Source organism: Mesorhizobium sp. A556, from assembly GCF_054489545.1.
Window position 1 is genome coordinate 726,353 of record NZ_JBTMXA010000001.1, and the last position, 185,015, is coordinate 911,367.

Consider the following 185,015-nt stretch of genomic DNA (forward strand, 5'->3'; position numbering starts at 1 on the left):
GCCAATCAGTGCGACGGCGAAGGTACGGCGGGTGATCATGGGGGAAGGCTCCTGTCGGCGATTGATGTTGAGCGCACCATGCCAAAACGAAGCTGAAGGTTAAGTGAACGAGACGTTCAGGCTGACGGACTGGATCGTCGCCAAAGATTTCAGGGGCGCATCACGCTCGCCTGGCGCTCGCTGAAGGGCATCGGGCGAATGATCTCCTTCTTTTGCGCCACCGGCTGGAAACCAAGCTTTTGATAAAGCGGAAGGGCTGCCGGATGATCGAGCGTGCAGGTCTGCACCGTCACGCGCTTCGGGCCGTGCGACCAACAGGCTTCGATGGCCGCCCCCAGAAACCAGCGCCCCAGCCCCAGCCCCGTCGCGTGCTCCATCATGCCGAAATACGCCAGGTCCGCCTCGTCCGGCAAGTTCGGCCGGACGTCGAAAAAGCCGGCCGGCGCGCCATCAAGGTAGAGGATGCGGATGTCACGATCTTCTCGGTGCAGGCTGGCGAATAGTTCTTCATCGTTCAACCGCAACACGTTGACCCAGTGCCATTTGCGGCCGACCCGGTCCGTCAGATAGCGGTAGAAGTGCAAGGGAATATCCCGCGTCTTCAAAAGCGCGATCTGGCGATTATACGGCAAGGAGGGATAGTGCGGCGGCGGCGCAGCCATTTCGAGGAACGTGACCGTGACCTCGATGTCGTTTGCGGCACCGTTTTCCGACATGGTCATGCTTTGCCAGTCGAGACCGGTGTGTCGGTGAGGCCACCCCATTCCGTCCATGAGCCGTCGTAGAGCCGGTTGTCGGTATGACCGAGCGTCTCCAGCGCCAGTGTAATCACGGCAGCGGTGATGCCGGACCCGCATGACGTGACCACGGGCCTGTCGAGATCGATCCCGGCCTCGGCAATTGCCTTGCGCAACTGGTCCTTCGACAAAAACCTGCCGTTTTCGGAAAGCGCTGACGCCGGTACGTTCCTTGCGCCCGGCATATGGCCGGAACGGACGCCTGCCCTCGGCTCCGGTTCGCTGCCGGTAAACCGTCCGGGACCACGCGCGTCCGCGATCTGGCTCTCGTCAAAGCCAACGATGCGGCGCATATCGGCAAGGCTCGCGACTCGCTTGGCGTCAAAATCGGCATGAAAAATGCCCGGCGCGATCTTGGTCAGTTCCGCCGTTACATGCCGGCCGGCGGTCTTCCAGCCGTCGAAGCCGCCGTCGAGCACATAGACCTGGAAAACACCCATGACCCTGAACATCCACCACGCACGCGGCGCGGAGAAGAAGCCCGGCCCGTCATAGACGACGATCGTGTCGTCGGCGGATATGCCCATCGTGCCCACATATTGCGCAAAAGCCTGCGGCGACGGCAGCGTATGCGGCAGCGGCGACTCCTGATCCGAGATCAGGTCGTGATCGAAGAATACCGCGCCCGGAATATGGGCGGCTTCATATTCGGCGCGCGCGTCGCGATTTTGCGCCGGCAAGTACCAGGAAGCGTCGACGATCGTCAGGCCGGGTTGGCCGATCTTTTCCTGCAGCCAGTCGGCATCGACGATGAAGGGGCTGTCTTCGGCCATGTTTTTCTCCCTGAATTCAATGGGGATGCTGCGGTCAGACCGCAGGCGCTGGTCCGAACCTTATACGAAAACGCCGGTTCTCGCGGCCTTTCTTTTCGATCTTGCCGATATGGATCTCACCGACTTCGCCTGTGCTCTTCACATGGGTTCCGCCGCATGGCTGGCTGTCGATGCTGGCGTTCTCGCCAATGCAGACGAGGCGTATCTGGCCGGTTCCCGTCGGCGGGCGCACGTTCTTGGATTTCACCAGCGTCGGGTTGGCGGCCAGTTCATCCTCGGTGATCAGCCGGATGAAGATCGGGTGATCGGCATGCACCAGTTCCATCATCTTGGCGGTCACCTCTTCCTTGGTGACAACGTCCGGCATGTCGAAATCGACACGCGAATCGTCTTCGGCGACGGACGCGCCGGTGATCGGCGACGGGCAGACCACGGAAAGCAGGTGGCAAGCCACATGCATGCGCATCAGCAGATGCCGCCGCTCCCAGTCGATGACCAGCTTCAACTGCTCGCCAACGCCCGGTACGGGCTGCTCAAGCGCTGGAACGTGGATGATTTCTTCCTTCGTCTCACCGGTGATGGTCGTGGCGATGGCGATACGGATGCCGTCCGCCCGCTCCAGAAAACCGGCATCCCCCGGTTGCCCGCCCGACGTGGCATAGAAAATCGTCCGGTCGAGGATGATGCCGCCGCGCTCGTTGACGGCGACGACCGTGGCCGCCGCCTCTTTCAGGTAAGAATCATCGCGGAACAGCGTTTTGGTCTTATGCGCCATTATGCGACCGCTTCGTAGGGAACCGAGATTTCGCTTTTCTGCGCCATCCACTCGGGAATCGGCAGGTTCTTGGTTCGCAGGAACTCCGGATTGAACAGCTTCGACTGGTAGCGCGTGCCGAAGTCGCAAAGCACGGTGACGATGGTGTGACCCGGCCCCAATTCGCGCGCCAGCCGGATGGCGCCGGCGATGTTGATGCCGGTCGAGCCGCCGACGCACAGGCCCTCTTCCTGGATCAGGTCGAAGATGATCGGCAGCGCTTCCTCGTCCGGTATCTGGAAGGAAAAGTCCGGAGAAAACCCTTCGAGATTGGCGGTGATACGCCCCTGTCCGATGCCCTCGGTGATCGAACTGCCCTCGGATTTCAATTCGCCATTGGTGTAGAAATTATAGAGCGCTGCACCCAGCGGGTCGGCCAGCGCGACCTTCACATCCTTGCTGTGGGCGCGAAGTCCGGCGGCAATGCCGGCCAGCGTTCCACCCGAACCGACCGCTGAAACGAATCCGTCCACCTTGCCGCCGGTCTGCTCCCAGATTTCCTGTGCGGTCGTCTGGATATGGCCGTCGCGGTTGGCGACATTATCGAACTGGTTGGCCCAGATCGCGCCGTTTGGTTCCGTCTTGGCCATCTGGGCAGCCAGCCGGCCCGACAGTTTCACGTAGTTGTTCGGGTTCTTGTAGGCGACGGCGGGCACCTCGATCAATTCGGCACCGAGTATCTTGATGGTGTCTTTCTTTTCCTGGCTTTGCGTCTCGGGGATGACGATGACGGTGCGGTATCCCAGCGCCTTTGCCACTAGCGTCAGGCCGATGCCGGTATTGCCGGCCGTGCCCTCGACGATGACGCCGCCTGGCTTCAGCAGGCCGCGCTTTTCGGCATCGCGGATGATGAACAGGCCGGCCCGATCCTTGACCGACTGGCCCGGATTCATGAACTCGGCCTTCCCGAGGATCTCGCAGCCTGTTTCTTCCGACGCGCGCTTCAGCTTGATCAGTGGCGTATTGCCGATTGCGTCGATTACCGAACCAACCATGAGACTATCCTTCCAGTTTTCGGAAGGACCGTAGAAACGTCGAGGCGGCGTTTCAAGGCAGGAAATTGCCTGGACCAGCCGCATTTGGGACAAGCGGTTGCGGTTCCCGGCGCAAAACCGGATTGATCTCGCGTCTGTCAAAAGAAAAACGGCCGAGGCATTTAGCTCCGGCCGTTTCAATCTCAATGGAAAACCTGAAATAAATCAGGCTAAAAATTCAAGCAGCGCGCGCAGCGGGCCTTTTGCCGCCGAAGCGACGCTTGTTGTTGCCCTTTGCACCGTCAGGCTTGCCGCCGAAATGCTTCTTGGCGGGGCCATTCTGGTTGGCGCCGCCCGGACGCTTGACGCGGCGCGGGTCGACATATTCGCGCTCGTATTTTTCGGCCGGGTTGCGCACCGGGTCGGGGCTGGCAAGGTGATCCGCGATGATCGGCAGCTTGGCGCGGATGATGCGCTCGACCTGCCTCAGCTTGGCGTTTTCCGTCGGATCGCACAGCGTGATGGCGATGCCGTCCTTGCCGTTACGGCCGGTACGGCCGATGCGGTGGACATAGCTTTCTGCTTCGTCCGGCAGGTCGAAATTGACCACATGGCTGATGCCGGGCACGTCGATGCCGCGAGCGGCGATGTCGGTCGCCACCAGGATGCGCACCGAACCTTCGCGAAAATCGTTCAATGCCTTCTGGCGGGCGTTCTGCGACTTGTTGCCGTGGATGACGGCGGCCTTGAAGCCATCGCGCTCCAGATCCTTGGTGACGCGGTCCGCGCCGTGCTTGGTGCGCGAGAAGATGATGACGGACTTCATCGCCTCGTCGGCCAGCATGGTCGACAGGATCTGGCGCTTCTGCTTGGTGCGGGCAATGACGACGCCTTGAACGATCTCGGCGACCGTCGTGCTCTGCGGCGAAACCTCGACGCGGATAGGGTTCTTCAGCAGGCCCTTGGCCAGTTCGGCGATCTCGTCGGGCATGGTGGCCGAGAAAAGTGCGGTCTGACGATCCGGTGCTGTCGCACGGGCGATGCGCTTGACGTCGTTGATGAAGCCCATGTCGAGCATGCGGTCGCCTTCGTCGAGCACCAGCCATTTGGTGTCGGCAAGCACGAGGTCGCCCTCGCGAACGAGGTCGGTCAAGCGGCCGGGCGTCGCGACAAGCACGTCGATGCCGGGGGCGATCTTCTTGACCTGGCTGAAGCGCGAAACGCCGCCCAGCACCAGCGCCGTCGAGACATGCGCGCCTTTGGCGAGGATCTTGATCGTGTCTTCGATCTGCACAGCCAATTCACGCGTTGGCGCAAGGATGAGCGCACGGCAGGTTTTTGGGCGACGCTTGGTGCCAAGCGCCATGATCTTGGTCAGGATCGGCAGCGCGAAGGCGGCCGTCTTGCCGGAACCGGTCTGAGCGATGCCGAAAATATCGCGGCCTGCCAGCTGCGGCGGTATCGCCTGGACCTGGATCGGCTTCGGCTCGGCGTAGCCAGCGCCATGGGTGGCCTTGAGCAGCACGCCCGAAATTCCAAGCGCTGCGAAACCGGTAAGCTGGTCCGTATTTTGTTCAGCGGAAACAATCTGCTCCGCAGTGTTTTGAATATTCAAAATTGTCTTCTTTCATACGGCCCAGTGACCGCAAACATCTGGCGACAGGGCGCAACCTGCCGTCGAAAAATTGTAAGGAAACGACAAGGCGGCAGGCATAATGCCCGCGCGGCTGCGCTGTCGTGCCCGCAGGCATCTTGCCTATGGGGCTTTTTCACCACATTCCGTTGTCGGAAAGGGGAAAACAGACGCAACCAGTCTCACTTGTAGAGAAGGCCGGCAATTCCGGCCCAAGCGCCTATGACGCCGCATATGGGCTGGTTCGCCGGAAAAAGCAAGGGATATTATGTTGCGTTGCAACATCGCGCGCGCAACGCGCCGCTTGCGCTCGCCTGCCCGCATAAGTACCAAAGGGAAAATCCTGCCTTTTGGGGACATTGCATGAAAGACGTGCTGAAAGAACTCGAACGCCGCCGCGAAAGCGCGCGAGCCGGCGGTGGCCAGGGCCGCATCGATGCCCAGCACAAGAAAGGCAAGCTGACGGCGCGTGAACGGATCGAGATTTTTCTGGACGAAGGCTCGTTCGAGGAATTCGACATGTTCGTCGAACATCGCTCCACCGATTTCGGCATGGATAGCCAAAAGATCGCCGGCGACGGCGTCGTGACCGGATGGGGCACGATCAATGGCCGCCCGGTCTATCTGTTCGCCAAGGATTTCACTGTGTTCGGCGGGTCGTTGTCGGAAGCGCATGCCGAAAAGGTGCAGAAGGTGCAGGACATGGCGCTGCGCAACCGCGCGCCGATCATCGGGCTTTACGATGCGGGCGGCGCGCGGATCCAGGAAGGCGTGGCCGCCCTTGGCGGCTATGCCGAGATATTTCAGCGCAATGTGCTCGCATCCGGCGTCATTCCGCAGATTTCCGTCATCATGGGCCCTTGCGCCGGCGGCGACGTCTATTCGCCGGCGATGACAGACTTCATCTTCATGGTGCGCGATACGTCCTACATGTTCGTGACCGGGCCGGACGTGGTCAAAACCGTCACCAACGAGACGGTGACCGCCGAGAGCCTTGGCGGCGCATCCGTCCATACGACTAAGTCTTCGATTGCCGATGGCGCTTACGACAACGACGTCGAGACGCTGCTGCAGATGCGGCGGTTGGTCGATTTCCTGCCCGCTTCCAACACGGCGGAAATTCCGGAAATCGAGTGCTATCAATCGGTGACCGATCACGATCTTTCGCTCGACCGGCTGATTCCCGACAACGCCAACAAGCCCTACGACATCAAGGAACTGATCCTCAAAACCTGCGACGAGGGCGATTTCTTCGAAATCCAGCAGGCGTTCGCAAAAAACATCGTCACCGGCTTTGGCCGCGTCGAGGGGCGCACGGTCGGTTTCGTCGCCAACCAGCCGATGGTTCTGGCAGGCGTGCTGGACAGCGACGCCTCGCGCAAGGCGGCGCGCTTCGTGCGGTTCTGCGATTGCTTCAACATCCCGCTCGTCACCTTTGTCGACGTTCCGGGCTTTCTGCCGGGCACGAGCCAGGAATATGGCGGCTTGATCAAGCACGGCGCGAAACTGCTGTTCGCCTATGGTGAGGCGACAGTTCCGAAAATTACAATCATCACCCGCAAGGCCTATGGCGGCGCTTATGACGTGATGGCCTCAAAACACCTGCGCGGCGACATGAACTATGCCTGGCCGACGGCACAGATAGCGGTGATGGGGGCCAAGGGCGCGGTCGAAATCATCTATCGCAAGGATATCGGCGACGCGGAAAAGATCGCTGCGCATACAAAGGCTTATGAGGATCGTTTCCTGTCGCCTTTCGTTGCCGCGGAACGCGGTTATATCGACGAAGTGATCATGCCGCATTCCACGCGCCGCCGTGTGGCGCGCGCGCTGCGCATGCTGCGCAACAAGGATTTGCAGAACCCCTGGAAGAAGCACGACAACATCCCGCTGTGACGGGTGATTTATTCCCGTAGCTGCTGCAACAGTTCTGCGGTCAGGGCGCAAAACCCTGGCGGAATAATCTCCAGCCGCCGGGCTGCTACCAGAAAGCCGCTCCCTGCCTGGCCTCAAGCCGCCATGACGATTTCGTTGTAGGCGTCGAGGTCGACGTAGAAGACGCGGATAATTTCCGAAATCAGCTCGTCGTCGTCATATCCTTGGGACCTCAGGATGTTGACCGCAGTTAGTATGTCGACGCGCTCTGTAAGCCGCCGCTTCTGGTAGTCCTCGATAAAACGTTCCAACGGTAAGCCCCTCCCCGATTGTCAACGCACCACCAACGCTCAACTTCACGAGAGAGACGCTAAGGGGATTTGCTTGCGCGGAACTTGCCGGTTTCGCCGAAGCTTCCCAACGCTCTGTTCGGTTCCAACTGACGCGGAAGTGGCCGACTCACCGAGGCCGCAGAAAGCATACCATCGAGGCGTTTCGCGTTATACGATGAAGACGCCCTTGGTTTTTCGGAGGCTGCAAATGGCATTCTGGCGGCCCATTGTTCTCGGAGCGGCGTTACTCACGGCTGTGAATGGCGCGCAAGCCGCAATCGCCGACGGCAAGCTGCCGGATGGCTCTTACCATTGCGAAGTCTTCCTGCTCGGCATGTTCCTTCATCTCGGCGACATAAGTATCAAGGGACACGTCTATAGCGTGCCGTTGCTGCTCGGCAGCGCTCGACAGCATTATAATTACCAGTTGAGCGCGAACGGAGAGATCGCCTGGCTCGGGCCGCTTGGCGGCTATACGGCGGGTGGCAACAGCGTGTCCTTGACGCAGGTGACCGCAGACGGCGACAAGGATGCATCGTTCGACATCATCATGCGGCAACCCGGCGGGGCGTTTACGGCCTCGACCTGCACCATCCGCTGACCGAACGAAACGATCAGGATTCCAGCACGTCCTTCACCACGGTTGCCAACTGTTTTAGCGAAAACGGCTTCGGCAGGAAGCCGAATTGCGCGTCGGCCGGCAGGTTTTTGGCGAAGGCGTCCTCGGCATAGCCGGACACGAAAACGAACTTGATGTCGGGTTGCAGCTTGCGCAATTCAACAAGCAGCGTCGGCCCGTCCATCTCGGGCATGACCACGTCAGAAACGACGATGTCGACCTTGCCGCCAAGCTCGGCGAACACTTCCAGGGCTTCGACGCCCGACGAAGCTTCATGAACGGTGTAGCCCCGTGAGGTCAGTGCGCGCATGCCGCCCATGCGCACGGCGTCCTCGTCCTCGACCAGCAGGACGGTTGCGGACCCCGACAAATCCTTTGCCGCATCCGGCGCTTTCGGCGCTGGCGCCGGCTCATGGCCGGCCGGCAGGGCCCCTGTAGCCGGGACCTTGACCGCCTCCGCGATATGGCGGGGAAGGAAAATGCGAAACACCGTTCCCTTGCCGATTTCGGAATCGCAATAAATGAAGCCGCCGGTCTGCTTGATGATGCCGTACACCATCGACAGGCCGAGGCCGGTGCCTTTGCCGACCTCCTTGGTCGTGAAAAACGGCTCGAATATCTTCTTTAAAACGTCTGGCGCGATACCGCTGCCGATATCCTCGGTCTCCACCAGCACATAATCGGCCGGAGCCAATTCGCGATAGCCGAAGGCGCCGCATTCCGCTGCCTCAACGTTGCGCGTGCGAACGGTCAGTTCACCGCCATCGGGCATCGCATCACGCGCATTGACGGTCAGGTTGACGATGACCTGCTCGAACTGCCCAAGGTCGACCTTGACCGGCCACAGGTCGCGGCCGTGGTCCACCTTGAGCTTGATGCCATTGCCGACCAGGCGGGCCAGAAGCATCCGCAGATCGGCCAGGACGTCGGTAAGGTTCAAGACTTCCGGCCGCAGGGTCTGCTTGCGCGAGAAGGCCAGCAATTGCCGGACCAGCGATGCCGCCCGGTTGGCATTCTGCTTGATGTTCATGATGTCGGGGAAAGAAGGGTCCGACGGGCGGTGGTTCGTCAGCAGCAGATCCGACGCCATGATGATGGCCGTCAGCACATTGTTGAAGTCATGGGCGATGCCGCCCGCGAGTTGCCCCACGGCCTGCATCTTCTGGCTTTGGGCCATTTGCCCCTCAAGCGCCTTCTGCTCGGTCGTTTCGACGGCATAGACGATCGCCGCCTCTTCCGCACTTTCCGCACCGTCCGCGACCGCGTTCACGTAGAAACGGATGTGGCGTTCTTCATTGCCGGGCAGCACCGTGTCGATGGGCGCGATGTCCGCCTGACGCTGACGCGCCCGCTCGAAAGCCGCCGCGAAACCCGAGCGGTCGCGCTCGTGGATGACGGTATCCAGCCGAACGCGGCGGTCGAGTGCGTCACGGTCGACCACGGACGAAAACAGAGAAAGGAACGGTGCGTTGGTCCGCACGATCCGCCCGGCCTGGTCGACGCCGGCGATGGCCATGGGCGTCGAATTGAAGAAGCGCGTAAAACGAACTTCCGAGGCGCGGAGATCGGCCGATGCATCCTCGCCCTGAGTCCGGTTGAGAACGATGGTGCGGGTCGGGCCGCTAAGCCCTTCGCGGCTGGCCGAAACGCGGTGCATGAAGCGCACCGGAAGCACCTCGCCGCCCATCGTCGTCAGGTCGAGGTCGATGACGGCGTTGCGCGTCGTGCCGGGGTCGGCCTTGACCGAGCGGACCAGCGCCATGCCATCGCCGGCAACGATTTCCGACAGGGTGATGGAGCCCGGCGTAAAGCTGGCGAGATCGATGCCCAGCCATTCCGCCAGGGTGGCGTTGATATAGGTGACGCGCGTTTCCTGATCCGCCGAAAAGAACCCGGCAGGCGCATGATCGAGATGATCGATGGCCTTCTGCAAATCGAGAAAGAACCGCTCCTGTTCCGCCCGTTCGCGCGAGATGTCGCCCAATTCCCATGCAAGCAGGGGCTGGCGTTGGCCGGGTACGTTGAAGGTGCGGGCGCGGACCCTGTACCAGCAGGCGCCGGCATCCGCGCCGGGGCGGATCGACTGGGCCAGGCGAAACTCCCCGTCTCCCGCCTGTCCATCGCGTACACCTGAAGCCAGCCGGTTGATGGTCGCGGATGCTTCGGGCACGTCGGCCAGCAAGTCCTCGACGGTCCTCAGGTCCGCGGCCGACGCAGCGCCCGTCATATCCGCATAGGCGCGGTTGGCGTAGGACACGCGCCCCTTGGTGTCCGCGACGAGCAACCCTTGAGCCATCGAATCGACGAAAGCCTTCGATAGTTCGTCGCTGGTTGAGCGCGGCGTGATCTGCACAAAGCCGATGGCCGTGGCAAACAGGAAGCCGACGCCGATCATGGCCAGGACGCCGAGCATGCCAAGCAGGAACGGATCGCCAAGGCGTTCGCGAAAAAGACCGAAAACGATAGCGGCACCGGTGAGGACGGCTATGAAGATGATCAACCGCGTAATCGCCCCTGGGCGAGTATCCTGGTTGACGATCGGAACGGGATAGAAATCGCCCCGCGCTTCCTTGGCCATGTGCCCCCTGCCTACGATTCCCGTATGTCGGTCGCTTGAATCATATTCTCCTGGCCCCGAAAAGGCCCAGCCTTGCAAATGCCCGCGAAAAACAACGCGCACACCCCCTATCACGCAATCAGAAAGGCAGCTTGCGAAATCCGGACGCAACGGTCTAGTGTCCCACGAGGGAAATTGCGGGGAAAACGATGCTGGATTGGCTGGATGGCATTGCCGGACCGGGCTATGTGCGGGCGCTGTTGTGGACGCTTCTGGCGCTTGTTCTCCTGGTTGTCGTGCTCGCCGCCGTGAAACTCATACGCAGCATGACCTTTGGCACATTTGTTGCCGGCGGCAGAAATCGCAAGACGAGGCTGGCCGTCATGGATGCGACGCCCGTCGACAGCCATCGGCGCCTGGTCCTGATTCGCCGCGACGACATCGAACATTTGCTGTTGATCGGTGGACCGACGGATGTGGTGGTCGAGCGCGATATCCGCCTGGTCGCGCAGCGGCGACCTGCCTTGACCGGAGATGCCGGACACCAGCCTGCTCCCGCTCAACGGCCGCAACCCCAGCAAGGCGTGGTGCATCATGCTCGCCCGCAGCCGCCCGCACCCGCGCACCCCGGCAAGCCGCATGAGCCTGCAAAATTGGCCATCGCGCCCAAATTGCCGCCGGTATCGATCAGTTCTTCGCCGCTCTATCCGACCGTCAAGGCGCTCGCGCTGAAGCAGAAGCCACAGCCGCCAAGCGATATTGACGACGATTTCCTGGACGAACTGGACGTTTCCCTGGATGATTTCGCTATCGACCCGCCGGCGGCGCCTGCTTCGAAAGCTTCACCGTCCCTGGACGACGAGATGACGAAGCTCCTGGGCGAATTAACCCGCCACAAGAAATAACTGCGCTTGAAATGGCCAAGCCGGCCATCGGCATCTTGCAGGCCCCGGCTCGGGGTCAATCGTCGCGATAAACCTTTTCGCGGCGCTCGTGGCGCTCCTGTGCCTCGATGGACAAGGTAGCGATAGGCCGCGCGTCGAGACGCTTCAGCGCGATCGGCTCGCCTGTTTCCTCACAGTAGCCGTAGGTGCCTTCTTCAAGACGCTGAAGGGCGGAATCGATCTTGGCGATCAGCTTGCGCTGGCGGTCCCGCGCACGCAACTCGATGGCCCGGTCGGTTTCGGACGAGGCGCGGTCGGCGAGGTCGGGATGATTGGCGTTTTCCTGCTGGAGAATTTCGAGTGTTTCCCGCGCTTCGCGGAAAATATCGGTCTTCCAGGTAAGAAGCTTCTGGCGGAAATATGACTTCTGCCGTTCATTCATGAACGGCTCGTCTTCGGTAGGTACGTAATCGGTTGCAACGACTTCGTTCATTCGACTCACCCGACAACCCTGAATTGGCGCCTATATATTCGTCGGTCGATGGCTGCACAAGAGCAAACAAAACTCTGTTCACGCAATTGTTAAGAATGAAATGCTGCGTGAACCGGATTCGCCTGGCTCTTCCATCGGATGGCTGATTCCGTTTTGATTCAATCCGCTAGGTGTTTAGGCCGACAGTTGCGAAAAAACGCACCAGCCGCTAAATCTGGGTGGTCGGCAGCGAAATGGCGCGGGATGCGGAGAGGCAGATGAACAGGCTCTATCTGCTGAGACATGCCAAAGCCGGCTGGGCGCTGCCCGGTGTCCGCGATTTCGACCGGCCGCTCGACACGTCCGGGATCGAGGATGCGGAAGCTCTCGGCCTCGCCATGCGAGCCGCCCACTATGTGCCGGACCTCACTCTTTGTTCCAATGCGCGGCGTGCGCGCGAGACGCTCGAAGGAATTGCCGCCCACACGGACACCGGCCGCGTCGTTTTTACCGACGCGCTTTATAGCGAGGATGCCGCCGGCTACCTGGCCATCATCAAGGAAAACGGCGCGCGCGGTTCGCTGCTGCTCATTGGTCACAACCCCATGATGGAAGATCTCGTCATGGCAATCTCCGGCGACGGCGATGCAAAGGCGCGCCATACGCTGGACCGGGGCTTTCCCACTTCCGGCCTTGCGGTGGTTAGCTTCAACGGCTGCCTCGGCAGCGCAGCTCCCGGAACGGGCTATCTGGAGTCCTTCCTGTCGCCCGCCGATCTTTAGGCCGTAGCCACTACAAAGCCCGTTCGCAGCGCCTATATCGGAATCTGGAGCCGCAGGGGCACAGCTTGGCATCATCGTTGACGGGTATTGCAGACGAGGCGAGGATCGCGCTCGATACGCTGGCGGGCCGCGCAGCGGGGCTGTTTGCTCCGTCGTTGAGGCTTGGCGTTACCGGGCTGTCGCGCTCCGGCAAGACGGTGTTCATTTCCGCGCTGGTGCATAATCTCGTTCATGGCGGCCGCCTGCCGATGTTCGAGGCGCAAAAATCCGGTCGAATCGCTCGCGCCTTCCTCGAAGAGCAGCCGGACGATGCCGTACCGCGTTTCCAGTACGAGGATCATATCGCCGCCCTTGTGGACGATCGCATCTGGCCTGAATCCACCCGCGCAATTTCCGAGTTGCGGCTGACCATCGAGTATGAATCGGCTTCCGGCTGGAATCGCATGTTCTCGGCGGGCAAGCTGTCGCTCGATATCGTCGACTATCCGGGCGAATGGCTGCTGGACCTGCCACTGCTTGGCAAATCCTTCGCCGATTTCTCCCGTGAAGCGTTCGAGATGGCCGCGCTGCCGGTGCGGGCCGATCTTTCGCAGGAATGGCAGGCATTGTCTGCCACGATCGAGCCGAACGGCAATGCCGACGAGATGATCGCGCGCCAGTTGGCCGAAAGTTTTGCCCGCTACCTCAAGGCCTGCAAGCACGACGACCGCGCATTGTCGACGCTGCCGCCCGGCCGTTTCCTGATGCCGGGCGACCTCGAAGGTTCGCCCGCGCTGACTTTCGCGCCGCTGCCCAATCTGGGCGAAGAACGTCCACGCGCGGGTTCACTGCACGCGATGCTCGAGCGGCGCTACGAAGCCTACAAGACGCATGTGGTGAAGCCGTTCTTTCGGGAGCATGTGGCCCGCCTCGATCGCCAGATCGTGCTGATCGATGCGTTGCAGGCGCTGAATGCCGGGCCGGGCGCGGTCGCCGACCTCGAGCGCGCGGTGACCGAAATCCTCGCCTGCTTTCGCATCGGCCGCGGCAACTTCTTGACCGACCTCTATTCGCGCCGGATCGACCGCATCCTGCTGGCCGCGACCAAGGCCGACCATCTGCACCACGAAAGCCATGATCGTTTGCAGGCAATCGTTCGGCGTCTGGCGGACCGCGCCATTGCGAGGGCGGATTTTACGGGTGCTGAGGTCGATGTCGTTGCCATGGCGGCCGTGCGCGCGACCCGTGAAGGCACCGTCAGACACGAGCGCGAAACGCTGCCGGTCATCATCGGTACGCCGCTGGCAGGAGAACGGATCGGCGACGAGACTTTCGACGGCAAAACCGAAACAGCAATTTTCCCGGGCGACCTGCCGGAAAAGCCGGTGCAGATGTTCCAGAAATCCAGCGCGGGAGACGCAGGCGATACCTCTGCGATCCGTTTCGTTCGCTTTCGTCCGCCGAGGCTTGAGCGAACCGCCGAGGGCCTCACCTTGTCGCTGCCGCATATACGGCTCGACCGGGCCATGCAGTTCCTGATCGGAGATCGACTGGCATGAGCGCACCACGCAAGCCGGCAGCCTTTCGCCTGGAACCGCAAGCGGCTTCTGCCGACGAAACACCGCCGGCACAGACCAATCGGACCGAGACGGTCGTGCGACAGCCGCGCGCCTCGCCGCCGCAAGCTGCCGTGGTTATTCCGGCCGACATCGATGTTTTCGATATACCTGACAATGCGACCTCCGAGCCGCTCCCGGCCATCGCGCCGAAAAAGGGATCCTTGCTCGGCCGGGTTTTTATCGGCGCTTTCGGCGTGCTGGTTTCACTGGCCGTCGGCTTGTGGGTCGATGATTTGATCCGCAGCCTGTTTTCGCACGCCCCCTGGCTAGGCTGGGTGGCCGCTGGCGTCGCGGGGGTCGCAGTGGTTGCACTTCTAATTATCCTGATCCGCGAATTCATGGCGATCGCGCGGCTGGCTGAAGTGGAAAAACTGCAACAGCGCGCGCTGGCAGCCATCACCGCAGATGACCCCCGCGCGGCAAGGTCGGTAGTTGGCGAGTTGTCGGCTTTCGTCGCCGGAAAGCCGGAAACAGCGGCTGGCCGACGCGCGATGGCCGACCTCAAGGACGAGATCATCGACGGCGCGAACCTGGTGCGGCTGGCCGAAGCCGAAATATTGGGGCCGCTCGATGCCCGCGCAAAGGTCATGATCCTCGATGCCGCCAAGCGAGTGTCGCTGGTAACGGCCGTCAGCCCGCGCGCCTTGGTCGATGTCGCCTATGTCGTGTTCGAGGCGGGGCGGCTGATTCGCCGCCTGTCGGAGCTTTACGGCGGCAGGCCCGGCACGCTGGGCTTCTTTCGGCTGGCGCGTTCCGTTCTGGCGCATCTGGCCGTCACCGGTTCGATTGCCATCGGCGACGGCTTCGTGCAGCAGATCGTCGGTCACGGTCTGGCGGCACGCCTTTCCGCCAAGCTTGGCGAGGGTGTCGTCAACGGCATGATGACGGCGCGAATCGGCGTTGCCGCCATGGAGACGGCAAGGCCCCTGCCCTTCAGCGCGGTCAAGCGGCCGGGCATGGGCGATTTCCTCGCCGCCTTGACCAGTTTTGCCACTGCAAAGGCACGGCAGCCAGCCGACCCGGAGCGATGATCGCACCGTTATTCTGGGCATAAAAGGGTGCGAATTTTCCGTCGAGTGACGAAGCATTAACCAATTTTCTTCATGGTTCGGCCAGTATCGAACACAGTAAAACTGTTGCCGGGTGTCGTTGATGAAAAGCGCAATCGTGTCTGCCGTGCTGCCTGTTGCGCTGGCCCTGTCCACAACCGCCGTGCTGGTTGAAACCGCAGCCGGCGCCGAGCGGGACAAGCAGTTTTTCCAGTCGATCGAGGGCCAATGGGCCGGGCCGGGCGAAATCGTTGCCGGCAAGTACAAGGGCACCAAGTTCACCTGCAATTTCACCGGCAGCACCCCCGACAGCAAGCTCGGCATGACGCTTGACGGCGGTTGCCGCGTCGGCGTGTTCACGCAGAAAATGTCGGCGAAAATCGAACATGCGGGGCGCGCCGGCTACAAGGGCAGTTTCATGGGCGGATCGTCCGGCAACGGCCTCGATGTCATTTCCGGCAAGGTTGTCGATGCCCGCAAGGTCGTCTTCGCCATCAACCGCAAACAGTTGAACGGCGTGATGCAGGCGCGGCTTCCCGACGATGGCTCCATGATCGTCACCGTATCCGTGCGTGTCGCAAAGCAGATGATCCCGGTCATCGGCATGAACCTGAAGCGGCTCGACGTCACCGAAGTCGGTTCCATCGCCCCGAACTGATTTTTTCTCCGATGTGACGGCGGCCCGGCACGACAAGCCCGCTCGCCAATTCCCCCTGTTCTATCGACGCAGCAGCCACTATCTTTGCGGTCCAAGAGCATCGGACCGAAAAGTGGTTACCGGTTTTCGGATTGTTCCGATGCTCAATCAAAGTGTTAGAGCGTCCTTTGTGCGTCCAATTGGACGCACGGCGCTCTAAACGGTCGGTTGCATCGGCCCGGCAGATCGGAACAGGCACGCATGGCGCTAGACGCAACAAGCAGCGAACTCGTCCGAGTGGTGGCCCTGCTTGCCGCAGGCGTTGTCGCCGTTCCCATTTTCAAGCGCGCGGGGCTCGGCTCCATTCTGGGCTATCTCGCAGCGGGCGTGGTTATCGGCCCGTTCGGGCTCGCCATCTTCGCTGATCCGGCCACCACCCTGCATGTCGCCGAACTCGGCGTGGTGATGTTCCTGTTCATTATCGGTCTGGAAATGCAGCCGTCGCGGCTATGGGGGCTGCGGCGTGAAATCTTCGGCCTGGGTGCGCTGCAGGTCGGCGTCTGCGCGCTTCTCCTGACCGGCGTCGGCTGGCTGGGCGGATTTCCCATCGCCCAATCCTTCATTGCAGGCGCCGGCTTCGTCCTGACCTCGACGGCCATCGTGATGCAGATCGTCGAAGAACGCGGCGAACTCGGAGCACCCAAGGGCCAGCGCATCATATCTATCCTTCTTCTGGAGGATCTGGCGATCGTTCCGCTTTTGGCGCTGGTTGCATTTCTTGCACCGGGCGGCGCGGAAACCAGCCTGTCGGAAAGGTTTTGGGAAGTCGGCATCGGGCTTGCTGCGATCACGGCACTGGTTGTTGCCGGGCGCTATTTGCTGAACCCGTTCTTCCGCATCCTTGCCGATTCACATGCGCGCGAAGTCATGACTGCGGCGGCGCTGCTCGTCGTGCTGGGGTCGGCGCTGGTCATGCAGATCAGCGGCCTTTCCATGGCTATGGGCGCGTTTCTGGCCGGTGTGTTGTTGTCGGAATCGACATTCCGCCACCAACTGGAAGCCGATATCGAGCCATTCAGAGGCGTGCTGCTCGGCATCTTCTTCATGGCGGTCGGAATGTCTCTCGATCTTCTGGTGGTTGCCCATAACTGGCTGATCGTCTGCATCTATGTTGTCGCCTATATGACGATCAAGGGGCTCGGCATCTACGGCGTCGCCCGTCTCTTGAAGACAGGCCACAAGGAAGCGCTCGGCCGCGCCGTCGTGATGGCGCAGGGCGGTGAGTTTGCCTTTGTTCTCTACTCGGCCGCCGCCTCGGTCGGCCTCATCGACAGCCAGGCCAATGCCATGCTGACGGCCATCGTCATCATTTCCATGGTCCTTACGCCGCTTGCCATGATCGGGCTGCGCTACCTTACGCCTCGTGACGAGCAGTCGCTCGAGGGCGTCGACATTGCTGCGGATTTGACCGGAAGCGTGCTGGTTATCGGTTTCGGCCGCTTCGGCCAGATCGCCAGCCAGCCGCTGCTGCTGCGGGGCGTCGACGTTTCGATCATCGACAACGACGTCGAGATGATCCAGGCCGCCGCCGATTTCGGCTTCAAGATCTACTACGGCGACGGCACGCGGCTGGACATCTTGCATGCCGCAGGCGCTGGCCGGGCGCGCGCCGTTCTCATCTGCGTCGACAAGGCGGATGTTGCGGTGCGCATAGCGGAGTTGATCAAGGCGGAGTTTCCCTTCGTCACGCTTTTTGCGCGCGCCTATGATCGCGGGACCGCATTGCAACTGATCCATCTCGGCGTCGACTATCAACTGCGCGAAACGTTCGAATCGGCGCTTGTGTTTGGCGGCTCGACGCTGGAGGCACTGGGGGTCGATCCCGAAATCGTGGCTGAAGTGATCGAGGATGTTCGTCGCCGCGACGCCGCCCGGCTCGATACGCAGATCACCGGCGACATTCATGACGGGCGCAATTTCCTGAAGGGCAATATCGCGACGCCGGTGCCGGCACCCGTTGCGCCGCCGCGCCGCCCGGCCCTGCCGCTCAGCGAAGAAACCGCCGGCGTGCTCGGCAAGCCCACCCAGGCCGACCGATAGATCCTGATGACAGTCCGCTGCCTGTCACAGTTGCGCGACTTTCCTCACCCGCAGCTTCGGCGGCAATCATTTGGATTGACACGCAGAGGGGCGGTTCTATGTTGCCCGTGCTCGCATAGGATCAACCAGCGAGAAAAGGGTCACAACGCCATGCCTGGCGACAGTCAAAGTCGAACACAACAGCCATCCGCTCCGATGTGACCTGACAGGCTCACATCCTGCCGGACGGCAAGGAGTGAGCCATGAACGAATTTTCGCCCGTTGAAGGCGGCGAAGCCATCGCCCGCATTCTGGCATACGATCACGTCGCCGACGTTGTCGAGGCGTTGAACGGCGAGCCGCGCGAGATCGCGGTCGATCTGCTGAACAATCTGCCGTTCGAGCGCGCCGTCGAAGTCTTCGACCAACCCGAACTCGACGATGCGGCGGAGATCATGGCGTCGCTGCCGCGAGACACCGCCTGCCGGCTGCTCGCTTCAATGTCGGTCGACCGCGCCGCCGATGTGCTGCGGGAATTCTCCGACGCGGCGCGGGCCGAAATGCTTGGTGCGCTGGCGCCCGCGCTTCGCCTTACCTTGTTGACCATCCTGGGCTATCCCGAGGGCAGCGCCGGGTCGATCATGACCACCGAATATGTGGCCGTGCCGTCCGACTGGACCGTTGAACGCACGCTGGACTACATCCGCAAGGTCGAGGGCACGCGCGAGACGATCTATGCGATCTACATCGTAGATCCGCAAACGCAGTCCCTTGTGCGCGCAATCGGCCTGCGCCGGCTCATCACCGGTGCGCCGGAGGACAAGGTCGTGGCGGTTGCTCCCGACAGGTCGCCCGTCACCGCTCCGCCCCTGATGGACGTGGAGAAAGTGGCGCAGTTGATGTCCAAATACGATCTGCTTGCCGTGCCGGTGGTGGAGGGAGACAAGATACTCGGCATCGTCACCGTCGACGACATCATGGACACCATGATCGAAGAGAGCACGGAAGATGCGCATCGCTTCGGCGGCATGGAGGCGCTGGACGAGCCCTACATGAAAATGGGCTTCCTGCCTATGATCGGAAAGCGCGGCGGCTGGCTTAGCGCGTTGTTCCTGAGCGAGATGCTGACGGCCACCGTCATGCAGCATTATGAAGTCGAGTTGGAAAAGGCCATCGTCCTGACCCTTTTCATTCCGCTCATCATGAGTTCGGGGGGAAATTCCGGGTCGCAGGCGACGTCACTTGTCATTCGCGCACTGGCGCTGCACGAAATTTCCCTTCGCGACTGGTGGCGGGTCGCGTTGCGCGAACTGCCGACCGGCCTGGCGCTCGGCTCCATGCTCGGCGTCATCGGCATCGCGCGGATCGTGCTGTGGCAGCACCTGGGCCTGTACGATTATGGTCCGCACTGGCACTTGGTCGCAGCCACGATTGGGGTGACGCTGGTCGGTATCGTTGCCTTCGGATCGCTGACCGGCTCCATGCTGCCCTTCGTGCTGAAGCGGCTCGGTTTCGACCCGGCAAGCGCTTCCGCGCCGTTCGTCGCCACGCTGGTGGACGTTACCGGCCTCGCCATCTATTTCTCGGTAGCGCTGGTGATCCTGCGCGGAACGCTTTTATAGCCCTGCAGGCGAGCGGGTCAGTCGATCCGCTCGCCGTTCTTCACCCGGTATGTCGGCTTGTACATGGTGACCAGTTCTTCCGATGCCGTCGGATGAACGGCCATGGTGCGGTCGAAATCGGCCTTGGTGAGGCCGGCCTTGATCGGAATGCCGAGAAGCTGCGCCATCTCGCCGGCGTCGGGGCCGAGAATGTGAGCGCCGATCACCTTTCGGCTAGCGCCGTCGACCACCAGTTTCATCAGCATCTTTTCCCGCCGGCCCGACAGCGTATGCCGCATCGGCCGAAACGACGCCCGATAAATCTCGAGGTCCGCAAACCGCTTGCTTGCTTCGTCTTCGGAAAGGCCTACCGTGCCGATTTCCGGTTGCGAGAATACGGCCGTGGCAATGGTGTCGTGGTCGGGCGTGGTCGGGTTGTCCTTGAATGCCGTCTCCACGAGGCACATCGCTTCGTGGATCGCCACCGGCGTCAACTGCACGCGATTGGTGACATCGCCGATTGCCCAGATGTTGTCGATATTGGTGCGAGAGTAATCGTCCACGATGATCTCGCCGGTCTTGCCCATGCGGACGCCGGCTTCTTCGAGGCCGAGGTTTTCCGTGTTCGGTAGGCGGCCAATGGCAAGCATCATCTGGTCGGCGACGAGAACCTTGCCGCCAGTAACCGTCACCGCAAGCCGGCCGTCCGGGCGGCGCTCCACCGATTCGGAGATGGAGCGGCAAAGGATCGTTATGCCCTTCTCTTCCATGGTCGCATGCAACGTCTGCCGCAAGTCCATGTCGAAGCGGCTGAGGATTTCGGCGCCCCGATAGACCAGCGTCGTCTCGACGCCCAGCCCGTGGAAGATGTTGGCGAACTCCACGGCGATATAGCCGCCGCCCTCGATCACAATCGCCTTGGGCAGTTCAGCCAGGTGAAATGCCTCGTTGGACGTGATGCAATATTCGTTGCCGGGCAGCGCGGGGTGTAATGCCGGCCGTCCGCCAGTGGCGACAAGTATCTGATCGGCAGTAACGGTCCGGTTCTCGCTTTCCAGCCGTATTGTGTGGCGATCGACCAGCACAGCGCGCGAATGGAACGTCTCGCCGCCCGAACCCTCGACGTTTTTCCGGTACAATCCTTCCAGTCGGGCAATCTCGCGATCCTTGTTCGCGATCAGCGTTTGCCAGTCGAACTTTGCCTGTGGAACCGTCCAGCCATAGCCGGCGGCGTCTTCGAAATGCTCCGGAAATTGCGAGGCATAGACGAACAGTTTTTTGGGTACGCAGCCCCGGATGACACAGGTGCCGCCAAAGCGGAATTCTTCGGCAATACCGACGCGCTTGCCAAGTGCCGCCGCTACACGCGCCGCCCTCACCCCGCCGGAGCCGCCGCCGATGACGAACAGATCGTAATCATAACCGGCCATGAAAAAATACTCCTGCTGTGTGCCAGACCTGGCCCACAGGTAGGCGGTGAAGGATCAAAAGAAAAGCCCGGCAACCGCCGGGCTTGAACTCTTCGAAAGAACGGCCGGCCGGATCAATTGGCGGTGGCGGGCGCCGCATCATCAGCGGTAGGCGCCGCATCGCCATTGGCCGGAGCCGCAGCATCGGCCGGTGCGGCCGGTGCCTTGCTGCCATCGGCCTTCTGCAACGCTTCACCAACCTCGTGGGCCAGGTCGCGGGCAATGCCGTTTTGCCAGATATTGGCTGCATTGGCTAATTCGCGCGTAACGACGGGACCGCTCTCCAGCAGTTTCTTGCCGGCTTCGGACTCATAGAATTTGGCGATATCGGCAAGCTCCGCCTCGGAAAATACCTTGGCGTAGGCGATCGCCGCTTCCTTCTCGAGGTCGGCGCGCCGCGCGGCGAGCGCGAGCGCCTGGTCGCTGACCGTGCTGGTAATCAATGCCTGCATGTCCGGGTTCTTCTGGATCAACTGCTGCTCGAGCGCCGCCGCCGCTTGTGGCAATATCCCGTCGAAGCCGTCCGTCGCATGAATGGCGGCGATGGCTGCGCGCGCAGCCTTCAGATGCGCTTCCGGCACATCCTGCGAAAACGCCGGCGACGAAAAGGCAACGATGGCCGAGGCCGCGGCAATGGCGAACAGGCGACGTGCCCGGTTTTGCAGCATCATGGTTAGGTGACTCCCTGTTTATCGGACAGCTTGGAAGATTTCGGCGCCGCCGTCGCCCGCGATAACGGCAAACGAAGCCAGTCCGATGAATAGACCGTGCTCGACCACACCGGGGATGGCGTGGAGAGCATTCGACAGCGCTCTTGTATCTGGAATGCGGCCAAAAGATGCATCCAGAATAAAATGGCCACCGTCTGTAACAAACGGCTGGGCGCCCGTCATCCTCAATGTGACGGCGCCGGCAAGGCCCAGTTTTGGTGCCGCTGCATCAATGGCCAGTTCCGTGGCCCGAAGGCCGAACCGGTTCACCTCGATGGGCAGCGGAAACCGGCCAAGCGTCTGCACCAGCTTGGATCGGTCGGCAATGATGATCATGCGGGCGGATGCGGCAGCGACGATCTTTTCGCGCAGCAACGCGCCGCCGCCGCCTTTTATAAGCGTCAATTCCGGATCGATCTCGTCGGCGCCGTCAATTGTAAGGTCCAGTGCCGGCGTCTCGTCCAGCGTCGACAGGGGCACGCCCAGTTCCCGGCAAAGGGCCGCCGTTCTTTCCGACGTCGGCACGCCGATAATCGATAGGCCGGCGGCGACCTTTTCGGCCAGCAACCGCACGAACGCCTCGGCTGTGGAACCGGTGCCGATGCCAAGCCGCATGCCATCGCTGACATGGTCGAGCGCCATGCGGGCGGCCTCGAATTTCAATTGCGTAGCGTCCATGCCGTCGATTGCCCCAGATTGTCGGGAAAAGATGCCGGGCTCCTAGCATTTTTGCAACGCGGGTCAAAGCGGTTAGGCGCTTTCCCCGCTCGCGCGCCGCGCTCGCCTTGCCTGATCGGGCGGCAGCGGGTAATCGCTAACCTTCCATCGACCTACATCAGGAACAGACCATGAAGCCTCCGATCATCGTTTTCGACCTCGACGGCACGCTGGTCGACACCGCGCCCGATCTGCTTGGTAGCCTCAACCACAGTCTTGCGACCGGCCCCGTTCCGATGGTCGATTCGGCTGGATTCAAGCGTTTCGTCGGCCATGGCGGACGTGTCATGATCGAACGCGCCTATGCGGCGCATCAAAAGGATTTGCTCACCGCCGAACATGACCGGCTTTTTTCCTTGTTCATCGACCATTACAACCAGAACATACCGGGCCTGTCCCGCCCCTATCCCGGCGTCCTGGATGCGCTCGACCGTTTCGAAAAAGCTGGTTACCTGCTCGCCGTCTGCACCAACAAACACGAGGTCCCCTCCAAGGCCCTGCTCGCGGCATTGGGTATGGACAGGTATTTCGCGGCGATCTGCGGCCAGGACACGTTCGCCTTCCGCAAGCCGGACCCACGCCACCTGACGGAAACCATTGCAATGGCAGGGGGCGATCCCGACCGCGCCCTGATGGTCGGCGATTCGCAGACCGACATCGACACGGCGAAAGCCGCAGGCATACCGGTGGTCGCGGACGATTTCGGTTACACCGACCTCCATGTCAGCGAGTACGAGCCGACGAAGATCATCTCGCATTTCGACGAACTGACCGTCGAGCTAGCAGAACGGTTGATCGCGGCCGCACAGTAAACGATCGCAATTCGTGGCTCTGAAGAGGATGCGAATGGAGAAAGGTCAGGATCGAACAGCGGTGACGGCAAGTCCGATCTTGGAGATTGATGGTGGGCGATACAGGGATTGAACCTGTGACCCCACCCGTGTGAAGGGTGTGCTCTCCCGCTGAGCTAATCGCCCGCTCGTTGCCCGAAGGCCAAGCGCGCCGCGATATAAGGTAGGCCTTACGCGGAAGTCAACTACCGGCCTTCAAGTCGTTGGCGAGCGGACGGCTTCGGTGACGTCCAGCGCCCGTTGCAGGTACGCGTCGCGGTCGTAAATGTCGGGGAAATACTCGACTTTACCGGACATGTCCGGCCAGGCGGTAAAATAAGCGACGTAGACGGGAAGCGTGCGCGCGACCTTTTCGCTCGCGTGGCCCTTCTTCAATTTTTCGGCGATGTAGTCAACGGAGGTGCCGAGCACCGCAGCAGCCATGCCACGCGGGTCCTGCAGGCGCACACAGCCATGGCTGAGCGCACGCATGTCGCGCTGGAAGAACGCCTTTTGCGGCGTATCGTGCATGTAGATGGCATGCTTGTTGGGGAAGAGGATTTTCAGTTCCCCAAGGGCGTTGGCTTCGCTGGGCGCCTGACGAATATTGAACGGCACCTTGGAGCCGTATTGGCCCCAATTGATCGACGACGACGGGATGCGCTTGCCTTTCGCGTCGCTCACTTCGTAACCGGCACGGTCGAGATAACCGGGATCGCTGCGCAGTCTCGGCAGCATTTCGTTGACGATGATCGATTGCGGCACCCCCCAATAGGGATGGAAATCGACCTGCTCGATCTGATCGTAGAAAAAGCTGGTCTGGTTCGTCGTCCGGCCGATCACGGCACGCGTCTTCAGCTTTTCCACGCCATCGTCGATATAGCTTGCGGTAAAGGCGGGCTGGTTGATGAACACGCGCGGGCTTCCCAAATCCGAGGGCAGCCAGCGCAACTCCTCGAGCGCATATCGAACCTTGGCCAGTTTGTCCGCCTTCGAAACGCCGGCGAGCAGCGCCACGGTGCGCGGGCCGATCACGCCGTCCGGCTTCAGGCGAGCCTTTTTTTGCACCGCCTCGACAAGTGGGACGAGTTCCGCATCATAGGTTTCGCTGGTGCCCAGCCTGGTCAGCACATCGCCAAACTGGCTCTTTATCTCATCATCGCTATCGCGTGAAATCAGCGTCAGCAGTTTCGGCAATTCGGGGCTTATGCCGCCCGGCTTCAACAGCAGTTTCGGATCGACGACGATCTCGTTTTCAACGCTGGCCTGCAACGTCTCGAGTTCGACGCGCAGTGCCTGATATTCCGGGTTCTGGGGATGGCGTGATTCGAGATATGTCCGCACCGCCTGCATATGGGCGAGCGTCTTCAGCACGACCACCATGTCGAGCGGCTTGGCCGGCAAATCATAGTAACCCGAAATGCGGTCCGGCACGATGCGTCCATCCTGCGCGTCGTGCACGTAGCGCAGCACGCGTGCCGAAAGCGCCATTTCAAAACGCATCAGCGCCTTGAGATGATCGGCGTCGTCGCCGGATGCAACGCTGGCCGGCGGCACCTCGACAAAATAGTCGGACGGCGTCAGGCCGTAGCTTGCGGATTCGCCCAGCACCCTCAGCGCCTCCCTGGCGCTGGCGTTGACGGCACCGTCGCTCACCCAGATGAAATCGGGGTTGGTCGAATAATAGGTGACAAGCGCCTTGGCGATGTCACGCTCGGCCGACAACTCGTATCCGTCGAGGCCGGCCAGCGCATCGCGGAATGTCGAACCTTGCGTCTGCGGCTTGGCGGATGCGTCCAGCGCGGCTTCGGTTACAGGGATGGTCGCCGTGGTCTGCGGCGTTTCCACCAGGTCGGAAAAATCGACACGTACCAGCGCGTCGGCCTTGTAGGCATTGTAGGTCGGGCTGGAGATCCGCGAAATGGGAGCGGGAGCGGCCTTTTTCTTACGTTTGGGCGGCGGCGGGAATTCGCCCTTCAACGGCTGGCTTTTCTTTACGCCGCCGCCGAACAGCGCGTCGAAAAGATTTTGGCCATGAGCCTGCGGCAAGCCCATTCCCAGCGCTGCCACAACCGACAGCGGCACCATGACGGTCCTTTTCCCGAACGATATCATGAATTGCCCGCTCCGCTGGATTGCTGGATTTCAATTGCCGACGCCGGATGCTCTCGCTAACCCCTTGGCGGATGTATAACGCAACTATACCGATTCATACCGATTTGATTAAGCTTTCATAAATTTCGACGAGGATGTTGCGCGGGAGCTTCACATGAATGTGACCGCGCGACCGCAATCATGGATGGCCGGCGACAGCCTGTGCTAAGCCATCATCGAATTGAGCAACGAATGGAAAGGCAGCGCCGTGAAAAAGGGATATCGTCAGCTTCTTGACGAGGCAAATGCCGAGATCGAAGCCATTTCGCCCAAGGCTGCGGCCGCTCTACTTGGCGACGACGGCACCGTTCTTGTTGACCTGCGCGACCCGCGCGAACTGGATCGCGAAGGCCGGATTCCGGGCGCCAAACACGTTACCCGCGGCATGCTGGAATTCTGGATCGATCCGGAAAGCCCGTACCACAAACCGTTCTTCGCATCGGGCAAGACGTTCGTGTTCTTTTGCGCAAGCGGCTGGCGTTCGGCGCTGGCAACGAAGACCGCGCAGGATATGGGGCTTGCCCCGGTCAAGCATGTTCTCGGTGGCTTCACTGCCTGGAAAGAGGCCGGCCTGCCGGTCGAGCATGGCGACAAGAAGCCGTAACTCTCAGTGAAGCGTCGACTGTCGCTGTTCGGCCACGAAAGCGACGGCGCTGTTGACGACGCCGGGATCGGAAAGGATGCGGCGGTGGCCCAGTCCCTCCACCCAATGCAGGCGCACGTGATCGCCGGCCTTTGCATAGCGCAAGGCATGGTCCGTTGGCACTTCGCGGTCATCCGGCGCGTGGATGACAAGCGTCGGCAACGGCATCTCGACCAATTGGCGTGTGCCCGAAAAATCTTCGAGAGGCCGGCCGGCCAGTCGCTCGACACGATCGGCCATCGCCGCCTGCGCGCGTGGTCCGACGCCGACCATGGCGCTGAACCCGGCGAAGATCGCCGGCAGCGAACTCGGCGCGGCTATGAGCACAAGGCTTTTCGCGGCCAGTGGCGGGATGCCCATTATCGATCCGGCGATCGCATTGACCGCGACCGCGCCGCCGAACGAATGGCCCACCACCGCTTCAAAAGGACCGAACCATTCAGCGGCGGTTCTGGCGGCCTCGACCGCGTTGATAAGGCTGAGGCTTCGACCGCGAGATTGCCCGTGGCCGGGCAGGTCCAGTGACGCGACCCGATAGCCGGCCGCCCGAAATCCCTCGATAAGCGCCCGCATATATTCGGTGCGCGAGCGCCAGCCGTGGACGACCAGGACGGTCCCGAGCGACGCCCTGCCCGGCTCCGGCCTGAACTCGTGGACCGTCACGCAGCCGGTCCTGGTTCGCAGGCGGTGGTGGCGCGCGCCTGTCATGAAATCGGCGGCGCGTGCCACGGCGCGGCCTTCACGCTCATTCAGCTTTGCGGGGTTGGGCGTGCGGCAGAACAATTCAAAAGCCACGCGCCCCGCCAGCCGTGGCGCGACCCGTTCGCCGGCGGCGAATATACCGCGGATGACCTTCAGGCCGAATGATGCCATAGTGCCTGTCCATCCATTCGTTCAAGAGTGAACATAACTAGTTCAAATATGAACAATAAACAAGAGCTGCCCTGGGATAATCCACGCTTTCGCAATTGGGTTGCGGTGGCGCGCGCCTGCCATGTCGTGGAGCGGACGCTGGCAGCCCGGCTTGCGCCTATCAGTTTGAAGCCTGCTCAACTAGATGTGCTGATGAACCTCTATCGCCACCCCGGCATGTCCCAGCACGATCTCGCGCGGCGGCTGCTGGTCGGCCGCTCGAATATCACCATGCTGCTGCCGCAACTGGAGGCGCGAGGCTTGTTGCGCCGGGAGGGCGACGAAAAAGATAAGCGCATCCTGCGGCTCATCTTGACCGAAGCGGGCGAGGAACTGCTGATGCGTGCGCTGAAAATCCACATGACGCTGATCGAAGCCGCCATGAGCCAGTCGACGCCCGACGAGTGCGACATGATCGGCGAACACATGCGCAAGGTGGCCGATCTGCTGAAGGAGACGTGACGGCCGGACGGCTATCGATCCCGGCTCATCCCCTTTTCCTCCAGCTCCGCAAGGTAGGCCTCCCACCGCTGCGTCTTTTCGGCGCCGAGCGTATGCAGGTAGGTCCATGTAAAAATGCCGGTATCGTGGAAATCATCGAAGGTAATGCGCACGGCATAATTGCCGACCGGTTCGATCTTGAGGATGGCCACGTTTCGTTTTCCCGGCACCGTCACCCGTTGCTCGGGCGAATGCCCCTGGACTTCGGCGGAAGGCGAGGCAACCCGCAAAAGTTCCGCGGTCAGTTCCATCGGCTGATGATCGGGGAAGGTCACGGTCAGTTGCCTGCGGTCCTTCGAGACCCTCAATTCCGTCGGCGCCGTCATAGTGGTGATCCTTCATCCGCCAGACTTCCCTAAAGCGCTTTGGCGTCCGGCAAAAGGCCTGGACCAAGCGTTTCCTTGCCTTCATGCCGGCGAGGCGCGCCAATATTGCCGGAAGAGAAGCCAATTCGCTTGAACCGCGCGCCTGATCGTATCACATAGCGGTATATAACGCAGTTGCCCTATTTGAGGCGAAGGATGGAACAGAAGCGCATGGACATGATCGATCCGTTCGGCCGTACGATCAATTATTTGCGCGTGTCGGTGACCGATCGCTGCGACTTCCGTTGTACCTATTGCATGGCGGAAAACATGACGTTCCTGCCCCGGAAAGACCTTCTTTCCCTGGAGGAACTGGACCGGCTGTGCGCCGTCTTCATCGAAAAAGGCGTGAAGAAGATAAGGCTCACCGGCGGCGAACCGCTGGTGCGCAAAAACATCATGCATCTGGTGCGCGAGCTTTCCCGGCATCTGAAAAGCGGTGCGTTGGAAGAACTGACCCTGACCACCAACGGTTCCCAGCTTTCCCGCTATGCTAGCGAACTGGCCGATTGCGGCGTCAAGCGCATCAACGTGTCGCTCGATACGCTGGATGCTGCCAAATTCCACAAGATCACGCGCTGGGGCCATCTGGAAAAGGTCGTCGCAGGCATCGACGCCGCACAAGCCGCCGGCCTGAAAGTCAAGATCAACGCCGTCGCGCTCAAGGGCTTTAACGATGAGGAACTGCCCGACATACTGCGCTGGGCGCATGGGCGCGGCATGGATCTGACCGTCATCGAAACCATGCCGATGGGCGAGATCGACGAAGATCGCACAGACCAGTATCTGCCGCTGTCGCTGCTGCGCGCCTCGCTGGAGCGCGAATTCACGCTGAACGACATTCCCTATAAGACCGGCGGCCCCGCCCGCTATGTCGAGGTTGCGCAAACCGGCGGGCGGCTCGGCTTCATCACACCGATGACCCACAATTTCTGTGAAAGCTGCAATCGCGTGCGCCTCACTTGCACCGGCACGCTCTATATGTGTCTTGGGCAGGAGGATGCCGCAGACCTGCGCGCTCCGTTGCGGGCGTCCGAAGGCAACGAACTGGTTGCCGACGCGATAGACGAAGCGATCGGCCGCAAGCCGAAGGGCCATGATTTCGTCATCGATCGCCGAACCAAGCGGCCGTCGGTATCCCGGCATATGAGCGTCACCGGCGGCTGACCGTCTCCCCCCGCATTTGAACGGCTAAGAGACCGTGGCCCAGCGATTTGGGATTGCTGTCTGGAGCGCGGCTGCTACAGGCTTGCTCCAGATCGCAATGGAAGCGCGCCGTGCCCTTATCTCCGAATCTTCGCGGCGCACTGTTCATGGTCGTGGCCATGGTTGGTTTCACCATCAGCGACGCGCTGACCAAATATCTGTCCGAAACCATGAACATCGCGCAGATCATGCTGGCGCGCGGCGTGTTTGCCACCTTGATGGTCGGGCTGCTCGCCTGGCATCGCGGCGCATTCGCAAAACCCCGTTCGATGCTGCATCCGCTGGTAGCCGTGCGCGTTGCAGGTGAGGCATCCGCCACGGTCGCCTATTTTATCGCCCTGTCCCATTTGCCGATCGCCAATGTATCCGCTGTGCAGCAGGCCCTGCCCCTGGCCGTAACCATGGGAGCCGCGCTGTTTTTCGGAGAGTATGTCGGATGGCGACGCTGGCTTGCGATTGCCGTGGGCTTTGCAGGCGTGCTGGTCGTCGTGCGGCCGGGCTTCGACGGCTTCAACGCCTTCTCCCTGTTGGTTCTGGTGTGCGTGTTCCTTTGCACCATACGCGACCTCTCCACGCGGAAAATCCCTGTCGAAATCCCCACCCTGCTGATATCGGCGGTAACCTCGCTCGCCGTCACCCTCGTCGGCGCCGCAATGCTTCAACCGATGGGCGGATGGACGCCCCTGACCCTGGAAGCCACCGTACTTCTGGCAATCGGGGCCGTGCTTCTTCTGGTCGGGTATCAGTTCATCATCATGGCGATGCGCATCGGCGACATCTCCTTCATCTCGCCGTTCCGTTACACGGCGCTGCTGTGGGCGATCCTGTTAGGCGTCTTTTTGTTCGGCGATTTCCCGGACATGCCTATGATCGTCGGTGCAACCATCATCGTCGGCTCGGGCATCTACACGCTGTATCGCGAACAGATCGTCGGCCGTGGAAAAGCCGCAGCCGAAAGCACTGGACCGACGATGGCGCCGGACGGCATATAGGCGCCACGCACACGCATCGCATGCGGCATGCTTGCAAGGGCATTTTCCATGAAAGACGAAATTGCCGGCGTCATCCTTGCCGGTGGACTGTCAAGACGGATGGGCGGCGGCGACAAGAGCCTGCTGGAACTGGCTGGCCGACCTATCCTCTCCCACGTCATTACCCGGTTTTTCCCGCAAGTTGCGCGACTGGCGTTGAACGCCAATGGTGACGCCTCCAGCTTCAAGCATTTCGGTCTGCCGGTGGTCGCCGACACGGCCGAGGGATTCGCCGGGCCGTTGGCCGGCGTGTTGGCCGCTTTGGAATGGGCGGCGGCAAACGGGTCCGCGACCTCCGTGGTCAGTGCGGCCGGCGATACGCCGTTCCTGCCCCTCGATCTGGTGCAGCGGCGGGCATCTACCGCCGGCGCATCGCCTGACCGCATCACTGTTGCTCATTCCGACGGTCGGAGCCATCCGGTATTCGCGCTTTGGCCGGTTACGCTGCGCTCGCCACTTTCCCGCGCCTTGGCCGAGGGCCAGCGCAAGGTGTCGGCCTTTGTCGAGGGTCAGGATCACATCCATGTCGAGTTCGTGCCGGAGATCGAAGGCGGGCAGGTTGTCGATCCCTTCTTCAACATCAATACGCCGCACGATATTGCCGAGGCCGAACGTATATTGGGAGTCGGTGCGAAATGAACGCCTTCATCTTCGGAATTACCGGCTGGAAGAATTCCGGCAAGACGACGCTGACGGAAAGGCTGGTCATCGAACTGACGGCGCGTGGGTGGCGTGTCTCGACGGTAAAGCATGCCCACCACGATTTCGACATCGATCGGGAGGGCGCGGACAGTTTTCGCCATCGGCAGGCAGGGGCGGCCGAGGTCGCGATCGTTTCAGGGCGGCGCTGGGCGCTGATGCACGAGTTGCGCGACGAGCCGGAACCCGCCCTCGACGCAATCCTGGCCAGGCTGGGGCCTGCCGACATCGTGCTGATCGAAGGCTACAAGCGCGAATCACACCGGAAAATCGAGACGCGCAGACTTTCGGCCAAGGATACGACGCCGCTTTCCCAAAACGATCCGAACATCGTCGCGGTCGCTGCCGACTATCCCCAGCCATCGGAAAAACTGCCCGTATTCGCGCTCGACGACATTGCCGCGATTGCCGATTTTATTGAACGGACGACCGGTCTGTCGGGTTAAACGAGAACCGGAATAGGTTTCCGTTCGGCGGCGGTTTTACAGTTGCTTTTTTTCCGCAAAAAGTGGGAGTATCCGTTCAGCGAGCGGTCGGGGAGACCGTTCCAAGGATCGTGGAAACAACGACCTTAGTTAAACAGAGAGGAACATTATGCGTATTGCACTGCGTATTGCGTTGGCAGCTTCCGCCGCGCTTCTGACGCTGGGCGTTGCCCAGGCCCAGGAAAAGACAATCAAGATCGGTACTGAAGGCGCCTACCCGCCCTTCAACAACCTGACCGCCGACGGCAAGCTGGTCGGCTTTGACGTCGATATCGCCCAGGCGTTGTGCGATGAAATGAAGGTCAAGTGCGAGTTCGTCGCCCAGGATTGGGACGGCATCATCCCAGCACTTCAGGCCGGCAAGTTCGACGCAATCATCGCCTCCATGTCGATCACGCCCGAGCGGCTGAAGCAGGTCGATTTCACCCACAAATACTACAACACGCCGCCGGCCATCGCCGCGCCCAAGGACACCGACATCAAGGGCGTGACCAAGGAAGACCTGGCTGGCAAGACCATCGGCGTACAGGCGTCGACCACCCATTTCAACTATTCGAGCAAAACCTATACGGACTCGACTATCAAGCCCTATCCTACCGCGCAGGAATACCAGCTCGACCTTGAAAACGGTCGGCTCGATGCGGTGAACGACGACATCGTCGTGCTTACCCAGTGGCTGGACACGCCGGATGGCGCCTGCTGCAAGATCGTCGGAACCATCAAGCCTGTCATCGAAATCCATGGCGAAGGCGCCGGCATCGCAATCCGCAAGGGCGAAACCGACCTGGCAAACCAGTTCAACACCGCGATCGACGCCATCCGCGCCAACGGCAAGTACAAGGAAATCAACGACAAGTATTTCAAGTTCGACGTTTACGGCGACTAGCCGTCAACGCCATCAAAACGAGCGGTGGGTTATCCACCGCTCGCCTGCAGCATACTCCTGACTTTGGGATCAAGTTTCTTCAGGTAATTTGCGCAAGTCGATGATTTCTCGAGCTTTTCGCATACTCTTTACCTGAAAGCGCAAGGGTTTGGCCGTGCCTGAGGGCAGCACGGTGTGCAAGCGACGGTGGAGGACAAGCGGGCGGATGCAGAGCACGTGGACGCTGCTGAGTTGGGGGCCTCAGGGCTGGCTGGACGACATCGGCTATGGGGTCTTCGTCACCGTGTCGCTGGCCTTGGCCACCTTGCCGCTCGGACTGGCAATCGGCTTTCTCGCGGCGCTCGCCAAACAGTCGAAAGAACCCTCGCTCCGGCTGGCTGGCGATATCTACACCACCATTTTCAGGGGGCTACCTGAACTGCTCACTCTCTTCGTCGTATTTTACGGCGCGCAGATCGGCATCCAGAAGGTCGTGCACCTGTTCGCCCCCGACGCGAATATCGAGGTCAACAGCTTCATTTCGGGCATGATAGCGCTGGGCGCAGTCTTTTCCGCCTATGCCAGCGAAGTATTCCTGTCGGCTTTCCGCGCCATCCCCAAGGGTCAGTATGAAGGCGGCCACGCGATCGGCCTGTCCGGCAGTCAGACCATGCGGCTGGTGGTGCTGCCGCAACTGATCCGCATCGCGCTGCCCGGCCTCGCCAATCTGTGGCTAATCCTGCTCAAGGACACGGCACTGGTATCCGCCATCGGCCTCACCGACATCTTGCGGCAGGCTGGTGTTGCGGCGCGTGTCACCAAGCATGCCTTTCTGTTCTTCGGCGTGGCCGCGCTGATCTATCTGCTGCTCGCCATTGTTTCTTCCGTCGGGATCAGCGCCATCGAGCGAGCCGTCAGGCGTCAGGACGTGCAGCGATGACAGCAGCATCGAAGAACCCCACCGCTGCCGATTTGCCGCCGCCCTTGCCTACGCGCGTCTGGAACAGCCAGCGCGTTGGCGGTCACATCCTCATGGGCTTGTGGGCGTTACTTGGCCTGGCGCTCGTGTGGTTTCTGGCTTCTTCGTGGGATACGGAACTTATTACGAAATATGCGCCTAGCTATCTGAAGGGGCTCGGCGTCACCATTTCCCTGGTCGCCATATCCATTGTGGTCGGCGCGGTCATTTCTGTGCCCGTCGCCTATGCCCGCATGTCGAGGAACCCGTTTCTCTCGGGGCTGGCCTACGCCTACGTCTATTTCTTCCGTGGCACGCCACTGCTGGCCCAGACCTTTCTGGTCTATTACGGCGTCGGCTCCTTCAAGGCCGAACTCGATTCCGTGGGACTGTGGAGTTTCTTCCGCGAGGCGTTCAATTGCGCCATCTTCGCGTTTTCGCTGAATACGGCCGCCTATCAGGCGGAAATGTTGCGCGGCGCCATAGAAAGCGTCCCCAGGGGCCAATGGGAAGGCGCGGCCTCGCTTGGCATGCATAAACTGCAAACGCTGTGGAAAGTCATCCTGCCGCAGGCGTCCATCGTTGCCCTGCGTCCCTACGGCAACGAAGTCATCCTGATGATAAAAGGCTCGGCCATCGTTGCCATCATCACCGTCTACGACCTGATGGGGATAACGCGGCTCACCTATGCGCGCACCTTCGATTTCCAGTCTTACATCTGGGCCGCGGTCATCTACCTGATGATTGTCGAGGTGCTGCGCCACGCCATCGAATGGATAGAACGCCGCATCACAAAACATCTCAAACGCTGACCGCTGGCACTATGCTCAAGGGTGCGCGGGCATCTTGACGTATCCTTCGCATGGCCTAGACCATCGCGGCTCATATTCTCGTTTTGGAAGGTAAAGCGATGGCTTCGGTGGCGTTTCTCGGTCTTGGCGTGATGGGGTATCCCATGGCGGCGCATCTGAAGAACAAGGGCAAGCACGACGTTACCGTCTACAACCGCACGCAGACTACCGCCGAGAAATGGGTGGCCGAGCATGGCGGCAAGCTGGCGCAAACGCCGGCGGAAGCTGCCTTGGACAAGGACTTTGTCTTCTCCTGCGTCGGCAATGACGACGATCTGCGTTCCGTCACGATCGGGGAGCACGGCGCTTTCCGATCGATGAAGAAGGGCGCGATCTATATCGACAACACGACCGCTTCCGCCGAGGTTGCGCGCGAACTTGACCAGAAAGCCACCGAAGCCGGATTTGGCTTCCTCGATGCCCCGGTTTCCGGCGGCCAGGCGGGCGCGGAGAACGGCGTGCTGACCGTCATGGTTGGCGGCGAACAGGAGGTTTTCGACAAGGCCCGGCCGGTGATCGACGCCTTTGCACGCATGGTCGGGCTGATGGGGCCGGCAGGCTCCGGGCAACTGACCAAGATGATCAACCAGATCACCATCGCCGGGCTCGTTCAAGGCCTGGCCGAGGGCATCCATTTCGGCAAGAAGGCCGGCCTCGACATCGAGAAGGTCGTCGAGGTGATTTCCAAGGGCGCGGCAGGTTCCTGGCAGATGGAGAACCGCCACAAGACGATGAATGCCGGCAAATACGATTACGGCTTCGCCGTCGACTGGATGCGCAAGGATCTCGGCATATGCCTTGAAGAGGCAGACCGAAACGGCGCCAGCCTGCCGGTAACAGCGCTGGTCGACCAGTTCTACAAGGATGTACAGGCGATGGGCGGCAAGCGCTGGGACACCTCGGCGCTGCTCGCCCGCCTGGAAAAATAAAGCAAACCGGTATTCCGTTCGGAATGGCACGCTAGATCAGGCGGCGTGCGCGCCTGATTCCTTGTCCAGCACCATGTAGTCGAGCGGCATCTCGGTCGTGTACTTGATTTGCTCCATGGCGAAGGAAGACGACACGTCGCGTATCTCGATCTTGGCGATCAGGCGCTTGTAGAAGGCGTCGTAGGCCGCGATGTCCGGCACGACGACACGCAGCAGATAGTCGACATCGCCGCTCATGCGGTAGAATTCGATCACCTCGGGGAATTCCTGGATCACCTCGGAAAACCGCCGCAGCCATTCATGGCTGTGCGAATTGGTGCGGATCGAAACAAACACCGTAACGCGGACGTTGATCTTGGTCGCGTCGAGTAGCGCCACCCGGCGCTTGATGACGCCTTCTTCCTCGAGCTTCTGGATTCGCCGCCAGCACGGCGTGGTCGACAGCCCGACTTTCTTGGCAACATCGGCCACGGCGAGCGTCGAGTCCTCTTGAAGGAGGCGGAGAATTTTTCTGTCCAGGCGGTCCATAGGCAGTCCTCGTGAAAATATCGCCTATAATCCGCCTTATCGACCTCATCTACAAGAAAAAAATTCCGCCATTTGCCGATACAACGAGGCATTTATTGCGCGCGAGCTAATCAACTCGACGCCGAATTTCTGTTCGAAGGAAAGGCAGCAAATCTATTTCGAACCACGGGTTGCGCTTCAGCCAGCCGGTGTTGCGCCATGACGGGTGCGGCAGGGGCAGCACCTTCCGCTCCGCAGAGACCTCCCAGACGGAGCGCCAGTTCATCACCGTCTCGCGCAACGAGGCGCCACGCGCGCTCCCCATGTGCCAGGTCTGAGCATAAATTCCGATGGTTAGCACGAGGTCTATCTGCGGCATCAGCGCCATCAGCGGTTCACGCCAATGGATCGCGCATTCACGGCGCGGCGGCAGGTCGCCGCCCTTGGCGTCCTGGCCCGGAAAGCAGAAGCCCATGGGCACGATGGCGAATTTTTGCGGGTCGTAGAATTCATCGTCGGTAACGCCGAGCCAGTTCCGCAAGCGGTCGCCCGATGCGTCGGTAAACGGCCTGCCGCTCAAATGCACCTTAGTGCCCGGCGCCTGGCTGGCGATCAGGATTCTCGCATGCGACGAGGCGACGACCACCGGCCGGGGTTCGTGCGGCAGCGGCTTGCCGATCGGGTTTTCCACGCAGATACGGCAGGCACGGATTTGCGCCGTCAGCTGGTCGAGCGCCTCGCTCATATCAGGCGGCAGCGCTCGGCCGACTGGAGACGTCCTTGTACCAGCGCAGCACGTTCACGCATTCCGGCGGCATCTGAATGCGCGCCGGTTTCATGAAATCGACGGCGATCAGGCCGGTAATATCGGCAATCGAGTACGTATCGCCCGCGATGAACGCCCTTTCAGCCAATTCCCCGTCGAGAAATTCCAGGAATTCAATGGCTTTGGGCTTGTTCGCCTCGCCCCATTCCGGGATTTGCGGGATTTCCCACTCTTTCATCGCCGGATGGATGTGCCGGAACGCGGCGGCAACGCACGCCATGAGGTGGAGTTCAACACGCCTCTGCCACATCTCCACCGTCGCCCTGCCGACCGCGCCTCTGCCGAAGAGAGCCGGATCCGGGTGAAGCTCCTCGAAGTAGCGGCAGATCGCGACCGACTCGGTGATGATCGTGCCGTCATCCAGTTCCAGAACCGGCAGACGACGCAAGGGGTTGCGGGAACTTACGGCGTCCTGCCGGTGCTCCAGCGCGCCCATGTCGACGGGCACCAGAGGCACCTCGATGCCCTTTTCGGCCAGGAACACACGAACCCGCCGAGGATTGGGCGCGCGGCCGCCATCAAAAAGCTTCATCCGTCTCTCCTGTCCGGTTGAGGGTGAACATAGGTCGTCGATCACCAAAACCGAAGAGCCTGCCGTAGGCGATCGCCTGCCCACGCCAGAAAATCGTCGTGTTTCGGCTCGGTTTTCGCTCCGTGTCGTTGGCGCCATTCCTGGGGCCGCTCGAATGTGCCGGCCCAGATACCCGCCCGCGCGCCGCGAGCGGCGGCTTCCTCGGTCCCGAAACCGCCATAGGCGACCGCCCAACCCGCTTGCACTTGAGCACGGTTGAGATCGACGCCGCCGGCCGTGCAATTGCCCAGAAGCCGGCCATAGCGGTCGTGCTGCGACCCCGTACAGGAAACGGCCCGGCCGGCGGTCATGGCGGCGAGTGCTTCGCGCGCACGTTTGCCGCAGGCATAATCGGTCCCGTCCTGCTGGCAGGTTTGCGAATATTCAGGCGCATCGATGCCGCGCAGGCGGATGCGCGTCGTTCCCAGCGTGATCGAATCGCCGTCGACAACGGTAGCGGCTCCTCGTTCCTCGCGCATGTTGGCCCGCTCCAGCCGTGCCGCCACCAAAAGCAGAACTCCAAGCAGGACGGCCGTTACGCCGTAGTCCAGAAATGTTCGCAACCGGCTGCGTGGCCGGCGCGAATAAGGCCCACCGAAACGCTGACGCCTCATATGGCAAACAGTCTCTTAATCATTCGACGCTAGCGTTAGGAATTGCACCCGCTGCTCATAAAACTCGAAGTTTCCATGTCGTTGCAGTTCTCCAATACAGCGGACAAGAATATTGTGGACCGCCGCAAACCGCACCGCAACAGCGATGTATCGCGTGCCGTGCGCAAGATGCGCGACCGTCTATCGCAGCAATCGGGCAGCCACGATTACGACCGCGACCTTCTGAAGTTGCACGCCCGCGCCATGATCGGCGGCGCGACCGCCATTCCGTTGCTGGTGGTCGCGATCGCCGCAGCCGGTCTTGCCGCCGGCATGGGCCTCAATATCGTTATTTGGGCCTTGCTGACGGTATCCTGCTATGCCGGCCTCGCGCTCTTCGCCCGGAAGGTCGACCGTCTCGACACGGCAGAGTTGGCGAAGCCGCAGCAATACCGCAACAACTTTCTGGCGGCCCACTTCATGAGCGGGTTGGGCTGGGCCTATTTTGCCTCGCTCGGCTGCAGTACCTGCTCGGTCGACCAGGTTCCAGTCATCAAGGCGGTGATATTGCTGCTGGCCATGGCTGCCACGGCCATGATGGCCTCCTCGCTGCGCGGAGCCCTGCTCGCGACATTTGCCGGGCCGGTGGCGGTCTATGCCTACACCGCCACCCACATCCCCGCGCCCGTCGACGGTATCATGGTAGGGTTGCTTGTCGTCGCCCTGCCGTTTTTTTCCTATGTCGCCGGACAGCTCAACCGCTCGACCGTGATGTTCCTGTCGTTCCGGACCGAAAAAGACGCCTTGATCGCCGAACTGGAAACCGCCAAATCGATGTCGGACGAGGCGCGCCTGCGTGCCGAAGAAGCCAATCTGGCCAAGTCGCGGTTCCTAGCATCGATGAGCCACGAATTGCGGACGCCGCTCAATGCGATCCTCGGTTTTTCGGAGGTGATGGCCAATGAGGTGCTTGGGCCGCTGAACAACCCCACCTACCGCTCCTACGCGCAGGACGTCCACGATTCGGGCCAGCACCTGCTCGATCTCATCAACGAAATTCTCGACCTGTCGCGCATCGAAGCGGGCCGCTACCAGTTGCACGAAGAGCCTGTGTTGCTGCTCAACATCGCCGAGGATTGCTGCCACATGATGGAGCTACGGGCGCGTAACAAGGACATCCGCATCGTCCAGGATTTCGAGGCTCACCTGCCGCGCCTGTTCGCAGACGAAAGGGCCGTGCGGCAGGTCATTCTCAACCTCCTGTCCAATGCGATAAAATTCACTGTGACGGGCGGTGAGGTCCGAGTGCGCGTCGGCTGGACGGCTGGCGGCGGGCAATATGTTTCGGTCAGGGACAACGGGCCCGGCATCCCGGAAGACGAAATCCCGATCGTGCTCTCCGCCTTTGGGCAAGGCTCCATCGCCATCAAAAGCGCCGAGCAAGGCACCGGCCTTGGCCTGCCGATCGTGCAAGGCCTGATTGCCATGCACGATGGCGAGTTCGAGTTGCACTCCAAGCTTCGGGAAGGCACCGAAGCCATCGCGATCTTCCCCGTAAGCCGCGTGATGGAAGAGCTGCCGGCTCTACCGACCAAGGCCGTCGCAGGCGCTCGCAGGCGTTAAGCGGCAACAGCCCTCGCCATGCCCGAACTGCACAAGGCAGCCGCCTTGACGACGCCGGCCGCAAGGGCTGCGCCGACACCTTCCCCATGGTACAGGCCGAGGTCGAGCAACGGGCGAAGGCCCATCAGGCCGGCGGCTTTGCGATAGCCCGGCTCCGGCGGCAGGCTTGCCAGAAGGCAATGATCGAGCGCCGCCGCATTGGCGGCATGCAGGACCGCCGCCGCTGCCAGCGCGGCAAAACCGTCTATCACCACCGGAATTTTTTGCATGCGCGCCGCGATGATCGCGCCGGCGATGGCCGCGAACTCCCGGCCGCCAACCCGCCGCAGCGCTTCCAGCGGGTCATCGAGATGGCCGCGATGAAAGGCGAGCGCCGCATCCACGATAGCTGCCTTTCGCGCCATCATCGTGGCATCCGCGCCGGAACCGGGACCGACCCATTCAGCGCCCTCGCCGCCGAAAATCGCCGCCAGCAGGGCAGCCGCAACGGTGGAGTTTCCAACGCCCAGATCGCCGAGGCACAACAGATCCGTACCGTCGGCAATGGCTTCCATCCCGAACGCCATGGTGGCCGCGCAGCCGCGCTCGTCCAGCGCCGCCGTCTCGCTGATATCGCCGGTCGGAATATGCAGTGCGAGATCGAAGACTTTCAGGCCGAGGTCGTAGGCGATGCATATCTGGTTGATTGCCGCCCCACCGGCTGCGCACAACTCCACGGAACCGGCAGTCGCAGTGACGGAGCGCGGCGAGATGCCGTGTCGGGCGACGCCATGGTTTCCGGCAAAGATCGCCATCAGCGGGCGCGACACGGCGGGCGGCGCGCGGCCGGACCATGCAGCCAGAAAGGCGCCGATATCCTCGATGCGGCCAAGGGAGCCCTGTTGCTTGTCTGCCTTTGCAAACAGCGTCCTTACGCGCACCTCGGCCTCCTTGTCCGCCGCCGGCAGGTTAGCGAGAAGGTCGCGAAAGTCGTTGAGAGGCAGCGCGTCGTTCATGTCGGCATTTCCTGTGGTTTGTCTGGCGGCATAGCCGTCCTGACGTACTGGCACAACCTTTCGTACTGGCGCGAAAGTGGTCGCGAGTGGCGGAATCCGAAGGGCTTGCATTGGCTTTCCAGTTGCACCATGTGGGAGATAACCAAGGAACCAGCGCCAATCCCATGACCGCCGTCGAATCCCCCTGCATTCTGGTCTGCTCTATAGACATGAAGACCGGCTATTGTTTCGGCTGCGCCCGCACGCGCGAAGAGATCGGCGCATGGCTCGACATGACGCCTGAAACGCGCAAGTCGGTCATGGCCGAACTGCCGGCGCGCCTCGAAACGGTCGAACGCAAGCCGCGCCGCGAAACGCGCCGCACGCGCATGGCCCGCGAGCGCGACCTCCTCCCATGAATCGATGCCTGCCTTGAACCGGCTGTTCTGGATAATCATGGGGGTCATTGGCGTTGCGCTGATCCTGTTGATGTTCAACAATTCGGCTGGAACAACCTTCGGTCTAGCCAACGACGATTTCGGCCAACTTGTCTGGCTGGGTGCCTTCGTGGCGCTGATCGGCGCGGGTGTGCTGCGCTCGGGCCGGTCATTCGGCACGGTGGCGGGGCAGCTTGGCGTTTGGGTCATCATCGTGCTCGCCCTGATCGCGGGCTACCAGTACCGCTATGAATTGCAGGATGTTGCCAGCCGGGTCACAGCCGGGCTGGTTCCAGGCAGCCCGCTCGCCCTCAGCGTCGAAGACGGCAGCGCAACCGTTACGCTTGAAAAGGCGCTGAGCGGTCATTTCGAAGCGCGCATCCTGGTCGACGGCACAGCCATCCATACCGTGGTCGATACCGGCGCAAGCAGCACGGTCCTGACCAGCGACGATGCACGAGCCGCGGGCTTCGATCCGGCCAGATTGAGCTACACGATACCGGTCTCAACCGCCAACGGCACCACCAAGGCGGCCGGCGTGAGAGCAGACGAAATCTCCATCGGCGGGATCGTGCGCAAGGACATTCCGGTCCTGGTCGCAGCACCCGGCACGCTGGGCCAAAGCCTGCTCGGCATGAATTTCATCGGCACGCTATCCGGCTTCGACGTGCGCGGCGATCGGATGATTTTGCGCGACTGATCTCGTCAAGCCCCTACCGATCAGGCTGCCTGCTCGTCCGCGCCTTCGAAATTGACCGCCGCGAATGCGGCTTTGAGCACATCCGGCCCGGCCCAGGGCCTCGTGCCCTCGGTGGAAAGAATCTGCCGCCAGCGGCGCGCGCCGGGAAGGCCATGGAACAGACCCACCATATGGCGCGTCACATGACCGAGCCGTCCGCCTCCTTCGATATGACGAGCCACATAGGCTGACATAATTTCGATCAGTTCGGGATAGTCGAATTCACCAGCGTCCGCACCGTAGAACGCGGCGTCGATCCCGGTGAGCAGACCGGGCGTATGATAAGCGGCGCGGCCGAGCATGGCCCCGTCGAGGTTCTGCAAATGTGTCTCTGCCTCATGCAGGGTCTTCACACCGCCGTTTATGCCAATGAAGCGGTTGCCGTTTTTTGTCTTCAGGCGATAGACGCGGTCGTAGTCGAGCGGTGGCACTTCCCGGTTCTCCTTGGGGGACAGACCAGCCAACCACGCCTTGCGCGCATGCACCCACAGCGCGTCCGCGCCCACGGCAAACACCCCATCGGCCAATGCATCTAGCGCTTCCTCAGTATCCTGGTCATCCACGCCGATACGGCACTTCACGGTGACGGGAATACGCACCGCCGCTTTCATGGCCGCGACGCATTCGGCGACAAGCGCCGGCGTCTTCATCAGGCAGGCGCCGAACGTGCCGGACTGGACCCGGTCCGAAGGACAGCCGACATTGAGATTGATCTCGCGATAGCCGAAAGACTCGCCGATGTGGGCTGCTTGCGCCAGTTTGGCCGGGTCGGACCCGCCAAGCTGCAACGCAACGGGATGTTCAGCGGCATCGAAGCCCAACAACCGCTCGCGCACGCCATGAATGGCGGCCTCCGCCACCACCATCTCCGTATAAAGCAGGGCATGGCGCGTCAGTTGACGGTGGAAGAACCGGCAATGCCTGTCCGTCCAGTCCATCATGGGAGCCACTGCTATAACGGGGCTTCCGTAGACGAAGGGCTTTGCCCCAAATTGTTGATCTTCCGTCATTCAGCCGATACTCGTTCGCGTATCCACCTTCGTTCAGCGTCGTGCGAGGCGACAAAGGTAAAAATGGAGACGCCCGTATACCGCGCCAATGCGGACAAAGCGAGCAGACGGGAGCATCGGTAAAAATCAACCCTTTAGCGGCCATCGATTGTCACATGATTGTCGCCAGCTCCGTATAGCCGATGGCTTCCGCTTTTCAGGAGCGGGCGGGCCGCGGGATTTATTAGAAAGATCGCATTTTCCCTTCGGCCGCAACTGTGCAACAAAATCGTTGTCGATCGCCATTTCGGCACATATCCTCATTTGCGGGAATTCAAGCCGCAAACGGCATACGGGAGAAAATCATGAAATTTTTGGGCGTTTCGATTGGTGCTGCGGCGACGCTGACCCTGCTTTCCACGAGTTCGGCCTTTGCCGTGACGCAAATCAGTTGGTGGCATGCCATGACCGGCGCCAATGCAGCGGTGGTCGACAAGATCACCAAGGATTTCAACGCCAGCCAGAAGGATTACGAAGTTGTCCCGGTGTTCAAGGGTACCTATCCCGAAGCGCTGAATGCCGGAATCGCTGCCTTTCGCGCCAAGCAGGCGCCCGACATTATCCAGGTGTTCGACGTCGGAACCGGGGTCATGATGGCTGCCGAAGGCGCGATCAAGCCGGTGGCCGACGTACTCACCGATGCCGGCGCGAAATTCGACAAGAGCCAGTATTTGCCCGGCATCGTCGCCTATTATTCGAAGCCTGACGGCACCATGCTGTCCTTCCCCTACAATTCGTCCTCGCCGATCCTCTATTACAACAAGGATATTTTCCAGAAGGCCGGGCTTGATGTGAACAACCCGCCCAAGACCTGGAACGAGGTGTGGGACGCGGCCAAGAAGATCAAGGCGAGCGGCGCGGCAGAATGTGGCTACACCACGACCTGGCTGACCTGGATCCATCTGGAGAATTTCGCAGCCTGGAACAACGTGCCGTGGGCGACCCAGCAAAACGGGCTTGCCGGCGGCGATGTGAAGCTTGAGATCGATGCGCCGATCTACGTCAATCATTTCCAGGCTATCGCCGACCTCGCCAAGGACGGCACGTTCAAATATGGCGGCCGCACCTCGGAGGCGAAGCAGATCTTCCTCGCCGGCCAATGCGGTATCCTGACCGAATCCTCCGGCGGCCTCGGCGACATCGTCAAGTCCGGCATGAATTACGGCATCGGCCAGCTTCCCTACGACAGCGACGCCAAGGGCGCGCCGCAGAACACGACGCCGGGCGGGGCCAGCCTGTGGGTATTCGCCGGCAAGTCGGACGAGAAGTACAAGGGCATTGCAGCGTTCTTCACCTATCTGTCGCAGACCGACGTGCAGCAATATCTGCATGAAAGCTCAGGCTATCTGCCGGTAACGCTGGCCGCCTACGAGGCGACCAAGAAGTCGGGTTTCTACGACAAGAACCCTGGCCGGGAGACGCCGATCCTGCAGATGATGGGCAAGGAGCCGACCGACAATTCCAAGGGTGTGCGGCTTCCCAACCTGCCGCAGGTTCGCGATATCCAGAACGAGGAATTCGAGAAGATGCTGGCCGGCCAGGAAACGGCGCAGCAGGCGCTCGACAACGCGGTTGAGCGGGGCAACAAGGCGATTGAGGAAGCGAGCAGCAATTGAGCCTCGCTGCTGGCCCTGTAGAGTGAGTAAACTTATCTCGCTTTGGCCTGCCGGGCATCTCCCCCTGATTCGGGGAGATGCAGCATGAGCCCGCGCGTCATTTTCCCGAACAAGGTTCTGCCCTATGCGCTGGTGGCGCCGCAACTCGCCATCACGCTGATCTTCTTCTACTGGCCTGCCGGACAGGCGGTCTATCAATCGATGCTGAAGGAGGACCCCTTCGGCCTCAGATCCAGGTTCGTCTGGTTCGACAATTTCAAGCGGGTGCTGTCCGAACCGGCTTATCTCAATTCGATCAAGGTTACGGTGGTGTTTTCGCTGGCAACGGCCATCGTCGCCATGGGCGTGGCGCTTCTGCTTGCCGTCATGGCCGAGAAGGCGGTACGGGGAAAGGGCTTTTACCGCACGCTTCTGATCTGGCCCTACGCGGTGGCTCCGGCAATCGCCGGCATGCTGTTTCTGTTCATGTTCAACCCGTCGATCGGCAGCCTCGCGATTGTCCTGCACAAGATCGGCATCGCCTGGGATCCGCTGCTGGATGGCACGGATGCGATGGTGCTTGTGGTCGTTGCGGCGGCCTGGAAGCAGATAAGCTACAATTTCCTGTTCTTCGTCGCCGGGCTGCAGGCGATCCCGAAGGCATTGATCGAGGCAGCGGCAATCGATGGCGCGGGCGAGACCAAACGGTTTTGGACAATCGTCTTCCCGCTGCTCGCGCCCACCACCTTCTTCCTGCTCGTCATCAACACCGTTTATGCGCTGTTCGACACGTTCGGCATCATCCACGCCGTTACAGGCGGCGGACCGGGCAAGTCGACCGAGACGCTGGTCTATAAGGTGTACAATGACGGCTTCGTCAATCTGATCCTCGGCGATTCGGCCGCGCAGTCGGTCATCCTGATGGCCATCGTCATTTCGCTCACAGCCATCCAGTTCCGCTATGTCGAGAAGAAGGTGCATTATGGCTGAGGCGGCAGCATGATCGGCCAGTCGCCGCTTCGTACCTTTGTCGCGCATGCCGTGCTGATCCTCGGCATCCTGATCGTCGCGTTCCCGATTTACTACACCTTCGTCGCCTCGACGCAGACGCTTCAAACGATCCTGCGGCCACCCCTGCCCCTGCTTCCCGGCGGAGAATTCTGGGCCAACTACACGGAAGCGCTGTTCGGCGGCGTCGGGCGCATCGGCGGCGTGGGTGTCGGCACGCTTTTGTTCAACACCACCGTCATGGCGCTGGGCATTGCCGTCGGCAAGATCTGCATTTCGATCCTCTCGGCCTACGCCATCGTCTTTTTTCGGTTCCCGTTCAGGATGGCGATCTTCTGGCTGATCTTCATCACGCTGATGCTGCCGGTCGAGGTACGCATCATGCCGACCTACAAGGTGATGGTCGATTTCGGCCTGATCGACACCTATGCGGGGCTGATCCTGCCGCTGATCGCGTCTGCAACGGCCACGCTTCTGTTCCGGCAGTTCTTCATGACCATTCCAGGCGAACTGGTCGAGGCCGCGCGCGTCGATGGTGCCGGACCGTGGCGCTTCTTCTTCGACATCCTGCTGCCGCTGTCGCGCACCAACATCGCGGCCCTGTTCGTCATTCTCTTCATTTACGGCTGGACGCAGTATCTGTGGCCATTGCTGGTCACCAATAGCAACGACATGAATACCATCGTCATCGCGCTGCGGAAAATGGTTTCCTTCGCCGACGCCGATACCCAGTGGCATCTCGTCATGGTCACGGCGATGTTCGCCATCGTGCCGCCGATCCTCGTCGTGGTGCTGATGCAGCGCTGGTTCGTGCGCGGCCTGGTCGATTCGGAGAAATAACAACGATGGCGACAGTCGACCTGAAGGACGTGAAGAAGGTTTACCCCAGCGGCGTCGAAGCCGTGAAGGGTGTTTCCATCGCCATCCCCGACAAGGAACTGTGCGTGCTGGTCGGTCCTTCCGGCTGCGGGAAATCGACGCTTCTGCGCATGATCGCCGGGCTGGAAACCATCTCGTCGGGCACCGTCTCCATCGATGGAAAGGTCGTCAACGAGGTCAGCCCTACCGATCGCGACATCGCCATGGTGTTCCAGAATTACGCGCTTTATCCGCATATGAAGGTTTACGACAACATGGCCTACGGCTTGCGCAATCGCGGCACGCCGAAGGACGAGATCGAAAGGCGCGTGCGCGCGACCGCCAAGACGCTGGAACTCGATCATCTGCTCGACAGGCGGCCGCGGGAGCTTTCCGGCGGCCAACGCCAGCGCGTCGCCATGGGCCGCGCCATCGTGCGCAATCCCAAAGTGTTCCTGTTCGATGAGCCGCTTTCCAACCTGGACGCCAAATTGCGCGGACAGATGCGGGTCGAGATCAAGAACTTGCAGCGCTCGCTCGGCGTAACCTCCGTCTATGTCACGCACGACCAGTTGGAGGCGATGACGCTGGCCGACATTCTGGTGGTCATGAATGGCGGTTTGGTCGAACAGGTCGGCGCGCCGCTCGATATTTATGAGAAGCCGGCCTCGACCTTCGTGGCTTCCTTTATCGGTGCCCCGCCGATGAACCTTCTGGCGCTGGCGGATGGCGTGCCCTCCGGCGTTTCGTCCCCGGCGGCGACTGCCGTCACGATCGGTTTTCGTCCGGAGGACGCCGACGTGACGTTCGATGGGGAAACACCGCCTGGAACACTGGTCCTGCCGGCGACGGTCGAGGCGGTCGAACCCGTCGGTGCGGAGAGTTTTCTTCATTGCACCGTCGACAGCGGCCGCGTTGTCGTGCGCGTTGCGGGCCGGGCGACCGCGAAGCCGGGCGACACCTTGCGCATCGTCTCTAGAGCCGAGAAACTGCATTGGTTCGATGAGGCCGGGAAACGCGTCTAGTGGATTGACGAACACCCTCCCTGTTCGACTTTGTGGCATCGGCTGCAACGCGAAATGGATGCCATGACCACAGACGTGCCCTATCCGATAGACACCGTCGCACCGATGGACGCGGCAGCGGTTCTGGCGCTCAACAACGAGCATGCCGCCGAACTCTCGTGGCTTGAGCCGGAACAACTGACGCACCTGCTTGGCCAGAGCTTTTACGCTCGCCGCATAGGCCAGGTCGAAGCCTTCATCATGACGTTCGATCAGGATGCCGACTATTCCAGCCCGAATTTCCAGTGGTTTCGCGACCGCTATCCGCGCTTCGTCTATGTCGACCGCGTCGTCGTCGCCAAATCGGCACGCGGCAGAGGCCATGCGCGGCGGCTCTACGACGCCTTGTTCGCGCATGCGAAGCAGAACGGGCATGAACTGGTTACCTGTGAAGTGAACGCCGATCCTCCCAACCCTGCTTCGGATGCATTTCATGCAGCGCTCGGCTTTGCTGAAGTCGGGGCCGCCGTCATTCATGGCGGCGCAAAATCGGTCCGGTATTTCGCCCGCACTCTTCCCGAGGCTCGATAACCGAGCCAGCGCCCGGCAGGATTCAACTCCGCGATCATAAAGAAACGGCGCCATTTACGGCGCCGTTTCGTCGTCCAGACCGATCGGTCTATTTGAAAAGCTGAAGCGCGTTCAGCAGCGTCTGGAACACACCCCATACAAGGGGGATGCCGACGAAGCCCCAGGCAAGGACGAGTTGCACAGGGGTGGTCGCTCTATGATCGTTGTCTTCCATGATGACTACCTCCTTCTCAACCGGCGACCGGCGAAAGCGCACCGTCTTCGGCCCTCATGTGGTGACGTTGATCCACCGCCTTGACGAAGAAGTTGCAAACGAACCCGACAACGAACAGGCCCGCCATGATATACATGGTGGTGTTGTAGGCATCCGCTTTTGCCACATTATGGGTGACGTTGTATTCGCGGATGTAGTTCACCAGAACCGGACCGAAGATGCCGGCCGCCGACCAGGCGGTGAGCAGGAGCCCGTGGATGGCGCCGACATAGCGGGTGCCGAACATGTCGCGCAGATAGGCCGGCACCGTCGCGAAGCCGCCGCCATACATCGAGATGATGATACAGAAGCAAAGCACGAAACCGGCGACGCTGCCTGCAGCACCCGTCAGCGGCACCAGGCAGTAGAGGATGAAGCCCAGCACCATGAACACGAAATAGGTGTTCCTGCGTCCTAGATAGTCGGATGTCGTGGCCCAGGCGAAGCGGCCGCCCATGTTGAAAAGGCTCATCAACCCGACCAGACCGGCCGCTGCGATCGGCGTGATAAGGCCCGGGAACATTTCCTGGCTCATCGCCGAAGCCTGCCCCAGAACGCCGATGCCTGCCGTGGTGTTGACGCACAGGATTACCCAGATCAGCCAGAACTGCGGCGTCTTCAACGCGTCATAGACATAGACGTTGTTGCTGGAGATCAGCTTGTTGGATTTCGGCGCGACGTAGCCTTCCGGCTTCCAGTCGTCTGGCGGGACGCGCACGATGATCGACCCGATCACCATGAACACGAAATACACGACGCCCAGAATGATGAAGGTTTCCATCACCCCGATATGAACGTCGGTGGTGAACTTCCTCATCAGCCAGACCGATAGGGGCGAGGCGATGAACGCGCCGCCGCCAAAGCCCATGATGGCCATGCCGGTCGCCATTCCCGGACGGTCGGGGAACCATTTGATGAGCGTGGACACAGGCGAAATATAGCCGATGCCGAGTGCAATACCGCCCAGAACGCCATAGCCTAGATAGATCAGCCACAGCGCATGGAGATGGACACCGATTGCGGAAATCAAAAACCCGCCGGCCCAGCAGCAGGCGGCGGTGAACATGGCCTTGCGCGGACCGCCTTCTTCCACCCAGCGGCCGAATACCGCTGACGAGACGCCGAGGAAGAAGATCGCCAGCGAAAATATCCAGCCGAGTTCGGTCAGTTTCCAGTCGTCAGGCGTGGATTCCGTTATCCCGACAAGTTTGGTCATCGGCAGATTGAATACGCTATACGCGTAGGCCTGACCGATGCAAAGATGCACGCAAAGCGCTGCCGGCGGCACCATCCAGCGACTGTAGCCGGGTCTGGCTACCGTGCGTGCGCGGCTGAACCAGCCCACGCCCCCCTGTGTCTGCGTTACCATTTGTCCTCCCGATGCAATGATTCATGATCATAAACAGGCGGACGATAAGCAATTATGTCGTAGAGCGATACAATAAATTCTGTTGTTTAATATATTAGATACAGGAATTTCGCCGACACGAAAAAGCCGATGGACATCCATCGGCTTTTTCCTTGCAAGCATCAGACGCGTTTAATTATCTGATAAGTATGTGTTTTGTCCGCTTATAGGTTAGCCGCCGTCACGGCACGTTTGGCCATGACCACGATCAGGTTGGCGCGGTAGTCGGCGGATGCGTGCATGTCGCTCATCAAGTCCGTTGCCGGCACTGTTACCCCTTCGAGAGCGGCCGAATCGAAATTCTTCGACAGCGCGGTCTCGATTTCCTTCGAACGGAATACCCCATCGTCGCCCGCACCGGTAATCGCCACGCGGACCTCCTTGTCCTTTGCAACGAACACACCGACGATGGCATAGCGGGAAGCCGGGTTGCGGAATTTTTCGTAGGCCGCCTTGGCCGGCGCGGTAAAAGAAACCGCCGTAACGATTTCGCCGTCCTTCAGCGCCGTCTCGAACAGCCCAGTGAAAAATTTGGCCGCCGCGATCTCGCGCTTGTTGGTGGTGATGGTAGCGCCAAGCGCCAGCATCGCCGCCGGATAGTCCGCCGCCGGATCGTTGTTGGCGATGGAACCGCCGATGGTGCCCTTGTGGCGCACCGCCGGGTCGCCGATCAGCGAGGCAAGATGCGCCAGCGCCGGGCACGCCTTCTTCAGTTTTTCGTCGGTGGCGACCTCGAAATGCGTGGTGCCCGCACCGATGGTCACCGACTTGCCCGATACTTTGACGCCCTTCAGTTCCTTGATCTGCGACAGATCGACCAGATCGGAAGGTGCTGCCAGCCGCGTTTTCATGGCCGGGATCAAGGTCATCCCGCCCGAAAGCGGCCTGGCGTCGCCGGTCTTGAGCAGTTTGACGGCTTCAGTGACCGAGGCGGCACGGTGATAATTGACGGAATACATGGTTCTGTCCTCCTCAGTTCTTTGCCGCGCGGATCGCCGCCCACACTTTTTGCGGTGTTGCCGGCATGGTGATCTCCTCGGTGCCGATGGCATCGGTGATGGCGTTGATGACCGCCGGCGGCGAACCGATGGCGCCCGCTTCGCCGCAACCCTTGAGGCCGAGCGGATTCGACGGCGACGGCGTGTTGGTTGTCGACACCTTGAACGACGGCAGGTCTTCGGCGCGCGGCATGGTGTAGTCCATGTAGCTTGCCGTCAGAAGTTGGCCGCTATCCGGGTCATAATTGGCCCCTTCCAGCAGCGCCTGGCCAATGCCCTGCGCCACGCCGCCATGCACCTGTCCCTCGACGATCATCGGGTTGATGATGTTGCCGAAATCGTCGGCCGCCACGAACTGGATGATATCGGTGTGGCCGGTTTCGGGATCGATCTCGACTTCGCAGATGTAGCAGCCGGCCGGGAAGGTGAAATTGGCCGGATCGTAGAAGGCGGTTTCCTTCAGGCCCGGTTCCATGCCGGCCGGCAGATTGTGCGCGGTATAGGCGGCAAGCGCCATCTGGAACCACGGCACCGACTTGTCCGTGCCGGCCACTTTCAACGCGCCATCCTCGATGACGATGTCGGCCTCGTCGGCTTCCATCAGATGCGCTGCGATCTTGCGCGCCTTGGCCTCGACCTTGTCCAGCGCCTTGACGATGGCCGACATGCCGACCGCGCCGGAGCGCGAACCGTAGGTGCCCATGCCCATCTGCACCTTGTCGGTGTCGCCATGGACGATGGAAATGGAATCGAGCGGCACGGCGAGACGCTGCGCGACAAGTTGGGCGAAGGTCGTTTCATGGCCCTGGCCGTGGCTGTGCGAACCGGTCAGCACTTCGATGGTGCCGACCGCGTTGACGCGCACTTCCGCCGATTCCCACAGGCCAACGCCAGCGCCGAGCGACCCGACAGCGGCCGAAGGCGCGATCCCGCATGCTTCGATGTAGCAGGAAAAGCCGATGCCACGCAGTTTGCCGGCCTTCTTCGCCTTGGCCCGGCGCTTTTCGAAGCCGGCATAATCCGCCGTCTTCAGTGCCGCGTCGAGCGAAGCGCCGAAATCGCCCGCATCGTAGTTCATGATGACCGGCGTCTGGTGCGGGAAGGTGGTGATGAAGTTCTTGCGGCGAAGCTCGGCCGGCGACATGCCGAACTTGCGCGCCGACACTTCCAGAATGCGCTCGACGTTGAAGGCGGCCTCGGGTCGCCCTGCCCCGCGATAGGCATCCACGGGTGCTGTGTTGGTGTAGATCGCCTTCACATTGGCGTGGATCGCCGGGATATTATACTGCCCCGACAACAGCGTGGCGTAGAGATAGGTCGGGGTCGCGGACGAAAACAGCGACATGTAGGCGCCGAGATTGGCCTTGGTTTCCACCTTGAAGCCGAGGATATGGTGATCCTTGTCGAAGGCCATGGCGAGGTGGCTGTGATGGTCGCGGCCATGCGCGTCGGTGAGGAAGCTTTCGGTGCGGTCGGCCACCCATTTGACCGGTACGCCGGTCTTTTTCGACGCCCACAGGCAGACAATTTCCTCTGGGTAGATGTAGATTTTCGAACCAAAACCGCCGCCAACATCGGGCGCAATGACGCGCAGCTTGTTTTCCGGCGCGACATTGTAGAACGCACTCATGACGAGACGCGCCACATGCGGGTTCTGCGAGGTCGTCCAGCAGGTGTAATGGTCCTCGGCCTTGTCGTAGTGGCCAAGGGCTGCGCGCGGTTCCATGGCGTTGGGAACCAAACGGTTGTTGAGAATGTCCATTTCGACGACATGGGTCGCTTTCTTGAAAGCTGCGGCGGTCTCGTCCGCGTTGCCGATATCCCAGTCGAAGATCAGGTTGTTTTCGGCTTCCGGGTGGATTTGCGGCGCACCCTTGTCCATCGCCTTGGAAGCGTCGGTGACCGACTTCAATTCCTTGTAGGTGACTTCAACGGCTTCGGCCGCATCTCGCGCCTGGCCCTTGGTGTCGGCAACCACGACCACGACCGCGTCGCCGACATAGCGCACCTTGTCAAAGGCAAGCGGCGACCACGCGCCCATCTTCATCGGCGTGCCGTCCTTGGAATGGATCATCCAGCCGCAGATGAGGTTACCGATGCCGTCGGCCTTGATTTCCTTGCCGGTCAGAACACCGATGACACCCGGCATGGCTTGCGCCGCCTTGACGTCGATCTTCTTGATCTGCGCATGCGCGTACGGGCTGCGCACGAAGGCCGCATGCTTCATGCCCGGCACCACCATGTCGTCGACATAGCGCCCCGCGCCGGTGATGAAACGCTTGTCTTCCTTGCGCGTGACCCGCGCGCCGATGCCCTCAATACCCATCAGAGTTCTCCTCCAGAATTTTAAGAAGCGAAAATAGCGAATGGCGAATAGTTTTTAGCGAATAGGGAAAAAAGCTCTGGCGGATCGGGGTCGAATTTCCCCCTACTCGCTATTGGCTACTCCCTACCCGCTCCTTACGCCGCCTTCTTCGCCTTGCCCTTTGCCCCCTTGGCCATCGTCTTGGACGCGGCAAGGATGGCTTTCACGATATTGTGGTAGCCGGTACAGCGGCAGATATTGCCGTCGAGTTCGGCCCGCACCGTCGCCTCGTCCAGCCCTTCGGGGTGGCGGCGGATCATATCGGTGGCGGTCATGATCATGCCCGGCGTGCAAAAGCCGCATTGCAACCCATGATGCTCCCTGAAGGCCGCTTGCACCGGATGCAACTCGGCGTCGCCGGCAAGCCCTTCGATGGTCAAAACGGTCGACCCCGACGCCTGCACGGCAAGCATGGTGCACGACTTGACGGCCTTGCCGTCGACATGGACGACGCAGGCTCCGCATTGCGAGGTGTCGCACCCGACATGTGTCCCGGTCAGCCCGAGATTTTCCCGCAAGAAATGAACCAGAAGCGTGCGATCCTCGGCAACCCCGCTGATCTGCCTCCCGTTCACAATCAACGATACGTCCGACATGAAACCTCCCTGGGTGGTCAACCTTGGTATCCATCGCCGACGCCGTCCAACCCGGCGGCGTCACCGCTATTCATAACCCGCACAGCGCTTGAAAAATAGTCCTCTGGGTTTGACAAGATTCGAGAACACCGCCCGTTCGAAAACTATGCCGTACTTTCGGTTACGCCCGCGGCGGAATTGCGCTGCAGGGTCTGGAAGACGACCATATCCCTGCCATGCTCTTTCTGTCACCGATATTTTGCGGGGTCGGCGCAGTAACCGGCGGCCTGTCGATACCGGCATGGATGCAAGCTCAACCGGAACTCCTAATCTTTTCTTCAAAACCGGAAACCGCACCCGCCCTGATTGCAAGCCTCACAATGGCCGCCTTGCCTGCAAATGCAAATCGGTCGAGTATGACCACAAGATGTCGGCACCATTGCCATCGGGGACGCGCCTTGAACAAACCGCTACTGCACAATTACTGGCGCTCCTCCACCTCGTATCGGGTGCGAATAGCACTCGAGATGAAGGGCATCGGCTACGAATATGTGCCGCATCATCTGCGCCATGGCGATCATCTCGACCCGGCCTATCTGGCGGTGAACCCGCAGGGGTTGGTGCCGGCCCTGATCTGGACGGACGGGGCACTGGTCACTCAATCGCTCGCAATCATCGAGTTTCTCGACGAGACGAAACCCGAGCCGCCGTTGCTGCCGGCCGACGCGCATGGTCGCGCGCGCGTCCGCATGCTGGCGCAGATGATCGCCTGCGACATCCATCCGGTGAACAATCTGCGCGTGCTGACCAGCCTGCGCACCCTGTTCGGCGCAAGCGACGAGGACGTCGTCAACTGGTTCCGCCATTGGGTAAACGAAGGTTTCCAACCTCTTGAAAAGATATTGGCATTCTCGAGTGAGACGGGGAAATTTTGCCATGGCGACACGCCGGGGCTGGCGGATATCTGCCTTGCCGCGCAGGTGACCAACAACGCCCGCTTCCATGTCGACATGGAACCCTACCCGACCATTTCGCGCATCCATGCCGCTTGCATGGACCTGCCGGCGTTCCAGAAAGCCGCGCCGAAAAACCAGATCGATGCCGAATAGGCACGCAAACGCCAAGCACGCACAAGGATACCCATGAAAGCCGTTGTTTTCGAAAAGTTCGGCGAGATGCCGTCGATCAGGACCGTGCCGGACCCAAGACCCGTGCCGGAGGGCGTCGTCGTCAAGGTGGAGGCGACGGGCCTGTGCCGCTCCGACTGGCATGGCTGGATGGGGCACGATCCCGACATCCGCCTGCCGCATGTCCCAGGCCATGAACTAGCCGGAACCGTGGTGGCGGTAGGCCGGCAAGTGAGCCGCTGGAAGGCCGGCGACCGCGTCACCGTGCCGTTCGTCGGCGGCTGCGGCCGCTGCTTCGAATGCACGTCCGGCAACCATCAGGTCTGCGAGCACCAGTTCCAGCCGGGCTTTTCCGCCTGGGGTTCGTTCGCCGAATATGTCGCCATCGACTTCGCCGACACCAATCTCGTCGCCCTGCCCGAAGACATGGAATACGCCACCGCCGCCAGCCTTGGCTGCCGGTTCGTCACCTCGTTTCGCGCCATCGTCGACCAGGGACGCGTGACGCCGGGCGAATGGGTCGCGGTGCATGGCTGCGGCGGGGTTGGCCTGTCGGCCGTCATGATCGCCAGCGCCATGGGCGCCAATGTCGTCGCCATCGACCTGACCGACGAAAAGCTGGAATTCGCCAAAAAGATCGGCGCGGTCGCCACCATCAACGCGGCGGCGACGCCGAACGTGGTCAAGGCCGTCAAGCAGATCACCAATGGCGGCGCGCATATGTCGATGGACGCGCTCGGCCATCCGACCACCTCGTTCAACTCGATCTCCAACCTTCGCAGGCGCGGGCGTCACGTGCAGGTCGGCCTCATGCTGGGCGATCACGCCAAGGCCGAGGTGCCGATGGCCAAGATCATCGCTTACGAGTTGGAAATCCGCGGCAGTCACGGCATGCAGGCATTCCGCTACCAGGCCATGATGGATATGATCCGTACCGGAAAACTGAAACCGGAACTGCTTGTCGGCAAGAAGTACACGCTCGATGAAGCCCCGATCGCGCTGGCCGCGATGGGCGGATTTGACGGCATCGGTATCGGTGTGGTGACGCGGTTTTGACGGGGCAATCGATGAGCATGGCGAAGCGGCGCGCGTGGTGGGGCGACTACCGGACTACGGAATACGCCTCGATCGACCCAGAGGCGACGATTGCCGTGCTGCCGGTGGCCGCGATCGAGCAGCACGGCCCGCATCTGCCGGTGTCCACCGACACCACGATCATGGACGGTATGCTGGAGACGGTGATCGCCCGCCTGTCCGACGATCTTGATATCCGTATCCTGCCGGTGCAGGCTGTCGGCAAGTCCAACGAGCATATCGAAGCGCCGGGAACGCTGACGCTGCCGCCGGCGACGCTGATCGAAGCATGGACGGAACTGGGCCTATCGGTCGCGCGCGCCGGAGTGAAAAAAATCATTGTCGTCAACTCGCATGGCGGCAACGAGGAAATCATGGGCATCGTGACGCGTGAATTGCGCGTGCGTGCAAAGATGCTGGCGGTGAAAACCGCCTGGCAGCGTTTTGGTCGCCCGGCCGGCCTCTATACCGATCTCGAGGATCGGCAAGGCATCCATGGCGGCGATGTCGAAACGTCGCTGATGCTGCATTTTCGACCCGATCTGGTGGAGATGGGCAAGGCGCAGAACTTCGTCTCGAACGTAGCGCGCGCGGAGACCGAATTTGCCCTGCTGCGCCAGACGGGCCCGCATGCCTTCGCCTGGCTGGCCGCCGATCTCAACTCGAACGGCGTGGTCGGCGATGCTTCCGTCGCCACGGCTGAAAAAGGCCGGCTGACGGCCGAATTTCAGGCCGAAGGCTTCATCACGCTGCTGAAGGACATGCGCAGGGCAAAGCTTGCCGACTGGCTTTCCTGATTATCCGTCGATTTCCAGCCCGAATGGCGTGCCTTCGAAAGCGTCGGCGCCCCGGCCAATTGCCTTGATGGCGGCGATCATGCGGCCGTCCCGGCCCAGAATGGCGTCGGCAGTGGCGATCAGGCGCGGATTGGGCGTTGCCGAGGGCGAGAGCCAGCGCAGCGTCCGCGCCAGTTCTTCCTCATCACGCGCGGGAACCAGTGCCGCCGCGATGATATAGGCCGACGCGGTCGAACGGCTGATGCCGGCATAGCAGTTCACGACCAGCGGCCGCGACCGGTCCCACGAGCGCGCGAAGTCGAGCAGGCGGATCACATGCGCCTCGCCCGGCAGGGTCATGCTGTCCTGCGCTTCGACAATGTCGTGCATGACCAGATGCAGGTGGTTCTCCGGTACAATCGATGCGGGTCGGGTCATTTCCATACCGGCGGAAAGCAGCGACAGAAGCCGGCCGGCACCGGTTTTCGATACTGTTTGATCGACCTTAGATAGCGGGCAAACATGGATCATAGCCGCATTCCTTTTGCGTGCTGATTGTCGCGCTCGCTTTGCCAGTCGGCAAGCGCTGCCTCCAGCCGCCCCCACTCTTCCTCATTGCCCGTCAGGCCAGCGCGAAGGACATTCGGGCGCTCGTCGTAGTGGCGGAGCAGGATACCGCGCCCGCCAAGCGCGGCAAACAGGCCGGCAGCATCCGGATGTTCAATATAGCGAAAAAGCGACGTGCCGCCGGCTACAGGAACCGTGAACCGTGCGAAGAGCGAATCGAGGCGCGCGGCCTCCATCGTCAAACGGCTCCGCATCCCGATTTGCCAATCCAGATCGCCGAGCGCTCGGATGCCGTATTCCAGCGCCGGCCCGGAGACTGCCCATGGCCCGAACTGCGTTTCAAGCCGCGCGACGGTCGCGCTGTCGGCGAGCGCAAAGCCAAGCCGCACCCCGGCCAGGCCAAAGAACTTGCCGAAGGAGCGCAGCACCACGATGCCGCCCTGCCCGACATCACCGGCAGTGCTCTGCGATCCGACATCCATGAACGCCTCGTCCACGACCAGCAAGCCGCCCTTGGCGTGCAATGTCGCGGCCAAGGCCAAAAGCCTTTCGCGCTCGATGATGCGGCCGTCGGGGTTGTTCGGGTTAACGATCACGGCGAGGTCGGCCTCGGCCAGCGCCTCGAAATCCTGAACCTCGCGCACCGCATGACCGGCAATGAAAGCCGCCCGCGCGTGCTCGGCATAGGTCGGCCCGAGCACCATCGCCTTGCCCGGCTTCACCAGCGAGGCGACGAGCGGCAGCAGGATTTGCGTACCGGGCGCCGCCATCACGTTTTCCGGCGACGGCGTGCCATAGGTCGTCGCCGCAATCGCCAGAAGCTGGGCCAGGCGCGCCTGTTCGGGCAGGCGTAACAGCGTGGTGGCGGGCAGGTCGAAAAGCGGATAGGAGTGCGGATTGATCCCGGTCGATAGATCGACGAACGGTTCGGGCGCGTCCGGAAACAGCGCTCTCGCCCGGCCAAGGCTGCCGCCGTGATCGACCGTCGCCGTCTTTTTCAAAAAATCAGCCATTTTTCAGAAGATCCATGTTCGTCCTGATCGCTTTCCTGTCGCTGGCCGTCGAAATCCAACTGGGGTATCCGGCGTGGCTGTTTCGCGCCATTGGACACCCGGTCACATGGATCGGATGGCTGATATCCTGTCTCGACCGCGGGCTCAACCGCGCTACCGACACCGACCGCAAACGTCGCTTATCGGGCGTGTTCGCGCTCGCCATCCTCGTTCTCGTTCCGGCGGCAATCGCGTTCGGGCTGGAGGTGGTGCTGTGGCAGGTTCCGCTTGGCTTCGTCGTCACGGTACTTTTGGCAAGTTCGCTGTTGTCGCAGAAAAGCCTGGCCGAACATGTCAAGGCGGTCGCCGACGCGCTGGACCATGGCGGGTTGGTGGCGGGCCGCAAGGCCGTGTCGATGATCGTTGGCCGCGACCCGGAAAACCTCGATGAGGCGGGCGTCAGCCGCGCGGCGATCGAAAGCCTGGCCGAGAATTTTTCGGACGGCATCGTCGCGCCCGCCTTTTGGCTGGGCGTTGGCGGCTTGGCGGGCGGTGTCGCCTACAAGGCCGCCAACAGCGCCGATTCGATGATCGGCCACCGCACCCCGCGCCACGAAGCGTTCGGCTGGGCGGCGGCGCGCTTCGACGACTTCATCAACCTGCCCGCCTCGCGGCTGACGGCGCTGCTCATCGTGATCGGCACGGTTTTTGTCGAGGGCGCCAGCGCGAAAGATGCCTGGCGCGCCGTGTGGCGCGACGCCAAAAAGCACCGCTCGCCCAATGCCGGTTGGCCCGAAGCGGCGATGGCGGGTGCCCTGGGCCTCGCTCTGGCCGGCCCGCGCGTCTATGACGGCGTCCTCGTCAGTGACGTCTTCATGGGCGAAGGCGGACGCCGGGAAGTGACAAGCGCCGACATCAGGCGGGCGCTGAAACTTTATTGGGCGGCCGACCTGCTGCTGGTCGCGCTGTTCGGCGCGTTGAGCCTGGTGATCATCGTCAGCCTGTAGCGAGCGTCCTAAAACTCGATGCCCTGCTGGGCTTTCACGCCGGCGGAAAAATGGTGTTTGGTCGAGCCCATTTCGGTGACCAGGTCCGCCGCCTCGACCAGCGCCGGCTTGGCGTTGCGGCCGGTAACCACGACATGCAGCCCCTCGCGCCGCGCCTTCAGCACTGCTACCACCGTATCGAGATCGAGATAATCGTAGCGCAGCGCGATGTTCATTTCGTCGAGGACGACAAGGCTGATCGACGGATCGGCCATCAATTCCAGCGCCTTGGCCCATGCGGCTTGCGCCGCCGCGATGTCGCGCTTCAGATCCTGCGTTTCCCAGGTAAAGCCCTCGCCCATCGTATGCCACGCCACCTTGTCGCCGAAAGCTGCGAAAGCATCCTTCTCGCCGGTGTGCCACGCCCCCTTGATGAACTGCACGACGCCGACGCGCTTGCCATAGCCGAGCATCCGCAGTGCCAGACCGAACGCCGCCGTGCTCTTGCCCTTGCCCGGCCCGGTATTGACGATCAGAAGGCCCTTTTCGACGGTCTTTTCCGCCACTTCGGCATCCTGCACCGCCTTGCGCCTGGCCATCTTGGCGCGGTGCTTTTCTTCGTCCTTCGGTTCGATAGCGGTCATGTCATTTCACCTTCAGCGGCAGGCCCGCCACCATCAGAATTACTGTGTCGGCAATCGCCGCGACCTGCTGGTTGAGACGCCCGGCGTCATCGCGAAAACGGCGCGCCAGCGCATTGTCGGGCACGATTCCCTGGCCGACTTCATTGGATACCACGAACCACGGTCCGAGCGGCTTTGCCAGACGTTCCTCCAGCCGGGAACATTCGGCAGCCACATCGTGATCGGCCAGCATATGGTTGGTCAGCCACAAGGTCAGACAATCGACCAGCACGGGCTGGCCCACCGGAACGGCATCCAGCGCCCCGACCAGATTGAGCGGCGCCTCGGCGGTCGCCCAACCATCGCCCCGCTGCGACCGGTGCATGGCGATGCGTTCCCGCATCTCGTCGTCATAGGCGTCGGCGGTTGCGATATAGGTCCAGGGCGCCGCGTGGCGGGTCGTCAGCATTTCTCCATGCCGGCTCTTGCCTGAGCGCGCGCCGCCGATAATGAAGGTCAGTCCCGGCTCAACCAAGGCAACCACCGTTCGTCGTCAATTCACCTCTCCATCGAAGCACGCGCAACTATAGAAATGCCGCCGCGTGCGGCAACCTCGGAAAGCGATCAAGCCGTCAAAGCGATTTGGGCAGGTAGCGCCACACGATCGCCGCGCAGACCGCCATCAGGATACCCAGCGTCGCAAACACCGACCCCATACCGAAAAAGGCGAGCACGATCGAGTAGATCATTGGCGGGGTCAGTTCGGAAAAGTCCAGATAGGTTCGATAGACCGCAGCCATTTGTGCACGTTCATAGGGATGCACCGCGCGCATGAAGACGGTTGAACCGAGCGCATCGATGGCAATGGTAAAGAGCGATCCGACAAGCAGGAACGCAGCGGTAAGCAGAGGCACGGTCTCGCCGATGACGCCTGCCGCCAGCAGCATCGTCGACATTGCGAGGAAAGCACCCGTGATGACGCGCCGGGCGCCAAAACGCTTTCCCGCCCTGCCCCAGAAGATCGCCGTGAACAACAGCCCGTTCGCCGCAGAGACGAGCAGCCCGCCGGCAATCGCGCCCTGTCCGGTAATGACCATGAACAGCGGCCCGTAGACGAAGAAGGTCGTCCAGAAGCAGGAGCGTCCGAAGGCGATGATCCAGGCAAGCCGAAGCCGTGGTTGAGAAACGAACCGGCCGATATTGGCCAGGGGATTGATGGCCCGGCTCTTGCCGGCGGCAATCATCGGATTGTCGCCAAGCCGATAGAACCAGAATAGGCCCAGGAGAAACAGGGCGAACACGGCTACGGCTCCATGCGCCGCATACACGCCGAAATGCGTGTAGAGGAAGATGCCCAGCGTCGGACCACCGGTCCAGGCTACCATCGACCACGCCATGCGCAGCGATTCGGAGCGCATGAAGTCGGTCTTGCGGATATGGTCCATGATGTAGAGGTTGAGGGTAATGGATAGCGCGCTGGCGCCCATGACCCGGCACAGCATGCCGAGCGCCTGGCCGGCAAGCGTATGCGTGAAGAAGAACAGCGAGCCGATAGCCAGAAGGCAGGCGCCCGCCGTATAGACCCAGCGCCGCGCGAAGCGGTGAATGAGCATCGGCATGAACAGGGTTGCCGAAAGACCGATCAGCGAAACGACCGTGTAGAGCATCGAAACCGTCTGCTCGTTACGCAGGATCTCATAAGCCTGGATCGGGATGACGCTGGACACGGTGGCGCGAGCGAACGACTCAACCGTATAAAGGGATGCAAATGTGCGCGCGCCGGCCTGCCGCACGGAAGTAAGCCAGATCGGATGGCGGACGTGGGTGCCCATGAAAACCTGCTACCCTCGGCAAGGCGATCGCAGCCGCAGATGTGCCGCATCGATAGATTCGTCAGTAGCAGGAAATCGACCTACCGAAGTCAAAATGCGATACCGGCTAACGGCTTCTCCTTGCTGGCCCAACTATCTGTCGGAAATCTCCAAATACGAGATACGGCCCGAAGGATTTCCATTCTTGCGCGCTGCTCAAGCGTGATATTCGTCACCCATTCGAAACAGTCAGGGTTTTCGTAAATCTCCATGAGCACCGGCGCACCCTCGCTCCCCCGTTCAAAACGAATCGCCTTGATCGATGTGATGCGGGGCGTCGCCCTGCTTGCCATGGCAAGCTATCATTTCACCTGGGACCTCGAATTCTTCGGCTATGCGGAACCGGGGCTTACCGCGTTCGGCGGCTGGAAGGTCTATGCCCGCTGCATCGCTTCGAGCTTCCTTTTCCTGGTCGGCGTCAGCCTTGTGCTGGCCCATGGCCGCGGCATTCGCTGGAAGGGCTTTTGGAAACGCCTTGCGATGGTGGCGGCGGCGGCATTGGCGATTACCGCGGTTACGTTCTATGCGTTTCGCGACGGCATCATCTTCTTCGGCATCCTGCACCAAATCGCGCTGGCAAGCGTGCTCGGCCTCGCCTTCCTGCGGCTGCCGGCGCTCGTCACCATGCTGGTTGCGGCGGCTGCCGTTGCCGCTCCCCTTTATCTGCGCGCGCCTGGGTTCGATCATCCGGCGCTGTGGTGGGTCGGCCTGTCGACGGTCAATCCGCGCTCGAACGATTATGTGCCGCTACTTCCATGGTTCGGCGCGGTGCTGGCTGGCATCGCGGTTGCAAAACTGGCGACGAGTTCGGGCCTGTTCGCCCGACTGGCGGAAATCCCGCTCCCGCGATGGCTGAACCCGCTCGTCCTGATTGGACGCCACAGCCTTGCTTTCTATCTCGTCCATCAACCTGTTTTGATCGCCTGCATCTGGGCATTTTCGCAAATCATGCCCGCCCATGTCGAAACCAGCCAGGCAGTCTTCCTCAAAGTGTGCCAGACTTCCTGCGAGGAAACCCGCGACTCCCGGTTTTGCGTCGCCTATTGCGGATGCATGCTGGCGGAACTGGAGGGCGGCGATATGCTCAATCGCCTCGACCGCGGCGACCAAAGCCCGCAGTTGAAGGCGCGCGTGAGTGAGCTTGCCGGCATGTGCACGGCCAGGACCGACGATGCGGGGGGAGAAATGCAGTGACCCAAAACCATGGAAATGCCGGCTTCGTGCCGTGGCCGCCGCTGATCTATCTTGGCGCGATCGCTGCCAGCATCGGACTGGGCTTGTTATATCCCCTGCCCTGGATCGGCGGCGTGCTCGAGGATCTGCTTTTTGCGGTCGGCTGGCTGGTGCTGCTGGCGGTGCTTGCGCTGTGGTTCAGCGCCATACGCACTATGATACGGGCAAAGACGACGCTCAATCCGAACGGCACGCCCGAGCATCTGATAACGACCGGGCCATTTTCGGTTTCGCGCAATCCCATCTATCTGGCGAACACGCTGTTGCTCATCGGCATCGGGCTGGTTGGCGGCATGGCGTGGTTCCTGCTGCTGGCATTCGCAGCCGCTTTCGCGACATCGAGGCTCACAATCCGGCGCGAGGAGCAAATTCTGGCCGACAAATTCGGCAAGCGATATCGGGAGTACGCCAAAAGGGTCCGACGCTGGGTCTAGGGAAGGCTGTCAGGGAGGCTGCCCGACCGTTTACAATATGCTGTTTGTCCCGCGCGATATTGCGCCAAGCATCCGCGCCAGCGTTGCGTCCCTTCGCACAAAGTGGTGATGAATGGCCGCGCCTGCGTGGGCAAGCGCCAGAAGCCCGGCGCCATAGGCGAGCAGCGCGTGCGCGCTCGACCAGAAAGCTTCCGCAGCGTCCGATCTCGCCAACGGCAAGTCGGGCACCACCACGATGTCGAAGACGAAGCTCGGAATTCGCAACGGCGATGTCGAGGCGATCGCCCAGCCGGTAAGCGGCACGATGACAGTCAATGCCAGAAGCATGATATGGGCGAGCCGAGCCGCCACCACCTCCCATTGCGGCATGCCGGGCACGGGCCGCGGGCGAATGCCTGACAAGGCCAGGATGGCCCGCGACAGCGCGAGCACGAGGATCAGGAAGCCGAACGACTTATGCCATTGGTAGAGGTCGAATTGCAGCCGAGGACGGCTGGCCACCGCCTGCGTGAGATAACCCAGCGTGATCTGCCCGAAAAACAGCAGCGCAATGCTCCAATGAAAGGCGATGGCCGCCATTCCGTATGAATCGTGCGTGTTACGCAGTTTCACTGCATCTCACCCCAGTTGCTTGTATGCTTGGGTGGCGATTTCCTGCAGCCGCTGGCGCGGCAGATCACCGACCAGGGCGCAGCTGATCGTTTCGTCCGTCCAGAAGAACGCTTCGAGCCGGTCAAAACTGGCGTAGCGGAACGAGGTTTCACGGCCTTCTTTCGCCGGAATGACGTAGAGCGTCACCCGGTGGCCGGTATCATCCTCATACATGAACTGTGCCGCGGGGCCATCCGTCGCCGGCAGCAGCCGGCCACCGACCAGCGTCAGGCCGTCGGCCCGGAGGTCGGGGATGGTAAGGGTGCGATCCAGGCGCTTGGAAAGCCAGGCCTGCAAATGGTCCTTCTGCCCCCCCCATACTTCCACGGGATGGACGACCTCGCCGGAATATACCCGGTGCGCCTCCATCGCCTCATCGACCAGGGCGATTTGGGCCGGCGCTGCCGGCGCGAAAAAGTCGCGCCCATACCAACCGGCAGCCGTTCCAACGGCGAGCAGGAGAACGGCCGCAGCCGCCATCCGGCTCCAGCGCCCGGTTCTGATCCGGCTCTCCCGCTCGATGCGATAGACATTCAACCGGGCGGGCACCGGCTCTGCGGCAACATGGCCATAAAGCGCATGCAGGGTTTCGTTCTGCCGCCTCCAACCGTCTATATCTTCGGCTGCAAGGGGGTTTTCTGCGAGATAGGCCTCAATTGCGGCACGCGCCGGCCCATCCAGCGCGCCGTCGGCGTAGGCGTGCAGGTCGTGCTCGGTAATCTTGCGCTCCCCGGAATTCATTTCACGGACCTCAATTTCGGCACTCCAGTCTCGGTCAGGAGCCGCAGCGTGGCACGGGCGCGGGCCAGCCGCGACATGAGCGTGCCGACAGGGATGGAAAGCGCTGCGGCAGCCTCGGCATAGCTCATCTCCTCGACGGCAACGAGCAACAGAACTTCGCGGTGCTCCAGCGACATTGCCTGCATGGCACGCGCCGTCTCGGCCAGCGCCAGCCGTGCCGGCTGCACGTCAATGCCCGCCGGCTCGCCCCCCGGCAGGCCTTCGATGGGCAGAGCGGATGGTGCGCGTCGTGACTTTCGAAGGTCGTTACGGTGGACATTAAGGAGAATCCTGAACATCCACGAACGGACGGAGCCTGTAGGCCGCCACAGGCCGCGTTTGCGGATTGCCCGCTCCAGGCAGTCCTGGACGAGATCGTCGGCACGATCGGGATCGTGGGTAAGAGCGCGCGCATAGCGTCTCAGCGCCGGCACGCATTCCTCGATCTCGTCCATGATCTGCGACATCGGTTACTCTTTGGCGACGTGCCAAACTCCGCCAACTCCGTCCCCGGTGACGTCTCCGGGCTTCTTGTCGTTTTGCCAGAGGTAAAGGGGCTGGCCGTCATAGGCCCACTGCTTGCTGCCGTCCTTGCGATCGACCAGTGTGTACTTTCCGTCCACTGCCGCGCCCGCCGCCGCCGCCAATGGCGGCCATTTCTGCGCGCACGCATCGTAGCAGTTCGACGTGCCGCCCGCATCCTTGTCGAATGTGTAGAGCGTCATGCCCTTGTCGTTGGTGAGAACCTCGCCCTTGGCGGTGTCCATCGACTTGATGGCGCCGCTGGCATAGTCGTCCGCATAGGCAAGAGGCATTGCGACCGCCATCGCGGCGGCAGCCAACAGGAGAGAACGCATCATCTGAAAACCCTCTTCTTTGCTTTTTTGAACGAACGGGTCTTCCGCTCGCAGTCAAAGAACACCGCCAGGCCGCGAATATTCCCGGTGGCGCAAAATTCTCGTCGGAACGGCATTATTTCCGCATTCCGTTGAGAACCATGTCGAAGCGGGCAATATTGGAATAGATCGGCGTGCCGACATCCATGCCGTAGGGCGAGCGCACCATGTCGCCCACGACATGGAAGGCGACCATCCGTCCCTGTTGCCTGATCAGGGTAGCCTCGAACGTTTCCCGCCGGGTGATGCCCCGCGCCGTCAGCATGCCTTCGATGACCGCATGGTCCGAGCCTTGCTGATGTATGGCCGTCGAGCGGAAAGCGATGACCGGATAGGCGGCCACATCGAACACGGCAGAAGAGCGCAGGAAATCCTCGACCCGTGGCTGCCCTGTCGCGACGCTTTCGGGTTGAAGCGAGAATTTCACGCTCGAACGGGCAATGTCGTCCGGATGCAGGTCGAACGTGCCCGAAAAGCGCGAAAACACACCGCCTATGCCGCCTCCGCCAATCTGGGCAACCGAGAAGGCGATACGCGAGGACGGGTCGATCACGTAGCGGCCGTGAAGGGTCGACAAGGTGTCGGCCTGTGCTGGAACGACGGCGAAAAGCGACAGAAGGCTGATTGAAAGCAGTGTCCTGAGCATCGGGATATCCTTCCACGGTCGCTCATCAAGCGGCGACCCTGAAGAGGAAAACACCCCGCAAGCGACGATAATCCATGAGCAGGTAGCGATATTTCCTACGCGGCGGCGATGTGCCGGATATGGATCAGGTCACTTCAACGCCTTTCGGTCACTGAAAAACGCTCTCCATGGGTCATCATCGGATAGCCGCTTTAGCGTTGTTTTGTCGCCGATCAGAAAAGCATTGGGCGGCAGGCCATTCTCGATCTCTTCCCAGGTCACGGGCATCGACACCGTCGCGCCCTTCTTGGCACGCGAGGAATAAGGTGCCACCGTGGTCGATCCGCGGCCATTGCGCAGATAGTCGATGAAGATTTTTCCGACACGCGCCTTCTTCGACAGGGTTGCGGTATAGCGGCCCGGCTCGGCCTGCTCCATGGCGCGGGCGAAGTCGTGGGAGAACGTCTTGACCGTCTCCCACTTCGCCACCGGCTTCAGCGGCACCACGACATGGTAACCCTTGCCGCCGGAGGTCTTGACGAATGTCGGCAAGGACAGTTCCTCGAGCTTCGCGCGGATATCGAGCGCGGCCCGCAGTACCTTGTCCACCGCCACGCCCTCGTCGGGGTCAAGGTCGAAGACGATCTGGTCGGGCGTGTCGATTGCGTCAATCGTACAGCCCCAGATATGGATTTCCACCACGCCCATCTGAACGAGCGCGGCGATGCCGTCGAAATCCTTCACGTAGAGGATTTCCTCATCGTCCTCGGGGTCTTTCGACGTGAAGATCTTTTCGTTCATGCCGGCTGAGGCGTGTTTCTGGAAGAAGCGCTGCCCATCGACGCCGTCGGGCGCGCGCACCAGCGCCAGCGGCCGGTTGACGACAAATTTTTCCATGCGTGGCCAGACCAGCGCGTAGTGGTCCAGCAAATCTCGTTTCGATATCTTCTCGTCGGGCCAGAGCAGCTTGTCTGGATGGGTGAGCTTCACGGACGTCGAGACAGCGCTCGCTGCGTCATCGGCCGCCTCGACTTTCGTGGATTCCGGTTTTTCCTGCACGACATCCTCCGCAGGCTTGTCCTCACGTAGCCCCTGGTAGGAGGCATGGCGGATTATACGGTCCGCTGTCCATGAACGGAACTCCACCTCTGCAACCAGTTCCGGCGCGACCCAGACGAGACCCTTGCCGCCCGGCGGCACCTTCGCATCGAACGGCGGCTTTTCCACCTTGCGGGCGTCAAGTTCTGCCTTCAGGTCGTCGGCGGCCTTCGTCGAAAAGCCGGTGCCGACGCGGCCGGCATATTTCAGCTTTCCGTCCTCGTGATAGCCGACCAGCAGCGAGCGCAGGCCGCGCCCGGTCTTTTCGGAGGGCAGGTAGCCGCCGATGACGAATTCCTGGCGCTGGGTGCACTTCGCCTTGATCCAGGCGCCGGTGCGGCCGGACCGGTAGGGCGCGTCGGCGCGCTTCGACACCACACCTTCCAGCCCCATGCGGCAGGCATGCTTGAGCATCATCTTGCCCGGCTCGACGAAATGGTGGGAGAAGCGCACCGGGCCGTTATCGTCGAGCGGCGCAAGGAACGCGCGCAGGCGTTCCTTGCGTTCGACCAGTGGTTTGGAGCGCAAGTCCTCACCGTCCAACCGCAACAGATCGAACACGTAGTAGACCATGCGGTCGCTGCGACCGGCGGAAAGATCAGCCTGCAGGGCAGAGAAGGACGAGACGCCGTCGTCGGCCAGCACGACGATCTCGCCGTCGAGGATGGCGTCGGAGCATTTCAGTGCGCCAAGCGCCGTCTGGATTTCCGCGCCGAAACGCCCGGTCCAGTCCAGCCCGGTGCGGGTGAGCAGACGGATTTCCGTCCCAGCGATCCCCGCCTGCATGCGGTAGCCGTCGAACTTCACCTCGTGCAGCCATTCCTTGCCCGAAGGCGCGTCGCGTTCGAGTGTCGCCAGCGCCGGCTCGATGAAGTCGAGATTCGTCGCCGCCTCGCGTCGCGCCCTGGCCGTTGCCGGCTTGTTGGAATGCCAGACCTTCGGTTTCTCGCCCTTCGCGCTCTTTCCCTTGCCGACCTCCTCGACGGTGAGGCCGGATTTCACGGAGTTCGGCCGCTCCTTGAGAATATCCTCGCCAGGATGGGCCGCTGCATCGTCGGATTTGATGAGCAGCCAGTTGTCCTTCTTCTCGCCTGGCCGTGGTTTCAGCCGCACCAGATGCCACTTGCCGGTCAGTTTCTCGCCGTGCAATTCGAAGTCGAGATGGCCCTTCTTCATGCCGGCTGCCGGGTCGTGTTCGGGCGTCCAGGTGCCCTCGTCCCAGACAATCACCGAACCGCCGCCATACTCCCCCTTCGGGATCGTGCCTTCGAACGGCGCATAGTCGATCGGATGGTCCTCGACATGAACGGCAAGCCGCTTCTCGCTCGGGTCGAGGCTGGGGCCGCGCGTGACGGCCCAACTCCACAGCACGCCGCCATGTTCCAGCCGCAGATCATAGTGCAGGCGGGTGGCCGCATGCTTGTGGACAACGAAGATGCCGCCCTCGGCCGTCTTCACCTTGCGGCGCGGCTGCTTTCCCGACGGCTCCGCGGTTTTCTCGAAATCGCGCTTGGCGCGGTATTGTTCGAGCGGCATGGTTGCCATCGGTCATGCCGACTTTCGCTTCGATGGCTTCTTCGCTTTTGGTGCCGGCTCGCCGTCCTTGTCGGCAGCAAGGCTCTTCTTCAAAGCGTCGAACAGATTGACGACATTGGAAGGTTTGACTGCCATCTTGGCCTTCGGCGCTTTATGCCCGGCCTTCTTGGCACGAATCAGTTCGATCAGCGCTTCCTCATATTTGTCGTCGAATTCCGAGGGGTCGAATTTCGTCGCCTTCTTGTCGATGATGTGCTCGGCAAGTTCGATCATCTCCTTGTCGGTCTTGACCGTCTTGATCTCATCGAAGACGGTGTCCGGCTGGCGCACGGTGCTGTCGTAACGCAGCGTGGTCAAAACCATGCCCTTGCCGAGTGGCTCGATGACCACGGGGCGCTCCCGGCGGTAGAGCACGATGCGGGCGAGACCGGCCTTCTTCTTTGCGGCCATCGCCTCGCGGATGACGGAGAAGGCATCTTCCGAAACCTTGTCGGCCGGGGCGAGATAGTAGGGCGTATCGAGATAGATTTGCTGGATGGACGCCTTGTCGACAAAGCCGTCGAGCGCGAGCATGTTCGAAGATTCGATCCGCACGGCATCGATGTCGTCTTCCTCGATCCGGACGTATCCACCGTCCTCGACCTCGTAGCCCTTGACCTCGTCTTCGCTTTCAACTGGCTTGCCCGTTTCGGCATCGACATAGATGCGTTTCACACGGTTGCCGGTATCTCGATTGAGGATATTGAAGGAAACCTTCTCGGCGTGGGTAACAACATTGGTCAATTCGACCGCGCAGGTGACCAGAGACAGTTTGAGGTATCCCTTCCAGGCTGGGCGTGGTGCCATGACGAACTCCTTCGACGCGCTCGATTGAAGGAACGGCGCCGAAGCGCTGCGGTTCCACCCCATGTTAATTGCGTCGAATCAGATCCGGGACTGGCAACAGTCCGGGCGGTGTCGGCTGCCAAGGGTCCGGGAACGGGCGCTGATGGGCGACGGCAGGCCAGGATTGGTTCCGGCACATGCTGAGGCTGGACCTGTGCTATGCTGATCCGATGAAGGCAGTTCAGATTGGAGTTCTCATCGCGGCGTTCGCCATGACCGGTTGCGCCTCAATGGGCGCGCAGACCCCCGAAACGCCCTGCGCGACCCTCAATCGTGAAATGGGTGACAAGGCCAAGGACATTAGCGCCATCGCCGTCAGCCGTGGCAACGTCGACGCTGTCATTGTTCCATTTTGGGTGCCTGGCGGCGCCAAGGCGGTTTCGGTGATCACAAACCGACCGACGACGAAGATCGAGAAACTGCAAGCCGAACAAGCCCAGATGTACGCTGCCAGAGAGAACCGCTGCCGATCAATCGAATGACCGGCGCAATAGCCGAGCAAAGGCTTCTGTCAGCCGCCAACGCGACGTGGCTTTCGCCGCGCCGCCTACATTTCTCTTATGTGCTTGATTTTGCTTGGCTGGGGAACCTGGATTCTCAGCCAGTAAAACCCCTCTTCCAGCGAGGCCCTTGAGATCAATGAGAAATTCGTTCTGCCGAAGTGGCCTTGCCACAATTTGTGCATCACATGTGTGCTCAGATCCGCGTGCGGCGTCAAGGGCCCGATTCGGGGTTCGACCATCACGTGTCACTTGGCTGAAAGCAACGGGCAAACTTTGCCTGTGTCCCGAAGTGAACTGCTGCGGTTATCGGAGAGATCAAGGCTTAATGGCAGTGATGCGCCCAATTCCAGGCGTACTACCACCTCTGAGATTGCCTCAAAGCTGCCATTCCATTCTAGATTGCTGTGCTTTCCGAAGTGGGCGGGGCGTTTGCAAGTACTCTTGCGCCCCATGACCGTCGAAGGCGGCATATACGTTTCCAGACTATTCCAGAATAGCTGTCGCTTTCACGCAGTCAGCATGCATATAGCAAGAGGTCAATCAATTCCGCGAAAAGCTGTGATTGCCGCGAGGAGGTTGGCATAAACCCATTTGGCCTTCTCGTCGCGTGTGCAGAACCCGTCGAAGTACGTGGCGTAGACGGCGAAGCTCAAGTCGATAATGTCATTACTCATCCGGTCCAGCCGCACCACCGATTGGCTACCGCCCCGGATCCACCAAAGCAGATTGATCACCAGACCCAACAGATAATCCTGTCTTGACAACTTTCAAGAGGTGCTTGTCAGGAGTTCGTGAAACCCTGCCTTAAGGCCTTATGGCAGAGCGAGAGTGCCCAGAGTAATGAGGTGACCGCTAGAGGATTGACCTAAGGACGCCGCCGTCGACGCGCAAAGCAGCGCCACTTGTCGCCGAAGCCTGGTCCGAGCAGACATAGACGACCATGTTCGCGACTTCCTCGGTCGTCGAGAATCGATTGATCAGCGTTGTCGGGGCGCATCGTCTTCAAGAACAACTGCTCCGCTTCCTCCTGCGTGATGCCTTGCGCGTGCGCCAACTCCCTCATCATATTCGACAGGATTTCGGACCTTGTCGGGCCGGGGATGACTGAGTTGACCGTCACGCCCGTTCCCGCGACTGCTTCCGCGAGCCCTCTCGAAATGGCGAGTTGCGCGGTCTTGGTCATGCCGTAGTCGATCATCTCCTTCGGAACGTTGAGGGCGGACTCGCTGCTGATGAAGACGACACGTCCCCATCCCCGCGCCGTCATCTTCGGCACATAATGGCGTGCCGCGCGAACGCCGCTCATGACGTTGAGCTGGAAGAGGCTGAGCCAGTCGTCATCGGCAAGCTCAAGGAAGGGCTTTGGGCGCGCCGTACCCACATTATTGACGAGGATGTCGGCATCGGGCGCCTGCGCGAACAAGGCCCTGGCCCCTTCGGCCGTCTCAAGGTTAGCGGCGACGCCGGTTACATCGGACTTCGGGAAAAGCGCGCGAATCTCGCCGAGCGCCGCGGCGACGCGCTACTCGCCGCGGCCATTGATCACCACCGAAGCGCCCGCGCGCACCAGTCCTTCCGCTATGGCGCGGCCGATGCCGGCCGTGGAGCCGGTTACAATGGCCTTGCGACCTTTGAAGTCGATATTCATGACACGTACACCTCCAGCTTGTGGTGTACGGGATATAGAACATGTTCAGACAACGCGTTATTGCGTAAAAACCCATAATATTCATTCTTCTGGGGAATGACGTGGATCGTTTTCAGGAATTGAGTTCGTTCATCGCGGTGGTTGAAGCAGGCGGGTTCACAGCTGCCGCCCGGAGAACCGGCGACTCACAACCGGCCGTCAGCAAGGCCGTCGGCGCGCTGGAGAAGCGGCTGGGGGTGTTGCTGTTCAATAGAAGCACGCGACGAGTGACCCTCACGGACCAAGGGCAACGCTACTATGACCGGACGAAACCCCTCATTGGCGAGTTGGATGACGCCGACAGCGAACTGACAAGCAGCACGCTCAAGGTTTCCGGCACAATCAGGATCGCCGTTTCCGCCACCTTTGGCCGCCTCCACATCTTGCCCCTTATCCCAGACCTTCTTTCGCTCAATCCAGGCCTTCAGCTAGATCTCATCCTCTCGGATTCTGTGCGAAACATGGTGGAGGACCGGATTGATCTGGCGATCAGAGTGGGGCCTGTCGACGAACCAGACGCGGTCGTCACGCGCGTAGCTCGTACCCCGTTGGTGTGCGTTGGATCCCGTCGATACTTCGAGGAACGAGGCGTGCCCAGGGCCCCTGCCGAACTCGGCAGTCACAACTGCTTGCTTTATAATGGGCTGATGGAGTCCAACAATTGGCCGTTTTGCGGACCAGACGGTGAATTCAGTGTGCCGGTTCATGGCAATCTTTCATCGAACAGTGTCGAGACGATTCGGTCTGCTGTGCTGGCTGGTGTGGGAATCGGTATGTTCGCCAAAATCTCTCTTGCCGACGACCTCCAGCATCCGGACGTGATATCGGTTTTCGAAGAATTTCTGGTCGACGTCAGGGATATAAATCTCGTCTGGCCGAAGCGCCGCCTTGTTCCGGCACGCGTGCGCTGGGTCACTGAATTTTTCTCGCAACGGATTCCCGGTCGTATCTAGGTCGCGGCCGGGAGCGAGACGAGACCAAGTCCGGTGTGCAGCCAGCTTTTGCCGAATGCTAGCGCCTCGATGGATCTGACAGGCAAGCTCCTAACTGGCGCCCTCATGTCACGTTCTCGGACGACAATCTCCGAAGTCTTTGGCGCTGATCGATCTAAATGTGGCGAAGCTCGGCAACGCAAACGAGCCCGAACCGGGATTCAGATCAATCCACAGACGGAGCGGCACATTCTCAAATGGCATTAATGTTATGTTCCTCTGCAGTATTATCGACCAATTCTGCATGACTTAGATAGACGGTGAAGTCGGTCCGGCATGGACGAAGCATCGCTAGTCTGTGGGTCACAAGGCCTTGTCGGGCCAGCTCGCCCGGCCGTGGCAGGACGGAGACTTCCAACACCGTCGTCGGCGTCGCCGGCACGCAACCCGAAGGAAACATCATGTCGAGATTGGCAGGAAAAATCGTCGTTGTCAGCGGCGGGACCAGCGGCATCGGACTCGCAATTGCGCAGCGTTTCGTCAACGAAGGCGCCGAAGTCGTTATTTTCGGTCGACGCCAAACCGCGCTTGATGAAGCTGTGCAGTCGATTGGCTCGAACGTGACCGCCATCCAAGCCGACGCGTCCAAACTCGATGATCTGGACCGAGTAGCCGATGTTGTCAGGAAGTCAAAAGGCAGAGTCGACGTGGTGGTGGCCAACGCTGGCTTCACGGAGCAGGTACCGCTGCGCGAAATCACCGAGGACCACTACGACCGCACCTTCAATCTGATGGCCAAAGGCCCGCTATTCCTGGTGCAGAAGATGCTGCCTTTGATGGAAGGCGGCGGATCGATCATCCTGGTCGCCTCGGCTATCCACTACATGGGCTTGGCAAACCACTCGGCATACTCAGGCGCCAAGGCGGCTCTGCGCTCCTTTGTGCGCACGTGGGCCGCAGAGTTCAAGGGCGGCGGTATTCGGGCGAATCTGCTGAGCCCCGGCCCAATCCCCACGGCGATCATGGAAGGCCAAGCAAGCACTCCCGAGGAACTTACCGCTCTTCAAAAGGCATACGCATCCTACGTTCCCATGCTGCGGCTCGGGCTTCCGGAAGAGCAGGCGTCGGCAGCAGTCTTCCTCGCGTCAGACGAAAGTTCGTTTATGACAGGCTCCGACATGCTCGTCGATGGCGGCATCAGCAACATCTGACGACAGGTTGGAAACGAACAGGTGCGAGGAAGCAGGTGGGCCTGTTGATCTTCAGAGACCTCTTCAAGAGGCAAAACTGATCAACGCATGATCGAGTGACGGCCGGCCTTTCTGGGCCCGCCCGAACTCACGAATGCCAATGGCGCCTGACTTGCTTTTACGTCTTCGAATCGGCCGAAGTGTCGTGGACGACGGAATCGGCCAGATGCTCGATCATCCACTGGCCTGCGGGGCCCAGGCGATGGTCGGCTAGATATGTCGCGCACATTGCGATTTGATTTGTCCGAGGATCGAACTCGGCAGGCTGGATGATCCGCAGTCTTCCCTGCGCGATGTCAGTCTCGACCAGATGGGCGGGCATGTTTCCCCACCCAAGGCCTGCCAGCAGCATCGAGTGCTTGGCGCCGAGATCCGCCAGCCGCCATGTCCGCGCGGAAAGGACACCGTAATCTCGTCCAGCGGTCTGAGTTGAACGGTCGGTGAGCACAAGCTGCACATGGTCGTGCAGAACATGCGTCTCGATCGGACCATCGATCTCCGCTAGCGGATGGCCCGGTGCGACCACTGAGACAAGGTCGACGCTCAGCAGTTGGAAGCGCTTGAGCAGGGCCATGTCGCTGAAGGCTAACTGCAACAGGCCTATCATACAGGTGCCGTCGAGCACCAGTTCGGCCGCGGCGCCGAGAGATTGCACGTAAACGCGCGGCTGCACCGTCGGAAACTTGTCCGTGAACGCGCGTAGCGCCTCGACTACCGGCGGCATCGGAAACATCGAGTCCAGCACGACCGTCAGTTCGGCTTCCAGCCCGCTGGCTAGACTTCGGGCAGTGTCGCGAAAGGCGTTGGTTTCCTCTGCGATCCGACGCGCCCTCAACAAGAGCGTGCGACCCGCGTCGGTCAGCGCGCTGCGATACGCGCTTCGATCGAACAGCGGTATTCCGACCTGCGCCTCGAGTTTCTGAATCCCATAGGTCACTGCGGACTGAGCGCGATTCAGCTTCTTAGCGGCCTTCGAGAAGCTGCCTTGATCGACAACCGCGAGGAAGAGCTGAATTTGGTCGAGCGTCAGTGAGTCCATGTTCTAATTTATAGATCAAGATGGACTAGATTTCATCAGTTTCTTCGTCACCCACGATCCTCTATTTGGGACGTGACGCGCGTGCAGAAGCACCGGTTGACGCCGGCCGCCACGGCCGGTGCCTCCAACCAATTTCAAAGGCTGTACCAATGACCCATATCTTGATGCTCCTATCCAGTCCGCGCGGCCAAGCCTCGCTTTCCACCAAGGTGGCGACCGCGCTCGCTGACCGGCTGACCTCCGAGCTTGGCGCAACGCTCACGATCCGCGATCTGGCGGCTGACGACCTGCCCCACATCGATCCTGCCTATGTGGTCGGCCGCATGCTGCCGCCTGAGCAGCGCACCCCCGATCAAGCTGCGGCGGTCGCGCTCGCAGAAACACTGGTCGATGAGTTGAAGGCCGCCGATGTGGTGGTGATCGCTGCCAGCATGATCAACTTTGCGCCGTCTTCGACGCTCAAGGCGTGGATCGATCATATCGTTTGGCCCGGGCGTACGATGATCTCCACCAAGGACGGGCCGGTGGGCCTGATCACCGGCAAGAAGGTCTACGTGGTCGCCGCCAGCGGTGGCGTCTATTCCAACGGCCCGATGGCAGCCAACGATATGCTGGTCCCGTATCTGAAGCAGATTTTGGGCTTCATTGGCATAACGGACATCGAGACAATCCGCGCGGAGGCCCAAAGCTTCGGCCCGGAAGCATCCGAGAAGGGTGCGGCCGCCGCTATGGAGCAGGTCGCAGCCATGGCTAGGGCTGTCCCTGTTGGCCTGCGGGCCTAGCAGGTCATCGCCCGCCGGAATGCCGGGCTCGAAGATCGCGCGCCATCCGTAAGCTGACAACACCGCCGGGCGTTCCGATCGCTGATCTGACAGCACGCTGCCTTCTTGACACAGTTGCTCGGCGGGTTTGTCACGATGGCGCTGTGCCCATTCCCGCGGACGTACTGATGTTGCCGGGCTTCTTCGGCTTTCTCGCGAATTTGGTCACGCTGGACCTCCCGGCGTCCAACCACATCACCCGCCAGACGCTCGGCTGGGAGCCCGCTCAGCCGGGCCTGATCGAGGACCTCGACAACGGCCATTACTTCCCGGCGGGCCATATCGCGATCCCGTGATCCGTTCGACCAATAGACGGGGATCCCCCTTTTAGAAACCACCAGCAATACCCCCACTCAATAGGAGACTACACATGAGCACTATCAGCATCATCGGCTCAGGAACCATGGCTGCCGCGATCGCGGGCCGTACCGCCAAGGCCGGACACACTGTCGAGGTGGTCAGCCGCGACCCTGCCAAGGCCCAGGCGCTGGCCGACCAGCTCGCAGCCGGAGCGACCATAGGGACATACGGCGCCGCGCCGGCGGGCGACATCGTTATCCTCGCCGTGCCGTACACCGGTGCGGCGGCGGTGGTGGCCGACTTTGGGAAAGCGCTCGACGGCAAGGTGATCATCGACATCACCAACCCGGTCGCCCCCGACCTCTCGGGCCTCGTGACTCCCCACGGCAGTTCTGCTGAGCAGGAAACCGCCAAGGGCCTCCCCGCCGGCGCGCATGTCGTGAAAGCGTTCAACACGATCTTCGGTCACGTACTTGCCAAGGGTGGACGCCTCGACGCGTTCATCGCAGCCGACGATGCGGAGGCCAAGGCGCGCGTCTCGACCTTCCTCGAGAGTCTCGGACTGCGTCCGTTGGATGTCGGCGGCCTGCAGATGGCCCAGACGCTCGAGGCGCTCGGCTTGATGATGATCGGCCTGGCCAAAAACGGTGCCGGCACCTGGGACATCGCCTTGAACGTCGATATAGGCTGAATCACCGACACCACGTCCTTCCGGCATGCGCGACCTATGGTTTGTTTCAAGAAATGAAAATCATGGCGAATTCGGTTCGACTGAGCGAACTTCTGCTGCTGATCGTGGCGATCGTCTGGGGAACAAGCTACGGCGTGGCCAAGGAGGCTATCGTCTTCTACCCGGTCCTCGGCTTTCTGGCAGTCCGCTTCACGATAACGGCCGTCATCCTGTCGCCGTCGTTGTTCCAGTTGAGCCGCCAGCGGCTCGCAAAGGTGCTGGCCGCGGGTGTCCCGCTCGGCATCATATTGCTCTGCATCTTCGTGGCGGAAACCTACGGCCTCTCGCTCACGACCGCATCAAACGCAGCATTCCTCATCAGCACCTGTGTCGTGCTGACCCCGATCGTCGAGTTCCTTGTGCTTGGCACCCGTCCGACCTTGAACATTGTCCTCGCAGTTATCGTGTCACTGGCCGGGGCATATCTGGTGAGCGCGGGCGGTGCCCTCGAATTCAACCTCGGCGACCTGCTCATTCTGGTTGCTGCGCTTCTTCGGGCCTGCATGGTCACCTTCACCAAGAGCATGACGCGCGACCCGGCAATCTCCACCGTCGCTCTCACGACCGTTCAGACCAGTGTCGTCGGTCTGGGCTCCTTGCTCCTGGGCGCTGTTCTTTTGCCGACAGGTCTGCCGGCGCTACCCACAGATGGCAGCTTCTGGATCTTGACGATGTACCTGGTGGTCTTCTGCACCCTGTTCGCATTCTTCGTTCAAAACTACGCGGTACGGAACACTTCGCCGACGCGGGTTTCCCTGCTGATGGGCACTGAGCCAGTGTTTGGCGCGCTGTTCGCCGTGATCTGGTTGGGCGAAGCCGCATCGATCAGCGTCTGGCCCGGTGGCGCTATGATTGTTGTCGCCTCTCTCTGGGGGACACTGGCACCAACGAGAAAGCCGATTGTAGCCACGTGAAGTTCGCGAAATAAGGCTTGTCGCGAAAATCCTGCAGAGCGTCCCAAGACTTTCAGGATGGCTGATCATATGCAGCTTGTGGCAGGCTGCGGGGCAAAATTCTCAACCTCCTAAATTTCGACCCAGAGCGCAAAGCAGCGCCGCCTTTTCCGAGGCATTGTATCTGTTTTTAGGTTCATAAATGCAAATAGCGACCGTTCATGCCTGAGCGGTGGCGATCAGGCCTGGAACGCCGACGAGAGTGATGGCTCTTCTGATATTATAGGCGAGCCCCGTCAGGCTGAACTCGCCCCGCACATTCTCACCCCTCGGGGGCAGCCCACCTCTGGACACTCACATCCGCCAGCGCCTCGAATATAGCCGGCGTGCGTTCCAGGCGGGCGATCGTTCGCGCGCCTTCGAGGGCGGCTACCAATGCGGCTGCGGTTGAGGATGCGCGCGCGGGAGCGAAACCGCACCCCCTAAAATGCTCCGCAACAATCTCGGTCGAATCGACAAATCCGCGCGCTACCCGTTTGGTCAGCTCAGCGTCGAGCGCGGGCAGCTCATTCGCCAGATTTTGCATTAGACATCCATACTGGAAATCGGAGGCGACCATTTCGGCCGCGAATGTGCCGAAAATCTGATGGACAAAATTCAGAGCATCACCCGTCGTATTCGCCGAGATATTCCACAATACAGCAATTCTATTCGCAACGTAACGATCAATTGCTTCTTCTGCGAGCTGTGTCTTGCCACGTGGAAAGTGAAAATAGAACGATCCTTTAGGCGCACCGCTTTCTTCAAGGATCTGGGTCAATCCGGTCGCAGTGTAGCCTTGGATGCGAAACAGTCGTTCGGCCGTGGCAATCGCGCGAGCGCGGGCGTCAGTCTTACGTGGCATGCCGTGACCATAACACGTTTCGCTTGACGTTGCTATGGCGATCACCATATAAGGAATCCGGCGATGCCCCTCAGCCAAAATCCTAAGCCAAGAAAGTTCGTTCAGTGATGCGCAACCTACCCATTTTGCAGCAGGAATTACTAAAGTCGAAGCACGCGGGTTTCCTGGTTCACCTTATGCCGAGCGTTTTTGTTTCGGGGCCAATCGTCCTCGATTGCCCGGCCGCCGTGTGAATTGTTCGTCGCGGGCGTTGTCGCTGAAGCTGAAGAGCGCGCTTGCACGCGGACGGTGCGTTTCGTCATGAGTCATCCAGTTAGTTTCAAGCCATCGGCGTCCCGACGAGCCGTCTTAGCGATGGGCGCGGCCAGCCTGGCTGCGGCTTCACTTCGACCGGCCCGCGCAAACCCCATAGGAGGGACTGATTTGACCACATCAACATATGGCGAGGGAACGCTTCCCAAGGGGGTCCGCTCGCTCATGATCCATGGGGTCAACGGCCTCGATGTCCATATTCTCGAGGCTGGTTACGAAAGCCCCGGCCGGCCGCTCGCGCTGCTTCTGCACGGCTTTCCGGATTTGGCTTACGGCTGGCGACACCTGATCCCAATTCTGGCTGACGCCGGGTACCATGTCGTGGCGCCCGACCAGCGGGGTTTTGGCCGCACCTCCGGTTGGGTGAACGGCTATGACGCCCAGCTGGGGCCCTTCAGCCTCTTGAATATGACGCGCGACGCCCTCGGATTGGTTTCGGCCTTGGGGTATCGGCGTACGGCGATGCTCGTCGGGCACGACCTCGGCTCGCCCGTGGCTGCCTATTGTGCGCTAGCCCGACCTGACGTCTTTCCCTCGGTGGTGCTGATGAGCGCACCGTTCCCCGGTCCGCCCGCGCTTCCGTTCAAAACTGCGGAAAGCGAGGCATCGTCGGTTCAACCGAACACTGAAAATCAAAAGTTAGCGGCCGCGTTGGCGGCGCTCGATCCGCCCAGAGAGTATTATCAACAATACTTGAGCACACGCGAGGCGAACTATGACATGTGGCGCGCCCCTCAAGGCTTACACGCGTTTCTTCGTGCATTTTTCTACGTCAAGAGCGCTGACTGGCCGGGAAATAAGCCGCATTCGTTGAAGGCGCGAACCGCCATGGAACTTGCAAAAATGCCCACCTATTACGTCATGGGTCTCGGCAAGACGATGCCCCAGACCGTCGCTCCATTCCAACCTTCCGCCGCCGAGGTTCTTGCCAGCAAATGGCTCACCGAGCCGGAACTTGGGGTGTACACGGAGGAGTATGGCCGCACTGGGTTTCAAGGCGCCCTGCAGGCTTATCGCGTCCATTCTGATCCTGACCTAAACGCTGAGTTGCGCCTGTTTTCGGGCAAGACGATCGATGTCCCGTCGCTCTTCATCGGCGGGAAGAGCGATTGGGGTACCTATTCGGCGCCGGGCGCGGTCGATCTTATGAGGACGAAGGCGGCGACGAGGATGGGTGACATCGAGCTTATCGACGGCGCCGGTCACTGGGTCCAACAGGAGCAGCCGGTTCGGCTCAGCACGCTCCTGCTCTCCTTCATCAAGGAGGTGGGTGGGGCGGATCACACCAGCCGTTAGGTCGGGGAATGCCTTCGTCGCTCTTGAAAAGATTGCCCGGCGTCCAGATCACCGTCCCGTCAGGTCTGTCACATTTCAGTGAATCGCTTGGGTTTGGTGGTCCAGGTCGAACGTTAAAATCCGGCGGCGATTTTGACCTGCCCATCATGGCACAGGCTTGATATTTCGGCAAATTCCGCCGGGGTGTTGCCATTGTGAGCCACGTTGTAGTCCTACCGCCAAGCCTCGATCAGGCGTGACCCTACGACGGGTCCCGATGCCGCCCACGCAAAGGCGCTGCGCAATGCCTTCGTCGCCGAACACTGCGCTGCGGTCTGGGTGCCGGTTCCGGTTCCGGACGATCTCGAGATCGCTTCGCTGGAACGCCAAATCCTGGCGATCGCGCCCGCCAATGCCATAGCTTGGAATGGGCGGGCCATGGCGGTCTACGACGAACCTGTGGATCTGGTGGATGCGACCATTGCCCGCCCGGTCGGGTTGGGGGCAGGACAGGCTCGCGGCCATCGAGCGTCAGCGCCAGCGCTTTTCGTGCTTCGTCCCTTCCTCGGGGGCGTTGTCGCCGATACGGCTTTCACCTCCCGATTTTCCTTCAGGCACATTCAGGTTTTTCGCACTTGATGTCGAAACCGCGAACTATGACCGGGCGAGCATTTGCCAGATCGGCGTTGCTTGTGTTCGACCAGATAAAACGATCGAGACCTGGGTGACATATATCGACCCACAGACCAACGATTGGTCTTATAGCAGGATTCACGGGATCACCGCGCGCACAGTCCAGGGTGCCCCAACGTTCGACCAGGTGTTTCCGATGCTGAAGAATGCCTTGGCGGACCAGACCGTCTATCAGCACTCCCCTTCGATCAGAGTGCCATAGCCGCGGCATGCACCCGTGATGGGCTGACTCTGCCGACCTGGACATGGCAGGACAGCGTCCGAGTCGCCCGTTGCGCCTGGCCCAAGATCAAAGGGAACGGCGGCCATGGCCTCGCGCCATTGAAGAGTCATTTGGGCTTAAGCTTCGCGCATCACGATGCTGGCGAGGATGCCCGCGCATCAGCAGAGGTGGTCCTGCAGGCTGAGGCGCACATGCAGACTGCTCCGTGCATCCAACGGGCAGTTCGCATCGCGCCGCCGCTACCTCCGACTCTGCGTGAGCCTTCGGCTGCGTCAGCCACGAAGTCGGCACCTGATCATGGTGTTCCGCCCACGACCGACACCGTGCGCCAACTAGGGACATCAGAGGTTGCGCAGGGCAATATCGACCACAACCACATTTATCTACGCAGCTTCTTCGATAAGTTTCCCGCTGAGGCAATCGGTGGACCAAATCGCGACAGTGCCGCTGCTTGCGAGATAGTCGTGGAATGGGGTGGTACATCTCCGGTCCAGACTGATCTCGATGGAAAGAAGAAATTCTTTCGTAAACGCGGTTGGATTCGATCGTTCTTTGAGGCGAACGCGGTTGTTCCCGGGTCGATTGTGTTGGTGGAGCAGCTTGGACATCTCAGCTATCGCGTGCGTGTTATCAGGAGTTGAGATGAAGGCTCGGAAATGCGAACCAGCCACAGGTGAGCATAATAATGGCCGCTTTTTGCGATGCTGGTCCGTCTCAATGAATGACCAGAACTGGGCGCAAGGCTTAAAGGCCGGAGTTTTGGATGAATGTCTGCTTTCCCAAGTCGCCGACCGAAAGCCGCCTGTCTGTTTCCCCACCCCTTTCCTGCCGAAGGGATCGGTCTGCTGTCGGCCTTTGCTGGCTCCTTTCGTAGTCTGTTTGCTCATTTTCTAATTCTTCGCCCCTTCTAGTGCTGGTTGCGCAAAGGCGTTAGCGTCTGGGCTCCGCTTATTTCCCTCATTATCAGAGACGACCCATGGCCGAGTCTTCCCCATTCGCCCGATTTATTGCCTTTGTCAGCAAAGGCGTTGTTGCCATTCGTCATTCGGGTGATAGCGCGCGAGCGCCTGTCTATGGCACGGCGCCGGTCATTCCGGAGGCCAAACCGCAAGGCAAGATACCGACGTTGAAGATGCCGACGGCCAAGGGGTGGGAGGGCGAGCATAAGCCGACGGCGGCCGCCGGGCTAAAGGTCAATGCCTTTGCGCGGGGACTGGTGCATCCCCGCAATATGCATGTGCTGCCCAATGGCGATGTGTTGGTGGCTGAAGCGATGGGCGAAACGGGGAATCCACGCACCTTGTTCGACCAGGCCATGTCGGCCACGATGCAGCGGGCGCGCGCTTCCGGCGACAGCCCCAACCGCGTGACGCTGCTGCGCGATGGCGACGGCGACGGGGTGGCTGAGGAAAGTTACGCTTATATTGAGAATGTCCGGCAGCCCTTCGGCATCGTGCTTGTCGGGGAGACGCTTTACGTCGGAGCCAGCGACGCGCTTCTGGCCTATCCTTACGAGGCGGGCGCGACGAGAATCTCCAACCCGGCTAGAAAGCTAATGGATCTGGTGCCCGGCGGGCATTGGACGCGTAATCTGATTGCCAGCAAGGATGGCACCAAGCTTTACGTGGCCGTGGGGTCGCTGAGCAATATCGCCGACGCGGGCATGGCTGCGGAAGAAAACCGCGCCTGCATCCACGAATATGACCTCAAATCGGGGCAGTCCCGTATTTTTGCCGGTGGCTTGCGCAATCCCGTGGGCATGGCCTGGGAGCCCGAGGAAGGGATGCTTTGGACGGTGGTCAATGAGCGCGATGGGCTGGGCGATGAGACGCCGCCTGACTATCTGACATCGGTCAGCGATGGCGGGTTTTACGGCTGGCCCTATTGCTATTGGAACCGGGTTGTCGACGATCGGGTGCCGCAGAACCACGCCAAAGTGGCCTCGGCGCTGCGGCCCGATTATGCGCTAGGCGGGCATACGGCCTCGCTGGGTCTTTGCTGGCTGCCTGAGGGCACACTGCCGGGCTTTCCGTCGGGCATGGCCATCGGCCAGCACGGGTCGTGGAACCGCTCCAAGCTCTCGGGCTACCAGCTGGCATTCATCGCCTTCGAGAAGGGCAAGCCAGTGGGAATGCCGCGTGAAATTCTCACCGATTTCCTGTCGCCGGACGAGAAATATTCCTATGGCCGCCCGGTTGGCGTGGCGCTGGCGACCGACGGCGCGGTGTTGATGGCAGACGATGTGGGCGACGTCATCTGGCGCGTTACCGGCACCTGAGCGCGGGGTGACGACGAAACTTTCCCGTGTGTTTGTGCTTACCCGCTCTCATATCGGATTGGCAGCATCGGCCTCACGTCAGTTTTTCATCGCAGGCGAGCTGACGTCCGCTGTGGATCGGTTTCGACGGGAATGGGGCCGGGAGCAGACAGTCCGGTGATGGAGAAAATCTGGCGGTAAACGGCCGCTCCGCTGTGGAACAAATCGGCCGTCGATTGGCGGGTGAATCCTGATCAGTCAATCTGTGTCGGCAATTCAAAGATCTGCGTGACAGCGGGGCTTGTTTCCCGCTGTTATGCCGTCGCTTGAGGCGAGCGTCGTTCTCCTCAAGGGCGTAGGTAGGCTCACCCGCGAAGCGACTTGGCGACCGCGAGGAAAGCGGCTCCAGGTTGCAGGTGAAGCCGCAACATCCAACCGTTTGCGACCCTCAAGCGCAGAGCCCACCGATGCTGTGGGGGCGGCGGGACTCGCTTCGCGACCATTCAGCGCTGGTCAGTGTCTAGGCGGGGTGATGAGCTCTGGCTCGGACGCTAGTTAGAAGTAACGACTCGGCCGGCCAGGCTGTCCATTTGCAGGCCCGCCCGGCTCCTAGCCGCTGGCTGGAGCGCGCGCTAGAACCCTCATTCGCATCGAGTAGCCTTTATCAACGACGCTATGCGCCGCGCCTCCATTCCTATTTGCCGCAGTTGTCCAGTTGAGACCGGGATCTGCCCGCAAAAATAAAGTCCGGGATAGTCAGTTTCGGATCCACAGGATCTAGGCCCCCCAGAACCGTCGAGTGCACTTTCATGCTCTGGCAGAAGCGTACGTAAATCCGGACTGTAGCCAGTAGCCTCAATCATCGCGTCAAAGTTCTCAATTAATCCGTCAGCGAAGTGCACGTCGGCCTCCGATATCCGCACAATGCGGTTTCGAATAGAGATCTTGCCGCGCCGAACGAGATCCAGTGTCCCGATGTCGAGGATCGGGATCTTCCGATCTTCGACGACTTGGGCCAGTGGTCCCTTATCTGCCTGACGCAGTCCAAGCTTTTGCAGATCGCCCAGCACGAGCCGGAGCAAAGGCTTGTTCAGGGCGTCCATGAGTCGATAAGGGAAAGGTTGTTCCAGGATCGACCAGGTCACGATCGAGATACCGAAAAGCTCGCGCGGGATGACATTCACGGGGCTTCGCACAGAGACAGTTACATCGACGCCTGCGTTTGCGAGTTCCATGGCTATCTCGCCGCCTGAGTTGCCGAAACCAACAACCAGAACCCGGCCTCCCTGGAGCGGTTTCGGATTAACGTATTCGCTTGAGTGAAGGACTCGTCCGGGAAAGCTGTTTTTGCCAGCCCATTCCGCCCGCCTGGGCCATGAAGCGATTCCCGTGGCGACGACGACATTGCGGGCTGCCAGTGTCATGTCCCCCGTTTTGACAAGCCAACCTGCCGTGTACGATGGCGCGGCGCCGAGGTGCGAGACATGCGCGCCAAACCGAGGCCTGATCCCATGATGCGCTGAATACTTCTCGAGATAGGCGACGACCTGATCCCGTGAGGGATACTTCGGATAGCTGCTCGGTATCGGAAACCCGGGCAGCCCAGATTGCTTTCTGTGAGTGTGGAGATGAAGGCGATCATAGTGGCCACGCCAGGTCGCGCCAACAGTTTGTGCCTTTTCGAGAACAATTGCAGAGAGGCCTACACTCTTCAACGCGGACGCACAGGCGAGTCCCGCCGGACCAGCTCCAACAACGACGGTCTGAACATGCTGCATGGTATGCCCGGTGACAAACTTTCAATCTAAGACAGAATTGCGGAAACGTCGCCGACTTTGCTATTGTGGTTGACCAACGTGTCTACGCCGGAAAGGATGGAAGACAATGGCGACGATCGACTTCTGGTTCTCGATCGGCAGTACCTACAGCTATTTGTCGGTCATGCGCCTTGCCCAGATCGAGAAGGACACTGGCGTCGTCTTCCGTTGGCGACCGTTCAACGTTCGATCGATCATGATCGAAATGGATAATATTCCTTTTGCAAAGAAGCCGATCAAAGCCGCTTATATGTGGCGCGACATCGAACGACGTTCGGCGGTTCATGGGCTTTCGCCGAAGTTTCCGGTTCCATATCCGTTAACTGAGTTGGAGCGCGCCAACCGCGTCGCTGTTATCGGAGCGTTCGAAGGATGGTGCGCCGCCTATGCGCGCGCGAGTTACAGGCAATGGTTCGAGGAGGGCGTGCCGGCCGGCAGCGAGCCCAATATTTCCGAAAGCATCAGTGACGCCGGCGCCGATCCGAAATCCATTCTCGACCGGGCGGACGCGGACGAGGGTGTAGAAGGGCTTGTCTCCGCCACCAATGAAGCGAGGAGCCTCGGCATTTTCGGCTCTCCAACTTTCAGTGTTGGCCAGGAGATATTCTGGGGCGACGACCGCGTTGAAGATGCCCTAGCCTGGCACGCACGAGCTACCGCATAACGCTCCCGTCGCAGATGTAGTCTCTGCCGCTTGTTCCGGCGGACATTGGGGGCATCTAATGGCAGAGATCGCGATAGCACGCGAAGGGTCGCCGGCTGCGCTGGATGTGCGCTTCTGTCAACGCCGGAGGGACTTTGCAGCGCGTGGCCGGAGTAAAAGTGCGGCACTGACGCAAGCAGGAAAGGCCCGATCGGGACCTTTCCTGCTTGTCGCGGTCATGCCTGAGGGGCGGCGTCCGACGGCGGTTCGACCGGGCTTGGCGTGACCGACGCTTGCTGTGGGCGAGCCTGAAGCTGTCGCCGTTCATCTCAAGGATATGGACGTGATGCGTGAGGCGGTCCAGGAGCGCGCCGGTGAGCCGTTCGGAGCCGAACACGGATGCCCGTCGACGCAAATGCACGGGCTCAGGCCGCGGCGGTGCTGCGCCATTTCCAGGACGTGATCGTTCGGCGCGTGATCGTGAAACCAGACTTCTGGGGACTGAGAATTCGCATCGGCCTGATTGCCGCAGTCCTCTTCTTTCTGACGGCAGGCGTTGGCTTCGCCCTCCGGGAGCGCAATGATGAGCTCTCCAATGTCCCGCTGATATTGGCGGTAAGCGGGGTCGCTCTGGGCGTAGCCGGCTTGATTCTTGCCGTGATTGACCGCTCATTCCGTCAGAGACAGTATCGCGCCTTAACCGCTTCCCGTTGACCCAATGCGGTTCGGATATCGTTTCATGATTTAGCCCTGCCGCACTCGTCGTGGTGAACTTGACAGGCTGGAGCTGGGCGTAGGTAATCGGCTTGGTGCCAACCGGCGGAAGGCCACGACCATGCGGAATATCTGGACGTTGCTGCTGACAGGAATGATGATTGTGGGAGCCATGGCGCAGGAGAGCGCCGAAACGCTTCGGTTCGGCTTTTTTCCCCCGCTCGGCAAGGACATCATCTACCGCGTCGACTACCGGCACGAGCAGACCTTTGGCTCGACCCGCAAGGTGGTCGACTGGACGCACGAGGTGCACCTGAGGGTCATGGCTGAAGAGCCTAACGGGCAACACTCCGGCACTTTCTCTATAGAGGCGGTGAACGGGCGAGAGGGAGCAGCGCAAGATGCCAGCTACCTCATCGCCAAGGCGATCGAAGGACAGACCTACACTCTCAGCATGCTGCATGGCGTGCTGACCGAGACAGACTGGCAGGCAATCAAAGCACGGCTGGTCGATCAGCTACCTCAGGTCGCGGATCCAAAAACCGCCGCGGCGATCGTCCGCGCCCTCCCCCTCTTCGAGGCCAACGGCATCAATGCCGTCCTGCGTCCGTTCTGGGCGACCGGGATCGGCTACATACGCGCTTTCAACCGGGCCGGTACGGTTGCAGTCGTTCAGGACATGGATCTTCCGTCCTGGTTCCAGATCGCAGGCTCAACCTTGGAGATCCAGGGCGGCAAGCTCGAGGATAGCGACGACATGCTGATCGTCTGGCGCCTTGCTCCCAATGCGGAAGCTGCGAGAAGCCATATAGGCCCGGAACTGCGGAACCTTGTGGAGGCAATTACTGACACGGCCGAGCGAGCCGAGGTCCAGGCGCTGGTCGAGAAAGCCCTCGCAGGCGGCGTCGAGGCCATCGAGGGCGGGATCTTCACATGGGACCCCACGCCTGGATTCATGCGCAGTGTCCAACTCGACACGCGTATCGTGGCGGGCGAATTCCGGCGGGACGTCAAGATCGAGATCACTCGACTGAAGCCGGATTGAACATCCGGCTGCGCCCGGCAACGAAAGCGGTCGCTCTGCCATCCGCGAGGGAACGTCATCTATTCTGTAGTTGACGCCTGGACCAGACGGACCGCTTACGACCACCCCAGTCTCGTCGTTTAGCCAATTTGATCGCAACGCCGAAAGCACCCGTTGCTGGACGAACAACGCACCGAGTGCTTAAATCCCGGACGATCAGGGTTAGGCAATGAAGCGCACAACGCCGCCGTCCACGCGGAGCGCGGCGCCGCTGGTCGCGGAAGCCTGTTCCGAGCAGATGTAGACGATCATATTGGCGACCTCGTCCGTGGTCGCGAAGCGCTGGATGAGAGTGGTCGGGCGAAGGGCCGCCAGGAAGCCCTGCTCGGCCTCCTCCTGTGTGACGCCGTTCGTTTCGGCCTGCTTCGCCAAGAAGTTGCCCATGATCTCGGACCTGGTGGGGCCTGGCAGGACGGCGTTGACGGTGACGCCCGTGCCCGCGACTGCTTCGGCCAGACCGCGCGAGACGGCGAGTTGCGCGGTCTTTGTCATGCCATAGTCCAGCATCTCCTTGGGAATGTTGACTGCGGACTCGCTGCTCACGAACGCGACACGACCCCAGCCCTTCGCCACCATGCGCGGGAGATAGTGACGCGACAGGCGAACGCCGCTCATCACGTTGAGCTGGAACAGACTGAGCCAATCCTCGTCGGGAATATTCGCGATGTCCTCGATGCCGTTATAGTCCCGGATGAATGCTGTGCCGACGTTGTTGACGAGGATGTCGGCATTTGGTGCCTGCGCGAGAAATGCGTCCGCGCCTGCGGCGGTTGAAAGATCGGCGGCGATGCCGGAGATGCCGCTCTCCGGAAACGCGTCGCGCATCTGACGCACCGCTTCATCAACTCGGGCCTGCGTGCGTCCGCTGATGACGACCGAAGCGCCGGCACGAGCCAACCCTTCCGCCGTCGCACGGCCGATGCCCGCGGTAGACCCCGTCACGATTGCCGTGCGGCCCTTCAGTTCAATGTTCATACTTTTCTTCCTCTACGTACGATTTCAAGATGCTGAATCTGCGGCTGGGAGTTTCAATGAACTCCCTCAGGTCTGGGAGAACTGACCTCCTCGGCAGGCGGATGGGTCACTGTCAGGGCTTTACGAACCGATAGGCATAGCGATCGGTCTTGCCCTTGATCGAGGGATCGAACACCTTGATCGAGTGCGGATCGTCCTTGTTTGCGAGCACGGTGCTTTCCGCGTCCATCACGAAGCCAGCCGCCTCGACCTCCGCGCGGACAAAGGCGGGGTCGATCCGATGCAGCGACTGGGTGTCGTTCGTGCCCGTGCCCGCAGCAGCCGCGTGGTCGACGATAACGTAGTACCCACCGGGTTTCAGTCGCTCGTAGACGGCTCGATTGAAGTCGGCCGCCGTCGCACCCTTCTTCTGGATCAGGGCGGTGTGGAGATCGTGGTAGAACAGGTGCAACCACACGACATCCGCTGGCTGCGTGGCCTCTGGCATTGCGACGAGGTCCGCCGAGACGGCTTCGACGTTCTCCCGGCCCGGCTCCTTCGCGAGCGTTTTCATTTGGCCGACCGGATCGTTCTTGAAGTCGGCGACTTCGGCCGGCACGAAGCTGGTGACCCGTCCTTCGGGTCCCACGATGTCGGAGAAGAGACGGGTCCAGTCGCCGTCGCCTGGGTAAACATCAATGACGGTGGAGCCAGCATCGACGCGTGCGAACCGGATCAACTCGGATAGCCTGGATTGATCGTACATCGGAATCTTCCTTACGGTTGGGTATTCGACGAGAGCGCGGGGCGGCGACCGACGGCTGATCCACCGCGTGCACCGACACGATGGCCGCACAGGGGCCAGCGCTAAGGAGGCCCGGAGGCGTTCTATTGCGAGGCCCGCGCTAGTGCCTGTGTATCCACGTACTCCCGAATGTTGGTCAATTTGCCGTGCCGGACCGTGATGGCGAAGATCCAGTCGTCCTCAAACGTCTTGTTCGTCGCTTTGATCCTTCCCCTGGCAAAGCCGACGACGAAGACCCGGTCTCCTTGCGCGATGAACTCGCGGGGCTCCGTGGACGTTTCTATCGAGGTGGATGCCGTCTCGAGCAGATCCGTCAGCCCGGCGTGACCGTGGCGCGTTCCGGCCAGCGGCCAGTCTTTGCCGGGGATGATCCACTCGATGTCTTCGGCAACCAGCGAAAGCAAGGCGTCCCTGTCGCCGCGGCCGATCGCGGCGAAGAAGGCTTTCACGGTCTGGACGTTTTTCTCGATGCTCATGGGAGTTTCTCCATTTTGAGCGCTCGTGGCTTCGCTCGCGAGCGTGTCTCTGCCGGGACGTCTCGCTCGTTAGTCGAACTTGACCAGGTCCTTGAAGATCAGGTGACCCCAAATATTTCCGTGCGCCTGGACCAGCAGCCCACCTTCCGAAAGGCCGCCGAGCTTGATCGGCGCAAAACCGAGGTTTTCCGCCAGCACACCAATCTCCGCTGCCGCATCGTCATCGTCGCTCGCCAGGAACACGACCCTGCGACCACCATGTACGGCCGGATCCTGATCAAGCACCGGGGCGACCACATGGTTGAAGCCCTTGACCAGCTTGCCGCCAGCGAAGGCCTGCGCCACGACCTTGGCGGAAGGCTGTCCTCCCAGTTTCTCAGGAGAGACGCCGTAGGCATTGGTGGCATCGACGATGGTCTTTCCCTGCCAGGTCGGCAGCGCCTTGGCGACATCCGGGTGCTGCTCGAAACGGACAGCCAGAAAGATGATGTCCGCCTTGACCGCGTCCGCCAGAGTTTTGGGAACGATCGTGGGTCCGATCGCGGCCGCTTCGGATGCAAAGCTTTCCGGATCGCGCGTGGTTGCAACGGATACTTCGATGCCTTTACGGGCAAATGCCTTGGCCAGGGCCTGGCCTACATTGCCAAAGCCGATGATTGCATAGCTCATTTTCTTCTCCTTGGTTTTTTTGGGCGGTCAAAGCTTGTAGCCACCGCTCGCCTCAATCGTCTGGCCGGTCACCCAGTGGCCGTCATCGGAAGCCAGGAACGCCACGACGGCGGCGATTTCCGAAGGCTCGCCAAAGCGTCCCAGCGCGATTTCGGCCTCGACCGCCTTTACGAGTTCGGGATCCTCTCGCATGGCAGAATTGCCGTCCGTGCGCGTGTAGCCCGGCGCCACGGCGTTCGCGGTAATTCCGCGCGGACCCAGCTCGGACGCGAGCGCATGGGTCAGGTTGTTGATGGCCGCTTTGGCCATCGAGTAGATCGGCGCGGCCGTCACGGGCTTCGTAGCGGCGGCGGAAGAGATGTTGATGATGCGTGCGCGATCGGCGAGACGGCTCATTGCGGCTTGAACGATGAAGAAGGGCGCCCGGGCGTAAACCGCGATCAGGGTATCCCAACTGTCTGGCGTCGCGTCTTTGAATCCAACATAGCCGGAATTGCCAGCGTTGTTGACCAAAATGTCGAGGGCTTTGCTTCCATTCCGTTTGGTGAACTCCTCGTCGAGTCTCTCGAACAAGGTGGGGATGGTCGCGGCGTCAACGAGGTCCGCATGGATCGCGAACGCAGTCCCTCCAGCTTTCTCGATGGCCGCGACCGCCTCGTCTGCGCCGGATTTACTAGCGTTATAGGTCAGCGCAACCGTCGCTCCATCCTTTGCAAGACGTTCGGCGATGGCGCGGCCAATGCCTCGCGACGCCCCGGTAACGAGAGCGGTTTTTCCTTTAAGAGGTCGTTTCATCTGATTTTCTCCGTGGATGTGTGCATAATCGGACTACTGGAGCGCTCAGTCGGCGAGCGCGTCAGATTTGCGCCAGTCCGCCGTCGACGGCGACCTCGCTGGCGGTCATGAAGCTGCTGTCGGGGGACGCGAGAAAGGCAGCCGCCGCCCCGAGTTCCGCTGGATCGGCCATGCGCTGGAGCGGATTCATCGAGGCGAAGACCTTCTGGCCTTCCTCGCCAAGCGCTGCCTTTGCGAGTTCGGTCGCCGTCGGTCCCGGCGACAACACGTTCACCCGGATGCCGGTGCCCTTCAGGTCCTCCGCCCAGGTCCGCGCGAGGTTGCGCACGGCCGCCTTGCTCGCGCTGTAGGCGCTAAATGCCGGGGCGCCCGTGGTGCCGGCGCTCGATCCGGTCAGGATGATCGAACCGCCCTGGCCCATCAGCGGCAGCGCCTTCTGGACCGTGAAGATCGTACCCTTCACATTGGTATCGAAGGTTTCGTCAATGTGCTCGGCGGTGATCTTGCCGAGCGGAAGCGGGCTTCCCGCTCCGGCATTGGCGAAGACGATGTCGAGGGTCCCGCGTTCGGCCTTGACCGCCGCGTAGAGTCGGTCGAGGTCGGCCAGATTGGAGACCGAGCCCTTTACCGCGCGGGCATTGGACCCAAGGTCCGCCACCGCCGCGTCGAGCGCTTCCTGGCGGCGACCGAAGATGAAGACGAAGGCGCCCTCCTCGATGAAGCGCTTTGCAGCGGCAAGGCCGATGCCGGTGGCGCCGCCGGTTATCACTGCGGTCTTTCCATTCAGTCTGTTCATGACTTATCCTTCCAAGCTTGCGGCTTTGGTCGTTCGGGATGACCCCGAGAACCTCAACTTAGGTCCGCCGCAGTCGGGCGGTTAGTGCGGAATGGCGCACATCGCTGGTGCAAAAACGATCCAGCTCCAGGATTCAAAGCCACGACAGTCGAGCGCACTGCGGCTCGGCGTGCTAGGCTGCGTTTCGGAAGGCGCGGCTGCCGGCGCGGAATGCACCATGATCGACTGGGATGACGTTCGCTACTTTCTTGCCGCAGCGCGTGGCGGCTCGGTCCGGGCCGCCGCCAAGCGCTTGGGGGTGAACCACGCGACGGTGCTGCGACGCATCGCCCAGCTCGAGGACCGCCTCGGGGCACAGATGTTCGAGAAGCTGCCCTCTGGCTACCGCCTGACGGCCGCGGGCGAGGAGGTGCTCGAGCTCGCGAACCAGATGGAAGCCTCGTCGAACCAGCTGGAGACCCGCGTCTTCGGGCGCGACCAGAGCGTGCGCGGCCTCCTGCGGGTGACGTTGACACCGATCCTTGCGACACACCTGCTCATGCCGGACTTCGCCGATTTCGCGCGTCTGCATCCGGACATCGAGATGGACATCCTGTCGTCCGGCGAGCTGGCAAACCTCACCAACCGAGAGGCCGACGTGGCGATCCGCGTCGTCTACGACCGCAAGACCCTGCCGCTCAATCTTCACGGCCTGAAGGGACCGGAGCTGTTCGGCGGCGTCTACATGTCTCGCGATCGACTGGCCGCGTGGCGTGCGGGCGCGCCTGATCCTATCCGGTGGATCGTCATAAGCATGCATGGCATTCCGGACTGGGCCAGCGAGGGTGAGGTGTGCACCACAGGCGTTCCCTTCAGGACGACGGACGCCGCAACGCAGATCGTTGCGGTACGGCAAGGCCTCGGGATCGCGACGCTGCCGTGCTTCGTCGGAGATGCCGATCCCCTGCTGGTGAGGGTGCCGGGCACCGACCTGCACCTGTACGGCACGCTCTGGCTTCTTACACAGGGGGAGACACGCAAGACGAAGCGCGTCCGGCTCCTCACGGAGTTCGTATCCCGCAGGCTCGCCACATACGCTCCGCTTCTCGCGGGGCTGTCGACGTCGCGAGACTGACGCGCAACTGGTACCGCGTCGGCGATGACTTCAATGCCGTTGTCGAGACCGTAGCAGCCATGCGTGACGACGGGCACGAGCGCCCTGTCCGAAAAATCGTGTTTCGGAAGGAATGACCGGCAACCGTCCCGGAGGCGCTTAACCAAAGGAGGACTGGACTGGCTGAACGTCAGCTTGCGTCAAAAGACTTCCCAGAGCTGTCAGGCAGCAATCCACCCAAGAACAGCTAGAACAGCAAAGTAATCCGAAGGCTGAAGCGGTCATCCGTGGGTGCGTCAGATGACCGCCCCGATGTCAAATTTCAGTTCGCTCTGCTAAGAGCAGTGCGTCTTCGACGTCTACGCCAAGGTACCGAACGGTGTTCTCGATCTTGGAATGCCCCAGCAGGATTTGGATGGCTCGGAGATTCCCTGTCGCCTTGTAAATCATCGATGCCTTCGTGCGACGCAGCGAGTGGGTGCCATACTCCTCCGGACGCAGACCGATCGCGGTCACCCATTCGTCAACCAGGCGGGCGTACTGCCTCCTTGGCCTTGATTGGCCATAGGAGAAACGGTATTTCGGCATTACCGCTCAGGGGCCGTGAGCGGACGGGCAGCTTCAGGTCTCGAATCTTCAGAAGAGGACATTCGAGTCGGCATGAGCATCGTCGTGACATGACCCGTTGCGGACACCGCACCTTATAAAGAATAGTTCTGCTCGTTCAAAGCGATCATCGGAGCCGCTACTCTGGGCTGCTGGATTTGACATGCGCTGACTTTGGCCAACAAAGCTGGTCCGCCGCAGTCCGCTCGTTCGCCTTGGCAGGATCGCCTTGCTGAAAGCGGGCAAGGATAGACCGCAAGCTGTAGCGGAATTATCGCCCGTCGTAGCCCAACCGGAAACCGATATGTGACGTGGTCGAGTTCGGCGACCGCCCCATGCGGGCCGCAATGCGATAACGGTGGCAATAGCTACGGTGGCACAGGAAGGAGCCACCCTTCAACAGCCTCTCCCCTTCTTGGCGGGCCATCGCATTCCGTGCCTTGCCGGCAGAGGCCAGGGATTTGACGCGAAACGGTTCGGCACACCATTCCCAGGTATTGCCGGCCATATTGTACAGACCATAGCCATTAGGCTCGAAAGCACTCGTTGGGGCCGTCCCCTCATACCCATCCGTTGCGAGGTTCTGGTCGGGAAAACTGCCCTGCCAGATGTTGCAATGGGGATTGTCCTCGGGCGAGTCCTCGTTGCCCCATGGGTAGACGACATCCTTGCCCCCTCGTGCCGCGAATTCCCATTCACCCTCCGTCAACAGACGTCCTCCGGCCCATCCCGCGAAAGCGACGGCGTCATTCCAACTGACATGCACGACAGGGTGATCCATGATTTTGTCTATCGATGACATCGGGCCGGCAGGCCGACTCCAGTTCGCGCCTTCGACCTTGTGCCACCAGGGAACCTCGGCCACCCGCTGGGTGGAGGCTCGCGTCATCGGATCGAGTGCATCCTTGAAGACGAAGGACCAGTTGTACACCTCCGCTTCGGTCCGGTAACTGGTTTGCTCGAGGAACGCCAGGAAGCGGACGTTGGTGACGGCGAAGCGATCGATACCGAAGGGCTGAACCCGGACGGAACGGTGCTCCTCCCCGCCGCCCTTGATGGTTGCCCTATGAGTTCCGCAATAGCTGCGCCCACCGCCCAGCCAGACGATGTGTTCCTCGTCTCGACCGCCGGACCGCCGGAAATCTCTAGATTGAGCCGTGTCACCAGGCACCGGGTTGTGGCGCGGTGCACAACAGGGGAAACCTTCCATACCGAATGCCTCCTGGCGATGGTAACAGTTGCTAGCTCAAGCCGCGTCGGACGCAGCCCCGTGACGGCTGCGACCTTGGGCAAAGGATAGTGTGCCATCGGAGGCACCCTCAGTCGCCGCTGAGATTGGTCTCGACGCCGAGGCATTGCAGCGCCTCCGTCATCTTGCGGGCGTAGCCCGGTCCCGCGCGGTCACGATCTTCCTTGGCGATGGGGATGATCTTCTGCACGCTTGCGGGACGCGGCGACATGACGACGATCATATCGCCGAGCAGGATCGCCTCGGACACGTCATGGGTAACGAAAAGCACGGTCGGCTTGTCGAGCTTGAGCAGCGATTTGAACTCGGCCTGCAGCTTGAGGCGTGTGAAGGCATCGACGCTGGCAAAAGGCTCATCCATCAACAGAAGCTTGGGGCGGAGCGCTAACGCCCGCGCGATGCCAACGCGCTGCGCCATGCCGCCGGACAGCTGTTTGGGATAGGCGTCGCCAAACCCGGACAGGCCGACCGTTTCCAGGACGTCGTCCGCTTGCTTTGCCGCTTCATGTCGAGCCATGCCGCGGGTGATCAGGCCGATCGCGACGTTTTTTCGGACGGTCAGCCATGGAAACAGACCCGGCTGCTGAAAGGCCATGCCAAGATCGGGATTGGTGCCGGGCTTGACTGGCTTGCCCCTCCAACGTGTGATTCCGGATGTCGGGTCCATCAGGCCGGCGGCAAGACTGAGCAACGTACTCTTGCCGCAACCGGAAGGGCCGACGACGCAGGCGACTTGCCCCGGCTCCACCGAGAAGCTGACATTCTTCAAAACCGGCGTCGTGCCGTTGGTGGCCACATAGGTGTGGGAAATTTCCTCGAAAGCCAGTCCGTCGGGTTGAGCCCGGAGTCCTTGCGGTGAGGCCGTTTCATCGGTCTTTGGGCTAATCGACGACAATGGGACCTCCTAGTAATTCAGCCAGGTGCCAGCGATGACGCCGACCAGCCAGCTTACGACTGCGCCGATGATGCCGATCACGATCATCCCCGCAATGACCGTAGATGTGTCGAGCGACATGGACGCGTTGGTGATCATGACGCCAAGGCCTGCGCTGGCGCCGATGTATTCAGCGGCGACGACGGCAATCCAGCCCACGGCCGCGGCCGCCTTCGCGCCGCTGGCTATGGCGGGCGCCGCCGCCCGCAGATGCACCTTGAGCGCAATCTCCCAGGGCCGCATTCCAAGCATCACGCCGACCCGCGTCAGCGTCGGCTCGACCGTGACAATGGCTCTCGCGGTCGTGACGATCATGACGAAGACGACGGCATAGGCAACCAGAACTACCTTGCCTGTAAGGCTGGTTCCGAACCAGAGCACGGTGAGCGGTATCCAGGCGAACGGCACGATGAAACGCATCGCCTCAATGACGGGACCGAGCACCAGGCGCACGTCCTGCCGCACGCCGATGAGGACGCCGATTGCGACCCCGAGAAGGCCGCCGATGATGTAGCCGAGAAAGAATTCTTTCAGGCTGATCTGAATATCATGCCAGAACCCGGAACTGCCGAGCAGTTTCCAGAGCGTGTTCATCACCTCCAGGGGCGTCGGCAGCACGATGCGCGCCAGTCCGTAGTAAGCAATGGTGCTCTGCCAGATGGCAAGCACGATGGCGGCACCGATCACAGGCAGGGCAATACGGTCGAGGACCTGCATCCTGCTCATTCGGCCCTCCAGGGAATAAGCCTGGTCTCCAGGGCGGTGAAGACGGCGTTCATGATGAAGCCCGCGATGCCGAAGCAGACCATCGTCGCCATGACTGCCGCCACATCATAGCTTTGTTGCACGGCAATCAAGTGAGCCCCCAGGCCGAAATCGGCCGCAACCAGTTCGGCTACGATCACCGTGCCCCAGCCGGACATCAGCGCCACGCGCGCACCGATCAGAATCTCCGTCAACGCTCCCGGAAGAACCAACGCGCGGAACCGCTGCATCCGTGTCATGCCGAGCATCGACGCCGTTCGCTCCAGATCGCTAGGAATACGGCGCGAGCCGTCGATCGCATAGACGATCACCACCAGAAAGACGGCCAAGCCGACGAGGAAAATCTTGCTGGTGAACCCGAAGCCGAACCAGACGACGGCGAGCGGCACCCAAGCAATGCTGGAGACGGGCCGCAACGCCTCGATCACCGATTCGAACAGGCCCGCGAAAATGCGAGAGCGTCCGATCAATATACCGGAGACGGCCGCAGCAACGCAGCCTGTGACCCAGCCGGCCAGGAAAACCTCAAGGCTTGCAGCAAGGTCACGCCACAGATCGGCGCCAGCATATTCGAACAGTTCGGAGGCGACGGCGGCGGGCGTGGGAAGCCGGCTGATTACCCCTCCTCCCCCACGCAGCCAGAACGCCATGAGAGTCCAGAAGACTAGCAGGCCGGCCATGCCGACGGCGCCCAGAAGTAGCGGCCTTAGAAAAGTCAGCCGCATGCGTGCGCCATCGGTTGCCGAGCTTGCCATTGTCGATGTCCCGTGGAAGCAAGTCGTCAGCGGGCTTTCGCGACCTCGCTCGCCAGATCGACATTATTGAATGTCTTGGCGTATGCGGGAAGGTCAACACCCTCGGGAGCGAAGCCGAGCTCCTGCGCAACCTGCACCGTTTCGACGATTCCGTCCATGTCGGGAACATAGGATTCGGCAACACCGATCAGATTATTCTCGAACGAGTAGCGCACCGCTTCTTCATCAACCTTGGCGAACTCGGCCATCAGCTTGTAGGCCTCATCGGGATTGGACTTGATGTAGTCGGTTGCCGCCGCCTGCGCGGCAAGCACGTCCTTCACCGCCTGCGGATTAGCCTTTATGATGGCTGTGCTTGCAATGAAGCCGTCGCCGGGTGCGGCGCGGCCGATTGCGTCGGAACCGGTAAAGAGAACACGGCCGATCTTCTTCAGCACCATGTCGGAAACATAGGGAACGTAACCCGCGACGACCTCCGCGCCACCGGAATCCAGTACACCGATCATTCCCGGGCCCGTGCCAGATACGAAATATTCATTCGCGTCTGGATCCACCCCCGCTTTCTTGAGCGCGATCTTGAAGAACAGGGTGGAAGCCGTTTTCGGGCCGCTGACGACCACCTTCTTGTTCTGGATATCGGCGGCCGACTTGATCGGGCTATCTGTGGCCACGACGGTCACGTTTGCGTTGACGAAGGACTGGCCGACGAATTGTGCGGACTCCGGCGACTGGGAGAAAATGACAACGGCCGAGACACTGTTGCCCCAGCTCATGTCCAGCCGTCCTGCGGCAAGCGCGCTGGCGGCTCCGGGAAGGCCCTGGCTGATCGGCACCCAATTTACAGTATAGCCCTTCTCTTCGAGCTGTTTCTGCGCCTGCATGATCGGCACCGGCGAGACGACGGGGAAAAAGCCAATATTGAGCGTCTTCCCAGCAGACTGGGCATGTCCTGGACCCGCGCCGGCAATAGCGGCTGCCGCCGCGGCTCCAGCGAGCAGTACTCGACGATTGATCTTCATATTCACCTCCCTGGTTCGCGGCACGAGCCGCCTTGAGTCCGGTGTGCCGGATGAGCGGTCCTGCCAATCTCCTCCGGCATCCCGTCTGCATACCCTTGCAGCAAATGTGAGGCGAGAATGTTCGCGACTTTACAATCTTGCCGTTGCGCCGCGATTGACCGACATGGGCGACCAAATCCAAACTACTCCAGGCCGAATTGCGGCTGCAGGAGCAAGCATGGCTAGCAGAGACCCCCGTCGCCCCAATATCCTCTACATCGTCAGCGACGATCAGGGCGCGTGGGCATTGGGTTGCGCCGGCAACAGCGAAATCAAGACGCCGATGCTCGACCGCCTGGCGTCTGCTGGCATCCGCTTCGAGAACTTCTTCTGCACGTCGCCAGTATGTTCGCCCGCGCGCGCATCGATGTTGACGGGTGACATTCCTTCTCGGCATGGCGTACAGGATTGGATCCGGGTTGGCAGTATGGGTGACAGCCGGATCGATTACCTGGCGGGCCAGCGTTTGCTGACCGACGTCTTCGCAGACAACGGCTATCGGTGTGGGCTGATCGGAAAGTGGCATCTGGGCGCGAGCGACCGGCCGCGCGCGAATTTCGTCAAATGGCTCGCCCACCAATCCGGCATGGGGCCGTACTACGATGCGCCGATGGTGGACGAGGATCATCCTATCACCATGCCTGGCTATATCACCGAAGAATTGGGCACGCGTGCGGCCACGTTCATAGCTGACGAAGCGAGACGACCAGAACCCTTCTGGCTCAGCCTGAACTTCACTGCACCGCACTATCCATGGATCGATTCGCATCCGAAGGAATTTACTGACCTCTATGAGGACTGTGCCTTCCTGTCCTGCCCGGACGAACCGCCGCATCCCGACTTCGCCGGCGGTGCGGCCGCCGTCGGCAAGGGCCAGGAACAGCGCCGCGAGAGCCTGATCGGCTACTTTGCCTCCGTGACAGCGATGGACGCGGCGATAGGCAATGTGATCGCCGAGATCGAGCGCCAGGGGCTGACGGAATCGACACTCGTGATCTTCATGGGCGACAATGGCATGAATTGCGGCCATCACGGCATCTGGGGCAAGGGCAACGGCACACGTCCGCAGAACATGTACGACACCTCGATCAAGGTTCCGTGCATCATCGCCCAGCCCGGCCGCATCCCGGGCGGGCTTGTCAGTGACGACATGCTGAGCGGCTATGACGTCTTCCCGACGCTGCTCGATTATGTGGGTTTGAGCGAGCAGCCAACCCACAAGAAGCCGGGCCGCAGCTTCGAGCCGCTGCTGGTGGGAGGCTCGCTGCCCGACACCGGTGGGGTGGTGGTCTACGACGAGTACGGCCCCGTGCGGATGGTGCGCACCAGGGATTGGAAATATGTCCACCGCTATCCGGATGGCCCGCACGAACTGTTCGACCTTATCAACGATCCGGAAGAACGGGTGAACCGCATAGACGTACCGGCCTTGGACAATCGTCTTGGCGCGTTGCGTGAACAACTCTTCGCCTGGTTCAAGAACTATGTCGATCCACGGCGCGATGCTTCGACCAAGGGCGTGACTGGCTGCGGTCAGCTCGGGCGGCCTGAGGATGCCACGGCGGAACACCCAATGTTTGCCGACAAGCATCTGAACGGCGCCGATTGGGATCTCTGGCTGGCAGACGGCAACCCTGTCCCTCAGGCGCCGGAATAGGCGTCTCAGAAATAGAAATAATCGCTCTGGCCGGATAGCTTCATTATCCGGCCGAGGTCCTTGATATGGATGTATCCATATGAGGCCTCTATGATCCGGTCGAACTCGAGCTCCTGAAGTTTCTTGTTCACCGTCGGGCGCGTGCAGCCCAGCATCTTGGCCAGCATCTCCTGTGTGATGTGGACTTCGTCGGGATGGGCTCCTGAACCCGCATTGCCGCGAAGGCTGAGAAGCAATCGCGCCAGCCTGACATCGATCGGCTGGAGCGCGCGATCCTCCAGCACCTTGTTGGCCATGCGCAGCCGATGGCAGAGGATTTCCATCAAGCATCGGCTGAAGTCCGCATGCGCCTCCATGCAGGCAAGCGTGGTCCGCCGGTCGATAGTGAGAATTGTGGTGTCGCCATGCGCATAAACATCGTTGGCATTGTGTACACCGTCGATGGTCGATACGAGGCCCCAAATGTCTCCCTTCTTCATGATAGAGAAAACATATTCCTTGCCTTCCGCCGTGAAGGTGGTCGAGCGCAGCCCCCCTTCCACGATGATGGCGATGCCGCTCGCCCGCTCGGTGCGTGAAACCCATAGCTCCCCATGAGCCAGACGGCGAACGATGGCCTTGGCCGACAGAACATCCAGCGTTTCAGGTGAAAGCGCCTGCAACGAAGGGTTCGAACCGATTAGTGCTTGATTGACCGACATAATGGTCCCGCTACCCTGTTCTCGATCTTGGTATGGCCGAGGATCTGTACAGCGCGCAGATTGCCAGTCGGCTTGTAGATCATTGATGCTTTCGTTCGTCGCAGCAAGTGGGTGCCATACTCCGCTCGTCGCAGACCAATCGCAGTTACCCATTCATCGACAAGGCGGGCGTACTGCCTCGTGCTCATGTGGTGTGCGTGGTTGATCCGCCTCGGGAATGCATGGTCATGGACTGTGCCGCCTCGCCTCTCGAGCCAGACCAAGAGACTGGCCCGTACATCGCTGATCAACTCGAACTGTACCGGGCGACCTGTCTTCTGCTGAATGACAATCGCACGCGTGCGTATTTCCGGCCCAGCGAAAGGGCGCGTTCGTGACCATGCTCTTTTCGATCTGGCGATCGACAGCAAGCTACGCGGCCGCGACTTGGTCAAGATCAGGATTGGCACGATCGAGGAAGAAGCGAATCGCCCAGATTTGTTTTTGTGTGAAAGGCCGCTTCGTGCCAACCGTCTTTCCAGCTTTCCAAGCAGCGCGGCCCTGAATGGCAGTATCATATTGACAGTAGCCCATTCAGTTCTCCTTGACCTTGATTGGCCAATGGAGAAACGAATAACGCCCGAGCTACAGCTCCGGGGCCGTCTGCTGCCTGTCCGATTTCGGGCCAAGAAACTGGATAAGCTGAACTTTACACAGCAAGACAGCGATAGCGGCACGCGGCCTCTTGTCGACCATAAAAGTGCCCCTAACGCTTTCCCGACAGCAAACATCTCCAGAAGCGGACCAAGCGCTTCCTGAGGGCGGCGCATGGGGACACGGTTTCTGTGCCTGGAGCAGAAGCGCGTGCCCATCGGATCTGGTTTCGAATTCGGCCGCCCAGTCCAGATCCGGATCGGCTGAGTGACCTTGTTTGGTCCCGCGGCTCAGGCAGCCAACGCTGCGGCTTCGGGGGACGAGCCGATCGAGGCGTTTCTGTCGGCGGAAGTCGGTGACTTGAAACGAGCCATGTCCCGAACCGGAGGCAGGCCGAACATGCGCGCATACTCGCGGCTGAACTGAGACGCACTTTCATATCCGACGGAGAAGGCAATAGAGGCTGCGTCGCGACGCTCAAACAGCAGCAGTCGCCGCGCCTGCAGAAGTCGAAGCTTCTTCTGATATTGGATAGGCGTCATCGCGGTGATCGCCTTGAAGTGGCGATAGAAAGCAGCGACGCTCATTCCCGTCATCGCCGCGAGAGGCTCGACGCGAAAAGGTTCGGTGTAGTGTTCACGGATCCAGTCGATGGCACGACGAACCTGGGACAATCGGCTGTCCGTACGCGCAATCTGCCGGAGCATGTCCCCCTGCGGCCCCTGCAGGACTCGGAAGAGAATTTCGCGCTCGAACATCGGTGCCAGCATCGCGGTCTCGTCCGGGCGGTCCACCAGTCGCATCATGCGAAGCCAGGCATCGACTAGTTCCGGCGTGGCGGCGGAAACCAAAAAGTCTGGGGCCTGCTGCTGCGAGCTTGCCTGGTTGTGATCTGCCAGCATCGCGGCGATGACGGCAGGGTCCAGGGTCAGGCTCAACGCGAGATAAGGACGTCCCGATCTTTCCGAGCGTATCTGGCCGATGGCTGGAATATCGACCGGAACGACGAAATACGTCGCCGGCTCGAACTGCAGGACGTGGTCGCCGATCGACAGGCTCTTTGAACCCTGCAGGACCAGATGGAGCATCGGCTCATAGACCTGATCCGAGCAGGCTTCACTGCGAACCATTGCCACACGAGGAATCCCGGTTGCAGTCCATTTGTCGCCGGCGCGCATCACGAGGCTGCGCAGTTCGTCCATCGCGTTTTCCATATCGCGATTATGGCGACAAACCTCCCGCGCCACAAGCGAGTGAGAAGAATAGGCAAGGATAAGAGAGGAACCGGCACACGGGCGGCGGCGCGATAACCCACATCTGAAGATGTCGATGAGGCCGGGTGGCTTCGGGACGCAAGCCATCGAGTGAGGTTATCAAATGAAGCTAAGTGGAAAAATCGCCGTCGTGACGGGGGCATCGAGCGGCATCGGCGCGGGCATAGCGAGGGCGCTCGGCGCGGAGGGTGCGACCGTCGTCGTGAACTATGCCAGCAGCAAGAAAGGTGCGGATAAAGTCGTCGCGTCGATCGAGGCCGCAGGCGGGAGGGCCGTGGCCATACAGGCGGACATGAGCAGGTCGGCGGATGTCGTTCGCCTGTTCGAGAAAGTGAAAGCTGATCACGGCAAAGTGGACGTGCTGGTGAACAATGCGGGCATCGCAGTTTTCGAGATGGTCGCTGACCTGACCGAAGAGGCTTTCCACAAGCAGTTCAACATCAACGTGCTCGGGTATTTTCTGGCTATCCGGGAAGCGCTGAAACTCTTCGGCGATGGCGGGGGCAGCATCATCAACATCAGTTCCATCCTGAGCACTGATCCGTATCTCGCCTCCAGCGTCTACGCCGCGACGAAGGGCGCGGTCGATACGATGACATTCGCGCTCGCCCGCGAACTAGGACCGCTCCGCATCCGGGTGAACTCCATCCTTCCCGGCCATACCAATACGCCTGCGACAGACGGCAATTTCGCGGGCGAACTCGGCGAGAAGCTGATCGCGGGCACGCCGCTCGGGCGCTTCGGCGAACCCGAGGACATTGCACCTGTTGCGGTCTTTCTGGCTTCGGATGACGCGCATTGGGTAACGGGCGAGTCCATCCGGGCTGCTGGCGGCGTACGCGGCGTCGGATACTGAACCGAGCCAATCAAATCCAACGACACGGAGAATGACAATGTCTCACAGACTCGACGGCAGGATTGCCGTCATCACCGGTGCCACGAGCGGCATCGGCCTTGCGACCGCCAAGCTTTTCGCCGCCGAGGGCGCGCATGTCTTCATCACCGGACGTCGTAAAGACGCTCTGAAGGCCGCGGAGGTTGAGATCGGTGGCAAGGTGACAGGTGTCCTCGCCGACTCGACAAGCAATGCCGACCTTGATCGCCTTATCGATCAGGTCAAGGCGGAAGCGGGCCGCATCGACGTCCTGTTCACCAACGCTGGTGGAGGATCCATGCTGCCACTGGACCAGATCACCGAAGAGCAGATCGACGACACGTTCGCCCGGATGTAAAGAGCGTGATCTTCACGGTCCAGAAGGCCTTGCCCCTTCTTGCAAAGGGCGCGTCGATAATCCTGGCTGGTTCCAGCGCCAGCATCGAGGGCGCGGCGGCGTTCAGCGTTTACTCGGCATCCAAGGCTGCCGTACGGAATCTGGCCCGTAGCTGGGTGCTCGATCTGAAGGAGGCTGGCGTGCGTGTGAACGTGCTGAGTCCAGGACCGATCCGTACGCCGTTCCTCCTCGACTTTGCAGGCGATGACCCGGCCCAGCAGCAGGGTATGCTCGACTATCTCGGAACCCGTATCCCGCTCGGTCGGGTCGGCGAACCAGAGGAGATTGCGAAGGTGGCGCTGTTCCTCGCATCGGACGACTCGTGCTTCGTCAACGGCGCGGAGATATTCGCAGACGGCGGCCAGGCACAGGTCTGATTAGCTCGGCCGCAGCGGACGCCGATTCTTAACGGCGTCCGCTCGATCCTCTTGAAGAAAAAGGAAAACGACCTTGACCAACTTCAACCGTCGGCTGGACGGAAGGCGGTAACTTCGGCTGCCTCGGTCATTGGTTCACTATTAGCGTATCGCGGTGAGCCGGATTAGGTGTCGACGATCGTGGTGTCGGCGATCGTCTCGGCGAAGCCGTTTCCGAACAGTCCGGCGGGCGTCTGGAACCCCGGACGCGCCTCGCCTGCCAGCACCCGGCGACCTGCCTCGGCCGCAGCCATTGCTGTGAAAGTATATCCATTCACGGTGTCGAGACCCGAACGGAAGACCGTCCCCTGTGCGTCCTCCACCTCGACGACCGCCTGATATCGGTTCGCCACTCGCTCCCGCTCGGTCGGACCGTCGGGGAGCGCAGAAAGATCACCCTGCGGAAAACCGTCTCCCGTGACATGGACGAAGGTCTCGATATTGGGGACATTCGTCGCCTTCCAGATCGTGATGAGGTCCGGCAGCGTCACCGGGAAGCAATCGATCTCACCCTTGCCGAAGTCGAACTGAATGTCGTTGGCTGCCTTGCTGACCAGTCTACCGTCGACCCGCTGGAAGGTTTCGACTGCGAGATTTTCGGCTGCGCTGACCGCTGATCCTCGTGACATGCCGCCTGCGACATGCAGGGCGATCCTGATCTTCCGAGGATTCGTTGCCCTTCGAACGGTATGTCCTGCAAGGCAGCCCAGCATCGCCACGCTGCCACCGCCGCCGGGCAGGAGCATGACGCCCGCCGCCTTCGCATCGTCGTCGTGCGCTTCGGCAAGGCGGTAGCTGTCGAGTTCGGCCGCGGTGTCGAGATAGTGCACGCCATTACGGATGGAAGCTACCATCAGCGGTTCTGCCGTCCGCATGAAGGGACCCGCACAGTTCAAAATGACGGCAATATCCGCCAAAGCCTGATCGATCGCCACGGCGTCATCAAGTGCGAAGACCCGGTACTCAGCACCGAGTTTGAAGGCGAGCGGGGCAAGAGCTACTTCACTGCGTCCTGCAAGGACCAAAGGGGTTCCAGCAGCACTTGCATGTTCGGCCGCCATGCGACCAGTGTAGCCCGTCGCTCCATAGATCAGCAGTTTTTTCATGTCAGTGCTGCCATTCCTTGTAGACGAATTCGAGGCTGTAGCCGTCGGGGTCGCGAACCTGAGCCGCGTAGTAACGGCGGTCGTAGTGAAGCTGCGGTCCCGGGGGATGGATTTCCGTCGCACCGGCAGCCATAGCGGCGGCATAGGCTGCGTCGACTTCCAGCTTGCCACCGGCGACGAAGCCGACATGCGCGGCGCGGCCTTCAACCACGCCTTCGCGAAGCCAGAAGAATACCCGGCCGTTCGCTCCGAAACCCTTGAGGTCGGGGTGGCCTGGAGGACCGTCTTTGCCGTCGTAGTCGACCGCATGATTGATGCCGAGTGGCGCAAGGGCCTTCTCGTAGAAGGCGATCGAGCGGTCGATGTCGCTGACCGATATAAAAACGTGGTCGAGCATTGTGCTCTCCTGTTCTCTAGATGATGTAGCCGCCCGCGACTTCGATGTTCTGGGCATTGATCCAGCGGTTTTCCTCCGACAGCAGACTGGCAATGACGCCGCCGATCTCCTCGGGTTCACCGACGCGGCCGAGTGCGGTCTGCCCCGCGAGCAGCGCCTCGAATTCGTCGTTCAGTCCGCCGCCAAGCTCTGTCCGGATCGCTCCGGGTGCAATGGAGTTTGCCCTGATCCGCCGCTCGCCAAACTCCTTCGCCATGTAGCGGGTCAACACCTCAAGGCCGCCCTTGAAAGCAGCGTAGGGCGCGACGCCGGCCGTCGCCACCCGCGACGTGGCGCTGGTCATGTTGATGATGTGGCCGCCGTCGTCCATCAGCGGAAGAAGGATCTGCGTCAGGAAGAACGGACCTTTCAGATGCACGGTGAACAGGCCGTCGAACTGCTCCTCCGTCACCGTGGGGAACGGTGCGTAGAGACCATATCCGGCATTGTTGACGAGAAAGTCGAAAGTCTGCCTGCCCCAGACCACCTCAAGTTGCGCTTTGACGGCATCGCGGAATTCCGGAAACGACTGGCTGTTGCCGACATCAAGCTTCAGCGCGACGGCTTTTCCGTCGCTGCGGTAGGCGGAGAGCTACTGGACGCCTGGATTCGCATGCTGCGACTGATGGCCCGTCCTGACGAGATCAATGCTTTGGCTCCTGCCTACGAGCGGGAGATCCTGTTTCGCGTGTTGCAGGGGCCATTGGGTTGGATGCTGCGCGACATCGTAGCCCCGGACGCCGCGATCTCGCGGGTCGGTGTGGCGATACAATGGATCCGCGAGAACTTTGCCAAACCTTTGCGGGTGGAGGCCCTGGCGGAAATGGCGGCGCTGAGCGTTTCGGCCTTCCATCGTCACTTCAAGGCCGTGACGGCGCTGAGCCCGCTCCAGTATCAGAAGCAGGTTCGCCTGCTCCACGCGCGCGGCTTGCTGATGGCGGGAGAAGGCAATGCAACCTCGGTGGCGTTCGGCGTCGGCTACGAGAGCCCGAACCAGTTCAGCCGGGAATACGCGCGACACTTCGGCCTCCCGCCGTCCAGGGATGTCGTTCGGTTGCGAGGGATTGCAGCCTAAAGGGACCGCAAAGATTTCACGGGAGTGTGCTCCTGCATACTTCTGCCGCAGGGTCGCACCCCGCACCTCCTTCGGAAGGCAGCCGTGTTCGCCCGATGTCTGCTTTCGGGCAACGGAAAAGCTTACTCGTACGGCCGATATTGGGCGCGAAGCTGCCGTCACATCCGGCCAGTTGTGTGACTAGTCCGATAGCAGGCAAACTTTGCCTAGCCGCCACGCATCCCCGCCCAGCCATGTGCGGCAGGATATCCGGCTCAGTTCCGCTTCTTCTTCGGTCGACGCCCTCGCTTGTCGCCAAACCTCTCGCCGCTCGACTTGCCGGCCCAAGGCGGCGGCAGTTTCTTCTCTACCCACGGAAGCAGGCGGATCGGCTTCGGCTCGAGGTGCTCCGTGATTACCGGATAGCGCGATATGATCAACTGCAGCAGCGCCAGTCCTGCAGGATTCGTATAACGTGTCGATGTCTCGCTCTCGCCCAGCCGCCCGGCCAGATCCTCAATCACGCCGTCGGAAACGCCCGCCTGCTTCAGGATACTTGCGAAGCCGTGGCGCAAGGCATGTAACGGCCGTTCCCACAGGCCGTTCGGGAGCTGGCGCTTCGCGATCGGGACGAAGTCCTTGTAGAAGCGGTCGCCTGGGTCATTGCGCTTAAGGTATGGCGAGAACAGCTCCGGGAACAGCCGACGGTGGCCCAACTCCTTGAGTCGCTCGACATACTCGATGAAATTCAGGCGCAGGAGCTCGCTCGGCACGGGCAGCAGACGATGCGACTGCGCGTTCTTGATGCGCCGAAGCTCATTCCGCTTGATCTGGATCGCCCAGCGCCCATCGGTCTGCACGATCTCGTCCACCATCAGCCCGCAAATTCCTTCCGACGCGGGCCCAGATAGGTGTAGAGCATCGGCAGGAAATACAGGGAGCCGTGGAAGACGAGGTCCCCCGCGATCTCCGGTTCTTCTGCGCTACGGCGACCCGTAAAGATCGGCATGTCGAAGACCGGGCGGACGACGTCGGGACCCGGCTTGACCTGCTGCAGCCTGACTTCGCCCTTTGGCGGCTTCCGCGGGCGCAATGCCTCGAAGGTCCATTCGGGCACAGTGAAATACGACGACCGCAGGTGCTTGAGGAAATGGTCGAGATTACCCAGGTGCCAACGGACAGTCGCCGCTGACAGACCTAGCCGGAGGGGTTTGCCAACTTTCTCGGCTTCTTCGGCGCGCCGACGGCTCTCGTCCCGCAGCTCACGCGGGGAGAGGCTGCGCAGCCGGGGGCTTCGCCCCCAGGTGGGCACGATGTGATTGAAGTGCTGACGCAGCGCCGAGACATGCTCCTGGGTGATTTCGCCTGAATGCGTCACGCCATGTTCTTCGAGGATGCCACGGAAGATACCGACGAGGACGCGAACGTCGGACGCAGTGTCCTCTTCCCAATCGTCCTTGTGGTTCGCGATCAGCTTTTCGAGTTCCTCGTCGAAATCGGAAAGCGACAAGTCTTTGCGACCTTTGCTCTTGGCCGAAGTTGGGGGCGGCGCGACGGCAGGAACGTCGACCGGCGCCGCGACATGGGACGGCGGCGGAGATTCGGACTTTAGCTCATCTTGCCAGACATTCTCGCTAACCTGCACGTCGAACTACCTTGTTGCAGCTTCGAATTCCCTAACAATGTGAGCGTAGATCGTTTCGATCTTAGCTGCCGTCTTCTTCCCAACATAGCTGGCCACAGCGACGTTAATAGAAGCAACCATGGCGATCTGGATGAGGCGCGATGCGATGCCGGCGCTCACCCACCAAATGCCGATTCGTGAACGCGGGCATCCGCGTTAATGAATTGCACGCCGAGCGAGTGCTGAGACCGCCAGCGGACTCTTGCCATACGCACCACGTTTCCTTCCCCAACGGCTAGACTGAAAACTTCCGGGACACCATCTGTGTCATCGAAATCCAGCCTTGCCCCACTTGGGGACAGGCTCCGAACTGTAGCCTCGCAGGTGCAGTAGCCGCCGAAAAAGGTCAGAACACCGCGCTTCAGCGCGCGCTGACGGCTTTCCACGCGCTTCTCACCCTGCGCATGCATACGAAATTCGCGAACGATATCTGTCATAAGGCTGTCTCTCCATGCTTTAGCAGAGTCCACGAGGCAGGATTCGTGCCAAGATTGCAGGGGAGCAGTGGCTAAGATAAAGTGCGGGCGCTACGCCGGTGGCGACAAGCGGCCCGAATACACCCCGGATATAGGCTGGTCGGGCCGGCTGACATTGCTCGCGCTTGTCGTGTTCTTCGCGCTAGGCGCGTTCGGCTGTTTGCTGGTTTAACGTCCGATTCTCGCCTATCTATGAGAATCCCGCGCTCATTGTGGCGGGCTGTATTGAGGGGCGTATAAGGCCCAAAGCTGACCGCAGAGTTTTTCTATGGGTTTCCCCTTAGCATGTATGTCTTTGATTTGTTTGGCTGACATTTCACTAGTTCTTTGCCGCACTGAATCTTTCGAGAGTTTCATTTTTAGCGCGATTTCAGTCACCGCTTTATCAAGATGCCCATCAGCTTGCCATGCGGTCCCGCAAAGCTGATCAGAAGTGACCATACCGGCTGCGTTATAAAGATCGATGCTATCTTGAGATAGCGCCTTATTGGGTTCGCTAATAACTGTCCCGGCAAGCGCAAGCGCCGCCGCAACGATAGTCAGCTTTTTCAAAATGAGTCCCCAAGTGAATTGCCCACCAGCAACGGATCATCCATCCGCCACACCTGTCAAGGCGGCTCACACCGTGCCTTTTCTATTTCGCCGACTCGGTTGATGATCGAACCATTCGTTGTGAGGGGGAATGGATAGTGTTCAGCCATTGGTGGGATATTTCAGCAATCGTAATCGGCCCTGTCGCGGCTGTCGCGATCACTCTTTGGTATCAGGCTCGCGACCGAAGCTATCAAAGCCGGTTTGATGTTTTTCGCTCGTTAGTTATGTGGCGTCGTCACGGCACTTCGCCGGATTTTGTAAACGCACTAAATCTAATCCCGGTCCATTTTTTTAAAAACACGAAGGTTATGAGCCGTCGGCGAGCCCTTATGGACGTGTTTGATGATCCGCAATGGCTTAGCCAAGACCTCGATACCAAGGCGCGGTTACTTGATCGCATGGAAACGGTCAGGGCAGAGTTAATCCGCGAGATCGGCAGGGCCGTGAGAGTCGGAATCGATGACCTCGAAATTCTTAAGGGTGCGTATGCACCGCAGGGCTGGCGGGATGAAGAGACTCTCAAGAATCGTGCCCAAATCGCTGCATTGAACCTGCTTGAAGGGAAAACAGCACTAACGGTCCTTCCCATATTGCCCAATACTCCCCCAAAAATAGAGGGCGAACAGACCTAACGCTAAAGACTGACCCTCCTAGTCTTAATCGCGGCTTTCGGCGTCGCGGCTACTCGGCTGGCATCTCGTCCGATTTCCACAGGCTCGCGAGCTAACAAAAGGTGCTAACGAACGCTGCTAACGAGATTTTCTAAGTGGTTGATTTTGTTATGAAAAACGCGATGGCTGGGGAACCTGGATTCGAACCAGGACTAACGGAGTCAGAGTCCGTGGGTCTACCGTTAACCTATTCCCCAAGAGGCGCTAGTGCATGCGCATGGTGAAACGAGCGGACCGAGCGGTAAACTTCGGTCGGCTGCCTTGCGGAAGCGATCCCGTTTCTGCGCTGCCTTGTAGCTACCGCCGCAAAATAGTCAAGCCTGCTCGCCGTTTCAATTGGGACGAAACATCGTCGGTCGAACTGCAATCCCCTGACGCTTCCGGTCCAAGGCTTGGCCAGCGGAAAAAAGCGAAGCGTTTTTTTTTGCGCCGCGCGCTCTTGGTGATCCAGCACGGCGCTGCTAATCTGTCGCCAACGTAGAAATACTTGTGCGCGTGCAGCGTCCCGGCAACGGTTCGCGCGGCGCTGGAAGGAACGACAGTGAAAGACCGCGACACCGGCGCCGAAGCGCCGGCGCCAAGCGTGTCCAGCAGTTCCCCCATGCCCGGCGACGGCAAGGGGGACTCGCCCGCAACGTGTCCGCCGTGCCAAATCGCGGCGGCCATGCCCGGAAACGGGGCTGCGGAGGACCCGAATAAATCCCACCGGGGCAAGAAGCGGCGCAAACGCAAGCGCGGCCGCAAGGTTTTTGCGCGCGATGGAAGCGCCCTGCCCGGCCAAGCCGCTTCCGGCCCGACATCTGTTGCCTCGGCAACGATCCAGCCTGCCGCGCCACGGCCCGTCGATGCCGCACCGCCGGCTGCATCCGCCCAGACCGAGCCGCACCGTCCGCGCCCGGTGGCACAGGAATTGCCGATATTTGCCGCGCTCGATCTCGGCACCAACAATTGCCGCCTGCTCGTTGCCGTGCCCACCCGCTACGGTCAGTTCCGCGTCATCGACGCGTTTTCGCGCATCGTCAGGTTGGGCGAAGGGTTGACCGCGAGCGGAAGGCTGGCTGACGTCGCCATGGACCGCGCCGTCGAGGCCTTGAAAATCTGCGGCGACAAGCTCAGCCATCGCAAGATCCGGCGGGCGCGGCTCATTGCCACCGAGGCCTGCCGTTCCGCGCATAACGGTTTTGAATTCGTCGAGCGCGTCGAGCGCGAAGCCGGCCTCAAGCTGGAGATCATCGACCGGCAGACGGAAGCCCGGCTGGCCGTTTCGGGCTGCGGCTCGCTGATTGAGCGGGATACGCAAGGCGTCGTCCTGTTCGACATCGGCGGCGGTTCGTCCGAAATCGCGCTCATCGATCTTTCCGGCCGTCGCTCGCAGCGCCTTGCCAACAACATCGTGTCGTGGACGTCGCTACCCGTCGGCGTCGTCTCGCTTGCCGAGCGCTTTGGTGGCCGTGCGGTCACACGCGAAACCTTTGCCGCGATGGTCGACGATGTCGCGACGCATCTCAACGCCTTCGAGGGGCGCGACCGCCTGAAGCATGTCGTGGCAGGATCGAAATTCCACCTGCTTGGCACCTCCGGCACGGTTACGACGCTGGCCGGCGTTCATCTCGACCTCGAACGCTATGATCGCCGCCGCGTCGACGGGTTGTGGATGGATCGCGACAGCGTAGATGCTATGGTCGACCGGCTGGTCGGCTGGGATTTTCAGCAGCGCGTCGCCAATCCGTGCATCGGCGCGGACCGGGCCGATCTCGTGCTGGCCGGATGCGCCATTCTCGAAGCGATCCGCGCCGTATGGCCTTCGGAGCGCCTGCGCGTTGCCGACCGCGGGTTGCGCGAAGGCATTTTGAGCGAATTGATGGCCGATGACGGCGTGTGGCGCAACAACTGGCGCGGTGGATATCGGTCATGACCAAGAAACCTGAGAAGCCGACGACCGCCGGCATGCGCGTCATGAAAACGCGCATCAAGAAAAAGAGCGGCTTGAAGGAAAGTTCGCGGCGCTGGCTGGAGCGCCATATGAACGATCCTTACGTCCAGCGTTCCAAGGCCGATGGCTACAAGTCGCGCGCGGCCTATAAGCTGATCGAGATCGACGACCGTTATCATCTGCTGAAGCCCGGCATGAAGGTCATCGACCTGGGTGCCGCACCCGGCGGCTGGTGCCAGGTCGCCGCGGCGCGCACGAACTCGACTGCCGAAAAGCCGCATGTCGTCGGCATCGACTATCTCGGCATGGATCCGGTTCCCGGAACGGTCGTGCTGGAAATGGATTTCCTCGACGATGCCGCCCCTTCGCGCTTGATCGAGGCGCTGGGCGGCGAGCCGGACGTGGTGCTGTCGGACATGGCGGCCCCCACCACGGGACATCGCAGGACCGACCACATCCGCACCGAACATCTATGCGAGGTGGCCGCGGATTTCGCCATCTCCGTGCTGCGGCCCGGCGGTCACTTCCTGACCAAGACGTTTCAGGGCGGCACCGAGCACGAGGTGCTGGCGCTGCTGAAGAAGAATTTCCGCTCGGTGCACCACGTCAAGCCGCCGGCATCGCGCGAGGAATCGGTCGAACTCTATCTGCTGGCCAAGGAATTCAAGGGCCGTACGCCGCCCGAAACTGCCTGATCGCGACAGGTCCGTTCAGGCCGAAGGCGTTTCAGGTTCGAGCGACCTGGCGGCACGAGCGCCATGACCGGATACGGCGCTGCCGGCGTCCGGGGCCAAGCGCACGAACCAGATTGCCGCCAACGCAGATATGCCGGCGACAATGAAGAATGCGATGTGAAAATCGGCAAGCGTCAGCGAAGCGCCGTGAAAATGCGTCGACGCTTCCAGGATACCGCCGGCAACAGCGACGCCGAGGGCGATGGACAATTGCTGCCCAACGGCTGCGATCGGCGTTGCCTTGCTGGTATCTTCGGATGAAATCTCGGCATAGGTCAGCGCATTGATGCCGGTAAAGAACATCGAGCGCAGGAAGCCGCCGGCCAGCAATATGACGAGGATGAGCGCATAGGGCGTTTCGGGCGTAAAAAAGCCGTTCGCGCCGACGGACGCGGCGGATATCAGCGAGCCGAACACCAGCACTTTTCGAAAACCCGCCATCCGGAAAACCCATGTCGTGGCAAGCTTCATGCCCATCGCACCGATGGCCGAAACGAAGGTGATCATGCCCGACTGGAAGGGCGTCAGCCCAAATCCGATCTGCAGCATCAACGGCAGCAGGAACGGTACGGCGCCGATGCCGATGCGAAACAGGCCGCCGCCGAGCACGGAAGTCCGAAACACCTGGTTGCGGAAAAGGCTGAGGTCCAGAAGCGGGTTTGGCGCGCGCCGCGCATGAAACAGATAGGCCGCGCCGGACACCAGGCCGACAAGGGTGGTGACGATCCCGACATAAGGCGGCAAGGCCGCCAGCCCCATGACCGACAGGCCGAATACCACGCCCGACGCCGCTACCCCGCTCAAGACGAAGCCGGGCACATCCAGGCGCGGCATGGTCATGGACGGCGTCTTCGGCAGGTACCGCGTGGCGAGCCAGATGCCGATGATGCCGATCGGCACATTGATCAGGAATATCCAGTGCCAGGAAAAATAGGTGGTAATGAAGCCGCCGACCGGCGGGCCTACCAGCGGGCCAACAAGGGCCGGAATGCTGAGCCACGACATGGCCGCGACCAGTTCGCTCTTGGGCGTGGCGCGCACCAGCACCAGCCTGCCCACCGGCGTCATCATGGCGCCGCCCATGCCCTGCAGGAAGCGCGACACCACGAAGGCGGCCAGCGAGTTCGACGCGGCGCACGCAACCGACCCGACCATGAACACGACGATGGCGGTGCGGAACACATTCTTCGCGCCGAAGCGGTCGGCCATCCAGCCGCTGACGGGAATGAAAATCGCCAGCGACACCAGATAGGCGGTAAGCGCAAGCTTCAGCGCGATAGGGCTGCTCTGGATATCGATGGCGATCGCCGGCAGCGAGGTCGCGATAACCGTCGAATCCATGTTCTCCATGAACAGGGCGACTGCGAGGACAAGTGGGACGATGCGGTTCACGAACGTATCCCAGTTTCGGAGGCAGGCCGTCGACCGGACCACCAACGCGAGAGCGCGGTTATCATGCGGCCTCGGCAATGTCGCGCATGTACCCTGTCACATTTGCGCGAACACGAAGAACCTGCGGTCTAACCCACCCAGCGCTCGTAGTCGGAAACGAGCAGATGCAAGGGCGCGACATCCTCCTCGATATCCGAAAACCGTCCGATGGGATCGCGAAAAACATTGTCCGTCAGGTCGTCATTGACGGTGGACACCTCGCCGATGAGCACGTCGCTCCCCTCGCCCCAGAACGCATGCCAGACGCCCGGCAGCAGGGTCACGCTCTCGCCCGGATCGAGCTTCAGCAAGCCGCCTGCCGGTAGTTTGCGAATGGTGCCGTCGACCGGAACGGAAACCTCCGCCTTGGGATCGATGCCGCCATCGGCATCTGGCATGAACAGCTCCAGCACAAGTTTGCCGCCGCCGCGATTGATGATGTCTTCGGCCTTGATGACGTGGCGGTGCATCGGCGAAAGCTGGTCCTTGCGGGAAATCATGATCTTTTCCGCGTAGAGCATTCCGGCGCCCTTCTTCATGTCCTCGAAACGGCCATTGCGCACGGTAAACAGGAACAGGCCAAGTTCCTCGAACTTGCCCTGGCCGTAGTCGGTGATGTCCCAACCGAGCCGCGAAGAGAAAATGCCGGCGGATTCCTGCCGGCGCGCCTTCATTTCGTCCGGCGTCCAATAGGCGAAGGGCGGCATGACATAACCGAACGAACGGATAAAAGCGTCCGCCTCGCGAATGATCGTGTTGATGTCGGAACGCTTCATGGCCGTGCTCTCCCGGAGCCGAATTGGGTGACCGCTCGTCCAATCCGCATAGACGAATGCCGATCTCCTGTCGATCCGGCCAGCAGGATGTAGGACGGCAGGATCGCGCTCCCGGTGGCGTGACACGAGGCGGGATCTGCGCCATAAACCTCGGGGTTTTAACGGTGGCAAGACATGACCAGCATTTACGACCTCGATACCCCATCCGTCCTCATCGACATCGATCGGGCGCAGGCCAATATCGATCGGGCGCAGGCCCATGCCGACCGGCATGGCCAAAAGCTTCGGCCGCACATCAAGACGCACAAATTACCGTATTGGGCGAAAAAGCAGGTTGCCGCCGGTGCGGTGGGCATAACCTGCCAGAAAATCGGCGAGGCCGAGGTGATGGCGGATGCAGGGCTTACCGATATTTTCCTGCCTTATAACATCCTGGGCAAATCGAAACTGGAGCGGCTGCTTGCCTTGCATCGGCGCATCACGCTCTCGGTCACCGTGGACAATGCGGAGGTGCTCGCGGGGCTTTCCTCGACCTTCAGTGATGCCGGGCACCGGCTAGAGGTTCTGGTGGAATGCGATACCGGCGGAGGCCGCTGCGGCGTCCAGACGGCTGTGGAGGCGGTCGAACTCGCGCGCCGGATCGAAGCGTCGAAGGGCCTTTCCTTCGGCGGTCTGATGACATTTCCCGCCGCCGGGCGGCCTGACGAGGCAGAAGCGTGGCTACGGGCCGCGCGCGACGCTCTGGCGACGGATGGCCATGCCTGCGCGCGCATTTCCAGCGGCGGCACGCCTGATATGTGGCGCGCGGGCGATGACACGGTCATTACCGAGTACCGCCCCGGCACCTACATCTACATGGATCGCTATCAGATCGCGCATGGGGCGGCCACGCTGGACGACTGCGCATTGACGGTGCTGGCCACCGTCGTTAGCCATCCGACCGCGACCCGCGCCATCATGGACGCCGGCAGCAAGGCGCTTTCCAGCGACACACTCGGGCTTTCCGATTTCGGCGAGGTGCTGGACATGCCAGGCGCGACCGTCAGCGGGTTGAGCGAAGAGCATGGCACATTGCTGCTTGCAGGCAATGCCGATCTTCGCATCGGCGAGCAGGTGCGCATCGTGCCCGACCATTGCTGCGTCGTGGTGAACCTGTTCGACAAGGTTCACCTTATTTCCGGTGAAACGGTGGTGGAAACGCTGCCGGTGGCAGCGCGCGGACTTATGGCGTGATGACTATCGGCGCTCGGCGCTGCGCGCCGCGATGCGGCGCATGGCGGCGACGCGCCGCCTTCTGATTTCCGTGCGCATCGCCGTCAGGTGCAGCGCGAAGAACAGCACCGTGAAGCCGACTGCCATGACCAGCAGCGGCCACAAAAGGCTGGGATCGATGGTCGGTCCGTCCAGCCGGAACACGGAAGCCGGCTGGTGCAGCGTGTTCCACCAATCGACCGAAAATTTGATGATCGGTATGTTGATGAAGCCGACCAGCGTGATGACCGCCGCCGCCCATGCGGCGCGCCCGGCGTCGTCCAGCGCGCGCGTCAGCGCGATGATGCCGAGATACATCAGGAACAGGACGAACACCGATGTCAGCCGCGCATCCCACACCCACCAGGTGCCCCACATGGGCTTGCCCCAGATCGAGCCGGTAATCAGCGCCAGCGCCGTGAAAACCGCGCCGATGGGCGCTGCCGACTTCAACGCCACATCGGCCAGCGGGTGGCGCCATACCAGCGTGCCGAGCGCCGACGCCGCCATCAGCGAATAGCAGAGCATGGCAAGCCACGCGAACGGCACATGGATGTACATGATGCGAACGGTGATGCCCTGCTGGAAATCTTCCGGCGCGGCGAAACTCATATAAAGGCCGACCGCCAGGATAATTGCGGACAGGCCCGCCAGAAACGGAACAAGCCTGTCGGCCAGCCCGACGAAACGCGTCGGATTGGCAAGGTCGGTCCAGGTCGTGGGGCGCTCGCTCGTGTCGCTCATGCGACTTTACATAGACCGGCGCGGCGGCTGCGGCAATCGAGCTTCGATGTCGCAGGCCGAACCGGCCGTCAGGCTGCCGCATCCGCGACGGGCGGCGAAATGCGGCTCAGGCGGCGGACTTCCTCGTCGTTGAGCAGGCCGCCCGCGCGCAGCAGCGAAGCAAAGCGGCCATTGCGCAGCGACAGTTCGGCAAAGCCGCCCATCTCGATGATCCGGCCCTTGTCCATGAACACGACGAGATCGGCGTCGCGCACCGTGGTCAGACGGTGGGCGATGATGAAGGTCGTGCGATCGCGCCGAAGCACGTCGATGGCTTCCTTGACGCGGTCCTCCGTCTCGACATCGAGCGCACTGGTCGCTTCGTCCAGAACGAGGATCGGAGCGTTCTTCAGGACCGCGCGGGCGATGGCGATGCGCTGGCGTTCGCCGCCGGAAAGCTGGCCGCCACGTTCGCCGACCAGCGTGTCGTAGCCGCCGCCTTTCGACAGGATGAATTCCTGCGCGGATGCGGCCTCCGCCGCCGCGTGAATCTCGTCATAGGTGGCGTCGGCGCGGCCAACCCGGATGTTGTCCTCGATCGACCGGTTGAGCAGGCCGGCATCCTGGAACACGGTGGCAATCGAATGGCGAAGCGACTTGCGCGTCACCGTGCGGGTATCGATGCCATCGATGAGGATGCGCCCGCTGTCCGGCGAGAAAACGCGCTGGAGCATGTTGATGACGGTCGTCTTGCCGGCGCCGGTCGGGCCGACGATGGCGATGGTCTGCCCCGCCTGCACTTCGAAAGAGACGTCGCAGAGACCCTGGCCGGAATTCGGGAAGGCAAACGACACATCTTCAAAGCGGATGTGGCCGGTAACCGGACCAAGTTCGCGCAAGCCTTCCGGCTCGGCGGCGTCCACCGCGGAATCTTCCAGCTTATAGAACTCTTCAAGCTTGGCGCGGGCGTCGGAAATCTGATTGACGAAGGCCGAAATCTGGTCGAGCCGGGCAATCAGGATCGTGGCGAAGCCCGTGAAGGCAACCACGTCGCCGATGCGCAACTGGCCGTGCGTCACCAGATAAGCGCCGATCAGCAGCACCACCATCATCGAGATGGTCGAGGACAGCCGCTGCAGGGCGCTGGCAATGGCCCACCAGTCGAGCACGGGGTTCTGGGCGCTGAGCAGATTGCGCACATGCTGGCGCAGCGTCGCCGCCTCCAGGCCGATCCGGTTGTAGCTCTGCAGCACCGAAACGTTGCTGACGGAGTCGGTCACATGGCCGAAGACCTGATGATAATGCCGCTCCACATTGGCCTGGCCTACCTTGGTCTTGCGCATCACCAGCCGGCCGACGCCGACATAGACAACGCCGAGGACCAGGAGCACGGCCGCCATGCGGACGTCGAGGTTGAGCGCGGTGGGAACGAGCAGGCAAAGGGCTACCGCCGCCGAGAGATGCTGGCGCATGAACTCGAGCCACAGGCTGAACAGCGCTTCGATTGCGCGCAACAGCGTATGCAAGGAATTGGAGGTGCCGCGCTGCTGGTGCCAGGAAAGCGGCATCGTGATGACGCGCTCGAAGGACTGGCAAAGCAGTTCGCCGCGTCTTGCATGCGCAAAACGGTCCGCCCCGCGCGCCACCCAGACGAAAGCGATGATGTTGAAGATACCGATACCGGCCCACAGCACCAGCGTCGGCACGACGTCACGGCGATCCGACATCGCGTCGATAACGCGGCCGAACATGATGGGCTCAAGGATGGTTATGATAGCCAGGGTTACATTGGCTGCACAAATGAAGGCTACGCGCTTCTTGTCCGAAGCAAGATAACCCAGTGCTCTCAAGTAGATTTGCAGAAGGGACACTCGCCTACTCCACCGAAATCATTGCTGGCGCTTCGATCTGGCAGACAGGTACCGATAGAAGGCGTGCAAAACAATGGCCGCGAGACCCTTCCGTTCCGAATCTTCGAACAAAACATGACAACGGATCGAAATCTGGCGTGATCATCTAACGGATTGAGAAGACAGGCAAAACGTCAGCCGTGCGGCAAAATAAAGGCAGAGGCGCACCGCTGCCTTTATTTAATCAACCGGCCCCCGCGCCCTGCCTCAGGCGGGGATTTTGACGACGACCTCAATTGTGGCGCCGTCCTTCAGTTCAAACGATGCGCCCTTCTGTTTCACGCCGCCCTTTTCAAGCGTGACCGTCTTGACGGCCTTGTCGCGCACGATCTTGATCCTGCACTCGCAGCCCGACATTTTGAGCGTCGCGGAGTACCCATCCCAATGGCTGGGAATCCTTGGAGCGATCTCCACCTTCTTTCCGTGGCGCTGGATGCCGAGGATGCCTTCCACGGCGGCGCGATAAAGCCAGCCGGCGGACCCGGTGTACCAGGTCCAGCCGCCGCGCCCGCCCTTGCCATCTTCCGCATAGACGTCGGCAACGACCACGTAAGGCTCGACGCGGTAGTGCTCGGCCGCCGCCTCATCCAGCGCATGATTGACTGGATTGAGCATCGAAAAGCAGCGATAGGCGTCGTCGTTTCGGCCCATTTCGGCAAGGGCGATGACGAACCAAGTCGCGGCATGGGTGTATTGGCCGCCGTTCTCGCGCACGCCGGGCGGATAGCTCTTGATGTAGCCCGGATCCTTCTCGGTATTGGCGAAAGGCGGCGTGAACAGCTTGACGATCTTCAGTTCATCATCGACCAACCTCTCGATCACCTGCTCCAGGGCCGTGCGGGAGCGCGCCGGATCGCCCTCGCCCGACAGAACGCTCCATGACTGAGCGATGGAATCGATCTTGCACTCGTCGGAAGCGTGCGAGCCGAGCGGCGTACCGTCGTCGAAGCTGCCACGGCGATACCACTGGCCGTCCCACGCGGTATTCTCAAGCGCCCGCTTCAGGGTGCGCGCATGCTTCTCCCATGCCTGGGCATGCTTGGTATCGCCCTCGGCCTTGGCGATCGCCGCAAAATCGCCGAGCGTCGCGAGCAGGAACCAGCCGAGCCAGACGCTCTCGCCCTTACCCTCGACGCCGACACGGTTCATGCCGTCGTTCCAGTCTCCGCCGAGTATCAGCGGCAGGCCACCCGCGCTGCTGCGCTTGATGGCAAGGTCGAGCGCGCGGGCGCAATGCTCGTAGAGCGAGACCTTTTTGTCCGAAACCGTCGGCACGAAAAACGCATCGTGTTCGCCCTCGGCCAGCGCCTGCCCCTCGATGAAGGGCAGTTGTTCCTTGAGGATCGCCTTGTCGTCGGTCACGGTGATGTAGCGGGCGACCGCGTGCGCAAGCCAGACAACATCGTCCGAAATGATGGTACGCACGCCAGCGCCGGTGCGCGGCAGCCACCAATGCTGGACATCGCCCTCGGCAAATTGCCGCCCGGCCGCATTGAGTATCTGCTCGCGCCCAAGGGCAGGGTCGTGCGATAGCATCGCCATCGTGTCCTGCAATTGGTCGCGGAAGCCATAGGCGCCGCTCGCCTGGTAGAACGCCGAACGCGCGCGAATGCGACAGGCCAGGCTCTGATAGGGCAGCCAGTGGTTGACAATGGCGTCCATCGCCTTGTCCGGCGTCTCGATCTGGATCGTATCGAGAAAGCCGCGCCACGCGCGCTCATTGTCGCCGAGGCGCTGGTCGAAGTCCTTTTCACGATGACGCTGGACGAGCGCTGAGGCCTCCTCGGCGGACGCGGCATCGCCCATCAGCCAAAGCAGCGTGACATCGCCGCCGGCCGGTATCTCGATGTCGCGGGCAATCGCCGCACACGGATCGTCGCCCGCTTCGATGCGCCCGGAGAGGATAGCTCCGGACAGAACGGCATCAGGCGTCTCGGTGTTGCCATGACGGCCCAGGAATTCCTCGCGGTCCGCCGTCATCGAATCTGGTTTACGGTCGCTCGCCAGAAATGCGATGCGGTCGCCATAGTCCAGCCCGTAGGGGTTTTGCGCCAGCAAGGCACCCGTCGCTTCGTCCCTTGAGGGAACGATGGTGGAGGCCGTTTTTGAGCGATGGCCGCCCAGCACCCACTCGGCATAGGCGTAAATCCGCAGCCTGGCCGCCACAGAGCCGGTATTGCGGATGCGCAGCCTGGAAATCCTGATCGGGTCGACCGGATCGACGACGTGGGTGAGGTCCATCTCCAGCGGGCCACGCGTGGCCCTGAACGTCGAAAAACCCTGGCCGTGCCACGTTTCGTAAGTCACTGCCGGGTCGCGCACGACGGCCGCAATCGGCGAGAACGCTTCGCCACTGGCAAGGTCGTGAATATAGATGCCCTCGCCCGGCCGGTTCGTCACCGGATCGTTCGACCACGGCGTCAACTGGTAGTCGCGGCTGTTGCGGCTCCAGGTGAAGGCCGCGCCTTCCGCCGATGTGTGGAAGCCGAACGAGGCGTTGGATACGACGTTGATCCATGGCTGCGGCGTCACGCGGTGGCCGGTCAGGCGCACCACATAATGCCGCCCGTCGCCCTCGAACCCGCCAAAGCCGTTCCAATTGCTCAATCCGGAACCGTCTGCTGAGCGATCGTCAAACTTTGCTCGTTGCTTTGGCGCCGGCAAGGCGATGCCGGCCGACTGCGCCGCATCCTGCAGCGCCAGCGTGTCCCTTTCCTGCAGGGCGGCCGTTTCCGCGCGCTCGATCTGGTCGAAGATGGTGCCATTGCGGGTGTGCAGCACGACGCGGGCAACCGCCAGCAGAGTCTTGTAGGTGCCCTCGTCCATCAGGTCGCGGCGCACGGCGAAGATATGCTGGCGCGGTCCGAGTTCGGTACCGCGCAGCCGGCTGTTCTCGCACAGCGTCTCGATCGCCTGCTGCAAATCCTGCACATAGGAGGACGCCTGCTCGTTGATGACGACGAAATCGGCCATCAGGCCGCGCGCGCGCATATATTCCTGAAAGCGCAGCGCCTGGGCGACGATCTCGATGTCGGCAATATCCGAAATCCGGATGGCGAAGATCGGATAGTCGCCGGAAACGCTGGTCGGCCAGAGGCCCGACTGCTTGCCGAGACCAGAGACGATGGCATCCGCAGGCAGGCGCAGGAAGGCGTCGGGATAAATGAGGTAGCGCGCCAGTTTCTGGACATTGGCGGCATCGGCAAGGCTGAGGCCAAGATGGCGCGTCTGCACCTGCGACCGCGTCCAGGCAAGCATCGACTGGCGCGAAAAGCTTTCCGGGTGGTCAAGCCGGGCAATCGCTGATTCCATCTCGGCGCGGTTCGCGCCCACAACCGTCCAGAATGTCAGCGAGGTCTTCTTGTTGGCGGGGACGCGTACGTGCCGCCTAAGCGACGCGACGGGGTCGAGCGTGAACCCGTCATGCCCGCCCAGCTTGGCGCCACGGTCGAACGCGGCCGCATCGGCGATGGTGCGCCCTCGCCCGATGAAGGCGCGGCGGTCGGTTTCCGCCTCGGTATCGCGCGACAGGCCCGACGGATCGGTGACGAAATGCGCGGCGGCTATGTCCTGTTCGCTCGTTTCGCGCTTGCGCCGAACCGCGAAGATCGCACCGTTGTCCGCCGCAATTTCCGTCTCCACGAACATTTTCGAGAAGACGGGATGGGCATTGTCGGAGGCTTCCGGCGCCAACGCCAGTTCGGCGAAGGAAGTGACCTCGATATGGCGGTCGATCGGGCCGTCATTGTAGAGCGTAATGCGGCGGCCCTCGCCATTACCTTCGGACACGACGATGCATTCGACCTCGGAGCGCAGCGTTCCCACCGTCTTGACGAAACTCGCCTTGTCGTCGGAAAAATGCGTATGGGCCAATTCGCCGGGAGCGGCTTTCGGCTCCGTGGTAGCCGACCACCAGTCGCCCGTATCCGCATCGCGCAGGAAGAGGTAGGTGCCAAGTCGGTCCTCGGTCGGGTCCGGCTGCCAGCGGGTTACCGCCACTTCGCCCCAACGGCTGTAGCCGGAGCCGGTTGCCGTCAGCATCACCGAATAGCGGCCGTTCGACATCAGGCTGGTCGAGCGAAGCGCCCGCGGCGGATTGAGGATGATGCGGGTATCCGGGCTCTGTACCTCGGTTTCGGCCTTGGCGGTCCGCTCATCGGCCTCGGTTCGTACGGCAGCCGCAAGAATTTCGCGAGGCGCCTTTTCCTGCAGCAACAATTCGGCCGATTCGATAACCGGATCGCTGTGGAATCGGTCGCGCAGGCGGCCTTCGAAAATCGCGTCGGCAACGGCTGCAATCGACATGCCCGAATGGTGCGCCATGTAGTTGTGCACGACGGCATGGTCGCTGCCTTCCGGCACGCGCTGCGGCGTAAAGTCGACCGCGTCGTAGTAGCCATGCGGCCCAAGCGCGCCGATGCTTTTCAGGCGCTCAAGATTGGCGACCGATTCACGCGGGGTAAACTGGGCCGCCAGGATCGTGGCGTAAGGCGCGATCACCGTGTTCTGGCCAAGACCGCGCTTCAGGCCAAGACCGGGTACGCCGAAGTTCGTGTATTGATAGGTCAGTTCGCGGTCGCGCGCATTGTAGGCGGCTTCCGAAATGCCCCACGGAACGTTCTTCGAATCGCCATACTGGATTTGCCGCTTGATGATGAGCTTGCTGGTCTGGTTGAGGATGCTGCCGCGCGGCTCCTTCATCACCAAGGGCGGCATCAGATATTCGAACATCGAGCCGGACCACGACATCAGCGCGCCCTGGAAGCCGATCTCGACGATCGGGCGGCCGAGACGGAACCAGTGTTCGGTGGGCAGGTCGCCCTTGGCGATGGCAAACAGGCTGGTCAGGCGCGCTTCGGATGCCAGAAGATCGTAGCAGCTTTCATCGAGCTGATGCTCCTCCACCCGGTAGCCGATCGACAACAGCTTGCGCTCCGGCCGCAACAGGAAGGAAAAATCCATCTCGAAGGCGAAGCGGCGCGTGCGCTCGCGCAGTTCCAGCAGCTTGACCCGCAAGGCCGCGATGGCCGCATCGTCGCTATGGGCGTCGAGGACATGGGCTTCGCAGGTGGCTTCGAGCCGGGCGGCCCAGTCCACGATCACATTGCTGCGGGCAGAACCGGCCTCCGTATGAATGGCGGCGGCAAGCTTGCGGATTTCGCCGGCCAGCACCGTCAGGTTGATGGTGCGGATCGAGGCCATTTCCGGCTGCGCCTTGATCGTCTGGACCGCGCGGCGCACGCCGTCGAGACGGTCGGCCAGGCGCTGGCGAAGCGGACGCAACTGGCGACGGTCGTCGGGAAGTTCGTCGAGGCTTTCGTCGAGAATGGCGACCGTGTCGAGGATGCCCTCGAAATCGGCCTGCAGGTGAACGGAGGGCGCTTCGGCCCATTCGGCGCATGTAGCGGCGACCGCCACGAGATGCCCCGCAAGATTGCCGCTGTCGACGCTGGAAATATAAAGCGGATAGAGCGGCTTCAACGTCACCGTGTCGTACCAGTTGAAGAGATGCCCACGGCTGCGCGGCATGCTTTCGATGGTGGTCATCGTCGCATCGATGCGGTTGACGGCATCGGACAGGCTGATCCAGCCGAAATCGCGCGCCGACACCACGGACAGAAGATAGACGCCGACATTGGTCGGCGACGTCCGGTGGGCGACCACGGGGGCCGGGCTTTCCTGGAAATTGTCCGGCGGCAGATGGTTGTCGTCGGCGGTGACGAAGGTTTCGAAATAATGCCAGGTGCGGCGCGCCACGATGCGCAGCGCATGGATGTCGCGGGGCGAGATGCGCAACCTGTCTTCGGTTTCGGCCGAACGGCTGATGACCCAGGCGAAGGCCGGCGAACCGATCCAGAACAAGGCGAAGAAGAACGCAACGAACGCGCCGGTGGAATCGGCGAGCACGGGGATGGCAAGGCCGACCAGACCCACGACGACCGCGCCATGCATCATGGCGTAATAGGAGCCGAGGTCGTTGCCGCTGCTCTTTTGCGCCTGCGAGGCGGTGCGCCATTCGAGCATGTTCTTGCGGCTGACGAAAAGCCGATACAGCGTGCGCACGATCGCATCGCCCATCATCCAGGCGCTGTGCGCCATGAGGACGATCTTCAGCGCGACCATGGCCGTGCCGAAGGCAACGTCATGCGCGAGCGCCGAGAAATGCCCGCGCGCGGTCGCGTCGCGGGTCTTGGGCAAGATCGAATTGACGATGTCGAAGGTCGGAGCCATGAACAGGCTGAGGATCAACAGCGCCTGCCATTGCGCTGCCTGCGTGAACGGCAGCAGCGCCCAGCCGGCAATCGCCGCCATGACCCAGAAGATCGGCGTGAGCGAGCGGCGCAGATTGTCGATCATCTTCCAGCGCGACAGCGCCGGAACGCCGGACCGTGGATTGAAGATGAAGCCCAGCAACTGCCAGTCGCCGCGCGCCCAGCGGTGCTGGCGCGACGCATCGACGGAATAGCGGGTCGGATAGTCTTCGACCAGTTCGACATCCGTTACCAGCGCCGAACGCGTCAGCGAACCTTCGAGCAGATCGTGGCTGAGAATGGTGTTTTCGTCGATGCGATCCTTCAAGGCCGCTTCGAACGCATCGATATGATAGAGGCCCTTGCCGGTGAAGGAACCGTCTCCGAACAGATCCTGATAGAGGTCTGAAACGGCAAAGACATAAGGGTCCAGCCCACGGCTGGCGGAAAACACGCGCTGGAAAAAGGAAGCCTCGTCGCCTGAGGTCAGCGAGGGCGTGATGCGCGGTTGAAGAATGGCGTAGCCGGCGGTCATTTCGCGGCGCGCACTATCGAAATGCGGACGGTTGAGCGGATGGCACAGCTTGCCCACCAGTCGCGCGACCGCATCGCGGGTCGTGCGGGTATCCGCGTCGAGCGTCATCACATGGACGACGTCTTCCGGTAGCGGCGCCTCCAGCGGCATGAAGGTGGTGTCGCTGTCGCCGCGCAGGAGCAGGTTCAGCTCATGCAGTTTGCCACGCTTGCGTTCCCAACCCATCCAGCATCCTTGAGCGGCGTTGTAGAGCCGGCGCCGGTGCAACAGATGGAACAGGGGCGCGCCTTCGCTCGGATAGCGCGCGTTCAGCTTGGCGATCTGGGCCTTCGCGAAGTCCCGGATTTCGATGTCGCCCTGATCGACTTCGCTTGAACTGTCGGGCCAATCGGAAAGCAGCGCGAAATAGAGTTCGTCCGACACATTGGCGAGGTGATGAACCTCGATGTTGCGGATGTTTTCCTCGACATCGTCACGCGAGCCGATCAGCGAAGGCACCACCACCAGCGTGCGCGCGGCCGCAGGCACGCCACCCTTGAATTCATAGCCGACAAGCCTTGTCGGCTTCAAAAACAGCAGAACCACGGTATTGAAGAAGCCCAGCGCGCCTTCGCTCGCCGGCACGGCGAACAGAACCAGCATCAGCACGATCGCCGGCCATGGCAAAAGCGGCTGGAGCGCGTCACCGGCGAGACCGAGCAACAGGACCGTCAGCGCGAACACCGGAAGAACGATGCCGAGCCAGCCCGTCTTGCGGAATGCCCGGCCAAACCTGAGCGCGATGCCGGCACGGTAGCCGATCGACCGTTCCAGTTCCCGTCGGCGCGGCCCGACCAGGAAAAATCCGACATCGCTGTGCTTGCCGTCGACAATGCCCGCCTCCGGCCCTTCCTGGTTATCCAGCGGCTCGGTAGCTCCGGCCATTTCGGTGGCCAATTCCGCCACGCGGTATTCAGACAGGCTCGAGCGGCGCGCCAGATCCTCGATGGACTGGCGGTACTGGTCGCGCGATGCGAAGTCGAGCGCATCGAAATCCGTGCGCTCGCGCAACAGCGCATCGACGCGGCTCACACCTTCGAACCAGTCGGTCCAGTCGACATCGTTGATAAGGCGCAGGCCGCGAATGATATTGCCGGTGGTTACGTTGCCACTGGACAGCGTCTGATGCTCGCCGATGATGATTTCTTCGGCGTCCGAACCTGATTTCTCAAGTTCTCCCTCCAGCCACTCAAGCGCCTTGCCGGAATTCTGCGACCCGTCGCGCAGGCGATAGAGCAGTTGGGTGGCAAAGGTCGTGTCCTGCGCATGAACGCCGTAGGGAGACAGGATTGCCGCATCGTCGTCCTCCTTGGAGGCCAGCACGCGGTCGGCCACGTCATTGGCGATCTGGCGCATGTCGTGCGACCGGTTGACCCGCACGGCCAGGCGGCGGAGATTCTCCACCAGCACGAAACGCAGCAGCGACGGCAGCGCCCATATCTCGCCGATCTTCATCGGCTCGATGGACTGGAACCCCTCGACGATGACCTTGAACGTCTGCGCGGCAACGGAACTGTCCGAATGGGAGACATAGGCCCATGCAATGACAAGCGCGCGCGGCACGCTGGTTCCGTCGGCAAGCTGCAAGGTCGGCAGTTGGCGGTAGAAGCGGCGCGGCAGGTCGCGCTTGATCTGAAAAATGGTTTCTTCGACCAGGTAATTGTTGTCGAGCAGCCATTGCGCCGCCGGCGTAACCGTTTCACCCCTGCCCTGCGCCGCGTTCGTCGAACGATAGACTTCGAGGATCTTGCGCGCACTCTCGCGGATGCGGGCCTGAAAATCGAAAGGCTGCAAGGTCGGCAGATCGGCTACTTCGCCTTTGGCAAGGCTCTCGCCCAGCGCGCGCAGGCGATCCTCGTCCAGGAACGGAGAGCGGATCGGTTCCTGGACATCAGCGGGGAAATTCGCACCGGCCTTCACGGGGTCAAATTTGGCGGCGGCAGCCTTTGCGGCGATTGTCTTATCCGTTTTGGCAAGGCTGGACTGTATGTTCATTCAAAATTCCATGGGGCAGCACGCTGTCTTGGCATTGCCGCTGCTGTATATTTCCAAGCTGAAACTATCGCACACGGTAAAACCGGTGGCGATCCATGACCATAGCAGTCGTAGCCTGTTCGACAACCTGCAAGCGCGGGTTTTGTTCCATCTCCGCGCCGAGCGAGAGGCAAGGATTCTGGCTTTTTCGTGATGTGGGAGGCCGGCGTGCCGAATTTGAACGCGGTAGCCGAAAACACCTTGAAACCGGCGCTAACGGATGCGGCCGCTACCCGAGATCGTGACGAGGAACGCTACCGCCTCCCGCTCCGGCTCAAGCAGAATCGGCCGTGCCCGCTCGCCCACCAGCAGGGTGTCGCGCGGACCGAGCACGATCGGGCTTTCGCCCGGCACGCGGAGTTGGCCCTGGGCACAAAAAAGCAGGGTCGTGCCATCGTCCGGCGCGATTTCAACAGGCTCGGTAACCGTTATCCGTTCGACCGTATGGGTGGCCCGGCCGCGCCTTGTCATCATATTGAGGTCGGTCACCGGCCCGCCGATGAGGACGGCATGAGTTTCCTCGTCGGCCGCAAAAGGCAACGGCTCCGACCGGGCGGTGAGCTCGATCGGAATCCCGCCGCCGATACTCAGCACAATCCCCTCGCCTTCCAATATGGAAAGCGTGCGGTCGATGCCGGCAAACAGTGAGAATGGCCCGCCGGCTTCTACGCGCGCCATGGAGATACGCCAGTCGAAATCGTCCATGCCGGCACCGGCGGGCGAGACGAAAATTTCCGTCGTCGTCCCGCCGCCGTTCTTCCACGGCATTTCACGGTAGTCCTGGGTACGAAGAACGCGCATGAGAGTCAGCCTGCGGCGGACGCCCGGATAAATTCGGTCGTCCGCTCTATCTCTTTGTTTGAGCATCGGATTTTCCGAAAACCGGTAACCACTTTTCGGTCCGATGCTTTAGTCAGATCGCGGCCGTGATGATGATCTCGACCTTGTATTCCGGCGTGGCAAGCTTGGCTTCGCCGGTGGCGCGCGCCGGCGTGTTGCCCTGCGGCACCCACTTGTCCCACTCGGCGTTCATTTCCGCGAAGGTGCTCATGTCGGCAAGCCAGATGATCGCCTGGAGGATTTTGGTCTTGTCGGTGCCGGCCTTCGCCAGCAAGCCGTCGATGGTGGCCAGAATGTCCTTTGTCTGCTGCCCGACCGACGTTCCCGCTTCGCCAACCTGGCCGGCGAGGTACACGGTGTTACCATGGATAACCGCACCGCTCATCCGGGGGCCTACATCGATACGACGAATGCTCATGAAAATTCCTTTCAGTTGACGGTCCAGCCTCTTTAGAGTCGCCGTAGCCTTGGGGCAAGTCCGCGCCTTTGATCCACGGGGCGGCAAAAACGTTCCGCAGGTCATTTTCCGCCGTTCGCTTTATTGACATATGTAATAACATCACATACCCAACCGATCCACGCCGGCAATGGCGGAACCCCACATGGAAAGCTCGGATCGGATGGCCGAAGCCTGTCTCACCTTTCACGATCTCACGCTCGGCTACGCCAGCCACCCCGCCGTGCATCATCTCGGCGGCGTCGCGGCCAAGGGCGCCTTGACGGCGGTTGTCGGCGCGAACGGTTCCGGTAAATCGACCTTGATGAAGGGCATCGCCGGAGTGCTGAAGCCCATGGCTGGCCGCATCGAGCGGGCATCGGGCACGCGCATCGCCTATCTGCCGCAGCAATCGGAACTCGACCGGTCATTTCCCGCCCGCGTCGTCGATCTGGTTTCGCTCGGCCTGTGGCCCCGGCGTGGGCTGCTTGGTCGTCACACGCGCCATGACCGCGACGCGGTCAGCCAGGCGCTGACGGCGGTCGGTCTGACCGGTTTCGAGAAGCGCCCGCTCGACACGCTGTCCGGTGGGCAATTGCAACGCGCGTTGTTTGCCCGCGTGCTGGTGCAGGATGCCGACCTGATCCTGCTCGACGAGCCGTTCAACGCCATCGATAGCAAGACGGTTTCCGATCTGGTCGCGCTGATCAAGCGCTGGCATGGCGAGGAACGCACCGTTCTCGTCGTGGTCCACGATCTCGACCTTGTGCGACAGAACTTTCCTGAAACGATGCTGCTCGCCCGTCAAAAGGTGGCATGGGGCGAGACGTCGGCCACGTTGCAACCCGCGAACCTTAAGCGGGCGCGCCGCTTCCATGAGGCCTGGGAGGACGACGCGCCATGGTGCGAGCCCGAATCCGAGGGGCACGACCACGCGCACGACCATCACCACCACGGCGTCGAGCACAGGGCGGCCGAATGACCATGCTGTTTGATCTTTTCGTCGCGCCCTTTGCCGACTTCGGCTTCATGCAGCGCGCGCTTTTCGGCTCGCTGATGCTGTCGCTGGGCGCCTGCCCGGTCGGCGTTTTCCTGATGCTGCGACGCATGAGCCTTGCGGGCGATGCCATGTCGCACGCCATCCTGCCGGGTGCTGCCGCCGGCTTCCTGATCTACGGCCTCGACATCCTGCCGATGACCGTCGGCGGGTTGATCGCGGGCGTCATCGTGGCCCTCCTAGCCGGGGCCGTCTCGCGCTTCACCGTCCAGCGCGAAGACGCCTCGATGGCGGCGTTTTATCTCATCTCGCTGGCCATCGGCGTGCTGATGGTGTCGATGCGCGGCTCCAGCATCGATCTCATGCATATCCTGTTCGGCACGGTGCTGGCGCTCGACAATGAAGCGCTGGTGCTGATCGGCGGCATCGTCGCGGTCACGCTCGCCAGCCTTGCCGTGTTCTGGCGCGCGCTGGTGGCCGAATGCCTCGATCCGCTGTTCCTGCGCTCGGTCAGCCGGCTGGGCAGCCCGGTGCATTTCATCTTTCTTGGCCTTGTCGTGCTCAATCTTGTCGGCGGTTTCCAGGCCCTCGGCACGCTGCTGTCGGTCGGGCTGATGATCCTGCCTGCCGCCGGCGCCCGCTTCTGGACGGCGCGCGTCGAACCGATGTGCGTGCTGGCGGTGCTGATCGGTTTTGCATCCTGCATCGCCGGCCTGCTTTTGTCCTACCATGCGTCGCTGCCATCCGGCCCGGCCATCATCCTGTCGGCGGGCGTCGTCTACCTCGCGTCGATCCTGTTCGGCACGCGCGGTATCGTTCGCGCCCGCATACACCACCGCCACAGAACCGCCTGATCCACCCCAAGGAGATCACCCATGCTGAAGACTGTCCATGCCGCCTTTGCGATGAGCGTTATAACATTCACTGCCCTGGCCGCTTCGCCGGCAGCGGCAGCCCCGTTGAAGGTGGTCGCCAGTTTCTCGATTATCGGCGATTTCGCCAAGAATGTCGGAGGCGACCGTGTCGAGATCACCACGCTGGTCGGCCCGAACGGCGACGCGCATGTCTATGAACCGAAGCCGGCGGATGCCGTCGCCATGGCGGGCGCCGATGTCGTTTTGGTCAACGGCCTGCATTTCGAGGGTTTTTTGCAGCGCCTGATCGACGCCAGCGCCACCAAGGCGGCAATCGTGGAACTGACCAAGGGCATAGAGCCGCTCGAATTCAAGCCGGAATTCGCCGAGGAAGAAACCGCGCATGAGGAAAGCCATGAAGGTCACGATCATGGCCCGCTCGATCCGCATGCCTTCCAGTCCGTCGCCAATGCCGAGATTTATGTGAAGAACATCGCCGATGCCTTTTGCGCCGCCGATACCGATGGCTGCGTCGGCTACCAGACCAATGCGGCCGCCTATATCAGGAAGCTCGATGCGCTGGACGGCGAGGTAAGGGCGGCGATTGCCTCGATCCCCGAAGCCAAGCGCGTGGTCATCACCTCGCACGACGCTTTCGGCTATTTCGAACACGCCTACGGCCTGACCTTCTTGGCGTTGCAGGGCATATCGACGGAGTCCGAGCCATCGGCAGCTGATGTAGCGAAGCTGGTGGAGCGGGTCAGGCACGACAAGGCGGCCGCCATTTTCGTCGAAAACCTCACCAATCCGAAACTGATCGAGCAGATATCAGCAGAGACGGGCATCAAGATCGGCGGCACGCTTTATTCGGATTCACTGTCGCCCGCCGATGGTCCGGCCTCGACCTATATCGACCTGATGCGCAACAATGTCGCCCAGATCAAAGGCGCGATATCGGGTAGCTGAGAGTTGGAAATTCGCGGCGGCAGTTGCTCCCCGGCTGGGAGAATGGCAAGACTGCCGCCGACGCATCAGCGAGGACAAATCATGGACATTCGCCAGATCACCGACAGCTATTCGGTTTCGCAGCAAATTACCCCTGACGAGATCGCCGCCATCAAGGTAGCCGGGTTCAAGACCGTCATCTGCAACCGGCCCGACGACGAGCAGCCGGGCCAGCCCTCGCACGACGCTATTCAAGCGGCGGTCGAAGCGGCGGGGCTAAACTTCCGCTATATCCCTGTCATCAGCGGCCAGATGACCATGGAAAACGTCGAGGATCAGGCGGCGGCGCTGGACGAGGTCGAAGGACCGGTGCTCGCCTATTGCCGTTCTGGCACGCGCTGTACCAATCTTTATGCGGCGATCCAGCAGGCCAAGAACTAGAAAAATCAGATCGGCAGCGCGCCGGTTTCTTTCAGCGTCTGCAGCACGATTGCCGTCTTTACATGCTGCACGGATTCGTGCGGCAGGAGCACGCCGTTGACGAAGTCCGACAGCGATTTCAGGTCGGGCGTCACCACTTTCAGGATGTAATCCATCTCGCCGGTCAGTGCGTACGCCTCCAGCACTTCCGGCAGGCGCGCCAGAAGCTCGCCGAAGCGGCGCGCATTGTCGCGGTTGTGGGTGGCCAGCGTCACCGAGATGATGTTGACCAGCGAAAAGCCCAGCCGGTCGCGGTCAAGAACGGCACAGTAGCCGCGAATGTAACCATCCTCCTCCAGCCGCTGACGCCGCCGTGAGCATTGCGACGCCGACAGGTTGACCTGCACGGAAAGGTCGTTGTTGGTCAGCCGCGCATCATCTTGCAGAAGCGCCATTATCTTGCGGTCGAACTGATCAATACGCGTGTCTTCAGCCATTTCCTACGCCTCCATGCGTCTTCCTCGCATCAAATGCACACTCTAAGCGTTCGAATGCAAGCACCATGCGAGCGGCTGGCGCTATAATTGGCTAGAGTTTCCATTCAAGCCAAGCCGAGGATTTTGCCATGGGCCCCTTCCCGCACGACGCACCGCCCGCCACGATCAGCGAAGCCAACCCTGCCGGCACGGACGGTTTCGAGTTCGTCGAATTCGCGCATCCCGAGCCGGAAAAACTGGCGGAACTTTTTTCTCGCATGGGTTACGCGCCGGTGGCAAAGCACCGGACGAAGAACATCACCGTCTGGCGGCAGGGCGACATCAACTATGTGATCAACGCCGAGCCCGGCTCACACGCGATGCGGTTCGTCGGCGAGCATGGTCCCTGCGCGCCGTCGATGGCATGGCGTGTGGTCGATGCGAAACATGCTTTCGATCACGCGGCGGCGAAGGGCGCCACGCCCTATGAAGGCGACGACAAGGCGCTCGACGTCCCCGCCATCGTCGGCATCGGGGGCTCGCTGCTTTATTTCGTCGAAAGATACGGCGAAAAAGGTTCGGCCTATGACGCCGAATTCGAATGGCTGGGCGCACGCGATCCGAAGCCCGAAGGCGTCGGCTTTTACTATCTCGACCACCTGACCCATAATGTCTATCGCGGCAACATGGACAAATGGTGGGCGTTCTACCGCGAACTGTTCGGCTTCAGGCAGATCCACTTCTTCGACATCGCCGGGAAAATGACCGGGCTGGTTAGCCGCGCGATCACCTCACCCTGCGGAAAAATCCGCATCCCGCTCAACGAATCCACCGACGACAAGAGCCAGATCGAGGAATATCTGCGCAAATATAACGGCGAAGGCATCCAGCACATCGCGGTCGGCACTGACGGCATCTACGACGCCACCGACAGGCTCGCCGCCAACGGGCTGAAATTCATGCCTGGCCCTCCCGAAACCTATTACGAAAAGAGCCAGGCGCGTGTGAACGGCCATGACGAGCCGCTGGAACGCATGAAGAAGCACGGCATCCTCATCGACGGCGAAGGCGTGGTCGACGGCGGCATGACCAAGATTCTGCTGCAGATCTTTTCCAAGACGGTGATCGGGCCGATCTTCTTCGAATTCATCCAGCGCAAGGGCGACAAAGGTTTTGGCGAGGGCAATTTCCGCGCGCTGTTCGAATCCATCGAGGAAGATCAAATCCGCCGCGGCGTGCTGAAGGTGCAGGCGGCGGAATAGGCCGCCAACCTACCCCTCGTACTTTTCCACAATCTGTTCGATCGCACCGAAAATCGAGCGGCCGGCCGCATCCTTCATCTCGATGCGCACCGTATCGCCAAAGCGCAGGAACGGCGTTTCTGGCGCGCCGCTTTCGATGGTTTCGATCATGCGCTGTTCGGCGATGCAGGAATAGCCGACGCCGCCAGCCGACACCGGCTTGCCCGGTCCGCCGTCCAGTTTGTTCGACACCGTGCCGGAACCGATGATGGTGCCGGCGCATAGCGGCCGCGTCTTGGCGGCATGGGCGATCAGCGTCGGGAAATCGAAGGTCATGTCGATGCCGGCATTGGCGCGGCCGAACGGCTTGCCGTTGAGGTCGACCAGCAGCGGCAGGCTGAGCTTACCGCCGTCCCAGGCATTGCCCAGTTCGTCCGGCGTCACCGCAACGGGCGAGAAGGCGGAAGACGGCTTCGACTGGAAAAACCCAAAACCCTTGGCCAGTTCGTCCGGGATCAAATTGCGCAGCGATACATCGTTGGCCAGCATGACCAGCCGGATCGCGTCACGCGCCTGCTCGACGCTTGCGCCCATCGGCACATCGCCGACAATGACCGCAATTTCCGCTTCCATGTCGATGCCGAAGGCCTCATCGGCAAGCCGGATCGGCTGGCGGGGGCCAAGAAAAGCATCCGAGCCGCCCTGATAGATCAACGGTTCGGTCCAGAAACTGTCCGGCATCGCGGCGCCCCGCGCTTTGCGTACCAGTTCGACGTGATTCACATAGGCCGAGCCGTCCGCCCACTGGTAGGCGCGCGGCAGCGGCGAATGCGCGTCATTTTCATGGAAACGCGCCGACGGCACGGCATCGCCTTCGAGCGATTGCGCCATCGTGACCAGATGCGGCGCGATCCGCTGCCAGTCGTCCAGTGCGCCTTGCAGCGTCGACACCAGAAAAGAGGCATCGGTGAAGCGCGTCAGATCACGCGAGACGACGACCAGTTTACCATCGCGCGTCCCGTTCTTCAGGGTTGCAAGCTTCATGCAGGTTCCTCTCCCGGCGCGCTTTTCGCGCCTATCGCCACAACAAGCCCGTCGCGCGCAATCGTCAAGTCACCCGCCCATGTTTTTCGCGCGGCGGCGATCCAGTCGGCTTCACCGATCGCGGAATCGTCGCCTGGAACGAGATGATTGAGCACCAGCCGGCCCACGCCGGCGTCAGTGGCAATGCGGCCGGCCTCATCGGCAAAGCTGTGGCTTGCCAGCAGATGTTCCCGCAGCGTCGCGCCATTGCCGGTTCGCGCGACCAGCCGCTCAACGCCTTCTTCCAGCATCGCCTCATGGACTAGAATATCGGCATCCTTGGCGAAACCGGCCAGCGGCGGAAAGAAGGCGGTGTCGGACGAGAACACCACGCTTCGCCCCCGATGCTCGAAGCGCAGCGCAAAACAATCCGTCACCGGGGGATGGCTTACCCGCAGGGCGGAAACCTCCAGCCCGTCGCCGTCGACAACCACGCCTTCGGAAAATTCTTCGACGTGGACGAGGTCGCGAATGTCGGGGCGGCCTTCGTCGTCGATGCGGATGTCGATGTCGAATTCGAGCGAGCGGATGAAATACCGCCAATAGTCGGCGGTTCCGGGCGGGCCATACACCGTCACCGGGGTTGCAAGACCGGCTGTCCATGCCGTGTGGATGAGCGGCCCCAGTTCCAGCACATGATCGGAGTGCAAATGGGTAATGAAAACAAGATCTAGCGTCTTCAAATTCATGCCGGCATCGGCGAGGCCTCGCGTAACGCCCAGCCCACAATCCACAACAATCTTTCGCCCGCCGATTTCCAGCAGCGACGAACTCGGCCACGGTCCGCCCGGCCGGATCGCCGGCCCGCCTTTCGAGCCCAGCAGCACCAGGCGGTCGCCGGTCTGAGCGGCGCTCAAGACCAGTCGCCTTCCGGTGTGCCGTTGAAGCGTTTCTTCAGGTCCCTCCAGCAGTCGATGTAGTCGCGCTGCAATTGCGGCAGTTCGGCCCCGTAGCGCGTCAGCATTTGCGGAAAACGCGTCTCGAACATGAAGGCCATGGTGTTGTCCAGTTTCACCGGTTTCAGTTCCGCCTTCGAGGCCTTTTCAAAGCCCGGCGCGTCCGGGCCGTGCGCCAGCATCATGTTGTGCAGGCTGATGCCGCCCGGCACGAAGCCTTCCTCCTTGGCGTCGTACTGACCGTGAATGAGACCCATGAATTCGCTCATGATGTTGCGGTGGTACCAGGGCGGACGAAACGTATTTTCCGCCACCAGCCAGCGCGGCGGGAAGATGACGAAATCGACATTGGCCGTGCCATCTTCGCCTGAAGGCGCTGTCAGGACGGTGAAGATCGACGGGTCCGGATGGTCGAACAGGATCGCGCCCACAGGAGAAAACGTTGCAAGATCATATTTGTAGGGCGCGTAGTTGCCATGCCACGCGACCACGTCGAGCGGCGAGTGATCGAGGTCCGTGACGTGAAACGCGCCGCACCATTTGACGATCATTCGGCACGGCGTTTCCTTTTCCTCAAACCAGGCGCAGGGCGTCTTGAAGTCGCGCGGATTGGCGAGGCAATTGGCCCCGATCGGGCCGCGATCCGGCATGGTGAATTTTGCGCCGTAATTCTCGCAGACGTAGCCCCGCACTTCCTTGTCGATCAGTTCGACCTTGAAGACGAGGCCGCGCGGTAGGACCGCGATCTCGCCCGGGGAAAGCTCGATGACGCCCATTTCGGTGATGAAATTCAACCGGCCGACTTGCGGCACCACCAGCATTTCGCCATCGGCGTTGAAGAAATGATTGTCCACCATCGAGGCATTGGCGACATAGACATGTGCCGCCATGCCCGACTGGCCAAGCGCATCGCCGGCGGTGGTCATGGTGCGCATGCCGGCGATGAAGTCGGTCGGTTCGGTCGGCATCGGCAGTGGGTTCCAGCGGTACTGGCCGAGCGCCAGTTCATGGTCGCCAAGGTTCGGCGCGGTCTTCCAGTGCGGGTAGGTTGCTACTTTGAAGCGACCGGTGTGCTTGACGCTCGGGCGGATGCGATACAGCCAGGAGCGCTCGTTGGTGCCGCGCGGCGCGGTGAAGGGCGAACCGGATAGCTGTTCGGCGTAAAGCCCGTAGGCCGGCCGCTGCGGCGAGTTGCGGCCTTGCGGCAGCGCACCCGGCATGGTTTCGGTCTCGAAGTCATTGCCAAAGCCCGGCATGTACGAAAATGCCATGGTCTCCTCCTTGAAATCGCTTCCGATTGGTGTCGTCCCGAACCGCCGAAAATGCAACCGCCAGCGTCGGACACCAGCCTTCCAGCCGACTCGCGTCCCTAAGCTGGCACAATGACAATCACGGTTTGCATTGAATATCTTTCCTGTGGAAGCAGGCAAATCCGATGCTTGCGGGTTCCCTTGCGTCAAGCATATCCTGTCCCATTACGCGCTGGAGGGCGCGGGTGAACAGGGGGATGTTCCATGACCATACAAGGTGCTTCACCAGGCCTCTATAATGAAGATCTCGCGCCGGCAACGGTTCGAAACTGGGGGCCGTTTTCGATCTTCAACGTCTGGACATCGGACGTCCACAGCCTTTGGGGCTACTATCTCGCGGCCAGCCTGTTTCTGTTTTGCGGCGGCTTTGTCAATTTCATCGTCGCCATCGGCATCGGCTCGCTCATTATCTACGTGCTGATGAACATGGTCGGCTATGCGGGCGTAAAGACCGGCGTGCCCTACCCGGTGCTGGCGCGCGCCTCGTTCGGCATATGGGGGGCCAATCTGCCGGCGCTGGTGCGCGCCATCGTCGCCTGCTTCTGGTATGGCGCGCAGACGGCGCTCGCTTCCGGCGCTCTGGTTGCCCTGTTGGTCCGCACCGACTGGTTCCTGCAATTCCACCAGAACACCCATTTCCTCGGGCATTCCGGTCTTGAGGTGATCTGCTTCCTCATCATGTGGGGGCTGCAGCTTCTGATCATCCAGCGCGGCATGGAAACAGTGCGGAAATTCCAGGATTGGGCCGGTCCCGCTGTCTGGATCATGATGCTGATCCTGGCCATCTATCTGTGCGTCAAGGCTGGCACCTTCGCGATCAACAGCGATATTCCGATGGACGTGCTGCTGGCGCAGACCAAGGATGCGGGCGTGCCCGGCGTACCCGGATCATGGACCGCGCTGTTTGCGGTCGCTGCCATCTGGGTGACCTATTTCTCCGCGCTCTACCTGAATTTCTGCGATTTTTCTCGCTATGGCAAAAACAAGGATGCCATTCGCATCGGCAATCTGTGGGGCCTGCCGATCAACCTCGTGCTGTTCTCGCTGGTGGCGGGCGTCATCACCATCGCCGCCTACGACGTTTATGGCGAAGTCCTGATCCATCCCGAACACATCTCCGCCAAGTTCGATAGCTGGTTCCTGGCAACGCTCGCGGCACTGACCTTCGCGGTCGCGACGCTGGGCATCAACGTCGTGGCGAACTTCGTTTCGCCGGCCTTCGACTTCTCCAACGTCTTCCCGCGCCAGATCGACTTCAAGAAGGGCGGCTATATCGCGGCCCTGATCGCACTGGTGCTTTATCCGTTCGCGCCATGGGAAAGCGGGGCTGCGGCCTTCGTCAGCGCCATTGGTGCCACGATGGGACCGATCTTCGGCGTGATGATGGTGGACTACTATTTGATCCGCAAAGGCGAACTGGATGTCGAGGCGCTCTACCGCGAGAACGGCGAATTCCGCTTCCAGGGCGGCTGGCACGTCAACGCCCTGATCGCCGCAGGCATCGGTGCTGTGTTCTCGTCGATCCTGCCGAACTTCACCAACTGGCTTCCCGAATGGTGGGGCGTCTATGGCTGGTTCTTCGGCGTCGCCATCTCCGGGGTCATCTACTACGTGCTGCGCACGGCAGCGCTTGGGGCTGGTGCAAAGGCGGTGCGGGCCTGAGCCTGAAATCAGGGGCTACGCTCTGCGGCGTGGCCCCGCACCCTACCGAGTGGCCAGATCCTTCTCGAACCAGAAGTCGGCGTAAGGGTTATCGTTGTAACGCGCCGTTTCGATAAAGCCCTGGCGGCGATACAGCGCCTGCGCCTCGGTCAAGGCGCGATTGGTATCCAGCCGAAGCTTTTTGAAACCCGCCTCGCGCGCGATCCTGTCCAGTTCGCCAAGCAGGCGGCTCGCCACGCCCTGCCCGCGCGACGACGGCGATATCCACATGCGTTTGATTTCAGCCGCTGCCGCGTCGAGCCTGACCAGCGCCGCACAGCCGATGGGTTTTTCGCCGCTTCGGACGATGAGAAAAAAGCCCGCCGGCGGGGTCATTTCCGCGTCCGACAGTTTGTTGCCGCTCGCCCGATCGAAACCGCCGTCGAAACGCTGTTCCAGTTCCAGAAAATACTGGTCGAGGCACCAGCGAGCATCCTTGTCACCCGGCAGCACAATAGCGATTTCGATCGGCGCGACGGCAAGCAGGTTGCGCACTTCGGTCATGGCCGCGATCAGGCGGGCTCGCTGCGCACTGTCCAGCGGCGCGAGCAGATTTCCGGCAAGCTCGTCGGACAGCGCGTCATAGCTGGCGAACTCGACCCTGCCCCTTTCCGTCAGGACCGCGCGGCGTGTCCTTGCGTCGCTGGCCTGCTTTTCCACTATGACCAGTTCCTGTGCCTCAAGCGATCGCAGCAGGCGGCTGACATAGGCCGAATCGAGATTCAAGGTAGCGCGAAGCGCGCGCACATCCTGTCCATCCGGGCCAATCTCGAACAGCAGCCGAGCTTCGCCAAGCGGCCGGCCGCGGCTGAGATAGCTGTCCTGCAACGCGCCGACGCGCTGCGTAACGAGACGGTTGAACAGGCGAACCTGCCTGATAAGCTCTGCATCCATTACCTGACTTTAGTCAGATAATTTTTAGCGCGCAAGAATTTCCTTGCGAACCCGTCAGACCAGCCGGCTCTGCTCCACGGCGGCGGCGATGAAGCTGGCGAACAGCGGATGGGGTTCGAGCGGGCGGCTCTTCAGTTCGGGATGGTATTGCACGCCGATGAACCACGGATGGTCCCGATACTCCACGGTTTCCGGCAGCACGCCGTCCGGCGACATGCCGGCGAAGACCAACCCGCACTCCTCAAGCTTCTGCTTGTAGTCGATATTGACCTCGTAGCGGTGGCGATGGCGTTCGAAAATGTCGGTGCTGCCGTAAATCTGGGCGATCTTGGAATTTTCGGCCAGCCGCGCCTCGTAGGCGCCGAGACGCATGGTGCCGCCAAGGTCGCCCGCCTCGCGGCGCTTTTCCAGCATATTGCCCTTCAGCCATTCGGTCATCAGGCCGACGACCGGTTCCTTGGTCGGGCCGAATTCGCTGGACGAGGCCTTGTCGATGCCGGCGAGCGAGCGTGCCGCCTCGATGCAGGCCATCTGCATGCCGAAGCAGATGCCAAAATACGGCACTTCTCGCTCACGCGCGAACTTCGCCGCCAAAATCTTGCCTTCCGAGCCGCGCTCGCCAAAACCGCCGGGCACCAGAATGCCGTGCACCTTTTCCAGATAGGGTGCCGGATCTTCCTTCTCGAACACCTCGCTCTCGATCCAGTCGAGCTTGACCTTGACGCGGTTGGCGATGCCGCCATGCGCCAGCGCCTCGATCAGCGATTTGTAGGCATCCTTCAAGCCGGTGTACTTGCCGACGATGGCGATGGACACCTCGCCCTCCGGGTTGTGGATACGGTGCGTTACGCCCTGCCACGGCTCCATGCGCGGCTTGGGTGCCGGCTCGATACCGAACGCCGCCAGCACCTCGGAATCGAGGCCTTCCTTGTGATAGGCCATCGGCACGTCGTAGATGTGGCCGACATCCAGCGCCTGGATGACCGCCGATTCGCGCACATTGCAAAACAGCGAAAGTTTCCGCCTCTCTTCCTTGGGGATGGCACGGTCGGAGCGAACGAGCAGGATGTCGGGCGCGATGCCGATGCCGCGCAGTTCCTTCACCGAATGCTGGGTCGGCTTGGTCTTCAGTTCGCCTGCCGCATGGATATAAGGCATCAGGGTCAGGTGCACATAGACGGCATTGTTGCGCGGCAGGTCGTTGCCAAGCTGCCGGATCGCCTCAAGAAAGGGCATCGCCTCGATGTCGCCGGCGGTGCCGCCGATTTCGCACAGCACGAAGTCGAAATCGTCATTGCCGTCGAGGACGAAGTTCTTGATCTCGTCGGTGACGTGCGGAATGACCTGCACCGTCGCGCCGAGATAGTCGCCGCGCCGCTCCCGCTCGATGATGTTCTTGTAGATGCGCCCGGTGGTGATGTTGTCCTGGCGGTTGGCGGAACGGCCCGTAAAGCGCTCGTAATGGCCAAGGTCGAGATCGGTCTCGGCGCCGTCGTCGGTGACGAAAACCTCGCCATGCTGATAGGGCGACATCGTGCCCGGATCGACGTTGAGATAGGGGTCGAGCTTCTTGAGACGGCAGCGATAGCCGCGCGCCTGCAAAAGCGCCCCAAGGGCCGCTGAAGCTATACCTTTGCCAAGCGAAGAGACCACGCCGCCGGTGATGAAAACATATCGCGCCATGGGAACCATCGCTTAACGCGGCCGAATTGATTCCGCCAGTGAAAAAACCGCCGCGATGGGCTTTTCCCGGAATTGACGCCTCTATGCGCCCAGCAAACCGAAAGGGCCGGCTTGCGCCGACCCTTTTTTGAATTTTATCGGAAGGTCAGAGGATGACGACCTTGGTGCCCATTTTCACGCGCCGGTAGAGGTCCATGACATGATCGTTCATCATGCGGAAGCAGCCATTGGAGGCGCTGGTTCCGATCGTCTGCGGGGCAATAGTGCCGTGAATGCGCAGATGCGTGTCCTTCTTGCCGTCGTAGAGATAGATGGCGCGCGAGCCGAGCGGGTTCGCGCCGCCGCCGGGCATGCCGTCCTTGTACTGGCCATAATGCTTCGGCTCGCGCTGCTGCATCTCCTTGGTGGGGATCCAGCGCGGCCATTCCTGCTTGTCGCCGACAGCAACCGTGCCCTTGAACTGCAAGCCTTCCTTGCCGACCGCGATGGCATAGCGGCGTGCCGTCGAAGACGATTCGACCAGATACAGGCGGCGCGCGCTGGTATCGATGACGATGGTTCCAGCCTCGTAGCCACGGAACTCGACGTCCTGCGGCACGAATTCCGGCTTGACCGTGAAGGGCTTCTTCGCCTGCTTCTGGGCCAGCACGCGGTCAAGCGCGCGCGTTTCGGGCAGCAGCGAGATCGAGGAAGAAGACGCCCCGCCAAACAGGCCCGCGAAGAGGCCGCCGCCATTGCTCTGCGGCTTCTGCTTCTGGCCGGGCTTCGGCTCGCTGCGCAACTCGCCATTGTTGCCGGTCACGGCAATGTTCATCACTTCGGCGGAAAGCGGCTTCTCATCGGCCTGCGCCGGCTCCAGAGGCGCCGTCAGGTTGATGAGCTTCGAAGCCTTCCTGTCGGAGGCTTTCTCCGCAGTCTTGTCGACCGCCGCCACTTCCTTTTTGCCCGTCTTGGCCAGAAACGCCTGCCGCGCGGCGTCTGCCCTGGCCTTGGCGGCCTCGCGCAGCGCCAGCTTGCGCGCCTGCAGCGCCTTGGCCTTGGCCTGTGCCCGGTCGGCCTTGATCTTCGCTTCCAGTTCCTTGATCTGCGCCAGATCGGCGGCGGTTGGATTTTTCTTCTTCTTGAGGATCTTCAGCTGCGCCGAGTCGCTCCTGGCCGCTACCTGGATCACATCCGTTTTTGCAACCGCCTGCGGTGCGGCAATGCTTGCCGGCGCTCCGGCAAAGGCGGCGGAACTCATCGAGAATGCCGCACAAAACCCAACAAGAATGAAGCTGCGAAGCTGCATGGCGAATATCCGATCGTACAAAGCTTGTTGCCCACGGCTGCGCCCGACGTCCCCCAAGGGCGTCGACTGTGCCGCAAATTACCTAAATCAAATAAGCGCGAAGCGCTCAAGCAGGGGATGTGCCGGCAGCGGGTCGAATCTTCGTGATCGCGCGGCATTTGCCGCGACTGTGTTCAAACAACAACAGGTCGCGGCAGGATCGAGTTGGCGGAAAGAGCCTGATTCTAGTTTGGAACCTGCGGCGCTGCGGGCTCCGTCGTGCCGTTTGATGCCGGAGCGGGCGTTGCCGGAGCGGACGTGGCAGGCGCCGGCTGCGTCGCGGGTGCAGCGGCCTCGTTATCCGAAGGAGGCGTCGGCGCAGTATCCGCGGGCTTCGCCGGCGTCGTGGCTCCGGGCAGCTGGTCGAGCACGCCGTTGCCGTTCTGCTGGGTTATTGGTGCCGGAACGCGATCCAGTATGTCGGTCGCCTTTTCGCCGTAGCGGGCGAGAAGGGTCAGCGAAAGCGACGTCACGAAAAAGATGGTACCCAGGATCGCCGTCGCCCGTGTCAGCGTATTGGCCGCACCACGCGCCGTCATGAAACCGGAACCGCCGCCGATGTCGAGGCCGCCGCCTTCAGACTTCTGAAGCAGCACCACGCCCACAAGCGCGATCACGACTATGAGGTGGATGACGATCAGTATGGTTTCCATGGACGATCCTGGCAATGCCTAGTGCGGCCACTGGCGCGACCGTTGATTTGGCGGGTCATTACATTGCTTTGATGGCATTTCCAAGCCCGCCGCCCGAATATGGGAGGCGCAAGGGCGTTTGCAACGTCGTTATGCGCCTCAGACGCGCCTGTAGGCTTCGGCAATGCCGAGAAAATCGGCGGCCTTCAGGCTGGCGCCGCCGACGAGCGCGCCATCTACATTATGGACACCGAGCAATTCGGATGCGTTGGACGGTTTTACCGAGCCGCCATAAAGAATGCGCATCTTGCCGGCGCCCGATCCAAGCTTTTCCGCCAGCTTCGCCCGAATGTGGGCATGCGCCTCGGCCACGTCGGCAACGGTCGGGGTCAGGCCCGTCCCGATCGCCCAGACGGGCTCATAGGCGATGATTGTGTTTGCGGGCGTGGCGGTCGTCGGAACCGACCCGGCCACCTGGCGCGCCAGCACGTCGAGCGCTTGTCCCTGCTGGCGCTGCTCGTTCGTCTCGCCGATACAGATGATGGCGACCAGCCCGGCGCGCCATGCGGCGGCGGCCTTGGCGCAGACGGTCGCGTCATCCTCGCCGAACATGGCGCGGCGCTCCGAATGGCCGACGATGACATGGCTTGCGCCTGCGTCCTTCAGCATCTCGGCCGAAATGCATCCGGTGAAAGCTCCGTGCTCTTCCGTATGGCAATCTTCGCCGCCGGCCTTTACCGGGCTGCGCGACAGGATCTCGGCGGCGTGCGCCAGCAGGGTTGCCGGAACACACACGAGTGCTTCCACCTCGGCGTCAAGCCCGCCAAGGAAGCCGTTGCCGATCATTCTCAGCTCGTTCACCGATGCGCTGGTGCCATTCATCTTCCAGTTGCCGGCGACGAGCGGGCGGATTCCAGGGGTCATGGGACTTCGTTCTCCAGACTGCTTGCTTCCCCCTTGCCTATCAAAATCAGGTCACAAAGCAATCGACAGCTAGGCCTAAGGACGCTATTGCCCTTGTTTCAGACGTGGCGCACGCCAAAATGCGCCTCCGCAACAATCGGAAGTGACGATGCTTGGTACGCTAAGAGACGCTGCAGGTTCATGGGTCGCGAAGGGCCTGCTCTCGATATTGGTGCTCAGCTTTGCCGTATGGGGCATATCCGGCCGCATGGCCGGGGGGCTTGCCGGCCACGAATCGGTGATTACCGTCGGCGGCACGTCGGTTTCAGTCAATGAATACCGGCTGGCCTATGACGGCCAGGTCAACGCCATGTCTCAGCAGTTCGGCCAGCGCATCAGCCGCGAACAGGCAACCGCGCTCGGCATCGACAGCCAGGTGCTGGGGCAGCTCGTCTCCGGCGCGCTGCTCGATGAAGAGGCGCGCAAGATCGGCCTCGGCCTTTCCAAGGACCGCCTGGCGGAACTGACGCGCGAAGACCCCGCCTTCAAGGGCCCGGGCGGACAGTTCGACCGCCGCACCTTCGACTACATGCTCAATCAGGCCGGCATGCGCCCGGAAGACTATCTGGTAAACCGCGCCAAGGTGGCGGTGCGCCAGCAGATCGTCCAGGCTGTGTCGGATGGGATGAAAGCGCCGGACACCTTCCTTCACGCCGTAGCGCTTTATCGCGGCGAGGACCGGACCGTGGACTATATCACGCTGCCGAAATCGCTGGTCGAACCGCTGGCCGCGCCCTCCGATAGCGCGCTCTCGTCCTATTTCGACGAAAACAAGAAGACCTATGCCGCGCCCGAATACCGGAAATTCTCCTATGTGAAGCTCGAGCCGGAAGACATCATGGATCTGAGCGGCGTGAGCGACGCGCAGGTCCACGAAGATTATGAGAAGAACAAGGCGCGTTACACGACCCCGGAAATGCGCACGGTCGAGCAACTGGTGTTCAAGTCCACCGACGCCGCCAGTGCCGCGCTTGATTCGCTCAAGGCCGGGGGCACTTTCGACAAACTCATCACGGCCGAGGGCAAGACGCCGGCCGACACGCTGCTCGGCACCTTGTCCAAGGACAAGATCGCCGACACGGCGGTGGCGGATGCGGCCTTTTCGCTGAACGTCAACGAGGTCAGCGCGGTCGTGCAGGGAAGTTTTGGACCGGTCCTGCTTCGCGTAACCGAGATCAAGCCCGAAATCGTCAAGTCGCAAGCCGACGTCTCCGACGAAATCCGCAAGGATCTGGCGCTGGCCGAGGCCAACCGAATCCTGCTCGACGCCCATGATTCCTATGAGGATTCCCGTGCCGCCGGCGACTCGATGGCGGAAGCCGCCTCGAAGCTGAAGCTGAAAGTCGCCACCGTCGATGCGATAGACCGCACCGGGCAGACGCCCGACGCAACCGTCGTCAAGGGATTGCCGGCATCGGCTGACCTGATCAAGGCAGTGTTCGATGCGGAAGTGGGCGCGGAAAACCAGGCGCTGGCCACGGATGCGCAAGGCTATGTGTTCTATGAGGTGAACGAGACTACGCCGGCGCGCGACCGTACGCTGGACGAAGTTCGCGAGAAAGTCGTCGCCAACTGGACGCAGGCCGAAACGACCAGGTTGCTTGTCGAAAAAGCTCAGAACGTGGAAAAGCGCCTGAAGACCGGCGAGACGCTGGATGCGATCGCCAGTGAGTTGAAGCTCGAAAAACAGACCAAGCGCGGCGTCAAGCGCGACACCGACGACGCCGATTTCGGCAAGGCGGGCGCGGCCGCCACTTTCGGCGTTGGCGAAGGCGGCATCGGCCTTATTCCGGCGCCGACCGGGGACGGCCAGATCGTGTTCAAGGTCGAACAGGTAATCGAGCCGGCCGCCGCCGACGCCAGTTCCGTACCGGAGGATATGCAAAAGTCCTTCGCTTCCGGCATATCGGACGATCTGCTCGACCAGCTGGTTGCCCAGTTGCAGACGCAGTATCCCGTCCAGATCGACCAGACCGCAATCAGCCAAGCACTGGCAAGATGAACACGCTGAAAGCCCATATCGCCAAGGTTGGCGGCGGTAGCGCCCTCTCCTTCGAGGAAGCGCGCGAAGCCTTTGACATCATCATGTCGGGCGATGCCACGCCCGGCCAGATCGGCGGCTTCCTGATGGCGCTGCGCGTTCGTGGCGAAACGGTGGAAGAGATTTCCGGCGCGGTCGCCACCATGCGCGAAAAGATGCTGCGCGTGGAAGCGCCCGCCGATGCGATCGACATCGTCGGCACCGGTGGCGACGGTTCCCACAGCTTCAATATTTCGACGGGAGCCGCCTTCGTCATCGCCGGCAGCGGCGCGCCGGTGGCCAAGCACGGCAATCGCGGCAGTTCCTCCCTGACCGGCACGGCGGACGTGCTGACCTCGCTCGGCGTCAAGATCGACCTGCCGCCGGAAGCCATCAGCCGCTGCATAAAGCAGGCCGGCATCGGCTTCATGTTCGCGCCGGCGCATCACCCGGCCATGAAGCATGTCGGGCCTACCCGCGTCGAACTTGGCACGCGCACCATCTTCAATCTTCTGGGGCCGCTCTCCAACCCGGCCGGCGTCAGCCGCCAGCTGGTCGGCGTGTTTTCGCCCGAATGGGTCATTCCCGTTGCAGAAACGCTGAAGACGCTGGGCGCGGAGCATGTCTGGGTCGTCCATGGCGACGGCTATGACGAGATCACCACGACCGGCGAAACACAGGTGGCGGAACTCGTCAGCGGAGAAATCCGCAATTTCACGCTGACCCCGGAAGCCGTCGGCCTGAAACGCTGGAACAAGCAGGATTTGCGCGGCGGCGATTCCACCACCAACGCGCAAGCGCTTCGGGCCATGCTTGGCGGCGCGCCCGGCGCGTTCCGCGACACCGTGCTGATGAATGCGGGCGCCGGCCTTGTCGTTGCCGGCAGGGCAACGACGCTTGCCGACGGCATGCAGACCGCCGCCCAGACGATCGACAGCGGTCGCGCGCTTGCCATGCTCGACGCGCTTGTGAAAGTATCGAACGAATAGAGCCATGGCCGATATCCTGCGCAAGATCGAAGCCTACAAGCGCGACGAGATCGCCGCCGCCAAGGCCCGCACGCCGCTGGCCGAGATTAAGGCGCGCGCCGCCGATGCTGACGCGCCGCGCGGCTTTCTGGCGGCACTGGAAGCCAAGCGGAGCGCCAAAGAATTCGGCCTGATTGCCGAGATCAAGAAGGCAAGCCCCTCAAAAGGTCTGATCCGGGCCGATTTCGACCCGCCGGTGCTGGCGAAAGCCTACGAGACGGGCGGCGCTGCCTGCCTTTCCGTGCTGACTGATGGGCCGTCCTTCCAGGGTGCGCCGGAATTTCTGACCGGTGCGCGGGCGGCAGTCGCCCTGCCCGCTTTGCGCAAGGACTTCCTGTTCGATCCCTATCAAGTTTATGAGGCGCGCGCCTGGGGCGCGGATGCCATCCTCATCATCATGGCCAGCGTCGATGACGCCATGGCGCGAGAACTGGAAGACACCGCCTTCGCGCTGGGCATGGACGCGCTGATCGAGGTGCATGACGAGGCCGAACTGGAACGCGCGCTAAAGTTCGAATCGCGGCTAATCGGCATCAACAACCGCAATCTGCGCACGTTCGAAACCAGCCTGGACGTGTCCGAGCGGCTGGCCTCGATGGTCCCAGAGGGCCGGCTTTTGGTCAGCGAGAGCGGTATTTTTTCGCACGAAGACTGCAAGCGGCTGGAAAAGAGCCATATCGGCACGTTCCTGATCGGCGAAAGCCTGATGCGGCAGGAAGATGTGGCGCAGGCGACACGGCTGCTGCTGACCGGGGCGGCCACCGCTGCGGAACATGTCTAGCCGCCTCACCCATCTCGGCGCGCAGGGCGAGGCGCATATGGTCGATGTCGGCGACAAGGCCGAGACTACCCGCACGGCGGTCGCCGAAGGGTTCGTGACCATGCTGCCCGAAACGCTGGCGATGATCCTCGCCGGCAACGCCAAGAAGGGCGACGTGCTCGGCACCGCGCGCATTGCCGGCATCATGGCTGCCAAGAAGACGCACGAACTCATCCCGCTCTGCCATCCGCTGCTTTTGACCAAGGTGTCGGTCGACATCGAACCCGACCATGCCTTGCCCGGCCTTAAAATTACCGCGTTGGCCCGCGTCACCGGCAAGACCGGCGTCGAGATGGAGGCGCTGACCGCCGCTTCCGTCGCCTGCCTGACCATCTACGACATGGCCAAGGCGGTTGACCGCGCCATGGTGATTTCCGGCATCCGGCTGGTAGAAAAGACCGGTGGCAAGTCCGGCGCCTACCAGGCGGAAGCGTAATGGCGCTGGTTCCGGTCGCCGAGGCGCTCGAACGCCTGCTGGACGGCACGGAACCGCTCACCAGTGAAAGCGTGCCCCTGTTCGAGGCGATGGACCGCGTGCTGGCGGAACCGATCGTGGCGCTGCGCACCCAGCCGCCCTTCGACGCGTCGGCCATGGACGGCTATGCGGTGCGTTTCGCCGATATCGCTACGCTGCCCGCACGGCTCTCGGTGGTCGGTACGGCACCGGCCGGTCGCAGTTTTGCAGGCAGCGTTGGCACCGGCCAGGCCGTGCGCATCTTCACCGGCGCGCCGCTACCCGAAGGCGCAGACACCATCGTCATCCAGGAAAACGTCCGCGATCTTGGCAACGCGTCCGTCGAGGTGCTGGAGCCGACGGACAAGGGCCGCAACATCCGCCGCGCCGGCCTCGATTTCGTTACCGGTGACGTTCTTCTGGAGGCCGGCCGCCTGCTCGATCCGGCGGCCCTTTCGCTCGCGGCCTCCGCCAATCATCCAAGCGTGAGCGTGGTGCGGAGGCCGCTGGTCGCCATCATCGCCACCGGCGACGAACTGCGCGCACCGGGCAGCGTGCTCGGCCCCGGCCAGATCATCTCGTCCAACGCCTACGGGGTCGCTGCAACCGCGCATTCGGTCGGCGCGCGCGCTCTCGATCTCGGCATTGCGGCGGACCGCAGGGAGGCCATCGCCGCGCTGGTGCGGCAGGCCGTGGCAGCCGGTGCCGATGTCATCGTCACGCTGGGGGGCGCTTCCGTCGGCGACCACGACCTCGTCCACGAGGTGCTCGCCGACGAAGGCATGGTGCTGGACTTCTGGAAGGTGGCGATGCGCCCCGGCAAGCCGTTGATGTCGGGCCGGCTGAACACTATCCGCTGCATCGGCCTGCCCGGCAACCCGGTCGCCAGCCTGGTTTGCTCGCAGCTTTTCCTCAAGCCGCTGCTTGCGCGCCTTGGCGGCCGCGCCTACCGCCCCGACCTGCGCGACGCGCTTCTCGGCGCACCCATGCCGGCCAACGATCTGCGCCAGGACTATGTTCGCGCGGCGGTGCGCGACGGTACAGGCGCGCTGGTGGCGACGCCGTTCGGTGTTCAGGATTCGTCGATGCTGCGAAGAATGACTGAAGCGGGCGGCCTGATCGTGCGCGAACCCTTTGCGCCTGCCGCGCAGGCCGGCGACGCCTGCCGCGTGCTGATGTTACGCTGAACAAATCGTCAACACATTCATTAAACTTTAAATGGTTGCGGAACACAACTGGAACAGATACTGTTTGTTCTGGTTTTGTTTTTCCGATTCCATATCGGACCGCCGGGGGCCGCCATGCTGACGCGCAAGCAACACGAACTGCTTCTCTTCATCAACGAAAGGCTGAAGGAGAGCGGCGTTCCGCCCTCCTTCGACGAGATGAAGGATGCGCTCGATCTTGCCTCGAAGTCGGGGATTCATCGCCTGATTACCGCACTGGAGGAACGCGGCTTCATCCGCCGGCTTCCCAACCGCGCACGTGCTCTCGAAGTCTTGCGCATGCCGGAATCGCTGACGCCCAGTTTCAACGGGGCGCGCAAATTTTCGCCCAGCGTCATTCAGGGTGGCCAGGGTCAGAATGGTTCGGGCCAGGGCAATTCGGGCGGGCAAGGCAAGAACTCTCGGCTGCAGAGCGCGGGCAATGACGACGATGTCGCCGCCAATGTCTCGATCCCGGTCATGGGACGCATCGCCGCCGGCGTGCCGATCGACGCCATCCAGCACAAGACGCATTCGATCTCGGTTCCGCCGGACATGATCATGGGCGGTGAGCACTACGCGCTGGAGGTGAAGGGCGATTCGATGATCGAGGCCGGCATCTTCGACGGCGATACGGTCATCATCCGCAATGCCAACACCGCCAATCCCGGCGAAATTATCGTCGCCCTCGTCGATGAGGAAGAAGCCACGCTGAAGCGGTTTCGCCGCAAGGGCGCGTCCATCGCGCTTGAAGCCGCCAATCCCGCCTACGAAACGCGCATCTTCGGACCTGACAGGGTCAAGGTGCAGGGCAAACTGGTCGGGCTGATCCGACGTTACTGAGTCGACGGCCTTCCTGAACTGGCATGGCAAATGCTAGTCGGCCGTCGTGTTCAAAACGCTGGCTTAATCCAGCAAGATCGCTCGACAGCCGCCGCGTTGGGCTCAATCGTCGCCCGCTGTGGTGACACCGGTCGTTTTGGTTCTTGTCCGAACCACCTTTTTATAAGGCGGCAAGCCGCGGGCCTCGCGTGAAAACTTCCGCTGCGTGTGCCAGGGCCGATAGTGTTCTTCGACGGCGAAACGGATTTCCGCCGGTACTGCTGCCGATTGCCGGTTGAAGAATATCTCGACGCTGCCGGAGCGAGCCAGTTGGCGCTTGGTGATCACCGTGACCAGCGGATCGCGGCATGGGTCGGAGGCGGTCGCGTCGTCGATGATGATCACGCTCGCGAAGGCGCAGGCGGGTCTGGCCGCCTTGGCGTCCTGCGCATGGGCAACCAGCGCGCCGGCCTCGTGACGGGCGACACACAGGCCTTGCGCGCACAGGAACGGCGTTCCCGGCGGTAGTTCCATGCTGTCGGCAAGGTCAAACTCGAGGGTTTTGGCCCCTGAGGTTTTAACCTTGACCATCTCCGGCTTAATGACGGTTTCGGCATTGAGCGCGCGGCGCCAATTGTCGATGGTGAACGCGTTGGGTCGAGGTCGGTTGACCGCCAGTTCGCCCCCGCCGATCGACACGGCGACAAGCCGAGCATCCTCCGACACCAGCACGTCCGGCGTCTTCACCATGGGCACCGCCAGCAGACCGGCAATCGCCAGGGGTAGTGCCGCAAGCCGTAGCCAGGTGGTCGCCATCGTGGCAAAGACCAGCGCGCCGGTGATGAACAGCACCGACTGGACGGAAACGAGGCCGACCGCGTCGATGGGCGAGCGCGCCGCGATCCAGTCGGATATGACGATCATCGCGGCCAGCCCCCTGCCCATGACATAGAGGAAGGGGCCATCCGCGCCGAACGGCATGGCCAGCGCGGCAAGCACGGCAAACGGCATGACGATGACCGAGACGATGGGCATCACCGCCAGATTGGCAAACAGGCTGAGCGGCGCGACGCGCTGGAAATGCCACATGGCATAAAGCGTCGTAGCGCCTCCGGCGATGATGGACGTCATCGCGAGACCGCCCATTCCCGCCAGGAATTTGCGTGACAGAAGGCCTGCGACAGAGCGGCGCGCGGGCACCTTGCCGCCTGCCCGCCCCGACCGGTAATCGGACCAGCCGGCATAGGCGCCGACCAGGGCCGCGGTTGCCGCAAACGACATCTGGAAGCTCGGGCCGACGACCTCGTGCGGCGACACCACGATCACCGCAATGGCGGAAATGGCCAGATTGCGCATGGTCAGCGCCGCGCGGTCGAACAGCACGGCCAGCAGCATGACCGCCAGCATGATGAAACTGCGCTCGGCGGCCACCACGACGCCCGAAATGGCAAGATAGGCGGCGATGGAAAAGAGCGCGGCGGCGGCGGCATATTTTTTCACCGGCCGGCGCGAGGAGAAATCGGGAAACAGCGCGAACCCGCCGCGCAGCAGCAGCATGATCGTGCCGGCAACCAGCGCCATGTGCAGGCCAGAAATCGAGATGATGTGGTAAATGCCAGTCTTGCGCATGGCTTCGTTGATGGCGTCCGGGATGCCGGCGCGCACGCCAACGATCAGCGCGGCGGCGATCTCGCCTTCGGGACCGCCGACGCTTTGCCGAATACGGCCGGCAATGGCTTCGCGCGCGTTTTCGATCGCGGACGCCACCCTTGCCGATACCGGCATCGACGCCGAGGCAACCCGCTTCGGATTGCTCAGGAAGAAGCCGCTCGCGCCGATACCGTCGAAATAACTCTGGAAGGAATAGTCGTAGCTGTCGGGCCGCACCGGGCCGGTCGGCGGCAAAAGCCGGACATAACCGTTCAGCACAGACCCTGCGGTAACGCCTTGCGGAATCGTACGCGCGGACAGCCGTACCCGCTCCGGCGCATAACGCAGCGTCGGCCTCGCCGTCGAGAGTACGTCGAGGGTCAGCCTGACACGGCCGGTTTCCATCTGATCGACCGACACGACCCGCCCGGTCAGGCTAGTCGATATTTCCGATCCCATGGTCTGGGTGCCGGCACGCCACGTCTCGATCTTGGCTGCGAGGAAGCCAAGGCTGCATAGCAGGGCGGCGGTCAGGCAGAGATACGGTAACGGACGCGCGCGCGACAGGAACGCCACGCCGGCCAGCGCGCAGACCAGCGCTACCGGTTGCAGAAAGCCGGGCTCGGCATCGAGCGAAAAATAGAGCGCCACGCCGATGGCGAGAAACACCGGCACCAGTAGAAACACGACGCCGCGATCAAGCTCGGTAATGGAAGCAGCCGCTATGCGGCCTGGCAAGGTGGCGACGGCAAAGCGGCAACGCCTTGTTTTGACGTGATCAAGGGTCTCTGGAAAAGGCGGAGCGATATTTCCGCTGGTGTCGCGCGGCAAGGCGAGATTTTGCGGTTCGACAACCGAATAGCGCTCTTTCGGCGGCGCAAGGCCCAGCAACAGCCGTTCGCCGGCGTTTTCACTTGCGCCGGCGCTGTGCGTGCTGCCCCGGCCCAGTCCAGCCATCGGGTCTGCCCCTTGCGCCCTCGACCTCCTATGCTACATGAACGCGCGAGGCGCGAAACCCCGCGCGCAAAAACCATTTCCTTCGAGAATTCGACATGTCCGACAAGATCGTCACCCGTTTCGCTCCTTCGCCAACCGGCTACCTGCACATAGGCGGCGCGCGCACGGCACTGTTCAACTGGCTCTATTCGCAGCATGTCGGCGGCACGATGCTGCTACGCATCGAAGACACCGACCGGGAGCGCTCCACGGAAGCGGCGACCGCCGCCATTCTCGACGGCCTTAGCTGGCTCGGCCTGAAATGGAACGGCGAGCCGGTGTCGCAGTTCGAGCGTGCGCCGCGCCACCGCGAAGTGGCCGAAGAACTCGTGCGGCAGGGCAAGGCCTATTACTGCTACGCAACACCTGCCGAACTCACCGAAATGCGCGAAACCGCGCGCGCCGAGGGGCGGCCGCCGCGCTATGACGGCCGCTGGCGCGACCGCGATCCAGCCGAAGCGCCCGAAGGCGTGCCGGGTGCGATCCGCATCAAGGCGCCGACAGACGGCGAGACGGTGGTGCGCGATCTGGTGCAGGGCGAGGTGCGCTTTCCCAACAAGGATCTCGACGATTTCATCATCCTGCGCTCCGACGGAAACCCGACCTACATGCACGCCGTCGTCGTCGACGATCACGACATGGGCGTCACCCATATTATCCGGGGCGACGACCACCTGACCAATGCCGCGCGCCAGACGGTGATCTACCGCGCCATGGGCTGGGAGGTGCCGGAAATGGCGCATATTCCGCTGATCCACGGGGCGGACGGCGCCAAGCTTTCGAAGCGCCACGGGGCGCTCGGCGTCGAGGCTTACCGCGCCATGGGCTATTTGGCGGAAGCGCTACTTAACTACCTGGCGCGTCTTGGCTGGAGCCATGGCGACGACGAGGTCATGTCGGTGACCGACATGGTCAAATGGTTCGACATAACCGACGTCAACAAGGGTGCGGCCCGCTTCGATTTCGCCAAGCTGGAAGCGATCAACGGCGTGCATATGCGCCGCATGGACGATGTGGCCCTGCTCGACATTTTTGTCGCCACCTTGCCCTATCTCGAAGGCGGCCTGGCCGTTGCCGCGCGCCTCGACGCCGGCCGCAAGGCGCAGTTGCTTGCAGCGCTCCCCGGCCTCAAGGAGCGCGCCAAGACGCTGGTGGAACTGCTGGATGGCGCGGCCTTCTTGTTTGCGGAGCGGCCGCTGCCGCTGGACGAGAAAGCAGCCACCGTGCTCACCGCAGAGGCCAAGGGCATTTTGCGCGGCGCACTGGCCGCGCTGCAAGGCGTGTCCGGCGAGTGGTCGGCGGCCAATGCCGAAGCCGCGATTCGCACGTTCGCGACTGCTGAAGGACACAAGCTCGGGGCCGTGGCGCAACCTTTGCGGGCGGCCCTTACCGGCAAAAGCACCTCGCCCGGGGTTTTCGATGTCCTTGCGGTGCTCGGCCGCGAAGAAAGTCTGTCACGTGTTGGAGATCAAATCGATTAGGGCAGCTATGCTGTCATAGTTTTGGATTGAAACAGGTCTATTGCGGTGCAACATTAACTACTGTTTTTATCCATGCCGGAAGCCGCACCGGCCACCCGTTGCAGGTCAATTGAATTGCCGCCTGTCGATGTCAGGAACGTATGATCGGGAAGCCGGCATACAGAACTTTAGGAGTTTGCGATGACCGAAAAAACTGCAACGCTGGAATTTGGCGGCAAAACTCACGAACTCAAGGTGCGAAGCGGGTCCGTCGGGCCGGACGTCATCGACATCGGCGCGCTGTACTCGACGACAGGAGCCTTCACCTACGATCCAGGCTTTACCTCCACCGCAAGCTGCGATTCGGCCATCACCTATATCGACGGCGACGCCGGCATCCTGCTGCATCGCGGCTACCCGATCGACCAGCTTGCCGAACATGGCGACTTCCTGGAGGTCTGCTACCTGCTGCTGTACGGCGAACTGCCGACCAAGGCCCAGAAGGACGATTTCGACCACCGCATCACGCGCCACACCATGGTGCATGAGCAGATGTCCAAGTTCTTCACCGGCTTCCGCCGCGATGCGCATCCGATGGCGGTGATGTGCGGCGTGGTTGGCGCGCTGTCGGCGTTCTATCACGACTCGACCGATATTTCCGATCCGTACCAGCGCATGGTCGCCTCCATGCGCCTCATCGCCAAGATGCCGACCATCGCGGCAATGGCCTACAAATACCATATCGGCCAGCCCTTCGTTTACCCGAAGAACGACCTCGGCTTCGCCGCCAATTTCCTGAACATGTGTTTTGCGGTGCCATGCGAGGAATACAAGGTCAACCCGGTGCTGGCGCGCGCCATGGAGCGCATCTTCATCCTGCACGCCGATCACGAGCAGAACGCCTCGACCTCGACGGTGCGGCTCGCCGGTTCTTCGGGCGCCAATCCGTTTGCCTGTATCGCGGCGGGCATCGCCTGCCTGTGGGGACCGGCGCATGGCGGCGCCAACGAGGCGGCGCTGAACATGCTGGGCGAGATCGGCCATGTCGACCACATCCCTGAATTCATCGATCGCGCCAAGGACAAGAACGACCCGTTCCGGCTGATGGGCTTTGGCCACCGCGTCTACAAGAACTACGATCCGCGCGCCAAGATCATGCAGCAGACCGCGCATGAGGTCCTGACCGAACTCGGCATCAAGGACGACCCGATGCTCGACATCGCCATGGAACTGGAAAAGATCGCGCTGACCGACGAATATTTCATCGAGAAGAAGCTCTACCCGAACGTCGACTTCTATTCCGGCATCACGCTGAAGGCTCTGGGCTTCCCCACCACCATGTTCACCGTGCTGTTCGCGGTTGCGCGCACCGTCGGCTGGATCGCCCAGTGGAAGGAAATGATCGAGGACCCGCACCAGAAGATCGGTCGCCCGCGCCAGCTTTATACGGGCTCGCCGGAGCGCGACTACGTGCCGATCGCGAAGAGGTAGGAGATTAGGGGAATAGGGCAGTATGCAGGGAATGCACACCCTACTGCCCTACTGCCCTACTGCCCTACTGCCCTACTGCCCTACTGCCCTACTGCCCTACTGCCCTACTGCCCTACTGCTTCCAGCACCGCTTCGGCCGCCAGATCGCCTGCCGGGCGCAGCGTTGCCATGCGCCGTGCCACTTCGGCAAAGCCAGCCTTCTGCCACGCGCGCAAGCCGGTATCGGCGAACAGCGCTTCCAGCTCGCGCGCGATCACCGGCGGATGCACAAACTCGTCGTACCGTTCGGGAACGAGCGGCTTATCGGCAATGAGGTTTGGCAGCGAGCCCGACCACGCGATCAACGCTCTCCTCGCAATACTGCGCGCCAATGGATCGAGCTTGTAGCAGGAGATCATCGGAACCCCGGACAGCGCCAGTTCCAGCGATACGGTGCCCGACGCGATCAGCGCTGCGTCGGCCTGCCCGAAGGCGTGCCATTTCTGTTCCTGATCGACGGTGATTTCCGGCTGAAGCTCCCAGCCGGCAACAGCCGAGCGAACCAGTTCCGCGACATGCGGGACCGTCGGCAGCAACAGGCGAAGGCGGTGCCCGCGCGCGCGCAACAGCGAAACCGTCTCGCCGAACGGGCCGATCAGTTTGCGCACCTCGCTGCGCCGGGAACCGGGCAGGATGAGCAGCGTCTTTTCGCGATCCGCGGATAGATCGCGGGGTGCGGCTTGCGCCTCCTCTGCCGCCAGAACGCCCGGATTATGGGTCAGGCGATGCCCGACATAGGTGCCGGGAGGGCCGCCGAGGCGATCCAGTTCGGCCACCTCGAACGGCAACACGCACAAGATGCGGTCCACATAGGGCCGCATCGCCACCGCCCTGCCCGGCCGCCACGCCCAGACGCTTGGACAGACATAGTGGACGATGGGGATCGCCGGATCGGCGGCGCGCACCTTTTTGGCAACGCGCAGCGAAAAGTCGGGGCTGTCGATGGTGATGAGGCAGTCGGGTTTTTCCGCGACAATCGCCCTTGCCGTCTGGCCGATCCGGCGGATCAGCCGCGGCAGATCGCGAACCACCGCACTGAAGCCGACCAGCGCGATTTCGCCGGCGTCGAACAGCGAGACGAGGCCAAGTTCCTGCAAATGCCGCCCGCCGACCCCGACCAGCCGGATCTCGCGGCCAGTCGCCTTGCGCAAGGCGCGGACGAGGTCGGCCCCGAGAAGATCGCCGGATTCCTCGCCGGAGACGATGGCGATGGTCAGCGCGCGCTCACCGGCCATGGGAAGCGACTTTCGGCGGCAGGCCGACCACGAACAGCCCAAGCGCATTGGCGCGCGCGATCATTTCCGGCCCGTCGAGGATCAGCGAATGACCAGCCTCGACAGCGACGCCCGCCAGGCCGGCGGCATGCGCGCCATCAATGGTGTTCGGGCCGATGGAAGGCAGGTCCGCCCTCGCCTCCTGGCCGGGCTTGGCGCATTTGACCAGCACGCCGCGCGCTTTTCCAGCGATGCGGCCATGATCGCGAAGATCGCGCACCCGCGCCAGCAGGCCATCCGTTCCTTCGATGCCCTCAAGCGCGATGACGCGCCCGCCGACCGATACGGCTCCCTGCCCGATGTCCAGCGCGCCGATGGCCTCGGCGGCAGCGCGGGCGGCTTCCAGGTCGCGCTTGTCGGACGGCAGCGGTGCGGCCTTGGTGTGGCAGCCCTCGACGGCGATCAGCTCAGGCACCACCTCATGCGCGCCGACCACCTTGACGCCGCGCCGCTCGATGTAGCGCAAGATCGCCCGCAGCAGCCCGTCGTCACCCAGCGAAAGCTCGATGGCCAAACGCGGCAGCGCCGCGAGAAGGCTGGCGTTAAGCCGCACGGCCGATAGCTTCGGCCGCCGCTTGACCTCGCCGGCCAGCACCACATGGGTGACGCCATGGCGCTTCAACAGCGGCACGAGCGAACTGAAATGCTCCAGCTTTAGAAGGGCATGGTCGTTAGCGCCAAGCGGCCCGTCCGGGTCCGCCTCGCCTTCCAGCAGCACGACGAAAGGCCTGTGGCCCTGCTGTTCAAGCGCGTGCGCCACGGCTTCCGGCAACCTGCCGCCCCCCGCGACGATCCCGACCCGCGAACCGGCCTCGAACTGGACAGGCGGCGGGTTCTCAGTCCTCGTCATCGGTATCGTCAGCGGCCCCGCCCTTGAGACGCGGGACGGCGTAGTGACGGTGGCCACGATGGGTGATGAAGTCGATAATCTTCATGGCTTCGGGCGAAGCGGAGAATTCGTCCCTAGCGTGTTCGACGTTCTCGGCAACCGTGCGCGAGCGGTCGAAGATGGCGTTATAGCACCGGCGCAACAACTGGATGTCCGAGCGCTTCAGGCCGGCCCGCTTCAGCCCGATGATGTTCAGGCCGCGAAGGCTGGCGCGGTTGCCCACGGCGATGGCGTAGGGGATGACGTCGCCGACGAATGCCGAGCAGCCGGCGAGAAAGGCGTTGTCGCCGACCCGCACGAACTGGTGCACGGCGCTAAGCCCGCCGATATAGACGTTGTCGCCAATCTCGCAATGGCCGCCCAGCGTCGCGCCATTGGCGAAAGTGGCGTTGTGGCCGACAATGCAGTCATGCGCGATATGGGCATAGGCGAGGAAATTGCCATTGTCGCCAACCGTCGTCTCGCCGCGGCTGGAATCGGTGCCGAGATGCATGGTCACGCCTTCGCGGATCATGCAGTTGGAGCCGATGACCAGCGTGGTGCGGCCGCCCTTGTGCTTGGTGTTTTGCGGCGGCCCGCCCAATGTCGCCATCGGGTAGACCTTCGTGGAAGCCCCGATGGTGGTCGCGCCGAGGATCGAGACGTGGCCGATCAGCTCGACATTGTCGCCGATAACCGCGTCCGCGCTGATATGGCAGAACGGACCGATCTGCACGCATGCGCCGATCTGGGCGCCGGCCTCGACAACCGCCGACGGATGAATGACTGTCTGGATTTTCATAAGCACCCGGATTTCAATCCTTGTCCACCATCATCGCCGAAATCTCGGCCTCGGCAACCTTGCCCCCGTCTACCGTGGCTTCGCAGGCGAATTTGAGCAGGTTGCCACGCATCTTGATCTTGCGGACGCGGATTCTCAACTGGTCGCCCGGAACGACGGGCTTGCGGAATTTGGCGTTGTCGATGGTGAGGAAATAGACCAGCGACGGCCGTTCCGCACCAACGGCGCGGATGCAGATGGCACCGGCCGTCTGCGCCATCGCCTCGACGATGAGCACGCCGGGCATGACCGGCTGCTCGGGGAAATGACCGGCGAAATGCGGCTCGTTGATGGTGACGTTCTTGATGCCTACGGCCGAGTCGTCGCCGTCGACCTCGACGATGCGGTCGATCATCAGGAACGGATAGCGATGCGGCAAAAGCTTCAGCAGGCCGAGTATGTCGACAGATTCGAGCACCACGGAGCCTTCACCCATTCTGGTCACCCTTCTTGTTTCGCGCCAGCGACCGGATCAGCGACAGTTCGCGAAAGAATTCGCGCGTCGGCTGCGCCGGCAGCCCCGCCCAACGCTCGCCGGCGGGGATGTCATGCATCAGGCCCGACGACGCCGCAACCTGCGCACCGGCACCGATCGAAACGTGATCGGCAATGCCGACGCGACCGCCCAGCATCACGAAATCGCCTAATGTCACGGAACCCGACAGACCACAATGTCCGGCAATGATGCAGCCGCGCCCGATGCGCACATTGTGCCCGATCTGCACGAGATTATCGATCTTGGTGCCCTCGCCGATGACGGTGTCCGACATGGCGCCGCGATCCACCGTCGAATTCGCCCCGATCTCGACATCGTCCTGGATGACGACCCGCCCGACCTGCGGCATCCTCTCCGGCCCCTTGTCGCCCGAGACGAAACCGAAACCGTCCTGCCCGATCCGCGCGCCACCATGGACAACCACGCGATTGCCGATCAGCGCATACTGGATGCTGGCGCTAGGCCCGATATAGCCGTCGCGGCCGACCTGGCAGGATTGCCCGATAAAGGCATTCGGCGCAATGACGGTGCCGCTGCCGATGGCCACGTGCGGCCCGATGACGGCACCCGCCTCGATGATCGCGCCTAGCTCGATAACAGCGGTCGGATCGACATGGGCGTGCGGGGAAACCCCGGTCTCGGAGGTCATCGGCCCGGGCATGGCCGCGGTCGGGAAAAGCAGCCGTCCAACCAGCGCGAAAGCTTGCTGCGGCCGCGAATGAACGAGGACGGCAACGTCCACCGGGGCAATTTTTGCTGCTTCGGCGGGGCAAAGAATCGCCGCCGCCTTCAGCGCGTTCAACAGCGCGAAATTACGCTTGCCCTCGACGAAGACCAGCGCACCCGCGCCACCCTCGCTGGCGGGAGCCAGTGTATCGATCACGATCTGGGAATGGCCGGGATCGGCCAGGACGGCCCCGGTAAGATTCGCCACCTCGCCCACCGTAAGCCGGCGTGAAGGCACGAAAAACACCGGATCAGTCATTCCTGGGCAATATCCAGCTATATAGGAACATTCGCTCGCGGGCCGGCACGGTCCGCAAGCAGGGCGACCGGAAGGTCAGAAGCGGGTCGACATACCGAAGTTGAACTCCTGCACATCGTCCGTATCTCTCTTCTTGACCGGAACGGCATAATCGATGCGCAACGGACCGAAGGGCGAAGCCCACAGCAGGCCGACACCGACCGAGGCGCGCCAATCCATGCCCGTCGAGTCGGGGTTAACACCTGCAAGGTCGTTGCCATAAAGCGTTGCCGCATCGGCAAACACCGCGCCGCGCAGGCCAAGGCTTTCCGGAACGACCGGCAGCGGGAACTGCGCTTCAGCCGAGGCGTTGAAATAGGTCGTGCCGCCGAGATGGTCGCCGCTGGTATCCGACGCCACAGGCCCGAAGCCGTTGTATTCAAAGCCGCGAATCATGCGGTCGGTACCCTGGAAGTGGTCGAACACGCGCAGCCCGGTGTCGCCATAGCTCTCGACGTGGCCACCGCCGGCCGATATCAGGCCGACCAGATCCAACTGCTCCGAGAGGGTCCGGTAATAAGACGCGCGCGCAGTGACCTTCACGAACTTCGCGTCGCCGCCGACACCGGCGACTTCGGTGTTGAAGTTGGCGTAGATGCCGTCGCGCGGGTTCTTCATGTCGTCGATGGTGTTGTAGGTCAAACCGGCGCTGATCGAAGACTTGATCCAGGGATCGCGCTCCTCGCCCGTTGCCGGATCGATAATGGCGTCCCGAATAGCCGAGGAAATATCACAGGCAGCCGGATTATAGTCCACAGTACCTGGAAAGACGCAATTGTCGGCGAACTTATACTCTTCCTGCGAGATGTTGTACGCCAACTGCGTGGAGATATTGTCGGTGATCGGCAGGCCGAAGCGCACCGTGGCGCCCGTCGACTGCGAATCGTAGGTGTCGTATTCGCGCGTCGAGCGGAAAATGTCGAAGCCGGCGGCGATGCGGCGGCCGAGGAAATACGGTTCCGTGAACGAAACCGCATAGTCGCGCGAATGGCGTCCGCCGCCAGCGGACAGGCGGATGAACTGGCCGCGGCCGAGGAAGTTGCGCTCGGTGACGGAACCGGAAACCGTCGGCCCGGGCGTGTCGCCACCCGTCGAATAGCCGGCGCCGATCGAGAACTCGCCGGTCGACTTTTCGACCACATTGACAACCAGGATAACCTGGTCGGGTTCCGAACCCGGTGCCGTCGAAATATCGACGCTCGTAAAGTAATTAAGGTCTTCCAGCCGCTTCTTCGCGCGCTTGACCATGACCTGGTTGAAGGCATCGCCCTCGCTGAGATCGAATTCGCGGCGGATGACATAGTCGCGGGTGCGCGAATTGCCTCGGATTTCGATGCGCTCGATATAGGCCTTGGTGCCCTGATCGACCGTATAGACAACCGAAATGGTGTGGTTCTCGAAATTGCGGTCGCCGCGCGGCGTCACCTGCGCGAAGGCGTAGCCGGAACCGGCCACCTTCTCGGTCAGGCCGATGATGGAATCCTCGACATCCTTGGCGTTGTAAACGTCGCCGCTACGCGTCTCGACTACCGACTGCAGCGACTTGCTGTCCACTTCGGGGATGGTGCTATCGACGCTGACGTCGCCGAACGTATAGCGCGCGCCCTCGTCCACCGTGACGGTCACGGTATATTCGTTGGTCGACGGATCGAGCGCACCCACGGCGGAGACGACCTGGAAGTCGGCATAGCCGTGGTTGAAATAGAATCGGCGCAGCAGTTCCTGGTCAGCCTGCAGCTTCTGCTCGTCATAGATATCGTCGCGCAGGACGAACGACAGGACGCCCGAACGCTTGGTGCTGATGACGTCGGACAGGCGGCGGCTCGAATAGGCGTGGTTGCCGACGAAGTTGACGGCGGCAATCTTGGTGCGGTCGCCTTCGTTGATGTCGAAAACGACGTTCACGCGGTTGTCGCCCAGATCCATGATCTGCGTCGTCACCGTGGCGTCATCGCGGCCAATGTGCCGGTAGGCTGCCCTGATCGCCTCGACGTCGGCATCGACAGTGGCCTGCGAATAGGAACCACGCGGCTTCAACTGAACCGTATTGGACAGTTGCGCGTCCTTGATCTTCTTGTTGCCCTGGAACAGGACCTGATTGACGACCTGGTATTCCGCGACCTTGATCACCAGCGAGGAACCGACCTGGTTGACCTGCACGTCCGAGAACAGCCCGGTGCCGAACAGCGTCTTGACGGCCTCGTCGATATCGGCGCTGGAGAAAGCCTTGCCGGGCTTGATGCCGACATAGTTGCGGATGGTGTCCGCATCGATGCGCTGGTTGCCGCTCACCTTGACGCTGCTGACGACGGCAGCCGCAGCGGCGGCGACGGCAGCAAACTGCACGGCAATCGCGCCGGGTACTACCAGCGCGGCAGACAAAGCGACCGCGGACGCGGCGCTCTTGAACTTGGATGCTGCCTTCATCGAGCTATAAAACCTTTTTCTCGAAGTCCCCACGGCGAGAAGACCGGACGTTCGCGGTTATTTTCTCGTACCGTATTAACCGGATTTTCCCTACACGCAAGGCTTCTGGTTAATTTGTATTTACTTAGGCTCAATGCGTGGCATTCGCGTCACGCAATTGCCCCATCATGGTAAACGCGCCCTCAACGGGTTCGCTCCAGAGACGAATTTGTTCATGATTTCAGCACCCAAACAGGTCATTCCAGAAAACGAACACCATGAAGGCCAAAACCAGAAACATGCCGGCGCGATAGACCATTTCCATCGCGCGTTCCGACACCGGGCGGCGGATCACCGCCTCGATGGCGTAGAAGACGAGGTGCCCGCCATCAAGCGGTGGAATCGGCAGCAGGTTGAGGAAGCCGATGCCGACCGACAGCAGCGCGACAAGTTGCACCAGCCATTCGAAGCCAAGCTTGGCCGCCTGTCCGGCCATGCCAGCGATCTTCACCGGACCGCCCAACTGGCACTTGTCCTCGCGACCAACGGCAAAGCGCGTCAGGAATTGGCCGGTGCGCTGGATGATGTGCCCGGTCTCCTCGACCGCCGCCACCAATGCGCCGCCCGGACCGTAGGTTATCAGCCGCGGCTGGCCGAGTTCCTGATTGTTGACGACGCCGACGATCGCAACCTTGATCTTGTTGCCGAGCGCGTCTTCCTGCTCCATCAGCTGGGGCGCGGCTGAAACCGTGATTTCCCGGCCGTCGCGCAGCATGACGAAGGTGATCGTGTCGCCGCCGCGGCCCGAAACCAGGCGCTGGACATCGGCAAAGGTCTCGACCTTCGTTCCGTCGACGCTGACGAAACGGTCGCCGGGCAGGATGCCGGCCTTTTGGGCCGGGCTTCCGGCGGTCACTTCCGCCACCATCGGCTCGGCGACATAGCGGCCATAGGCGGTAAACAGCACGGTAAAGACGACGATGGTCAGCAGGAAGTTGAACAGCGGACCGGCAAAAACGGTCGCCGCGCGCTTCCACACCGGCTGTGTGTGAAAGGCGACCTTGCGCTCCGCATCGCTTAGCGCGTCGATTTCCTGCTCACCGGGCTGGCTGGATGTGACGCTCATGTCGCCAACGAACTTGACATAGCCGCCAAGCGGGATGGCGCACAGCTTCCAGCGGGTGCCGCGCCTGTCGTTGAAGCCTATGAGTTCCGGGCCGAAACCGACGGAAAACGCCTGAACGCCGATGCCGCACCAGCGGCCGACGAGATAATGGCCCATTTCATGCACGAAAACGACGACCGTCAGCACGAACAGGAACGGCACCAGCGTTCCCACAACAAGGCCCTGCGGGCTGAAAAGCGCGTGGAAAATTTCGTTCAATTCACAACCCCAATACGCCTGCGGCGCAGGCAGCACCGTGACTGTGTATCCAAAGCGGGCAAATCCGTGACCTTTTTGGCGCTATGTCCCGAACCCCGCCGGTCAAACCGGAAACAGCCCCTGCGCGGGGTGATCGGCGGAAGCCAGCATCCAGCCGATCACGTATAGGGCCAGCGCCGCCGCGACAAGGCCGTCGACGCGGTCCATGACGCCGCCATGGCCCGGAATGAGCGTGCTGGAATCCTTGGCGCCGTGCTGCCGCTTGACCCAGGATTCGAACAGGTCGCCGGCTTGCGAGACGACCGACAGAACCAGCGCCACCAGGCCCAGTGTTGCAAGATTGCCGGACCCCATGCCCAAAGCCAGCAGCAGGCCCGCGACGACGCCGCCGACCGTGCCGCCCAGCGCTCCGCTTTGCGTCTTGCCGGGCGAGATCGACGGCGCGAGCTTGGGACCGCCAACGGCGCGCCCGACGAAATAGGCGCAAATGTCAGTTGCCCACACCACCGCGAACAGGAACAGGATCGCCACCAGGCCGGAATGGTCGCCGTCGCGCAGCAAGGCCAGCGTCAGGCCGGATAGCCCGGCATAGGCGAGGCCGCCCGCTTCCCACTGCCCCGTCTTGCCCACAGCGCCGAGAACCGCGCCGACGACAACCATGGCAAGGACGAGCAACAGAAGGATATGCGCCGCAAGCCCGGCAAGCAGCGCCACCACGAAAACCGCCATCAGCGCTTCCGGCACAAGCCCAAGGCCGGTAGCCGGCTTTTGCCGCGCCATGCGCGACCATTCGTAAAAGACCGCAGCCGAAATCAGCGCGCATAAAAGCCGGAACGGCAAGCCGCCAAGCCAGGTAAAGCCAAGCACGACCGCCGCCATGACGATGGCCGAAATGATACGGAGTTGAAGATTGCTCATGAAACCGCTTCCCGAGGCGTCAAGCCGCCGAAGCGGCGATCGCGCCGGGCGAAATCGCGCAGGGCGTCCACAAGATGCTCCTCGTTGAAATCCGGCCAGAAGCACGGCAGGAACACCAGTTCGCTGTAGGCCGCTTGCCAGAGCAGGAAATTCGACAGGCGAAGCTCGCCGCTGGTGCGGATGACAAGCTCGGGATCGGGAATGTCGCCCGTGTCGAGCGAATCGGAGAACAGGTCGGCGGTGATCGCCTCGACCTCGAGTTCGCCACGCACAGCCAGTTTCGCCAGCTTTTGCGCCGCGCGCACGATCTCGTCGCGCCCGCCATAGTTGAAGGCGATGACCAGCGTCAGCGCCGCATTGCCGGCGGTCAGCGTTTCCGCTTCCTCCAGCAGCGCCTTGATGTCGGGCTGGAGGTTAGCCCTGTCGCCGATGATTCGAACGCGCACGCCCGCTTGATGCAGTTCGGCGAGGTCGCGGCGGATGAACAGTTTCAAGAGGCCCATCAGATCGCTGACCTCGGATTTGGGCCGCGACCAGTTCTCCGACGAAAACGCATAGACCGTGAGGTACGAGATGCCGAGGCCGGGGGCAGCGCGCACCGTCTTGCGCAACGCCTCGACGCCGGCGCGATGGCCGGCAAGGCGCGGCAGGCCGCGCGCCTTGGCCCAGCGTCCATTTCCGTCCATGATGATCGCGACATGCGCGGGCGTTGTCATGTTCTCGCTTTCGGGCCAGCCTGACCCTAGACCTGCATGATTTCAGTTTCCTTATCGGAAAGCAGACTGTCGATGGTGCTGATCGTATCGTCGGTCAGTTTCTGTACCTGGTCGGCCTGCTTGCGCTGATCGTCCTCGCTGATGTCGCCGTCTTTTTCGGCCTTCTTCAGCGTTTCCATGCCGTCGCGGCGCACATGACGCACGGCGACGCGGGCGTTTTCGGCATAGGTGTGGGAAATCTTGACCAGTTCCTTGCGGCGCTGCTCGTTCAGTTCCGGCAGCGGTATCCGCAGATTGGTGCCGTCGACGATGGGGTTGAAGCCCAGATTGGCCTCGCGGATGGCGCGGTCGACGGCGCCGACCATCGACTTGTCCCAGACGGACACCGAGATCATGCGCGGTTCCGGCACCGAGACGTTTGCCACCTGGTTGATGGGCATCGCCGTACCGTATGCCTGCACCTGGATCGCGTCGAGCAGATTGCTGGACGCCCTGCCCGTGCGCAGCGAGGCGATATCATGCCTGAACGCGGCGATTGCCCCGTCCATGCGCCGCTTCAGATCGTCATAATCGCTCATCTTTAACTCCTCGGCCCGTTCATCCGGGCTCCGCGTCTTTGGAAAAAAGTACCGTCAAGCGTCCGCGACAATCGTGCAGCGACCGCCACCCTTGAGGATTTCGCCGAAGCCGCCCCCTTCGTGGATGGAATAGACGATTATCGGTATGTTGTTTTCGCGCGCAAGCGCAATCGCGGCCGTATCCATGATGGACAGGCCCTTGTTGATGACTTCGGCATGCGTGATGCGCTCGAAACGGGTCGCATGCGGATCCTTCTTGGGATCGGCCGAATAGACGCCGTCCACCTGCGTGCCCTTGAACAGGGCGTCCGCGCCGATTTCCGCCGCCCGCAGCGCTGCTGCCGAATCGGTGGTGAAAAACGGATTGCCCGTGCCGCCGGCGAAGATCACAACCTTGCCCTCGTCCATATAGGCCGTGGCCTGGCGCTGCGAAAAGCTTTCGCACAGTTCCGGCATGGCGATCGCGGAAAGCACCACGGCGTCGACACCGATCTTGATGAGCGAGGTGCGCAGCGCCAGCGAATTGATGACGGTGGCCAGCATGCCCATATGGTCGCCGGTGACGCGGTCGCCGCCCTTGGACGCCACGGCCACGCCGCGAAAAATGTTGCCGCCGCCGATGACTACGCCGACCTCGACGCCGAGCGCACGCGCCTCGGCTATATCAGACGCGATGCGGTCGACCACCGAAACGTCGATGCCGAAATGCTGCTCGCCCATCAGCGCCTCGCCCGACGCCTTCAGCAACACACGTCGGTAAAGCGGCTTGGGCGTCATTGGTCCCTCATTATTCTGGCGAGTGCAGGCTCTGGCGAGTGTGGTTTGCGGATGGCTCGCCTTGCGGCCTGCCTGCTCCGGATGCTTGGGCCTGCGATACACGAAGGGCGCCGCGATGTCACGCGGCGCCCTTCGTTTCATTGGTAGCGCAAATGCCGTGAAGCGTTTGAAGCGCCGTTACTTTTTGACGGTTGCCGCGACTTCCGCTGCAAAGTCCGTCACTTCCTTCTCGATGCCTTCGCCAAGGGCGAATCGCAGATAGGCGGTGATTTTCGCCGGTGCGCCGATTTCCTTTTCGGCTTCCTTCAGCGCCTGCTCGACCGTGATATCGGGATTGATCACGAAAGCCTGCTTCAGCAAAACGACTTCCTCGTAGAACTTGCGCAAGCGGCCTTCGACCATCTTTTCGATGATGTTCTCGGGCTTGCCGGAAGCGCGCGCCTGATCGGAGAAGATCGCCTTCTCGCGCTCGACGGCGGCCGGGTCCAGCTCGTCGGTCGAAAGCGCCAGCGGGTTGATCGCGGCGATGTGCATGGCCACCTGGCGGGCAAAGGCGTTGGCCTTGTGCGCGTCGCCGGTCGTCTCGATGGCGACCAGCACGCCAAGCTTGCCGAGATTGTCGGCAACGGCGTTATGCACGTAGGTCGCAACAACGCCGTGCTCGACGGTCAGCTTGGCCGAGCGGCGGAAGCCGAGGTTTTCGCCGATGGTGCCGACGGCATCCTTGATGGTGTCGGTGACCGACTTGTCGGAACCCGGATATTTAGCCGCTGCAACCGCCTCGGTTGCGCCATAGGCCAGCGCCACCTTGGCGACATTGGCGACGAGTTCCTGGAAGGCGCCGTTGCGGGCAACGAAGTCCGTCTCGGAATTGACCTCGACGATCGACGCCTCGCGAACGCCGGCATCGACGCCGATCAGACCTTCGGCGGCGGTGCGGCCAGCCTTCTTATCGGCCTTGGAGATGCCCTTCTTGCGCAGCCAGTCGACGGCCTCCTCCATGTTGCCGCCGGTTTCGGCAAGCGCTGTCTTGCAGTCCATCATGCCGGCGCCGGTCAGGTCGCGCAGTTCTTTGACCTGTGCTGCTGAAATGCTCATTTTTTGCCTCTTTGTTCAAAACGGGAATGCGCACCACCGAAAAATCGGCGATGCGCGATACCGGACGCTTAGCGCGTCACAATGTAGGAAATGCGAAGGCCGGTTGGCCTTGGCAATCAGGCCTGCGGGGCTTCGCCCGCCGGAGCCTCGTTGGCAGCAGGCGCCTCGTTGGCAGCAGGCGCCTCGTTGGCAGCAGGTGCCTCGTCGGCAGCGGGTGCCGGTTCGAGCGCGGGCTCGACCGGAGCCTCAGCCGAAGCGCCGATGTCGACGCCGAGCGCGCCCTGCTGGCGGGCGATACCGTCGATGGCAGCCTTGGCGACCAGGTCGCAATAAAGCTGGATGGCGCGGGCCGCGTCGTCGTTGCCGGGGATCGGGAAGTCGATCTTGTCTGGATCGCAGTTCGAATCGATGATGGCGACGACCGGGATACCGAGGCGCTTGGCTTCGAGGATGGCGATCGCTTCCTTGTTGGTGTCGATCACGAACATCAGGTCGGGCGTCGAGCCCATGTCCTTGATACCGCCGAGCGCCTTGTCAAGCTTCTCGCGCTCGCGGTCGAGGTTCAGGCGCTCTTTCTTGGTCAGGCCTTGAGCCTCGCCGGCCAACATCTCGTCAAGCTTGCGCAGGCGCTGGATCGAGTTCGAAATCGTCTTCCAGTTGGTCAGCATGCCGCCGAGCCAACGCGAGTTGACGTAATACTGGGCCGAACGCTGCGCTGCATCGGCAACGATGTCGGATGCCTGGCGCTTGGTGCCGACGAACAGCACGCGGCCGCCACGGGCAACGGTGTCGGAAACCTGCTTGAGAGCCTGGTGCAGCAGCGGAACCGTCTGCGACAGGTCGATGATGTGGATGTTGTTGCGCGCGCCATAGATGTAGGGCGCCATCTTCGGGTTCCAGCGGTGGGTCTGGTGGCCGAAGTGAATGCCAGCTTCCAAAAGCTGGCGCATGCTGAAATCAGGCAGAGCCATTCTTATAGGTCCTTTCCGGTTAGCCTCCACGGACACAGGCGAAAGGAAGGATTTCCTTATCGCCACCGGAGGTTTTTGCCGGATTTCTCCCGGCAAACACCAAAGTCCGTGTGTGGAATGAGCGCGCCTATAACGGCTAAGCGCGCCAAACGCAAGCGGTGAGCCGGCCTGCCGTCAAACCGAGCGCATCAGGCCGCCATCGACGCGGATGTTCTGGCCGGTGATGTAGCCGGCTCCTTCCGACGCCAGGAAGGCGATGGTGGCGGCAATCTCCTCGGTGGTGCCGTAGCGCTGCATCGGCACGGCCTCGCGGCGCTCCTCGGTGCCGGGAAGGCTGTCGATCCAGCCGGGCAGCACGTTGTTCATGCGCACATTGTCGGCGGCATAGGCGTCCGCGAACAGTTTGGTGTAGGAGGCAAGGCCCGCCCGGAACACGGCGGAAGTTGGAAACATCGACGAAGGCTCGAAAGTCCAGGCGGTCGAGATGTTGACGATCGAGCCGGATTTCTGCTTCTGCATGATCGGGGTGACGAGGCGAACCGGGCGCACCACGTTCATGAAATAGGTGTCCATGCCCTTGTGCCAGTCTTCGTCGCTGATCTCGAGCAATTGCGCCCTCGGCCCATGGCCGGCGCTGTTGACCAGCACGTCGATGCGGCCCCATGTCGACATCGTCAGGTCAACCAGCCGCTTGAGGTCGTCATTCGACTGGTTGGAGCCGGTGACGCCGACGCCGCCCAGTTCCCTGGCAAGCGCCTCGCCCTTGCCGGAGGAAGACAAGATAGCGACCTGAAAACCGTCCGCTGCAAGTTTTCGGGCAGCCCCCGCTCCCATGCCGGAACCGCCGGCGGTGACAACGGCAACTTTCTGTGCGGCCATGATCGTTCCTCTCAAATCTGATTTTTGCCCGTTACGAGCAATCCCGGCACCCATACCATCGTAACCGGCGTCGACGAAACAGCCGGGCCATTGGGCCAGGAAAAGCCCTTGTCGCAATCAGCGCGGAACCTTGCCGTTCCTTACCCTTACCCGCCGGAATACCGCGACGATCTCGTCGCGGCTGCATTCGACCGCGCCAAGGCGCACGGCGCGGTCGCGCTCGAGGCCGGTAATGTCATAGTGCGGTGCCGACGTTTTTGGTGGTCCCTGATAGGAAGAACGCTTTATGGCAAGCTGAGCTGCAAAGCGGTGCAGTTCTTCCGTGTCGTCGGCCAGCAGATGGCACCACAGCTTGTCGGCCCATTTCCAGATCGCGGCATCGACATAGACAGCCATCGGCTGACTATTGAGGCGCGCAGGTCTTTTGCGGCGCGGTGTCGAACAGGGCCAGGTTGACCAGCTTGCCGGTCATCGAAAAATCGCCGTAGTCCATCACCAGATCGCGCGTCAGCCCGTTTTCGTGCAGCTTGAAGCTGATCCGGTAGGCCGGCGTTTCCTCGCCGCTTTCCTTGTCGGAAAGGTCGAAATAGGCGATGTCGACCGGCCAGTACTTGTCCTTGCCAAGCCGGGCCAGCGCCGGCAACTCAGGATCGCCCTTTGCGGCCTGCGTCTTCTTGCCGACGACGACCGTGGTGGTCATCACCTTGTTGGCATTCTCGGAACCGTCGAACAGGCTCGTTTCGTAGAACTTCTCGCCTTTTTCGGCCTTTTCGATCAGTTCGACCAGATGCTGGGTCGGAAACTGCGTGGCGGCAAGTTGCACGACAGCCTTCTGCGGCTTTTCGATATCGACCTCGACGCCCTTGGCGTCCTTTGTGGCCGTGCCCTTCACTTCCTTGTCGAGTTGCTGGTCGGAGAAGGATTTGGTGAGGAAGGAAAACGTCTTGCCCTTCGCGTCCTCATAGGTCGTGGTCTGCTGGTCGGTCAGCCTCGTGGTTTCGCTGGTGGCGATCTGCGTGACGAAGCGGAAATTGACCGTGTAACCCTCGCAAGGCGAGCCGTTGAACTCATAGACCATGCGCCCGGTGATGCCTGTGATGCCGGAGCGGTCGGAGGCCTTGGCCAGCGAAAGATCGTAGACGGCGCGGTGCGCCTGAAGCACCGGCACCGCGAAGGCCGGAACCGCCGCCGAGGTGGCGGCCATCAAGACGGCGTAGAATGCAAGGCGCTTTGCGCGCATGGACAGGCTCCGACAAAGGACGGCTAATGGCAGCCGTCGGGGAAAGATGGTCCAGCTAGAAAAAAGTCGTGGCGGAAGCGAGGCAAAAATAGCACTTTCGCCCCAGCCGACGCGGCACCATCCAGCAATAGGGAAATAAAATGAGCGAAACAATCGAAAAGCGGCTGAGCGATCTTGGCATCACGCTTCCGGTGGCGGCGGCGCCTGCCGCCAACTACGTGCCTTACGTCAGGACCGGCAATCTGTTGTTTCCCTCCGGCCAGTTGCCGATCAAGGACGGCAAGCTTGCCTTCACCGGCCTGCTCGGCCGCGATGTCGATACGGCGACCGGCCAGGAAGCGGCCCGATATTGCGCGATCAACGTGCTCGCCCAGGCCAAGGCGGCACTCGGCGATCTCGAAAAAATTCGCCGACTGGTGCGCATCACCGTGTTTGTCGCATCGATGCCGGACTTTACCGAACAGCATCTGGTCGGCAACGGCGCTTCCGACCTGTTCGCGGAAGTGCTGGGCGAGCGCGGCAAGCATGCGCGCGTCGCCGTCGGCATGGCCGCGCTGCCGCTCAATGCGGCGGTCGAGGTCGAATCCATCTTCGAAGTCGAGTGAGAAAGCCGGCACATGAACGACCTTTCCTGGCTGATCGCCCGGCCTGTCGCCCATCGCGGCTTTCACGACATGAACAAAACGCGGTGGGAAAACACCCTGTCGGCTCAAGACGCGGCCATCGAGCGCAACTACGCCATCGAATGCGACGTGCATCTTTCGTCGGACGGGGTGCCGGTCGTCATCCATGACGACAACCTCAAGCGGTTGACCGGCGAGGACGGCTTCGTGTGGCAGCGCACGGCGGCCGAACTTGGCGCGATGCGCATCGGCGGCACCGCCGATCATGTGCCGACTCTGGAGGAAATGCTGAAGCACGTCGCCGGTCGCGTGCCGATCGTCGTCGAGGTCAAGGGTACGCCGGGCCGGGACGAGGGGCTGGTGGCGCGCGTCGGCCGGCAGCTTGCCCGCTACAAGGGCAAGGCCGCGATCATGTCGTTCGATCATTGGCTGATCCGCGATTTCGCCAAGGACGCACCCGGCATTCCCGGCGGGTTGACCGCCTATGGCCGCGACAACAATCTGATCGAGGCGCATTTTTCGATGCTGGCGCATGACATCGCCTTCACCTCCTATGCCGCCGGCGACCTGCCGAACCCGTTCGTCAGTTTTGTGCGCGAGAAGCTGAAAATGCCGGTCATCACCTGGACCGTGCATGACCAGCCGGCGGTCAACCTGACCTTCAAATATGCCGACCAGATGACATTCGAGGGTTTCGAGCCGGACGGGGTGCGCATTGCCTGATGCGTTCTCCCGGCAGGCTTGCATGGACCCGCTGAAAACCTAAATATTGCCCATGGATCATCCAAGCCAAGCGGAGGAAGCAGCATCGGCGCAATACGCCGTGCGCGTGGCTTCGGGCATCGGTGCCTTCACCCGGCAGGAATGGGACAGCCTTTCCGGCACCACACGCACCGATTCAGAAAACGGCTACAACCCTTTTATATCTCACGCTTTTCTAAGCTCTTTGGAAGATTCCGGCTGCGCCTTGCGAAGCACCGGCTGGCAGGGCCACCATTTGCGGCTGGAAACGCCGGACGGCCGCTTGCTGGGTGCGGTACCCTGTTACGTGAAGTCGCACAGCCAGGGCGAATATGTGTTCGATCAAGGCTGGGCCGACGCCTTCGAGCGCGCCGGCGGCAGTTACTATCCCAAGCTGCAATGTTCGGTCCCCTTCACGCCAGCCGCCGGTCCTCGCCTGCTTGTCACCAAGGGCGAGAATGTCGATGCGGTGAAGGCAGCGCTTGGCTCCGGCCTGAAACTGGTGACGGACAAGCTTGGCGTTTCTTCCGCCCATGTCACCTTCCTGCCGGAAGAGGACGCCGTCATGCTGGAGACGGCAGGCTATCTCCACCGCACCGACCAGCAGTTCCATTTCTTCAACGAGGGGTTTTTGTCCTATGACGATTTCCTCGCCACGCTCGCCTCGCGCAAACGCAAGGCTCTCAAGAAGGAGCGGCGCGAGGCGCTGGCCGGCGGTATTTCCATCGACCGGCTGACCGGCAAGGATATTACCGAACGCGTCTGGGACGACTTTTACGCCTTCTACATGGATACCGGCAGCCGCAAATGGGGCCGGCCCTACCTCAACCGCGAATTTTTCTCGCTGATCGGCGAGCGCATGGCCGACGATGTTTTGCTGGTGATGGCAAAGCGCGACGGGCGCTATATTGCCGGTGCGATTAATTTCATCGGTTCCGACACGCTGTTCGGGCGCAACTGGGGCTGCATCGAGGACCATCCCTTCCTGCATTTCGAGGTCTGCTACCATCAGGCCATCGACTTCGCCATCGAGCGCAAGCTGAAGGTGGTCGAGGCCGGCGCGCAGGGCGAGCACAAGCTGGCGCGCGGCTACCGCCCCGTCACCACGCACTCAGCGCACTATATCGCGCATCCGGGCCTGCGCAGCGCCATTGCCGATTACCTCAAGCGCGAACGCCGCGAGGTCGCGCGCATGAGCGACTATCTGGATGAGCACACGCCGTTTCGCAAGGAAGATCCGGCGCTCAATGGGCTACCGTCTTCGAAAACAGATTGATGATGACGACGCCGGCCATGATGAAGCCCATGCCGACCAGCGCCGGCATGTCGAGCGCCTGGCGAAACCATACCCAGCCGATCGCGGTGACCAGGACGATCCCCACCCCTGACCACAAGGCATAGACGATGCCGACCGGCATGGTTCGCAGGGGCAGCGACAGGAAATAGAACGCCAGCGCATAGCCCGCCACCGCGACCAGCGATGGCAGCAGGTTGGTGAAGCCGTTGGTCAGTTTCAGCGCCGATGTCGCCACGACCTCGAACATGATCGCGATGATGAGATAGAAAACATTCCAGGTCATGCACGTCCTGCCTATTGATTCGCGGTCACTCTAAAGGCGATGATAGGCCCCACACAGATGGAAACGAGACACCGACATGGCCTATGACGACACCAACATCTTCGCCAGGATTTTGAAGGGCGAAATTCCGTCCCATAAGGTCTATGAGGATGACGCGGTGGTGGCGTTCATGGACGTGATGCCGCAAGGCCAGGGCCACACGCTTGTGGTGCCGAAAGCGCCGTCGCGCAACCTGCTCGACGCCGATCCGGCGACCTTCGGGCCGCTGTTCGCGGTGGTCCAGACAATCGCGGTGGCGGTAAAAAAGGCGTTTGCGGCGGACGGCGTCACCATCCAGCAGTTCAACGAGGCGGCTGCCGGCCAGAGCGTCTATCACCTGCACGTCCACGTCCTGCCGCGCTTCGAGGGCATCGCGCTGAAGCCGCATACAGGCGCCATGGAAAAGCCGGAAGTGCTGGCCGAAAACGCGGAAAAGATTCGAGCAGCATTGGCCGACTGAACAAGAAAAACGGGCGGCCTCAACGAGCCGCCCGTTCCAGTGCGAATAGAAAATCGGCGAAAAATCAACCGTGCAGTTTGGCTGCGATCTCGGCTACGCGCTTGCCCTGGAAGTGCGCGCCTTCCAGTTCCTGCGCGGAAGGCTGGCGCGAGCCGTCGCCGTCGCTGGTGGTGGTCATGCCGTAGGGCGCGCCGCCGCGCACCACGTCGTTGCCCATCTGGCCCTGATAGGCATAGGACAGCGGCACGATGATCATGCCGTGATGCTGAAGCATTGCCTGCGTCGAAATCAGCGCCAATTCCGCGCCACCGTGCTGGGTGGCGGTCGAAACCATGACCGAGCCGACCTTGTTGACCAGCGCGCCCTTGGCCCAGAGCGGGCCTGTCTGGTCAAAAAAGTTCTTCAACTGCGAGGCCATGGCGCCATAGCGCGTCGAAGCGCCGACGATGATGGCGTCGTAGTTTTCCAGTTCCAGCGGATCTGCGAACGGGGCGTCCTGGTCGAGCTTGTAGTAGGCAGCCTTGGCTACCGCCTCCGGCACCAGTTCCTTGACCCGCTTCACGGTCACTTCAGCGCCGGCTTCGCGCGCGCCTTCAGCGGCCGCCTTCGCCATCTGCTCCATGTGACCCCAGCTCGAATAATAAACCACCAGCACTTTTGCCATTGTCGTCTCCTTTGCCCCGTCGGGGGTGTGTAAATTCGGTCGGCACTAATTGCCGTCACCTCCATTTAGGCATCTGAGCGTTCACCGTAAGCCACTTAATAGAGCACGGATTGTTCACCGGACGGGCGGCATTGCTCCGCCTCCGGCTCGGGAGTATGGAATTGCAGCCGCCCCAGCCGGAGTTCTCCCATGACCGAAATCGTTACCGCCGCCATGCTCGTCATCGGCGACGAAATCCTGTCCGGGCGCACCAAGGACAAGAACATCGGCCACCTCGCTGACATCATGACCACTGTTGGCATCGACCTGAAGGAAGTGCGCATCGTCGCGGACGAGGAGGACGAGATCGTCGCCGCCGTGAACGCGGTTCGCGCCCGCTACACCTATGTCTTCACCACCGGCGGCATCGGCCCGACGCATGATGACATCACCGCCGATTCGATCGCCAGGGCGTTTGGCGTGCCGTGCGAATATCACCGCCAAGCCTACGCCATGCTGGAAGAAAGCTACGCCGGACGCGGCATCGAGTTCACCGAAGCGCGCAAGCGCATGGCGCGTACGCCGCGCGGCGCGGATCTCATCGTCAATCCTATTTCGACCGCGCCCGGCTTTCGCATCGGCAATGTGCATGTCATGGCAGGCGTACCTTCGATCTTTCAGGCAATGCTCGACAATGTCGTGCCGACGCTTAAAGTGGGCACGAAAATGCTGTCGGCCACGGTGCCGTGCCCACACGGGGAAGGCCTTATCGGCGGGCCGCTCGGCGCCATACAGAAGGCGCATCCGGACACCATCATCGGCTCCTACCCGAAATACGGTGACGGCAAGTTCTGGACGGAACTGGTGGTGCGGGCGCGCACGCAAGCAGCACTGGACGCCGCCCGCGCCGATGTCGAAGCCATGGTATCCGGCTTCGCCAACGCCGATTGAGCGGCGGTATCGGGCGCATCGGCCGGGCTGCCGGAACTTGAGTGCCTTGCTCGCGTTTTATTGCGTCGGCATGATCCACGGTTAAGGGAGGGGAATTCTCATGCACTTCAAAACCATCGCCGCCATTCTCCAGAATGAACAGGACATCGACCGCGCGCTTGATTGCGCCATTGCGCTCGCGCGGCGCTTCGAAAGCCATCTCATCGGCATTCATGCCGAGACGCTGCCCATTCCCTACACCTCGGCCACGGGCTTCCCGGACACGGAATTCCTGCAAGTGTCGTCAACCCTGAACAAGGAGCGCTCCGACAGGCTGCACGCCGCCTTCCTGAAGGTGGTGGAAAGCTCCGGCCTGTCGTTCGAGTGGCGGGCGCTCGAAAGCTTTTCCGGTGATAGCGCGCTTTCGGGCATTTCCACCGTCCGCGCCGCCGATCTGATTATCGCGGCACAGGGGGAAGCACACAGTGATTCCAAGGCCGATGTCGGCTCGCTCGTCTACGATGCGGGCCGCCCGGTTCTGGTGGTGCCCCGTTCGGGCGCGGTCGCCGGCAATTTCAAGCACATTCTGCTTGCCTGGAACGGCACGCGCGAGGCAGCCCGCGCCGCCTTCGACGCGGTGCCGTTCATGGTGGAGGCCGAAACGACCGAAATCCTCGTCGTCGACCCGCCGGAAACGCTGGAAGAGAACATGGATACGGCTGGCGTCGAGATTGCGGCAGCCCTTGCCCGCCACGGTGCGACCGTCAGCATCACCTGCCGCAAGACCAAGGGCAGTTCCGTCGAAGACGTCATCCAGAACCGGCTGACGGAAACGGGCGCGGACCTGCTCGTGCTCGGCGCCTACAGCAATTCATGGCTGCGGCGGCTTTTGTTCGGCGGCGTGACCCATTCCATGCTTCAATCGGGCCAGATCGCCGTATTCCTGTCGCGATAGCAAGCCAACCGCACACTCCCCTGCCCGTTTGCTCTGTCGCCCTTGCCAAGTGTCCGGCTTTCCGGCTAATTCCGCTCGCATTCCTTCCTGTATCGCGCGGCTCCCGCGCTGGAGTGCGCGAAAATGTCCCTTCCCGAAAAAGCCTTTCCCGTTTCCTGGGATCAGTTCCACCGCGACGCGCGCGCGCTGGCGTGGCGGCTGGCCGGAACCAAGGGCCAGTGGAGGGCGATCGTGTGCATTACGCGCGGCGGGCTGGTGCCGGCGGCGATCATTTCGCGCGAGCTTGGCATTCGCGTCATCGAGACGGTCTGCGTCGCCTCCTATCACGACTATACCAGCCAGGGGCAGTTGCAGGTGCTGAAGGAAGTCACACCGGAACTACTGGAGAACGACGGCGAAGGCGTGCTCATCATCGACGACCTCACCGATACCGGAAAAACGGCGGCGATCGTGCGGGCCATGATGCCGAAGGCGCATTTTGCCGCTGTCTATGCCAAGCCCAAGGGACGCCCGATGGTCGACACCTTCGTCACCGAGGTCAGCCAGGATACGTGGATCTATTTCCCCTGGGACATGGGCTTCACCTACCAGAAGCCCATCGCCGACGACCACGCCGGCTGAGGAAAAGCACCGCCCCTCTCGATAAAAGCGGCCAGGTCCCGCGTATTTTTACTTTTATTCCATCTAATTGGCCGTAAGATTCCTGAGTCGGCAAACGATTCCCGATTGGGGTATGGAATCAAGTGCTAAGCGGGCCGCAGAACCACAACCACCTGGCTGAACGAGTACGCAAGCTCTTCGGCACGGTGCCGTGCCGGCTGCAGGTTGCCGCCCTGCCCTGGCGGCGCTTCGAAGACACAATCGAGATCATGCTGATCACCAGCCGCGATACGGGCCGCTGGGTGCTGCCCAAGGGCTGGCCGGAAGCCCGCGAACCGCTATGCCTGGCGGCGGCGCGCGAAGCCATGGAAGAGGCCGGCCTGAGCGGCGCCATTTCCACGCTTGAAGCCGGAAGATATTTTTACGCCAAAGGGTTGGCTTCGGGCGAGGAAGTGCCGTGCGAAGTGCTCGTGTTCCCGCTGCGGGTCGACAGCGTGGCCGACCGGTGGAAGGAAAAGCGTGCGCGCACGCGCAAATGGGTGGCCGCCAGCGAGGCCGCCGCCCTGGTCAACGAGCCGGACCTCGGCCAGATCATCGACTATTTCGCCTCCGACCCGGACCGTTTTGCGATCTGATCCCAGCGCGTCCCAGCAATTCATCGAATTTCGCTCGCGTGGCCTGCAATCCGCCAACCGGAAAGTCTCCTGACAGCCCCTGTCAGGAACGCATTGGCGACGGCAGGCCGTGCCCCGTCAGAACCGGCCGCGCGGCAATCCCAAACATTGCCGGCTCATTTTCTATCCCCGTTATCCACATAAGTGACACACAATATGTTGGGGTCAGGAAAGTTCCCGAAACGAACTCTTGACGACGCAATCCGAGTCGCCTTTTATGGGCCATGCGCTCCTGTTGCGGGCGTGACCGGAAAGTTTTGAGGCCGGCCTTTTCCCGATTTTATGCGTTTCAGCCGCATTTCGCCCATTTCACCTGGGCCGCGGCGGCTTGGGAATTTCAGTTTCGGACGGGAAAAAAGGGAGAAATTGCGGGCTGGAATAAATTGCCTGTTAACACTATATTTAGTGTTTGAAGGCAGGCTCGACACTAGATAGAGTGAACTTCCCTCAAGCGAGGGAATCGACAAAAGTTTCAGTTTTGAAAGATTGGCGGGGTTCACCGACGGGCAGGCAGCGCTTCGCAGGAAGCTTCTGCGGCCTTTTCGGCGGAAACGGCGAATGGAATTGCCGGCGTCTTGGGGCGCCCGGCGGACGGGGTTGTGCGCGGCTTGAATTGGGGGCGGAAATCCCCGTCGAAAAGCGCTATATATAGACGTAATCAAAGGGACCAGACCAATGCGGATCGAGCGGCGCTTCACCAAGGGCGGACAGGACGGGGCAGCCTATGCGGAGATCGAATTCCGCAAGGCGCTGTCCGAGATCAAGAATCCGGACGGCTCCGTGGTGTTTCGCCTCGACAATATCGATGTGCCGGCGCAGTTCAGCCAGGTCGCAGCCGATATTCTCGCGCAAAAGTATTTTCGCAAGGCCGGCGTCCCCGCGCGGCTAAAGAAGATCGAGGAAAACGACGTACCCGCCTTCCTGTGGCGCTCCGTCGCCGATGAGGCCGAGCTTGCCAAGCTGCCCGAAGCCGAGCGCTACGGTTCAGAAATCGACGCGCGTCAGGTATTCAACCGCCTTGCCGGCACCTGGACCTATTGGGGCTGGAAGGGCGGCTACTTCAAGGCGGAAGACGACGCCCGCGCGTTCCGCGACGAGCTTTGCTACATGCTGGCCACGCAGCGCGTCGCGCCGAATTCGCCGCAATGGTTCAACACCGGCCTGCATTGGGCCTATGGCATCGACGGTCCCGGTCAGGGCCATTTCTATGTCGACCCCTTCACCGGCAAGCTGACCAAGTCGAAGTCGGCCTATGAGCATCCGCAGCCGCATGCCTGCTTCATCCAGGGCGTGCAGGACGACCTCGTCAACGAGGGCGGCATCATGGACCTGTGGGTGCGTGAGGCGCGCCTGTTCAAATACGGCTCCGGCACCGGCTCCAACTTCTCGATGCTGCGCGGCGAAGGCGAAAAGCTTTCCGGCGGCGGCCGCTCGTCGGGCCTGATGTCGTTCCTGAAGATCGGCGACCGCGCCGCCGGCGCCATCAAGTCCGGCGGCACCACGCGCCGCGCCGCAAAAATGGTCATCGTCGACGCCGACCATCCCGATATCGAGGCCTTCATCGACTGGAAGGTCAAGGAAGAGCAGAAGGTCGCCTCGCTCGTCACCGGCTCGAAGATCGTCAAGAAGCACCTCGACGCCATCATGAAGGCCTGCGTCAATTGCGAAGGTCATGACGACGAGTGCTTCGATCCGTCGATCAACACCGCGCTGAAGCGCGAGATCAAGCTCGCCAAGAAGGACGGCGTGCCGGAAAACTATGTTAGCCGTGTCATCCAGTTCGCGCGCCAGGGCTATACCTCGATCGACTTCAAGACCTACGACACCGACTGGGATTCGGAAGCCTATCTCACCGTTTCCGGCCAGAACTCCAACAATTCCGTTTCGCTCAAGGATGATTTCCTGCGCGCCGTGGAGCAGGACGGCGACTGGAACCTGACCGCCCGCAAGGACGGCCGCGTCATGAAGACCATGAAGGCGCGCGATCTGTGGGAAAAGATCGGCTATGCCGCCTGGGCGTCGGCCGATCCCGGCCTGCATTTCAACACCACCATGAACGACTGGCACACCTCGCCGGCGGCTGGTCCGATCCGCGGCTCCAACCCGTGCTCGGAATACATGTTCCTCGACGACACCGCCTGCAACCTCGCCTCGATCAACCTCCTGCCCTACCGCAACAGCGACGCCACCATCGACATCGCCGCCTATGAGCATTCGGTGCGGCTGTGGACCATGGTGCTCGAAATCTCCGTCATGATGGCGCAGTTTCCGTCGAAGGAGATCGCCAAGCAGTCCTACGAATACCGCACGCTCGGCCTTGGCTACGCCAATATCGGCGGCCTGCTGATGACCTCGGGCATTCCTTATGACTCGGACGAGGGCCGCGCCATCTGCGCAGCGCTTACCGCCATCATGACCGGTGTTTCCTATGCGACCTCGGCCGAAATGGCGGCTGAACTCGGCGCTTTCCCGGATTACGACCGCAACGCCACCAACATGCTGCGCGTCATGCGCAACCACCGCCGAGCCGCCTATGGCGACAAGGACGGCTACGAGAAGCTCGCCGTCAATCCGGTGCCGCTCAATGCCGACCACATCTGGCAAAAGGAACTGGTGACGCACGCCAAGGCCGCCTGGGACCGCGCCATCGAGCTTGGCGAGGAGCACGGCTACCGCAACGCGCAGGCAACCGTGATCGCGCCGACCGGCACGATCGGCCTCGTCATGGATTGCGACACCACCGGTATCGAGCCCGATTTCGCACTGGTAAAATTCAAGAAGCTGGCCGGCGGCGGCTATTTCAAGATCATCAACGCGGCCGTGCCCGAGGCACTGCGCTCGCTCGGCTATTCCGAAAGCCAGATCGCCGAGATCGACGCCTATGCGGTCGGCCACGGCAATCTGAACCAGGCGCCGGCGGTCAACCCCGGCTCGCTCAAGGCCAAGGGCTTTACCGACGAGAAGATTACGGCGCTCAACGCCGCGCTGAAATCCGCCTTCGACATCAAGTTCGTGTTCAACCAGTGGACGCTGGGCGCGGACTGGGTGAAAGAAACGTTCGGCTTCACCGACGAGCAGCTCAACGATTTCTCGTTCGAGATGCTGCCGGCGCTCGGCTTCTCGCGCAAGGACATCGAGGCCGCCAACATCCATGTTTGCGGTGCGATGACGCTGGAAGGCGCGCCCTTCCTGAAGGCCGAGCATCTGCCGGTGTTTGACTGCGCCTCGCCTTGCGGCAAGATCGGCAAGCGTTCGCTGTCCATCGAAAGCCACATCAAGATGATGGCCGCCGCCCAGCCGTTCATTTCGGGCGCGATTTCCAAGACCATCAACATGCCGAACGACGCGACCGTCGAAGACGCCAAGAACGCCTACATGTTGTCGTGGAAGCTGGCGCTGAAAGCCAACGCGCTCTACCGCGACGGCTCGAAGCTTTCGCAGCCGCTCAACTCCTCGTTGATCGCCGATGAGGACGACGAAGAGGATGAGGCCATCGAGGCGCTGATCGCGGCTCCCGCCGCGCAGCGCGCCGTACAGGTCACCGAAAAGATCGTCGAGCGCGTCATCGAGCGGCTCTACCGCGACCGTGAAAAGCTGCCGAACCGCAGAAAAGGCTACACCCAGAAAGCGGTCGTCGGCGGCCACAAGGTCTATCTGCGCACCGGCGAGTTCGACGACGGGCGGCTTGGCGAGATCTTCATCGACATGCACAAGGAAGGCGCTGCCTTCCGCGCCATGATGAACAATTTCGCCATCGCGATTTCGCTCGGCCTGCAATATGGCGTGCCGCTGGACGAATATGTCGAGGCGTTCACCTTCGTCCGGTTCGAGCCGGCCGGCATGGTGCAGGGCAACGACGCCATCAAGAGCGCCACGTCGATCATCGACTATGTGTTTCGCGAACTGGCGATTTCCTATCTCGACCGCGGCGACCTCGCCCATGTCGAGACGGATTTTTCGAACACCGCCCTTGGCCGCGGCATCAACGAAGGCAAGGCGCTGCCCTTCTCCAAGGGGCTGACGCGCGGCGCTTCGCCGGTCAAGCTGGTGTCGTCGGGCGCGGAGCCAAAAGGCTTTGCCGCGGGGCCTGCGGGCGAGAAATCCTCCCCTCAGCGCGCGGCCCCCACGGCCTTTTCCGGCTCGAATGTGCTGGCGCTGGCTTCCGCGCCGAAATCGGACGAACCCGTCGCCTTCAAGCGCGATTATGAGGAACGCGCCAAGGAATTGTCGGACGAGAACCAGCTTCGGGAAGCCGCCCCGGAAGCACTGTTCACCGACGCCGCCGCGCAGGAAGCCGCCGAAGCGAAGAAACTCGCCGCCGACCGCCGCGCAAAGTCGCTGCTGCAAGGCTACACGGGCAACAGCTGCTCCGAATGCCAGAACTTTACGATGGTAAGGAACGGGACGTGCGAAAAGTGCGATACGTGCGGTGCGACGTCAGGGTGTTCGTGATTGATACCGACGTGAGGTGCACCTTAAGGAATGTCCTTGGATGTTCCTTTTGAGTCCTCAGGTGACTTAAGTGGAGTCCCTAACTACGAACTGCACGCGGAAATGTCTTCACAGGCATTTAAGGACTGACAATAGCCACTGAGACTGACGAACTAACCCGGGCGCCGTCGCGCGTCCGGGTATTACCTCAAGAATAGGCGTGATCGATTTTTTCGATGATCACCAAGACGCTTCTATCCCGTCCCAAAGTGTGAAAAGCATAGCTGGTGGTTAAAACAATTTCCACGCGGCCTATTTCGAACATAGGATAGGACGGCGCTAGTCGATCCAGCCACCCGAAGGTCTCGAATATTCATGAGAAAGCCTTTCTTCGACATCCTCCTTGTTATCCCCTTGGAAGAAGAGCTTCTGGAGGTGCAGAATGTGTTCCCGGAAAAAGAGGACCTTTCTTCGGAAACTGCGCGCCGCTACGAGGCTCAGGTGGGCGACTCAGACCTTAGGATGATTGTTGTCCAGCAGGAAGAAATGGGTCGTAAATCCGCTCGTGACGCCGTCGAAGCGGCTTTTGACGATTTCGACTTCGGCTTCGTCCTCTGCCTCGGTATCGCCGGGTCACTCTCGGAGGATCTGCGCCTGTGTGATGTCTGTTACAGCGAGCACGTTGCCGACTTCTACGATAACACGAAGGCGCAGGAAACCAAAGACGGCGAGTTAGAAATTAGATTTTCGCCGAATCACTCCAAGTGCTACGCGCCTGTCGTCGCAGCGATGAACTTCATCCGGACTATCCCCGCTCTCCAGGATTTGCATGCTGACTGGCAGCTGGAGCGGGAAGAGCTGGCATCGCGGATGTTCCCGACTGAGGTCGTGGGTCGAGATGGCAAATTGGAGAGAATCAGCCAGCCGAAGTCCAAGCAATGCAAGGTGGCATGCGCAGCTGTCAGCAAGAGTGAGAAGTACAACAATAAAATCAGAGACACCGACCGGAAGCTGCTCGCCATCGAGACGGAGATCGGTGGCGTGTTAGCAGCCGTCAGCAGAAGGAAAGTCCATGCGCTGACCATCAGGGGTATCTCTGATTACGCAGACCACGCGAAAGACCAGTTGGAGGGCACGACAGGGGGAAGAATACGATCGCTAGCCGCTGGAAATGCGGCGACATTCCTCCGCCTCCAGTTCCGAAATCCAAAATTCGTAAGCGCCATCACTAAACTCCGGTCACTTGACGCTTCCGAGGTTCAAACGGAACTGCCAGTGTTGCCTCGACAACGGGACGTGACAACGCTGATCGCCGAATGCGCTCAGAAGATCGACGAGAAGCTCCGCGAACTGGCTCCTGAGTTCAAACTGCTGGAAAAGGGTTATTGCCTGCCTGTGCCTCGCATGCGGAACGTGCAATACGTCAGCGGCATGGGCACGAAATATACGTCGGATCCAGAGGAGGTGCGTGACGCTCTGGAACGTCACAATGGGATTTTGCTCGGATTGGCAAAAAATTACCCAGACGCTAGTGAGAGCGGCGGTGCAAAAGTCGGCCACGGTAACGGCGCGCTAATCTCGCCGTAGGGGCGGAGTAAAATCCGGCCACCTATCTTCCTTCTGCATTGAACGCAG

The 185,015-nt window shown here is 61.6% G+C and carries 177 protein-coding genes, 2 tRNA genes and 7 pseudogenes (1 of these 186 cut by a window edge); 83 read left to right on the top strand and 103 right to left on the bottom strand.

Going from position 1 to position 185,015, the window contains the following annotated elements; translation table 11 throughout:
• From ACX3P0_RS03635 to ACX3P0_RS03660, 6 genes are all read right to left on the bottom strand, one after another.
• Positions 1-39, bottom strand: partial view of an OmpA family protein gene (locus ACX3P0_RS03635; protein WP_459081014.1) — the 5' end (the start) only. It extends 519 nt beyond the left edge of the window; the window shows 39 of its 558 coding nt (coding positions 1-39); the start codon lies at positions 37-39; its stop codon lies off the left edge, out of view.
• Positions 40-149: 110 nt separating this feature from the next.
• Positions 150-722: a GNAT family N-acetyltransferase gene (locus ACX3P0_RS03640; RefSeq protein ID WP_459086601.1), complete on the bottom strand. Its 573-nt coding sequence runs from the start codon at positions 720-722 to the stop codon at positions 150-152.
• Positions 719-1,570 (bottom strand): 3-mercaptopyruvate sulfurtransferase, encoded by an 852-nt coding sequence (gene sseA, locus ACX3P0_RS03645; RefSeq protein WP_459086602.1) that lies wholly within the window; start codon positions 1,568-1,570, stop codon positions 719-721. The genes ACX3P0_RS03640 and sseA overlap by 4 nt, the downstream gene beginning before the upstream one ends.
• 34 nt (positions 1,571-1,604) lie before the next feature.
• Positions 1,605-2,345, bottom strand: a complete 741-nt coding sequence (locus ACX3P0_RS03650; protein ID WP_459086604.1) for an alanyl-tRNA editing protein — start codon at positions 2,343-2,345, stop codon at positions 1,605-1,607.
• The gene (locus ACX3P0_RS03655; protein WP_459081018.1) at positions 2,345-3,379 is read right to left on the bottom strand and encodes a cysteine synthase A; all 1,035 of its coding nucleotides are present in this window, start codon (positions 3,377-3,379) and stop codon (positions 2,345-2,347) included. The genes ACX3P0_RS03650 and ACX3P0_RS03655 overlap by 1 nt, the downstream gene beginning before the upstream one ends.
• Before the next feature lie 217 nt (positions 3,380-3,596).
• Positions 3,597-4,973 (bottom strand): DEAD/DEAH box helicase, encoded by a 1,377-nt coding sequence (locus tag ACX3P0_RS03660; RefSeq protein WP_459081019.1) that lies wholly within the window; start codon positions 4,971-4,973, stop codon positions 3,597-3,599.
• Between the two features lie 381 nt (positions 4,974-5,354).
• On the opposite strand from ACX3P0_RS03660, the gene ACX3P0_RS03665 reads away from it, so the two are divergent.
• The gene (locus ACX3P0_RS03665) at positions 5,355-6,887 is read left to right on the top strand and encodes an acyl-CoA carboxylase subunit beta (protein WP_459086606.1); all 1,533 of its coding nucleotides are present in this window, start codon (positions 5,355-5,357) and stop codon (positions 6,885-6,887) included.
• A gap of 113 nt (positions 6,888-7,000) precedes the next feature.
• Here ACX3P0_RS03665 and ACX3P0_RS03670 read toward each other — a convergent pair whose 3' ends face one another.
• Positions 7,001-7,177, bottom strand: a complete 177-nt coding sequence (locus tag ACX3P0_RS03670) for a hypothetical protein (RefSeq protein ID WP_459081021.1) — start codon at positions 7,175-7,177, stop codon at positions 7,001-7,003.
• A 229-nt stretch (positions 7,178-7,406) separates the two neighbouring features.
• Between ACX3P0_RS03670 and ACX3P0_RS03675 the strand changes: the two genes are divergently transcribed.
• The gene (locus ACX3P0_RS03675) at positions 7,407-7,799 is read left to right on the top strand and encodes a hypothetical protein (RefSeq protein ID WP_459086607.1); all 393 of its coding nucleotides are present in this window, start codon (positions 7,407-7,409) and stop codon (positions 7,797-7,799) included.
• Positions 7,800-7,812: 13 nt separating this feature from the next.
• On the opposite strand, the gene cckA is transcribed toward ACX3P0_RS03675, so the two are convergent.
• A complete protein-coding gene (gene cckA / locus ACX3P0_RS03680) occupies positions 7,813-10,395 on the bottom strand; it encodes a cell cycle histidine kinase CckA (RefSeq protein ID WP_459086609.1) in 2,583 nt (860 codons plus the stop codon).
• 188 nt (positions 10,396-10,583) lie between these two features.
• Here cckA and ACX3P0_RS03685 point away from each other — a divergent pair, with 188 nt between their 5' ends.
• Entirely contained in the window at positions 10,584-11,279 is a 696-nt protein-coding gene (locus ACX3P0_RS03685; protein ID WP_459086611.1) for a hypothetical protein, read from the top strand.
• 55 nt (positions 11,280-11,334) lie between these two features.
• On the opposite strand, the gene dksA is transcribed toward ACX3P0_RS03685, so the two are convergent.
• On the bottom strand, positions 11,335-11,751 hold the full coding sequence (gene dksA / locus ACX3P0_RS03690) for an RNA polymerase-binding protein DksA (RefSeq protein WP_459081025.1): 417 nt from the start codon (positions 11,749-11,751) through the stop codon (positions 11,335-11,337).
• A gap of 257 nt (positions 11,752-12,008) precedes the next feature.
• Between dksA and ACX3P0_RS03695 the strand changes: the two genes are divergently transcribed.
• The 6 genes from ACX3P0_RS03695 (at position 12,009) to mgtE (ending at position 19,497) form a co-directional block, all read left to right on the top strand.
• A complete protein-coding gene (locus ACX3P0_RS03695) occupies positions 12,009-12,512 on the top strand; it encodes a SixA phosphatase family protein (protein ID WP_459086613.1) in 504 nt (167 codons plus the stop codon).
• 65 nt (positions 12,513-12,577) lie between these two features.
• Positions 12,578-14,050, top strand: a complete 1,473-nt coding sequence (locus ACX3P0_RS03700) for a YcjX family GTP-binding protein (protein WP_459086615.1) — start codon at positions 12,578-12,580, stop codon at positions 14,048-14,050.
• Positions 14,047-15,141, top strand: a complete 1,095-nt coding sequence (locus tag ACX3P0_RS03705) for a YcjF family protein (RefSeq protein WP_459086617.1) — start codon at positions 14,047-14,049, stop codon at positions 15,139-15,141. Before ACX3P0_RS03700 ends, ACX3P0_RS03705 begins: the two co-directional genes overlap by 4 nt.
• Positions 15,142-15,262: 121 nt before the next feature.
• Positions 15,263-15,817, top strand: a complete 555-nt coding sequence (locus tag ACX3P0_RS03710; protein WP_459086618.1) for a hypothetical protein — start codon at positions 15,263-15,265, stop codon at positions 15,815-15,817.
• 240 nt (positions 15,818-16,057) lie between these two features.
• Entirely contained in the window at positions 16,058-17,896 is a 1,839-nt protein-coding gene (locus ACX3P0_RS03715) for a monovalent cation:proton antiporter-2 (CPA2) family protein (RefSeq protein WP_459086620.1), read from the top strand.
• 242 nt (positions 17,897-18,138) lie between these two features.
• On the top strand, positions 18,139-19,497 hold the full coding sequence (mgtE, locus tag ACX3P0_RS03720) for a magnesium transporter (protein ID WP_459086621.1): 1,359 nt from the start codon (positions 18,139-18,141) through the stop codon (positions 19,495-19,497).
• A gap of 17 nt (positions 19,498-19,514) precedes the next feature.
• Here mgtE and gor read toward each other — a convergent pair whose 3' ends face one another.
• From gor to rpiA, 3 genes are all read right to left on the bottom strand, one after another.
• Entirely contained in the window at positions 19,515-20,906 is a 1,392-nt protein-coding gene (gene gor / locus ACX3P0_RS03725) for a glutathione-disulfide reductase (protein ID WP_459086622.1), read from the bottom strand.
• 113 nt (positions 20,907-21,019) lie between these two features.
• Complete coding sequence (locus ACX3P0_RS03730) at positions 21,020-21,616, bottom strand: DUF2059 domain-containing protein (protein ID WP_459081033.1); 597 nt, start codon at positions 21,614-21,616, stop codon at positions 21,020-21,022.
• An 18-nt stretch (positions 21,617-21,634) separates the two neighbouring features.
• Entirely contained in the window at positions 21,635-22,333 is a 699-nt protein-coding gene (gene rpiA, locus ACX3P0_RS03735; protein ID WP_459086624.1) for a ribose-5-phosphate isomerase RpiA, read from the bottom strand.
• 170 nt (positions 22,334-22,503) lie between these two features.
• Here rpiA and ACX3P0_RS03740 point away from each other — a divergent pair, with 170 nt between their 5' ends.
• Positions 22,504-23,184 (top strand): phosphoglycolate phosphatase, encoded by a 681-nt coding sequence (locus ACX3P0_RS03740; protein ID WP_459086627.1) that lies wholly within the window; start codon positions 22,504-22,506, stop codon positions 23,182-23,184.
• A gap of 90 nt (positions 23,185-23,274) precedes the next feature.
• Here ACX3P0_RS03740 and ACX3P0_RS03745 read toward each other — a convergent pair.
• Together ACX3P0_RS03745 and ACX3P0_RS03750 are read right to left on the bottom strand one after the other, a co-directional pair.
• Positions 23,275-23,349 (bottom strand) — tRNA-Val (locus ACX3P0_RS03745).
• Positions 23,350-23,418: 69 nt separating this feature from the next.
• Positions 23,419-25,317 carry a L,D-transpeptidase family protein gene (locus ACX3P0_RS03750; RefSeq protein WP_459086629.1) on the bottom strand — a complete coding sequence of 633 codons (1,899 nt, stop codon included), beginning with the start codon at positions 25,315-25,317 and terminating at the stop codon, positions 23,419-23,421.
• Positions 25,318-25,564: 247 nt separating this feature from the next.
• Between ACX3P0_RS03750 and ACX3P0_RS03755 the strand changes: the two genes are divergently transcribed.
• Complete coding sequence (locus tag ACX3P0_RS03755) at positions 25,565-25,960, top strand: rhodanese-like domain-containing protein (protein ID WP_459078784.1); 396 nt, start codon at positions 25,565-25,567, stop codon at positions 25,958-25,960.
• A gap of 3 nt (positions 25,961-25,963) precedes the next feature.
• Here the strand turns inward: ACX3P0_RS03755 and ACX3P0_RS03760 are convergent, their stop codons facing one another.
• On the bottom strand, positions 25,964-26,872 hold the full coding sequence (locus ACX3P0_RS03760; RefSeq protein ID WP_459086630.1) for an alpha/beta hydrolase: 909 nt from the start codon (positions 26,870-26,872) through the stop codon (positions 25,964-25,966).
• A 48-nt stretch (positions 26,873-26,920) separates the two neighbouring features.
• Between ACX3P0_RS03760 and ACX3P0_RS03765 the strand changes: the two genes are divergently transcribed.
• Positions 26,921-27,373 (top strand): MarR family winged helix-turn-helix transcriptional regulator, encoded by a 453-nt coding sequence (locus ACX3P0_RS03765; protein ID WP_459086632.1) that lies wholly within the window; start codon positions 26,921-26,923, stop codon positions 27,371-27,373.
• A gap of 11 nt (positions 27,374-27,384) precedes the next feature.
• Here ACX3P0_RS03765 and ACX3P0_RS03770 read toward each other — a convergent pair whose 3' ends face one another.
• Positions 27,385-27,738: a gamma-butyrobetaine hydroxylase family protein gene (locus tag ACX3P0_RS03770; protein ID WP_459086633.1), complete on the bottom strand. Its 354-nt coding sequence runs from the start codon at positions 27,736-27,738 to the stop codon at positions 27,385-27,387.
• Positions 27,739-27,948: 210 nt separating this feature from the next.
• On the opposite strand from ACX3P0_RS03770, the gene moaA reads away from it, so the two are divergent.
• The 8 genes from moaA to ACX3P0_RS03810 all read left to right on the top strand — a co-directional run bounded on the left by moaA (position 27,949) and on the right by ACX3P0_RS03810 (position 34,801).
• Positions 27,949-28,944, top strand: a complete 996-nt coding sequence (moaA, locus tag ACX3P0_RS03775) for a GTP 3',8-cyclase MoaA (protein WP_459086863.1) — start codon at positions 27,949-27,951, stop codon at positions 28,942-28,944.
• Between the two features lie 110 nt (positions 28,945-29,054).
• Positions 29,055-29,975: a DMT family transporter gene (locus ACX3P0_RS03780; RefSeq protein WP_459086635.1), complete on the top strand. Its 921-nt coding sequence runs from the start codon at positions 29,055-29,057 to the stop codon at positions 29,973-29,975.
• Positions 29,976-30,023: 48 nt separating this feature from the next.
• Positions 30,024-30,653 carry a molybdenum cofactor guanylyltransferase MobA gene (mobA, locus tag ACX3P0_RS03785; RefSeq protein ID WP_459086637.1) on the top strand — a complete coding sequence of 210 codons (630 nt, stop codon included), beginning with the start codon at positions 30,024-30,026 and terminating at the stop codon, positions 30,651-30,653.
• Positions 30,650-31,159: a molybdopterin-guanine dinucleotide biosynthesis protein B gene (gene mobB / locus ACX3P0_RS03790; protein ID WP_459078778.1), complete on the top strand. Its 510-nt coding sequence runs from the start codon at positions 30,650-30,652 to the stop codon at positions 31,157-31,159. Before mobA ends, mobB begins: the two co-directional genes overlap by 4 nt.
• A gap of 148 nt (positions 31,160-31,307) precedes the next feature.
• Positions 31,308-32,084 carry an ABC transporter substrate-binding protein gene (locus ACX3P0_RS03795; RefSeq protein WP_459078777.1) on the top strand — a complete coding sequence of 259 codons (777 nt, stop codon included), beginning with the start codon at positions 31,308-31,310 and terminating at the stop codon, positions 32,082-32,084.
• Between the two features lie 205 nt (positions 32,085-32,289).
• Entirely contained in the window at positions 32,290-33,003 is a 714-nt protein-coding gene (locus ACX3P0_RS03800) for an ABC transporter permease (RefSeq protein ID WP_459078776.1), read from the top strand.
• Positions 33,000-33,833 (top strand): ABC transporter permease, encoded by an 834-nt coding sequence (locus ACX3P0_RS03805; protein ID WP_459086639.1) that lies wholly within the window; start codon positions 33,000-33,002, stop codon positions 33,831-33,833. Before ACX3P0_RS03800 ends, ACX3P0_RS03805 begins: the two co-directional genes overlap by 4 nt.
• Positions 33,834-33,931: 98 nt before the next feature.
• The gene (locus ACX3P0_RS03810; protein ID WP_459086641.1) at positions 33,932-34,801 is read left to right on the top strand and encodes an NAD(P)-dependent oxidoreductase; all 870 of its coding nucleotides are present in this window, start codon (positions 33,932-33,934) and stop codon (positions 34,799-34,801) included.
• A 36-nt stretch (positions 34,802-34,837) separates the two neighbouring features.
• Here the strand turns inward: ACX3P0_RS03810 and ACX3P0_RS03815 are convergent, their stop codons facing one another.
• From ACX3P0_RS03815 to ACX3P0_RS03830, 4 genes are all read right to left on the bottom strand, one after another.
• Positions 34,838-35,329: an Lrp/AsnC family transcriptional regulator gene (locus ACX3P0_RS03815; protein ID WP_459078773.1), complete on the bottom strand. Its 492-nt coding sequence runs from the start codon at positions 35,327-35,329 to the stop codon at positions 34,838-34,840.
• A gap of 106 nt (positions 35,330-35,435) precedes the next feature.
• Positions 35,436-36,053, bottom strand: a complete 618-nt coding sequence (locus ACX3P0_RS03820; protein ID WP_459086643.1) for a uracil-DNA glycosylase family protein — start codon at positions 36,051-36,053, stop codon at positions 35,436-35,438.
• A 1-nt stretch (position 36,054) separates the two neighbouring features.
• Complete coding sequence (locus ACX3P0_RS03825; protein WP_459078799.1) at positions 36,055-36,666, bottom strand: glutathione S-transferase; 612 nt, start codon at positions 36,664-36,666, stop codon at positions 36,055-36,057.
• A gap of 41 nt (positions 36,667-36,707) precedes the next feature.
• Positions 36,708-37,319, bottom strand: a complete 612-nt coding sequence (locus ACX3P0_RS03830; protein ID WP_459086645.1) for a thermonuclease family protein — start codon at positions 37,317-37,319, stop codon at positions 36,708-36,710.
• A gap of 75 nt (positions 37,320-37,394) precedes the next feature.
• Between ACX3P0_RS03830 and ACX3P0_RS03835 the strand changes: the two genes are divergently transcribed.
• Positions 37,395-38,921, top strand: a complete 1,527-nt coding sequence (locus ACX3P0_RS03835) for a sensor histidine kinase (RefSeq protein WP_459078770.1) — start codon at positions 37,395-37,397, stop codon at positions 38,919-38,921.
• Here ACX3P0_RS03835 and ACX3P0_RS03840 read toward each other — a convergent pair.
• Positions 38,918-39,916: a nicotinate-nucleotide--dimethylbenzimidazole phosphoribosyltransferase gene (locus ACX3P0_RS03840; RefSeq protein WP_459086646.1), complete on the bottom strand. Its 999-nt coding sequence runs from the start codon at positions 39,914-39,916 to the stop codon at positions 38,918-38,920. The two genes, ACX3P0_RS03835 and ACX3P0_RS03840, sit on opposite strands and share 4 nt — an antisense overlap.
• Positions 39,917-40,080: 164 nt before the next feature.
• On the opposite strand from ACX3P0_RS03840, the gene ACX3P0_RS03845 reads away from it, so the two are divergent.
• Positions 40,081-40,314: a DUF1289 domain-containing protein gene (locus ACX3P0_RS03845; RefSeq protein ID WP_459078768.1), complete on the top strand. Its 234-nt coding sequence runs from the start codon at positions 40,081-40,083 to the stop codon at positions 40,312-40,314.
• Positions 40,315-40,327: 13 nt separating this feature from the next.
• A complete protein-coding gene (locus ACX3P0_RS03850; RefSeq protein WP_459086648.1) occupies positions 40,328-41,032 on the top strand; it encodes a TIGR02281 family clan AA aspartic protease in 705 nt (234 codons plus the stop codon).
• Positions 41,033-41,052: 20 nt separating this feature from the next.
• Here the strand turns inward: ACX3P0_RS03850 and dusA are convergent, their stop codons facing one another.
• A complete protein-coding gene (dusA, locus tag ACX3P0_RS03855) occupies positions 41,053-42,081 on the bottom strand; it encodes a tRNA dihydrouridine(20/20a) synthase DusA (protein ID WP_459086649.1) in 1,029 nt (342 codons plus the stop codon).
• 344 nt (positions 42,082-42,425) lie between these two features.
• On the opposite strand from dusA, the gene ugpB reads away from it, so the two are divergent.
• The 5 genes from ugpB (at position 42,426) to ACX3P0_RS03880 (ending at position 47,176) form a co-directional block, all read left to right on the top strand.
• Complete coding sequence (gene ugpB / locus ACX3P0_RS03860) at positions 42,426-43,736, top strand: sn-glycerol-3-phosphate ABC transporter substrate-binding protein UgpB (RefSeq protein ID WP_459086651.1); 1,311 nt, start codon at positions 42,426-42,428, stop codon at positions 43,734-43,736.
• An 84-nt stretch (positions 43,737-43,820) separates the two neighbouring features.
• The gene (ugpA, locus tag ACX3P0_RS03865; RefSeq protein WP_459086652.1) at positions 43,821-44,705 is read left to right on the top strand and encodes a sn-glycerol-3-phosphate ABC transporter permease UgpA; all 885 of its coding nucleotides are present in this window, start codon (positions 43,821-43,823) and stop codon (positions 44,703-44,705) included.
• A gap of 9 nt (positions 44,706-44,714) precedes the next feature.
• Positions 44,715-45,563 (top strand): sn-glycerol-3-phosphate ABC transporter permease UgpE, encoded by an 849-nt coding sequence (gene ugpE, locus ACX3P0_RS03870; RefSeq protein WP_459078763.1) that lies wholly within the window; start codon positions 44,715-44,717, stop codon positions 45,561-45,563.
• 5 nt (positions 45,564-45,568) lie between these two features.
• A complete protein-coding gene (locus ACX3P0_RS03875; protein ID WP_459086654.1) occupies positions 45,569-46,606 on the top strand; it encodes a sn-glycerol-3-phosphate import ATP-binding protein UgpC in 1,038 nt (345 codons plus the stop codon).
• 63 nt (positions 46,607-46,669) lie between these two features.
• Positions 46,670-47,176: a GNAT family N-acetyltransferase gene (locus ACX3P0_RS03880; protein WP_459086656.1), complete on the top strand. Its 507-nt coding sequence runs from the start codon at positions 46,670-46,672 to the stop codon at positions 47,174-47,176.
• Between the two features lie 88 nt (positions 47,177-47,264).
• On the opposite strand, the gene ACX3P0_RS03885 is transcribed toward ACX3P0_RS03880, so the two are convergent.
• The 5 genes from ACX3P0_RS03885 to ACX3P0_RS03905 form a co-directional block, all read right to left on the bottom strand.
• The gene (locus ACX3P0_RS03885) at positions 47,265-47,390 is read right to left on the bottom strand and encodes an MFS transporter small subunit (RefSeq protein ID WP_459078760.1); all 126 of its coding nucleotides are present in this window, start codon (positions 47,388-47,390) and stop codon (positions 47,265-47,267) included.
• A gap of 16 nt (positions 47,391-47,406) precedes the next feature.
• Positions 47,407-48,798 carry an L-lactate MFS transporter gene (locus ACX3P0_RS03890; RefSeq protein WP_459086658.1) on the bottom strand — a complete coding sequence of 464 codons (1,392 nt, stop codon included), beginning with the start codon at positions 48,796-48,798 and terminating at the stop codon, positions 47,407-47,409.
• 203 nt (positions 48,799-49,001) lie between these two features.
• Positions 49,002-49,796: an FAD binding domain-containing protein gene (locus tag ACX3P0_RS03895; protein ID WP_459086660.1), complete on the bottom strand. Its 795-nt coding sequence runs from the start codon at positions 49,794-49,796 to the stop codon at positions 49,002-49,004.
• Positions 49,797-49,809: 13 nt separating this feature from the next.
• Positions 49,810-52,161: a xanthine dehydrogenase family protein molybdopterin-binding subunit gene (locus ACX3P0_RS03900; RefSeq protein WP_459086662.1), complete on the bottom strand. Its 2,352-nt coding sequence runs from the start codon at positions 52,159-52,161 to the stop codon at positions 49,810-49,812.
• 134 nt (positions 52,162-52,295) lie between these two features.
• On the bottom strand, positions 52,296-52,796 hold the full coding sequence (locus ACX3P0_RS03905) for a (2Fe-2S)-binding protein (protein ID WP_459086664.1): 501 nt from the start codon (positions 52,794-52,796) through the stop codon (positions 52,296-52,298).
• Positions 52,797-53,191: 395 nt separating this feature from the next.
• Between ACX3P0_RS03905 and maiA the strand changes: the two genes are divergently transcribed.
• From maiA to ACX3P0_RS03920, 3 genes are read left to right on the top strand one after another with little or no spacing between them, the layout of a single operon-like run.
• Entirely contained in the window at positions 53,192-53,884 is a 693-nt protein-coding gene (gene maiA / locus ACX3P0_RS03910; RefSeq protein ID WP_459086666.1) for a maleylacetoacetate isomerase, read from the top strand.
• Between the two features lie 33 nt (positions 53,885-53,917).
• Complete coding sequence (locus ACX3P0_RS03915; RefSeq protein ID WP_459086668.1) at positions 53,918-54,958, top strand: zinc-dependent alcohol dehydrogenase family protein; 1,041 nt, start codon at positions 53,918-53,920, stop codon at positions 54,956-54,958.
• 11 nt (positions 54,959-54,969) lie between these two features.
• Complete coding sequence (locus ACX3P0_RS03920) at positions 54,970-55,773, top strand: creatininase family protein (protein WP_459086670.1); 804 nt, start codon at positions 54,970-54,972, stop codon at positions 55,771-55,773.
• Here ACX3P0_RS03920 and ACX3P0_RS03925 read toward each other — a convergent pair whose 3' ends face one another.
• Positions 55,774-56,283, bottom strand: coding sequence for a tyrosine phosphatase family protein (locus ACX3P0_RS03925; protein ID WP_459086671.1), 510 nt, complete (start codon positions 56,281-56,283; stop codon positions 55,774-55,776).
• Positions 56,280-57,332 (bottom strand): threonine-phosphate decarboxylase CobD, encoded by a 1,053-nt coding sequence (gene cobD / locus ACX3P0_RS03930; protein WP_459086673.1) that lies wholly within the window; start codon positions 57,330-57,332, stop codon positions 56,280-56,282. Before cobD ends, ACX3P0_RS03925 begins: the two co-directional genes overlap by 4 nt.
• A 14-nt stretch (positions 57,333-57,346) precedes the next feature.
• Between cobD and cbiB the strand changes: the two genes are divergently transcribed.
• Complete coding sequence (gene cbiB / locus ACX3P0_RS03935) at positions 57,347-58,318, top strand: adenosylcobinamide-phosphate synthase CbiB (RefSeq protein WP_459086675.1); 972 nt, start codon at positions 57,347-57,349, stop codon at positions 58,316-58,318.
• A gap of 8 nt (positions 58,319-58,326) precedes the next feature.
• Here cbiB and cobO read toward each other — a convergent pair whose 3' ends face one another.
• The 3 genes from cobO to ACX3P0_RS03950 form a co-directional block, all read right to left on the bottom strand.
• Positions 58,327-58,941 (bottom strand): cob(I)yrinic acid a,c-diamide adenosyltransferase, encoded by a 615-nt coding sequence (gene cobO / locus ACX3P0_RS03940; RefSeq protein WP_459086677.1) that lies wholly within the window; start codon positions 58,939-58,941, stop codon positions 58,327-58,329.
• A 1-nt stretch (position 58,942) separates the two neighbouring features.
• The gene (cobU, locus tag ACX3P0_RS03945; protein WP_459086865.1) at positions 58,943-59,440 is read right to left on the bottom strand and encodes a bifunctional adenosylcobinamide kinase/adenosylcobinamide-phosphate guanylyltransferase; all 498 of its coding nucleotides are present in this window, start codon (positions 59,438-59,440) and stop codon (positions 58,943-58,945) included.
• A 112-nt stretch (positions 59,441-59,552) separates the two neighbouring features.
• On the bottom strand, positions 59,553-60,752 hold the full coding sequence (locus ACX3P0_RS03950) for an MFS transporter (protein ID WP_459086679.1): 1,200 nt from the start codon (positions 60,750-60,752) through the stop codon (positions 59,553-59,555).
• 249 nt (positions 60,753-61,001) lie between these two features.
• Here ACX3P0_RS03950 and ACX3P0_RS03955 point away from each other — a divergent pair, with 249 nt between their 5' ends.
• Positions 61,002-61,985 (top strand): heparan-alpha-glucosaminide N-acetyltransferase, encoded by a 984-nt coding sequence (locus tag ACX3P0_RS03955; protein WP_459086680.1) that lies wholly within the window; start codon positions 61,002-61,004, stop codon positions 61,983-61,985.
• Positions 61,982-62,458, top strand: a complete 477-nt coding sequence (locus ACX3P0_RS03960; RefSeq protein WP_459086682.1) for a methyltransferase family protein — start codon at positions 61,982-61,984, stop codon at positions 62,456-62,458. The genes ACX3P0_RS03955 and ACX3P0_RS03960 overlap by 4 nt, the downstream gene beginning before the upstream one ends.
• A 30-nt stretch (positions 62,459-62,488) precedes the next feature.
• On the opposite strand, the gene ACX3P0_RS03965 is transcribed toward ACX3P0_RS03960, so the two are convergent.
• The 7 genes from ACX3P0_RS03965 to ku form a co-directional block, all read right to left on the bottom strand.
• Positions 62,489-63,037, bottom strand: coding sequence for a cytochrome b (locus ACX3P0_RS03965; RefSeq protein WP_459086867.1), 549 nt, complete (start codon positions 63,035-63,037; stop codon positions 62,489-62,491).
• 39 nt (positions 63,038-63,076) lie between these two features.
• Entirely contained in the window at positions 63,077-63,850 is a 774-nt protein-coding gene (locus ACX3P0_RS03970; protein WP_459086683.1) for an anti-sigma factor family protein, read from the bottom strand.
• The gene (locus tag ACX3P0_RS03975; RefSeq protein ID WP_459086685.1) at positions 63,847-64,356 is read right to left on the bottom strand and encodes an RNA polymerase sigma factor; all 510 of its coding nucleotides are present in this window, start codon (positions 64,354-64,356) and stop codon (positions 63,847-63,849) included. Before ACX3P0_RS03975 ends, ACX3P0_RS03970 begins: the two co-directional genes overlap by 4 nt.
• 3 nt (positions 64,357-64,359) lie before the next feature.
• The gene (locus ACX3P0_RS03980; RefSeq protein WP_459086868.1) at positions 64,360-64,746 is read right to left on the bottom strand and encodes a COG4315 family predicted lipoprotein; all 387 of its coding nucleotides are present in this window, start codon (positions 64,744-64,746) and stop codon (positions 64,360-64,362) included.
• A 115-nt stretch (positions 64,747-64,861) separates the two neighbouring features.
• Positions 64,862-65,431, bottom strand: coding sequence for a YceI family protein (locus tag ACX3P0_RS03985; protein WP_459086686.1), 570 nt, complete (start codon positions 65,429-65,431; stop codon positions 64,862-64,864).
• Positions 65,432-65,560: 129 nt separating this feature from the next.
• Positions 65,561-68,044, bottom strand: a complete 2,484-nt coding sequence (gene ligD, locus ACX3P0_RS03990) for a DNA ligase D (protein ID WP_459086870.1) — start codon at positions 68,042-68,044, stop codon at positions 65,561-65,563.
• 12 nt (positions 68,045-68,056) lie between these two features.
• Complete coding sequence (gene ku / locus ACX3P0_RS03995; RefSeq protein ID WP_459086687.1) at positions 68,057-68,890, bottom strand: non-homologous end joining protein Ku; 834 nt, start codon at positions 68,888-68,890, stop codon at positions 68,057-68,059.
• 176 nt (positions 68,891-69,066) lie between these two features.
• Here ku and ACX3P0_RS04000 point away from each other — a divergent pair, with 176 nt between their 5' ends.
• A complete protein-coding gene (locus ACX3P0_RS04000; RefSeq protein WP_459086689.1) occupies positions 69,067-69,411 on the top strand; it encodes a hypothetical protein in 345 nt (114 codons plus the stop codon).
• A 557-nt stretch (positions 69,412-69,968) separates the two neighbouring features.
• Here the strand turns inward: ACX3P0_RS04000 and ACX3P0_RS04005 are convergent.
• Both ACX3P0_RS04005 and ACX3P0_RS04010 read right to left on the bottom strand, forming a co-directional pair.
• Complete coding sequence (locus ACX3P0_RS04005) at positions 69,969-70,175, bottom strand: hypothetical protein (RefSeq protein ID WP_459086691.1); 207 nt, start codon at positions 70,173-70,175, stop codon at positions 69,969-69,971.
• 109 nt (positions 70,176-70,284) lie between these two features.
• Positions 70,285-71,080: pseudogene (locus tag ACX3P0_RS04010) on the bottom strand (SDR family NAD(P)-dependent oxidoreductase).
• Positions 71,081-71,181: 101 nt separating this feature from the next.
• On the opposite strand from ACX3P0_RS04010, the gene ACX3P0_RS04015 reads away from it, so the two are divergent.
• Together ACX3P0_RS04015 and ACX3P0_RS04020 are read left to right on the top strand one after the other, a co-directional pair.
• Positions 71,182-72,072 (top strand): LysR family transcriptional regulator, encoded by an 891-nt coding sequence (locus ACX3P0_RS04015; protein ID WP_459086692.1) that lies wholly within the window; start codon positions 71,182-71,184, stop codon positions 72,070-72,072.
• Between the two features lie 440 nt (positions 72,073-72,512).
• Positions 72,513-73,262, top strand: a complete 750-nt coding sequence (locus tag ACX3P0_RS04020) for an SDR family NAD(P)-dependent oxidoreductase (RefSeq protein ID WP_459086694.1) — start codon at positions 72,513-72,515, stop codon at positions 73,260-73,262.
• Between the two features lie 157 nt (positions 73,263-73,419).
• On the opposite strand, the gene ACX3P0_RS04025 is transcribed toward ACX3P0_RS04020, so the two are convergent.
• On the bottom strand, positions 73,420-74,340 hold the full coding sequence (locus ACX3P0_RS04025) for a LysR family transcriptional regulator (protein WP_459086696.1): 921 nt from the start codon (positions 74,338-74,340) through the stop codon (positions 73,420-73,422).
• A 149-nt stretch (positions 74,341-74,489) separates the two neighbouring features.
• Between ACX3P0_RS04025 and ACX3P0_RS04030 the strand changes: the two genes are divergently transcribed.
• The 4 genes from ACX3P0_RS04030 (at position 74,490) to ACX3P0_RS04045 (ending at position 77,105) form a co-directional block, all read left to right on the top strand.
• Positions 74,490-75,122, top strand: coding sequence for an FMN-dependent NADH-azoreductase (locus ACX3P0_RS04030; protein WP_459086698.1), 633 nt, complete (start codon positions 74,490-74,492; stop codon positions 75,120-75,122).
• Between the two features lie 167 nt (positions 75,123-75,289).
• Positions 75,290-75,457, top strand: coding sequence for a hypothetical protein (locus ACX3P0_RS04035; RefSeq protein WP_459086700.1), 168 nt, complete (start codon positions 75,290-75,292; stop codon positions 75,455-75,457).
• Positions 75,458-75,531: 74 nt separating this feature from the next.
• A complete protein-coding gene (locus ACX3P0_RS04040; protein ID WP_459086702.1) occupies positions 75,532-76,152 on the top strand; it encodes an NADPH-dependent F420 reductase in 621 nt (206 codons plus the stop codon).
• 62 nt (positions 76,153-76,214) lie between these two features.
• Complete coding sequence (locus tag ACX3P0_RS04045; protein WP_459086704.1) at positions 76,215-77,105, top strand: DMT family transporter; 891 nt, start codon at positions 76,215-76,217, stop codon at positions 77,103-77,105.
• Positions 77,106-77,406: 301 nt separating this feature from the next.
• Here the strand turns inward: ACX3P0_RS04045 and ACX3P0_RS04050 are convergent, their stop codons facing one another.
• Positions 77,407-77,988: a TetR/AcrR family transcriptional regulator gene (locus tag ACX3P0_RS04050; protein ID WP_459086706.1), complete on the bottom strand. Its 582-nt coding sequence runs from the start codon at positions 77,986-77,988 to the stop codon at positions 77,407-77,409.
• Between the two features lie 423 nt (positions 77,989-78,411).
• Here ACX3P0_RS04050 and ACX3P0_RS04055 point away from each other — a divergent pair, with 423 nt between their 5' ends.
• The 4 genes from ACX3P0_RS04055 to ACX3P0_RS04070 all read left to right on the top strand — a co-directional run bounded on the left by ACX3P0_RS04055 (position 78,412) and on the right by ACX3P0_RS04070 (position 82,769).
• The gene (locus ACX3P0_RS04055) at positions 78,412-79,596 is read left to right on the top strand and encodes an alpha/beta fold hydrolase (RefSeq protein WP_459086708.1); all 1,185 of its coding nucleotides are present in this window, start codon (positions 78,412-78,414) and stop codon (positions 79,594-79,596) included.
• 451 nt (positions 79,597-80,047) lie between these two features.
• A complete protein-coding gene (locus ACX3P0_RS04060; protein WP_459086710.1) occupies positions 80,048-80,470 on the top strand; it encodes an exonuclease domain-containing protein in 423 nt (140 codons plus the stop codon).
• 119 nt (positions 80,471-80,589) lie between these two features.
• Positions 80,590-81,132, top strand: coding sequence for a DNA binding protein (locus ACX3P0_RS04065; protein WP_459086712.1), 543 nt, complete (start codon positions 80,590-80,592; stop codon positions 81,130-81,132).
• A gap of 335 nt (positions 81,133-81,467) precedes the next feature.
• Positions 81,468-82,769, top strand: coding sequence for a PQQ-dependent sugar dehydrogenase (locus tag ACX3P0_RS04070; RefSeq protein ID WP_459086713.1), 1,302 nt, complete (start codon positions 81,468-81,470; stop codon positions 82,767-82,769).
• A gap of 620 nt (positions 82,770-83,389) precedes the next feature.
• On the opposite strand, the gene ACX3P0_RS04075 is transcribed toward ACX3P0_RS04070, so the two are convergent.
• A complete protein-coding gene (locus ACX3P0_RS04075) occupies positions 83,390-84,526 on the bottom strand; it encodes a flavin-containing monooxygenase (protein WP_459086714.1) in 1,137 nt (378 codons plus the stop codon).
• A 106-nt stretch (positions 84,527-84,632) separates the two neighbouring features.
• Here ACX3P0_RS04075 and ACX3P0_RS04080 point away from each other — a divergent pair, with 106 nt between their 5' ends.
• Positions 84,633-85,229, top strand: a complete 597-nt coding sequence (locus ACX3P0_RS04080; RefSeq protein WP_459086716.1) for a DsbA family protein — start codon at positions 84,633-84,635, stop codon at positions 85,227-85,229.
• Between the two features lie 265 nt (positions 85,230-85,494).
• Here the strand turns inward: ACX3P0_RS04080 and ACX3P0_RS04085 are convergent.
• Positions 85,495-85,599: pseudogene (locus ACX3P0_RS04085) on the bottom strand (ATP-binding protein); the annotation flags it as partial.
• A gap of 8 nt (positions 85,600-85,607) precedes the next feature.
• On the opposite strand from ACX3P0_RS04085, the gene ACX3P0_RS04090 reads away from it, so the two are divergent.
• Together ACX3P0_RS04090 and ACX3P0_RS04095 are read left to right on the top strand one after the other, a co-directional pair.
• The gene (locus tag ACX3P0_RS04090; protein WP_459086718.1) at positions 85,608-85,922 is read left to right on the top strand and encodes a hypothetical protein; all 315 of its coding nucleotides are present in this window, start codon (positions 85,608-85,610) and stop codon (positions 85,920-85,922) included.
• A gap of 121 nt (positions 85,923-86,043) precedes the next feature.
• Entirely contained in the window at positions 86,044-86,967 is a 924-nt protein-coding gene (locus ACX3P0_RS04095; protein ID WP_459086719.1) for a hypothetical protein, read from the top strand.
• Positions 86,968-87,168: 201 nt separating this feature from the next.
• Here the strand turns inward: ACX3P0_RS04095 and ACX3P0_RS04100 are convergent, their stop codons facing one another.
• The 6 genes from ACX3P0_RS04100 to ACX3P0_RS04125 all read right to left on the bottom strand — a co-directional run bounded on the left by ACX3P0_RS04100 (position 87,169) and on the right by ACX3P0_RS04125 (position 91,501).
• Complete coding sequence (locus ACX3P0_RS04100) at positions 87,169-87,981, bottom strand: SDR family NAD(P)-dependent oxidoreductase (RefSeq protein WP_459081609.1); 813 nt, start codon at positions 87,979-87,981, stop codon at positions 87,169-87,171.
• Positions 87,982-88,093: 112 nt separating this feature from the next.
• Complete coding sequence (locus ACX3P0_RS04105) at positions 88,094-88,726, bottom strand: class I SAM-dependent methyltransferase (RefSeq protein WP_459086720.1); 633 nt, start codon at positions 88,724-88,726, stop codon at positions 88,094-88,096.
• A gap of 122 nt (positions 88,727-88,848) precedes the next feature.
• The gene (locus tag ACX3P0_RS04110; protein WP_459081611.1) at positions 88,849-89,241 is read right to left on the bottom strand and encodes a nuclear transport factor 2 family protein; all 393 of its coding nucleotides are present in this window, start codon (positions 89,239-89,241) and stop codon (positions 88,849-88,851) included.
• 69 nt (positions 89,242-89,310) lie between these two features.
• Entirely contained in the window at positions 89,311-89,910 is a 600-nt protein-coding gene (locus ACX3P0_RS04115) for an NADPH-dependent F420 reductase (RefSeq protein ID WP_459081612.1), read from the bottom strand.
• A gap of 27 nt (positions 89,911-89,937) precedes the next feature.
• Positions 89,938-90,705, bottom strand: a complete 768-nt coding sequence (locus ACX3P0_RS04120; RefSeq protein ID WP_459081613.1) for an SDR family NAD(P)-dependent oxidoreductase — start codon at positions 90,703-90,705, stop codon at positions 89,938-89,940.
• 61 nt (positions 90,706-90,766) lie between these two features.
• A complete protein-coding gene (locus tag ACX3P0_RS04125) occupies positions 90,767-91,501 on the bottom strand; it encodes an SDR family NAD(P)-dependent oxidoreductase (RefSeq protein WP_459086722.1) in 735 nt (244 codons plus the stop codon).
• A 217-nt stretch (positions 91,502-91,718) separates the two neighbouring features.
• Between ACX3P0_RS04125 and ACX3P0_RS04130 the strand changes: the two genes are divergently transcribed.
• On the top strand, positions 91,719-92,615 hold the full coding sequence (locus tag ACX3P0_RS04130) for a LysR family transcriptional regulator (RefSeq protein ID WP_459086871.1): 897 nt from the start codon (positions 91,719-91,721) through the stop codon (positions 92,613-92,615).
• A 294-nt stretch (positions 92,616-92,909) separates the two neighbouring features.
• On the opposite strand, the pseudogene ACX3P0_RS04135 reads toward ACX3P0_RS04130, so the two are convergent.
• From ACX3P0_RS04135 to ACX3P0_RS04160, 6 genes and pseudogenes are all read right to left on the bottom strand, one after another.
• Positions 92,910-93,140: pseudogene (locus ACX3P0_RS04135) on the bottom strand (tyrosine-type recombinase/integrase); the annotation flags it as partial.
• A 331-nt stretch (positions 93,141-93,471) separates the two neighbouring features.
• Positions 93,472-94,410, bottom strand: coding sequence for a formylglycine-generating enzyme family protein (locus ACX3P0_RS04140; protein WP_459086724.1), 939 nt, complete (start codon positions 94,408-94,410; stop codon positions 93,472-93,474).
• A 109-nt stretch (positions 94,411-94,519) separates the two neighbouring features.
• Positions 94,520-95,344 (bottom strand): ABC transporter ATP-binding protein, encoded by an 825-nt coding sequence (locus tag ACX3P0_RS04145; protein WP_459086726.1) that lies wholly within the window; start codon positions 95,342-95,344, stop codon positions 94,520-94,522.
• A 9-nt stretch (positions 95,345-95,353) separates the two neighbouring features.
• Positions 95,354-96,109, bottom strand: coding sequence for an ABC transporter permease (locus ACX3P0_RS04150; protein ID WP_459086728.1), 756 nt, complete (start codon positions 96,107-96,109; stop codon positions 95,354-95,356).
• Entirely contained in the window at positions 96,106-96,828 is a 723-nt protein-coding gene (locus ACX3P0_RS04155) for an ABC transporter permease (protein ID WP_459086730.1), read from the bottom strand. The genes ACX3P0_RS04150 and ACX3P0_RS04155 overlap by 4 nt, the downstream gene beginning before the upstream one ends.
• Positions 96,829-96,929: 101 nt before the next feature.
• Positions 96,930-97,922: an ABC transporter substrate-binding protein gene (locus ACX3P0_RS04160; protein ID WP_459086731.1), complete on the bottom strand. Its 993-nt coding sequence runs from the start codon at positions 97,920-97,922 to the stop codon at positions 96,930-96,932.
• A gap of 217 nt (positions 97,923-98,139) precedes the next feature.
• On the opposite strand from ACX3P0_RS04160, the gene ACX3P0_RS04165 reads away from it, so the two are divergent.
• Positions 98,140-99,618 (top strand): sulfatase-like hydrolase/transferase, encoded by a 1,479-nt coding sequence (locus tag ACX3P0_RS04165; RefSeq protein ID WP_459086733.1) that lies wholly within the window; start codon positions 98,140-98,142, stop codon positions 99,616-99,618.
• 5 nt (positions 99,619-99,623) lie between these two features.
• Here ACX3P0_RS04165 and ACX3P0_RS04170 read toward each other — a convergent pair whose 3' ends face one another.
• From ACX3P0_RS04170 to ACX3P0_RS04180, 3 genes and pseudogenes are all read right to left on the bottom strand, one after another.
• Entirely contained in the window at positions 99,624-100,319 is a 696-nt protein-coding gene (locus ACX3P0_RS04170) for a Crp/Fnr family transcriptional regulator (protein ID WP_459086735.1), read from the bottom strand.
• Positions 100,298-100,892 (bottom strand): annotated as a pseudogene (locus ACX3P0_RS04175) (tyrosine-type recombinase/integrase). Before ACX3P0_RS04175 ends, ACX3P0_RS04170 begins: the two are co-directional and overlap by 22 nt.
• 350 nt (positions 100,893-101,242) lie before the next feature.
• Positions 101,243-102,166 carry an AraC family transcriptional regulator gene (locus tag ACX3P0_RS04180; protein WP_459086737.1) on the bottom strand — a complete coding sequence of 308 codons (924 nt, stop codon included), beginning with the start codon at positions 102,164-102,166 and terminating at the stop codon, positions 101,243-101,245.
• Positions 102,167-102,329: 163 nt separating this feature from the next.
• Between ACX3P0_RS04180 and ACX3P0_RS04185 the strand changes: the two genes are divergently transcribed.
• Complete coding sequence (locus ACX3P0_RS04185) at positions 102,330-103,082, top strand: SDR family NAD(P)-dependent oxidoreductase (RefSeq protein WP_459086739.1); 753 nt, start codon at positions 102,330-102,332, stop codon at positions 103,080-103,082.
• Positions 103,083-103,119: 37 nt separating this feature from the next.
• Positions 103,120-103,874 (top strand): annotated as a pseudogene (locus tag ACX3P0_RS04190) (SDR family oxidoreductase).
• A gap of 164 nt (positions 103,875-104,038) precedes the next feature.
• Here the strand turns inward: ACX3P0_RS04190 and ACX3P0_RS04195 are convergent.
• From ACX3P0_RS04195 to ACX3P0_RS04205, 3 genes and pseudogenes are all read right to left on the bottom strand, one after another.
• Positions 104,039-105,019 (bottom strand): saccharopine dehydrogenase family protein, encoded by a 981-nt coding sequence (locus ACX3P0_RS04195; protein ID WP_459086740.1) that lies wholly within the window; start codon positions 105,017-105,019, stop codon positions 104,039-104,041.
• A gap of 1 nt (position 105,020) precedes the next feature.
• Positions 105,021-105,416 (bottom strand): VOC family protein, encoded by a 396-nt coding sequence (locus tag ACX3P0_RS04200; RefSeq protein ID WP_459086741.1) that lies wholly within the window; start codon positions 105,414-105,416, stop codon positions 105,021-105,023.
• Between the two features lie 16 nt (positions 105,417-105,432).
• Positions 105,433-106,026: pseudogene (locus tag ACX3P0_RS04205) on the bottom strand (SDR family NAD(P)-dependent oxidoreductase); the annotation flags it as partial.
• On the opposite strand from ACX3P0_RS04205, the pseudogene ACX3P0_RS04210 reads away from it, so the two are divergent.
• Positions 106,009-106,530 (top strand): annotated as a pseudogene (locus ACX3P0_RS04210) (AraC family transcriptional regulator); the annotation flags it as partial. The pseudogenes ACX3P0_RS04205 and ACX3P0_RS04210 overlap by 18 nt on opposite strands.
• A 254-nt stretch (positions 106,531-106,784) precedes the next feature.
• Here ACX3P0_RS04210 and ACX3P0_RS04215 read toward each other — a convergent pair.
• The 3 genes from ACX3P0_RS04215 to ACX3P0_RS04225 form a co-directional block, all read right to left on the bottom strand.
• Entirely contained in the window at positions 106,785-107,384 is a 600-nt protein-coding gene (locus ACX3P0_RS04215) for a site-specific integrase (RefSeq protein ID WP_459086743.1), read from the bottom strand.
• Complete coding sequence (locus ACX3P0_RS04220; protein ID WP_459086744.1) at positions 107,384-108,154, bottom strand: hypothetical protein; 771 nt, start codon at positions 108,152-108,154, stop codon at positions 107,384-107,386. The genes ACX3P0_RS04215 and ACX3P0_RS04220 overlap by 1 nt, the downstream gene beginning before the upstream one ends.
• A 155-nt stretch (positions 108,155-108,309) precedes the next feature.
• Entirely contained in the window at positions 108,310-108,630 is a 321-nt protein-coding gene (locus ACX3P0_RS04225) for a PilZ domain-containing protein (protein WP_459086745.1), read from the bottom strand.
• A 67-nt stretch (positions 108,631-108,697) separates the two neighbouring features.
• On the opposite strand from ACX3P0_RS04225, the gene ACX3P0_RS04230 reads away from it, so the two are divergent.
• Positions 108,698-108,841 carry a hypothetical protein gene (locus ACX3P0_RS04230; protein ID WP_459086746.1) on the top strand — a complete coding sequence of 48 codons (144 nt, stop codon included), beginning with the start codon at positions 108,698-108,700 and terminating at the stop codon, positions 108,839-108,841.
• Positions 108,842-108,876: 35 nt separating this feature from the next.
• Here the strand turns inward: ACX3P0_RS04230 and ACX3P0_RS04235 are convergent, their stop codons facing one another.
• Positions 108,877-109,221, bottom strand: a complete 345-nt coding sequence (locus ACX3P0_RS04235) for a hypothetical protein (protein ID WP_459086747.1) — start codon at positions 109,219-109,221, stop codon at positions 108,877-108,879.
• A 137-nt stretch (positions 109,222-109,358) separates the two neighbouring features.
• On the opposite strand from ACX3P0_RS04235, the gene ACX3P0_RS04240 reads away from it, so the two are divergent.
• Positions 109,359-109,895 carry a DUF6680 family protein gene (locus ACX3P0_RS04240; protein WP_459086748.1) on the top strand — a complete coding sequence of 179 codons (537 nt, stop codon included), beginning with the start codon at positions 109,359-109,361 and terminating at the stop codon, positions 109,893-109,895.
• Between the two features lie 162 nt (positions 109,896-110,057).
• On the opposite strand, the gene ACX3P0_RS04245 is transcribed toward ACX3P0_RS04240, so the two are convergent.
• A tRNA-Gln gene (locus tag ACX3P0_RS04245) sits at positions 110,058-110,131 on the bottom strand.
• A 344-nt stretch (positions 110,132-110,475) separates the two neighbouring features.
• Between ACX3P0_RS04245 and ACX3P0_RS04250 the strand changes: the two genes are divergently transcribed.
• Both ACX3P0_RS04250 and ACX3P0_RS04255 read left to right on the top strand, forming a co-directional pair.
• On the top strand, positions 110,476-111,849 hold the full coding sequence (locus ACX3P0_RS04250; RefSeq protein ID WP_459086749.1) for a Ppx/GppA phosphatase family protein: 1,374 nt from the start codon (positions 110,476-110,478) through the stop codon (positions 111,847-111,849).
• Entirely contained in the window at positions 111,846-112,562 is a 717-nt protein-coding gene (locus tag ACX3P0_RS04255) for an RlmE family RNA methyltransferase (RefSeq protein WP_459078718.1), read from the top strand. Before ACX3P0_RS04250 ends, ACX3P0_RS04255 begins: the two co-directional genes overlap by 4 nt.
• 15 nt (positions 112,563-112,577) lie before the next feature.
• Here the strand turns inward: ACX3P0_RS04255 and ACX3P0_RS04260 are convergent, their stop codons facing one another.
• Complete coding sequence (locus tag ACX3P0_RS04260; RefSeq protein ID WP_459086750.1) at positions 112,578-113,993, bottom strand: MFS transporter; 1,416 nt, start codon at positions 113,991-113,993, stop codon at positions 112,578-112,580.
• Positions 113,994-114,121: 128 nt separating this feature from the next.
• Complete coding sequence (locus ACX3P0_RS04265; RefSeq protein ID WP_459086751.1) at positions 114,122-114,808, bottom strand: D-lyxose/D-mannose family sugar isomerase; 687 nt, start codon at positions 114,806-114,808, stop codon at positions 114,122-114,124.
• Positions 114,809-114,982: 174 nt separating this feature from the next.
• Between ACX3P0_RS04265 and ACX3P0_RS04270 the strand changes: the two genes are divergently transcribed.
• Positions 114,983-116,041, top strand: a complete 1,059-nt coding sequence (locus ACX3P0_RS04270; protein WP_459078715.1) for a D-TA family PLP-dependent enzyme — start codon at positions 114,983-114,985, stop codon at positions 116,039-116,041.
• A gap of 3 nt (positions 116,042-116,044) precedes the next feature.
• Here the strand turns inward: ACX3P0_RS04270 and ACX3P0_RS04275 are convergent, their stop codons facing one another.
• The 3 genes from ACX3P0_RS04275 to ACX3P0_RS04285 all read right to left on the bottom strand — a co-directional run bounded on the left by ACX3P0_RS04275 (position 116,045) and on the right by ACX3P0_RS04285 (position 127,512).
• The gene (locus ACX3P0_RS04275) at positions 116,045-116,803 is read right to left on the bottom strand and encodes a heme ABC transporter permease (RefSeq protein WP_459078714.1); all 759 of its coding nucleotides are present in this window, start codon (positions 116,801-116,803) and stop codon (positions 116,045-116,047) included.
• Between the two features lie 68 nt (positions 116,804-116,871).
• The gene (locus ACX3P0_RS04280) at positions 116,872-118,653 is read right to left on the bottom strand and encodes a glucan ABC transporter ATP-binding protein/ permease (protein ID WP_459086752.1); all 1,782 of its coding nucleotides are present in this window, start codon (positions 118,651-118,653) and stop codon (positions 116,872-116,874) included.
• Between the two features lie 246 nt (positions 118,654-118,899).
• A complete protein-coding gene (locus tag ACX3P0_RS04285) occupies positions 118,900-127,512 on the bottom strand; it encodes a GH36-type glycosyl hydrolase domain-containing protein (protein WP_459086753.1) in 8,613 nt (2,870 codons plus the stop codon).
• 28 nt (positions 127,513-127,540) lie between these two features.
• On the opposite strand from ACX3P0_RS04285, the gene ACX3P0_RS04290 reads away from it, so the two are divergent.
• Positions 127,541-127,705, top strand: coding sequence for a hypothetical protein (locus tag ACX3P0_RS04290; RefSeq protein ID WP_459086755.1), 165 nt, complete (start codon positions 127,541-127,543; stop codon positions 127,703-127,705).
• Between the two features lie 59 nt (positions 127,706-127,764).
• Here ACX3P0_RS04290 and ACX3P0_RS04295 read toward each other — a convergent pair whose 3' ends face one another.
• Positions 127,765-128,352, bottom strand: coding sequence for a HutD/Ves family protein (locus tag ACX3P0_RS04295; RefSeq protein ID WP_459086757.1), 588 nt, complete (start codon positions 128,350-128,352; stop codon positions 127,765-127,767).
• A 112-nt stretch (positions 128,353-128,464) separates the two neighbouring features.
• Entirely contained in the window at positions 128,465-128,809 is a 345-nt protein-coding gene (locus ACX3P0_RS04300) for a RidA family protein (RefSeq protein WP_459086759.1), read from the bottom strand.
• Positions 128,810-129,011: 202 nt separating this feature from the next.
• On the opposite strand from ACX3P0_RS04300, the gene aztA reads away from it, so the two are divergent.
• The 4 genes from aztA (at position 129,012) to ACX3P0_RS04320 (ending at position 132,064) form a co-directional block, all read left to right on the top strand.
• Positions 129,012-129,809, top strand: a complete 798-nt coding sequence (aztA, locus tag ACX3P0_RS04305; RefSeq protein ID WP_459086872.1) for a zinc ABC transporter ATP-binding protein AztA — start codon at positions 129,012-129,014, stop codon at positions 129,807-129,809.
• Entirely contained in the window at positions 129,806-130,678 is an 873-nt protein-coding gene (gene aztB / locus ACX3P0_RS04310; protein WP_459086761.1) for a zinc ABC transporter permease AztB, read from the top strand. The genes aztA and aztB overlap by 4 nt, the downstream gene beginning before the upstream one ends.
• Positions 130,679-130,699: 21 nt before the next feature.
• Positions 130,700-131,644, top strand: a complete 945-nt coding sequence (gene aztC / locus ACX3P0_RS04315) for a zinc ABC transporter substrate-binding protein AztC (RefSeq protein WP_459086763.1) — start codon at positions 130,700-130,702, stop codon at positions 131,642-131,644.
• An 81-nt stretch (positions 131,645-131,725) separates the two neighbouring features.
• Entirely contained in the window at positions 131,726-132,064 is a 339-nt protein-coding gene (locus ACX3P0_RS04320) for a protein tyrosine phosphatase family protein (RefSeq protein WP_459086765.1), read from the top strand.
• A gap of 5 nt (positions 132,065-132,069) precedes the next feature.
• Here the strand turns inward: ACX3P0_RS04320 and ACX3P0_RS04325 are convergent, their stop codons facing one another.
• Positions 132,070-132,540 carry an Lrp/AsnC family transcriptional regulator gene (locus tag ACX3P0_RS04325; protein ID WP_459086767.1) on the bottom strand — a complete coding sequence of 157 codons (471 nt, stop codon included), beginning with the start codon at positions 132,538-132,540 and terminating at the stop codon, positions 132,070-132,072.
• A 128-nt stretch (positions 132,541-132,668) separates the two neighbouring features.
• On the opposite strand from ACX3P0_RS04325, the gene hppD reads away from it, so the two are divergent.
• Complete coding sequence (gene hppD, locus ACX3P0_RS04330) at positions 132,669-133,781, top strand: 4-hydroxyphenylpyruvate dioxygenase (protein ID WP_459086769.1); 1,113 nt, start codon at positions 132,669-132,671, stop codon at positions 133,779-133,781.
• Between the two features lie 9 nt (positions 133,782-133,790).
• Here the strand turns inward: hppD and ACX3P0_RS04335 are convergent, their stop codons facing one another.
• From ACX3P0_RS04335 to hmgA, 3 genes are read right to left on the bottom strand one after another with little or no spacing between them, the layout of a single operon-like run.
• A complete protein-coding gene (locus tag ACX3P0_RS04335) occupies positions 133,791-134,804 on the bottom strand; it encodes a fumarylacetoacetate hydrolase family protein (protein WP_459086771.1) in 1,014 nt (337 codons plus the stop codon).
• Positions 134,801-135,700, bottom strand: a complete 900-nt coding sequence (locus tag ACX3P0_RS04340; RefSeq protein WP_459086773.1) for an MBL fold metallo-hydrolase — start codon at positions 135,698-135,700, stop codon at positions 134,801-134,803. Before ACX3P0_RS04340 ends, ACX3P0_RS04335 begins: the two co-directional genes overlap by 4 nt.
• Positions 135,697-137,010, bottom strand: a complete 1,314-nt coding sequence (gene hmgA, locus ACX3P0_RS04345; RefSeq protein WP_459086775.1) for a homogentisate 1,2-dioxygenase — start codon at positions 137,008-137,010, stop codon at positions 135,697-135,699. Before hmgA ends, ACX3P0_RS04340 begins: the two co-directional genes overlap by 4 nt.
• Positions 137,011-137,253: 243 nt before the next feature.
• Here hmgA and ACX3P0_RS04350 point away from each other — a divergent pair, with 243 nt between their 5' ends.
• On the top strand, positions 137,254-138,711 hold the full coding sequence (locus ACX3P0_RS04350; protein WP_459086777.1) for an NCS1 family nucleobase:cation symporter-1: 1,458 nt from the start codon (positions 137,254-137,256) through the stop codon (positions 138,709-138,711).
• Positions 138,712-138,753: 42 nt separating this feature from the next.
• On the opposite strand, the gene ACX3P0_RS04355 is transcribed toward ACX3P0_RS04350, so the two are convergent.
• From ACX3P0_RS04355 to tpiA, 5 genes are all read right to left on the bottom strand, one after another.
• A complete protein-coding gene (locus ACX3P0_RS04355) occupies positions 138,754-139,644 on the bottom strand; it encodes a bifunctional helix-turn-helix transcriptional regulator/GNAT family N-acetyltransferase (protein ID WP_459086779.1) in 891 nt (296 codons plus the stop codon).
• Between the two features lie 54 nt (positions 139,645-139,698).
• A complete protein-coding gene (locus ACX3P0_RS04360; protein WP_459086780.1) occupies positions 139,699-141,336 on the bottom strand; it encodes a CTP synthase in 1,638 nt (545 codons plus the stop codon).
• A 136-nt stretch (positions 141,337-141,472) separates the two neighbouring features.
• Positions 141,473-142,615: a L,D-transpeptidase gene (locus tag ACX3P0_RS04365; protein WP_459086782.1), complete on the bottom strand. Its 1,143-nt coding sequence runs from the start codon at positions 142,613-142,615 to the stop codon at positions 141,473-141,475.
• A gap of 224 nt (positions 142,616-142,839) precedes the next feature.
• Positions 142,840-143,307: a preprotein translocase subunit SecG gene (gene secG / locus ACX3P0_RS04370; protein WP_459086784.1), complete on the bottom strand. Its 468-nt coding sequence runs from the start codon at positions 143,305-143,307 to the stop codon at positions 142,840-142,842.
• A 138-nt stretch (positions 143,308-143,445) separates the two neighbouring features.
• Positions 143,446-144,210, bottom strand: coding sequence for a triose-phosphate isomerase (gene tpiA / locus ACX3P0_RS04375; protein WP_459078694.1), 765 nt, complete (start codon positions 144,208-144,210; stop codon positions 143,446-143,448).
• Between the two features lie 148 nt (positions 144,211-144,358).
• Between tpiA and ACX3P0_RS04380 the strand changes: the two genes are divergently transcribed.
• The 6 genes from ACX3P0_RS04380 to lexA all read left to right on the top strand — a co-directional run bounded on the left by ACX3P0_RS04380 (position 144,359) and on the right by lexA (position 150,619).
• Positions 144,359-146,251 carry a SurA N-terminal domain-containing protein gene (locus ACX3P0_RS04380; RefSeq protein ID WP_459086786.1) on the top strand — a complete coding sequence of 631 codons (1,893 nt, stop codon included), beginning with the start codon at positions 144,359-144,361 and terminating at the stop codon, positions 146,249-146,251.
• A complete protein-coding gene (trpD, locus tag ACX3P0_RS04385) occupies positions 146,248-147,258 on the top strand; it encodes an anthranilate phosphoribosyltransferase (protein ID WP_459086788.1) in 1,011 nt (336 codons plus the stop codon). The genes ACX3P0_RS04380 and trpD overlap by 4 nt, the downstream gene beginning before the upstream one ends.
• Before the next feature lie 4 nt (positions 147,259-147,262).
• Entirely contained in the window at positions 147,263-148,078 is an 816-nt protein-coding gene (trpC, locus tag ACX3P0_RS04390) for an indole-3-glycerol phosphate synthase TrpC (protein ID WP_459086790.1), read from the top strand.
• Positions 148,071-148,553 carry a cyclic pyranopterin monophosphate synthase MoaC gene (gene moaC, locus ACX3P0_RS04395; RefSeq protein ID WP_459086792.1) on the top strand — a complete coding sequence of 161 codons (483 nt, stop codon included), beginning with the start codon at positions 148,071-148,073 and terminating at the stop codon, positions 148,551-148,553. The genes trpC and moaC overlap by 8 nt, the downstream gene beginning before the upstream one ends.
• Entirely contained in the window at positions 148,553-149,758 is a 1,206-nt protein-coding gene (locus ACX3P0_RS04400; RefSeq protein ID WP_459086794.1) for a molybdopterin molybdotransferase MoeA, read from the top strand. The genes moaC and ACX3P0_RS04400 overlap by 1 nt, the downstream gene beginning before the upstream one ends.
• A gap of 114 nt (positions 149,759-149,872) precedes the next feature.
• Positions 149,873-150,619 carry a transcriptional repressor LexA gene (lexA, locus tag ACX3P0_RS04405; protein ID WP_459078688.1) on the top strand — a complete coding sequence of 249 codons (747 nt, stop codon included), beginning with the start codon at positions 149,873-149,875 and terminating at the stop codon, positions 150,617-150,619.
• A 102-nt stretch (positions 150,620-150,721) separates the two neighbouring features.
• On the opposite strand, the gene ACX3P0_RS04410 is transcribed toward lexA, so the two are convergent.
• Entirely contained in the window at positions 150,722-153,205 is a 2,484-nt protein-coding gene (locus ACX3P0_RS04410) for a ComEC/Rec2 family competence protein (RefSeq protein WP_459086796.1), read from the bottom strand.
• A gap of 95 nt (positions 153,206-153,300) precedes the next feature.
• Between ACX3P0_RS04410 and gltX the strand changes: the two genes are divergently transcribed.
• Both gltX and gltA read left to right on the top strand, forming a co-directional pair.
• Complete coding sequence (gene gltX, locus ACX3P0_RS04415) at positions 153,301-154,725, top strand: glutamate--tRNA ligase (protein WP_459086797.1); 1,425 nt, start codon at positions 153,301-153,303, stop codon at positions 154,723-154,725.
• A 180-nt stretch (positions 154,726-154,905) separates the two neighbouring features.
• Positions 154,906-156,195: a citrate synthase gene (gene gltA, locus ACX3P0_RS04420; RefSeq protein ID WP_459078684.1), complete on the top strand. Its 1,290-nt coding sequence runs from the start codon at positions 154,906-154,908 to the stop codon at positions 156,193-156,195.
• A gap of 104 nt (positions 156,196-156,299) precedes the next feature.
• Here the strand turns inward: gltA and lpxB are convergent, their stop codons facing one another.
• The 16 genes from lpxB to ACX3P0_RS04500 form a co-directional block, all read right to left on the bottom strand.
• Positions 156,300-157,469 (bottom strand): lipid-A-disaccharide synthase, encoded by a 1,170-nt coding sequence (gene lpxB / locus ACX3P0_RS04425; RefSeq protein ID WP_459086799.1) that lies wholly within the window; start codon positions 157,467-157,469, stop codon positions 156,300-156,302.
• Positions 157,459-158,358 (bottom strand): LpxI family protein, encoded by a 900-nt coding sequence (locus tag ACX3P0_RS04430; RefSeq protein WP_459086800.1) that lies wholly within the window; start codon positions 158,356-158,358, stop codon positions 157,459-157,461. The genes lpxB and ACX3P0_RS04430 overlap by 11 nt, the downstream gene beginning before the upstream one ends.
• Entirely contained in the window at positions 158,345-159,178 is an 834-nt protein-coding gene (lpxA, locus tag ACX3P0_RS04435; RefSeq protein WP_459086802.1) for an acyl-ACP--UDP-N-acetylglucosamine O-acyltransferase, read from the bottom strand. The genes ACX3P0_RS04430 and lpxA overlap by 14 nt, the downstream gene beginning before the upstream one ends.
• A 13-nt stretch (positions 159,179-159,191) precedes the next feature.
• On the bottom strand, positions 159,192-159,653 hold the full coding sequence (gene fabZ / locus ACX3P0_RS04440; protein ID WP_459086804.1) for a 3-hydroxyacyl-ACP dehydratase FabZ: 462 nt from the start codon (positions 159,651-159,653) through the stop codon (positions 159,192-159,194).
• Complete coding sequence (gene lpxD / locus ACX3P0_RS04445) at positions 159,646-160,698, bottom strand: UDP-3-O-(3-hydroxymyristoyl)glucosamine N-acyltransferase (RefSeq protein ID WP_459078679.1); 1,053 nt, start codon at positions 160,696-160,698, stop codon at positions 159,646-159,648. The genes fabZ and lpxD overlap by 8 nt, the downstream gene beginning before the upstream one ends.
• 75 nt (positions 160,699-160,773) lie before the next feature.
• Positions 160,774-163,164, bottom strand: coding sequence for an outer membrane protein assembly factor BamA (gene bamA / locus ACX3P0_RS04450; protein ID WP_459078678.1), 2,391 nt, complete (start codon positions 163,162-163,164; stop codon positions 160,774-160,776).
• A gap of 220 nt (positions 163,165-163,384) precedes the next feature.
• Positions 163,385-164,527, bottom strand: a complete 1,143-nt coding sequence (gene rseP / locus ACX3P0_RS04455) for an RIP metalloprotease RseP (RefSeq protein ID WP_459086805.1) — start codon at positions 164,525-164,527, stop codon at positions 163,385-163,387.
• 102 nt (positions 164,528-164,629) lie between these two features.
• Positions 164,630-165,445, bottom strand: coding sequence for a phosphatidate cytidylyltransferase (locus ACX3P0_RS04460; protein WP_459086807.1), 816 nt, complete (start codon positions 165,443-165,445; stop codon positions 164,630-164,632).
• On the bottom strand, positions 165,442-166,161 hold the full coding sequence (locus ACX3P0_RS04465; RefSeq protein WP_459078675.1) for an isoprenyl transferase: 720 nt from the start codon (positions 166,159-166,161) through the stop codon (positions 165,442-165,444). The genes ACX3P0_RS04460 and ACX3P0_RS04465 overlap by 4 nt, the downstream gene beginning before the upstream one ends.
• Before the next feature lie 26 nt (positions 166,162-166,187).
• Positions 166,188-166,739, bottom strand: a complete 552-nt coding sequence (gene frr, locus ACX3P0_RS04470; RefSeq protein ID WP_459086808.1) for a ribosome recycling factor — start codon at positions 166,737-166,739, stop codon at positions 166,188-166,190.
• A 54-nt stretch (positions 166,740-166,793) separates the two neighbouring features.
• Complete coding sequence (gene pyrH / locus ACX3P0_RS04475) at positions 166,794-167,516, bottom strand: UMP kinase (protein WP_459086810.1); 723 nt, start codon at positions 167,514-167,516, stop codon at positions 166,794-166,796.
• Between the two features lie 177 nt (positions 167,517-167,693).
• Complete coding sequence (gene tsf, locus ACX3P0_RS04480; RefSeq protein WP_459078672.1) at positions 167,694-168,614, bottom strand: translation elongation factor Ts; 921 nt, start codon at positions 168,612-168,614, stop codon at positions 167,694-167,696.
• A gap of 116 nt (positions 168,615-168,730) precedes the next feature.
• The gene (rpsB, locus tag ACX3P0_RS04485; RefSeq protein WP_459086812.1) at positions 168,731-169,585 is read right to left on the bottom strand and encodes a 30S ribosomal protein S2; all 855 of its coding nucleotides are present in this window, start codon (positions 169,583-169,585) and stop codon (positions 168,731-168,733) included.
• 174 nt (positions 169,586-169,759) lie between these two features.
• Positions 169,760-170,464, bottom strand: a complete 705-nt coding sequence (locus ACX3P0_RS04490) for an SDR family oxidoreductase (RefSeq protein WP_459086814.1) — start codon at positions 170,462-170,464, stop codon at positions 169,760-169,762.
• A gap of 117 nt (positions 170,465-170,581) precedes the next feature.
• Positions 170,582-170,860 (bottom strand): DUF4031 domain-containing protein, encoded by a 279-nt coding sequence (locus tag ACX3P0_RS04495; protein ID WP_459086816.1) that lies wholly within the window; start codon positions 170,858-170,860, stop codon positions 170,582-170,584.
• A 7-nt stretch (positions 170,861-170,867) separates the two neighbouring features.
• On the bottom strand, positions 170,868-171,704 hold the full coding sequence (locus ACX3P0_RS04500; RefSeq protein ID WP_459086818.1) for a cell envelope integrity EipB family protein: 837 nt from the start codon (positions 171,702-171,704) through the stop codon (positions 170,868-170,870).
• A gap of 140 nt (positions 171,705-171,844) precedes the next feature.
• Here ACX3P0_RS04500 and ACX3P0_RS04505 point away from each other — a divergent pair, with 140 nt between their 5' ends.
• Genes ACX3P0_RS04505 through ACX3P0_RS04515 form a run of 3 tightly spaced genes read left to right on the top strand, consistent with a single transcriptional unit; the run spans position 171,845 to position 174,344 of the window.
• Positions 171,845-172,309 (top strand): RidA family protein, encoded by a 465-nt coding sequence (locus ACX3P0_RS04505; RefSeq protein ID WP_459078667.1) that lies wholly within the window; start codon positions 171,845-171,847, stop codon positions 172,307-172,309.
• A gap of 12 nt (positions 172,310-172,321) precedes the next feature.
• Complete coding sequence (locus ACX3P0_RS04510; RefSeq protein ID WP_459086820.1) at positions 172,322-173,050, top strand: glycerophosphodiester phosphodiesterase; 729 nt, start codon at positions 172,322-172,324, stop codon at positions 173,048-173,050.
• Between the two features lie 52 nt (positions 173,051-173,102).
• The gene (locus tag ACX3P0_RS04515) at positions 173,103-174,344 is read left to right on the top strand and encodes a GNAT family N-acetyltransferase (protein ID WP_459086822.1); all 1,242 of its coding nucleotides are present in this window, start codon (positions 173,103-173,105) and stop codon (positions 174,342-174,344) included.
• On the opposite strand, the gene ACX3P0_RS04520 is transcribed toward ACX3P0_RS04515, so the two are convergent.
• Positions 174,313-174,648 carry a DMT family transporter gene (locus ACX3P0_RS04520; protein ID WP_459086823.1) on the bottom strand — a complete coding sequence of 112 codons (336 nt, stop codon included), beginning with the start codon at positions 174,646-174,648 and terminating at the stop codon, positions 174,313-174,315. The two genes, ACX3P0_RS04515 and ACX3P0_RS04520, sit on opposite strands and share 32 nt — an antisense overlap.
• 76 nt (positions 174,649-174,724) lie before the next feature.
• On the opposite strand from ACX3P0_RS04520, the gene ACX3P0_RS04525 reads away from it, so the two are divergent.
• Positions 174,725-175,147, top strand: coding sequence for an HIT family protein (locus ACX3P0_RS04525; RefSeq protein WP_459078663.1), 423 nt, complete (start codon positions 174,725-174,727; stop codon positions 175,145-175,147).
• Positions 175,148-175,211: 64 nt separating this feature from the next.
• Here the strand turns inward: ACX3P0_RS04525 and wrbA are convergent, their stop codons facing one another.
• Positions 175,212-175,811, bottom strand: a complete 600-nt coding sequence (gene wrbA / locus ACX3P0_RS04530) for an NAD(P)H:quinone oxidoreductase type IV (RefSeq protein WP_459078662.1) — start codon at positions 175,809-175,811, stop codon at positions 175,212-175,214.
• Positions 175,812-176,000: 189 nt separating this feature from the next.
• Between wrbA and ACX3P0_RS04535 the strand changes: the two genes are divergently transcribed.
• The 6 genes from ACX3P0_RS04535 (at position 176,001) to ACX3P0_RS04560 (ending at position 184,967) form a co-directional block, all read left to right on the top strand.
• A complete protein-coding gene (locus tag ACX3P0_RS04535) occupies positions 176,001-176,741 on the top strand; it encodes a competence/damage-inducible protein A (protein WP_459086824.1) in 741 nt (246 codons plus the stop codon).
• A gap of 100 nt (positions 176,742-176,841) precedes the next feature.
• The gene (locus tag ACX3P0_RS04540; protein ID WP_459086825.1) at positions 176,842-177,675 is read left to right on the top strand and encodes a universal stress protein; all 834 of its coding nucleotides are present in this window, start codon (positions 176,842-176,844) and stop codon (positions 177,673-177,675) included.
• Positions 177,676-177,798: 123 nt separating this feature from the next.
• A complete protein-coding gene (gene gpt / locus ACX3P0_RS04545; protein ID WP_459078659.1) occupies positions 177,799-178,296 on the top strand; it encodes a xanthine phosphoribosyltransferase in 498 nt (165 codons plus the stop codon).
• Between the two features lie 122 nt (positions 178,297-178,418).
• On the top strand, positions 178,419-178,910 hold the full coding sequence (locus ACX3P0_RS04550) for an NUDIX hydrolase (protein WP_459086826.1): 492 nt from the start codon (positions 178,419-178,421) through the stop codon (positions 178,908-178,910).
• A gap of 714 nt (positions 178,911-179,624) precedes the next feature.
• Positions 179,625-183,401, top strand: coding sequence for a vitamin B12-dependent ribonucleotide reductase (locus tag ACX3P0_RS04555; protein ID WP_459086828.1), 3,777 nt, complete (start codon positions 179,625-179,627; stop codon positions 183,399-183,401).
• Positions 183,402-183,755: 354 nt separating this feature from the next.
• The gene (locus ACX3P0_RS04560; RefSeq protein WP_459086830.1) at positions 183,756-184,967 is read left to right on the top strand and encodes a phosphorylase family protein; all 1,212 of its coding nucleotides are present in this window, start codon (positions 183,756-183,758) and stop codon (positions 184,965-184,967) included.
• The last annotated feature ends 48 nt before the right edge of the window (positions 184,968-185,015 follow it).

What these genes read in the sequence shown, in the direction of transcription:
- ACX3P0_RS04000 (WP_459086689.1), top strand. Translation starts at nt 69,067, where the DNA reads ATGCTGAGGCTGGACCTGTGCTATGCTGATCCGATGAAGGCAGTTCAG.
- ACX3P0_RS03820 (WP_459086643.1), bottom strand. Translation starts at nt 36,053, where the DNA reads ATGAGCGAGGCGCTCGACCAGCTGACGGCGCAAATCCGTGCCTGCCGT.
- ACX3P0_RS04195 (WP_459086740.1), bottom strand. Translation starts at nt 105,019, where the DNA reads ATGAAAAAACTGCTGATCTATGGAGCGACGGGCTACACTGGTCGCATG.
- ACX3P0_RS03925 (WP_459086671.1), bottom strand. Translation starts at nt 56,283, where the DNA reads ATGATCCATGTTTGCCCGCTATCTAAGGTCGATCAAACAGTATCGAAA.
- ACX3P0_RS04050 (WP_459086706.1), bottom strand. Translation starts at nt 77,988, where the DNA reads ATGCCACGTAAGACTGACGCCCGCGCTCGCGCGATTGCCACGGCCGAA.
- ACX3P0_RS04265 (WP_459086751.1), bottom strand. Translation starts at nt 114,808, where the DNA reads ATGAAGCGTTCCGACATCAACACGATCATTCGCGAGGCGGACGCTTTT.
- ACX3P0_RS03655 (WP_459081018.1), bottom strand. Translation starts at nt 3,379, where the DNA reads ATGGTTGGTTCGGTAATCGACGCAATCGGCAATACGCCACTGATCAAG.
- ACX3P0_RS04180 (WP_459086737.1), bottom strand. Translation starts at nt 102,166, where the DNA reads ATGGAAAACGCGATGGACGAACTGCGCAGCCTCGTGATGCGCGCCGGC.
- cbiB (WP_459086675.1), top strand. Translation starts at nt 57,347, where the DNA reads ATGTTCGTCCTGATCGCTTTCCTGTCGCTGGCCGTCGAAATCCAACTG.
- ACX3P0_RS04295 (WP_459086757.1), bottom strand. Translation starts at nt 128,352, where the DNA reads ATGCGCGTTCTTCGTACCCAGGACTACCGTGAAATGCCGTGGAAGAAC.
- ACX3P0_RS04355 (WP_459086779.1), bottom strand. Translation starts at nt 139,644, where the DNA reads ATGGATGCAGAGCTTATCAGGCAGGTTCGCCTGTTCAACCGTCTCGTT.
- ACX3P0_RS03705 (WP_459086617.1), top strand. Translation starts at nt 14,047, where the DNA reads ATGAGCGCACCACGCAAGCCGGCAGCCTTTCGCCTGGAACCGCAAGCG.
- ACX3P0_RS04130 (WP_459086871.1), top strand. Translation starts at nt 91,719, where the DNA reads ATGATCGACTGGGATGACGTTCGCTACTTTCTTGCCGCAGCGCGTGGC.
- ACX3P0_RS04150 (WP_459086728.1), bottom strand. Translation starts at nt 96,109, where the DNA reads ATGAGCAGGATGCAGGTCCTCGACCGTATTGCCCTGCCTGTGATCGGT.
- tsf (WP_459078672.1), bottom strand. Translation starts at nt 168,614, where the DNA reads ATGAGCATTTCAGCAGCACAGGTCAAAGAACTGCGCGACCTGACCGGC.
- ACX3P0_RS04350 (WP_459086777.1), top strand. Translation starts at nt 137,254, where the DNA reads ATGACCATACAAGGTGCTTCACCAGGCCTCTATAATGAAGATCTCGCG.
- cckA (WP_459086609.1), bottom strand. Translation starts at nt 10,395, where the DNA reads ATGGCCAAGGAAGCGCGGGGCGATTTCTATCCCGTTCCGATCGTCAAC.
- trpC (WP_459086790.1), top strand. Translation starts at nt 147,263, where the DNA reads ATGGCCGATATCCTGCGCAAGATCGAAGCCTACAAGCGCGACGAGATC.
- ACX3P0_RS03665 (WP_459086606.1), top strand. Translation starts at nt 5,355, where the DNA reads ATGAAAGACGTGCTGAAAGAACTCGAACGCCGCCGCGAAAGCGCGCGA.
- ACX3P0_RS04495 (WP_459086816.1), bottom strand. Translation starts at nt 170,860, where the DNA reads ATGGCTGTCTATGTCGATGCCGCGATCTGGAAATGGGCCGACAAGCTG.
- ACX3P0_RS04365 (WP_459086782.1), bottom strand. Translation starts at nt 142,615, where the DNA reads ATGCAGCTTCGCAGCTTCATTCTTGTTGGGTTTTGTGCGGCATTCTCG.
- ACX3P0_RS04275 (WP_459078714.1), bottom strand. Translation starts at nt 116,803, where the DNA reads ATGAGCGACACGAGCGAGCGCCCCACGACCTGGACCGACCTTGCCAAT.
- ACX3P0_RS03890 (WP_459086658.1), bottom strand. Translation starts at nt 48,798, where the DNA reads ATGGTAACGCAGACACAGGGGGGCGTGGGCTGGTTCAGCCGCGCACGC.
- ACX3P0_RS04040 (WP_459086702.1), top strand. Translation starts at nt 75,532, where the DNA reads ATGAGCACTATCAGCATCATCGGCTCAGGAACCATGGCTGCCGCGATC.
- ACX3P0_RS03810 (WP_459086641.1), top strand. Translation starts at nt 33,932, where the DNA reads ATGGCTTCGGTGGCGTTTCTCGGTCTTGGCGTGATGGGGTATCCCATG.
- ugpB (WP_459086651.1), top strand. Translation starts at nt 42,426, where the DNA reads ATGAAATTTTTGGGCGTTTCGATTGGTGCTGCGGCGACGCTGACCCTG.
- ku (WP_459086687.1), bottom strand. Translation starts at nt 68,890, where the DNA reads ATGGCACCACGCCCAGCCTGGAAGGGATACCTCAAACTGTCTCTGGTC.
- ACX3P0_RS03880 (WP_459086656.1), top strand. Translation starts at nt 46,670, where the DNA reads ATGACCACAGACGTGCCCTATCCGATAGACACCGTCGCACCGATGGAC.
- ACX3P0_RS03740 (WP_459086627.1), top strand. Translation starts at nt 22,504, where the DNA reads ATGAAGCCTCCGATCATCGTTTTCGACCTCGACGGCACGCTGGTCGAC.
- ACX3P0_RS04095 (WP_459086719.1), top strand. Translation starts at nt 86,044, where the DNA reads ATGCGGAATATCTGGACGTTGCTGCTGACAGGAATGATGATTGTGGGA.
- lpxB (WP_459086799.1), bottom strand. Translation starts at nt 157,469, where the DNA reads ATGGCCGGTGAGCGCGCGCTGACCATCGCCATCGTCTCCGGCGAGGAA.
- ACX3P0_RS04020 (WP_459086694.1), top strand. Translation starts at nt 72,513, where the DNA reads ATGTCGAGATTGGCAGGAAAAATCGTCGTTGTCAGCGGCGGGACCAGC.
- ACX3P0_RS03760 (WP_459086630.1), bottom strand. Translation starts at nt 26,872, where the DNA reads ATGGCATCATTCGGCCTGAAGGTCATCCGCGGTATATTCGCCGCCGGC.
- ACX3P0_RS04535 (WP_459086824.1), top strand. Translation starts at nt 176,001, where the DNA reads ATGACCGAAATCGTTACCGCCGCCATGCTCGTCATCGGCGACGAAATC.
- ACX3P0_RS04100 (WP_459081609.1), bottom strand. Translation starts at nt 87,981, where the DNA reads ATGAACATTGAACTGAAGGGCCGCACGGCAATCGTGACGGGGTCTACC.
- ACX3P0_RS03895 (WP_459086660.1), bottom strand. Translation starts at nt 49,796, where the DNA reads ATGTATTCCGTCAATTATCACCGTGCCGCCTCGGTCACTGAAGCCGTC.
- ACX3P0_RS03650 (WP_459086604.1), bottom strand. Translation starts at nt 2,345, where the DNA reads ATGGCGCATAAGACCAAAACGCTGTTCCGCGATGATTCTTACCTGAAA.
- ACX3P0_RS04165 (WP_459086733.1), top strand. Translation starts at nt 98,140, where the DNA reads ATGGCTAGCAGAGACCCCCGTCGCCCCAATATCCTCTACATCGTCAGC.
- ACX3P0_RS04155 (WP_459086730.1), bottom strand. Translation starts at nt 96,828, where the DNA reads ATGGCCGGCCTGCTAGTCTTCTGGACTCTCATGGCGTTCTGGCTGCGT.
- gor (WP_459086622.1), bottom strand. Translation starts at nt 20,906, where the DNA reads ATGGCCGGTTATGATTACGATCTGTTCGTCATCGGCGGCGGCTCCGGC.
- ACX3P0_RS03830 (WP_459086645.1), bottom strand. Translation starts at nt 37,319, where the DNA reads ATGAGGCGTCAGCGTTTCGGTGGGCCTTATTCGCGCCGGCCACGCAGC.
- lpxA (WP_459086802.1), bottom strand. Translation starts at nt 159,178, where the DNA reads ATGAAAATCCAGACAGTCATTCATCCGTCGGCGGTTGTCGAGGCCGGC.
- ACX3P0_RS04025 (WP_459086696.1), bottom strand. Translation starts at nt 74,340, where the DNA reads ATGGACTCACTGACGCTCGACCAAATTCAGCTCTTCCTCGCGGTTGTC.
- ACX3P0_RS04520 (WP_459086823.1), bottom strand. Translation starts at nt 174,648, where the DNA reads ATGACCTGGAATGTTTTCTATCTCATCATCGCGATCATGTTCGAGGTC.
- ACX3P0_RS04515 (WP_459086822.1), top strand. Translation starts at nt 173,103, where the DNA reads ATGGATCATCCAAGCCAAGCGGAGGAAGCAGCATCGGCGCAATACGCC.
- secG (WP_459086784.1), bottom strand. Translation starts at nt 143,307, where the DNA reads ATGGAAACCATACTGATCGTCATCCACCTCATAGTCGTGATCGCGCTT.
- ACX3P0_RS03710 (WP_459086618.1), top strand. Translation starts at nt 15,263, where the DNA reads ATGAAAAGCGCAATCGTGTCTGCCGTGCTGCCTGTTGCGCTGGCCCTG.
- ACX3P0_RS04325 (WP_459086767.1), bottom strand. Translation starts at nt 132,540, where the DNA reads ATGGCTGAAGACACGCGTATTGATCAGTTCGACCGCAAGATAATGGCG.
- ACX3P0_RS04105 (WP_459086720.1), bottom strand. Translation starts at nt 88,726, where the DNA reads ATGTACGATCAATCCAGGCTATCCGAGTTGATCCGGTTCGCACGCGTC.
- ACX3P0_RS04525 (WP_459078663.1), top strand. Translation starts at nt 174,725, where the DNA reads ATGGCCTATGACGACACCAACATCTTCGCCAGGATTTTGAAGGGCGAA.
- dksA (WP_459081025.1), bottom strand. Translation starts at nt 11,751, where the DNA reads ATGAACGAAGTCGTTGCAACCGATTACGTACCTACCGAAGACGAGCCG.
- ACX3P0_RS04430 (WP_459086800.1), bottom strand. Translation starts at nt 158,358, where the DNA reads ATGACGAGGACTGAGAACCCGCCGCCTGTCCAGTTCGAGGCCGGTTCG.
- ACX3P0_RS03815 (WP_459078773.1), bottom strand. Translation starts at nt 35,329, where the DNA reads ATGGACCGCCTGGACAGAAAAATTCTCCGCCTCCTTCAAGAGGACTCG.
- ACX3P0_RS04400 (WP_459086794.1), top strand. Translation starts at nt 148,553, where the DNA reads ATGGCGCTGGTTCCGGTCGCCGAGGCGCTCGAACGCCTGCTGGACGGC.
- ACX3P0_RS04360 (WP_459086780.1), bottom strand. Translation starts at nt 141,336, where the DNA reads ATGGTTCCCATGGCGCGATATGTTTTCATCACCGGCGGCGTGGTCTCT.
- ACX3P0_RS04560 (WP_459086830.1), top strand. Translation starts at nt 183,756, where the DNA reads ATGAGAAAGCCTTTCTTCGACATCCTCCTTGTTATCCCCTTGGAAGAA.
- ACX3P0_RS04115 (WP_459081612.1), bottom strand. Translation starts at nt 89,910, where the DNA reads ATGAGCTATGCAATCATCGGCTTTGGCAATGTAGGCCAGGCCCTGGCC.
- lpxD (WP_459078679.1), bottom strand. Translation starts at nt 160,698, where the DNA reads ATGACTGATCCGGTGTTTTTCGTGCCTTCACGCCGGCTTACGGTGGGC.
- ACX3P0_RS04380 (WP_459086786.1), top strand. Translation starts at nt 144,359, where the DNA reads ATGCTTGGTACGCTAAGAGACGCTGCAGGTTCATGGGTCGCGAAGGGC.
- ACX3P0_RS03835 (WP_459078770.1), top strand. Translation starts at nt 37,395, where the DNA reads ATGTCGTTGCAGTTCTCCAATACAGCGGACAAGAATATTGTGGACCGC.
- ACX3P0_RS03800 (WP_459078776.1), top strand. Translation starts at nt 32,290, where the DNA reads ATGCAGAGCACGTGGACGCTGCTGAGTTGGGGGCCTCAGGGCTGGCTG.
- ACX3P0_RS04030 (WP_459086698.1), top strand. Translation starts at nt 74,490, where the DNA reads ATGACCCATATCTTGATGCTCCTATCCAGTCCGCGCGGCCAAGCCTCG.
- hmgA (WP_459086775.1), bottom strand. Translation starts at nt 137,010, where the DNA reads ATGGCATTTTCGTACATGCCGGGCTTTGGCAATGACTTCGAGACCGAA.
- ACX3P0_RS04410 (WP_459086796.1), bottom strand. Translation starts at nt 153,205, where the DNA reads ATGGCTGGACTGGGCCGGGGCAGCACGCACAGCGCCGGCGCAAGTGAA.
- moaC (WP_459086792.1), top strand. Translation starts at nt 148,071, where the DNA reads ATGTCTAGCCGCCTCACCCATCTCGGCGCGCAGGGCGAGGCGCATATG.
- ACX3P0_RS03965 (WP_459086867.1), bottom strand. Translation starts at nt 63,037, where the DNA reads ATGGCGGCCATCGCCTTTCATTGGAGCATTGCGCTGCTGTTTTTCGGG.
- ACX3P0_RS03685 (WP_459086611.1), top strand. Translation starts at nt 10,584, where the DNA reads ATGCTGGATTGGCTGGATGGCATTGCCGGACCGGGCTATGTGCGGGCG.
- ACX3P0_RS04070 (WP_459086713.1), top strand. Translation starts at nt 81,468, where the DNA reads ATGGCCGAGTCTTCCCCATTCGCCCGATTTATTGCCTTTGTCAGCAAA.
- hppD (WP_459086769.1), top strand. Translation starts at nt 132,669, where the DNA reads ATGGGCCCCTTCCCGCACGACGCACCGCCCGCCACGATCAGCGAAGCC.
- ACX3P0_RS04335 (WP_459086771.1), bottom strand. Translation starts at nt 134,804, where the DNA reads ATGAAGCTTGCAACCCTGAAGAACGGGACGCGCGATGGTAAACTGGTC.
- ACX3P0_RS04255 (WP_459078718.1), top strand. Translation starts at nt 111,846, where the DNA reads ATGACCAAGAAACCTGAGAAGCCGACGACCGCCGGCATGCGCGTCATG.
- ACX3P0_RS03875 (WP_459086654.1), top strand. Translation starts at nt 45,569, where the DNA reads ATGGCGACAGTCGACCTGAAGGACGTGAAGAAGGTTTACCCCAGCGGC.
- tpiA (WP_459078694.1), bottom strand. Translation starts at nt 144,210, where the DNA reads ATGACCCCTGGAATCCGCCCGCTCGTCGCCGGCAACTGGAAGATGAAT.
- rpsB (WP_459086812.1), bottom strand. Translation starts at nt 169,585, where the DNA reads ATGGCTCTGCCTGATTTCAGCATGCGCCAGCTTTTGGAAGCTGGCATT.
- ugpA (WP_459086652.1), top strand. Translation starts at nt 43,821, where the DNA reads ATGAGCCCGCGCGTCATTTTCCCGAACAAGGTTCTGCCCTATGCGCTG.
- cobD (WP_459086673.1), bottom strand. Translation starts at nt 57,332, where the DNA reads ATGGCTGATTTTTTGAAAAAGACGGCGACGGTCGATCACGGCGGCAGC.
- ACX3P0_RS04555 (WP_459086828.1), top strand. Translation starts at nt 179,625, where the DNA reads ATGCGGATCGAGCGGCGCTTCACCAAGGGCGGACAGGACGGGGCAGCC.
- ACX3P0_RS04510 (WP_459086820.1), top strand. Translation starts at nt 172,322, where the DNA reads ATGAACGACCTTTCCTGGCTGATCGCCCGGCCTGTCGCCCATCGCGGC.
- ACX3P0_RS03985 (WP_459086686.1), bottom strand. Translation starts at nt 65,431, where the DNA reads ATGCTCAGGACACTGCTTTCAATCAGCCTTCTGTCGCTTTTCGCCGTC.
- bamA (WP_459078678.1), bottom strand. Translation starts at nt 163,164, where the DNA reads ATGAAGGCAGCATCCAAGTTCAAGAGCGCCGCGTCCGCGGTCGCTTTG.
- ACX3P0_RS04540 (WP_459086825.1), top strand. Translation starts at nt 176,842, where the DNA reads ATGCACTTCAAAACCATCGCCGCCATTCTCCAGAATGAACAGGACATC.
- ugpE (WP_459078763.1), top strand. Translation starts at nt 44,715, where the DNA reads ATGATCGGCCAGTCGCCGCTTCGTACCTTTGTCGCGCATGCCGTGCTG.
- gltA (WP_459078684.1), top strand. Translation starts at nt 154,906, where the DNA reads ATGACCGAAAAAACTGCAACGCTGGAATTTGGCGGCAAAACTCACGAA.
- ACX3P0_RS04140 (WP_459086724.1), bottom strand. Translation starts at nt 94,410, where the DNA reads ATGGAAGGTTTCCCCTGTTGTGCACCGCGCCACAACCCGGTGCCTGGT.
- moaA (WP_459086863.1), top strand. Translation starts at nt 27,949, where the DNA reads ATGGACATGATCGATCCGTTCGGCCGTACGATCAATTATTTGCGCGTG.
- ligD (WP_459086870.1), bottom strand. Translation starts at nt 68,044, where the DNA reads ATGCCGCTCGAACAATACCGCGCCAAGCGCGATTTCGAGAAAACCGCG.
- ACX3P0_RS03980 (WP_459086868.1), bottom strand. Translation starts at nt 64,746, where the DNA reads ATGCGTTCTCTCCTGTTGGCTGCCGCCGCGATGGCGGTCGCAATGCCT.
- dusA (WP_459086649.1), bottom strand. Translation starts at nt 42,081, where the DNA reads ATGACGGAAGATCAACAATTTGGGGCAAAGCCCTTCGTCTACGGAAGC.
- ACX3P0_RS04075 (WP_459086714.1), bottom strand. Translation starts at nt 84,526, where the DNA reads ATGCAGCATGTTCAGACCGTCGTTGTTGGAGCTGGTCCGGCGGGACTC.
- ACX3P0_RS04170 (WP_459086735.1), bottom strand. Translation starts at nt 100,319, where the DNA reads ATGTCGGTCAATCAAGCACTAATCGGTTCGAACCCTTCGTTGCAGGCG.
- lexA (WP_459078688.1), top strand. Translation starts at nt 149,873, where the DNA reads ATGCTGACGCGCAAGCAACACGAACTGCTTCTCTTCATCAACGAAAGG.
- aztB (WP_459086761.1), top strand. Translation starts at nt 129,806, where the DNA reads ATGACCATGCTGTTTGATCTTTTCGTCGCGCCCTTTGCCGACTTCGGC.
- ACX3P0_RS04035 (WP_459086700.1), top strand. Translation starts at nt 75,290, where the DNA reads ATGTTGCCGGGCTTCTTCGGCTTTCTCGCGAATTTGGTCACGCTGGAC.
- ACX3P0_RS04505 (WP_459078667.1), top strand. Translation starts at nt 171,845, where the DNA reads ATGAGCGAAACAATCGAAAAGCGGCTGAGCGATCTTGGCATCACGCTT.
- ACX3P0_RS03825 (WP_459078799.1), bottom strand. Translation starts at nt 36,666, where the DNA reads ATGAAGCTTTTTGATGGCGGCCGCGCGCCCAATCCTCGGCGGGTTCGT.
- rpiA (WP_459086624.1), bottom strand. Translation starts at nt 22,333, where the DNA reads ATGGACGCTACGCAATTGAAATTCGAGGCCGCCCGCATGGCGCTCGAC.
- ACX3P0_RS03750 (WP_459086629.1), bottom strand. Translation starts at nt 25,317, where the DNA reads ATGATATCGTTCGGGAAAAGGACCGTCATGGTGCCGCTGTCGGTTGTG.
- pyrH (WP_459086810.1), bottom strand. Translation starts at nt 167,516, where the DNA reads ATGACGCCCAAGCCGCTTTACCGACGTGTGTTGCTGAAGGCGTCGGGC.
- ACX3P0_RS04215 (WP_459086743.1), bottom strand. Translation starts at nt 107,384, where the DNA reads ATGGTGGACGAGATCGTGCAGACCGATGGGCGCTGGGCGATCCAGATC.
- mobB (WP_459078778.1), top strand. Translation starts at nt 30,650, where the DNA reads ATGAACGCCTTCATCTTCGGAATTACCGGCTGGAAGAATTCCGGCAAG.
- ACX3P0_RS04110 (WP_459081611.1), bottom strand. Translation starts at nt 89,241, where the DNA reads ATGAGCATCGAGAAAAACGTCCAGACCGTGAAAGCCTTCTTCGCCGCG.
- ACX3P0_RS03640 (WP_459086601.1), bottom strand. Translation starts at nt 722, where the DNA reads ATGACCATGTCGGAAAACGGTGCCGCAAACGACATCGAGGTCACGGTC.
- ACX3P0_RS03885 (WP_459078760.1), bottom strand. Translation starts at nt 47,390, where the DNA reads ATGGAAGACAACGATCATAGAGCGACCACCCCTGTGCAACTCGTCCTT.
- ACX3P0_RS03765 (WP_459086632.1), top strand. Translation starts at nt 26,921, where the DNA reads ATGAACAATAAACAAGAGCTGCCCTGGGATAATCCACGCTTTCGCAAT.
- ACX3P0_RS03975 (WP_459086685.1), bottom strand. Translation starts at nt 64,356, where the DNA reads ATGTCGCAGATCATGGACGAGATCGAGGAATGCGTGCCGGCGCTGAGA.
- ACX3P0_RS04120 (WP_459081613.1), bottom strand. Translation starts at nt 90,705, where the DNA reads ATGAAACGACCTCTTAAAGGAAAAACCGCTCTCGTTACCGGGGCGTCG.
- ACX3P0_RS03795 (WP_459078777.1), top strand. Translation starts at nt 31,308, where the DNA reads ATGCGTATTGCACTGCGTATTGCGTTGGCAGCTTCCGCCGCGCTTCTG.
- aztA (WP_459086872.1), top strand. Translation starts at nt 129,012, where the DNA reads ATGGCCGAAGCCTGTCTCACCTTTCACGATCTCACGCTCGGCTACGCC.
- ACX3P0_RS04185 (WP_459086739.1), top strand. Translation starts at nt 102,330, where the DNA reads ATGAAGCTAAGTGGAAAAATCGCCGTCGTGACGGGGGCATCGAGCGGC.
- trpD (WP_459086788.1), top strand. Translation starts at nt 146,248, where the DNA reads ATGAACACGCTGAAAGCCCATATCGCCAAGGTTGGCGGCGGTAGCGCC.
- ACX3P0_RS03730 (WP_459081033.1), bottom strand. Translation starts at nt 21,616, where the DNA reads ATGATGCTGCAAAACCGGGCACGTCGCCTGTTCGCCATTGCCGCGGCC.
- ACX3P0_RS04320 (WP_459086765.1), top strand. Translation starts at nt 131,726, where the DNA reads ATGGACATTCGCCAGATCACCGACAGCTATTCGGTTTCGCAGCAAATT.
- ACX3P0_RS03845 (WP_459078768.1), top strand. Translation starts at nt 40,081, where the DNA reads ATGACCGCCGTCGAATCCCCCTGCATTCTGGTCTGCTCTATAGACATG.
- maiA (WP_459086666.1), top strand. Translation starts at nt 53,192, where the DNA reads ATGACCACAAGATGTCGGCACCATTGCCATCGGGGACGCGCCTTGAAC.
- ACX3P0_RS03915 (WP_459086668.1), top strand. Translation starts at nt 53,918, where the DNA reads ATGAAAGCCGTTGTTTTCGAAAAGTTCGGCGAGATGCCGTCGATCAGG.
- ACX3P0_RS03695 (WP_459086613.1), top strand. Translation starts at nt 12,009, where the DNA reads ATGAACAGGCTCTATCTGCTGAGACATGCCAAAGCCGGCTGGGCGCTG.
- frr (WP_459086808.1), bottom strand. Translation starts at nt 166,739, where the DNA reads ATGAGCGATTATGACGATCTGAAGCGGCGCATGGACGGGGCAATCGCC.
- ACX3P0_RS03920 (WP_459086670.1), top strand. Translation starts at nt 54,970, where the DNA reads ATGAGCATGGCGAAGCGGCGCGCGTGGTGGGGCGACTACCGGACTACG.
- ACX3P0_RS04270 (WP_459078715.1), top strand. Translation starts at nt 114,983, where the DNA reads ATGACCAGCATTTACGACCTCGATACCCCATCCGTCCTCATCGACATC.
- cobO (WP_459086677.1), bottom strand. Translation starts at nt 58,941, where the DNA reads ATGACCGCTATCGAACCGAAGGACGAAGAAAAGCACCGCGCCAAGATG.
- ACX3P0_RS04225 (WP_459086745.1), bottom strand. Translation starts at nt 108,630, where the DNA reads ATGACAGATATCGTTCGCGAATTTCGTATGCATGCGCAGGGTGAGAAG.
- ACX3P0_RS04285 (WP_459086753.1), bottom strand. Translation starts at nt 127,512, where the DNA reads ATGAACATACAGTCCAGCCTTGCCAAAACGGATAAGACAATCGCCGCA.
- fabZ (WP_459086804.1), bottom strand. Translation starts at nt 159,653, where the DNA reads ATGGGTGAAGGCTCCGTGGTGCTCGAATCTGTCGACATACTCGGCCTG.
- aztC (WP_459086763.1), top strand. Translation starts at nt 130,700, where the DNA reads ATGCTGAAGACTGTCCATGCCGCCTTTGCGATGAGCGTTATAACATTC.
- ACX3P0_RS04125 (WP_459086722.1), bottom strand. Translation starts at nt 91,501, where the DNA reads ATGAACAGACTGAATGGAAAGACCGCAGTGATAACCGGCGGCGCCACC.
- mobA (WP_459086637.1), top strand. Translation starts at nt 30,024, where the DNA reads ATGAAAGACGAAATTGCCGGCGTCATCCTTGCCGGTGGACTGTCAAGA.
- ACX3P0_RS03970 (WP_459086683.1), bottom strand. Translation starts at nt 63,850, where the DNA reads ATGAATTCCGGGGAGCGCAAGATTACCGAGCACGACCTGCACGCCTAC.
- ACX3P0_RS04080 (WP_459086716.1), top strand. Translation starts at nt 84,633, where the DNA reads ATGGCGACGATCGACTTCTGGTTCTCGATCGGCAGTACCTACAGCTAT.
- ACX3P0_RS03805 (WP_459086639.1), top strand. Translation starts at nt 33,000, where the DNA reads ATGACAGCAGCATCGAAGAACCCCACCGCTGCCGATTTGCCGCCGCCC.
- gltX (WP_459086797.1), top strand. Translation starts at nt 153,301, where the DNA reads ATGTCCGACAAGATCGTCACCCGTTTCGCTCCTTCGCCAACCGGCTAC.
- ACX3P0_RS04060 (WP_459086710.1), top strand. Translation starts at nt 80,048, where the DNA reads ATGCGACCATTGCCCGCCCGGTCGGGTTGGGGGCAGGACAGGCTCGCG.
- gpt (WP_459078659.1), top strand. Translation starts at nt 177,799, where the DNA reads ATGTCCCTTCCCGAAAAAGCCTTTCCCGTTTCCTGGGATCAGTTCCAC.
- ACX3P0_RS03715 (WP_459086620.1), top strand. Translation starts at nt 16,058, where the DNA reads ATGGCGCTAGACGCAACAAGCAGCGAACTCGTCCGAGTGGTGGCCCTG.
- ACX3P0_RS03770 (WP_459086633.1), bottom strand. Translation starts at nt 27,738, where the DNA reads ATGACGGCGCCGACGGAATTGAGGGTCTCGAAGGACCGCAGGCAACTG.
- ACX3P0_RS03840 (WP_459086646.1), bottom strand. Translation starts at nt 39,916, where the DNA reads ATGAACGACGCGCTGCCTCTCAACGACTTTCGCGACCTTCTCGCTAAC.
- ACX3P0_RS03900 (WP_459086662.1), bottom strand. Translation starts at nt 52,161, where the DNA reads ATGGGTATTGAGGGCATCGGCGCGCGGGTCACGCGCAAGGAAGACAAG.
- ACX3P0_RS03955 (WP_459086680.1), top strand. Translation starts at nt 61,002, where the DNA reads ATGAGCACCGGCGCACCCTCGCTCCCCCGTTCAAAACGAATCGCCTTG.
- ACX3P0_RS04090 (WP_459086718.1), top strand. Translation starts at nt 85,608, where the DNA reads ATGCCCGTCGACGCAAATGCACGGGCTCAGGCCGCGGCGGTGCTGCGC.
- ACX3P0_RS03950 (WP_459086679.1), bottom strand. Translation starts at nt 60,752, where the DNA reads ATGGGCACCCACGTCCGCCATCCGATCTGGCTTACTTCCGTGCGGCAG.
- ACX3P0_RS04200 (WP_459086741.1), bottom strand. Translation starts at nt 105,416, where the DNA reads ATGCTCGACCACGTTTTTATATCGGTCAGCGACATCGACCGCTCGATC.
- ACX3P0_RS04160 (WP_459086731.1), bottom strand. Translation starts at nt 97,922, where the DNA reads ATGAAGATCAATCGTCGAGTACTGCTCGCTGGAGCCGCGGCGGCAGCC.
- ACX3P0_RS04465 (WP_459078675.1), bottom strand. Translation starts at nt 166,161, where the DNA reads ATGACAACGCCCGCGCATGTCGCGATCATCATGGACGGAAATGGACGC.
- sseA (WP_459086602.1), bottom strand. Translation starts at nt 1,570, where the DNA reads ATGGCCGAAGACAGCCCCTTCATCGTCGATGCCGACTGGCTGCAGGAA.
- wrbA (WP_459078662.1), bottom strand. Translation starts at nt 175,811, where the DNA reads ATGGCAAAAGTGCTGGTGGTTTATTATTCGAGCTGGGGTCACATGGAG.
- mgtE (WP_459086621.1), top strand. Translation starts at nt 18,139, where the DNA reads ATGAACGAATTTTCGCCCGTTGAAGGCGGCGAAGCCATCGCCCGCATT.
- ACX3P0_RS03905 (WP_459086664.1), bottom strand. Translation starts at nt 52,796, where the DNA reads ATGTCGGACGTATCGTTGATTGTGAACGGGAGGCAGATCAGCGGGGTT.
- ACX3P0_RS04460 (WP_459086807.1), bottom strand. Translation starts at nt 165,445, where the DNA reads ATGAGCAATCTTCAACTCCGTATCATTTCGGCCATCGTCATGGCGGCG.
- ACX3P0_RS04300 (WP_459086759.1), bottom strand. Translation starts at nt 128,809, where the DNA reads ATGAGCATTCGTCGTATCGATGTAGGCCCCCGGATGAGCGGTGCGGTT.
- ACX3P0_RS04490 (WP_459086814.1), bottom strand. Translation starts at nt 170,464, where the DNA reads ATGGCCGCACAGAAAGTTGCCGTTGTCACCGCCGGCGGTTCCGGCATG.
- ACX3P0_RS04045 (WP_459086704.1), top strand. Translation starts at nt 76,215, where the DNA reads ATGGCGAATTCGGTTCGACTGAGCGAACTTCTGCTGCTGATCGTGGCG.
- ACX3P0_RS04500 (WP_459086818.1), bottom strand. Translation starts at nt 171,704, where the DNA reads ATGCGCGCAAAGCGCCTTGCATTCTACGCCGTCTTGATGGCCGCCACC.
- ACX3P0_RS03675 (WP_459086607.1), top strand. Translation starts at nt 7,407, where the DNA reads ATGGCATTCTGGCGGCCCATTGTTCTCGGAGCGGCGTTACTCACGGCT.